At 68.3% G+C, this 227455-nt stretch carries 199 protein-coding genes and 2 pseudogenes (2 of these 201 running past the window's edge); 94 read left to right on the plus strand and 107 right to left on the minus strand.

Annotated elements, in window-relative coordinates:
• A protein-coding gene (locus tag CAL25_RS24320) for a hypothetical protein (protein WP_212590893.1) crosses the window boundary here: on the minus strand, window positions 1-675 show its 5' portion. The gene continues 75 nt to the left of window position 1, outside the view; the window shows 675 of its 750 coding nt (coding positions 1-675); the start codon lies at window positions 673-675; its stop codon lies beyond the left edge, outside the window.
• A 106-nt stretch (window positions 676-781) separates the two neighbouring features.
• Here CAL25_RS24320 and CAL25_RS10610 point away from each other — a divergent pair, with 106 nt between their 5' ends.
• Together CAL25_RS10610 and CAL25_RS10615 are read left to right on the plus strand one after the other, a co-directional pair.
• Window positions 782-2077, plus strand: coding sequence for an SDR family oxidoreductase (locus tag CAL25_RS10610; RefSeq protein WP_094799923.1), 1296 nt, complete (start codon window positions 782-784; stop codon window positions 2075-2077).
• Window positions 2077-2541 (plus strand): DUF2269 family protein, encoded by a 465-nt coding sequence (locus CAL25_RS10615; RefSeq protein ID WP_094799924.1) that lies wholly within the window; start codon window positions 2077-2079, stop codon window positions 2539-2541. Before CAL25_RS10610 ends, CAL25_RS10615 begins: the two co-directional genes overlap by 1 nt.
• A 75-nt stretch (window positions 2542-2616) precedes the next feature.
• On the opposite strand, the gene CAL25_RS10620 is transcribed toward CAL25_RS10615, so the two are convergent.
• Window positions 2617-2931, minus strand: coding sequence for a hypothetical protein (locus CAL25_RS10620; protein ID WP_094799925.1), 315 nt, complete (start codon window positions 2929-2931; stop codon window positions 2617-2619).
• Between the two features lie 259 nt (window positions 2932-3190).
• Here CAL25_RS10620 and pgaA point away from each other — a divergent pair, with 259 nt between their 5' ends.
• The 4 genes from pgaA to pgaD are packed head-to-tail and all read left to right on the plus strand — an operon-like array spanning window position 3191 to window position 9464.
• Window positions 3191-5674: a poly-beta-1,6 N-acetyl-D-glucosamine export porin PgaA gene (pgaA, locus tag CAL25_RS10625; protein ID WP_094799926.1), complete on the plus strand. Its 2484-nt coding sequence runs from the start codon at window positions 3191-3193 to the stop codon at window positions 5672-5674.
• A 9-nt stretch (window positions 5675-5683) separates the two neighbouring features.
• The gene (pgaB, locus tag CAL25_RS10630) at window positions 5684-7693 is read left to right on the plus strand and encodes a poly-beta-1,6-N-acetyl-D-glucosamine N-deacetylase PgaB (RefSeq protein WP_094799927.1); all 2010 of its coding nucleotides are present in this window, start codon (window positions 5684-5686) and stop codon (window positions 7691-7693) included.
• Complete coding sequence (gene pgaC, locus CAL25_RS10635; protein WP_094799928.1) at window positions 7690-9024, plus strand: poly-beta-1,6-N-acetyl-D-glucosamine synthase; 1335 nt, start codon at window positions 7690-7692, stop codon at window positions 9022-9024. The genes pgaB and pgaC overlap by 4 nt, the downstream gene beginning before the upstream one ends.
• On the plus strand, window positions 9021-9464 hold the full coding sequence (gene pgaD / locus CAL25_RS10640) for a poly-beta-1,6-N-acetyl-D-glucosamine biosynthesis protein PgaD (RefSeq protein ID WP_094799929.1): 444 nt from the start codon (window positions 9021-9023) through the stop codon (window positions 9462-9464). The genes pgaC and pgaD overlap by 4 nt, the downstream gene beginning before the upstream one ends.
• A 61-nt stretch (window positions 9465-9525) precedes the next feature.
• Here pgaD and CAL25_RS10645 read toward each other — a convergent pair whose 3' ends face one another.
• From CAL25_RS10645 to CAL25_RS10675, 8 genes are all read right to left on the minus strand, one after another.
• Window positions 9526-10650 (minus strand): AMP-binding protein, encoded by a 1125-nt coding sequence (locus CAL25_RS10645; protein WP_094799930.1) that lies wholly within the window; start codon window positions 10648-10650, stop codon window positions 9526-9528.
• 57 nt (window positions 10651-10707) lie between these two features.
• Entirely contained in the window at window positions 10708-11487 is a 780-nt protein-coding gene (locus CAL25_RS10650) for a GGDEF domain-containing protein (RefSeq protein WP_094858356.1), read from the minus strand.
• A gap of 333 nt (window positions 11488-11820) precedes the next feature.
• Window positions 11821-13632 carry a sensor histidine kinase gene (locus CAL25_RS10655; RefSeq protein WP_094799932.1) on the minus strand — a complete coding sequence of 604 codons (1812 nt, stop codon included), beginning with the start codon at window positions 13630-13632 and terminating at the stop codon, window positions 11821-11823.
• 3 nt (window positions 13633-13635) lie between these two features.
• Window positions 13636-14520: a response regulator gene (locus tag CAL25_RS10660; protein WP_094799933.1), complete on the minus strand. Its 885-nt coding sequence runs from the start codon at window positions 14518-14520 to the stop codon at window positions 13636-13638.
• Between the two features lie 338 nt (window positions 14521-14858).
• Window positions 14859-15149 (minus strand): hypothetical protein, encoded by a 291-nt coding sequence (locus CAL25_RS24025; protein ID WP_141217914.1) that lies wholly within the window; start codon window positions 15147-15149, stop codon window positions 14859-14861.
• 82 nt (window positions 15150-15231) lie between these two features.
• Window positions 15232-16620, minus strand: a complete 1389-nt coding sequence (locus CAL25_RS10665) for a tripartite tricarboxylate transporter permease (protein WP_094799934.1) — start codon at window positions 16618-16620, stop codon at window positions 15232-15234.
• Complete coding sequence (locus tag CAL25_RS10670) at window positions 16617-17138, minus strand: hypothetical protein (RefSeq protein WP_094799935.1); 522 nt, start codon at window positions 17136-17138, stop codon at window positions 16617-16619. The genes CAL25_RS10665 and CAL25_RS10670 overlap by 4 nt, the downstream gene beginning before the upstream one ends.
• A gap of 84 nt (window positions 17139-17222) precedes the next feature.
• The gene (locus CAL25_RS10675) at window positions 17223-18509 is read right to left on the minus strand and encodes a hydroxymethylglutaryl-CoA reductase, degradative (protein WP_094799936.1); all 1287 of its coding nucleotides are present in this window, start codon (window positions 18507-18509) and stop codon (window positions 17223-17225) included.
• A gap of 111 nt (window positions 18510-18620) precedes the next feature.
• On the opposite strand from CAL25_RS10675, the gene CAL25_RS10680 reads away from it, so the two are divergent.
• On the plus strand, window positions 18621-20048 hold the full coding sequence (locus tag CAL25_RS10680; protein ID WP_094799937.1) for a PLP-dependent aminotransferase family protein: 1428 nt from the start codon (window positions 18621-18623) through the stop codon (window positions 20046-20048).
• A gap of 159 nt (window positions 20049-20207) precedes the next feature.
• Window positions 20208-20846, plus strand: a complete 639-nt coding sequence (locus tag CAL25_RS10685; protein ID WP_094800242.1) for a GTP cyclohydrolase II — start codon at window positions 20208-20210, stop codon at window positions 20844-20846.
• A gap of 35 nt (window positions 20847-20881) precedes the next feature.
• Here CAL25_RS10685 and CAL25_RS10690 read toward each other — a convergent pair whose 3' ends face one another.
• Window positions 20882-21295, minus strand: coding sequence for a PRC-barrel domain-containing protein (locus tag CAL25_RS10690; RefSeq protein ID WP_094799938.1), 414 nt, complete (start codon window positions 21293-21295; stop codon window positions 20882-20884).
• Window positions 21296-21459: 164 nt separating this feature from the next.
• Complete coding sequence (locus tag CAL25_RS10695; protein ID WP_170948460.1) at window positions 21460-27078, minus strand: autotransporter domain-containing protein; 5619 nt, start codon at window positions 27076-27078, stop codon at window positions 21460-21462.
• A 166-nt stretch (window positions 27079-27244) separates the two neighbouring features.
• Here CAL25_RS10695 and CAL25_RS10700 point away from each other — a divergent pair, with 166 nt between their 5' ends.
• Both CAL25_RS10700 and CAL25_RS24215 read left to right on the plus strand, forming a co-directional pair.
• The gene (locus tag CAL25_RS10700) at window positions 27245-27667 is read left to right on the plus strand and encodes a tetratricopeptide repeat protein (protein ID WP_094799940.1); all 423 of its coding nucleotides are present in this window, start codon (window positions 27245-27247) and stop codon (window positions 27665-27667) included.
• A 388-nt stretch (window positions 27668-28055) separates the two neighbouring features.
• Complete coding sequence (locus CAL25_RS24215; protein WP_170948444.1) at window positions 28056-28193, plus strand: hypothetical protein; 138 nt, start codon at window positions 28056-28058, stop codon at window positions 28191-28193.
• Window positions 28194-28467: 274 nt separating this feature from the next.
• On the opposite strand, the gene CAL25_RS10705 is transcribed toward CAL25_RS24215, so the two are convergent.
• The 4 genes from CAL25_RS10705 to CAL25_RS10720 are packed head-to-tail and all read right to left on the minus strand — an operon-like array spanning window position 28468 to window position 34106.
• Window positions 28468-29874, minus strand: coding sequence for a DUF3526 domain-containing protein (locus tag CAL25_RS10705; RefSeq protein ID WP_094799941.1), 1407 nt, complete (start codon window positions 29872-29874; stop codon window positions 28468-28470).
• Entirely contained in the window at window positions 29871-31286 is a 1416-nt protein-coding gene (locus CAL25_RS10710) for a DUF3526 domain-containing protein (protein WP_094799942.1), read from the minus strand. The genes CAL25_RS10705 and CAL25_RS10710 overlap by 4 nt, the downstream gene beginning before the upstream one ends.
• Complete coding sequence (locus tag CAL25_RS10715; RefSeq protein ID WP_094799943.1) at window positions 31283-32002, minus strand: ABC transporter ATP-binding protein; 720 nt, start codon at window positions 32000-32002, stop codon at window positions 31283-31285. The genes CAL25_RS10710 and CAL25_RS10715 overlap by 4 nt, the downstream gene beginning before the upstream one ends.
• A 16-nt stretch (window positions 32003-32018) precedes the next feature.
• Window positions 32019-34106: a TonB-dependent receptor gene (locus CAL25_RS10720; protein ID WP_249279022.1), complete on the minus strand. Its 2088-nt coding sequence runs from the start codon at window positions 34104-34106 to the stop codon at window positions 32019-32021.
• Between the two features lie 275 nt (window positions 34107-34381).
• Here CAL25_RS10720 and CAL25_RS10725 point away from each other — a divergent pair.
• A pseudogene (locus tag CAL25_RS10725) lies at window positions 34382-35017 on the plus strand (electron transfer flavoprotein subunit alpha/FixB family protein); the annotation flags it as partial.
• Between the two features lie 38 nt (window positions 35018-35055).
• On the opposite strand, the gene CAL25_RS10730 reads toward CAL25_RS10725, so the two are convergent.
• Together CAL25_RS10730 and CAL25_RS10735 are read right to left on the minus strand one after the other, a co-directional pair.
• The gene (locus tag CAL25_RS10730) at window positions 35056-35844 is read right to left on the minus strand and encodes a 2-keto-4-pentenoate hydratase (protein WP_094799945.1); all 789 of its coding nucleotides are present in this window, start codon (window positions 35842-35844) and stop codon (window positions 35056-35058) included.
• On the minus strand, window positions 35844-36815 hold the full coding sequence (locus CAL25_RS10735; protein ID WP_094799946.1) for a Bug family tripartite tricarboxylate transporter substrate binding protein: 972 nt from the start codon (window positions 36813-36815) through the stop codon (window positions 35844-35846). The genes CAL25_RS10730 and CAL25_RS10735 overlap by 1 nt, the downstream gene beginning before the upstream one ends.
• A 178-nt stretch (window positions 36816-36993) precedes the next feature.
• On the opposite strand from CAL25_RS10735, the gene CAL25_RS10740 reads away from it, so the two are divergent.
• The 11 genes from CAL25_RS10740 to CAL25_RS10790 all read left to right on the plus strand — a co-directional run bounded on the left by CAL25_RS10740 (window position 36994) and on the right by CAL25_RS10790 (window position 48150).
• On the plus strand, window positions 36994-38112 hold the full coding sequence (locus CAL25_RS10740) for a CaiB/BaiF CoA transferase family protein (protein WP_094799947.1): 1119 nt from the start codon (window positions 36994-36996) through the stop codon (window positions 38110-38112).
• The gene (locus CAL25_RS10745) at window positions 38102-38554 is read left to right on the plus strand and encodes a VOC family protein (RefSeq protein ID WP_094799948.1); all 453 of its coding nucleotides are present in this window, start codon (window positions 38102-38104) and stop codon (window positions 38552-38554) included. The genes CAL25_RS10740 and CAL25_RS10745 overlap by 11 nt, the downstream gene beginning before the upstream one ends.
• On the plus strand, window positions 38551-38949 hold the full coding sequence (locus tag CAL25_RS10750; protein WP_094799949.1) for a PaaI family thioesterase: 399 nt from the start codon (window positions 38551-38553) through the stop codon (window positions 38947-38949). The genes CAL25_RS10745 and CAL25_RS10750 overlap by 4 nt, the downstream gene beginning before the upstream one ends.
• Window positions 38950-38955: 6 nt before the next feature.
• Window positions 38956-39885, plus strand: a complete 930-nt coding sequence (locus CAL25_RS10755) for a LysR family transcriptional regulator (RefSeq protein ID WP_094799950.1) — start codon at window positions 38956-38958, stop codon at window positions 39883-39885.
• A 181-nt stretch (window positions 39886-40066) separates the two neighbouring features.
• Entirely contained in the window at window positions 40067-40477 is a 411-nt protein-coding gene (locus tag CAL25_RS10760; protein ID WP_094799951.1) for a hypothetical protein, read from the plus strand.
• Window positions 40478-41090: 613 nt separating this feature from the next.
• A complete protein-coding gene (locus tag CAL25_RS10765) occupies window positions 41091-42416 on the plus strand; it encodes a DUF1214 domain-containing protein (RefSeq protein WP_094799952.1) in 1326 nt (441 codons plus the stop codon).
• A gap of 148 nt (window positions 42417-42564) precedes the next feature.
• Window positions 42565-44004: a DUF1254 domain-containing protein gene (locus CAL25_RS10770; RefSeq protein WP_094799953.1), complete on the plus strand. Its 1440-nt coding sequence runs from the start codon at window positions 42565-42567 to the stop codon at window positions 44002-44004.
• A 199-nt stretch (window positions 44005-44203) separates the two neighbouring features.
• Complete coding sequence (locus CAL25_RS10775) at window positions 44204-45478, plus strand: carboxylesterase/lipase family protein (protein ID WP_094799954.1); 1275 nt, start codon at window positions 44204-44206, stop codon at window positions 45476-45478.
• Between the two features lie 32 nt (window positions 45479-45510).
• The gene (locus tag CAL25_RS10780) at window positions 45511-46473 is read left to right on the plus strand and encodes a Bug family tripartite tricarboxylate transporter substrate binding protein (RefSeq protein ID WP_094799955.1); all 963 of its coding nucleotides are present in this window, start codon (window positions 45511-45513) and stop codon (window positions 46471-46473) included.
• A 74-nt stretch (window positions 46474-46547) separates the two neighbouring features.
• Window positions 46548-47492, plus strand: a complete 945-nt coding sequence (locus CAL25_RS10785) for a LysR family transcriptional regulator (RefSeq protein WP_094799956.1) — start codon at window positions 46548-46550, stop codon at window positions 47490-47492.
• 190 nt (window positions 47493-47682) lie between these two features.
• The gene (locus CAL25_RS10790; RefSeq protein WP_094799957.1) at window positions 47683-48150 is read left to right on the plus strand and encodes a Rid family hydrolase; all 468 of its coding nucleotides are present in this window, start codon (window positions 47683-47685) and stop codon (window positions 48148-48150) included.
• 17 nt (window positions 48151-48167) lie between these two features.
• On the opposite strand, the gene CAL25_RS10795 is transcribed toward CAL25_RS10790, so the two are convergent.
• Window positions 48168-49079, minus strand: coding sequence for a LysR family transcriptional regulator (locus CAL25_RS10795; RefSeq protein ID WP_212590895.1), 912 nt, complete (start codon window positions 49077-49079; stop codon window positions 48168-48170).
• Between the two features lie 265 nt (window positions 49080-49344).
• On the opposite strand from CAL25_RS10795, the gene CAL25_RS10800 reads away from it, so the two are divergent.
• The 5 genes from CAL25_RS10800 to CAL25_RS10820 all read left to right on the plus strand — a co-directional run bounded on the left by CAL25_RS10800 (window position 49345) and on the right by CAL25_RS10820 (window position 56193).
• Complete coding sequence (locus tag CAL25_RS10800; RefSeq protein WP_094799959.1) at window positions 49345-50388, plus strand: SMI1/KNR4 family protein; 1044 nt, start codon at window positions 49345-49347, stop codon at window positions 50386-50388.
• A 50-nt stretch (window positions 50389-50438) separates the two neighbouring features.
• A complete protein-coding gene (locus tag CAL25_RS10805; RefSeq protein ID WP_094799960.1) occupies window positions 50439-51827 on the plus strand; it encodes a S41 family peptidase in 1389 nt (462 codons plus the stop codon).
• A 254-nt stretch (window positions 51828-52081) separates the two neighbouring features.
• A complete protein-coding gene (locus CAL25_RS10810) occupies window positions 52082-52594 on the plus strand; it encodes a sigma-70 family RNA polymerase sigma factor (RefSeq protein ID WP_094799961.1) in 513 nt (170 codons plus the stop codon).
• Window positions 52591-53583 carry a FecR domain-containing protein gene (locus CAL25_RS10815; RefSeq protein WP_094799962.1) on the plus strand — a complete coding sequence of 331 codons (993 nt, stop codon included), beginning with the start codon at window positions 52591-52593 and terminating at the stop codon, window positions 53581-53583. The genes CAL25_RS10810 and CAL25_RS10815 overlap by 4 nt, the downstream gene beginning before the upstream one ends.
• Before the next feature lie 132 nt (window positions 53584-53715).
• Window positions 53716-56193, plus strand: coding sequence for a TonB-dependent siderophore receptor (locus CAL25_RS10820; protein ID WP_170948461.1), 2478 nt, complete (start codon window positions 53716-53718; stop codon window positions 56191-56193).
• 32 nt (window positions 56194-56225) lie between these two features.
• On the opposite strand, the gene CAL25_RS10825 is transcribed toward CAL25_RS10820, so the two are convergent.
• The 4 genes from CAL25_RS10825 to CAL25_RS10840 form a co-directional block, all read right to left on the minus strand.
• Window positions 56226-56606, minus strand: a complete 381-nt coding sequence (locus tag CAL25_RS10825; RefSeq protein WP_141217915.1) for a hypothetical protein — start codon at window positions 56604-56606, stop codon at window positions 56226-56228.
• 54 nt (window positions 56607-56660) lie between these two features.
• Complete coding sequence (locus CAL25_RS10830) at window positions 56661-56903, minus strand: hypothetical protein (protein WP_094799965.1); 243 nt, start codon at window positions 56901-56903, stop codon at window positions 56661-56663.
• A 179-nt stretch (window positions 56904-57082) separates the two neighbouring features.
• Window positions 57083-57685 (minus strand): hypothetical protein, encoded by a 603-nt coding sequence (locus CAL25_RS10835; RefSeq protein ID WP_094799966.1) that lies wholly within the window; start codon window positions 57683-57685, stop codon window positions 57083-57085.
• Window positions 57686-57788: 103 nt separating this feature from the next.
• Entirely contained in the window at window positions 57789-58553 is a 765-nt protein-coding gene (locus tag CAL25_RS10840) for an SDR family NAD(P)-dependent oxidoreductase (RefSeq protein WP_094799967.1), read from the minus strand.
• Window positions 58554-58806: 253 nt separating this feature from the next.
• On the opposite strand from CAL25_RS10840, the gene CAL25_RS10845 reads away from it, so the two are divergent.
• Window positions 58807-59721, plus strand: coding sequence for a LysR family transcriptional regulator (locus tag CAL25_RS10845; RefSeq protein ID WP_094799968.1), 915 nt, complete (start codon window positions 58807-58809; stop codon window positions 59719-59721).
• Complete coding sequence (locus CAL25_RS10850; protein ID WP_094799969.1) at window positions 59711-60637, plus strand: LysR family transcriptional regulator; 927 nt, start codon at window positions 59711-59713, stop codon at window positions 60635-60637. The genes CAL25_RS10845 and CAL25_RS10850 overlap by 11 nt, the downstream gene beginning before the upstream one ends.
• 8 nt (window positions 60638-60645) lie before the next feature.
• Here CAL25_RS10850 and CAL25_RS10855 read toward each other — a convergent pair whose 3' ends face one another.
• From CAL25_RS10855 to CAL25_RS10870, 4 genes are all read right to left on the minus strand, one after another.
• Window positions 60646-62619: an aconitase family protein gene (locus CAL25_RS10855; protein WP_094799970.1), complete on the minus strand. Its 1974-nt coding sequence runs from the start codon at window positions 62617-62619 to the stop codon at window positions 60646-60648.
• 9 nt (window positions 62620-62628) lie between these two features.
• Window positions 62629-63609: a tripartite tricarboxylate transporter substrate binding protein gene (locus CAL25_RS10860; protein ID WP_094799971.1), complete on the minus strand. Its 981-nt coding sequence runs from the start codon at window positions 63607-63609 to the stop codon at window positions 62629-62631.
• A 232-nt stretch (window positions 63610-63841) separates the two neighbouring features.
• A complete protein-coding gene (locus tag CAL25_RS10865) occupies window positions 63842-64744 on the minus strand; it encodes a LysR family transcriptional regulator (protein ID WP_094799972.1) in 903 nt (300 codons plus the stop codon).
• Between the two features lie 45 nt (window positions 64745-64789).
• The gene (locus CAL25_RS10870) at window positions 64790-68296 is read right to left on the minus strand and encodes an indolepyruvate ferredoxin oxidoreductase family protein (protein ID WP_094799973.1); all 3507 of its coding nucleotides are present in this window, start codon (window positions 68294-68296) and stop codon (window positions 64790-64792) included.
• A gap of 99 nt (window positions 68297-68395) precedes the next feature.
• Here CAL25_RS10870 and CAL25_RS10875 point away from each other — a divergent pair, with 99 nt between their 5' ends.
• Entirely contained in the window at window positions 68396-69301 is a 906-nt protein-coding gene (locus CAL25_RS10875; protein WP_094799974.1) for a LysR substrate-binding domain-containing protein, read from the plus strand.
• Between the two features lie 21 nt (window positions 69302-69322).
• Here CAL25_RS10875 and CAL25_RS10880 read toward each other — a convergent pair whose 3' ends face one another.
• From CAL25_RS10880 to CAL25_RS10930, 11 genes are all read right to left on the minus strand, one after another.
• The gene (locus CAL25_RS10880; RefSeq protein WP_212590896.1) at window positions 69323-70468 is read right to left on the minus strand and encodes a BamA/TamA family outer membrane protein; all 1146 of its coding nucleotides are present in this window, start codon (window positions 70466-70468) and stop codon (window positions 69323-69325) included.
• Complete coding sequence (locus CAL25_RS10885) at window positions 70465-73029, minus strand: fused MFS/spermidine synthase (RefSeq protein ID WP_141217916.1); 2565 nt, start codon at window positions 73027-73029, stop codon at window positions 70465-70467. Before CAL25_RS10885 ends, CAL25_RS10880 begins: the two co-directional genes overlap by 4 nt.
• Window positions 73030-73099: 70 nt before the next feature.
• Window positions 73100-74746: an arylsulfatase gene (locus CAL25_RS10890; RefSeq protein WP_094799975.1), complete on the minus strand. Its 1647-nt coding sequence runs from the start codon at window positions 74744-74746 to the stop codon at window positions 73100-73102.
• A gap of 39 nt (window positions 74747-74785) precedes the next feature.
• A complete protein-coding gene (locus CAL25_RS10895) occupies window positions 74786-75811 on the minus strand; it encodes an HAD family hydrolase (RefSeq protein ID WP_094799976.1) in 1026 nt (341 codons plus the stop codon).
• Window positions 75808-77277 (minus strand): BatD family protein, encoded by a 1470-nt coding sequence (locus CAL25_RS10900; protein WP_094799977.1) that lies wholly within the window; start codon window positions 77275-77277, stop codon window positions 75808-75810. Before CAL25_RS10900 ends, CAL25_RS10895 begins: the two co-directional genes overlap by 4 nt.
• The gene (locus tag CAL25_RS10905; protein ID WP_094799978.1) at window positions 77274-78833 is read right to left on the minus strand and encodes a VWA domain-containing protein; all 1560 of its coding nucleotides are present in this window, start codon (window positions 78831-78833) and stop codon (window positions 77274-77276) included. Before CAL25_RS10905 ends, CAL25_RS10900 begins: the two co-directional genes overlap by 4 nt.
• A complete protein-coding gene (locus CAL25_RS10910) occupies window positions 78818-79819 on the minus strand; it encodes a VWA domain-containing protein (protein ID WP_094799979.1) in 1002 nt (333 codons plus the stop codon). Before CAL25_RS10910 ends, CAL25_RS10905 begins: the two co-directional genes overlap by 16 nt.
• Window positions 79806-80303, minus strand: a complete 498-nt coding sequence (locus tag CAL25_RS10915) for a DUF4381 domain-containing protein (protein ID WP_094799980.1) — start codon at window positions 80301-80303, stop codon at window positions 79806-79808. Before CAL25_RS10915 ends, CAL25_RS10910 begins: the two co-directional genes overlap by 14 nt.
• Window positions 80300-81250, minus strand: coding sequence for a DUF58 domain-containing protein (locus CAL25_RS10920; protein WP_094799981.1), 951 nt, complete (start codon window positions 81248-81250; stop codon window positions 80300-80302). Before CAL25_RS10920 ends, CAL25_RS10915 begins: the two co-directional genes overlap by 4 nt.
• 4 nt (window positions 81251-81254) lie before the next feature.
• Entirely contained in the window at window positions 81255-82247 is a 993-nt protein-coding gene (locus CAL25_RS10925) for an AAA family ATPase (RefSeq protein WP_094799982.1), read from the minus strand.
• 61 nt (window positions 82248-82308) lie between these two features.
• Window positions 82309-83451, minus strand: a complete 1143-nt coding sequence (locus CAL25_RS10930; RefSeq protein WP_094799983.1) for a formylglycine-generating enzyme family protein — start codon at window positions 83449-83451, stop codon at window positions 82309-82311.
• A 270-nt stretch (window positions 83452-83721) separates the two neighbouring features.
• On the opposite strand from CAL25_RS10930, the gene CAL25_RS10935 reads away from it, so the two are divergent.
• The 5 genes from CAL25_RS10935 to CAL25_RS10965 all read left to right on the plus strand — a co-directional run bounded on the left by CAL25_RS10935 (window position 83722) and on the right by CAL25_RS10965 (window position 87941).
• The gene (locus tag CAL25_RS10935) at window positions 83722-84675 is read left to right on the plus strand and encodes a SphA family protein (protein WP_094799984.1); all 954 of its coding nucleotides are present in this window, start codon (window positions 83722-83724) and stop codon (window positions 84673-84675) included.
• Between the two features lie 26 nt (window positions 84676-84701).
• Window positions 84702-85556 (plus strand): DUF2092 domain-containing protein, encoded by an 855-nt coding sequence (locus CAL25_RS10940; RefSeq protein WP_094799985.1) that lies wholly within the window; start codon window positions 84702-84704, stop codon window positions 85554-85556.
• 260 nt (window positions 85557-85816) lie between these two features.
• Complete coding sequence (locus tag CAL25_RS24545; RefSeq protein WP_349290549.1) at window positions 85817-86386, plus strand: DUF6515 family protein; 570 nt, start codon at window positions 85817-85819, stop codon at window positions 86384-86386.
• Between the two features lie 108 nt (window positions 86387-86494).
• The gene (gene frmR, locus CAL25_RS10960; RefSeq protein ID WP_094799987.1) at window positions 86495-86770 is read left to right on the plus strand and encodes a formaldehyde-responsive transcriptional repressor FrmR; all 276 of its coding nucleotides are present in this window, start codon (window positions 86495-86497) and stop codon (window positions 86768-86770) included.
• 58 nt (window positions 86771-86828) lie between these two features.
• Window positions 86829-87941 carry an S-(hydroxymethyl)glutathione dehydrogenase/class III alcohol dehydrogenase gene (locus tag CAL25_RS10965; RefSeq protein ID WP_094799988.1) on the plus strand — a complete coding sequence of 371 codons (1113 nt, stop codon included), beginning with the start codon at window positions 86829-86831 and terminating at the stop codon, window positions 87939-87941.
• A 157-nt stretch (window positions 87942-88098) separates the two neighbouring features.
• Here the strand turns inward: CAL25_RS10965 and CAL25_RS10970 are convergent, their stop codons facing one another.
• Window positions 88099-88794, minus strand: a complete 696-nt coding sequence (locus CAL25_RS10970; RefSeq protein WP_094799989.1) for a glutathione S-transferase family protein — start codon at window positions 88792-88794, stop codon at window positions 88099-88101.
• 156 nt (window positions 88795-88950) lie between these two features.
• Between CAL25_RS10970 and CAL25_RS10975 the strand changes: the two genes are divergently transcribed.
• Together CAL25_RS10975 and CAL25_RS10980 are read left to right on the plus strand one after the other, a co-directional pair.
• The gene (locus tag CAL25_RS10975; protein WP_094799990.1) at window positions 88951-89418 is read left to right on the plus strand and encodes an Lrp/AsnC family transcriptional regulator; all 468 of its coding nucleotides are present in this window, start codon (window positions 88951-88953) and stop codon (window positions 89416-89418) included.
• Entirely contained in the window at window positions 89415-89858 is a 444-nt protein-coding gene (locus CAL25_RS10980; RefSeq protein WP_212590897.1) for a hypothetical protein, read from the plus strand. The genes CAL25_RS10975 and CAL25_RS10980 overlap by 4 nt, the downstream gene beginning before the upstream one ends.
• A gap of 92 nt (window positions 89859-89950) precedes the next feature.
• Here CAL25_RS10980 and CAL25_RS10985 read toward each other — a convergent pair whose 3' ends face one another.
• The 7 genes from CAL25_RS10985 to CAL25_RS11010 all read right to left on the minus strand — a co-directional run bounded on the left by CAL25_RS10985 (window position 89951) and on the right by CAL25_RS11010 (window position 95339).
• Window positions 89951-90835 (minus strand): FxLYD domain-containing protein, encoded by an 885-nt coding sequence (locus CAL25_RS10985; RefSeq protein WP_094799991.1) that lies wholly within the window; start codon window positions 90833-90835, stop codon window positions 89951-89953.
• Window positions 90825-91703, minus strand: coding sequence for an FxLYD domain-containing protein (locus CAL25_RS10990; RefSeq protein WP_094799992.1), 879 nt, complete (start codon window positions 91701-91703; stop codon window positions 90825-90827). The genes CAL25_RS10985 and CAL25_RS10990 overlap by 11 nt, the downstream gene beginning before the upstream one ends.
• Before the next feature lie 142 nt (window positions 91704-91845).
• Window positions 91846-92256 (minus strand): adenosylmethionine decarboxylase, encoded by a 411-nt coding sequence (gene speD, locus CAL25_RS10995; RefSeq protein ID WP_094799993.1) that lies wholly within the window; start codon window positions 92254-92256, stop codon window positions 91846-91848.
• Window positions 92253-92390, minus strand: a complete 138-nt coding sequence (locus CAL25_RS24220; RefSeq protein WP_170948462.1) for a hypothetical protein — start codon at window positions 92388-92390, stop codon at window positions 92253-92255. Before CAL25_RS24220 ends, speD begins: the two co-directional genes overlap by 4 nt.
• Before the next feature lies 1 nt (window position 92391).
• Window positions 92392-93840 (minus strand): DUF4178 domain-containing protein, encoded by a 1449-nt coding sequence (locus tag CAL25_RS11000; protein WP_094799994.1) that lies wholly within the window; start codon window positions 93838-93840, stop codon window positions 92392-92394.
• 16 nt (window positions 93841-93856) lie between these two features.
• Entirely contained in the window at window positions 93857-94915 is a 1059-nt protein-coding gene (locus tag CAL25_RS11005) for an SPFH domain-containing protein (RefSeq protein ID WP_094799995.1), read from the minus strand.
• Between the two features lie 37 nt (window positions 94916-94952).
• On the minus strand, window positions 94953-95339 hold the full coding sequence (locus tag CAL25_RS11010; protein WP_094799996.1) for a DUF350 domain-containing protein: 387 nt from the start codon (window positions 95337-95339) through the stop codon (window positions 94953-94955).
• Between the two features lie 73 nt (window positions 95340-95412).
• Between CAL25_RS11010 and CAL25_RS11015 the strand changes: the two genes are divergently transcribed.
• Complete coding sequence (locus tag CAL25_RS11015) at window positions 95413-96924, plus strand: polyamine aminopropyltransferase (RefSeq protein ID WP_094799997.1); 1512 nt, start codon at window positions 95413-95415, stop codon at window positions 96922-96924.
• Window positions 96924-98546 (plus strand): FAD-dependent oxidoreductase, encoded by a 1623-nt coding sequence (locus tag CAL25_RS11020; protein WP_094799998.1) that lies wholly within the window; start codon window positions 96924-96926, stop codon window positions 98544-98546. Before CAL25_RS11015 ends, CAL25_RS11020 begins: the two co-directional genes overlap by 1 nt.
• A 307-nt stretch (window positions 98547-98853) precedes the next feature.
• On the opposite strand, the gene CAL25_RS11025 is transcribed toward CAL25_RS11020, so the two are convergent.
• The 4 genes from CAL25_RS11025 to CAL25_RS11040 all read right to left on the minus strand — a co-directional run bounded on the left by CAL25_RS11025 (window position 98854) and on the right by CAL25_RS11040 (window position 107969).
• Window positions 98854-104793, minus strand: a complete 5940-nt coding sequence (locus CAL25_RS11025; protein WP_094799999.1) for an AIDA repeat-containing protein — start codon at window positions 104791-104793, stop codon at window positions 98854-98856.
• A gap of 366 nt (window positions 104794-105159) precedes the next feature.
• Complete coding sequence (locus CAL25_RS11030) at window positions 105160-105582, minus strand: YgiW/YdeI family stress tolerance OB fold protein (protein WP_094800000.1); 423 nt, start codon at window positions 105580-105582, stop codon at window positions 105160-105162.
• Between the two features lie 154 nt (window positions 105583-105736).
• Complete coding sequence (locus CAL25_RS11035; RefSeq protein WP_094800001.1) at window positions 105737-107311, minus strand: ATP-binding protein; 1575 nt, start codon at window positions 107309-107311, stop codon at window positions 105737-105739.
• 1 nt (window position 107312) lies between these two features.
• The gene (locus CAL25_RS11040; RefSeq protein WP_094800002.1) at window positions 107313-107969 is read right to left on the minus strand and encodes a response regulator; all 657 of its coding nucleotides are present in this window, start codon (window positions 107967-107969) and stop codon (window positions 107313-107315) included.
• A 169-nt stretch (window positions 107970-108138) separates the two neighbouring features.
• Here CAL25_RS11040 and CAL25_RS11045 point away from each other — a divergent pair, with 169 nt between their 5' ends.
• The gene (locus CAL25_RS11045; RefSeq protein ID WP_094800003.1) at window positions 108139-109086 is read left to right on the plus strand and encodes a sensor domain-containing diguanylate cyclase; all 948 of its coding nucleotides are present in this window, start codon (window positions 108139-108141) and stop codon (window positions 109084-109086) included.
• A 78-nt stretch (window positions 109087-109164) separates the two neighbouring features.
• Here the strand turns inward: CAL25_RS11045 and CAL25_RS11050 are convergent, their stop codons facing one another.
• Window positions 109165-110487 carry a hypothetical protein gene (locus tag CAL25_RS11050; RefSeq protein WP_141217917.1) on the minus strand — a complete coding sequence of 441 codons (1323 nt, stop codon included), beginning with the start codon at window positions 110485-110487 and terminating at the stop codon, window positions 109165-109167.
• Window positions 110488-110846: 359 nt separating this feature from the next.
• On the opposite strand from CAL25_RS11050, the gene CAL25_RS11055 reads away from it, so the two are divergent.
• On the plus strand, window positions 110847-116756 hold the full coding sequence (locus tag CAL25_RS11055; protein ID WP_094800005.1) for an autotransporter domain-containing protein: 5910 nt from the start codon (window positions 110847-110849) through the stop codon (window positions 116754-116756).
• 92 nt (window positions 116757-116848) lie between these two features.
• Here CAL25_RS11055 and CAL25_RS11060 read toward each other — a convergent pair whose 3' ends face one another.
• Entirely contained in the window at window positions 116849-117319 is a 471-nt protein-coding gene (locus CAL25_RS11060) for a MarR family winged helix-turn-helix transcriptional regulator (protein WP_094800006.1), read from the minus strand.
• Between the two features lie 73 nt (window positions 117320-117392).
• Here CAL25_RS11060 and CAL25_RS11065 point away from each other — a divergent pair, with 73 nt between their 5' ends.
• Window positions 117393-117827: a cupin domain-containing protein gene (locus CAL25_RS11065; protein ID WP_094800007.1), complete on the plus strand. Its 435-nt coding sequence runs from the start codon at window positions 117393-117395 to the stop codon at window positions 117825-117827.
• Between the two features lie 2 nt (window positions 117828-117829).
• On the opposite strand, the gene CAL25_RS11070 is transcribed toward CAL25_RS11065, so the two are convergent.
• On the minus strand, window positions 117830-119374 hold the full coding sequence (locus CAL25_RS11070) for a hypothetical protein (protein WP_094800008.1): 1545 nt from the start codon (window positions 119372-119374) through the stop codon (window positions 117830-117832).
• A 168-nt stretch (window positions 119375-119542) separates the two neighbouring features.
• On the opposite strand from CAL25_RS11070, the gene CAL25_RS11075 reads away from it, so the two are divergent.
• Entirely contained in the window at window positions 119543-120763 is a 1221-nt protein-coding gene (locus tag CAL25_RS11075) for an MFS transporter (protein WP_094800009.1), read from the plus strand.
• A gap of 37 nt (window positions 120764-120800) precedes the next feature.
• On the opposite strand, the gene CAL25_RS11080 is transcribed toward CAL25_RS11075, so the two are convergent.
• Complete coding sequence (locus CAL25_RS11080) at window positions 120801-121610, minus strand: SDR family oxidoreductase (protein WP_094800010.1); 810 nt, start codon at window positions 121608-121610, stop codon at window positions 120801-120803.
• Between the two features lie 203 nt (window positions 121611-121813).
• On the opposite strand from CAL25_RS11080, the gene CAL25_RS11085 reads away from it, so the two are divergent.
• From CAL25_RS11085 to CAL25_RS11105, 5 genes are all read left to right on the plus strand, one after another.
• Window positions 121814-122263 carry a PA2169 family four-helix-bundle protein gene (locus tag CAL25_RS11085; protein ID WP_094800011.1) on the plus strand — a complete coding sequence of 150 codons (450 nt, stop codon included), beginning with the start codon at window positions 121814-121816 and terminating at the stop codon, window positions 122261-122263.
• Between the two features lie 166 nt (window positions 122264-122429).
• Complete coding sequence (locus CAL25_RS11090) at window positions 122430-123464, plus strand: acyl-CoA dehydrogenase family protein (protein ID WP_212590899.1); 1035 nt, start codon at window positions 122430-122432, stop codon at window positions 123462-123464.
• On the plus strand, window positions 123452-124213 hold the full coding sequence (locus CAL25_RS11095; RefSeq protein ID WP_170948445.1) for a PIG-L deacetylase family protein: 762 nt from the start codon (window positions 123452-123454) through the stop codon (window positions 124211-124213). The genes CAL25_RS11090 and CAL25_RS11095 overlap by 13 nt, the downstream gene beginning before the upstream one ends.
• Window positions 124210-124794, plus strand: coding sequence for a class I SAM-dependent DNA methyltransferase (locus CAL25_RS11100; protein WP_094800012.1), 585 nt, complete (start codon window positions 124210-124212; stop codon window positions 124792-124794). The genes CAL25_RS11095 and CAL25_RS11100 overlap by 4 nt, the downstream gene beginning before the upstream one ends.
• Window positions 124791-125480, plus strand: coding sequence for a glycosyltransferase (locus tag CAL25_RS11105; protein ID WP_094800013.1), 690 nt, complete (start codon window positions 124791-124793; stop codon window positions 125478-125480). The genes CAL25_RS11100 and CAL25_RS11105 overlap by 4 nt, the downstream gene beginning before the upstream one ends.
• 18 nt (window positions 125481-125498) lie before the next feature.
• Here the strand turns inward: CAL25_RS11105 and CAL25_RS11110 are convergent, their stop codons facing one another.
• The 6 genes from CAL25_RS11110 to CAL25_RS11135 all read right to left on the minus strand — a co-directional run bounded on the left by CAL25_RS11110 (window position 125499) and on the right by CAL25_RS11135 (window position 131159).
• Entirely contained in the window at window positions 125499-126818 is a 1320-nt protein-coding gene (locus CAL25_RS11110) for an MFS transporter (protein WP_212590900.1), read from the minus strand.
• Window positions 126819-126877: 59 nt separating this feature from the next.
• A complete protein-coding gene (locus CAL25_RS11115) occupies window positions 126878-127351 on the minus strand; it encodes a RidA family protein (protein ID WP_094800014.1) in 474 nt (157 codons plus the stop codon).
• Complete coding sequence (locus CAL25_RS11120; RefSeq protein ID WP_170948464.1) at window positions 127348-128415, minus strand: DUF4392 domain-containing protein; 1068 nt, start codon at window positions 128413-128415, stop codon at window positions 127348-127350. The genes CAL25_RS11115 and CAL25_RS11120 overlap by 4 nt, the downstream gene beginning before the upstream one ends.
• 27 nt (window positions 128416-128442) lie before the next feature.
• Window positions 128443-129444: a threonine ammonia-lyase gene (locus CAL25_RS11125; RefSeq protein WP_249279024.1), complete on the minus strand. Its 1002-nt coding sequence runs from the start codon at window positions 129442-129444 to the stop codon at window positions 128443-128445.
• 318 nt (window positions 129445-129762) lie between these two features.
• On the minus strand, window positions 129763-130686 hold the full coding sequence (locus tag CAL25_RS11130) for a LysR family transcriptional regulator (RefSeq protein WP_094800016.1): 924 nt from the start codon (window positions 130684-130686) through the stop codon (window positions 129763-129765).
• Between the two features lie 62 nt (window positions 130687-130748).
• Window positions 130749-131159 carry a hypothetical protein gene (locus CAL25_RS11135; RefSeq protein WP_094800017.1) on the minus strand — a complete coding sequence of 137 codons (411 nt, stop codon included), beginning with the start codon at window positions 131157-131159 and terminating at the stop codon, window positions 130749-130751.
• A gap of 526 nt (window positions 131160-131685) precedes the next feature.
• On the opposite strand from CAL25_RS11135, the gene CAL25_RS11140 reads away from it, so the two are divergent.
• The 4 genes from CAL25_RS11140 to CAL25_RS11155 all read left to right on the plus strand — a co-directional run bounded on the left by CAL25_RS11140 (window position 131686) and on the right by CAL25_RS11155 (window position 137567).
• Complete coding sequence (locus CAL25_RS11140) at window positions 131686-132612, plus strand: alpha/beta hydrolase (RefSeq protein ID WP_094800018.1); 927 nt, start codon at window positions 131686-131688, stop codon at window positions 132610-132612.
• An 830-nt stretch (window positions 132613-133442) separates the two neighbouring features.
• Window positions 133443-134444 (plus strand): hypothetical protein, encoded by a 1002-nt coding sequence (locus tag CAL25_RS11145; RefSeq protein ID WP_094800019.1) that lies wholly within the window; start codon window positions 133443-133445, stop codon window positions 134442-134444.
• Window positions 134445-134487: 43 nt separating this feature from the next.
• The gene (locus tag CAL25_RS11150; RefSeq protein ID WP_094800020.1) at window positions 134488-136452 is read left to right on the plus strand and encodes a LodA/GoxA family CTQ-dependent oxidase; all 1965 of its coding nucleotides are present in this window, start codon (window positions 134488-134490) and stop codon (window positions 136450-136452) included.
• Window positions 136452-137567: an NAD(P)/FAD-dependent oxidoreductase gene (locus CAL25_RS11155; RefSeq protein ID WP_094800021.1), complete on the plus strand. Its 1116-nt coding sequence runs from the start codon at window positions 136452-136454 to the stop codon at window positions 137565-137567. The genes CAL25_RS11150 and CAL25_RS11155 overlap by 1 nt, the downstream gene beginning before the upstream one ends.
• A 321-nt stretch (window positions 137568-137888) precedes the next feature.
• Here CAL25_RS11155 and CAL25_RS11160 read toward each other — a convergent pair whose 3' ends face one another.
• Entirely contained in the window at window positions 137889-138599 is a 711-nt protein-coding gene (locus CAL25_RS11160) for a hypothetical protein (RefSeq protein WP_094800022.1), read from the minus strand.
• A gap of 501 nt (window positions 138600-139100) precedes the next feature.
• Here CAL25_RS11160 and CAL25_RS11165 point away from each other — a divergent pair.
• Window positions 139101-139397, plus strand: a complete 297-nt coding sequence (locus tag CAL25_RS11165) for a hypothetical protein (RefSeq protein WP_249279025.1) — start codon at window positions 139101-139103, stop codon at window positions 139395-139397.
• A 251-nt stretch (window positions 139398-139648) separates the two neighbouring features.
• Here the strand turns inward: CAL25_RS11165 and CAL25_RS24515 are convergent, their stop codons facing one another.
• Window positions 139649-139783, minus strand: coding sequence for a hypothetical protein (locus CAL25_RS24515; protein ID WP_283162760.1), 135 nt, complete (start codon window positions 139781-139783; stop codon window positions 139649-139651).
• Between the two features lie 389 nt (window positions 139784-140172).
• On the opposite strand from CAL25_RS24515, the gene CAL25_RS24225 reads away from it, so the two are divergent.
• Complete coding sequence (locus CAL25_RS24225; protein ID WP_170948465.1) at window positions 140173-140328, plus strand: hypothetical protein; 156 nt, start codon at window positions 140173-140175, stop codon at window positions 140326-140328.
• Between the two features lie 470 nt (window positions 140329-140798).
• Here CAL25_RS24225 and CAL25_RS11170 read toward each other — a convergent pair whose 3' ends face one another.
• On the minus strand, window positions 140799-141695 hold the full coding sequence (locus CAL25_RS11170) for a LysR family transcriptional regulator (RefSeq protein WP_094800024.1): 897 nt from the start codon (window positions 141693-141695) through the stop codon (window positions 140799-140801).
• A gap of 149 nt (window positions 141696-141844) precedes the next feature.
• On the opposite strand from CAL25_RS11170, the gene CAL25_RS11175 reads away from it, so the two are divergent.
• Window positions 141845-142963 (plus strand): NADH:flavin oxidoreductase/NADH oxidase, encoded by a 1119-nt coding sequence (locus CAL25_RS11175; protein ID WP_094800025.1) that lies wholly within the window; start codon window positions 141845-141847, stop codon window positions 142961-142963.
• Between the two features lie 140 nt (window positions 142964-143103).
• Complete coding sequence (locus tag CAL25_RS11180) at window positions 143104-143625, plus strand: DUF421 domain-containing protein (protein WP_094800026.1); 522 nt, start codon at window positions 143104-143106, stop codon at window positions 143623-143625.
• A gap of 142 nt (window positions 143626-143767) precedes the next feature.
• Here CAL25_RS11180 and CAL25_RS11185 read toward each other — a convergent pair whose 3' ends face one another.
• Window positions 143768-144655 carry a LysR family transcriptional regulator gene (locus CAL25_RS11185; RefSeq protein ID WP_094800027.1) on the minus strand — a complete coding sequence of 296 codons (888 nt, stop codon included), beginning with the start codon at window positions 144653-144655 and terminating at the stop codon, window positions 143768-143770.
• A gap of 147 nt (window positions 144656-144802) precedes the next feature.
• On the opposite strand from CAL25_RS11185, the gene CAL25_RS11190 reads away from it, so the two are divergent.
• The 5 genes from CAL25_RS11190 to CAL25_RS11210 all read left to right on the plus strand — a co-directional run bounded on the left by CAL25_RS11190 (window position 144803) and on the right by CAL25_RS11210 (window position 150150).
• The gene (locus CAL25_RS11190; protein WP_094800028.1) at window positions 144803-145810 is read left to right on the plus strand and encodes a tripartite tricarboxylate transporter substrate-binding protein; all 1008 of its coding nucleotides are present in this window, start codon (window positions 144803-144805) and stop codon (window positions 145808-145810) included.
• Between the two features lie 38 nt (window positions 145811-145848).
• Window positions 145849-146796 carry an amidohydrolase family protein gene (locus CAL25_RS11195; RefSeq protein WP_094800029.1) on the plus strand — a complete coding sequence of 316 codons (948 nt, stop codon included), beginning with the start codon at window positions 145849-145851 and terminating at the stop codon, window positions 146794-146796.
• Between the two features lie 139 nt (window positions 146797-146935).
• A complete protein-coding gene (locus CAL25_RS11200) occupies window positions 146936-148711 on the plus strand; it encodes a putative bifunctional diguanylate cyclase/phosphodiesterase (protein WP_094800030.1) in 1776 nt (591 codons plus the stop codon).
• Between the two features lie 44 nt (window positions 148712-148755).
• The gene (locus CAL25_RS11205; RefSeq protein ID WP_094800259.1) at window positions 148756-149391 is read left to right on the plus strand and encodes a DUF2625 domain-containing protein; all 636 of its coding nucleotides are present in this window, start codon (window positions 148756-148758) and stop codon (window positions 149389-149391) included.
• Between the two features lie 123 nt (window positions 149392-149514).
• Entirely contained in the window at window positions 149515-150150 is a 636-nt protein-coding gene (locus CAL25_RS11210) for an ankyrin repeat domain-containing protein (protein WP_249279044.1), read from the plus strand.
• 27 nt (window positions 150151-150177) lie between these two features.
• Here CAL25_RS11210 and CAL25_RS11215 read toward each other — a convergent pair.
• Window positions 150178-150993 (minus strand): annotated as a pseudogene (locus CAL25_RS11215) (SDR family oxidoreductase); the annotation flags it as partial.
• 93 nt (window positions 150994-151086) lie between these two features.
• On the opposite strand from CAL25_RS11215, the gene CAL25_RS11220 reads away from it, so the two are divergent.
• Window positions 151087-152064 (plus strand): LysR family transcriptional regulator, encoded by a 978-nt coding sequence (locus CAL25_RS11220; RefSeq protein ID WP_094800032.1) that lies wholly within the window; start codon window positions 151087-151089, stop codon window positions 152062-152064.
• Window positions 152065-152193: 129 nt separating this feature from the next.
• Here CAL25_RS11220 and CAL25_RS11225 read toward each other — a convergent pair whose 3' ends face one another.
• Entirely contained in the window at window positions 152194-153081 is an 888-nt protein-coding gene (locus tag CAL25_RS11225) for a LysR substrate-binding domain-containing protein (protein ID WP_094800033.1), read from the minus strand.
• Between the two features lie 193 nt (window positions 153082-153274).
• Here CAL25_RS11225 and CAL25_RS11230 point away from each other — a divergent pair, with 193 nt between their 5' ends.
• Both CAL25_RS11230 and CAL25_RS11235 read left to right on the plus strand, forming a co-directional pair.
• Window positions 153275-154060: an SDR family oxidoreductase gene (locus CAL25_RS11230; RefSeq protein WP_094800034.1), complete on the plus strand. Its 786-nt coding sequence runs from the start codon at window positions 153275-153277 to the stop codon at window positions 154058-154060.
• Window positions 154061-154077: 17 nt separating this feature from the next.
• Entirely contained in the window at window positions 154078-155016 is a 939-nt protein-coding gene (locus CAL25_RS11235; protein ID WP_094800035.1) for a dihydrodipicolinate synthase family protein, read from the plus strand.
• A gap of 72 nt (window positions 155017-155088) precedes the next feature.
• Here CAL25_RS11235 and CAL25_RS11240 read toward each other — a convergent pair whose 3' ends face one another.
• From CAL25_RS11240 to CAL25_RS11260, 5 genes are all read right to left on the minus strand, one after another.
• The gene (locus CAL25_RS11240) at window positions 155089-156750 is read right to left on the minus strand and encodes an ABC transporter permease (RefSeq protein ID WP_094800036.1); all 1662 of its coding nucleotides are present in this window, start codon (window positions 156748-156750) and stop codon (window positions 155089-155091) included.
• Between the two features lie 19 nt (window positions 156751-156769).
• Window positions 156770-157720 carry an ABC transporter substrate-binding protein gene (locus CAL25_RS11245; protein ID WP_094800037.1) on the minus strand — a complete coding sequence of 317 codons (951 nt, stop codon included), beginning with the start codon at window positions 157718-157720 and terminating at the stop codon, window positions 156770-156772.
• A 57-nt stretch (window positions 157721-157777) separates the two neighbouring features.
• Complete coding sequence (locus tag CAL25_RS11250; protein WP_094800038.1) at window positions 157778-158473, minus strand: ABC transporter ATP-binding protein; 696 nt, start codon at window positions 158471-158473, stop codon at window positions 157778-157780.
• Window positions 158473-159594, minus strand: a complete 1122-nt coding sequence (locus CAL25_RS11255) for a porin (protein WP_094800039.1) — start codon at window positions 159592-159594, stop codon at window positions 158473-158475. Before CAL25_RS11255 ends, CAL25_RS11250 begins: the two co-directional genes overlap by 1 nt.
• A gap of 266 nt (window positions 159595-159860) precedes the next feature.
• The gene (locus CAL25_RS11260) at window positions 159861-160502 is read right to left on the minus strand and encodes a LysE family translocator (protein WP_170948466.1); all 642 of its coding nucleotides are present in this window, start codon (window positions 160500-160502) and stop codon (window positions 159861-159863) included.
• A gap of 220 nt (window positions 160503-160722) precedes the next feature.
• Between CAL25_RS11260 and CAL25_RS11265 the strand changes: the two genes are divergently transcribed.
• Together CAL25_RS11265 and CAL25_RS11270 are read left to right on the plus strand one after the other, a co-directional pair.
• Window positions 160723-161898, plus strand: coding sequence for a DUF1624 domain-containing protein (locus CAL25_RS11265; protein WP_094800040.1), 1176 nt, complete (start codon window positions 160723-160725; stop codon window positions 161896-161898).
• A complete protein-coding gene (locus CAL25_RS11270) occupies window positions 161898-163061 on the plus strand; it encodes a porin (protein WP_094800041.1) in 1164 nt (387 codons plus the stop codon). Before CAL25_RS11265 ends, CAL25_RS11270 begins: the two co-directional genes overlap by 1 nt.
• Before the next feature lie 62 nt (window positions 163062-163123).
• On the opposite strand, the gene CAL25_RS11275 is transcribed toward CAL25_RS11270, so the two are convergent.
• On the minus strand, window positions 163124-164281 hold the full coding sequence (locus CAL25_RS11275) for a hypothetical protein (RefSeq protein ID WP_141217919.1): 1158 nt from the start codon (window positions 164279-164281) through the stop codon (window positions 163124-163126).
• Window positions 164274-164819, minus strand: a complete 546-nt coding sequence (locus tag CAL25_RS11280; protein ID WP_249279026.1) for a hypothetical protein — start codon at window positions 164817-164819, stop codon at window positions 164274-164276. The genes CAL25_RS11275 and CAL25_RS11280 overlap by 8 nt, the downstream gene beginning before the upstream one ends.
• Between CAL25_RS11280 and CAL25_RS24230 the strand changes: the two genes are divergently transcribed.
• Window positions 164818-165081, plus strand: a complete 264-nt coding sequence (locus tag CAL25_RS24230; RefSeq protein ID WP_170948446.1) for a hypothetical protein — start codon at window positions 164818-164820, stop codon at window positions 165079-165081. The genes CAL25_RS11280 and CAL25_RS24230 overlap by 2 nt on opposite strands.
• Window positions 165082-165206: 125 nt before the next feature.
• Here CAL25_RS24230 and CAL25_RS24235 read toward each other — a convergent pair whose 3' ends face one another.
• Window positions 165207-165677 carry a DUF6644 family protein gene (locus CAL25_RS24235; RefSeq protein WP_094800043.1) on the minus strand — a complete coding sequence of 157 codons (471 nt, stop codon included), beginning with the start codon at window positions 165675-165677 and terminating at the stop codon, window positions 165207-165209.
• Between the two features lie 2 nt (window positions 165678-165679).
• On the minus strand, window positions 165680-166072 hold the full coding sequence (locus CAL25_RS11290; RefSeq protein WP_094800044.1) for a DUF6152 family protein: 393 nt from the start codon (window positions 166070-166072) through the stop codon (window positions 165680-165682).
• Window positions 166073-166207: 135 nt separating this feature from the next.
• Here CAL25_RS11290 and CAL25_RS11295 point away from each other — a divergent pair, with 135 nt between their 5' ends.
• Both CAL25_RS11295 and CAL25_RS11300 read left to right on the plus strand, forming a co-directional pair.
• Window positions 166208-167668 (plus strand): hypothetical protein, encoded by a 1461-nt coding sequence (locus tag CAL25_RS11295; protein ID WP_141217920.1) that lies wholly within the window; start codon window positions 166208-166210, stop codon window positions 167666-167668.
• Between the two features lie 47 nt (window positions 167669-167715).
• Complete coding sequence (locus tag CAL25_RS11300) at window positions 167716-168054, plus strand: hypothetical protein (protein ID WP_094800046.1); 339 nt, start codon at window positions 167716-167718, stop codon at window positions 168052-168054.
• Between the two features lie 18 nt (window positions 168055-168072).
• On the opposite strand, the gene CAL25_RS11305 is transcribed toward CAL25_RS11300, so the two are convergent.
• From CAL25_RS11305 to CAL25_RS11315, 3 genes are all read right to left on the minus strand, one after another.
• On the minus strand, window positions 168073-169011 hold the full coding sequence (locus CAL25_RS11305) for a S66 peptidase family protein (protein WP_094800266.1): 939 nt from the start codon (window positions 169009-169011) through the stop codon (window positions 168073-168075).
• A 265-nt stretch (window positions 169012-169276) separates the two neighbouring features.
• Window positions 169277-170251, minus strand: coding sequence for a Bug family tripartite tricarboxylate transporter substrate binding protein (locus CAL25_RS11310; RefSeq protein WP_094800047.1), 975 nt, complete (start codon window positions 170249-170251; stop codon window positions 169277-169279).
• A 40-nt stretch (window positions 170252-170291) separates the two neighbouring features.
• Entirely contained in the window at window positions 170292-171623 is a 1332-nt protein-coding gene (locus CAL25_RS11315) for an arylsulfatase (RefSeq protein ID WP_094800048.1), read from the minus strand.
• Window positions 171624-171723: 100 nt separating this feature from the next.
• Here CAL25_RS11315 and CAL25_RS11320 point away from each other — a divergent pair, with 100 nt between their 5' ends.
• Both CAL25_RS11320 and CAL25_RS11325 read left to right on the plus strand, forming a co-directional pair.
• Complete coding sequence (locus tag CAL25_RS11320; RefSeq protein WP_094800049.1) at window positions 171724-172617, plus strand: LysR family transcriptional regulator; 894 nt, start codon at window positions 171724-171726, stop codon at window positions 172615-172617.
• 182 nt (window positions 172618-172799) lie between these two features.
• Entirely contained in the window at window positions 172800-173081 is a 282-nt protein-coding gene (locus CAL25_RS11325) for a peptidylprolyl isomerase (protein WP_094800050.1), read from the plus strand.
• A gap of 178 nt (window positions 173082-173259) precedes the next feature.
• On the opposite strand, the gene chrA is transcribed toward CAL25_RS11325, so the two are convergent.
• From chrA to CAL25_RS11340, 3 genes are all read right to left on the minus strand, one after another.
• Complete coding sequence (chrA, locus tag CAL25_RS11330; RefSeq protein WP_094800051.1) at window positions 173260-174630, minus strand: chromate efflux transporter; 1371 nt, start codon at window positions 174628-174630, stop codon at window positions 173260-173262.
• A 46-nt stretch (window positions 174631-174676) separates the two neighbouring features.
• Window positions 174677-175372 (minus strand): nitrogen fixation protein NifQ, encoded by a 696-nt coding sequence (locus tag CAL25_RS11335; RefSeq protein ID WP_094800052.1) that lies wholly within the window; start codon window positions 175370-175372, stop codon window positions 174677-174679.
• Window positions 175373-175519: 147 nt separating this feature from the next.
• On the minus strand, window positions 175520-176056 hold the full coding sequence (locus tag CAL25_RS11340) for a DedA family protein (protein ID WP_094800053.1): 537 nt from the start codon (window positions 176054-176056) through the stop codon (window positions 175520-175522).
• A 243-nt stretch (window positions 176057-176299) separates the two neighbouring features.
• Here CAL25_RS11340 and CAL25_RS11345 point away from each other — a divergent pair, with 243 nt between their 5' ends.
• On the plus strand, window positions 176300-177223 hold the full coding sequence (locus CAL25_RS11345; RefSeq protein WP_094800054.1) for an ADP-ribosylglycohydrolase family protein: 924 nt from the start codon (window positions 176300-176302) through the stop codon (window positions 177221-177223).
• Between the two features lie 130 nt (window positions 177224-177353).
• Here CAL25_RS11345 and CAL25_RS11350 read toward each other — a convergent pair whose 3' ends face one another.
• From CAL25_RS11350 to CAL25_RS11370, 5 genes are all read right to left on the minus strand, one after another.
• Window positions 177354-178622: a M28 family peptidase gene (locus CAL25_RS11350; protein WP_094800055.1), complete on the minus strand. Its 1269-nt coding sequence runs from the start codon at window positions 178620-178622 to the stop codon at window positions 177354-177356.
• 163 nt (window positions 178623-178785) lie between these two features.
• Complete coding sequence (locus CAL25_RS11355) at window positions 178786-179775, minus strand: Bug family tripartite tricarboxylate transporter substrate binding protein (protein WP_094800056.1); 990 nt, start codon at window positions 179773-179775, stop codon at window positions 178786-178788.
• Window positions 179776-179939: 164 nt separating this feature from the next.
• Window positions 179940-180863 carry a LysR substrate-binding domain-containing protein gene (locus CAL25_RS11360; RefSeq protein WP_094800057.1) on the minus strand — a complete coding sequence of 308 codons (924 nt, stop codon included), beginning with the start codon at window positions 180861-180863 and terminating at the stop codon, window positions 179940-179942.
• Between the two features lie 91 nt (window positions 180864-180954).
• On the minus strand, window positions 180955-182073 hold the full coding sequence (locus CAL25_RS11365; protein WP_094800058.1) for a mechanosensitive ion channel family protein: 1119 nt from the start codon (window positions 182071-182073) through the stop codon (window positions 180955-180957).
• A gap of 158 nt (window positions 182074-182231) precedes the next feature.
• Window positions 182232-183569, minus strand: coding sequence for an NAD(P)/FAD-dependent oxidoreductase (locus tag CAL25_RS11370; protein ID WP_094800059.1), 1338 nt, complete (start codon window positions 183567-183569; stop codon window positions 182232-182234).
• Window positions 183570-183760: 191 nt separating this feature from the next.
• Between CAL25_RS11370 and CAL25_RS11375 the strand changes: the two genes are divergently transcribed.
• Complete coding sequence (locus CAL25_RS11375; RefSeq protein WP_094800060.1) at window positions 183761-184384, plus strand: LysE/ArgO family amino acid transporter; 624 nt, start codon at window positions 183761-183763, stop codon at window positions 184382-184384.
• Window positions 184385-184405: 21 nt separating this feature from the next.
• Here the strand turns inward: CAL25_RS11375 and CAL25_RS11380 are convergent, their stop codons facing one another.
• Window positions 184406-185296: a LysR family transcriptional regulator gene (locus tag CAL25_RS11380; protein ID WP_094800061.1), complete on the minus strand. Its 891-nt coding sequence runs from the start codon at window positions 185294-185296 to the stop codon at window positions 184406-184408.
• Window positions 185297-185382: 86 nt separating this feature from the next.
• Between CAL25_RS11380 and CAL25_RS11385 the strand changes: the two genes are divergently transcribed.
• The 5 genes from CAL25_RS11385 to CAL25_RS11405 all read left to right on the plus strand — a co-directional run bounded on the left by CAL25_RS11385 (window position 185383) and on the right by CAL25_RS11405 (window position 190179).
• A complete protein-coding gene (locus tag CAL25_RS11385; protein WP_094800062.1) occupies window positions 185383-186213 on the plus strand; it encodes an HpcH/HpaI aldolase/citrate lyase family protein in 831 nt (276 codons plus the stop codon).
• Window positions 186214-186265: 52 nt separating this feature from the next.
• Window positions 186266-187486, plus strand: a complete 1221-nt coding sequence (locus tag CAL25_RS11390) for a CaiB/BaiF CoA transferase family protein (RefSeq protein WP_094800063.1) — start codon at window positions 186266-186268, stop codon at window positions 187484-187486.
• 95 nt (window positions 187487-187581) lie between these two features.
• The gene (locus CAL25_RS11395; protein ID WP_094800064.1) at window positions 187582-188586 is read left to right on the plus strand and encodes a cyclase family protein; all 1005 of its coding nucleotides are present in this window, start codon (window positions 187582-187584) and stop codon (window positions 188584-188586) included.
• A gap of 95 nt (window positions 188587-188681) precedes the next feature.
• Window positions 188682-189656 (plus strand): tripartite tricarboxylate transporter substrate binding protein, encoded by a 975-nt coding sequence (locus tag CAL25_RS11400; RefSeq protein ID WP_094800065.1) that lies wholly within the window; start codon window positions 188682-188684, stop codon window positions 189654-189656.
• Between the two features lie 73 nt (window positions 189657-189729).
• On the plus strand, window positions 189730-190179 hold the full coding sequence (locus CAL25_RS11405; RefSeq protein WP_094800066.1) for a carboxymuconolactone decarboxylase family protein: 450 nt from the start codon (window positions 189730-189732) through the stop codon (window positions 190177-190179).
• A 109-nt stretch (window positions 190180-190288) separates the two neighbouring features.
• Here the strand turns inward: CAL25_RS11405 and CAL25_RS11410 are convergent, their stop codons facing one another.
• The gene (locus CAL25_RS11410; RefSeq protein ID WP_141217921.1) at window positions 190289-191068 is read right to left on the minus strand and encodes a hypothetical protein; all 780 of its coding nucleotides are present in this window, start codon (window positions 191066-191068) and stop codon (window positions 190289-190291) included.
• A gap of 245 nt (window positions 191069-191313) precedes the next feature.
• On the opposite strand from CAL25_RS11410, the gene CAL25_RS11415 reads away from it, so the two are divergent.
• Window positions 191314-192288, plus strand: a complete 975-nt coding sequence (locus CAL25_RS11415) for a threo-3-hydroxy-L-aspartate ammonia-lyase (protein ID WP_094800068.1) — start codon at window positions 191314-191316, stop codon at window positions 192286-192288.
• Window positions 192289-192302: 14 nt separating this feature from the next.
• On the opposite strand, the gene CAL25_RS11420 is transcribed toward CAL25_RS11415, so the two are convergent.
• Both CAL25_RS11420 and CAL25_RS11425 read right to left on the minus strand, forming a co-directional pair.
• Window positions 192303-193280, minus strand: a complete 978-nt coding sequence (locus CAL25_RS11420) for an ornithine cyclodeaminase family protein (RefSeq protein ID WP_094800069.1) — start codon at window positions 193278-193280, stop codon at window positions 192303-192305.
• Entirely contained in the window at window positions 193270-193908 is a 639-nt protein-coding gene (locus CAL25_RS11425) for a helix-turn-helix transcriptional regulator (protein ID WP_094800070.1), read from the minus strand. Before CAL25_RS11425 ends, CAL25_RS11420 begins: the two co-directional genes overlap by 11 nt.
• 201 nt (window positions 193909-194109) lie before the next feature.
• On the opposite strand from CAL25_RS11425, the gene CAL25_RS11430 reads away from it, so the two are divergent.
• Both CAL25_RS11430 and CAL25_RS11435 read left to right on the plus strand, forming a co-directional pair.
• Complete coding sequence (locus CAL25_RS11430; protein ID WP_094800071.1) at window positions 194110-194391, plus strand: type II toxin-antitoxin system Phd/YefM family antitoxin; 282 nt, start codon at window positions 194110-194112, stop codon at window positions 194389-194391.
• Window positions 194388-194726: a type II toxin-antitoxin system RelE/ParE family toxin gene (locus CAL25_RS11435; RefSeq protein ID WP_094800072.1), complete on the plus strand. Its 339-nt coding sequence runs from the start codon at window positions 194388-194390 to the stop codon at window positions 194724-194726. Before CAL25_RS11430 ends, CAL25_RS11435 begins: the two co-directional genes overlap by 4 nt.
• Window positions 194727-194756: 30 nt before the next feature.
• Here CAL25_RS11435 and CAL25_RS11440 read toward each other — a convergent pair whose 3' ends face one another.
• The 4 genes from CAL25_RS11440 to CAL25_RS11455 all read right to left on the minus strand — a co-directional run bounded on the left by CAL25_RS11440 (window position 194757) and on the right by CAL25_RS11455 (window position 197963).
• A complete protein-coding gene (locus CAL25_RS11440) occupies window positions 194757-195509 on the minus strand; it encodes an amino acid ABC transporter ATP-binding protein (protein WP_094800268.1) in 753 nt (250 codons plus the stop codon).
• Window positions 195510-195537: 28 nt separating this feature from the next.
• Window positions 195538-196191, minus strand: coding sequence for an amino acid ABC transporter permease (locus CAL25_RS11445; protein WP_094800073.1), 654 nt, complete (start codon window positions 196189-196191; stop codon window positions 195538-195540).
• A gap of 80 nt (window positions 196192-196271) precedes the next feature.
• Entirely contained in the window at window positions 196272-197057 is a 786-nt protein-coding gene (locus CAL25_RS11450; RefSeq protein WP_094800074.1) for an amino acid ABC transporter substrate-binding protein, read from the minus strand.
• A 306-nt stretch (window positions 197058-197363) separates the two neighbouring features.
• Window positions 197364-197963, minus strand: coding sequence for a YceI family protein (locus CAL25_RS11455; protein WP_094800075.1), 600 nt, complete (start codon window positions 197961-197963; stop codon window positions 197364-197366).
• A gap of 385 nt (window positions 197964-198348) precedes the next feature.
• Between CAL25_RS11455 and CAL25_RS11460 the strand changes: the two genes are divergently transcribed.
• On the plus strand, window positions 198349-199275 hold the full coding sequence (locus CAL25_RS11460; RefSeq protein ID WP_249279027.1) for a DMT family transporter: 927 nt from the start codon (window positions 198349-198351) through the stop codon (window positions 199273-199275).
• 28 nt (window positions 199276-199303) lie between these two features.
• On the opposite strand, the gene CAL25_RS11465 is transcribed toward CAL25_RS11460, so the two are convergent.
• A complete protein-coding gene (locus tag CAL25_RS11465; RefSeq protein WP_170948467.1) occupies window positions 199304-200413 on the minus strand; it encodes a DNA-binding protein in 1110 nt (369 codons plus the stop codon).
• A gap of 370 nt (window positions 200414-200783) precedes the next feature.
• Here CAL25_RS11465 and CAL25_RS11470 point away from each other — a divergent pair, with 370 nt between their 5' ends.
• On the plus strand, window positions 200784-201779 hold the full coding sequence (locus CAL25_RS11470; RefSeq protein WP_094800272.1) for a site-specific integrase: 996 nt from the start codon (window positions 200784-200786) through the stop codon (window positions 201777-201779).
• A 146-nt stretch (window positions 201780-201925) separates the two neighbouring features.
• Here the strand turns inward: CAL25_RS11470 and CAL25_RS11475 are convergent, their stop codons facing one another.
• Entirely contained in the window at window positions 201926-202702 is a 777-nt protein-coding gene (locus CAL25_RS11475; RefSeq protein WP_094800077.1) for an alpha/beta fold hydrolase, read from the minus strand.
• A 135-nt stretch (window positions 202703-202837) separates the two neighbouring features.
• On the opposite strand from CAL25_RS11475, the gene CAL25_RS11480 reads away from it, so the two are divergent.
• From CAL25_RS11480 to yddG, 6 genes are all read left to right on the plus strand, one after another.
• A complete protein-coding gene (locus CAL25_RS11480; protein ID WP_094800078.1) occupies window positions 202838-204283 on the plus strand; it encodes an HD domain-containing phosphohydrolase in 1446 nt (481 codons plus the stop codon).
• 297 nt (window positions 204284-204580) lie between these two features.
• Window positions 204581-205999 (plus strand): c-type cytochrome, encoded by a 1419-nt coding sequence (locus CAL25_RS11485; protein WP_212590901.1) that lies wholly within the window; start codon window positions 204581-204583, stop codon window positions 205997-205999.
• Between the two features lie 2 nt (window positions 206000-206001).
• A complete protein-coding gene (locus CAL25_RS11490; RefSeq protein WP_094800080.1) occupies window positions 206002-206586 on the plus strand; it encodes a sugar dehydrogenase complex small subunit in 585 nt (194 codons plus the stop codon).
• On the plus strand, window positions 206586-208214 hold the full coding sequence (locus CAL25_RS11495) for a GMC family oxidoreductase (protein ID WP_094800081.1): 1629 nt from the start codon (window positions 206586-206588) through the stop codon (window positions 208212-208214). The genes CAL25_RS11490 and CAL25_RS11495 overlap by 1 nt, the downstream gene beginning before the upstream one ends.
• Window positions 208215-208329: 115 nt before the next feature.
• Window positions 208330-209595 (plus strand): alpha/beta hydrolase, encoded by a 1266-nt coding sequence (locus CAL25_RS11500; RefSeq protein WP_094800082.1) that lies wholly within the window; start codon window positions 208330-208332, stop codon window positions 209593-209595.
• A gap of 56 nt (window positions 209596-209651) precedes the next feature.
• Window positions 209652-210566 (plus strand): aromatic amino acid DMT transporter YddG, encoded by a 915-nt coding sequence (gene yddG, locus CAL25_RS11505; protein WP_094800083.1) that lies wholly within the window; start codon window positions 209652-209654, stop codon window positions 210564-210566.
• Between the two features lie 12 nt (window positions 210567-210578).
• Here yddG and CAL25_RS11510 read toward each other — a convergent pair whose 3' ends face one another.
• The gene (locus CAL25_RS11510) at window positions 210579-211499 is read right to left on the minus strand and encodes a LysR family transcriptional regulator (protein WP_094800084.1); all 921 of its coding nucleotides are present in this window, start codon (window positions 211497-211499) and stop codon (window positions 210579-210581) included.
• 180 nt (window positions 211500-211679) lie between these two features.
• Here CAL25_RS11510 and CAL25_RS11515 point away from each other — a divergent pair, with 180 nt between their 5' ends.
• A complete protein-coding gene (locus tag CAL25_RS11515; RefSeq protein WP_094800085.1) occupies window positions 211680-212870 on the plus strand; it encodes an MFS transporter in 1191 nt (396 codons plus the stop codon).
• Window positions 212871-213012: 142 nt separating this feature from the next.
• On the plus strand, window positions 213013-213417 hold the full coding sequence (locus CAL25_RS11520) for a sel1 repeat family protein (RefSeq protein ID WP_212590902.1): 405 nt from the start codon (window positions 213013-213015) through the stop codon (window positions 213415-213417).
• A 21-nt stretch (window positions 213418-213438) separates the two neighbouring features.
• On the opposite strand, the gene CAL25_RS11525 is transcribed toward CAL25_RS11520, so the two are convergent.
• The 4 genes from CAL25_RS11525 to galU form a co-directional block, all read right to left on the minus strand.
• Window positions 213439-214755: a cytochrome c gene (locus tag CAL25_RS11525; protein WP_094800274.1), complete on the minus strand. Its 1317-nt coding sequence runs from the start codon at window positions 214753-214755 to the stop codon at window positions 213439-213441.
• Between the two features lie 14 nt (window positions 214756-214769).
• Window positions 214770-216545 carry a GMC family oxidoreductase gene (locus CAL25_RS11530; protein ID WP_094800086.1) on the minus strand — a complete coding sequence of 592 codons (1776 nt, stop codon included), beginning with the start codon at window positions 216543-216545 and terminating at the stop codon, window positions 214770-214772.
• A 3-nt stretch (window positions 216546-216548) separates the two neighbouring features.
• Window positions 216549-217268, minus strand: a complete 720-nt coding sequence (locus CAL25_RS11535) for a gluconate 2-dehydrogenase subunit 3 family protein (protein ID WP_094800087.1) — start codon at window positions 217266-217268, stop codon at window positions 216549-216551.
• A 393-nt stretch (window positions 217269-217661) separates the two neighbouring features.
• Window positions 217662-218507 (minus strand): UTP--glucose-1-phosphate uridylyltransferase GalU, encoded by an 846-nt coding sequence (gene galU, locus CAL25_RS11540; protein ID WP_094800276.1) that lies wholly within the window; start codon window positions 218505-218507, stop codon window positions 217662-217664.
• Window positions 218508-218754: 247 nt separating this feature from the next.
• Here galU and CAL25_RS11545 point away from each other — a divergent pair, with 247 nt between their 5' ends.
• On the plus strand, window positions 218755-219354 hold the full coding sequence (locus CAL25_RS11545) for a DUF4142 domain-containing protein (protein WP_094800088.1): 600 nt from the start codon (window positions 218755-218757) through the stop codon (window positions 219352-219354).
• Window positions 219355-219453: 99 nt separating this feature from the next.
• Here CAL25_RS11545 and CAL25_RS11550 read toward each other — a convergent pair whose 3' ends face one another.
• The 6 genes from CAL25_RS11550 to CAL25_RS11575 all read right to left on the minus strand — a co-directional run bounded on the left by CAL25_RS11550 (window position 219454) and on the right by CAL25_RS11575 (window position 225456).
• A complete protein-coding gene (locus tag CAL25_RS11550; protein WP_094800089.1) occupies window positions 219454-219723 on the minus strand; it encodes a YunC family protein in 270 nt (89 codons plus the stop codon).
• Between the two features lie 94 nt (window positions 219724-219817).
• Window positions 219818-222139, minus strand: coding sequence for a xanthine dehydrogenase family protein molybdopterin-binding subunit (locus CAL25_RS11555; RefSeq protein ID WP_094800090.1), 2322 nt, complete (start codon window positions 222137-222139; stop codon window positions 219818-219820).
• Between the two features lie 12 nt (window positions 222140-222151).
• Window positions 222152-222781, minus strand: coding sequence for an isochorismatase family protein (locus CAL25_RS11560; protein WP_094800091.1), 630 nt, complete (start codon window positions 222779-222781; stop codon window positions 222152-222154).
• A 46-nt stretch (window positions 222782-222827) separates the two neighbouring features.
• Entirely contained in the window at window positions 222828-223859 is a 1032-nt protein-coding gene (locus tag CAL25_RS11565) for a 2,5-dihydroxypyridine 5,6-dioxygenase (protein ID WP_094800092.1), read from the minus strand.
• Window positions 223860-223874: 15 nt separating this feature from the next.
• Window positions 223875-224693 (minus strand): alpha/beta fold hydrolase, encoded by an 819-nt coding sequence (locus CAL25_RS11570; RefSeq protein ID WP_094800093.1) that lies wholly within the window; start codon window positions 224691-224693, stop codon window positions 223875-223877.
• Between the two features lie 10 nt (window positions 224694-224703).
• Entirely contained in the window at window positions 224704-225456 is a 753-nt protein-coding gene (locus CAL25_RS11575; RefSeq protein ID WP_094800278.1) for a maleate cis-trans isomerase family protein, read from the minus strand.
• Between the two features lie 316 nt (window positions 225457-225772).
• Between CAL25_RS11575 and CAL25_RS11580 the strand changes: the two genes are divergently transcribed.
• Both CAL25_RS11580 and CAL25_RS11585 read left to right on the plus strand, forming a co-directional pair.
• Window positions 225773-226924, plus strand: coding sequence for an FAD-dependent monooxygenase (locus CAL25_RS11580; RefSeq protein WP_094800094.1), 1152 nt, complete (start codon window positions 225773-225775; stop codon window positions 226922-226924).
• Window positions 226925-227054: 130 nt separating this feature from the next.
• A protein-coding gene (locus tag CAL25_RS11585; protein WP_094800095.1) for a (2Fe-2S)-binding protein crosses the window boundary here: on the plus strand, window positions 227055-227455 show its 5' portion. The gene runs 103 nt beyond the window's last position; the window shows 401 of its 504 coding nt (coding positions 1-401); its start codon is at window positions 227055-227057; its stop codon lies beyond the right edge, outside the window.

Below are 227455 nucleotides of genomic sequence, written 5' to 3' on the forward strand. Positions count from 1 at the left end.
GCCGTCGCGCGCCTCGCGCTCCTCGACGGCCTCGGCCCGGTCGAAACCGGTGCCGTCCGGATCCTGCACGCGCGGCGGATGATCGAGGTCGGGCGTCGCGGGGGTGTCGGCCCGGCCACTGGGTCGGAGTGCGCCGGCGTTGGTGTCGGGTTGGCCGCTGATGCGGTCGGGGAATTTTTCGGTCATGGAAGACTCCTTGGTTCGAGCCTGGCGGCGACGCCAGAGCAGGGAAGCGAGGCCGATCCCCGCGCCGAAGGCGAGGTAGGCACAGAAGAGGGCGGTGCGCGGCAGCCGGTGTTCGAAGCCCGGCGTAAAGCGCTTCGGCGTCAGCACGTAATCGGCGAAGCAGGCCACTGCGGCGGCGGCCATGCCGCCCACCATGGCCCCGCCCGGCGTGTCGGCGCGGGGCAGGTCCTGCGTGGCTCGCGCATGCAGGGCGGCCCAGAACAGCGACGCGCCGTGGTGGACCACGTAGCCGGTCACGGTATGACGGACCGAGGGGCCGTCGGCGCGCAAGGCGGGCCGGCCCCACAGCCATTGGCTGGTGGCGTTGGTGGGGGCATAAGCGCTGTCGCTGTAGCGGCGGCCGGCCGCCATGAGTACGGCAGTGGACAGCAGACTGGCGGCAGTGCCGCTGCGCAGTCCTTCACGCACGGCAGAATTCCACTTCGACATGTTTCCTCCGGGGCGGTTGCGGGTATGGCGGTTGCTTGCCCGCTGTGCGGGTGACAGCGATTCGCATCGGCCGTGTCGGCCGAAGAAAGCGCAAAGGAACTACGACATGAAAATTCTCGTGACGGGCGGGCAGGGCTTCATCGGCAGCCATCTCGTCGTGGCGCTGGCCGGGCAGGGGCATGAGCTGGTCTGTCCCGTGCGCCGGCCGCCATCTGGCGCCATCGATACGCGAGCAAAGTTCGTTCCCGCGGAGGTTTCCCGCATGGTGTCCGCCGCTGACTGGGACGAGCTGCTCATCGGCGTGGACGCGGTGATCAACGCCGTCGGCATCTTCCGGGGCACGGCGCAGGACCACGAGACGCTGCATACCCGCGTGCCACGCGCGCTGTTCGCCGCGGCGGCCCGACGGGGCGCCCGGGTGATCCAGATCTCGGCGCTGGGCGCCGACGCCCATGCGCGCACCGTGTTCCATCGCAGCAAGCGCGCCGCCGACGACGCGCTGCGCAACGCGGGCCGCCCCGCCTTCATCGTTCAGCCTTCGCTGGTGTACGGCCCAGGTGGGGCCAGCGCGGCCTGGTTCGAAAAGCTGGCCGTGCTGCCCGTGCTGGTGTTGCCCGACGGCGGCCGCCAGCGGATCCAGCCCGTCCACATCGACGACGTGGTCGACGGCGTGGTGGCGCTACTGCATGCGCCGTGCGAACGCGTCGCGACCCTGGCCTTCTGCGGACCCCGGCCACTCAGCCTGCGCGCCTATCTGCAGTCGTTGCGCGAGCAACTGGGCATGCAGGGCAGGGTGGTGGTCCTCCCGCTGGCGTCCGGGTTCGCCCGGGCCCTGGCGGGGATGGCGGCACCGCTGACCGGTGGCATGGTGAGCCGGGATGCCGTGGATATGCTTGCCCGTGGCAATACCGGCGACCCCCGCCCATTCGCGCGGCTGTTGGGTCGCGAACCCCGCGATCCGGCCGGATTCATCCCGCCCGCCACGCGCGATGCACGGCGGTCCCAGGCCGTGCTGGGACAGTTCATCCCGCTGCTCAAGCTCACCCTGGCCGCGGTCTGGATCTGGACGGCGGCGGTGTCGTTCGGCCTCTATCCCGTGGCGGACAGCCTCGCCATGCTGCAGCGCGTGGGGCTGCCGGCGTGGCTGGCGCCGCTGGCGCTTTACGGCGCCGCGCTGCTCGATCTGCTGTTCGGGGTGTTGACGCTCACCTGGCGCGGTCTGCGCGCACGCTGGCTGTGGCTGGCACAGATGGCGCTGATCGGCGGCTACACCGTCATCATTACGTGGTCCCTGCCGGAGCAGTGGCTGCATCCGTTCGGTCCGATTTCCAAGAATCTGCCCATGCTTGCGGCCCTCTGGCTGCTCTATCTGCATGATGGCGGGAAACCCGCGAGGCGCTGATGGATTATTTCCTGTTCAAGCTGGTGCACATCCTGTCGTCGACCGTGCTGTTCGGTACGGGCGTGGGCTCCGCGTTCTACCTGTTGTGCGTGGTGCTCCAGGGCGATGTGCGCGTGGTCGCCAGCGTGGCACGCCACGTGGTGCGGGCCGACTGGATTTTTACCGCGACCACCGCGGTGCTGCAGCCGCTCACCGGCTGGTATCTGGTGCACCTGATGCAGTTGCCGTGGTCCACGCCCTGGCTGAAGTGGTCGGCGCTGCTTTACGTGCTGGCGATCGCGTGCTGGCTGCCTGTAGTGCGGCTGCAGATCCTGATGCGCGACGAGGCGGCCGCCAGCGCCGCGGCCGGCACCCCGCTCACGCCTGCCTTCCGCCGCTATTTCAAGGCCTGGTTCGTCCTGGGCTTTCCCGCGCTGGGCGCCTTCCTGGCCATCTTCGCGCTGATGGTGTTCAAGCCGGCCTGAGCCGATGAGCCCGTCAGTCGCCGGAGGGATCGTCGCGCTCAGGCGCAGGAAATATTTACCTGCGCGGCACCGCCTTCATTCGCGCGGCCCGCGCTTGCTGGGCAACACCGAAGGCGTGTCGTCGGCCGGCTTGAACGTATCGGTGCGGGCGTCCGTGCTGCCCGTGCCGCCGTTCGGGCGCGTGGCGCGATTCTCGTCTTCGGTGCTCGTGGGGGCCGCGCGCTCGTTGGCGTCCGCCAGACCCTCCTGTACGTCGTTCGCCACGTCCACCTGGTCGCGTCGCGCGGGTTCCGGCGTCTGCGGCTGCGCGTTGCCCTGATCCAGCAGCTCGCGCCTGCGCTCCGGTGACACCTCGGTCGTCGGCGCATCGTTGCGTTGTCGATCATTCATCGTTGTTCTCCCATGTCATGCAGCCAGGCTGCTGCACGTGTCGGCCACGCAAGCGGCATGCCGTGCGCCATGCACCGCCACGGGGCAGGCAACGAGATTTCATTTTGCAGTGCAACCAGAGATCTCCCCTCCGGACCGCAGATTTTCCTGCCGCGCAATGCGTTTTGGCTGGCCGTAAAAGGTTATGGCGATCCGGCCTCCCCATACTTGCGCCACGTTCGACTCCTTCCCCCTCCAACGCAGACGGCGCAGAAACGGTATGGCTCGACGATCGGCAGGTTTTCCCTTCTACGCAAGACGGCCGCTGGCGCTGACGCTGGCCATCGCGAGCGCGCTCGCGTGCGGCCAGGCGGCGGGGGCCAAGGGGGACGAAGAGTACGACGCGCTCATCATCGGTGCGCGCGAAGGCAGCTACGGGCCGGCGCTCGTGATGCTGCGTCAGCGTGTGAGCTTCGATCCGCACGACGAGCGCGCGATCATCGATCTGATCGTCATCGCGGGCCGTGCGGGCCGCAGCGCGGAAGTGATCGAAGTCTATGAGTCGCTCGCGGTCGCCATGCCGCTGCCGGCCGAAGCGCTCGCCGTGGTGGCCCGCGCCTATCGCGACGAAAAGCGCTGGAATCAGGCGCTGGGGGTCTATCGCAAGGGTGCCGTGCCGTTTCCGCAGGACGACACCTTCGTGCTCGGTGAAACCATGGTGCTGGCCGATGCGGGCCAGGTGGCCGACGCGATCAGCCTGGGTCAGCGGCTGGTGGCGGCGGCGCCGCGCAATCCGGATCGGCGCCTCGCGCTCAGCTATGCGTATGCGCGCGCCCAGCTGCCGTTCGCGGCGCTCGAAGAGGCGGATCGCGCCTACCAGCTCACGCCGGGGCGCAACGACGTCAAGCGCGCCTACGTCTTTGCGCTACAGCGTGCAGGGCTGCCCGGCGCGGCGCTGCGCGTGGCACGCGCCGACCCCGGCCTGCTGACGGATGCCCAGTTGCGCCGCATCGAAGGCGACGAGGCGGCCGAGCTGGTACGCATGGCGGGCATGCCCGCGCGCAACGAGACGGAACGCCATGTCGTGGCGGATCGCGCGATCGCGCGGCTCGACGCACAGATCGAGGCGTGGACGCCGCTGGGGCCCGAGGCCGCGGGCGATGTGCTGCGCGCGCGGATCGACCGGCTGCATGCGTTGTACGTGCGCGGCCACATGCGCGAGGTGGTCGGCGAGTATGAGGCCCTGCAGGCGCAGGGCGTCAATGTGCCGCGCTATGCCAACAACGACGTGGCCAACGCCTATCTCTACCTGCGCCAGCCCGACCGGGCGCAGTCCCTGTTCGAACTCACGGCTACGCATCCGACGGCGGCCGACGACGAGGCGACGGATCGCCTCGTCACGCATACCGGTCTGTTCTATGCCCTGTCGGAGAACGAACGCGCGACACAGGCCGTGGCGTCCATCGACGCCGTGCAGGACAACTTCAATCCCTGGCTCTACTACAAGGGCCAGGAAATGCGGATGCCGAACGATCTCCACCTGGAGGCGAGCCGTGCCGCCGCGCAGGCCCGATTGCTGGCGGGCGACACGAAAGCAGCGCAGGCGCGCTTCGACGATTTCGTGCGCGAGGCGCCCTACAACTCGGGCCTGCGCGCGGGGCGGGCCGATGTGCTGCTCGCCCGGGAACGGCCGCGCGAGGCCGAGCGCGAGCTCAAGATGGCCGAGACGCTGTCGCCGCGCAGCCTCGCGGTTGAGGTCGGACAAGGCTACACGGCACTGTCGCTGCAGGAATGGCGCCAGGCCGACCTGCTCGCCGAGGATGTGATCACGCGTTACCCGGAAGACCTGTCGGCGCGGCAGCTTGCGCGCGCCGTGGCCCTGCACCACAAATCCGAGCTGCAGGTCACGGCGTCGCGCGGGCTGGCCAACGACAGCGCCGTGGCCGGCGATGGCGAGACCGCCGTCGAGACCGTGCTGTACTCGCCGCCGATCTCCGACGACTGGCGCGTCTTTGCCGGCCTGGGCTACGCGACGGGGAAGTTCGAAGAGGGCAAGGGGCGCTACCGCTGGGCCCGTACCGGACTGCAGTGGCGCGTGCGTGACGTGACGGTCGAGGGCGAGGTGTCGGCCAACAACTACGGCTTCGGCACCAAGCCGGGGCTGCGCCTGTCGGGCGCGCTCGATCTGGACGATTCGTGGCAGGTCGGCGCGAGCCTGGACTGGCGTTCGCGTGCGACGCCCCTGCGTGCGCTGACCAACGACGTCACTTCCAACAGTGCGGCCGCCTTCGTGCGCTGGCGCGCCGACGAGCGGCGCGAGTGGACATTCCTCGCCTCGCCGTCGCGCTTCAGCGATGGCAACAACCGCTACACGCTGGGCGTGCAGGGGCGCGAACGGCTGTATACGGCACCCACGCTCACCGCCGATCTGAACCTCGACGTGTTCGCCTCGCGCAACACGCTGCGCGATACGCCGTACTTCAATCCGCGCGCCGACCTGACCGTGTTGCCCAGCGTGCAGCTGACGCACGTGCTGAGCCGCCGCTACGAGTCCGTCTGGACGCAGACGGCGGCGGTCGGCGCGGGCCTGTATTCGCAGCGCGACTACGGCTCGGGCGGGATCGTGACGCTGAGCTACGGCCAGCGCTGGCAGGCCAATGATGCCTTCGCCATCGGCGCGACCGCCACTGCCATCAGCCGTCCCTACGACGGCGACCGAGAACGCGAACTGCGGCTCGTCCTCGACATGACCTTCCGTTTCTAGAAGCCGACCATGCGCCTCTCCTTCCTGCGAGCATTGGCCCTGTTCTTCGCCGTCAGCGTGCTGAGCGCCTGCGCCAAGGATGTACCGGTCTTCGTGCCGCCCGCCGAACGGCAGCGCGGTCACGCGGACGAGCCCTGGCCGAAGAATCAGTTCGTGGTGCTGGGATATCACGATGTCGAGGACGACGATCCCGACCAGCGCTTTCTGAGCGTGCGCACCGACCGTCTCGTGCGCCAGTTCACCTGGCTGCGCGAGAACGGCTACCAGCCGGTGTCGATCGAGCAGATCATCGCGGCCAACCAGGGCGGCCCGGCCTTGCCGCCTAAAGCGGTGCTGCTGACGTTCGACGACGGCTACCGCAGCACGCTCACGCGCGTGCTGCCCATTCTGCGCGCCTTCAACTGGCCCGCGGTGGTGGCGCCGGTGGGCAAGTGGATGGATACGCCCCGCGATCAGCCGGTCGACTTCGGCGGCGAGAAGGTCGAACGCGAGCGCTTCTTGAACTGGAGCGAGGTGGGGGAACTGTCGCGCTCGGGCCTGGTGGAGGTCGCGGCCCACACCGACAACCTGCATTACGGCATGCTCGCCAATCCGCAGGGCAACAGCCAGCCGGCCGCGGCCGTGCGGGCCTACGACCGCGCGAGCGGCACCTACGAGACGGAAGCGGCGCACCGGGCCCGCATGACGCGCGACATCGCGGCGATCTCGCACAAGATCGAACAGGCCACCGGCAAGCGCCCGCGGGCCTGGGTCTGGCCGTATGGCGCGGAGAGCGGCACGGCGCTCGGCATCGCCGGCCAGCATGGTTATGTGATGGGCATGACGCTCGAGGACGGCACGGCCAAGGTCGAGAGCCTGATGTCCACGCCGCGGCTGCTGATCTCGAGCGACCCGCCCACCAAGTCGTTCGCGAACTCGGTGGTGGGCACCGAGGCGCGGCCGCTCATGCGCGTGGCGCATGTCGACATCGACTACGTCTACGACCCGGATCCGGAGCAGACCGACCGCAATCTCGGGGCGCTGGTGCAGCGCATCGTCGACATGCAGATCAACACGGTGTTCCTGCAGGCCTTCGCCGACCCGCAGGCGGACGGGCTTGCCCGGGAGCTGTATTTCCCGAACCGCTGGCTGCCGGTGCGCGCCGACCTGTTCAGCCGCGTGGCCTGGCAACTGCGCAATCGCGCCAACGTGCAGATCTACGCCTGGCTGCCGGTGCTGTCGTTCGATCTGGACCCCGCCTTGCCGCGGGTGCAGCGCTGGGACCCCCAGACGGGCGAGGTGGCGGTGGACAGCGAGCAATACGTGCGGCTCTCGCCGTACGACGCCGAGTCGCGGCGGCGCATTACCGAGATCTACCAGGATCTTTCGCGCCAGGCGATCTTCGACGGCGTGCTGTTTCACGACGACGCGCTGCTGAGCGACTTCGAAGACGCCAGCGCGCCGGCGCTGGCGGCGTACGGCGCGGCGGGCCTGCCGGGCAGCATACGGGAGATCCGTGCCGATCCGGACGCGATGCAGCGCTGGACCCGCTACAAGAGCCGCACGCTGGTGGACTTCACGCTCGCGCTCGCGGCGGAGGTCAAGGCGATCCGCGGCCCGCGCATCAAGACGGCGCGCAACATCTACGCGCCGCCCGTGATGGCGCCGGAGAGCGAGGCCTGGTTCGCCCAGAACCTCGACGACTTCCTGGCCGCCTACGACTGGACCGCGCCGATGGCCATGCCCTACATGGAGAACGTGCCCGAAGGGCAGGAAAACGCCTGGCTCGACCGCATGGTGGATGTGGTGGCAAAGCGGCCGAACGGGCTGGATCGCACGGTATTCGAGTTGCAGACGCGCGATTGGCGCAGAGAGGGCGACGGCGAAATCGACGCGGCCATCATCGCGGGCTGGATGCAGCGCCTGCAACTGCGCGGCGCGCGCAACTTCGGTTACTACCCCGACGACTTTCTGCAGGACCACCCGGCGCTGGAAACGATCCGGCCGGCCATCTCCGACTCCTGGTATCCCGTGCGATGATCCAACGCCTGATTGCCTTCGCCACGCTGTGCCTCGTAACCGGCCTGCCGCTGGGGCTCATGCTGCTGCTCACCAGCGAGGTGCTGCTCGACTTCGTGTTCTTTTATCCAATGCTGATGTCGGTGATCTGGATGACGGGCGGCCTGTACTTCTGGTTTCAGTGGGAACGCCATTGGCGCATCGGGCCCGACACGCCGCCGCCGGTGCTGCCGGGCGAGCCGCTCGTGTCCATCCTGGTGCCGTGCTTCAACGAGTCGGACCACGCCCGCGACACGCTGCGGGCGGCGCTGGCGCAGCGATACCCGCATATCGAGGTCATCGCGATCAACGACGGCTCGAGCGATGACACCGGCGCGATTCTCGACGAGCTGGTGCTCGAGGACGATCGGCTGCGCGTGATTCATCTGGCCGCCAACCAGGGCAAGGCCATGGCCCTGCGCATCGGGGCGCTGGCCGCGCACAGCGAGTACCTGGTGTGCATCGATGGCGATGCCATCCTCGACCCCGATGCCGTGGTGCATCTGGTGCGGCCGCTGGTGCTGCACCCGCGCGTCGGCGCGGTCACGGGCAATCCGCGCGTGCGCACGCGCTCCACGCTGGTCGGGCGCATTCAGGTGGGTGAGTTCTCCTCCATCATCGGGCTGATCAAGCGCACCCAACGCGTCTATGGCCAGGTGTTCACGGTCTCGGGCGTCGTGGCCGCGTTTCGGCGCACCGCGCTGGACCGGGTGGGCTACTGGAGCCTGGACATGATCACCGAGGACATCGACATCAGCTGGAAGCTGCAGCGCGATCATTGGTCGGTGTTCTACGAACCGCGCGGCCTGTGCTGGATCCTGATGCCCGAGACGCTGCGCGGGCTCTGGAAACAAAGGCTGCGCTGGGCGCAGGGCGGGGCCGAGGTGTTTCTGAAGAACATGACCGGCATCTGGCGCTGGGAGTACCGCCGCATGTGGGTGATGATGGCCGAATTCTGCCTCTCCACGATCTGGGCGTTCGCCTTCGCCATCTTCACCGTATTGGGTCTGCTCGGCCTGATCATTCCGATGCCGCCGGCGTTGCACGTGGCGAATTTCGTTCCGCCGGCCTTCACCGGCATGGTGCTGGCCATCGTCTGCCTGATGCAGTTCGGCATCAGCGTGCTGGTGGACCGGCGCTACGAGCGAGGGCTCGGGCGCTCGCTCTTCTGGGTCATCTGGTATCCGTTCGCCTACTGGATGATCAGTCTCTTCACCACCCTGGTCAGTTTCCCCAAAGTCATGCTGATGGTCCGGCGGCGCCGTGCGCGCTGGGTGAGCCCGGACCGCGGCATCAAGGCGCCCACATCATGATTCTGCGTACTCGACGTACTCCGCTCGGCCAATCCATCGACGTCCTGCTCACGGCGCTCGCCTGGGCGGGCTTCTTCTACCTCATCGCCGCCGGCGTGCTGGCGGTGGTGCAGACCCGCTCGCTCGGGGTCTCCCCGCTGCTGCGGCTGCTGCCTTCGCTGGACACGCTGCTGGTCTACCTGGCCGTGTCGATGCTGATGGCCTCGATCCTGGTCTGCTGGGCGCGCTACAACCGCGCCCGCTACGGCGGCCTGGAGCGCCGCCGCCACCGCGGCGCGCAGAGCAACCTGCGCCACGTGCGCAGCTTCTGCGACGAGCCGACCCGCCTGGTGCGCCTGCAGGACGCACGCAGCGCCACCGTCCATTTCGACGGCCAGGGCCGCATCGTCGCGGTCGAACACCCCGTGCCGCGCCTGACCGTGGTGGCCGACGCGGCTTGACCATGTCGGTGTAAGAGATACGCCCCGCCCGCCGCGGGGCCGTTCCCCACGGCGGGCCACCTCATTCAGGGGTCGACGACTGCGCCTGCCAGAAGACGAGGCCGCGCTCGTCGATCATGCCCCAGTGGCCGGTGCGATACGCGGGCCGGCCGCGGTGCTGGAACATGCGCACGCGGTTGATGTCGGGCGCATTGATATAGCCGCGCATCACGGTGGGGCCCGCGACGCAGATCTCGCCGTTGCGCAGAAACACCTCGCCGCAGGACCGCGCATGACCCAGCGTGTAAGTGTTGGCGAGCGGGTCGTGCATCGAGGCGTCGATCTCGCTCCACGTGGCCGCGCCTGTCACTTCGACCCGGTCGTAGTTGCGGACGATGCGCACGCCGGGAAAGCGCTGGCGCAGCGCCATGAAATGCGGCGGCGTGATCGGCTCGGCACCCAGGATCAGGGTGTGTAGCGCCGGCAGATGATGGCCGCCGAAGGCGGGATCCTTGAGCTGCTGGCGCAGGAACGACGGCTTCGCCACCAGCACGCTGACATGGTGGAGAGCGAGGTGGTGCGCAAACGTGCCGTGCTGCGGCTCGTCCACGGCTGGCCGCAGCACCAGCGTGCCTCCGGTCGCCATCGGGCCGAGCAGGTCCAGGATCGAGCGCCCGCACATGAACGAGGCGGGGCCCATGAACACCGGCGTGGGGCCCAGGCGGGCCTGACGTCGCAGCCATTTGGCCTGGGCGGCAATGCTTTCGCGGCCGATCTGCGCGCCCAGCGGCTCCTGCCCGCCCGAGGGCGAGAACATGATGCAGGCGAGCTTGACCTCGGTGAGCGGCCGCGCACCGGCCGGGCCGACGATGAAGCGGTCGGTGGCGGTGTCGTAGATGAGCGAGGCGCAGGAATGGTCCACGATGCGGCGGATGCGATCCACGGTGTCGCGGCTGTCGGCCGGCACGTAAGGCACCCCCAGCACCAGGCAGCCCAGCATGGCGGTCACGATAGAAGGCTCGTTGTGCCCCAGGATCACCAGGGCCTGATCGGTGCGCGCGCCGGCGGTGAGCGCACGATGAATCCAGCCGCGGGTCTGCGCATGCAGCGATTGCCAGCTGAGCACCCCGTCCGCGTGGACGACAGCGGGGGCCTGAGGGGCGTGGCGCAGATGGCCGAAGGTGCCATTGTCGAAGTCGAAGTGCATGTGCCGTCGTTCAGGGTTGTCAACGTCGCGTCACGCGCCCGGCCGCCGCCGGCCCGGCTAGCCGAGGGCGCGGCTGGCGATATCCCAGACGGGCGCGTCCGCCGCGCGGCCGGACATGACCTGCAATCGCACGCGATTGCGGCCTTCCTGCTTGGCGGCGTACAGCACGGCGTCGGCCGCCGAGTAGATCTGCTTGGCGTCCACGCCATGCGCGGCCGGCGTGGCATGCCATGCCAGGCCGAAGCTGGCCGTCAGAAGCTTGTGCTGCCCGCCGGGATGCGCGATCCGCAGCGCATCGACGGCGGTCTGGAAGCTGCGCGCCCGCTCAAGCGCCTCTTCGGCGCTGGCGGCACGGAACAACACGCCGAACTCGTCGCCGCCGAAGCGGAACAGCCGGTCGGATCCGCAGCGCAGCATGTTGGCCACCGCGTGGCTCACCGCCTGCAGCGCCATGTCGCCGCGGGGGTGCCCGAAGGTGTCGTTGTAGGTTTTGAAATAGTCGATGTCGAACAGGCACAGCGCGATCGCATCCCCGCGCGCCGCGGGCGCGCCGCTCAGATGCACCAGCTGCGCGTAGCTCGTCGAGAAGTGGCGGCGATTGAAGGCGCAGGTGAGTTCGTCGGTGATGCTCAGATGGCGCAGACGCCGGTTCTGCGATTCGAGCTGCCGGATCCGGGCCAGCATGTCCTGCGTGGCGGGGTCGTCGGCCGGCTGCATCTCGGGATCCGTGTCGCGCACGCCGCCGGGCAAGAGGGCGCGCAGTCCGCCGGGCGTCAGCAGCACGTCCTGACTGGTCAGCGAGAAAAAGGGTTCATGTCGCGGGTGAATGTCTTTCATGGTTTCCCTACCGGCCTGATAAAAGAACTTCAAGACGTCGCGGACCTGCCGCACTGCAACGCCAGCGTCATGGCATGACAACGCGCCACGATGCGAGTGTTGCGTCCGGGGCCTGCGCCCCCCTTTTTATGGCGGGCAAAACACTTTGCCCGGGCGAAGTTTTTGTCGATACCTACACGCGGGCGCGCGCGCGGGCCGATCGGCGCATGCCGATACTTGAAGATTGAACGAAATAAAGCCGGGGTGATAACGCCGCCTGCGAGCGCCGGGCAGGCAGGCCCGCGGCGATGAAGCACGCGCCAGCGGCGCATACCGCCAGGCGAAACGTGGGCCTCAGCCCCGCGCCGTGCCGTGCAGCGCGAGCGTCTCGAGCCGGTGCAGATCCAGCGACTCCATCGCCTTGTGCACTTCGTCGTAGAACGCGTCGAAGCCCGGGTGGGCCTGCGCGGTGCGCGGCAGCCACTCTTCGATGTCGCTCAGCTGGCCATCGCGCGCCAGCATGGCGAGCTCCAGGCGGACAGGCGCGGGCGGCGCGTGCGGCGGCGGGGCGAAGGGGAAGGGCGCCGTGATCACGGCATCGTCGCTGGGGTGGGCCGGCGCGACGACCAGGGTGCCGTCGATCTCGTCGACCTCGATGGTGAACGAGAACGTGCTGCCGGCGCCGGGCGCGCTGCGCACATGCAGGCTGCCGCCCATGTTTTCGACGATGCGCTGTGCGATGAACAGGCCCAGCCCGACGCCGCTGCGCGAGCGCTCCAGCTGCAGGAAGGCGTCGAATATGCGATCCTGCAGCTCAGGGGCCATGCCGATGCCGTCGTCCTCCACGCTGAAGCACAGCTGCCACGCGCCGCGGTCTGCCTGGGGCCGAGCCTGCAGTCGCAGGATGATGGTGCCGTGCGGCGTGAACTTCGCCGCATTCGACAGCAGGTTGAGCAGCACCTGTTGCAGCCGGTTGCCGTCGAGCGCCACGCTGGTCGGCAGCACCGGCGGCGGGCGGAAGCAGAACCGATTGCCCGTGGCGGTCGCCAGCATGCTGGCATAAGGCACGACCTCATCGAGCAGGTCGGTGAGGCGGGTGGGCGCGGGCGCCAGATGCAGCGGCTCGAGCTCCGCCTTGGCGTAGTCGAGCACATCCTCGATCAGGCTGAGCTGGAATGCCACCGAGCGGTCGATGGCGTCTAGATGCTCGGATTTCGGCGGATTGGCGCTCTCGCGCAGCAGGCGCACATAGCCCTGAATCGTGGCGAGCGGCGCACGCAGGTCGTGGCCGACATAGCTCAGTGTCTCGATCTTCTGGCGTTTGAGCGCGTCGTCGGCGCTGCTCGGCGCGTGCCCGGCCGACACGATCTCCAGCGGCGCCGCGGCCGGCGGTGCAATCCGCTGGGGCGCGAGCTCGGTGGCCCTGCCGAGACGGCGGAACCAAAGTGTCAGGATGGCGAGGTTGAACACCGCGCTGAGCAGCCGCGCCTCGAGCGTATCGCCGAGGAACCACAGACGCTCGGCGTAGCCCTCGCCGAGCATCTGCGCATCGAGCCGCGGCAGCAGGTTCACCAGTGCCGCGACGGCGGTGGCGATCATCAGACCCGCCACGTTGCTGCTGCCGCGATGCCGCACGAACAACACCAGAAAGCACACGCAGGCGGCGATGGTCGCGAGCAGCCCCCATTGTCCGAGCTCTTCAGAGAGCCACCAGGCCGAGATGTTCATCGCCACCAGTGCCATCGTGGCAAGCGCGAGTTGCGGCAGGGCCGCGAACCGGCACACCCGCCGCCCCGAGAGGCTGCAGAACAGGCCCACGAGGCTCAGCACGACGAGCACGCCGGCCGCGGGCTCGACGAACAGCGCCAGCGACGCGAGCGCTGGCGAGAGGCCGGGGCTGTCATTGGCCATCGCGAACTGGAAGAACGCGGCCGCCAGCGCGGCCAAGGCCAGCCATGCGAAGGGCCAGGCGCGCGAGTGCGCGAAGCTCACGACCGCGCCGCAGGCGAGCGCCGCGAAGGCGCCGCTGAAGGCGCCTTGCACCATCAGCGGCAGGATCTCCACCTCCGCCATCACGGGCGCCGGCGCGAACGCCAGCACTCGCAGCGCCATCATGGCGGAGGGCGCGTGCACGGCGGCTTCGGCGGCCAGCGCATGGTGCGGCATCGTCTAGCTCGCGTCCGGCAGACCGGTGGTGCAGGCTACGTCCGCGCCGCCTCCATCGCCATCGTGACGATCTTCGTGCCCATGTCCCGCCGCGTCGATCAGGCCCATATGCGCGGTCGCGCCCGCGCCGCAGAGGCCGGCACGGAATTCCGTGGGTGTGAGCCCCGCCTTCTTGCGAAAGGCGGTGGCAAAGTTCGCCGCATTCGAGAACCCCGTCTCGGCGGCGATGTCGGTCACGCTGAGCCGCGTGTCCGACAGGAGCTGTTGCGCACGATCGAGGCGCGCATCGCGCAAGTGCTCGAATACCGTCTTGCCCAGTTGGCGCCGAAAGGCGAGCGAGAGCTTCTTCTCGTAGGTGCCCACCTTGCGCGCGAGTTCGGCGAGCGTGGGCGGCGCGGCCAGGCATTGCGCCAGATAGCTCTTCGCGGCGTTCACGATGACTTGCTCCGCGCTCAGCCGGGGCCGCGCGGAAGGCTGGACGGCCTGCTCGCGCCGCTGGGCGCCGCGCTTCAGATGGATCTGAATGCGCGCGAGCACTTCCGACGGCGCGAAGGGCTTCTGAATGAAGTCCACACCGCCGTTCTGCAGCACGTTCAGACGCTCGTCGAGACTGCGGCTTGCCGACAGGAAGATGATCGGAATGTTCGCCGTGACCGGGTCATGTTGCAGCAGCCGGCACGCGGCGAAGCCATCGGTCTGCGGCATGCGCAGATCCATCAGGATCAGATCGGGAGAGATCGCGGCGGCGCGCTTGTATCCCTGGGTGCCATCGAAAGCGAGCGCGATGCGAAAATTCGCGCCACGCAACAGTTCGATCAGAAGTCTCAATTCGTCAGGGTTGTCATCGACCAGCAGTACGTGGTCGCGATGGGCACTTGCACGTAACATCGTCCGGCATCCTTGATATTCACATTATCGAACACCTGAATTTCAGTCTGTCACATGATAGGCCGGTCGCGCGGGCCGCGCTGCGCTTAAAACGGCTAGTCCTTTTGGGCTGCACCTAAATCACAACAATGGGCCAAAAGGTTGATTGCCGCGATTATTCGCAGGCGTTGCAACATGTTCTGCGAGACAGGTGTCGCATAAGCGCGGGCTGGCGCGCCTCGCGCAAAGTGTGTCGCAGCGCAGCGTGCGCGACGAATGCGTGCGGGGCGGGGGCAGCTACGCGGGGGAGCGGGCTGGCCCGGCGAGGCGACGCAGCCGCCTCGGTACCGCGCAAAGCCTTATAGGACGTGGCTTGCCGACGCGGTGGCCGCGAGCGGCGCGGCAGCCTGCGCCGCGGACGAACGATCTTTTGCAGCGCCGCGACCGATGCCGTTCGGGGCCGGCGCGGCCACCATCCAGCGCGCGAAACGCGTTATGCAAACGCGATAGGATCGGTAATCTTCGTAGGTTTTTGAATATTGGTCGGACGAGATAATGAAATGTTTGAGGGCATCAGTTTCAAAAGTTGCACTTCCGATAACTGTGCCCGTCAAACGCTGAAATAAAAAAGACCCGGCAGGCCGGGTCATAAAAATGTTGCTCTGGTCCGCCAGGGCCTGCGCGGCCGCCCGGAGCGTTGCTCCGCGCCAACGGCCGCGCCCACGGTCACGGTCAGGCGATCAGCTTGACCAGCGCCGGCACCGTCAGCACGGCCGTGTAGTAGCCCATGAACTGCACGCCGGTGTTGAAGCCGAAACGGCGCGACAGCAGCCCGCCGAACAGGCCCATGGTCAGGATCACGAGCAGACCGAGCAGCTGGCCTTCCCAGACGCTGATCACGATGATCAGGCCGACGAAGGTGGCGATGATGGCCTCGTGGCTGACCCGGCGCGACACGAACAGCGCGGCGCGGCGGGCGAAGTTCATGGCGAATGGATAGGACACGATGGCGGCCAGGATCACGGCCATCATGCCGTAGCCCAGAAACTCCCAGTGGCTCAGCAGGTTGTGCAGATTGTGGGTCTCGCCGGTGGCCGCGTCCACCGTGAAGCGGGGCGGTGCATTGAAGAGCGGCGCGGCCGGGCCCGCGGCCACCGGGCTGAGCGGCAGGCCGAACGCGATCAGCGGGATCAGGGCTTCCGCCACGTAGGTGGCCTCGGTCACGCCGTTGCGCGCGCTCAGCACGGTGGTGAGCCGGTGATAGGCGTGCTTGATGCGCGAGCCCACGAGTTCGCCCAGCACCACCGTCATCGCGACCGGGCTGAACACGAAGGTGGCGCTCGAGATGGCCGCGGTCGTGAGGGTCCAGCGCGTCTGCACGGCGTCCATCACCTTGAGCGGGTTCGGGAAATATCCCGACCAGCCTTTTACGTCCGGCGCGAGCGAGAACGTGCGCACCTTGTCGCGGCGCATCTTCTCGCGGCCCTGCGGCGAGCTCACCGAGAACAGATCGGCGATCAGCGGCCCGATGGCGATGCCCAGAAAATAGCTGATGCTGAGTTTCACGCCATACTTGGCGGTCAGGCTCTGCAACGCCACGATCACGACGACAAAGGGCACGAGCAGGGCCACCGCGGCCCAGCGCCCGGCGGAGAAGTACGCGATCAGCAGCGCGGCCGCCAGGAAGATCCAGGGCGCGGTCTGCGTGATCACGCTGCCGAACGGTGCCAGCAGCACGGCGAACAGCACCGCGAGCGGCACGGCGACGAAGGCCGCCACGATGCCGCCGGACACCATCTTGCGCAACGCAATGTGCGGCACGCCCAGACGGCGCAGCGTGTTGGCGTCCTGCAGCAGCGGCGTGGCGAGCGTGTCGCCCGGGATGCCGAGCAGGGCGGTCGGCACCGCATGGGTCATGTGCTTGGCGACCGCGCCGGCCAGAAAGAACGTGAAGACGCCGGCGGGCGGCACGCCCAGCAGTACAACGAGCAGCGTGAGCGGCGCCAGCGTGGTGGTCTCGTCCGTGCCGCTCACGAGGCCGATCGCGGCGAAGACCACCGCGCCGATCAAGCCCATCGCGAGCGCGACGAGAAAGGTGTCGATGAAGGCGGGATCGCTCATGTCAGGGCCTCCTGGCGGGTGGCGCGGGCCGTGTCGCCCGACGGGGCCGCGGCGGCGCGTGCCGCTTCCTGGCTGGCCGCCGCGCCGGCGGCCGCCCCATCCGGCTGCTCGGCGAAAAGATCGTAAAGCCCAAGCTCGCGCAGTTCCTGCACGGTGGCGGGCGGCAGGTCGGAAGCGCGCCCCAGGCCACCGGGTTGCGCGGCCAGCTCGGCCAGCACCTCGGCGCGCCAGGCGGGATCGCTCGCGGCATTCTCTTCGTTGACGATGCGCTTGGGCGGGAAGCGCCTGGCGCAGATCACGCCCGCGAGCACGCAGCCGCCCAGCCCCGCCAGCATGGCGTAGGCATGCGCGAGCTCCGGCGTGGCCACGACCGTCCGCAGCCAGCGGCTCGCCAGAAAGAACGCGGTCACGCTGATGCCGACGCCGATCACGATGGCCCAGGCCAGTTGGCGCAGGTCCACCGTGTCATTCCAGACTTCGGCCAGGCGCCACTCGGACGCCCCGTTATCTTGCTTCATGCTTGGTCTCCTCTCGGTGCGGACGCCTTCTGCGAGGCGTCGCGGGATGGGCGGGCGCTGAAGGCGCGCCGCCCGGTCGTGCTGCTAAACCGTCTGGCGCAGTTCCTCCAGCAATGCGAGCGCACGGTCGGTGCGCACATCGTGTTCTTCGGCCATGCGCCGCGCCACCGTATCGACCTCCGCGCCGGTCGCGCCGGCGGTCAGTGCGATGTTGCGGGCGTGCAGGGCCATGTGGCCGCGCTGGATGCCTTCGGTGGCCAGCGCGCGCAGGGCGCCCAGATTCTGCGCCAGACCGACGGCCACTGCCACTTCGCCCAGCTCCTGGGCCGACGACACCTCCATCATGCGCAGCGCGAGGCGCGCGAGCGGATGGGTCTTGGTGGCGCCGCCGACCAGACCGACCGGCATGGGCATCTCGAGCGTGCCGACCAGCGCGCCGGTGCTGTCTTTTTCCCAATGGGTCAGCGAGGTGTAGCGGCCATCGCGGCTGGCATAGGCATGGGCGCCGGCCTCGATGGCGCGCCAGTCGTTGCCGGTGGCCACGATCACCGGGTCGATGCCGTTCATGATCCCCTTGTTGTGCGTGGCGGCGCGGTACGGATCGACGGCGGCGAAGACATAGGCGTCGAGCACGCCCTCGATGATCTCGGCGCCGCTGCGTTCGGGCGTGTCCAGCACTTGCGGAGTGAGGCGCACGCGCGCCCGCGACAGGCGCAGATCGGCCAGATTCGACAGGATGCGCAGACGCACCCGGCCACCGGTGATCTCTTCGACCAGCGGCGCGACGGCCTCCGCCATTGTGTTCACCGTGTTGGCGCCCATGGCGTCGCGCACGTCCACGATCAGGTGCATGACCAGCATCGGGCCGCGCGGCGTGTCCGGGAACACGTGCACTTCGATGTCCTGGCAACCGCCGCCCAGCTGGATCAGAACCTTGTCGCGGCTGTTGGCCAGGGTCAGGATGCGATCGCGTTCGCGCAGCAGCGCCAGGCGGGCGCCTTGCGGATCGCCCAGCCCCAGCACCTGGACCTGCGCCCGCATCAGCGGCCGCGTGCTGGACGTCTGAAAGCCTCCGCAGGCGCGCGCCAGCTTGGCCATGTACGAGGCGGCCGCCACGACAGAAGGCTCTTCCACGGCCATGGGCACGAGCACGTCGCGGCCATTGATCTGGAAGTTGCCGGCCACGCCCAGCGGCAGCTCGAACGTGCCGATCACGTTTTCGATCATGCCGTCGGCGCGCGCGAGCTCGAGCGCGCCCGGACGAGCCAGCAGGGCCTGCTCGTCGTCGGTGAGACCGAGCTTGGCGGCGAGGGCGGACAGGCGCTCGGCGGGAGCGAGCGCACGGAAGTTGGGGAGGCGGGAATCAGCCACGGCCTTATGTCTCCTTGTGAGTATCGTGGGCTGATTCTAGGTAGACTGTACCAATCGAGAGAGGTACAGTTTGCGCAAACAGTACCGCTGCACTGCACCAATCAAGCCGCCATGAACGCTCCGCTGGATCCCTCCGACAGCCGCCCGCGTCGCCCCGCGCCCATCGCGGAAGGTCTCGCGCGACTGATCGGCGAGCAGATCGCCGAGGGGGTGTACCGCCCGGGCGACAAGCTGCCCTCGCTGCGCGAGCTGGCACAGTTGCACCGCTATGCCAAGAACACCGTCGTCGTGGCCTTCGAGATCCTGGTGGCCCGGGGGCTGGTCGTGCCGCGCCGCGGTGCCGGCTTTTACGTGTCGCCGCAGGCGCAGTCGCGCAAGGGCCAGGACGAAGAGGCGGGCCAGTTGAGCCGGGCCATGGACATCGTGTGGCTGATGCGCGAACAGTTGCGCACGCAACCGGATGCCGTGGCGGCGGGTGATGGTTTTCCGCCGGTCGAGTGGCTGGCCGACATGCGCATGGATCGTTATCAGCAGCGCGTCACCCGCACCGGGCTCGGCGCGCTGTTCCGCTATGGCAGCCGCTTCGGCTACCGGCCGCTGCGAGACAGCCTCGTGCGCAAGCTGGGCGACGTGGGCATCAGCGCGGCGCCCGGGCAGTTCGTGCTTACGCACGGCGCCAACGAGGCCATGGACCTGGTGATCCGCTACTTCCTTCAGCCAGGCGCGGTGGCCCTGGTGGACGACCCCGGCTACTACCCGCTGTTCGGCAAGCTCAAGCTGGCGGGCGTGCAGATGGTGGGCGTGCCGCGGCTGGCCGACGGTCCGGACATGGCGGCGCTGGAGGCGAGCCTGCACCGGCACAAACCGCGGCTCTTCTTTACCCAATCGATCGCGCACAATCCGACCGGCTCGGACCTCGCGCCCGCCAAGGCCTACAAGCTGCTGCAGTTGGCGGAGCGCCACAACCTCATGATCGTCGAAAACGATCCGCTGGCCGATTTCAAGCCCACGGCGGCCGTGCGTCTGGCCGCGCTCGATCAACTCGAGCGCGTGATCTACCTGGGCAGCTTCTCCAAATCCTTTTCCGCCGCGTTGCGCGTGGGCTTCATCGCCTGCGGCGGGGCGCTCGCCAGCGATCTCGCCGATCTGAAGGCGCTGGTGCACGTGAGCAGCTCCGAGTACAGCGAGCGCATGGTCGACGTGATGCTGCGCGAAGGCCACTACGCGCGTCACCTGGTGCGCTTGCGCCAGCGGCTCGAACAGGCGACGGCGCAGGCCCTGCAGGTGCTCGACGGGCTGGGCGCCGAGGTGTTCACCCGCCCGGCCAGCTCGCTCTATCTATGGTGCCGCTTTCCGGGGCAGGACGACTCGCTCGCGCTGGCCCAGGGCCTGATGGAAGAAAAAGTGATGATGGCGCCCGGGCGGGTCTTCAGTGTGGATTCGAACGCGCGCTCGCCGTGGTCGCGCTGCAATGTTGGCGCCGTGATCGAGCCGCGCTTCGAAGCGCGGGTGGCGGCATACCTCGAACGAGCAGAATAGGGCGTCATGCGTTACGCTGTCGGCTCGCCGCGGTACTCATGACGGCCGCGGCCACCCGACCAGACCTTATTGCGGTCGTGGCGCGCGGGCATTTATCCGCGTCCCGCCGCTGGCGCCCGGTCTTTTCTTACCGAGTTGTTGTTTGCCGTGAATCCCGTATTGCCTCCCCGAGATGCTGCGCCGCAGCCTGCCGTTTCCCTCCGTGCTACGGTTCAATTGCCCGTGCGCCTTGCCGACGGAACGGAGGCGCACGCGCTGGCGCACAGTTTCCATGGCCTGATCGACGGCAAAGAGCACATGGCGCTGCAGTTCGGCGAACCCGGCGCGCTGCCGCTGGTGCGCATGCACTCGGAATGCCTGACGGGCGATGTGTTCGGCTCGTTGCGCTGCGATTGCGGGCCGCAACTGCAGGAGGCCCTGCGTGTGCTGAAAGAAGAGGGCGGTTATCTGCTCTACCTGCGCCAGGAAGGCCGTGGCATCGGGCTGTATCCCAAGCTCGACGCGTACCGGCTACAGGAGCAGGGGCTGGATACCTATGCGGCCAACGTGCATCTGGGCCATGGCCAGGATGATCGCGATTACACCGCCGCCGCGCAGATGCTGCAGGCGCTCGGGGTGTCGCGCATCGAGCTGCTCAGCAACAACCCGGACAAAAAACAGCAGCTCGAGCGGCTCGGCATCGAGGTCGCCGCGTGCCGGCAGACGCGCGTGCACGCCAACAAACACAACCTCGGCTACCTGCGCGCCAAGGTCAACCTCACGCACCATCTGCTGCAACTCGATCACGACGATAGCTGACGGCGGGGCGCCTACGCGCACCCGCCGCGTCACACTCAGTCCTTGGCGTAGCGGAATTCCGCGAGCGCCTTCAGGCTTTCCTTGGTGGCGCCGTCCATGTGCAGACGCTTGTCGGCCACCTTCAGCTGCTTGAACGGCACGGCCACCAGGCGCGTGCCCATGCCGAGGAAGCCGCCCACCGAGACGATCGCGTAGGGCTGCTGGTCCGTGCTCACGATCACGTCGTCGACGGTACCGATCTTGTCTTTGTCGTTATTGAAGACGTCGGCGCCGATCAGCTTGGACGCGCGGTAGCCCGTCGCCAGCTGGACGACGTCCACACGCTGTGCGGTGACCGACTGCGGCGCGCCCTGAGCCAGGGCAGCCCCGGCCGGCAGGCCGATGGCCAGTGCCAGGGCAAGGGCGCAGCGGCGCATGGCGATCGAGGAATGGCTAGTGTTTTTGTTCATGAGGACTCTCCCTGCGGGACGGCACGCTCGGTGCCGAAGTTGCCGGTATCACCCTCGCGCGGGGCGTGCGGGGTGCCGGCAAAATCGCATAGAGCAAGTATCGGGCCCGACCCGCGCCAGAGGGTGCGGGGAGGTCGGGGCGACCCGGGGGGCCGCCCCACGCCTCAGAAGCGCCAGCGCAAATTCACCTGGGCCCCGTGTTCGCGGCTGTCGCGGGCCAGTTGTCCGGTGTAGCTCACCCCCAGCGTCGTGTTGCGGCCCACGGCCACATCGGCGCCCAGCTCGAGCAGCGCCGCGTCACGGGCGATCGGCGCGCCGGCCACGGTAAACGTCTGGCTGCCCTCGAAGGCCAGCCGCGACGACGGGCTGAGATCGCCGAACGCATGGCGCCAGCCCAGCGTGGCGCGCAGCTGACCCGCCATGCCGGCCGCCTCGAAGCCCTGCGTGCCGCGCAGGCCCAGCGTGGTGGTGGTCTGAGTGGTACTCGTGGACTGGCCCGACAGCGCTGCCGCGCCGCCCGACTCGGAGAACGAGCGCGTACGCAGATCGCTCCAGGCCACGCCGGCGAAGGGTTCGAGCGTGGCGCGGTCCGTCACGCGCCAGCGGTAGCCCAGCTCGGTAAAGAGCTGCGCCGTGCTGGCGCCGTAATCGGCGGTCAGCTCGGCCGTCTGGCTCAGCGTGTTGCGGCGCGTCGAGATATCGTGCCAGGTGTAGCCGCCGCCCAGCATCAGATTCCAGGCGCCCGGGCCGGCCTCGAAGGCGCGGCCGCCGTAGATCAGCGCGCTGTAGCTCGACACGTCCGCCTGCGAGGCGCGGTCGCGGACCTTGACCTTGCTGTCGGTATAGCCGAACGCGCCGCCCAGACGCCAGCCGGCGCCGATCGGCTGGTCGGCGCCCACGAACACACCGCCGGTATGTTCGCGCACGCTGGCCGCGTTGTCGTTACCGTCCTGCGTGCGCCAGTTGCCGATGATCTCGGCCCAGACGGGCTGGGCAGCCGAGGTGGGCAGGGCGCTGGTGGCGGGAGCCAGGTCCGACATGCCTGCCGCGGCGGTGGGCGCACCCGCCGTCATACCGGCATTCAGATTGTTGCGCAGGCGCGCCATGGGCAGCTCGCGCACCTTGGGCGCGCCCTGCGCCAGCGTGGCGCCGAGCGCCGCGTGGGCCTCGCCCGACAGGCTGTTGAACACCGCGGGCGGCGCGCCGTCCGGGAGGGTGAGCACGAATTCATGCAGGGCTGAGCCCGCGGGCAGACTCTCCAGTGCCCGGGCCACCGAGCGCTGATTGCCACTGCGTGCGGCATCCTCGAAGGCGATGGGACGGGTCGGCGCCGGCTCGGGCGGCGCGGGGGTGACAGGCGGCTCCGTCGGGACGGGCGGGACGGGCGGGGCCGGCGGGTCGACCGGGTCGACCGGGACTTCGGGATCGACCGGCACGCCCGGCCCGCCGGGCTGGCCCGGATCGACCGGCACCGTCTTGCGCTCGAGCGTGAGCTTCACGTTGTGCGCGTCGTAGCTGAGCGCGGGCGTCAGGAACGCGAAGTCGGAGCTGACCGCGCCAAACGTGCCCGCAATCGTATTGGAGGTAAGGATGGTGTACTCGCGGCGGCTGCTGAAGCCCCCATCGGGGCCGACATGCAGGACCGAGCCCGCCAGACTCGAATGGCCCGCGACATCGATCCGATCGCTCGTGCTCGAGTCGGGGTCGGCTTCGACCTCGTAGACGGCGCCCGCCCCGAACGTCAGGTTGCCATTCACGGTCAGGGTGCCGATCCCGTTGCCGGGTTTGATGCGCGCGCCGTTCGCCAGGGTGGTGTTGCCCACGGTGCCGGAGCCGGCAATGGCGCCGCCGTTGGCGACCAGGAGCGTGCTGCCCAGCGCGCCCGCGCCGCCCGCGCCCACCACGAGCGTGCCCGCCTGGACCAGGGTGGTGCCGGAGAATGCGGTGCTGTCTCCGGTGAGCGTCAGGGACGCGCCGCCGGTTTTGATGAAAGCGCCCGTCCCGCCGAGCATGCCGGCGTAGGTCGCCGGCGACGCGCTGGACAGGTTGAGCGTGGCCCCTCCTTCGATATGGGTGTCACCCGTGTATTGCGCGGCGTCGGCAACGAGCGTGCCGGCCTGGATATCCCATCGCCCGGCACTGGGGCCGCCCAGCGTGAGGCTGCCGATGCCGCGCTTGTACAGCGTGCCGTTGCCGGTGATCGTGCCCGCGAAGGTGGCGTTGCCGCTTTCCTCGAACTCGACGGTCCCGGCATTGTAGAGATTGCCGCGGATGGAGCGCGCGTCGCCGATGAGCGTTCCATCCGCCACGTAGGTGTCTCGATACTGCTGATTCCCGGTGAGGCGCAGCGTGCCGGCGCCGAACTTGGACAGATCGCCACCGACCAGCACCTGATCCACCAGGAAGGTATGGCCGGGCTCGGCGATGTCGAAGCCGCCGCCGTTGGCGCTCCAGTCGATGCCCGCGGTCAGCGTGGGCAGGAGGGTGCCCGCGATGCGCAAGGTGCCGCCGTTGAACTGCACCCGGGTGCCGATGCCACCGAGATTCTCGCGCCGATCGATCTCGAGCACGCCGCCGCTCAGCAGGGTGCGGTCGCCGTAGGTGTTGGTGCCGCGCAGAACCAGCGTGCCGCCTTCGGTCTTGTCGATCCCGCCCGCGCCGACGATGGGCGTGTCGATGACGGCCCTCGCGCCGCTGAGCACGCGGATCTCGCTGCCGGCGGCCGCGGTCTGCAGCGTGCCGCCGTAGAGCTGATTGCCGTCGCTCACGAACTGCAGTCCCGCGAAAGCCTGCGTGCCTGACACGTTCACCGCATCACCGCCGGCGGCGTTGAAGACGGCATGGTTGCCGGCCCAGGTGGTTCTGAGCGGGCTGCCGTCGTCGCTCCAGTTCGTGCTGCCCGCGTTCCAGGTGCCCGAGCCGCCTTGCCAGGTCTGCAGCAGATTGCTGCCCGCGGCGCCGACGCGCAGGTCTACATGACCCGCGAGATCGTAGAGGATGTCGACGGGCTGGTTCGCCAGGCTGGACGCGTAGTTGCCGGGCTGAAGCCCGCCGCCCAGGCGCGAACCCGCGTGGGTCATGAGCCGGTAGTAACCGACGCGTCCCAGTCCGCTCGGATCGTTCAGATCGAGCCGGCCGTCGAGCGTGACATTGCCTGCGACAAACATGGGCACGCCACTTTGCGGGTCGCTTGGTGCCAGCGTCGGGCTGCCCAGCGTGTAGACGTAGCGCGACTCCGCATTCATCACGAGGTTGCCGTTGATCTGCATTCTGTCGGCAAGCAGGGCGCCCCCGGCGTTCACGGTCAGGTTGTTCACGCTGCCGTCGCCCATCAAGGTTCCCCCGCTGTTGACCTCGACGTTGCCCTGGTGGGAGCCCATGATCTGCACTCCGCCCGCTTCGACGCGCACCGCGGCGGCTGCGGCGGACGTCACGCCCGTGAGCGCCAGCCACCCCGCACCGCGCTTGATCAGCGTGCCTGTGCCCGTAATCGTGCCGGAGTAGGCGGCCTGCGCCGTGTCTGACGTGACGATCAGTTCGCCCACGTCGGTGATCGTGCCCCCGCCGGCGAGCGTGGATACCGTCTGCGTGGTGCCCCCGAGGTGCAGCGTGGCGCCCGCCGTAACGTCGAGCGTGCCGCTGCCGAGAACCTCGGACGCCGTGGTCCACAGGGCGCCGCTCTCGACGCGGGTCCCGCCCCGGTGGGTACTCGAACCGCCCAGGCGTACCGATCCGATCGTCGAGATGGCGCCGTCACCGCTGAAACTGCCGTTGAAGTCTGTCTGATTGAGCGACCCAAAAGTCAGTCGGCTGGCGTTCAGGACGACGCGCGTGCCGGTGTCGCCCGTAAGCGCACCGACCTGGCGCGCGCCATCCGCTGCGCTCAGATCGAGCGTCGATCCGGCGTTGAGCAGGGCGACGGCGCCCGCCTGGGGCAGCGCACCACTCGTCGTCAGCGCCAGGGTGCCGCCGGTGATAGTGGTCCCGCCGGTGTGCGTGTTGGCGCCGCCCAATCGCACCGTGGCGGCGCCCTGTTTGACGATGCCACCCGTGCCGGAGAAAGCGCCATTGAACTGCGACGAGCCCGCGGGGCCGCCGAACGTGAGACTGTTCGCGCCCAGCTGAATCTGCGACCCCGTTGCGCCCGCCAGCGCCCCGATCGTGCGGCCGCCCGAGGCGCCGCCGATGGCGAACACCGAGCCGGGGCTGGACAGCGTAAGCCCGCCTTCCGGCGCCAGGGTACCCGCGCCGTCGAGCGCTACCGTGCCGGCCGTGATCGTCGTGCCACCCGAATACGTATTCGCACCGGTCAGGGTCGCGGTGCCTCCTCCGTCCTTGCGCAGGCTGCCCGCCCCGGTGATGGCGCCACCGAGCGTATAAGTGTTGTTCTGTATCAGCGTGAGCGCCGATCCGGTGGTCAACGTCATGTTGCTCGGAAAGACCAGTCCGTCGGCGACCCGCAAGTTGGAGCTGCCGCCGACCGTCAGGGCGCCGCTCCCGATCGCCTGGGCATTGGACACGCTGATGCCGCCGTCGGTGAGGTAGGTGCCGCCGGAATAGGCATGTGCCTCGGAGAGAAACAGCAGGCCCGAACCGGTCTTGCGCAGCGCGCCCGTACCGGTAATGCCGCCATTCAGCACCGAGATATCGCCCGCGCCGAAGGTCGTGATGCCGCTCTCGAGCGCGAGTCCCTTGGTGAAGCCCATCGTGGAGTTCGTCACCGAACTTTCGATGGCCCCCCCGCGCGACGTGACCGTGCCGGCGGTCAGCGCATCACCGGAGGCAATGCGCACGGTGGCGCCGTTGAACAAAGTCGTCGCGGGAGTCGACGCGTTGCCGGACAAGCTCCAGATGCCGCCTTCGACGTCCATCGTGGAGAAGTTGAGGTAATTGCCGACGTCCATGACGCCGACGGTTGTCCCGCCCTGGATCAGCCGCAGTCGGCTGTTGCCCCCCGCGCCAGCGTCGACCACGCCCCGGCGGGCGAAGGCGAGATTCTGGCCGCCGTACATGAGCGATGCCGCGGCGGCGGAGCCGCCTCCGCTCGTCACCGACGAATCGGTACTCGCGACAAACTGGTGTCCGCCACCCGGCCCGAGATGCACGCTGCCCTGGATGATGCCGAGGTTGTTGACGGTGTTGCTGCCGGTGCTGGACAACGAAACACGCCCCGTGATCGTGCCTCGGTTGATCAGCGTGACCTGGGCCCCGCCGAACGCCGCGATCGCAAGAGCGTCGGACGGCAGGATATTGGACTCGTTGCCACTGGCCTTGGCCGCGATCACCCCGCCACTCGCATTCTCGATGACAGTTCTGCCGCCCGCACCGTTCCTGACCACCATTGCCAGGCCGTCCACGCTCTGGTCGCCGGTATAGGCGCCGAAGATCTTGCCCTGGTTGAAGATGATCTGATTGCTGCCCGCCGCGTTACTCATGAACACGCCCTGGTGTGGCACGGGCAGCGCGGTCAGCGCCTGGGGATCGATGACGCCGCCATTGGTAAGGGTCAGTCCCGTGCCTGTCAGTTGCAATGCGCTGTTGCCGCCCATTGTCGGCGAGGCGAGCACGCCGTCGCTCGTCACCGTCAGGAACAGGCCACTCAAGGAGCTTTGGAAATAGGGCTGTACGGGGTCCGGCGCGCCGGAGCAGGTCACGATGCTGCCCCCCACGGTGCATGCCGCCTGGGCGGGCACCCAGGCCAGGGCCGCGAGGGCCGCGACGAGGGCGCTCAGGGCGAAGGGGGTGGCGGACAGACGACTGGCAGTCGGGCGCGGGAAGGGCATGAGGTCGAAGCTCCGGGGCAAAAGCGGGCAGGCGGCACGGCCAGAGCGGAAGGGGGCGGCGCTGGCTTTTTCAGATGACGGTTCGGCCATGAGTAACGTGCGACGCGTGTTCGTTCCATCCGCCGCTACACTGTCGCCTCTTCCCGAATCCCTAAGTGATAACCCCATGCAGCTCGACGACGCCCTCCACGAACAGATCAAGACCCTCTGCGCCCAGGGTGACGCCTGCGTCGAAGCGGGCGAGCTGGACGACGCGCTCGATGCCTACGACGAAGCCTGGGACCTGCTGCCCGAGCCCAAGCAGCGTTGGGAAGCCGCCACCTGGATCCTCGTCGCCATCGGCGACACCTGCTTCATGGCGGGCGACGAAACGGCCAGCGCCGAAACCTTCGGCCTGGCGCTGCAATGCCCCGGCGGCGTGGGCAATCCGTTCATCCACCTGCGCCTGGGCCAACTGGCCTTCGATGCCGACCAGCTCGACACGGCCGCCGACGAGCTGATGCGCGCCTACATGGGCGCCGGCGCGGAGATCTTCGAGGGCGAAACGCCGGAGTACCTGGCGTTTCTGAAAACCCGCGCGGACATCTGAGGCGAGGAAGGGCGCAGCGAGGTCGACGCTCCGGCCGGTGCCTCCGGTGCGCAATGACGGCGTCGGCCAGCCAAGACGCGCCTGATGGCCAGGCGCGTCACCGCTCTGGGGCGGCCGGAGCGCCCCTGCATGTATGGACAGTTTCCAGGTTGGTCGTGGCTAAAATGCATACAAGAATGAAAATTCAACAACTTGTATGGATTGGGCGGTAGAATTTGTCGAATGCATGGCGCCTGGAAGGCCGCCGCCTACAGACCGGCTCGGTCAGGCGGCCGCTTCCGCAGCCTCGCCATGCAACCGCGGGTCCAAGCCGCGCCGGCGCCGGCGCTGTCCCGGCCAGGCTCGCGCCGGGTAGATGAAGCTGCTGACGCAGCGTGTTGAGGAAGTTATGAATTTTTGGATCCCCGTCATCTTCGGTACCTTCAAGCTCGCCGTGCTGGGCACGTTCGGCTATCTCGCCATCAAATCTCACTACGACGGCGAGAAAGAGGAAAAGGCGAAGAAGAAAGAAAGGGAAGGCCGGTAAGACCCGGCTTCGTCGCCAGGGGGCAGAGTCTGTGCCTGACGACGGAAGCAGGTCGGGGGGCGGGGCGCTCGTACATTGGCAGCGAGCGCGGCCTGCCTCGAGATCGCGGAGTAGGCTCACGCCACGCACGCCTCACCCCGAAGTCGGCTCTCGTCACGCACGCGTTACCGCACAGCCGGCTCACGCCGCGCACGCGCGATCGCGGATTCGCCGCACGTCACACCCTCGGGTCAGCATGGACGCCACGTCCGTCGCGCGCGGCCCGTGCCGCGTGTCATACACAGCGTCCCAGGCGTTTCCTGAGCAGATGCAGCAGCGTCGTCAACGCTGCCGCCGCCACTAACAGTTGCACGGCCAGCCACGCCACCGCGTGCGAGGGGGCGCGCTGCGCCGCTTCGAATGACGGAATCCGCGCGTAGTCCGCGCTCGACAGCCCCCGATAGCTCATGATCCGCGGCACGAAGAAGCCGCGCCACGTCGCTTCGTACGTATCGACGGCGTCCAGGAACGCGCTATGTTGCCCGGCGCCGATGCCCGCCAGATCGTCCGACACCTGCAGCAACGCCAAGGGCGGAGACAGCCACGCCCAGCGTTGCACGAACTCGGTTTGCGCCAGCCGTTGCCGATCGAAACGCCGCAGCGCGGGATGGATCAGACTGTCCTGGTGCTCGAAGCGGGGCAGGAAAGTCACCGGCCACGTATGCCGGCCCGTGAACAGCGGCGCCGATTCCGGGTGGTTGGCGTACCAGCGCTTGGTCAGGGCAGGCATGCGGACTTCCGCTTCCTGCTGCGCCTGACGCAGTTCCACGATGAAGGCCAAACGCGACGGCATGGGATGCCGCGCGCCGGCCGCCGTCTGAAGGCCCGCGGGAACCACGAAGGTCAGCAAGAGCCACCCGGCCAGCGCGGTCAGCAGCGCCGCGCCGGACGAGATCGCCAACGCCGCCAACGCGCCGCATAGCGCCACCCAGAACCCCGCGTACGCGGCCAGGCACAAGGCCCACCACGCCGCGGCCGACGCGGCGCCCGCACTGGCGCTCGCAGCAATTGCCACGCTGCAGGTCAGCGCGGCCGGCAACCACAGCACCAGCGCGCGGATGCCCAGAGCGGCATAGGGCGGCCGCCACGGCCGCACGGTCTGAGCGAGCGTCGTGCGCCAGATGCCGCGTTCGCGATCTTCCTGGAATGCGCCCGCGCACAGACCGATCGCCACCAAGGGCAGCAGCAGCGCCAGCACGGCGCCCAGATCCAGCGCGCGATACTGCGCGAGCATGGGATTGCTCAGCGCATCGCTGCGCCGTCCGTCCGCCTGACGACTCTCCACGGAGACCGCAATGCGGGTGGGCAGGGTGCCGTAGGGCGACAGGCTCAGCGCGAGGCCCGGGCCGGGCGGCAACTGGGCCAGGCCCGCCGTCGACCGGCCCAGATTGAATGCCTGCAGCGCGGCCCGCCCGGGATCGACGGGCGCGTCCGCGCCGCCGGCTGGGTGGCTCGCTCGCGCCTGCTCGATCACGGCGTGTTGTGCGGCTATCTCCCGGTCATCGGCGAGGCGCTTGTCGCGCGCGCCCTGCATCGACCAAAGCGCGCAAACCGCCAACACCAAGCAGTAGCTGAACGTGATCGCGAGGTTGGCGCGGCTGCGGCGAAAGCGCAGCCACTCGGCCCAGAGTATCAGCCTCATGGTCGCCACCGCCTTGCGGCCAGGGCCAACAGTCCTGCCGAAGCCATGACCCAGGCGGCCAGCGACAGCAGGTCGGGCCCGGCCCGCCTGACCGCGAAGCCCAGCGAGGGCGGCGCGTACTGGAACTCGGGAATGCTCTGCCACAACGAGTCTGCCCCATACTGAGTCTCGTAGGAGACGTTGCCTCGGGTATGGGCCACGTCCCACTGGTCGAGCGCCGTATTGACGTCGCGCCGGTAGTGCTCCGCCGCCTCCTCGAAATGGCCTTGATGTGCCAGCGATGTGCCCGAGAGCGAGGCCGACGAGGCCATCAGCGCGAGGGTCGGGCTGAACAGACCCGCCCAGCGCAACAGCTGCTGCTGCCGTTCATAGCGAGCCCACAGCGCGTCGAAATGATGCGCATGGACCCGGTCGGCGTGCGCGTCGCGCACCATCCGCCTCGCGGCATTCACGCCGATCGGCACCTCGCTGAGCGAGGCCACCCCATACTGACGCAGGAGTCCGGCCTCGAACGCCCGCACCTGGGTCGCGAGGCTTTCGCCACCGGGCAGACCCTGCGTGTAGTCGTGGGCGATGTCGGCCCAGAATTGGGACGAGGAGGGCAGGGGCACACGGGCCTGCGCCACGGCGCTGGCAACGCGCGGCGCGGCCAGCACGAACAGGGCCCACACCAGCACCAGCACGAACAGCGCGCCGCGGCTGCCGGCGCTGAGCGCGCCGACGGCGAGGCCGAGCGTGGCAAGGCACAGGTAGTAGAGCAGATACACGCCCGCCAGGCTGGCGACGCGGAGCGTCAGCCCGGCGGATTCGGTCAGCCAGAGGGCGCCGATGCCGAGCAAACCGAAGATGGGCAGAAACGCCAGCGCGACGCATGTCATGATGGCGATCAGCTTGCCGCCCAGCAAGGCGGCGTTCGACACCCCCATGCTTTGCAGCATGCGCAGGGTGCCTCGCTCGCGCTCCTGCGTTGCCTGGCTGAAAGACAGCGCCATGATCAACAACGGAAACAGCCCGGCCAGCAGATAGGCCGGCACGATCTGGCCGAAGCGCGCGCCCGGTCCGCCATCGGCGTCGGGATTGAAACGCGCCATGTTGCGTCGATGCGGTTCGAGCCAGATCGCTTGCCCCACATAGGGCTCGATGCCGGGATCGAAGGCCCACAAGGGGGCGTCCGGACGAAACACGTAGATGCCGAAGTGGGCCCCGCGATGCGGATGCTTGATGCCCTGTTTTTCCCATTGCGCCCGGGTGGTGTCGCCGATGTGCACGCGCTCGGCGTGCAGACGGCTTTGCTGCGCGAGCGCGGCCACGTACAGCGTCGCCCACATGGCCAGGAGCGCCACGGCAAGAATCAGCACACGGCGGTCGCGGTAGAGCCCCAGCAGTTCCTTGCGGACAATCACGCCGATCATGGCACGGCTCGCGCATGCGCCAGATAGGTCGCTTCGAGCTCCGCATGGCTGACGCGGTGCGCGTCGAACTCGTCCAGCAGACGGCCGGACCGCATGATGCCGATGCGGTCGGCGACCTCGACCGCGTTGAACAGGTCATGCGTGGCCATCAGGATGCCCAGGCCATCGGCCGCCGCGCGGCGCAGTTGCGTCGAGAAGTCGTGCGTGGCGGCCGGATCCAGGCCCGAGGTCGGCTCGTCCAGCAACATGGCCACGGCGCCCTTGGCGTAGGCGATGGCCAGGCCCACCTTCTGGCGCATCCCTTTGGAGTAGCGCTCGACCCGCTGGCCGTGGGCGCCGCACTGCAGACCGGCCTGCTCGAGCCGGGCGGTGGCCTCGGCCGCGGACAGTCGCAAACCCGCCAGCGCACTGAAATAACGCAGGTTCTCGATGCCGCTCAGGTAGGGGTACAGGGCCACGTTCTCGGGCAGATAAGAGACCAGGCGCCGCGCCGCGTCGGGATCTTTGTCGACCCGCGTGCCGCCCACATGCACCTCGCCCGCGGACGGCGGGACAAAACCCAGAAACACGCTGAGCGTCGTGGTCTTGCCCGCCCCGTTGCCGCCCAGCAGGGCATAGATGCACCCCGCGGGCACGGTCAGGCACAGGCCATCGATCGCACGCCTGGCCGCGAAGTCCACGGTCAGATCGTGCGCTTGCAGCGCAGGGGCGCTCATGACGATCTCCCGCGCGTCAGAAGAAGTAGCGCATGTTCACGCCGACGAGATTCTTGGGCTGCGGCGAGATCCAGAGCCCGGCGTTGGTCGCATAGGCCGCCTCGCTGGCGTAACGGTGCGGCTGCAGAATCCAATACGCCGACATCTGGTAGCGCTGGTAGTCGTAGGTCACGCGGAAGTCGTAGCGGGTGTAGGTCGGCATCGACTTTTCCGCCAGGGGCGAACCGCTGTAGTACGGGACGCCGCGCGTGAGATAAGCGTCGGCGTTGAGCGTGAGGTGCCCCTGGGCAAGCGGCATGCCGTACTCCACGCCCGCCTTGATGATGTCCTTGGGCACGGACAGACGCGCGCCGGTGCCGGGGAGGGGATTCTTGATCTCGGCTTCCAGGATGCGTCCATAGCTGGCATACACACTGAAGCCGCGCGTGGCACGCCAGCGCGCTTCCAGTTCGAAACCCTTGCGTGTCGTCTCGCCCACCGACGAATACGTGTCGGGTGCGGTCAGCACGATCTCGTCTTCGTTTTCCGTGTAGTACACGGCGCCGGCCACGGCCAGATTCTCGGAGGGCGACGCGGTGAAGCCCAGGTCATACGACCGCACCTTGGACGGCGCGATCGACGTATTGGCGGCGCCGCCGCGCGCGCCGAGCGGGCCCAGCGTGCCGCTGGGGCTGATCTGCTGCGCCGCCGGCGAACGAAAGCCCTCGGCCACGTTCGCATAGAGGTCGAGCGTGGGCAGGGCGCTCCAGACCACACCGAGCTTGGGCGTCGCCACGGAATCACGATACTTGGTGGATGCGTCGGGCAGCTTGCGGTTCTCGATGTCGTAGTCGAACGCGTCGTAACGCAAGCCCGCCAGCAGCTTCAGATTCTCGGTCGGCTTGTACTGCCCCTGGGCGAACACGCCGTAGGTCACCAGATCCATGTTCAGGTTGACCAGATAATTGTCGGTGGGATCGCCGTTGACATAGCGCTGGCGGATGCCATCGCCCTTGTCGCGCCGAAAATCGGCGCCCACGAACAGCGCGCCCCGGTCGCCGAACACAAAGTTGTTCGCGACGCGGCCGCCCGCGAAATAGCGGTCGTCGCTCCCCACGTTATGCTGATCCACCGCGGCGGCAATGCCACGCTCGCGCTCGAGCTTCTGCGCATAGACGGTGGTGTAAAACCCCGCCTCGCTGTTGAGCGGACTGCGGTTGAACACCAGACCGGTCTGCGTGTTGCGTCCGAAGCCCGGCGTGTCGTACTGCACATCCCGAAAATCCGCCGCGCCCGACTGCAGGCTCGACTGCAGCAGGTATCCCGCCGCATGAAAGCGCGCGTGATAGTGGTTCACGCTCAGGCTGTACCGGCCGCCGTCATAGGGCGTGGACAGCTTCCAGAAGAAATTCTGCCGTTCGGTGTCGGCCTCGTCACGGTAACTATCGGCGCGATACACATCCGCCACGAACAAGGATTGGATGTCTTTGTATTCGCCCGAATGGACCAGCGAGGCGCGTCGTCCGCCGTAGCTCTCCACCGTCAGCCCGATGCTCGAAGGTACTTGGCCCCACGGCGAGCTGATGTCCACGGCGCCGGCGCGATGCTGATCGCCATACAAGGCGGACACCGGGCCTTTGATCACCGCGACGTTGCCGATCATGTCCGGCGTGAGCCACTCCAGAAAGGCCGGCCCGTGTCCCGCGCCCGCCTCGCTCGAAGGCAGGTTTTGCGGGACGCCGTCGACGTAAACCGCCGTGTCGGCGCCGTGCGTGCCCTGGGTGGCAAAGCCGCGCATTCGGAAGCCGTTGCCGGTATCGCCCTGATCGATGTTGTTGGCCACCACACCGGGCACGCGCCGAAAGATGTTCGAGATATCCCGGCCCACGTTGATCGTCTGCAACTCGGCCGGGGTGATCACGGTCATGGCGGCCGGCAGGCCGGTGCTGTCCAGCGTGACCCGATCCCGCTCGCCCATCAACTCCCGCGCAACGTCCTGCCCGCTGACCTCGATCGGCGCCAGCGTGGCGGTGGAGGAGGAGGGCGCCGCGCGCTTCTCCTCGGCCCAGGCTTCGCCGGCCGTCAGGCCGGTGGCCAGGGAGAGGACGACAAAAGCGGTGCGCAAAGCAGGGTTGTCGCCAGGAATGCTGCAGGAAGGTCGCGTGGACATAGGGTCGGAGTGGGGTTGGATCGGGGATGAACGCGGGATGAAACCGCGTGAGTGCGACCGGGGCCTAGGCAGCCTCGATGTAAAATTGGAACGTTATATTATTCTATTTTGTGGCGGTGCGGAGGTGGGCGGTGGTCTGTCCGAGGTTTGAGTGAGGGCGCGTGTATGCCTGGCGCGGAGCTCGGTCGAGAGAGGGCAAGCGGATGGGACGGCCCCGGCGTGGCCTCGCGGCGCCGCGCGTCGCCGCCAAGCTCGATGTGGCGCAGATCTCCGACATCATCGGTGTCGAATCCGCCGACACGTTCCAGCGCCCGATCTACGCCGGCAACGCCATTGCCACCGTGCAATCGGCCGACGCCGTCAAGGTCATCACTGTGCGCACGACCGGCTTTGACGCCGTCGCCGCCCAAGGCGGTTCCGCCTCGGCCGAAGACGCAGCCGCGGTTGCCGATTCGGGCCTGTCCACGTTCGTGGGCCGCGAAGTCGCCAAGAGCGACCGTCCTGAACTGGCCGGCGCGCGTGTCGTGGTCTCGGGTGGCCGCGGTCTGGGCAGCGCCGAGAACTTCAAGATCCTGGATCCGCTCGCCGACAAGCTGGGCGCCGCGCTGGGCGCCTCGCGTGCCGCGGTCGACGCCGGCTACGCGCCGAACGACTGGCAGGTTGGCCAGACCGGCAAGATCGTCGCGCCGCAGCTGTACGTGGCCGTCGGCATCTCGGGCGCCATCCAGCATCTGGCCGGCATGAAGGATTCGAAGGTCATCGTCGCCATCAACAAGGACGCCGAGGCGCCGATTTTCGGCGTGGCCGATTACGGGCTGGTGAGCGACCTGTTCACGGTCGTGCCAGACCTGGCCGCGGCGATGTGAGAGTCCCCCTACCGTCAGATAACGACAACGCGTGACACTTACGTAAGTCGGAGACTCACGTCCCCGACACCGGAAAATCGAGCACGAAACGCATCACCGGCGCGGCCCGGCACCAGAATGTTGCACGAGCCGGAGGCCACGAGGTCTCCCGCTCTTAGCCCCCACCCAAGTTGATTCAACCGTCCGGACAGCCACGTTACCGCGTGCAGTGGGTTACCCATCACGTCGTTCGTCGAGCCGTGCGCGACTGGTTCGCCATTGCGCTCCAGTACAACCTCAATGCCGTTCAGCATGGCGCTTCGCCAGTCCGGAACAGGCGCGCCGCATACATAGTGGCCCGCGGCGAAACCGTCTGCCTGTATGTAAAGAGGATCGGGTAGACGTTTCCGGGGAAAGCGGCATTGGGCCACCTCAATTCCAATGTGTGCACGGCTTATCGCCATGGCTACCTCGTCCTCGCTGTACGCTCGGGTCCGAGGAGGTAAAGGCTTGCCGAGAACAAATAGAATCTCGCATTCGATGATGGGATCCAGCAACTCGTCACGGCGCAGCGTGGCGGGGTGTTCGCGAACGTCCCGCAGATACGTGATTCCGCAGACTGGTTGCGTGGTTCGCAGCCGTCGCTGTAAGTCGGCGTTTGTGGCGGCGATTTTCCAACCGGCCGGTGCCCAGCCTAACGCTTGCGCCACCTGCAGCATTACTGCATAGGCATCGTCTTCCGTCTCGAGCCGTTCAAGCGGCGCCACGTCCTCGATCTGATGACCATCGCGCCGCGCGGAGATTAACGCGTTGACCAGGCGCGGGTGTGTACTGGCGATAGTTGTCATCAGTCGACCGCGGCGCCCGTGGATTTGATTAACTGGCTCCACGTGGCCGTTTCTCGCTCCATGCGGGTACGCAGTGTCTCTGGACTTCCATCAGATGGCAGCTCCAATCCACGCTCTTTGAATTGACTTCGGATCTCAGGATCCTGCAGCACTTGCTGGGAAAGCGCGCTCAGTCGCTGGACAACGGAGGGAGGCATGCCAGCCGGCCCCAACAATGCAAAGAAAACACTGACGTCGATTCCGGGCATTCCCTGTTGTTGCAAGGTCCGAACGTCTGGCAACAGCGCGGAGGGCTGGGCCGAGGTGATTCCCAGCACTTTCAATTTGCCGGAGGTCAGGAACGGATAGGCGGTATATACGTCGGTGAAGGTCATCGTCACCTGGCTGGCGAGCAGAGATTGCAGCGCCGGCGCCGAACCCTTGTAGGGTACGTGCGTTACGTCCTTGAGCCCCGCAGCCTGGGCAAAGAGCAGCCCGGCCAGATGCGTGGTGCCGCCGCTGCCTGCCGACGCAAATGTCGTGGGCTCTCGACGCGCATACGCAATCAGGTCTTGGACCGAGGAAACGGGAAGCGCGGCATTGACCAGAACCGCGTTGGGCAGGCTGCCGAAGTCCGCTATTGGCTGGAAATCGCGCAATGGATCGAAGCCTAGCTTCGGATACAAGCCGGGATTGATCACTAGTACTGGCGAGGACCCAAAAAGCAGCGTATAGCCGTCCTTCGGCGCTCGCGCTATGTACTCGCCGGCAATGTTGCCGCTGGCGCCGGCCTTGTTCTCGACGATGATGCTTTGCTTGGCAAAATCGCTCATTTTCCTTGCTACGCTGCGGGCAATCAGATCTGCAGGGCCGCCCGGCGGGTAGGGGACCACGAACGTGATCGGCCGCTGCGGCCAGCTTTCCTGAGCGCCGGCACTTGCGCTGGCCAATATGCTTAGAGCAAGCAGGGTGGTCTTGAAGGCACGATGCATGGGTTTGTCTCCTTGTCGCAATTGTTGTTTGAGGCAAATTCTAGGAGCACCGCACCGCGCGGTGATTGGATTTCAGTATTCGTCCATATTCGTTTCGAATAGATCCCAGATTGCGAGTCGCTAAGCTTTTGCTCGAAGCCCTTCCGACTATTCGGGGGCCGCAGACAGGATACAAACGATGGAAGCAAGCGAAGGTGCGTTGGCAGGCGTGCGGGTACTCGATGTGTCGCGGGTGCTGGGCGGCCCTTATGCCGGTCAGGTTTTGGGCGACCATGGGGCCGATGTACTCAAGATCGAGGGACCGGAGGGAGACGATACGCGGAGTTGGGGGCCGCCATATCTCGGGCAGACGTCGGCGTACTTTTCCGGTGCGAACCGCAACAAGCGTAGCCGAATGCTGAATCTTGGCACTGAGTCAGGGCGGGCGGCATTGATGGAGGAGGTGGCCCAGGCTGATGTGCTGATTGAAAATTTCAAGCTGTCCACTCTGAGCAAATGGGGTTGGAATCTAAACAGCTTCGTCGAAGCCAATCCGCGCCTAGTTCATTGCCGCGTTTCGGGTTTTGGCTCGGATGGTCCTTACGGTGGACTGCCGGCGTATGACACTGCCGTTCAGGCGTTATGCGGCCTGATGAGCGTCAATGGCGGTGCGGATGCAACACGCGTGGGGCTGCCCGTTGTCGACATGACTACGGGGCTGAATGCCGTCATCGCGGTACTGCTGGCCTTGCAGGCACGCCACCGCACCGGGCGCGGTCAGATGGTGGAAACCACGCTGTATGCCAACGCCGTGTCACTGCTGCATCCGCATGCAAGCAACTATTATGCGACGGGCAAGAATCCGGAAAGGACAGGGAACGCCCACCCGAACATCTATCCGTATGACAGCTTTCAAACGGCGGACGGCACAATTTATCTGGCGGTGGGAAACGACACTCAGTTCGTGGCGCTTTGCGGTCGACTTGGCATCGGGGCACTGGCCCTCGATTCCCGATTTGCCTCAAACCCGTCACGCTCCGTAAACCGGCAGGCGCTGCGCGAGATTCTCGAACAGGCGCTAGCGCCGGCGGACGGCCGCCAATTGGCTCAGGACCTCGTCAAACTCGGCGTCCCTTGCGCGCCGGTCTGCTCCGTCGCGGAGGTGCTCAGCCACCCACATACGACGCACATGGGGCTGGAGGTGACCCTGCCTGGCGGCTATCGGGGAGTTGCGTCGCCGATTCGCTTGAGCGATACCCCGGCCACTTATCGCCTTGCTCCGCCCGAACTTCACGCAGGGAGCGCACATGGACTTTGATCCTTCTACCGCGCGCTACCCCTACGGCTCGGACAAGCGCTACCACATGCATCATCCGCACCTGATCTGTGCAGACATTGCTGTCGCCGTTGATTTCTATACTCGATGGTTTGGGGCCGAAGTCATCTGGGATGGTTTGTATGCCGGGACACGAAATGTCTTTCTGAAGATCGGTCTTGGCGCGGTTCACATGTACGAAAAGGCTATCGATCCGACCCCTCGCAATGCAGTGCATCACTTGGGAATTCAGGTCGTTGGCCTGGAAGAGCTTTACGGACGCATGAGCGCTGCAGGCCTTCACATCCCGAACGGGATACGTGCGTCAGACGGCGGGGGATACTTCATGGTGGAGGCCCCCGACAGGGTTCTCTTGGAGGTATTTGAACCCGGCCCCGAAAGACCGGCCGAAATCCTTTCGTACTACGGGCTTGCCGCACGATGAACTTGGAGGATGGCACCTTCTTTGGAGTTCGCGCGCCGGTGATAGATCACTTCGGCCTGCGTCCGCACTCTCTCGTGGACGACACCGCGTGCGCAATCCTTCCAGATGCCCCTGCCAACCTGAACGCGCATGGCACCATAAGCGGTCCTGCCGTCATGGCGCTGCTGGATTTCACGCTTGCCGCTGCCGTGCGCGCTCATGATCCACTAGTCCTGCGTGCTTGGACGATAGACTTGGCCGTCAAATTTCTCAGACCTGCCATCGGCCAACTGATGGCCGAATGCCGCTGTGAATCAAGGGGTCGAACACTGGCCTTCGCGAGCGGCGTGGTCTACGATGCTCAGGGGATCAAGGTGGCAATCGCGACTGGGTCATTCAAGCTGGCAAAGATATAAGGAATCATGCACAAGGATGCGATCGAGCTTCGGCATCTTCGATATTTTGTGGCGCTGGCTGAAGAACTGAGCTTTGGTAAAGCGGCAGCGCGGTGCCATGTGTCCCAACCTCCATTTAGTGTCGCGATTCAGCAACTGGAAGCCGCTCTCGGACTTCAGCTCGTGCTGCGCAATAGCCGCAGTGTCGAGCTTTCCGAGGTGGGAAGGGAGTTTTATCGCCGGGCCCTGGTCTTGGTCAGCCAAGCAGCCCAGTCAATCGACGATATCCGCGCCTACGATAGTCGAATCCGGTCGCGACTGAACGTTGGCTTTCACGCTTCGATGATCTACCGCGGTCTGGGAAACCTCGTATCGGCGTTCCGCCAAGCTCATCCGGATGTGCGAGTCTCGCTGCACGAAATGTCCTCAATGGATCAGTTGGCCGCGATCCAACGTGGTGATATCGATGTGGGATTCACGCATTCCATCGTACCGAACGATGATCGCCTTTCTCACTGTACTACCTTGTTTTTGGAGCGATTCCTACTGTGTATGCCCGATCAGGGTAGGGCGGCTGCGGGTCCGGTCCGGCTGGCCCAATTCCAGGAGGAGAATTTCATCATCTTTAACCGGAAATCGTCGCCATACTACTTCGATACGATCCTCTCCCTGTGCATAGAGGCCGGATTCTCTCCGCGCATAGAGCACCATGTCAGTCAATGGCTAACTGCGGTTTCCTGCGTATCGATAGGCATGGGCGTTGCGATCGTGCCGGAATGTTTGCTGCATACCGGCATCAAGGGCGTCGCGTTCCGCGAGATTGACACCAGAATCGACTCGCGTGTTCAGTGCGTGATGTCGCGCTTTGCCAATGTCAAGCTTAGCGAGGAAATGCTGAAGTTGGCACGTGTGCACATCAAACCGGGTCAAGTTCTGGAGCCTATCGCTACGCTCTAGACCATCGGCGTGCGACCCGGCTGGCCGCTATCTAATGCGGGGTACCGGAACCCTCCACCCGTCTCTCCATCCATAACACGCATAATGTATATTATGTAAAGTAGCAGATAGAGGCAAACCGTGGAACTTCCGGGCTCGCCCTGTCACTCAGACCGGGTCAGGATCTTCACCGGAACGCTTCATGGCAATCGACTCCCTTCCCGGCGGCATGTCCTCCGTCTACCTCGACGCGGCGAAAGCCATCGGGCCCGCTTCTCAGCTTCTGCCTGCGGCCATCCTGCTGGAACGTTATGACCGTCTTCGTGGCCAAGTGATGGAACAAGCCAGCTTGGTCAGCGGGCTGAACACCGAATTGCGCGGCCTCGAGCACCAGAAAGCGTTGTTGATGGAACAAGGCCTGCCCGCCGCGGAACTCGACCAGCGGCTCACCGAGCTCTACAGCCAGGGCGCCGAAATCGCCTCGCGCGTGAGCGTCGAGATGGCGCGACTCCAGAACATGAGCCAGATGATGTCGCAGGCGTCGGACGAACTGGTACGTGGCATCAAGACTAGCTTCTTCGACCCAGACGGCACGATTCGCAACCTGCGTTGACGATCGTTCCGGAGCGCGCCGCCGCTCCTGCCTCGTGTGCACGGCACAGTGTTGGCGTTCCGCGGCTTCCGCCTTTCGCCCACGGTTCAGCATCGGCGTTGCGCAGCTTCTACCTTGTGTGCACAGCTCGGCATGGGCGCCCCGAAGCTTCCGCCTCGTGTGCCCGCCTCGTGTGCCCGGCTCAACACCCCGATATCCGTCCGAAATCCCGCCTCCGCGCCTTGACGCCAGTCTGCAAATTCTGCTTGACGGCAATATCCGCAAACTAAAGAATAAAAAGACGCGACGCTCGTCGCTTTGCTGGTGCCCATCAACCCGATTGTTGGCAGTACGAACGCAAGGAACGAGGTTTGCCGCATGTTCATGCCGTCGTTGTATCGATCTCCCCGCCGGTGCCTGTCCGCCGGCGCGCTGTGCCGCCCTCCCCGCGCGGATTCTCTGCCGCCGTGGCGCACCGGCCCGTTCGTCCCGCCTCCCCATTTCCCAAGCGGCACCGCGCCCACCTGATGATTGATCTTGGCCGCGTGTAAGCCAGGCGAGTTCGACATCGTGCCGGCCACCACGCACGCCAGCGTCGGCGCGCCCTCTCTGGTCTTGTTCACTGGAGCGTCACATGCACTTGAATCGCCGTGCAATGCTTGCTTTGATGGCCGCCGCCGGCACGCTGGCCTGGGGTCGCGTCGGGGCGTCGACGACGCCGCCGAGCGACGAGGTCATCGAGCAGGCGTATCTCTACCTGCTTGGCCGCATGCTGGTGATCCGGCAGGAGCACATGGACCGCGCCGCGCCGCAGTTCGCCTATAACGAGATCGCCTACAACCCGTTGGGGTCGGCGGATTTCGTGAATCCGAATTTCGATGTCGCCTATCTCGAAGCGTGGATCGCGGTCGACGACCGGACGCCGGCGATTCTGACCGTGCCGCAGGTGGCCGAGCGCTATTACACGGCCCAGATTCTCGACGAATGGGGCGAAGTCATCGCCAATATCAATGAGCGCACGTTTGCCTCCCAGCCCTTTGGGACCTACGCGCTGGTCGCGCCGGGATGGCGGGGTGACATCCCTCCGGGCGCCGCGCGCATCGAACTGCATTCGTCCAAGGCCAAGCTGCTCGGCCGCGTCGAGCTCAAGGGCGATCCGCTCGGCGCGGTATCGCTGCAGCGCGGCTTCGAGCTCCGCTCGCTGGGCACGCCGCTGATTCAACCGCCCGTGGCCGTGCCGGCCTTCGACAACAAAACGCTGCTGGGGGCCGAGATCTTCGACGATGTCGATGCACGGCTCGGCAGCGCGTTCGATGTGTCGCCCGTGGCGGCCCAGATGCAACAGCAGGTGCGTGCCGTTGCCCGACATGTGGCGTCGTCGCCCGAGGCAAGAGAGGCCGTCGGCAAGCTGCTGCGCGAGCGGGTCGTGCCGCAATTCATCGAATACGCCTTCACCAAGAGCGCGCCCTATCGCAACCACTGGGTGGGCGGCAGCCCCACCGGCAATTACGGCGCCAATTACCGGCTGCGCACGGTGGTGAATTACGCGGGGATCTGGGCGAATACCCGCGACGAGGTCATTTATTTTGTGGCCACGCGGGATGCCAACGAAGAAACGCTGAACGGCGCGAACAGCTACGTGATGCATTTTCCGGCCGACAAGCTGCCGCAGACCGCGGTGAATGCGTATTGGTCGGTGATTCTGGTCAGCGTGCCAGACTATCGCGTCGTGCCCAACGATCTGAAGCGCTACAACTTCAATACCCATTCCGATCTCAAGCTCGAGCCCGACGGCTCCTTGAAAATCGCGATCGGCCCCACGGCGCCGGCCGGCGTGCCGGAATCGAACTGGTTGCCGGCCCCGGCCGGAAAGCCGTTTTCGCTCACCTTCCGCACCTATGTTCCGAAGGACAACGTGAAACAGGGTGACTGGGCCCCTCCTCCCGTGACACGTCTCTGACGTGCCGTCGCCGCGCCGCGGGGCCTGACACGCGCGCCGCCCACGATCGATGGCGCCGTCATCCGCTGAAGAAGCTCTGCCTGTATGTTTCCGGCATCGACCCGCCGGCTCCCCTCCACCGCAAGACTCTGCTCGACGAGGTGTGCTCATGATCGTTCGCTCCGCCCTGCTCGCCCTCACCTGCATCGCCAGCGTCCAGGCGCAAACCTCCTCTCCGTATCGCTTTGAACGCGGATACCCGACGCCCGCGACCTCGCAGCAGGTACGGGCCGACCAGCTCATGCAGCGCGCCCTGATCGCCTATCGCTATTGGTATCCCACCGTGTCGATGGAAGGCATCTTCAACGGCAATCGGAGCGCGGGCATCGCCGAGGGCCGGCAATGGGGTATCGCGGCGACCGGGCCGCGGCAGGTGGGCTTCACGCTCAACTCCGACACGCCGTACGGCTCGGCGGTGCTGGACCTGTCGAAGGGGCCGGTGGTGATCGAGCTGCCTCCCGGTCCGCTGATCGGTCTGGTCAACGACCACAACCAGGGATGGGTGCAGGACCTGGGGCTGCCCGGGCCCGACGCCGGCAAGGGCGGCAAGCACATCGTGCTGCCGCCCGGCTATGCCGGACCCGCGCCGGCGGGCCATCACGCCGGCCGCTCTCCCACCATCAATAACCTGCTTGCCGTGCGCGCCATGCCGGTCAACGGCGACGTGCCTGGCGCGCTCGACGCGCTGCGCGCGATCAAAATTTATTCGCTCGGCCCCGACGGCACCCCTGGCCCCGCGCTGGCGGCGGTCGACACGACGCAAATGAAGATGGACAGCTCCTCCCTCAAATGGGAAGACAACTTTCAGTTCTGGGAGGTGCTCGATCGCGTGATCCAGCAGGAGCCGATCAACCCCGCGGCCAGCGCCATGTATGGGCTGCTCGCGGAGATCGGCATCGAAAAAGGCAAACCCTTCAAGCCCGACCTGAAGCTGCGCGAGACGCTAACCCAGGCTGCCCGGATCGGCCGCGACCAGATGCTGGTGGCGGCGTTCGACAGCGACCGGCCCGATCGGCGCGCCTGGCCCGACCGGCAGTGGGAATGGGCGGGCCTCGTGCCGGGCAGCGCGCAATTCGAGACCTCGTATGGCGTCGACCTGGACGCGCGAGACCGGTGGTTCGCGCAGGCGATCGTCACCTCGCCCGCCATGTTCCGCCGTGACCCCGGGGCAGGCTCGCTGTATTGGCTGGGCGCGCGCGATGATCAGGGCGCGTTTCTGGATGGCGGCCAGAGTTACACCCTCACGGTGCCGCAGCCGGTGCCGGGCAAGCTGTTCTGGTCCGTCACGGTGTACGACAGCCAGACGCGCTCTCAGGTCCAGACGCCGCAGGACAAGGCGGCCTTGCGGTCGCTGTTCGAGTTGAAGGACGTGGACACGTCGCGGCCGCTCACGCTGTATTTCGGGCCGAAGGCGCCGGAGGGCCAGGAGAACCGCTGGATCCAGACCAACCCCGGGCAGGGTTGGTTCGCCTATATCCGCATCTACGGCCCGGAGGCGGCGGCGTTCGACAAGAGCTGGAAGCCCGGCGATTTCGTGCGGGCGCGTTGACCCGGGGCGTCACGCCCAGGGGGTGGAATGTCCTGGAAGTCCACATCCCGCCCTCCGGCCGTATCTGCTGACGGCGGCGGCACGCCGTAACCATTCCGTTTCTGCATGGCTCGGTTCGAAACCCGCATGACCGAGCCCGCGCGTTCGCTCCTACCATGGGACACGGCAGCCACGAGGCTGCGTTCCCGGGGAAGCGCGCATGAACGAATCTTGCACGGCTCGCCTGAAGGCGGGTACGGTCAACGGCCAGCGGCGCGGCGGCGTCTGCCGCTTCGACGCCATTCCTTATGCCGCGCCGCCGGTCGGGCCGCTGCGCTGGGCGCCGCCCCAGCCGGCCGCATGGCAAGGCACGCTCGACGCGACGCGGCCCGGGCCGGTGGCGCCGCAGATGCCTTCGCGGCTGCGGGAGGCCATGGGCGACTTCGACGCCGCGCAGTCCGAAGACTGCCTGCACCTGACCGTGTGGGCACCCGCGCCCGACGGCGCCCGCCGGCCCGTGGTGGTCTGGTTGCACGGCGGTGCCTGGCAAAGCGGTGGCGGTGCCCTGCCCTGGTACGACGGGGCGCCGCTGGCCACCGCGGGCGATGTGGTGGTGGTCGGTGTGAACTACCGGCTGGCCGCGCTCGGCTGGCTGTGCCTGCCGGGCCGGACCGCCAACGTGGGCCTGCTCGACCAGGAGGCCGCGCTCGACTGGGTGATCGCCAACATCGACGCATTCGGCGGTGATCCCGCGCGCATCACCGTGATGGGTCAATCGGCCGGGGCCTCGTCCATCTGCGCGATGTTGACCCGCGCGCCGCGATTCGATCGCGCCATTCTTCAGAGCGCCGCGCTGGGCCGCGGCTTTCGCGGTGCCGACCAGGCCGAAGCCATCGCGCACGCCATCATGCGCGCCTGCGGCGTCTCTGACCTCGACGCCCTGCGCGACGTGCCGGTGGCCGCTTTGTTGCACGCGCAACAGGACGCCGGCGTCCTCGCCGCCCTCGATGCCGAGGGCGCGCACCGCTCGCTGTTCGGGCCGGTGGCCGACGGTGCGGTCCTGCCGCAAGACATGCACGCCGCGCTGGACGCGGCCGCGGGGCTGGCCGACGTGCTGGTGAGCTACACGCGCGACGAGATGGCGGCCTTTCCGGGCATGGGTCGCGACGGCCCCGGCCAGGCGCTCGGCGAGTCGATCTTCGGGGCACCCGCGCGAGCCTGGGCGGCCAACGCGGCGCGCCTGGGCCGTCAGGCCTGGCTGGCGCGCTTCGACGTGGCGCCCACCGAGCGCTTCGGCGCCTGCCACTGCATCGATCTGCCGTTCGTGTTCGGCACCCTGCCCGCCTACACGGGCGCGCCCATGCTAGCGGGCCTGGACCCACGCGAGGCGCGTGCGCTGGCGGATCGAACGCAGCGCGCCTGGCTGGCCTTCATTCGCGGCGAGGCCCCCGACTGGCCCGCCGCCCCGCACCAGCAGCTGCTCGCGGCGCACTGACTTCACCTCAAACAACTCATAAGGGGAACAACATGATCAAACGAGCGATTCGCGCGGCCTTGGGCGCCGTGTTGCTGGCCGCCGCCGTGCCTGCGCTGGCGGCCTTTCCGGACAGACCGGTGCACATCATCGTGTCGAACCCGCCGGGCGGACCGGTGGATGTGATGCTGCGCGTGCTCGCGGCCAAGCTGAGCCAGCAATGGAATCAGCCGGTGGTGGTCGAAAACCGGCCCGGCGCGTCGGGCATCATCAGCACCGGCGCCCTGCTCAAGGCGCCGGCCGACGGCTATACCCTCGGCATGGTGGTGGCCTCGACCGTGACCATCGTGCCGTTCGCGGTCGACAAGCTTCCCTTCGACCCACAGAAAGACCTGCAGCCGATCGCGCTGGTCGCCCGCACGCCGTTTCTGTTCATCGTGGCCGCGGACAGCCCGCTGCGCACCTGGCAGGACTTCGTGGCCGCCAGCAAGCAGCGCAACCTCACCATGGGCTCGTTCTCGATCGGCACGGCGTTTCATCTGGTCTGGGAGCAGACGGCACAACGCGCGGGCATCAAGGCTCTGTATGTGCCCTCCTCTTCGTCCGGCAAGACGCAGACCGATCTCGTGGGCGGGCAGCTCGACGTGGCGCTCGATGCATTCTCGAGCGCCAAGGGGCTGATCGACGGCGGCAAGGTGCGCGCCCTTGCAATCACCAGCCCGCAGCGCTTCGGCGGTCTGCCGGGCACGCCCACGCTGGCGGAATCCGGCCTGCCCGGCTACGCGCCGCAGCCCTGGATCGGCCTGATGGCACCCACGGGCGTGCCGCCCGAACGCGCGCGGCTGATCCAGCATGCGGTTGCGCAGGCGCTCGCGGATCCCGCCATGAAGACCCAGATGGAGACGCTCGGGATGATCCCCATCGGCGGGACCGCCGAAGACCTCGCACAAACGATCGCGACCGACCGCGCCGAGATGGAGCCGCTCATCAAGGCGCTGGGCATCCGCCTGCAATAACGGCTGCGGGTTTTCGCGCCGTTGCCCGCGGCGGGCGGGCCGGGAATAATCGACGGTCAACTTCTCCGATGCCCATGACGCCGTTCAAAGGAAAACTCCGCACCCGCCACCTCGAGATCGTGCTCACGGTGGGCGACCTCGGCAATCTGTCCAAGGCCGCGGCACAGCTGAACTGCACGCAGTCGTCGTTGTCTCGCGCCGTGGCCGAAATCGAGGATCTGGTGGGTGCGCGCCTGTTCGAACGCACGGTCAAGGGCACCACGTGCACGCCGCTCGGCCTGGCCATGTGCCGGCACGCGCGCCAGCTACTCAGCGGCTACCGCAAGGCCGAGGTCGACCTGGCCGCGCTCGTGCGCGGCGAGGCCGGCAGCCTCACGGTCGGCTGCTTCACGCTGTTCTCGGGCTGGCCGGTGGCAGAGGCGGCGCTGCGCTTTCGCGAAAACCACCCGCGCATCGTGCTGTCGGTCGAGGTGGGCACGCACGAACGGTTGATCGAAGACCTGGACGCCGGGTCGCTCGACATCCTCATCAGCCGCTTCGCCTCCACCGTGAACCCCCAGATCTACCGCTCGGTCACGCTGATGCAGGATGCCGTCGTGCTGACCTGCGCGCCGTCTCATCCGCTCGTGGGCCAGCCGGACGCCACGCTCTCCAACTATCTCGCGCATCCCTGGATTGCCGCACTGCCCAGCAGCCGCATCCGCGGCGAGCTGGAGTTCGCGCTGCGCCGGCTGGGGCTGCCGATCCCACGCATGGTCGGTGCGCTGTCGCTGGAGTTCGGCCGCGAGATGATGCGCGCGGGCCAGGATCTCTGGCTGCTGCCCGGCAGCGTGGCGCGCGTCTGGGAGGCGCGCGGCGAGCTGCATGTGCTGCCGGTCTTGCCGCCGGTCAAGCCCTCCCCGCTCGCCGCCATCTGGCGCCGCGACCGCCCGAGCAATCGGCAGATGCGCGCGTTCGCCACGCAGATCGCGCGCGTGATCCAGCGTTCGCCGCAGGCCCAGGGCGGAGCCGGCGCGTAGGCCACTGAGTCGGGCGCGGGACGCGCGCCCGTGGGTAAACCCAGCGGGCCTCGGGTCGCAGTTCCGGTGCAATTCTGCGCCACCAGAGGCGCAAAATTGCGCGCCGTGCGCTTCGTACGCTTGATAGCCTGTCGTTTCTCAAATCCGTCCGCGCCGAACCCTCGCAGCGGCAACATCCCAAGGAACCGACATGGCCAACACCGCCCACCCGATCAGCAAGCAAACCGCCTATTTGAACGTGCCGTGGGAAGACGCCTACGGCTACGCGCAGGCCGTCAGAGTCGGCAACGAAATCTATGTGTCCGGGCAACTCAGCCACGACGATAGCGGCAATCTGGTTGCGCCCGCGGCGCTGGATGGTCGCGGTGCGCCCGAGGATTTCTCTGCCATGGAGGCGCAGATGCGCCAGACCTATGTGAACCTTTCCAAGGTACTCGCACAGTTCGGCGCCACGCTGGATAACGTGGTCGAAGAAACCGTGTATGTCCTGGACGTGGACGCCGCGTTTGCGGCAGCGGGCAAGGTGCGCAAGGAGGCGTACGGCACCCAGCGGCCGCAGTGCGCAAGCAATCTGATCGGCGTGTCGCGTCTGGCGATGCCCGCGCAGCTGATCGAGGTGGCCTGCAAGGCGATTCTCGGCCCGGGCGCCGATGCGTAATCGTCCGCAGGCCGGAATCAGACAGGCGTGGCGGGCGATCGCCCTTCGATCAGCGCCTTCTGTTCGCGCACCGCATCCGCGCAGAACTGCATGAAGGTCTGTACCCGTGGCGATATCCGGATGTCGGGATGGGTGAGCAGCCAGAGCTCGTCATCGAGCTCTGGCACCACGGGCCCCATGCGCATCAAGCCCGGCATGACATCGCCGAGCATGCAGGGAAGAAAACCGATCCCCATTCCCGCTGAGATGGCGCTGGAAATAGCTGCCACCGAATCCGCCCGATAGAGAATGTCGGACGCCGCGACGCGCGCGTCGACGTACGGCACCGCACCCAGGCCTGCCAATCGCCCGGCGTACGACACCCAGAGCTGTTCGTAGAGGCGGTCGCCTGCCGGCGTATTGTGGGGAAAGTCGGCCCGACGGCCGTACGCCGCCCAGGCGATCGTGGCAAGACGGCGTCCCGCCAGGGTATCGAGCGGATTCTTGGTGGCGCGAAGCGCGATATCCGACTCGTCGCGTGCGAGGTTCAAGGCGTCGTTGCCCACATACACCTCGATCCGTATTGCGGTGTGGCGCCTCCTGAACGCCGCGATGATGGGCGTCAGAAAATGGAGCAGAAGCGAGTCGCTGGTGGTGATTCGCAGGTTCCCGATGGGCTCCTGCGTGGCGCGGCCGACGCGCCGAGCCACGCTGACAATGTCCAGCTCGACGCGCTCGCTTAACGCCCGCAGTTCCTGGCCTTCCGCCGTGAGGGTGTAGCCCGACCGCCGCCGCGTGAAAATCGTGACTCCCAGCGCCTGTTCAAGATGCGCGATCCGGCGCGAGAGCGTAGAGGCATTCAACCCCAGTCTGTCGGCAGCGGTCGCACGATTACCCGAATCGCTGAGAGCCTTGACGATCCGAAGGTCGTCCCACGACAGGCTGCTCACGTCTGAATCGCCCGCTCGCGATTGGCCTTCCTTGGGTAGCCCGGTGGCACGGGGGGGCTGATGTCGGACGTTCATAGGCGGTTCATCGGTAAAGTAGCAAGACGCCACTGGATTGCGCATTCTACGCAACCCTGCCCTCTGCGGTGCCGCTGACGTTTGGCAATACAACGATCAGAGGACCTGCGATACGATCCCGCATCTTGTGCGCTGCTCCAATGCTGATGCCAGCAAGGGGCGCTCGCACGAACCTTCTACAGGATTATTCATGGTCACCCGCCCGGCGCACGGCTCCGCTTTTGCCGATTTCGATATCGACACCTTCTGGGAAGACCACGCTTACTCGCGCGAAAACTATGTCGAGCCCGCGCCCGACGACGCTCAGGTGGCAGCCATCGAAGCCGCGCTGGGCTATCGGCTGCCGGCCGCCTACATCGAACTCGCCCGCCACCAGAATGGCGGCGTGGTCGCACGCAACTGCTTTCCGATGGACGAGCCCACGAGCTGGGCCGACGATCACGTCGCCATCACCGGCCTCTACGCCATCGGGCGCGACGCATGCTATTCGCTCTGCGGCGAACTGGGCTCCCCATTCATGATGCGCGAATGGGGCTACCCGGACATCGGCGTGGTGATCGCCACCTGCCCGAGCGCCGGACACGACGTGATCATGCTCGACTACCGTGATTGCGGCCCGCAGGGCGAACCGCGCGTCGTGCACGTGGATCAGGAAGACGACTATCGGATCACCGTCGTGGCGGCCAATTTCGCCGAGTTCATCCATGGCCTGGTCGGCGAAGAAGCGTTCGACGACAGCGAAGCCGAGCGGGCGGACGCAATCGACATGACGGAGCAAGGATCGCTCTCGCCAATCGTGATCGCCGCGCTGGCCGCGGCCGGCGAGCGCCTGCCTAACGGAGAGCAGGTGCTGCGCGCGCTGGCGCGCCGCATCGTCGAGGCCAAGGGCCACTTCTCGCTGCACGCCGACCCGGACTCCCACCTCATGTACGCCCTGATGTTCTGGTTGTACACGCAACTTGCCACGCCCGCGTCGTTCGAGGCCTTCGTGGCGCGGCCGCGCGGCGCCGAGACCTACGACGAGCCCAGCTTCGAGCTGATGATCGTGTTCAATCTGGTGAAAGAGCCGTTCGGGCTGCGCACCGGCGGCTACGCCCAGGACTTCGTGCGCGACTGGTGGAACGCGCGGGTTGCGGCCGGCGATATCGTGTCCGGCGCGGACGGCTTCCGGATGTCGGCGCAGGCCGAGCGCGCGCTGCTGGACGCGCTGACACCGCTGGCCAACCCGGCCTGAGGCCGACCGCCCAGCCCCTTCCGAATACCCTGTTTTGGAGCCTTTTTCCGATGATGCGCCAACGAGTCCTCGCCCTGCTGGTTTCCCTGGCCCTCCCGGGCACGGTGCTGGCCGGGCCGCGCGAAGACCTCGAAGGCAAGCTGACCGCGGCCGTCGTACAGATCCAGGCGCACTACGTCGATCCCATCGACACCCGCCGGGTGGTGATCGCGGGCCTGCGCGGACTGGCGCCGCTGGCGCAGGCGGCCGGCGCGGCGCGGGCCGCGTCGCTCGACGAGGCGATCCGGGCGCAGGACAAGGCGGCGGGCGTCACGCCGCAGGTGCGCCTGCTGACGGATGAGCTGATGCGGTTTCCGGCGCCGCAGGCGCGTGACGCCGCCGTGCAAACCGCGCTCAACGCCATGCTGAACGGGCTGGATCCGCAAAGCCGGCTCATCGCGCCGGTGGAGTTCAAGCCGCCGCCCGCCTCGGTCGGGCTCGAGCTCAAGATGGAGCAAGGCCGCCTGACGGTGGTGCGCGCGCTGCCGGGCGGGCCCGCCGAGAAAGCCGGCTTGCGCGCCGACGACGTGATCACGAGCGTGGACGGACGACCCACCGAGGGCATGGGTCTGGCGCAGGCCGTCTCGTTGCTGCGCGGCGAGGTCGGCACGCTCACGCAGTTGCAGGTGCAACGCGCCGGCGAGGCCGCGCCGCTCGAGATACAGGCCGAACGGGCGCCGGTGCCCGCGCCCGCCGCGCTCACCTGGGACATCGAGGGCCGCGTGGCGCTGGTGCGCATCACGGCGTTCAATGCCACCACCGGCGCCGACTTCCGCGCCGCGCTCGAGGCGGCCGCCGCACAGGCCGGCGCGCCGGTGCAGGGCCTGGTGCTGGACCTGCGGGGCAACGCGGGCGGGCTGCTCGATGTGGCCGAGCACCTCGGCAGCCTGCTGCTGCCGCCGGGCACGGTGATCGCCACGCTGCGCGGCCGTTCGCCCATGAACGAACGCCGCCTCACGGCGCGCGACGGCGACATCCTGCCCGGCGTGCAGATCAGCGTGCTGGTGGATGGCCGCACCGGCGCGGGCGCCGAACTCGTGGCGGGCGCGCTGCAGGACCATGGACGCGCGCTGCTGATCGGCGCGCGCACCACCGGCGCGGGCACGATCCAGACCGTCCTGCCGCTGCCGCGCGACGAGGGTGGCATGCTGCTCACCACCGCCCGCATGCTGCGTCCCACCGGCACGCCGATCGATCAGGCGGGCGTGACGCCCGATCTGCTCTACGATGCGCCGACCGGCCTGTTCGCGGTGCGCGAGGATCTGGTCTCCGGCTTCAACAAGCGCATCGAACGCCGCATCCAGGCCGCCGTGGCGCGTGCCGAACCGGGCGCCGACCTGCCGCGCGTGGCGGCCGTGGCGGCGCTGGACAACGGCCGCGTGCGCGCGCTCGGTCGCTGAACCCGTGGCGGCGCCCGTCAGCACGGCGCCCTCGCTCGCCGCCCTGCTCGCCACGCCCGGCCACGGCCGCGTGCTGCTGGTCGAGGCCGGTGGCGCCGACGCGCCACACGCGCCTGCCAGCCGGCGGCTGATCGGATACGCCCGCTACTGCCCGTCGCCGCCCGCGCGGGCACTTGCACCGTTCAAACACAACTGGGGCGCTGATTTCTGTAAAATTAGCAATCATTCCCATTATCGTTTGAACGGAAGCGCCCTTGCCCCCCGCCGACTTTGCGTCCTCCGACGATTTCGTCAGCCTGTACCGAGAGCATCACGGCTGGCTGGTGCAGATGCTGCGCCGCCGGCTTAGCGGCAACACCGACAATGCCGCGGATCTGGCCCACGACACGTTCGAGCGCGTCATGCGCAGCGAGTCGCGCGCCGCGTTCGCCGAACCGCGCGGCTTCCTCACGACCGTCGCCAAGCGCCTCCTGATCGACCAGTCGCGCCACCGCGCCGTCGAGCAGGCTTACCTCGACACGCTCGCCGCCCGCAGCGACGCGGTCGAGCCGAGCCCTGAGACCCATGCCCTTGTGCTCGAGGCGCTGAACGCGGTGTGCCGCATGCTCGAGCAGTTGCCCACGCGGGCGCGCCGGGTGTTCGTGCTGGCGCAGGTCGAGGGCCTGCCCTACCGTGATATCGCCGAGCAGCTCGACATCTCGGTGGCCGCGGTGCAGCGCGACATCGTCAAGGCCTGGGAGCATTGCTACGCGGTGCTCTACTCATGAGCGCGGCCCGCGCCGAACGGCTGCATGCCGACATTGTTCGCGAGGCCGCCCGCTGGATGATGCGGACCGGCGATGCACCCGACGCGGACACCCTGGCGGCCTGTACCGCCTGGCGCCAGGCTGACGCGCGGCATGAGCTCGCCTGGCAGCGCCTCACCGGCATCCGCCAGGAAGTCGGCGGACTCACCGGCGGGCCGGTTTCCGAGACCACCGCCAGCCAGACCATCCTGCGCTATTGCGAGGGGCGCTCGCGTCGCAGCGCGCTGAAGTGGATGGTCGGGGGCATCGGTCTCGGCGGGCTGACATGGGCCGGCCTGCGCGAGGGCTGGTGGGACGGCTCGACCGTCCATCGCACCGCCGTGGGCCAGCAACAGACCCTGACGCTGGCCGACGGCACCCTGCTCACGCTCAACACCGACTCGACCGTGGCGCTGCACTACGACGCCCGCCAGCGCCGCGTCGATCTGCGCGCAGGCGAGATCCTGATCGCGACGGCGCCCGATCCGTCCGGCCGCCCGTTCACCGTCGAGACCCCGAACGGCCGGCTCACCCCGCTGGGCACGCGCTTCGTCGTGCGGCAGCTGGACGACGACGGCGCGGCGACGCGGATCGGCGTGTTCGAGGGCGCGGTGCGCGTGGAACCCCGCGCCCACACGCAGGCAGCGCGGGTGGTGCACGCCGGAGAACAGCTTGAGTTCGATCGCCGCACGCTTGCCCCCGCTGCGCCCATCGAGGGTGGCACGCCGGCCTGGGCCGCCGGCATGCTGGTGGCGAACCGCATGCGGCTCGACCGCTTCCTCACCGAGCTCGGCCGCTATCGACCCGGGCTGGTGCGTTGCGACGACGCGGTCGCGCATCGTGAGGTGACCGGCGCTTTCCGGATCGACGACACCGACAAGGCGCTCGAGGTCGTGGCCGGCGTGCTCGATCTCGAGCTGCGCTATCGCACGCGCTATTGGGTCACGGTCGGACCCCGGCAACCTGCCTAGACCTGGCCTCGAGGCGAGGCGAAATTGTAACGGCGGCGAAGATTATCGAATCTGGTTCGTTAGACAGAGAGACAGACAGCGAGGCGCCCGCGGTCTGACCCACTCATTCGTCGAACCCCAGGAACTCCAGTCATGGCCGCTCGCCATTCGCCCTCTTCTCCCGCCGCGTCGTCGGCTCCCGGGATGCGCCCCGCGCGCCTGCACCTCGCCGTGCGGATCGCGCTGGCGGCCATCGTGCCGCTTGCCGCGCCCGCCCCGAGCTGGGCGCAGCCCGCCGCTGCGCAAGGCATTCCCTTCGCGATCGCGCCCGCGCCGCTCGATGAGGCGCTGGGCCAGTTCGGCGTCGCTGCGCAGGTGACCGTGGCCGCGTCGCCCGCCCTCACCCGCGGCGTCATGACCCAGGGCCTGTCGGGCCGCTACACGGCCGAGCAAGGGCTGGCGCGTTTGCTGGCGGGCACCGGATTGCAGGCCGTCGCCAATGCCAACGGCGAGGGCTACCACCTGCGCCGCGTGCCGCAGGACGGCGCCTCGATCCTGGCGCCCGTGACCGTGACGGGCCGCCTGGACACGGCCGCGACCGAAGGCTCGGGCAGCTACACCAGCAATGTCGTCACCATCGGCAAGGGCCAGCAGACCCTGAAGGAGATCCCGCAGTCGGTCACGGTGGTGACGCGCCAGCGCATGGACGACCAGAATGCCAACTCGCTCGACGACGTGCTCGCCAACAGCACCGGCATGACGCTGTACAAGAGTCCGATGGGCGGCAACTACGTCTTCTCGCGTGGCTTTCGCGTCGACAGCTATCAGTTCGATGGCGTGAACCGCGCCTTCTACTACCCGCAGGCCAACAGTTTCACGAGCAGCACCGTCATCCTGGATCGCGTGGAGATCATCCGCGGCGCCACCGGCCTGTTGCAGGGCGCGGGTTCGCCCAGTGCCGCGGTCAATCTGGTGCGCAAGCGTCCGCTCGCCGAAAACCAGCTCGAGGTGATGGCCAGCGGCGGATCATGGAACAACTATCGCGCCGACATCGACGCGACCGGTCCGCTCAACGAGTCCGGCTCGCTGCGGGGCCGCGGCGTGGTGAGCTACAACGATCGCGACTATTTCTACGATGCCGCGAAGAGCCGCACCGGCGTGCTGTATGGCGTGCTGAGCTACGACCTGAGTCCGTCCACCACCCTGACGGGTGGCGTGAGCTATGAAGAGCTGCGCTCCACGCCGTTTTTCCACGGCCTTCCGCACTATGTGAACGGCGACGATATCGGCCTGAAGCGGTCGACCTCGCTCTCGCAGGACTGGAACCGCTGGAACGGCAAGCAGACGACCGCTTTCGCGGAACTGGCGCACCGCTTCAACGATGATTGGTCGCTACGCCTCACCGGCACGTCCACCCAGGAATCGAACGACTCGAAGTATGCGTTCACCGAAGGCGCGGTCAACCCGATCACGCGGCTCGGCCCCACGATGTACGCGGGGATCTTCGACTTCTCCACCCACAACAAGGCGCTCAATCTCGATGTGGACGGCGCGTTCGAGGCCCTGGGCCGCAAGCATTCGATCAGCGTGGGCGCCAGCATCAACGAGCTCACGAGCAAGAACGACTTCGCGACCGCCCGCCTGAATCGCGCGGTGAATGTCTGGGATCCGGACCACCACGTGCCCGAGCCCTCCGACGACTGGCTGCGCGAGAACGCCTACCGCGGCGCCGCCACCATCATCAAGATGAAGCAGACCGGCGTGTACGGCGTGGGCCGATTCAGCCTGGCCGACCCGCTGACCCTGGTGGCCGGCGCGCGCGTGAGCTGGTACGAGAACACCGGCCGCTACCGTGACGGCGGCGCGGCGTACACCGACCCGTACAAGGAGAACGGTGTCGTCACGCCCTACGGCGGCCTGATCTATGCGTTCAACCCGCAGTGGTCCGGGTATCTGAGCTTTGCAGAGATCTTCGAACCGCAGAACTCGCTGGATGCCTCGGGTCAGCTGCTCGATCCCATCGTGGGCAAGAACTACGAAGCCGGCATCAAGGGCGAGCTGCTCGACGGCCGGCTCAATACTTCGTTCGCCGTGTTCCGCATCGATCAGAAGAATCGCGCGCAGCAGGACCTCACCAGCACCTGCACGGTAGGCGATATCTGCTATGTGTCGAGCGGCAAGGTGCGCAGCCAGGGCTTCGACGCCGAGATCAGCGGCGAGATCGCGCGCGGCTGGCAGCTGTTCGCGGGGTACACGTTCAACACGCTCAAGTTCCTGAACGACACCGAGGTGTCGAGCACCAACTTCGGCCGCACCATGACGCCCAAACACATCTTCCGCCTGTGGTCGGACTACCGGCTGCCGGGAGAATGGTCGGCCTGGACCCTGGGCGGCGGCGTGAACTACCAGACCGGCAGCTACACCGAGACGCGATCGGTGCGCGTCTCGCAGGCTCCCTACGCCGTCTGGAACGCGCGGGTCGGCTACCAGATCAACAAGAACTGGTCGGCCGCGCTGAACGTGAACAACCTGTTCGACAAGACCTACTACCAGACCATCGGCGCACCCGGCTGGGGCAGCTTCTACGGCGAGCCGCGCAGTGCCACCCTGACGGTGCGCGGCACCTTCTGACGCAGGGCCCGCGGTGTGCGCGCGGGCATGCGCTAGCGCGGCGGATCGAACGTGACCGTGACCGGGCCCTTGCGGTCAGTTTGCACCGACGGCGGCCAGTACGAGGGCTGCGCGTGGCGCACGCGCAGCTCGGTGTTCGAGACCCAATCGAGCTGCAGCTGCTCGACGGGCCGGGGGCTCAGGAACATGAAAAGCACCGGCGGCATCGCCGAATAACACTGCTCGTCCGCATCGGAACGCGTGACGATCACTTCGAAGCGGGTTTCAGGCGTGAGCGACCCGCGTACCTGACACTCGCGGATCTGCGCGTGATACTGCCCGTCGGGCGACGGCACCAGCTTGACCTGCTTGTTGGTATTCAGGCAACCCGCGAGCAGCAGGCAGGGCAACAATCCAATCAGAAGTTTCTTCATCGTTGAGCGAGTGATGTCGTCGGTGTGAAACAGGCGCGCGCCCTGCGGCGCGCGTCAATGGCTGTTGACCCAGTCCTGCGTGTCCTGCACGAACCAGGGCAGATTGAGCTTTTCGCCTTCGCCGGACTCGATGGTCAGGCGTTGCCCAGAGCTATCGGGCGAACGCTGTTGCGCCGAAGGCGACGGGCTGCGGTAATCCACGCTCGACGAGCGCGTGCGCTGATCCGCGCAGGCCGTGATCGACGCGCAGGCGATGGCGGCAAGCAGGAGTCGCAGGGCTGAATGAAGGTTCTTCATGGTGTGGATGATCCGGGGCGGCGCACGGGCATTGGGCCCGACGATCGGCGCCCTCAGCCCTCACCATACTCGCAATGCGGGGTCTGCGTCAGCGCCGCCTGGCGCTGCCCGGTCGGCACTGACCCATCGGTCCTGCCCCATCCGCCCGCGACCGACACCGGCGCGGGCAGACGGCGTCCTCAGAAGCTCGGCTTGCGGCTGCGGGTTTGATCCATATACGCGATCCGCGCGTGCATCCACGCGGGATCGTTGAGCTGGATGCTCACGCCGCTGTACTTGAGGACCGCCTGGGTCTGGTCGGGCGAGCAGCCCATGCCGGGATTCGTGCTGGCCTTCAGGCACCACTCGAGATTCAGGTCATTGGGGTAATTCGACTGGCGGCCGTACTTGGCGATCACGGCCTCGGCCATGGCGCTCTTGTTGGCCGGCGTCCAGGGCATCTCGTAGCGGATCTGGGACACCGCCAGCGGGCGCTGCTTGTCCACCGGCACGCGCGGCTCGAAGTGCACCAGCAGTTCGACGCCGTCCTGCTTGAAGCTGAAGTTCATCGGCCGCTTGACGTTGTTCACCGGGTCGAGCGCGGCGTAGCCGATGCGAATGTCTTTCTTCGAGACCTTGAAATGCTGGGCGGCCGCGGCAAGGGCTTCGTCGAAGTCCATGCCGGTCTTGACGCCGGCAACATCGAAGGTTCGTGCATCCACGGAGCGCGGGCCCTGGGCCTGCACGGGCGATGCCGTGGCGAAGACAAGGGCAGAAATCAGGAAAGCGGCTTTCAACTTCAAAATGACATCCTAGGTAAGTAGCGCCCGGGATTATGCGATTGGAGCTGTAAGCCGTCCCCTAAAAAATGCTACGAGATCTGACGTGACTCGCGCGCATAACCCCTCAGCGCATGATGAAGCCGCCGTCCACCGAGACCGACTGCCCCGTAACGTAACTGGCTGCGGCGCTGCTCAGCCAGAGTACGGCGTCGGCAATCTCGTCTGCGCGGCCGTGCCTGCGCATGGGGATGCTTTCCACCATGGCCGCCAGGGCTTCCTTCTGCCCTGCGTCCGCCATCTGTTGCGCCATCGGCGTCCAGATCAGGCCCGGGCAGACCGCATTGATGCGGATGCCCCGCGTGGCATACTCGAGCGCCGCGCTCTTGGTCAGACCGAGGACGCCGTGTTTGGCGGCGTGATAGGTGCCGCGCTCGGCTCCGCCAACCAGCCCGCCAAGCGACGAGCAGTTCACGATGGCGCCGCTTCCCTGCTCCCGCATCTGCAACAGCTCGTACTTCATGCAGGCCCACAGGCCACGCAGGTTCACGCCATTGACCCGGTCGAAGTCGTCCAGGGTGGCATCCGCGGTCTCAGCGAGCACGTTCTGGATGCCGGCATTGTTGAATGCGACATCCAGCCTGCCGAACGCCGCCACCGTGTCACGCACCATGGTCTGGACATCGCTCACGTTCGCCACGTCGCAGTGGATTGCAAGGACGCGATGGCCAGCCTTCTCCAGCGCGTCGGCGGCCGCGTGAACGGCAGCCGCATTGGCGTCCGCCAGTGCCACCGAGGCTCCGGCCTGCGCGAACGCGTGTGCCGTGGCCAGGCCGATGCCGGACGCGGCTCCGGTTACGAGCGCGACCTGATTGTCGAATGAGATGTTCATGATGTGGGATTCCTTGTGAACGGCGCGGCGTGCGCGCTAGCGGTCGGGGCAAGCGCGGCAAGCGGTCTGGCGCCGGCCGGTCGCCCCTGGGAGACTGATTCACCCGCACTTTATCCAGGCCCGCCAACATCGAACAGACTCATTAATTCGCATATCACGATAGATATGAGTCATATATTGCGACGAAGGTGTGCGCCATCTTTCTACCCGTTTATCCGTAAAATGGCAGTCAGCACATAACGAGGTTTCATCAATGCCGCGCGACTCCTACAGCGATCTGAGGGCCTTCGTCGCCGTCGCGCGAGCCGGAAGCTTTACCCGCGCCGCGGCACAGCTTCGCCTGACGCAACCGGCCCTGAGCTACACCGTGCGGGCACTGGAAGACCGGCTGGGCGTGACCTTGCTCTCACGCAGTCCGCGGGGAGTGTCATGCACCGAGGCAGGACTTATCCTGTTCCAACGCGTGGCGCCCGAGTTTGACGAGATAGAGGCCGAGATCCAGTCTCTGGCCGAGCTTCGTGACGAGCCCATGGGCACGATCCGGATCACCGCGATCGACTACGCTATCCGCAGCACCCTTTGGCCCAAGCTGGCGGTATTTCTCCCCAAATACCCGAAGATCAGGGTCGAGTTGAATAACGAGTACGAACGCGTGGATATCGTGGCGCGCGGCTATGACGCGGGCGTGCGGTTCGGCCAGGAGCTGGCGCAAGACATGATCTCGGTACGCATCGGCCCGGACGTGCGCAACACGGTGGTCGGGTCAAAGCGCTATTTTTCCGGGCGCCAGAAACCCAGGTCACCGAGCGACCTCACCGACCACGCCTGCATCAATCTGCGCGTTTCCACCCACGGTGGCCTCTATGAGTGGGAGTTCGCGAAGGGCAAACGCACCGTGAATGCGCGGGTCGACGGCTCGGTCGTCTTCAACAACGCCTACGACATCCTGGATGCCGCCAAGGCGGGTTTCGGCCTGGCGTACTTGCCGCAAGATCTGGTCAGCGCCGCGCTGGCCAAGGGCGAGCTCGTTTCCGTGCTCGAAGACTGGTGTCCCGTCTGGCCCGGATTTCATCTTTACTATCCCAACCGTCGCCAGCCCTCCCGCGCGATGACATTGCTGATCGATGCGCTGCGTTTCCGGCCCGAGGAAAAGCGCCATGTCCGCTGACCCGCTGCGCGGCATCGACGCGTTTCTCACGGTGGCACGAGAGCGCAGCTTCACTCGCGCGGCAGCCCTGCTGGGCGTGTCACAGTCGGCGTTGAGCCACACGATACGCGCCCTCGAAGCCAGGCTGGAACTGCGCCTGCTGGCACGCACCACCCGCAGTGTCTCACCGACCGAGGCCGGCGAGCGCCTGATACAGAAGGTGGCGCCGCGCTACGCGGCGATCGGGCATGCGCTGGCCGACTTCGAAGCCTTGCGCGGCAAAGCCGGCGGCACGGTACGCATCACCACCTCCGATTTCGCGGCGAACATGGTGCTCTGGCCACGGCTGTCCGCGTTGCAGCCGCAGCATCCCGACTTGAAGATCGAGCTGGCGATCGAACCCGAGCTCACGGACATCGTGGCCGAGCGTTTCGACGCGGGCGTGCGTTTCGGCGACCAGGTGTCCCGGGATATGACGGCCGTGCGCATCTCACCCGACGTCCGCATGATCATCGTGGCAGCGCCCTCTTACCTGCACGGACGCACGTCGCCCAAGACGCCATCCGACCTGACCACGCATGCCTGCATCAATATGCGATTCTCCCAGGGCGGTGGCGTGTATGCCTGGGAGCTCAAGAAGGGCAAGCGCAACCTGCAGGTACGCGTCGCAGGCGCCTGGACGTTCAATTGCATCGGGCCGGTGGTCCAGGCGGCGCTCGCAGGTCACGGCCTGGCCTATATGCCGGAGGCACTTGCATTGCCCCACTTGCAAAGCGGCAGTCTGATGCCGGTGCTGGACGACTGGTGGCCCACCTTCCCGGGTTTGCACCTCTTTTTCACGCAGCGGCGCCAACTGCCGCCCGCGCTATCGCTGGTGATCGAGGCGCTGCGCTATCCGCCTGCCAAACCGCCAAGGCGGCAGCGCAGCGTTCGCTAAGCGCCCTCTTAACCCGCCCTCGCCCGCAGCTCCTCGAACGACACCAGCTCTCCCGCGAGCGCGCTCGCCATGACGGTGGGCGGGCTGGCGAGCCAGACCGAGCCTGGGCCCGAGCGGCCGGGGAAATTTCGGTTGATGGCGCTCACGGTGACCTGGCCGGCGTCGGTGGACGAGCCCGGTCCGCAGTTGGCACAGGCGCCGCACGAGGGTTGCAGGATCCGTGCGCCGATGGCGGCGAAGGTCTTGTCGTAGCCGCGTTCGGCGCAGTAATCGCGGACCGCGGTGGTGCCGTACTGCAGGAAGAGCGACACGCCGGGGGCCAGCGCGAGCCCGCGTGACAGCGCCCAGGCGAGCACCTCGTGGTAGTGGTCGAAGTCTTCGCGCTTGCCCGCCGTGCATGAGCCGCCGTAGGCGATGTCGATGCGGGGCCGCTCGCGCAGCGCGCCCAGCGGCATGCCGTTGCCCGGGTCGCCGGGGGCGGCGACCCACGGTGTGAGCGCCGCGCAGTCGACGTGCAGCGTGGCCGCATACGACGCGCCGGGATCGCTCTGCATCCAGGGCTCGATGTCGAACGCGACGCCGCGGCGCTCGCGCAGGAATTGCTGCGTCTGTGCGTCGGGCGCGACGATGCCGGTAAGCCCGCCCAGCTCGGCGACCATGTTCGTGAGCGTGGCACGCTCGTCGATCGACAGCGCGGCCACGGCCGGCCCGGCGAACTCGAACACTTTGCCCACGCCGGCGCCCGCGCGGATCTCGGGCAACGCCAGCAGATGCAGCACGATGTCCTTGGCCGTGACGCCCGGCGCCAGCGCGCCATCGAGCTCGATGCGCAGACTGGCGGGCAGCGTGAGGCGCACGGCACCCGTGACGAAGGCGTTGGCCATGTCGGTGGTGCCGACGCCGAACGCGACGCAACCCAGCGCGCCGCTGTGCGGCGTGTGCGAGTCGGTGCCGACCACGACCTGCCCTGGCAGGGCGTAGTGTTCGGCCATCATGGCGTGCGAGATGCCGGCGACGTTGCCCTGCCCCTGCGTCACGGCTTCGGCGTCGGTCAGCGTGCGGTGCTGGCGCAGCCCATAATTCGCCACGAAGTCGCGCTGCGCCTGGCACATGGCGCGCACGTTCGGCACGATGCCGCCGCGCACGTGGTTGGGGCTTTCTTCGACGTAGGAGGTGTGGTCTTCGAACACCACGATCCGCTCGGGGTCGACCAGCGCGAGCGGTCTGCCGAAGCGCGCATGCAGCATGTGCGCGGCCATGCCGGTGTAGTACTCGTGGATGAAGCGCCAATCCGAGCGCAGGAACACGCCCTCCCCTTGTCGCGGATCCGCCGGCGTGACCGGGGTGGGCAGCAGGTGCCGGCGCACGATTTTCTCGAACAGGGTGAGCGGGCCGGGGGGTGCCGTGTCGCGCGCGTCGACGCGCTCGCGCAGATGCGCTTCGCCGAAGGCCAGCAGGCCACCGGCCCGCAAAATGGAGGCCGCCAGCGCATCGCGGCCCGCGACCAGCTCGTCGACCGTCACCGTCTCGCCCCGCTGCAGGCGTTCGGGCAGACTCAGGTCGGTGCTGGTAAATAGCCCGATGTTGTCGGCATTCTGCCGGTAGATGCGTTCGAAGCTTTCCGCGATCACCAGCCGCACGCCGGCCAGCTTCTCGGCCATCGGGCTGTGTTCGCGCGACGAGCCCTTGCCGTAGCGCCTGCCCGCCACCACGACATTGATCCCGGATGCCAGCAGATCGCCCGCGCCGATCGGACGCTCGCCGCCGGCCACGAAGCCGGTGTAGGGATAGCGCCCGAGCTTGTCGTCGAAGTGCGTGAGAATGGGCACCGGCGTGATCTCGTCGGTGGACACGTCATCGCGCAGCGGCGCTGTCTCGGCGGCCGACAGCCGGGCGCCGCCCAATTGCGCGCGCACGCAAGCGGCATCGTTGGACAGGAACAGCAGGCGCGCCGGCGCGCCCTTCAGGAAAGACTCAGGCATGGCGAGGGTTCATTCAGGCGTCAGCCCGGCCGCGCTGACCAGGCTCTGGGTTTTTGCGATTTCGTCTTTCAGCAGCGTGGCGGCCTGCGCGCTGTCGCCGCCCAGCGACACGAATCCCTGCGGATCGAGGGTCTTGCGCAGCTGCGCATCGGCCATGGCCTGCTGCGTGGCGGTCTGGATCTTCTGCACCAGCTCGGCCGGCATGCCCGCGGGGCCGATCAGCGATATCCAGGCGTCGTAGGCGTAGTCCTTGACGCCCGCTTCGGCGAGCGTGGGCACGTCGGGCAACACCGCGAGGCGCTTGGGCGTACTCACGGCCAGCGCGCGCAGCTTGCCCGCCTGGATCTGCGCCAGCACCGAGGGCACGGCAAGAAAGGCGGTCTGGATCTGGCCGGACATCACGTCCGTGATCAGCGCATTGCCGCCGCGATACGGGATGTGCACCATGTCCACGCTGGCCTTGGACTTGAGCAGTTCGCCCGCGAGGTGCAGCACGCTGCCCGTGCCCGACGAGCCGTAGTTGATCCGGCCGGGCTGCGCGCGGGCGGCGGCGAGCAGCGCCCCGATGTCGCGATACGGGGAATTCTCGGCCACCACGACCACCAGCGGCGTGGTGCCGATGATGGCCAGCGGCGTGACATCCCGCACCGTGTCGTACGGCATGCTCTTGTACAGGCTGGGATTGATGGCGTGATTGGACGACACCATCGCCAGGGTGTAGCCATCGGGCTTGGCCGACACCAGTTGCCGGGTGCCCGGGATGCCGGCGGCGCCCGCCAGATTCTCCACGATGAGAGGCTGGGCTAGCACCTGGCCGAGCTTGTCGGCCACGACGCGGGCGACCACGTCGGCGGTGGAGCCCGGCGAGGTCGGCACGATGAGCCGGATCGGACGGTCGGGATAGCCGGCGGCGGCAGCGGGCATGGCGCCCGCCGACAGCAAGGCCGCCGCGCCCAGCGCACAGGCGGCCAGGGATGATGTGATCTTCATGGTGTCTCCTCATGTCTGAGCGGAGTCTGTTGCTCCGCCTTGGCGCAAAACGCGCCTTGACTATAAGGAGGACCCGCGGCCCGCCGAAGTACCGTCTGGGCATGGCGGCCATCGCCAAACGAGATGGCTGGGGTGTGGCGGGGGCGCCGGCGTGCCGCGCGCACCGCTGCGGGCCACGGCCGGGTACCCGGAAGCCCGCTGCCGGACGCCCGGTGCCCGCCGCACCGGGCCGCTAAGGCATCTGCCCCAGGAACCGCACCAGCGCCGACGCGCTGGCCGAGAGCGGAGCTTCGGGCACGGACACGATGCAGATCTCGCGCTGGGCCCAGGGGTCGGCCAGCGGCCGCACCACCACGTCCAGCGCCTGCACGTACAGCTCGGCCACCTGCTGCGGCATGATCGCGATCCCCAGGCCCGCATGCGCCATGCGGCACAGCGCGTCCAGGCTCGCGACGCGGATCTTCACGGCGAGCCGCGTTTCCATGCCTTCGGCATGGGCGGCCAGCAGCTGCGTCAGCGCGCTATTCTCGCGCAGGCCGACGAAGGTCTCGCCGACCAGCTCTTCGAAATGAAACTGGCGCTGCCCGGCGCGAGGATGCCCCGACGGCAGCATCACGGCCAGCCGGTCGCGCCGATACGGCGTGAGCTGCAAGGCCTGCGTTCCCGCGATGCGATTGCAGATGCCGAAATCGGCGCTGCGTTCGCGCACGCAACGCAGCACGTCGGGGCTGTGCTGCTCTTCGATGTCGATGTCCACATCCGGAAACAGCCGCTGGAACGCCGCGATGTCTTCGGGCAGGAACTGCACGATGGCCGACAGATTGGCGACCACGCGCACGTGCCCCTGCACCCCGCTGTACAGGCGCGAGAGTTCGGCGCCCATCGCCTCGACATTGCCGATGATGCGCTGCGCGTGCTGCAGGACCGTCTGTCCGGCCGGCGTCACGGTTACGCCGCGGGCATGGCGCCGCATCAAAGGCAGGCCCACCAGCGCCTCCATCTCGGCCAGCCGCCGGCTCACCGCCGAAGGCGCGATGAACTCGCGCTCGGCGGCGCGCGCGATGCTGTTCTCCTGGCACACGGCCACAAAGAGCCGCAGCGTCGTGAAATCGAGGCGGCGAAGCAGGTTTTCCATGAGGCAGAGCGTACTACAGCGGGCCGCCGCGCCCCGGCCCCCGGATCACGCCGCCAGGCGCGCGGGCGCCGCGCCGCGGTACGCCGCCAGCAATGCGTCGCGCCGCGCCCGCACGCGCTCGACATTGCGTTCCTTCACATGCCCGTAGCCGCGGATCTCCTCGGCCTGGCGCGCCAGGTCCACTGCCTGCGCGTGGTTGCCGGCAGTGAGCGTGCGGGCGAACTCGTCCACCAGCTCGAGGTATTCGGCCGCGAGCGCCCGCTCCATGCGCCGCTCCGCCGTGTAGCCGAACAGATCCAGCGCCGTCCCGCGCACGCGCTTGAGCGGGGCGAGCGCGCGGAACACCCATTTCACCCACGGGCCGAACGCGCGCTTGCGCGGCTTGCCATCAGCGTCGCGCAGACCGAGCACGGGCGGCGCGAGGTAGTAGCGCACGCGATAGTCCCGGCCGGGCTCGCCGGCGAACTGCGCCCGCAGCCGAGCCTCGAAATCCGGATGCAGATGCAGACGTGCCACCTCGTACTCGTCCTTGTAGGCCAGCAGCCGGGCCAGTTGCACCGCCACCACGCGCGTGAGCGGCAGCGCCGCCATCGAGAGCGCGGATTCGCGTGCCCGCAGCGCCTGTAGCGCGGCCAGATAGCGGTTCGCCAGCGCGTCGTCCTGGTAGTCGCGCAGATGCGCCGCCTGACGGCGCACGAGCGCGTCGATGCCCTCCGGCAGCGCCACTACGGTCTCGCGGCGCGGCAGCAGCGCGTCCGGGCCGTGGTGTGCGGCCTGTCGGCCGAGCTCGAGCGCGGCGAGGTTCTTTTCGACCGATACGCCGCTGCGCCGGACCGCGTCGCGCAGGCTCTCGAGGGCCAGCGGCAGCGCGCCGCGCTGCCAGGCAAAGCCGAGCAGCATGGGATTGGCGTAGATCGCGTCGCCCAGCAAGGCCTCGGCGAGTCCGCCGGCGTCGAGCCACTCGCACTGGCCGTCGGTGGCCTGGGCCAGCGCCTGCTCGGCGCTCGCGCCCGGGAAGCGCCAGTCGGGATCGGACAGGAAGGCCGCCGTCGGCGCCGCGGTGCGATTGACCACGGCGCGCGCGCCGTCGGGCCGGATGCGCGAGAGCACCTCCGGCGACGCCGCGACGAGCGCGTCGCAGCCGATGACCAGGTCGGCCTCGCCGAGCGCCACGCGGGTGGCATGCAGGTCCTGCGGCCGCGCCGCGATCTGCACGTGGCTCAGCACGGCGCCGCCTTTCTGCGCGAGGCCCGCCATGTCGAGCGCCGTCACGCCCTTGCCTTCGGCGTGCGCGGCGGCGCCGAGCAAGGCGCCGATCGTGACCACACCGGTCCCGCCCACGCCCGCCACCACGATGCGATAGCCCTGCCCGCCGGCTAGACGCGCCGGCTCGGCAAGCGGCGGCTCCGCCAGCGGCGTGGCGCGTGACGGGGCCTGCGGTTTGCGCGGCGTCGCGCCCTCGGCCATCACGAAGCTCGGGCAGAATCCCTCCACGCAGGAGAAGTCTTTGTTGCACGACGACTGGTTGATCCGCCGCTTGACGCCCAGCGGGGTGTCGATGGGCTCGACCGACAGGCAGTTCGACTTGCTCGAACAATCACCGCAGCCTTCGCACACGGCCTCGTTGATGAAGGCGCGGCGCGCCGGGTCGGGATAGGTGCCGCGCTTGCGCCGGCGGCGCTTTTCGGTGGCGCAGGTCTGGTCGTAGATCAGCACCGTGGTGCCTTCCAGATCGCGCAGCGTGCGCTGTACCGCGTCGAGCTCCTGGCGCGGGTACACAGTCACCGCCGCCGGCAGCAGGCCGGCCGCGTATTTGTCGGGTTCGTCGGTCACCACGACCACCTGCGCCACGCCCTCGGCCAGCGTCTGGGCCGCGATCTGCGGCACCGTCAGCGTGCCGTCGACCGGCTGCCCGCCCGTCATCGCCACGGCGTCGTTATAGAGAATCTTGTACGTGATCCGCGCGCCGGCCGCGACGGCCGCCCGGATGGCCAGGATGCCGGAATGGAAGTACGTCCCGTCGCCCAGGTTGGCGAAGATGTGCTGCTCCTGCGTGAAATCCTTCTGGCCCAGCCACGCCACGCCCTCCCCGCCCATCTGGCTGAAGGTGTCGGTATTGCGGTCCATCCACATGGCCATGTAATGGCAGCCGATGCCGGCCACCGCGCGCGAGCCCTCGGGCACGCGGGTGGAGGTGTTGTGCGGACAGCCCGAGCAGAACCAGGGCTTGCGCTCCTCGATCATCTGCGGCCAGCGGGCATCGCGCTCCTTGGCATCGATCACGGCGAGGCGCGCCGCCACGCGCGCGCGCAGCGCCGGCGGCAGCTCCGCCTTGTCCAGGCGCGCGGCGATGGCGCGGGCGATCAGGGCCGGCGAGAGCTCGTAGCGGCCGGGCAAGAGCCAGTCTCCGCGCGGCGTGGACCACTCCCCGCCGCCGTTGTCGCGCTCGTCGAACTTGCCGTAGACGCGCGGCCGCACATCGTCGCGCCAGTTGTAGAGCTCTTCCTTGAGCGCATATTCGAGGATCTGGCGCTTCTCCTCGACGACCAGGATCTCGTCCAGGCCGGTGGCGAACGCACGCGCATCCTGGGCGTCGAGCGGCCAGATGCAGCCCACTTTCATGAGCCGCAGCCCGATGGCCCGACAGGCGTCGTCGTCGAGCCCGAGGTCGAGCAAGGCCTGGCGCACATCGAGGTAGGCCTTGCCGGCGGTCATGATGCCGAAGCGCGCGCGCGGGCTGTCGATCTCGATGCGGTTGAGCCGGTTGGCCCGCACGTAGGCCAGCGCCGCGTACCACTTGTGATCGAGCAGGCGCGCCTCCTGCGCCAGCGGCGAGTCCGGCCAGCGGATGTTCAGCCCGCCCTCGGGCAAGGCGCCCTCCGGCAGCACGATCGACACCCGGTCCGGCGACACCGACACCGAGGCGCTGGACTCGACCACGTCGGTCACGCACTTCATCGCCACCCAGAGGCCGGTGTACCGGCTCATGGCCCAGCCATGCAGGCCGTAGTCGAGATACTCCTGCACGTTGGCCGGATACAGCACGGGAATGCCGGCGGCGATCAGGACATGCTCCGACTGGTGCGCCACCGACGACGACTTCGCCGCGTGGTCGTCGCCCGCCAGCAGCAGCACACCGCCGTGCGCGGCGGAGCCCGCCGAGTTGGCATGCTTGAGGACGTCGATCGAGCGGTCCACCCCCGGGCCTTTGCCGTACCACATGCCGAACACGCCATCGCGCGTGCCGCCCGGAAACAGGTTCACCTGCTGGCTGCCCCACACGGCGGTGGCCGCGAGGTCTTCGTTCAGGCCCGGCTGAAACACCACGTCGTGCGCGGCCAGATCGGCCTTGGACTTCCACAGGGCCATGTCCAGCCCGCCCAGCGGCGAGCCGCGATAGCCGGAGATGTAGCCGCCGGTGTCGAGCCCCGCCGCCAGATCGCGCTGTTTCTGCAGCAGCGGCAGCCGCACCAGCGCCTGCGTGCCGCTCAGGTACAGGCGGTCCTGCGGCGCCTGCACGGTGTCCAGTTCCGAAAATCGCGGCATATCCATGGTGTTGTCTCCTCGTTGCCGATCTGTTTCGAGGCAGTGTAGGAATCCGCGCGGCTATCGTATATTCACATTTTCTGCTGCCAGGTATCCGAAAAACGCATGAGCAAGGACGTCACCCTGCGCCAGTTGCGCTACTTCGCCGCCGCCGCCCGCACCGGCCGCCTGTCCATGGCCGCCGCCGACGAGCACGTGTCGCAGTCGGCCATCACCAACGCCGTGCTCGCGCTCGAGGCCCAGCTCGGCGTGCGGCTGTTCGACCGGCATCCGCACGGCGTGACGCTCACGCCCGAGGGACATCAGTTTCATCAGCGCGCCCGCGAGGTGCTCGACACGCTGGACGACGCGCTGCGCGAACCCGGCTTTCAGCGCCACGCGCTGAAGGGCTCGGTGCGGATCGCGGCCTCCTACACGGTGCTGGGCTACTTTCTGCCCGAGCTGCTGGCGCGCTTTCGCCGGCGCTATCCCGACGTGGTGCTGGACCTGGTGGACATGGACCGCCCCGAGATCGAGCAGTCCGTGGCGAACGGCGACATGGAGCTGGGCCTGGCCCTGCTGTCGAACACGAGCCGGCGCGAGCGCTTCGGCCATCAGGTGCTGGTGCGTTCGCGGCGCCAGCTCTGGACCGCGGTCGACCATCCGCTCGCCGCCCTGGCCGCGCCCACGTTGGCCGACGTCGCGCGGCATCCGTACATCCTGCTCGACGTGGATGAGGGCGAACGCTCGACGCTCGCCTACTGGCAGGCGCACGGCCAGCGGCCCGACATCGCCTTTCGCACGCGCTCGATGGAGGCGCTGCGGGGTCTGGTGGCGCATGGCTTCGGCGTGACCATTCTGTCGGACATGGTCTATCGCCCGTGGTCGCTCGAGGGCCGCAAGATCGAGGCGCTGCCGGTGGCCGACGCGGTGCCGCCGATGGAGATGGGCCTCATCTGGCATCCGCGCGCGGCGCTCGGCCGGCCCGCGGAGGCCTTCAGGCAGTTCATGATTTACGCCTGCGGGGCGTAGCGCCGCGACGAGGCGTGCGCGTCAACGCCAGGCGCTGCCCACCTGGATGTAAAAGGCGTTTTGGTCTTTGCTGTGCGCCACGTCCACGCCGACCGACAGCCCGAGCTTGCGCGCGATCAGGTAGCGGAAGCCGGCCCCCACGCTCACCACGTTGGAAGCCTCGCTGGCGCTCTTCCAGTTGCCATAGGCCTTGCCTACGCCGGAAAAGCCCAGCAGCGACCAGCGCGGCGTGAGGTTGTAGCGCAGCTCCACCTCGCCCACGAGCACGCTGCGATCCTGATAGCGCCCGCGCGAGACGCCGCGCAGGTCGATGTAGGGCTGGGCATAGAAAGGCACCGTTCCGCTCGTGGTCTGGCCATCGGCGCGCAGGCCGAGATTCCAGCGCGGCGCCACCGGCTGCCAGGTGTAGGCCTTGAGCCGGTAGCTGTCGAAATTCTGGTCGCTGCCCACCCAGCCGCGTGCCCACTGCGCCTCGAGCTCGGCATAGCTGCCGCGCGACGGGAAGAACATGTTGTCGCGGCTGTCGTAATCCACCACGAGGCCCAACTTGCCGATGCGCTTGTCGAGCTGCGCCCCGGAAAGCTCGCTGGCGCGCGCGCCGGTGAAGCGCGTGTCGGAATGCATATAGGTGTAGCGCGGCCCCACGTACCAGCGGCTGTCGCCGATGCGCGCGAGCAGCTGCTGCATGAAGAAGGTGCCCTTGATCTCGTAGCTGCGGGCCTGGTTGGTGATCCCGTAATAGTCGAGGTTCATGCGGCCTTGCGCCAGCGCGCCCAGGTAGCGGTAGCGATCGCCGTCCCAGGTGCGGAAATGAAACAGGCCGCCGCCGCGCGAGCCGTTCTCGGTCATCATGCCGGCCACGCCGGTGATGTTGGGCGGCGCGGGACCGGCGCCGCGCGCCTTGGCCTCGGCACCGGCCTCCGCCATCGACGAGGAGAAGTACAGCAGCATCAGCGCGCCGCCGTAGCCGACCGCGGGCTCGGTGATGATGGCCGGCACCGGCATCACGCCGCGGTGGTTCAGCAGAAAGTCGCTCACATCGAAAGCGCCGTCCTCGGGGTCGCGCAGCGACAGGCCCTCGGCGCCAGCGCCGGCGCTCGCGAGCGCCGCCAGCAGCCACGCCGTGCCCGCCCGCCGCCGCCCGCGGCCCATCCGCGGCAAGCTCATCGCGACTGCCCCCGCAGGAACCAGGCTATGTAAGGGTTGTCGCCCGCCTGGCGCGACAGCGCCACCGCGTCGCGCGCCCACGCTTCGCGGTCGCCGCGATAGGCGGACAGCGCGCTGCGGTAGAACAGATCCAGCGTGACGCGCTCGCGGCGCATGGCGTCGTCGAGCGCGGTGTCACCGCCCTGCAGCGGCGGCGACTCGCGCAGCGCCATCAGTGCGGGCAAGGCGCGCGCGATCTCGCGTGGCCGCACCCAGTCGGCATATTCGATGGCGGGCCGATCGTCCGTGACGGGCGCCGTGTCGGCCGCAAAGCGCGCCAGCCCTTCGCGGCCGGTCACCCAGGTCGCCAGCAATGCCGCCGGGCTGCCCACGCCGACCTCGGCCAGCGCGCTTTGCACCAGCGGCTGCTCGAGGCGCTGCGCGATACGGGCCACGTCCAGCGTCACGGGTTGCAGCGAGCCGACCAGCAGCATCTCGTGCATCTCGGTGGTCCAGAGCGAGGCGTGCGGAAAGACATCCAGAAAGCTCGCCACGAGCGCCTGCGTGTCTTCCACGTTTTGGGTCGGCAGCGGCAGCCATTGCGCCACGATGCCCTGCGGCTCCAGCCGGCTGGCGGCCAGCGCGTAGAAGTCGCGCGAATAGAGATTGACCACGCCGGCGGCCGACGGCGGCGGTGGCTCCAGCGTGATGAGATCGTAGCGCTCCGCGCTGCGCAGCAGCTCGCGGCGGCCATCGCGCAGCCGGATGTCCAGCCCCGGATCCCGGCTCGCGCCGTAGGTGCCCGAGAACATCGGCCCGGCGTCGACCACGGCGGGCAGCAACTCAGCCACCACCCGCCGCTGCAGGCCGGCATAGCGCGACAAGGCGCCGGCCGTGATGCCCGTGCCGTAGCCGATGACCAGCGCCGAGCGCGGCTCGCCGTTGTGGATCACGAGCGGCAGCAGCGCCTGCAGACGCATGTAACGCAGCGAGGGCATGGCATCGCCCGAGTTCGACACGCCCTGGATATACAGGCGGCTGAAGCGCCGTTCGCCCCCCCCGCGCTGCACCACCGCCACCGTGCCACCATGCCCTTCGCGGTAATACACGAGGTCCGCGCCCTGCGCACCGGGCAACAGCCGCGCCAGATGGTCGGGCGGCAGCCAGGCGCCGAGCACGAGCACGGCCGCGCCGAGCGCCAGCGCCCCGCCGCGCGCGGCGCGATGCGCGCCCGGCGCACGCCACACCGCCACGGTGCCCACCGCGCAGGCCAGCAGCGCCAGTAGCGCGAGCGTACGCACCACGCCGAGGCCCGGCAGCAGCACGAAGGCCGTGAGCAAGGTGCCGGCGATGCCGCCGAGCGTGTTGGTGGCCAGCACCGCGCCCGCGGCACGGCCCTCGCCGCCCGCCTGACGCGACACGATGGCCAGCACCGCCGGAAAGGCCGCACCGAGCAAAAAGGTAGGAATCAGGACCACGGCCCCGGCCGCCACGGCGAAGCGTGCGCTCATCCCGGCCAGCCGGCTGTCGCTCGCGCGCAGCACGGTGGCTTCGGCCACGCTCTGCGCATGGACCAGCCATCGTCCGAGCAAGGCCGCTTCCGCGAGCGCGACGGCGCCCGCCAGCGCGATCAGCAGACCGAACACGCGCCATGGATTCCGTGGCTGCCAGCGGGCATACACGGCGGCGCCGGCGGCGAGACCGGCGAGATACACGGCGAGCACCACCGAGAAGGCGAAGGAGCGCGTGCTCATGAACGGCACGATCATCTGCGACCACACGATCTCGTAGCCCAGCGCGAGCGCACCGGCCACGCCGTACAGCACGATGGCCCAGCGCGCGTCGGCGCAGAGCGGCTCGGCCGCCTGCGCTGGCGCGGCGGGCGACGCCTGCGTGCGGGTCAGGGCCAGCGCGCCCAGCGCCGCGAGCAGGTTGAGGCCGGCGGCCACGCAGGCCGTACCCCACACCCCGAACGCGGGAATCAGCAGGAATGCCGGCAGCAGCGCGCCCGCGATGGCGCCCGCCGTGTTGGCGGCGTAGAGCGTGCCGCCGGCGCGCGCGGCGGGTGCGCGTCCGCGCACGGCCTGCAACAGCGCCGGCAAGGTGCCGCCCATCAGAAACGGCGCGGCGCCCACCGCCAGGAACAGCAGCAGCCACGTCAGCGGGCCTTCGTTGGCCGCAAACCACGGCGCGGCCCGCGCCAGCCCGGCCGTCACGCCCAGCCCGAGGATGGCGATGCCCGCTTCGAGCGCGGCATAGAGACCGAGGCCGCCGGCCGCGCGCCGCCAGCGCGCACGGCCACCTGTGCCGGCCACCGTCGCGCCGGCCCGGTCCGACAGCCGGCCGGACACACGGCCCAGCGCAAAACTGCCCAGCGCCAGGCCCAGGAAAAAGGCGCTCACCGCGGTGGCGATGGCATGCACCTCCACCCCCACGATGAGCGATAACTGCTTGATCCAGAGGATCTGATAGATCAGCGAGGCCGCGCCCGAGACCAGCAGCAGCGCCGCGGGCCAGGCCAATCCCGGCACGCGCTCCCCTGCCTGCACCTTCGCCACACCCGCCATCGTTGCCGTGCGCATCGGCGCATCCTCTGTTGAACGATGACCGCGGCAAGCCGCGCCGCGGTCATCCGGTTGGCGCGTGCGCGCTTTACGAGCCGGTCTTGCCCTTCGCCTTGGCCTGCTCTTCGAAGTGCTTCTCCATCGCGCGGTTCACGCGTTCCTGCACCTGATCCACGCTGAAGCTGGCCGGTTTCTGGCTCGGCGGATACTCCATGAAGGTTTCCAGGAATGTGGACGCCTTCATGGTGGCGATGGCGGTCAGGTAGGAATTCTTCGCCAGCCAGTCGTTGTACTGATCCGAGGTGATATCGGCGCGCTCGTAAGGATCCATCCGCAGGTTGAAGATCTTGGGTACCCGCAGGCAGACGAACGGGTCCTGCCAGATGTTGAAATTGCCGGGTGCGCGCTGCTCGCAGAACACCGCCTTCCAGTCGCCCCAACGCATGGCCACCAGCAAGCCATCGTCGTTGAAGTAATAGAAGTCGTCGCGCGCGCTCTTGTCGTTCTTGCCGCGCAGATAGTCCAGCTGGTTGTAGCCATCCAGATGGACCCGGTAGTTCTGCTTGCCGCCCGAGGGTGTCCAGCCCTTGAGCAGGCGCTGCTTGATGTCGGTATCGCCCACGGCGGCCAGCAGCGTCGGGAACCAGTCCAGCCCGGAGACCATGCCGGTCTTCACCTGCCCGGCCGGGAATTGCCCCGGCCAGCGCACCATCGCCGGCACCCGGAACGCGCCTTCCCAGTTCGAGTCCTTCTCGCTGCGGAACGGCGTGGTGGCGGCATCGGGCCAGGTGAACTGGTTCGGCCCGTTGTCGGTCGTGTAGACCACGATGGTGTTGTCGGCGATCCCCATGTCGTCGAGCTTCTTGAGGAGCTTGCCCACGTCCTGGTCGTGCTCCCACATGCCGTCGGCGTAGTCGTTGCCCGGCATGCCGCTCTTGCCACGGTGTTCGGGCCGGATGTGGGTGTAGATGTGCATGCGCGTCGTGTTCATCCACACGAAGAACGGCTGCTCGCCCTTGCCGTGCTTGTCGATGTAGTCGATGGCCGCACCCACCGTCTCGTCATCGATCGTTTCCATGCGCTTGGCCGTCAGCGCCCCGGTGTCTTCGACCTTGCCGTCCGCCGTTGCCTTGATCACGCCGCGCGGAGAAAAGTTCTTGACGTAGGGGTCGTTGGGATCTTTGGGCCAGTACGGACGCTCCGGCTCTTCCTCGGCATTGAGGTGATACAGGTTGCCGAAAAACTGATCGAAGCCGTGCCGGGTCGGCAGATACTCGTCTTTGTCGCCGAGGTGATTCTTGCCGAACTGGGCCGTCACGTAGCCCTGCGACTTGAGCGCCTGGGCAATCGTGATGTCGCCCGCCTGCAGGCCCACCGAGGCGCCCGGCGCACCCACCTTCGAGAGCCCGGTGCGCAGCGGTGTCTGCCCGGTGATGAACGACGAGCGCCCGGCCGTGCAGCTGTTCTCCGCGTAGTAGTCGGTGAACATCACCCCTTCCTTGGCGATCCGGTCGATGTTGGGCGTGCGATAGCCCACGACCCCGTGCGTGTAGGCGCTGATGTTCGCCTGCCCCACGTCATCGCCGAAGATCACCAGGATGTTCGGTTTCTTGCTCGCGGCGCCGGCCGCGGGTGGCGGGGAGGTACTCCCCGCCGTCTGTGCGTGCGCGCCGCTGGCGAGCGCGAGCCCGCCCGCCGCGAGCAGCATGCTGCCCATCCACTGTCTGACTTTCATGACTGCCTCTCCTTTGCCCCGCGGGCATACTTGCAACAATCACTGCGTTTCAAACACGTAAATCCGGCTCCATTCCGTCTTCATATCCACCACCGTCCAACCGCGCTGGCGGGCTTCGTCCAGGGCCTTGTCGAGCCGGCCGATGTGCGACTGCCGGTCGTAGGCCCATTCGCGTTGCGCATCCGTGTGGTGCACCAGCCCCGCGAAACGCTTGCCGCTGCCGGCCGCGGTCCACTGCAGCATCTGCAGATCGCCGTCCGAGTTGCCGAAGGCCAGCAACGGGCGCCGCCCGATGTAGCGATTGATGGCCACCGGTTTGCCGGGGCCGTCGTCGTTGAACTCGAGCTTGGGCGTGCGCAGCAGCACCGGCCCGTCGGCGCGCATCTCGTACTGCGTCACGAAGCTGCTGCCCACCACCTGCTCGGGCGGAATGCCGTACACCTTCTGCGCGAACACCCGCATGAAATCGCCATCGCCGCCCGACACGATGAATGTCTTGAACTCGTGCCGGCGCAGGTAGTCCAGCAGCTCCCGCATCGGGGCATAGGCCATGGCCGTGTAGGGCTGGCCAGTGCGCGGATGGCGCGCGGACTCGGTCCAGCTGGCGACTCGCTGGCCGAACTCCTCGACGCTGATGCCCGTATGGGTAGCGGCCACGATCGGCAGCAGGCCCTTCTCCCCCTGTTTGAGGAGCGCGGCCTGGTCGTTGTCGAGCACCGCGCGGAACGGCTGCTGTGTGCGCCACTGCGGGTGCGCCGGCGCCAGCGTGCGCACTTCGTCCAGCGCGAACTGCAGCTGGAAGTACACCGGCTGCTCCGCCCAGAGCGTGCCGTCGTTGTCGAACACCGCGACGCGATCGGCCGGCGCGACATAGTCCGGACCGGTGGTCGTGACGGTGCGGACGAACTCGAGAATCGCGCTGCGTGAGGGGCCGTCCTTCCACGAGGGCAATGCCGACTCGGGCGTATCGGAGGGCATCGACCCGCAGGCGGCGAGCAGCAACAACAGCGGCAGCACCGCATGACGCACGGCGCGGCGCAGGCTTTGTCGGAATCTGGCAATCATGGTGTGTGAACCTCTTCGCGGATGATGTCGGAGTTCAGGGCGCGCAGGCGGCCTGGCGCATCGGAACGCCCCGCGCGCAGCATGCGCCGCCAGCGGCCGGCGTGACCGGCGAGCGCCCGCCACGACGATCCGGCGTTATCGCCGTACAGGCCGGCGGCCAGTTGCCGCGCCGCGTCGCGCTCGGCGTCGGGAAGCCGACGCGCGAGATCGGCCAGGCTCGGGGCGCCGCCCGCGCGCGCCATCCAGGCGTAGAGCCGATCCCGTCGGGGCACGCCGCCGCGCAATGCGGCGCGCAGACGGCGCCACGCGCGCGTCTCCGACGCCTGCCAGTCGTCCCATGCCTGGCGGCCCGCCGCCTTCAGCGCGCTCGCACGGCGGCGCAGCCACGGCAGCAGCATCCAGCCCAACGCGAGCAGGAGCACCGCGGCGCCCACGCCCCACAGGATGGCCTGCGAGATCCGCAGGTTGCGGCCGAGTCGGGCCAGGTCGTCCGCCACCGGGAACGGGCTGGCGCCGGCGGGCGCCGGGGCCACCTCGAACCGCTGCCCCGGCAAGGTCAGCGCCTGGTCGCGGCCCGAGGCCGCGTCGGCCCAGTGCAGCGTGAGCGGCGGCAAGGCCAGCGAGCCGGCCTGCTCGGCCACGTAGTCGGCGCGATCGACGCGCACGCCGCCCGTGAAGCCGCCGGCGGCATCGCGCAGGGTCCGCACTTCGGGTTCGCGCGGGTAGCGCCGAAACCCCGGCGCATCGCCCAGCGTCACGGGCGGGATCAGCATGGCCTGGGCGCCCGGAGCCTGCTGCGTCACGCTGCGCGTGATGCGGCCGCCCGCCGTCAGCGAGGCCGACGACGCCTCGAAGGACTGCGTGGCTTGCAGGCTCTGCACGGCCAGCGTGGCGGTCTGTCCGCCCTTCACCTCCAGCGCGAGCGGCGCCGTGCTGGCCTGTACGGGACTCGTGGACTGTCCCATCTGCGCGCTCACCACCAGCGCCGGAATGCGCAGCGTGCCGCCCTGGGTCGGCGTGATTTCGTAGCGGTAGCGCAGGCCGCTGAGCGCGATGCCGTTTTCCTGCAGATGCAGGATCTGTGCCCGTCCGCTGGGCGCGGCGACGAGCGCGCCGGGCAGGTCCAGCGTCGGCAAAGTGGGCGGCTGCGTGAACCACGTGGACGTGAGCACGTCGAGTTGCAGCGTCAGCGTCGCGCCGGCCGTGACCGGTCCCGCCTGATCCAGCGTTGCCCGGACCCGTAACAGGGGGCGATCGGCGGCCGCCGGCGTCGCGGAGCCGGACCCAGCCCCGGCACCGGCCCCCCCGGACGGCGCAGCCGCGGCGGGCATTCCCGCCTGCGCCCATGCCGAGCCCGGCAACTGCGCGGCAAGACCCGCGAACAGGCCGCTCACGACGACCAGCCAGATCCGCCGGGCGAAGCGAGCCCGGGCGCGCGTCGGGTCAGGCGCCGAGGATCGCATCATGGCGCCGCTCCCGGACGCGCGTCCTCGGCCGCAAAGCGTGTGCGCAGAAACTGCGCGGGCGACAGCGTCAGGTTGCGCAGCCACGCCTCATCGGACATGGCCTGTCCGGGGACCACCGCCTTGGCCTGCCCCTGGCTCGCGCTTGGATCGGCCACGGTCTGGTCGGGTGTCTCCGCGCCCTGCCCGGTGTCTTCCTGCTGCATCGCCGCTACCAGCGCGTCCACGATGCGCAGGTTGAACGCCGCCTCCTGCCAGTCGGGTCGCAATGTCAGCGCCTGCCGATACGCCTGCCGTGCCGCGTCGTAGTGATGCAGCTTCACCTGTGTGTTGCCCTGGTAAAAATAGCCTTCCGGTGTGCGCAGCTGCGCGAACGCCGCCAAAGCGCGCGGGTAGTCGCCCACGTCGTAAGCCGCACGGCCCCGGCGATACGGGTCCGCGAACAGCTGAGCGGCCTCGGTGCCCTGACCGCGATCCAGCGCCCGCTGGCCCTGCTGGTCCCGCGTAAAGAAGGCGTCCGCCAGCGGCCCCGCCTGCGCCGGCGCCGGCAGGCTCAACGGCAGAACGACGGCCCACGCCGCCGCCCACGCCACACCCCAGCCGCGCCGCACGCAGGCCAGCGCCAGCAAGGCCAACGGCACGCAGAGCCAGTAGCCTGCATCCTTCCATTGCGGCGCCGCCTCGTCCTGCACCGCCGCGTAATGCCGCTGCGCATGGGCCTGGACCCAGGCGATGTCCTTGCCATCGGCGCTCAGGCTGCCCAAAGGCGCATGCAGCCGCGCAGCCATGGCGCGCAGCGCACCCGCGTCGAACGCATCGGTGACGGCCGCGCCCCGCGCATCCAGCAGCGGACGCCCCTGGCCGTCGAGCACCGCGCCGACGTTGCGCTGACCCACCGCGAGCACCAGCACCTGTATGTCGTCTGGCGGGCCGGTGAGCGGCTCCGATGGCGCGGCGTCGGTCACGAGCAGCAGCGTCCCTCCGGCGCCGTCGGAAGCCAGCAGGCGCGCGGCGAGCGCGACCGCGCCGCTCACATCGCGCCCCGCCGAAGTGATCAGATCCGTGCCGAGCGCATCGATGAAGACGCCGAGCACGCTCGCGTCGCCGGTAGGCGGCAGCACCACGTGCGCGGTGCCGGCATAGACCACCAGGCCGGTGCGGGCACCCGGCCGGGCCGCCACCAGATCCCGCAGTTTGTGCCGCACGGCCTCGAGCCGCGTCGGCACCACGTCATTGGCTTGCATCGACGGCGCCAGATCGACCGCCACAACCAGCGGCGCCATGTCATCCAGAAAATCGGGCCGATCATGCTGCCACGCCGGCCCGGCCGCCGCGATGCCGCCCAGTGCCAGCAGCAGCGCGAGCAGATCGATCGGGCGCGGTCCGCGGCTGGAAGCATGACGCACGAGCAAATGCGGCAGCAAGGCCGGCGCGATGGCGCCGCGCCAGCGCGCCAGCCCGTGACGCCGCCGCCAGATCCAGGCCAGCAGCACGGCCAGCGGCACCAGCAGCAGCCAGGCTGGCCGCAGAAAGTGAAAGGCGCTCAGGTCGAGGTCCATGCGCCCTCCTCTTCCTGGGCGCTGCGCCGCGGCGCGCCCGCGAAGGCCGCGACGATGTGCCACGCGGCCAGCAACAGCAACGCCGCGCCCAACGGTACCCAGTAATAGTCATGGCGCGTCTGATGCTTGAGCACCTGCACGGTGTGCGGCGTCATCCGGTCCAGCGTGGCGTACACCTGTTCGAGCGCGGCGCGATCGGCGGCCGAGTGGAAGGTGCCGCCGGTCGTGTCGGCGATCGCACGCAGCGTATCGAAGTCGACTTTGTCTTCGCCGGTCGCGCCGGGGTCGCCGATGCCGATCGTGTGCACCGTGATGTGCTGCGCGGCCGCCAGCGCCGCGGCGCGGTCGGGCGGCACCACGCTGCCCGTGTCGTTGCCGTCGGTCAGCAGGATCACCAGCTTGTCCTGTTCGGGCGCGGCCTGCAGCAGCCTGATCGACAGGCCGATCGCATCGCCGATTGCCGTGTGCGGGCCCGCCATGCCCGCCCGGGTGGCGTCGAGCAGGTAGCTCAACGTGCCGTGGTCCATGGTGGGCGGCGCCTGCGGGTAGGCGGCCGATCCGAACACGATGAGGCCCAGGCGATCCTGCGGCCGGCGCCGCACGAAATCGGCCACCACGGCCTTGACCGCATCGAGCCGCGACTGGGCCCGCCCCTCGGCATCGCGGAAATCGCGCGCCTCCATCGACTGCGAGAGATCCACCGCCAGCAGGATGTCGCGCAGCGGCTGCTGCCGGGTCTGCGGCGGATCCACCACCTGAGGGCGGGCGAGCGCCAGCACGAGCAGCAGCCACACGGCGGCATTGAGCCAGCGCTGACCCGAGGCCACCCGCGGCCGCGCTGGATCCGCGCCGGTCACGCGCGCCACGTCGTCGAAGAACGGAATCCGCAACGCGCCGCCCGAGTCGGCATAGCGCGGCAGCGCATACCACGCGAGCAGACCCAGCAGGGCCAGCGCCAGCAGCCAGGGATGTTCAAGCTGCCACATGATGGCGCTCCATCCATTGCCGGCTGGCCGTGAACAGCGTGCGCAGTGGCGCGGCATCGCGCCCGCGCCAATGAGCCGGCGGTGCGTAGGCGAGCTCCCGCAGCAGCGCGGCGCTGCCCGGCGGAAACACGGCCGCCTGGGTATTCAGATAATCGAGCCAGGCGTCGCCCGCGAGGCCGGCGACACGCTTGCGTTCGCGCGCCGGCAAGGCCGCCAGCGCCGTGCGCTTGAGCAAGGCCGGCAGGCCCGCGGCCACGGCCGGATCCGACTGGGCGCGCCGCTCGAGGCGCGCGAGCTCGGCCAGCGCCTCGCGCCGATAGCGGTTGCGCCGGTGCCGCCGCAGGGCCACGAAAGCCCAGCCAGCGGCGGCGACGCAGAGCAGCCCCGCCAGCGCGGCCCAGCCCCAGGTCTGAGGCCAGAGGCTCACCGGCGGCAGCGCAGGCAGCTCGCGCAGCTGATCGAGCGACGGCGGCGCGGCGGTCATGCGGCCTCCCGGCGCGGTGCGTCCTGCAGCAGACCCAGCGCGCGCCGCAACTGCGGCAAGGCGGCGTCGTCACTGCCAATGGGCAGCACCGGCACGCGCGCGGCGCGCAGTATGTCGCTCACGCCGCTCAGGCGCTGGCTGAAAAAGTCGGCCAGCGGCCGATGCGTACGCGCCTGGGCCAGGCTCAGATCGAGTTGTACCTCTCCCTGCGACACGCGCACGCGCCCGCCCCGAGGCAAGCGCTGGGCGAGCGGGTCGTACACGAGCATGGCGATCACGTCGTTGTGCGCGCGCAGCCGCCGCAGCTCGCTTTCCGTTTGAACGCCGGCCCCCGCGAAATCGCTGATCACGACGATCAGGCAATCGTGCGGCGCCTGGCCGCGCGCGGTGCGCAGCGCCGTGTCGAGCACGCCGGCCGCGTCGCGCGCGCGTTGCTGCGCCGACAGCGCGGCATTGGCGTTCGCCACCCGCCCCAGCAGCGCCTGCACGCCCGCGCGGCTGCGCAGCGGCCGCAAGGTCTGCACGCCCTCATCGGTCATCACCGCGCCGCCGACGCGGTCGCCCGCGCGCAGCGCAGCCCAGGCGCACAACGCGGCCAGCTCGGCCGCGATCACCGATTTGAAAAAGCGCACCGAGCCGAAGAACATGCTCATGCGCTGGTCGATCAGAAGCACGACCGGCCGGTCGCGTTCCTCCGAATACACCCGCACGAAAGGCTTGCCCAGGCGCAGCGACGCGCGGGCGTCGAGCTGGCGCAGGTCGTCGCCCGGCAGATAGCGGCGAAGCTCCACGAAATCCAGCCCGCGCCCGCGCAGCCGCGACCCGTGCGGACCCGCGAGCACACTGCCCGCGCGCTGCCGGGCCGACAACGACAGCCCGCGCGCCGCCGGCTCGAGCGCCATCAGCGCACGCAGCGAGACATGGGCGGGATCGGGGGCGGTCGTCATGACATCAGGCCGGCAAGGCCACCACGTCGAGCAGGCGATCGATCACGCGGTCGGCCCTCACGTCCTGCGCAATGGCGTCGTACGACAGATGCAGCCGATGCCGCAACACGGCATGCGCCACCGCGCGTACGGCGTCGGGCGTGCTGTAGGCGGCGCCCTCGAGCCAGGCGTGCGCGCGCGCTGCCTTGTCGAGCGCGATGGCGCCACGCGGGCTCGCGCCCACCGCGATCCAGCCGGCAAGCTCGGTATCGGCCGGATGCCGGGTGGCGTTGACCAGGTCGACCACGTAACGATCGACCGCGGCGGCGACCGGCAGAGCCGCCACCTCCGCGCGGCAGGCGAACAGATCCTCCTGGCTCAGCGAGACCGGCGCGGCGGTTGGGCCCGCAACCGGCTCGGCGGCCGCTCGCGCGCCCGGCGCGTCGCCGCGCAGCATGGCCAGCATCGCCATCTCGTCGTCCGGCCCGGGGTAGTCGAGCCGCACCTTCATCAGGAAGCGGTCCATCTGCGCTTCGGGCAAGGGATAGGTTCCCTCCTGCTCGATCGGATTCTGCGTGGCCAGCACCATGAAGAGCGCCGGCATCGCCCGCGTGACGCCGCCCACGGTCACCTGCCGCTCCTCCATGGCTTCGAGCAGCGCCGACTGCACTTTCGCGGGCGCCCGATTGATCTCGTCGGCCAGGATCAGGTTGCCGAACAGCGGCCCGGGCTGAAACGCGATGCGATGCCCGCCCGCCGCCTCGGGCTGCAGCACGTCGGCGCCGGTAATGTCGGCCGGCAGCAGGTCCGGCGTGAACTGGATGCGGCGCATGTCGCCCGCAAGGTGCGCCGCCAGCGCCTTGACCATGCGGGTCTTGGCGAGTCCGGGCAGGCTTTCGAGCAACACGTGCCCGTCGGCCAGCAGCGCCAGCAGCACATGGCGGATCGCCGCCGCCTGCCCCAGCACCACCTGCCCCATGACCTGCTCGAGCGCCAGAATCTCCGTGCGAGATGCCATATCTGCTTTTCCCGGAATGCATGGTGGCCGGCCCGCGCGGGGCCGGCGCAAAGCGATCGTGTCAGCGGCTGGCGAGTGCGCCCTGGCGGGCGCGGGCCACTTTCCATTGCTCGGACGTCATCACCGTGCGAAAGCCCAGGTGCGACATGCCGTTGAGCGGGTCCGTGCCGCGGCGGGCGCTGGCGCGGTAACTGATACAGTAGGTGTCGCTACACAGGAAGGAGCCGCCGCGCGTGACACGCTTGGGCGCGGATGCCGGCACGTTGCCGTCGTCGGGGTCGAAACTCTGCGTGGGGCCGGCCGGATCGAGCGGCGGCTGGCGATACTGTGCCTGCGCCTGGAAGGCGTCGACGCGATACCAGTCGGCCGTCCACTGCCAGACGTTGCCCGCCATGTCGTACAGCCCGTAGCCGTTGGCCGCATAGGCGCCGACCGGCGTCGTGCCGACCTGCACCTTCTCGTCTTTCACGACCGGAAACGGTTGGGCCTGGCGCGTGTCCCAGATGTTGGCCATGGCCTGGCCCTGCGGCATGGGCTCGTTACCCCAGCTGTAGGTGGCCTGCTCGAGCCCGCCGCGCGCGGCGTACTCCCACTCCGCCTCGGTGGGCAGACGCTTGCCGGCCCAGCGGGCGTATGCCTGCGCATCGTCGTACGACACCTGCACGACGGGATGATCGTCCTTGCCCTCGATCGAGCTGCCGGGTCCGTTCGGATGGCGCCAGTTCGCGCCCGGGACGAAGCGCCACCAGCGGCTGTAGTCGCGCAGCGACACTTCGCTTTCCGTGCCGACGAATACCATGCCGCCGGGCACCAGCAGGCTGTCGTCGGGCCGCGGCGTGCCCGCGGGGAGCTGCGGTTGCAGATCTTCCCAGCGCGGCTTCTGTTCCGCGGTGGTGCGATACCCGGTCGCGTCGACGAAGCGGCGGAACTCGGCATTGGTGACGTGATGCACGTCCATCCAGAAGCCGCTCACTCGCACGGTATGCGCGGGGCGCTCGTTGGGCTGCGACATCTTGTGATCGTTGCCCATCAGAAACGGGCCGCCTTCGATCCACGCCATGCCGGCAGGGCCGGCCTTGCCGTCGCCAAGCTTCACCACCGGCGAGTGGGGCGTGGCGCCCTGGTGGCTGGCATAGGCGCCTATTGCGATGGCCGCGAGCAGCGCCGCGGTGAAACCCAGACCGACCTTCAACTTTTGCTTCATGCCTTCTCCACATCTGCTACTGACAGCAATGCCTTGCGGCGTGGTAAAGCGATGACGAATCAAGCAGGATCGTGCGGTAACAACGCAGACTTCGCGGTTCAAAGCCTGCGCTCAAGATAATAAAAACGCTAATAAATTTCTAGAGGGTTTTCGATATTTTTGTGAATATTTTCTTGACCGTCGAAATTTTGTGAGGGCACACTAAGCAGCAATCGGGGCCTGTCCGCGCCCGCTCGAATTTTTGCGAATCCGTACCCGTTTGGAGTCGACGTGAATTTTCCGCAGCGTGGTGTTTCGCTTCTGTCGTTGCTGCTGTTTTCGGGCGCGGCCCATGCCACCGAGGGTGCGCTGGGCCGGCAGGTTACCGGGGCGGTGGTCCAGCCGAACATCGGCATCGTGTCGCCCGAGCCCATCACCGTCATCAATTTGAGCGAGCTCTATTTCGACGGCAAGATAAAGGGCGGCCGCGAGACCCCGGTGGGCGGCAACACGACGCTGGGCCTCGACGGTCAGGTGGCGTTCACGCTGGCCACGCTGATGAAGACCTGGGACACGGGCGAAGGCCGCTGGAACTTCGCCTCCAGCATCACCGTGCCGTATGTCTGGACCAAGGTGTCGGCCACGCTGACCGGCCCACGCGGCGCCAGCGGCAAGACGAGCGACACCGCGTCGAACCTGTTCGACCTGTATTTCACGCCCGTGATTGCCGGGTATCACTTCTCGAAAACCCAGCACATGGCGCTCAGCCTGAATATCTGGGCGCCGACCGGCAAATACGACCAGAACAATCTTGCCAATCCCAGCCTCAATAACTGGACCTTCGTGCCGCAGGTGGCCTACACCGGCATCTTTCCGGATTCGGGCATGCAACTGGATGCGGTGGCTAACGTGCAGTTTTATACACGTAACAGTGCCACCGATTATCGCAACGCGCCCATTTTCGGCCTCGACGTGATGGGCCGGAAAATGTTCGGCAATGGCGTGGGCCTCGGGCTGGTGGCCGGCACCCAGATCCAACTGGGCGACGACAAAGGTCCGACCGCCGACCGGCTCGACGGCTTTCGCGGCCACGACTTCGCGCTCGGCCCGATCGTCACATACGACCGCAAGCTCAGCGACAAGCGATCGCTCTCGCTCAGCCTGCGCTGGGTGCCCACGGTCGCCAGCACGCGCCGTCTCGACAGCGACGCAACCGTGATGGCGAGCGCGGCCCTGCTCTTCTGATTCCGCTCCGCTCGGGAGGTGTCCGAATGACTTGCCCAGATGCCGGCGTGCCCCGCGCCCGATGCGCCTTGCGCCCGACGCTGATTCGCTGCGCCACGCTCTTCGTGCTCACGGCGGGCGCGGCGCAGGCGCAGACGCAACCGGCGACGTCCGTGATGGAGATGGCGGCGCCCGAGTCGGCCGCGCTGGACCCCGGCACCCTCGCCGCGTTGGACGCCATGGGCCGCGCCCTGCGTGCGCTGCCGGCCTTTCGCGTGGACGCCGTTTCGTCAACCGACGCGGTTCTGGACACCGGGCAGAACGTGGCCATGCTGCACCAGACACAGCTGGACGTGCGCCGGCCCGATCGCGCGCGGGCCCGCGTGCGCGGCAATGGCCCGGAGCGTGGCATGGTCTACGACGGTAGCCGCTTCACGCTTTACACCGCGGGCGGCAACGGCGCTCAGGGCTATTACGGCACGGTGGCGGCGCCGCCGGATCTGAACGCGCTCGTGGACACCCTGGCCACGCGCTACGGCATCGAGCTGCCGCTCGCCGATCTCTTCTATTGGGGCCGCTCGCCGGACGACGTGCGGCAGCTGGTGTCCGCCGAGCGCATCGGCCTGGACCGCATCGGGCCGCACTGGTGCCATCACTATGCCCTGCGGCAACCCGGCGTCGATTGGGAGGTCTGGCTGCAGGCCGGCGCGCGGCCGCTGCCGTGCCGCCTCGTGCTGACCGACACCTCGCTGGTGTCGCGGCCGCGCCATCAGGTCGACTACACCTGGACGCTGTCGCCGACGTTCTCCGCCGAGCATTTCCGCTTCCGCCCCGAGGCCGGCGCGCGGGCCGTGCCGATCGAAACGCCTCCCGCCCCGCCGACCCAGGGAGCCACGCCATGAAGCCCATTTTGATGCTGTGCGCGGCCAGCCTGTCCGGCAGCCTGCTCGCCGCCGATGCGTGGGCATTTCGGGTCGTGGGCGGCGCGCGCAGCAGCCTGCACGGGCCTGGCGGCTTTCACCACTTCGAAGGCGGCGGTCCGCCGCACTTCCAGGGCGGCGGACGCTACGCTGGCGCCGGTGCGCCGCAAGGCGGGTTCTCGCCCGCGCCGAACGGACATCGTCCTTCGTTCGATGGCGGCGGACCGCCCGGCCCGCGCCCGATGCCCGGGCCCGGGCCGGGTCCCCATCCGGGACCGCATCCCGGTCCCAACCCAGGGCCCGATCCCGGCCCCAACCCCGGCCCCCATCCTGGACCGCACCCCGGCCCGCACCCCGGCCCTCATCCCGAACCCGGACCCGCACCGGGACCGGGACCGGGACCGGGACCGGGACCGGGACCGCACCCCGGGCCAGGGCCAGGGCCAGGACCGGGCCCTCACCCTGCGCCGCCCGGCCCTCCCCCCGGCCCGCACCCCGGTCCACCCGCACCACCGCCTCCCGGCCCGCCGCCCGGACCGGGCCCCCGTCCGCCTGGCCCCCCGCCCGCTCCGTACTATCCACCCCCTCCGCCGCCGTACTACTGGGGCGGGGGCTGGTACGACCCCGTGGCCGTGGGCGTCGCCGTCGGGGTCACCACGCTCGCGATCGGCGCGCTGGTCGCGTCCTTGCCGCCCAACTGCACCAGCGTGCAGGTCAACGGCATCGCCTATCAGCAGTGCGGGTCGACCTGGTATCAGCCGGTGTACGCCGGCACCACGGTGCAGTTCAAGGTGGTGGCGGCCCCGCGCTAGGCCGATCCGGGGCGGGTGCCGGCACGCGCTCGTCCCGCGATCCAGCGATGTTCGATCCGAATCGGGTATACTCCCCCCCTGTATGCAAGAACGCCCGAGCGTCACCTTATGCCCCACTCACCCGAAGAGAAAAAACGTGTCCTGACACGCGTGCGCCGCATCCGCGGCCAATGCGATGCGCTGGAGCGTGCGCTCGAGGCCGGCGCCGATTGCGGTCCGGTCCTGCAGCAGATCGCGGCCATCCGCGGCGCGATCAACGGGCTGATGTCGGAAGTGCTCGAGTCGCATATCCGCGAAGACCTCGGCAGTCCGGCCGTCTCGCAGGCTCAGCACGACGAGCGCGTGCAGGATCTGCTCGGGCTGGTCCGCGCCTATCTCAAATGAACGACCGCGCCGCGGCCGCCTTGCCGGCAGCCGTGGCCATCTTTACGGAGCTCCACCCATGAAATCCCGCGCCGCAGTCGCTTTTGCCGCAGGCCAGCCCCTGCAGATCGTCGAGATCGACGTCGAACCGCCCCGCAAGGGCGAAGTCCTGATCAAGATCACGCACACCGGTGTGTGCCACACCGACGCCTTCACGCTGTCGGGTGAAGATCCCGAGGGTCTGTTCCCGGTCGTGCTGGGCCACGAAGGCGCCGGCATCGTCGTCGAAGTGGGCGAAGGCGTAACCAGCGTGCGCCCCGGCGATCACGTCATTCCGCTCTACACCGCCGAGTGCGGCGAGTGCCTGTTCTGCAAGTCGGGCAAGACCAACCTGTGCGTGGCCGTGCGCGCGACCCAGGGCAAGGGCGTGATGCCCGACGGCACCACCCGCTTCTCGTACAACGGCCAACCCATCTATCACTACATGGGCTGCTCGACGTTCAGCGAATACACCGTGGTGGCCGAGGTCTCGCTCGCCAAGATCAACCCCGACGCGAACCCCGAACACGTGTGCCTGCTGGGCTGCGGCGTCACGACCGGCATCGGCGCCGTGCACAACACCGCCAAGGTCCAGGAAGGCGACTCGGTCGCGGTGTTCGGTCTGGGCGGCATCGGTCTGGCCGTGATCCAGGGTGCGCGCCAGGCCAAGGCCGGCCGCATCATCGCCGTCGACACCAACCCCGAGAAGTTCGGCCTGGCCAAGGTGTTCGGCGCGACCGACTGCATCAACCCCAAAGACTACGACAAGCCCATCCAGCAAGTGATCGTCGAAATGACCGAATGGGGCGTGGACCACTCGTTCGAGTGCATCGGCAACGTAAACGTCATGCGTGCCGCGCTCGAATGCGCGCACCGCGGCTGGGGTCAGTCGGTCGTGATCGGCGTGGCCGGCGCGGGCCAGGAGATTTCCACCCGTCCGTTCCAGCTCGTCACCGGCCGCCGCTGGCTCGGCACCGCCTTCGGTGGCGTCAAGGGCCGCAGCCAGCTGCCGGGCATGGTCGAAGACGCGATGGCGGGCAAGATCGAGCTCGAGCCGTTCGTCACGCATACGATGGATCTCGAAAAGATCAACGAGGCATTCGACCTGATGCACGACGGCAAGTCGATCCGCAGCGTGGTGCACTACGCATAACGCGCTGCCCGGCGCGTGCGGGCTCAGGCGCGCACACCACGGCTCGCCCCGACGGCCCGCTACGGCGGGCCGTTTTCGTTCGGGCGCACGCCCATCCGGGCTCGCTATCCGGCTGCCCGATGCGATTGCGATCTCGGAATTCGCCTGCCCCGCCGCGTTAGTCGTGGGTCTGCCCGGCCAGCGGCGTTGCCAGCATGCCCGGCCGTTGTGCCATCCATGCATACCACTGCGCCAGCGCGGGCCGGCCCGCAAGGCAGTCCAGCACATCCCGAAACAGCAGCCAGCTGATCGAGGTGGCAAGCGCCACGTCGCCGATATCGGGACGCGCCTGCACATACACCTCACTCTCGGCGGCGTCGCACGCCTGGGCGATTTTCTCGCGTTGCGCCTCGCGCATCACGGCCCATCGCAGCGCTTCGGGGCGCCGCTCCTGCTCCCAGCGCACCGCGATGCCGGCGTCCGCCATGCCCTGTGCCAGCGCCTGCAGCCGCAGAGCGCGCCAGCGAGCGGGGCCCGGCGGCGGGATCAGCGTCGGGCCATCGTGCAGGCCGTCCAGGTATTCGCAGATCACGTTCGAGTCATACAGCACGAAACCGGCGGGGCCGAGCAGCACCGGCACCTTGCCCAGCGGATTGAGCGCGTGCACGTCGGGATTGCGCCGTGTCGGGCTGGTTTCGTGGTGCACCACGCCGATGCGATCCGCCAGACCGAGCTCGTGCGCGGCCACCAGCACCTTGCGGGCGTAGGGAGAATGCGTCTGGTAGAGCAGCGTATAGCCGGCAAGCGGCGGGGCCTCGGAAAGCCCCGGCCGCGGGGAGGATGAGGACGAGTCGTGGGACAGAACGGCGGACATGCGGTCTCCGTAGCGTGGCTGAGCCGGCGGCGCCGGGCAAGCTTCCATGCTACTGTCGCGCCGTGCGGCCAAGCCGCGCATTGAGCGGCATACACGCAGATCGACATCGCCAACCACCGCCACCGCGCGGCCCTCCTCTCACCGCCCAGTTTCGCCATGACCCTCGACGATTTCGACCGCCGCATTCTCGATCTGCTCCAGCAAGACGCGCTGCTGCCCGCCGAACGCATCGGCGCCGACGTCGGCCTCTCGGCATCGGCCGTTCAGCGCCGTATCGCGCGGCTCAGGTCGGACGGCGTGATCACCGCGACCGTCGCGCAGGTCGAAGCGCGCGCGCTGGGGCGGCCACTCACGCTCATCGTCGACGTGGAGCTCGAACGCGAAAGGCCCGAGCTGATGGCCGCGTTCAAGCAATGGATCGAGGCCGAGCCCGCGATCCAGGAAGCCTGGTACGTGACAGGCGACGGCGACTACGTGCTGGTCGTGACCGCGCGCGACGTCGAGCACTACGACACGCTGATGCAACAGCTGGTTGCGCACAATGCCAACATCCGGCGCTTTCGCACCCGCGTGGCGCTCAACACGCTCAAGCGCGGTCAGCGTGTGCCCGCCGCGCTGCCATGACGCTGTTCCGCCGTCTCACCTGGAGCCTGTTTCTCATGACCTCGACCACCGCCACCCCGGGCCTCGCCGCCGAATCCTACGAAGCGGGCCAGCTCTGGCACTACCACACGCGCCCGGGCGAAGAAGCGTCGCGCGTGCTGATCAATCTGATCGAGCCGCACGCCAAGCTCGGCAAGATGATCCACATCAGCGTGCTCGACGTCCAGGTGAAAAATCCCCACGCGCCTGATGGCGTGACGCGCGAACTGCCGCACTTCCCGGTGTCCGAAGAAACGCTGCGCAAGAGCCTGACCACGCTGGTCGGCCGGCGCGACATCCTGGCCGACTACCGCGAGGGATACGAGGTCTGGAAGGAAGCCTTCGACGCCGGCAAGGCCGGGATCTTCACGATCAGCGTGGCCGAGGTCGTGGATGTGATCGAACGCGCCGCCAATCAATAAGGGGCTCGCGCGGGTGACACGAGCTTCGCAGCGGCGAGGCCGCGACGAACGCGCCTGATGCGCCTCATGCGCCTCATGCGCCTTGGCGCAGCCTAGCGCGCCGGCACGTCGTACAGCACCGACACCCGCGTGAAATTGGCGCCGAACTGCTTCACGTCGTATTCGAACGGCGCGCTCTCGCCCGGCGCGAGCCGGGGCAGGCGCAGCGTTTCCGAACGGGTGCCGGTGAGTCGATCCTGCGCGTCATAGAGCCCGATCCACACCCGCACCTGCTCGACCGGGGCGTCGCCGGTGTTGCGCACCCTGCCCTGCACGGTCACGTACTTGTATCGATACCGGTAGGTGAAGTTCAGCGTGCCGGTGCCGATGCCGGCTTCGGTCTTGTCCACGCTCACGTCGAGCGCGGGACGCGCGCCCGGCAGCGGCGCGCGCCGGGCGGGCTTCCAGTCGGTCTTGATCTCCGTGAAGCGCGCGAAATCGCGGCCCACGAACTGCACCGGGATGCGCTCGCCCGGATAGAGCAATGCCGGCAGCGCGCTGTCGAGCCGCAGGTTGAGCGGTTGCGCGCCGTCGAACACGGCCACGCGCAACTGCGGCGACACGGCGATGTACTCGTCGCTGCGATTGACCACCTCGGCAAACAGCAGCGCCCGGCCGATCTCGTCCTCCATCCGGCGCGGGTTGTCGAGCACGAGCTGGCTGCTGTCGAACAGCGCGAAGTTATCGTCCAGCAGCTCGGCGGTGGTCAGGCGCAGGTCGTCGACCACGCGCACGTTGGCTGGGTCCACGCGCACGATGCGCGTGCGCGGTGCTTCCGGTTGCGCTTCGGCCGCGGTCGGCACCGGCGCGGCTTCCACGGCGGGCGGCGGCGTCTGCGTGCGCCACCAGGCGTACGCCCCGCCTCCGAGCAGGGCCAGACCGAGAATGCCCGCAATCACGCGCACGGCGGGCTTGGCGGCGCGGCGGTCAGTTTTCACTCTGCACCATGTAGTCATAGGAGGCGATGCGCGCCTCGTGATAGATGTCGCAACGCACATCGAACGACGTGCTGGCCTGCGGCGCCAGCTGATTGGCCGTGGCATAACCGCTACCCGTACCGATCACGCGGCCATCCTCGTCGTACAGCATGACGCTGATCTGGATCGAGCCGGCGACGCCGCTGGCGTGGTTGGTGACGAGCCCGACCAGACGATAGCTGCCGTCGTTGCGCACCAACTGCACTTTGCTAGTCCGCACATCGATCTGCTCCTTGCGCGCCGCGCGCGGCTCGGCCACCGACAGGGTGTACGCGTCGTACGGGTCCGAAGGCAGCATGATCAGCACCGGCGAATACTCGCCATGCTGCAAGGTGCGCGCCAGCGGCGAATCGGAACGCGAACCCAGCGTGAGCTCGCCCTGCCGGAAGGTGGCCGTCACGCGCGGGGCATCGATTTTCTGCCCGGCTTCGTTGCGCACCGTGAGCAGCAGATACGAGCGGCCGTTGACCTTCACGTCCTGCGCGGCGCTCAGGCGCACCAGGCTCGCGTCGATCCCGGTTTCGAGGGGCGGCGGCTCGGGCACCACGTCGCGGCCCATCAATCCGATCAGCAGCGGCACAAGAAAGATCGCCGCCACGACCAGCGCGATGGTCAGCAGCACGGCGGGGTGCGGCCGTTGCGGCTGGGCCGGTTGCTGGATGCCGCGCAGGATTTTTTCGAGGCGCTGCGCCACGTCGTCTTCCACCAGCGTGGTCGCATGGCAGTGATTGCAGCGGTACTCATTGAGCGCGATCTTGGTGAACGCGCTGCTGCCGCACGCCGAGCAGGTCAGCGTGACGGTATTGATGGTGGTGGACTTGGACGCCATGGGACGTACGGGAGCGGCACGCGGTGGCGCACCGTGCGGAAGTCTGAACAGGGACGGAAGAATACCCTGCGCCCGGCGTGCATCAGGCGTACGAGCGCATCCATTTATTACCAGGCATGACGAGGCGCTGCCCGCGTCCGGCTCAGCCGCGTTCGACCAGCGTGACCCGCGCGTCGCCGACGGCCAGCGCCTCGCGCACGTGCGCCAGCGCCAGGCGCGGGTCGGCCGCGCCGCACATGAACACGTCGAGCGCCGCATAGCCCACCTCGGGCCAGGTGTGGATGCTGATGTGCGATTCGCTCAGGATCACCACGCCCGTCACGCCCGCGCCGGCGTTGGCCGGTGTGCCGTCGTCGAAACCATGGAAGTGCGCGCCCAGCACGTGGGCGCCCGCCGCGCGCGCGGCGGCGATGAGCACCGCCTCGAGCCGGGCCGCGTCGGCCAGCACCGCGGGGGCGATGCCGTCCAGATCGGCCAGCAGATGATGGCCGCGCGTCGGATGCCGGCCCGCCGCCGGCCGCCCGGCTGCCAGAGCGTCGGGTTCCAGGCTCATTTGTGCGATCCGCTCGAAGACCAGCCGGAGTGGCTCGAGCTGGTGCCCCAGGTGCTGCCGCCACCCGAAGAGCCCACGCCGTTCGAGATGATAATGACGATGACCGCATAGACGGTGTAGAAGAAGCGTCCCATGTCAGTCTCCGGCTCCGCTCAGTTTTTCGGCGATGAGCGCAGGCGCCCAAAGGAAAAACAGGCCTGCGATGGCGCTGCCCGTGCCGTTATCGTTGGACAGCACCAGAAAGATCGACGCCAGCAGGGCCAGCGACGAGTAACTCCATTTGCTCTTGGAACGGGCGCTGGACAGCTTGGCCAGCTCCGGTTGCTTGAACCACTTCGCGAGATCGGCGCCGCTCACGCCCTGGCTTGCCGACCAGCCCAGTTCGTTGTCCGCGAGTTCGCTCGACAGACCCGCGCCCTTGCTCGACTGGTAGTCGGTGATCTTGGTCTGGTCGCCGACCCTGACGCGCCAGTTGAAGGCCCCCAGCGCGACGTCCACGCGCGAGATGTAGTCCCAGCGCTTGCCGTAGATCACGTTGTTGTAGCGCATGTGTTTGCCGGCGTGCGCGGGCCAGGTGTCGCACACGCGCACCCGGTCCCAGCCCTCGTCGGACTCCACCAGCCACAGAAAGCCCGCCTCCACCGAATACAGCAGGTACTCGACCCAGGACGATCCGTCTTCCGGGTCGGGGTCGGTGCATTTGAGCAAGCCGATCAACGTGTAGTCGGCCCCGTCGATGGTGGCCGTCTGCCCGAGCTTGAGCGTGGTCTCGATGCGGTCGACCCTCTTCTTCTGGGCGATCACGTAGGCCGTGTCGCCCGCGCAGTCGACGGTGGAGCCGCAGCTCGGGCACACCACTTGGGTCGCCATCGCTGTCACGATGCTGATCGGACCGCCGCAGTTCGGGCAGGCCAGGGCCGTGACGGCGCCACGCACACGGCTGGCGCGCTCCAGCACCTGATCGCGCGTCTTGAGCGTGGCGCGATCCATGAGCTTCAGATCGTAGGCCTTGCCCACGTAGATCACGGCCGGCCCGTCGGAATAATCCAGCGTCAGGAAGGCGTCGATACTGCGGAAGTCGGCCACCTTGGCCTGCCAGCCGCCGGCGAACGCGAACGGCAGCTCGCCTTCGGCCGAGGTCGCGTGGCAGGTGCGGATATCCGCCGCCACGAAGCGCTGGCCATCGAGCTTGAACTCGGAGCCCGGCGCGATCGCGTCGAACGCGGGCACGGGCTGGCGCATCTGGGCGCGGCGTTGATGCGTGATCGCATACTGACCGCTGGCATCCGACAGCCAGCCGTCGTTGCCGTCGTCGAACCAGAGATACCACTCGTTCCAGAAGCCGGCCTCGTAGCGCAGCTGAATGCGCCCCACGATCGTGAAGCGGCGGCGCTCGAACGACCCCGCCGCGCCGAGGCACAGCGGGCTGTAGTCTTCGAGCAGCTCGCCGACCTCGCCGATGCGCCGCACGCTGTCGGCATCTTTGAGCAGCGTGCTGCGGCAGGCCCCGCACACGGCCATGACGGACGCGGCCGACAGAAAGCTGACCGGCGCGCCACACTGCGGACACAGAACCTGCTGCATCGGGTCGTCCGCCGCCTCAGCTCGTGAGCTTTTTCAGGATCTCGGCCTTGGCCGCGTCGTACTCGGCCGCCGTGATCAGATTCTGATCGGCCAGCGCCTTGAGCTGCTGCAGACGCTGTACCGGATCGGCCTGCGTCGCGGCACCCGCGGCGGCGCCTGCGGCCGCGCCCGCGGCCGGCGCTGCCGCCGGATTGGCGGGCATGGTTGCAGGCGCAACGGCCTGCCCCAGGCCCTGCGCCATCGTATGGCCGAGCGCGGCGCCCGCGGCCAGACCGGCGCCGATGCCGGCGATGCCGCCCTCGTTCTGCGCGGCCAGCGGGATGGAGCTGGCGGTCTGGTACTGCGTCAGCTTGCCCAGGTCGCCCGACATGCCGATCGAGATCCGCGTGTCCAGCGCCTTTTGAAGCTCCTCGGGCAGGGAGACGTTTTCGACGGTGAAGTTGTCGAGCTTGACGCCATAGCGCTCGAACAGCGGCGCCAGCGACGCCGCGATGCGCTCGGACATCTGCCCTTGATTGGCGGCCATGTCGATGAACGGCACGCCGGAGCTGCCCAGCGCCGTGGTCATGGCGGCCACGACCATGTTGCGCAGTTGCGCCTCGAGATCGTCCACGGTGTAGACGTCGCGCGTGCCGCTGATCTCGCGATAGAACAGGCCCGGATCGGCGATCTGATACGAGTACACGCCGAACGCGCGCACGCGCACCATGCCGAACTCGGCGTCGCGCACCGTGATCGGCTGCGCCGTGCCCCAGCGCCGGCCGAGCTGCAGCCGGGTGCTGAAGAAGATCACATCCGACTTGAAGGGCGACTCGAACAGCTTGTCCCAGTTCTTCAGGTACGTGAGCACCGGCAGGGTCTGGGTCGTGAGCTTGTACATGCCGGGGCCGAACACATCGGCCACCTTGCCTTCGTTCACGAACACCGCCATCTGCGACTCGCGCACGGTCAGGCTGGCGCCATACTGGATTTCGAAATCCTCCATGGGATGGCGCCAGGCGAGTACGCCCTCGCGATCCTCATTCCATTGAAGGATGTCGATAAATTGCTTGCGAATGAAAGAGCCCAGACTCATGTCGATTCTCCTGCGTGTTGCGCTCGAGTGAGGCGGTTCAGGTCAGGCAGCCCGCATTGACCACCCCGGCGGCCAGCGAGCTGGCGCCGAGCAGTGCGCCCATGGCGAGATTGTTTTCTTCGATGGCCTGGTTCATGCCGCGCACGCAGAAGCTCAGGCCGGCATAGACCACGATCTGCACGGCCATGGCGGCCACGCCCCAGACCAGGAACATCGTGAAGGTGGCGTGCACCGCGATGCCCACGCCCACCGTGAAGCTGAAGCCGATCAGCGCTCCGGCAAAGGACAGCGCCGCGGCCAGGTTGCCCTCGCGGATGAGGTCGAACTCTTTATGTCGGGTGACCGCCGTGTAGATGACGCTGAAGAGGCCCAGCATGAGCAGGCCGGTCACGATGTAGAGCAGGTATGCCAATGCAGGATGCATAGTTCTCCCCAAAGAGTCGCCGAAGTATATCGCCTCGTTCGATATACTGCGGCCACTTGTCACGGACACCCCCATGCGCGACCGCGTTCTTATTCTTTCGGTATTGATCGTCGCCTCGTGCGGCCTGGGCTACGAGCTCGTCAGCAGCGCGCTGGCCAGCTATCTGCTGGGCGACTCGATCCTGCAGTTCTCGTCCGTCATCGGCTGCTACCTGTTCGCCATGGGCGTAGGGTCCTGGCTGTCCAAGTATATTCCCGAGGATCAGGTGCTCGAGCGCTTCATCGACGTGGAGCTGCTGGTCGCCTTGATCGGCGGGGTCTCCGCCGCGGCGCTCTTCATCGTGTATGCCTGGATGGCGGCGCCGTTTCGCACCGCGCTCTATGCGGGGGTGTTCCTGATCGGCCTGATGGTGGGCATGGAGATTCCGCTCGTGATGCGGGTCTTCAACCAGCGCAAGGCCGAGTTCCGCGACATCGTCAGCCGCGTCCTCACCTTCGATTATCTCGGCGCACTGGCCGTCTCGCTGGTGTTTCCGCTGCTGCTCGCACCGCGCCTGGGTTTGCTGCGCACCTCGTTCCTGTTCGGCATGCTCAATGCCGGCGTGGCGCTCTGGACCACCTGGCTGTTCCGCAGCGAGGTGCGCCGCCCGGGCACGCGTGCGCTGCGCGCCAGCATCGTGCTGGGCCTGCTCGGTCTGGGCCTGCTCTACTCCGGCCACATGACGACCTGGGCCGAAAAAGGCCTGTACGGCGATGACGTGATCCACGCCGAGACCACGCCCTACCAGCGCCTGGTGGTCACGCGCTGGCACGACGACATGCGGCTCTACATCAACGGCAACCTGCAGTTTTCGTCTCGTGACGAACATCGCTATCACGAGTCGCTCGTGCATCCGGGTCTGGCCGCCCTGCCCTGGGCGCGCCGTGTCCTGATCCTGGGCGGCGGCGACGGCCTCGCGCTGCGCGAGGTGCTCAAATACCCCGGCATCGAGCACGTCACCCTGGTCGACCTCGACCCGTCCATGACGGGCTTGTTTTCCCGCTCGGAGCCGCTGGTGGCCCTGAACCAGGGCGCGCTGAAAGATCCGCGGGTCACGGTGATCAACACCGACGCCGGCCGCTGGCTCGAAGAGCACAACGACATCTACGACTTCATCGTGGTCGATTTTCCGGATCCGTCGAACTTCGGCCTGGGCCGGCTGTACTCGGTGCCGGTCTACCACCTGATGACACGTCACCTGGCCGAGAAAGGCTATATGGTGGTGCAGTCCACCTCGCCCTACTTTGCGCCGCGCTCGTTCTGGAGCATCGACGCCACCCTGAAAGAAGCGGGTCTGCACACCTGGCCGTATCACGCCTACGTGCCCTCGTTCGGTGATTGGGGCTTCATCCTGGCCGGCAAACGCGACGATTACACGGTGCCCGAGCGTCTGCCCGTGGCCACGCGCTATCTCGACCCCACCACCACCCGCGAGCTGTTCCACTTCCCGGCCGACATGCCGCGCCTCGCCATGCCGCCCAACCGGCTCAACGAGCAATCGCTGGTGCGCTACTTCGACGAAGACTGGCGCAAGGTCATCCGCTGATGCAGCGCCGCACGTTGTTGCTGGGTGCGGCGTGGACGGCCACCGTGGGCCTGGGCGGTGCGCTGGGCTGGCACCAGCGCCGGGTATTACGCGCCCAGTTCGAGCTGCGCTATCCCGGCATGGAGGCCGGCCACGCGCTGCGCGATGGCGCGCCGCTGCCGGCCGCAAGCGGCACGCGCGACACCAGGGTCGCCATTCTGGGCGCCGGCGTGGCGGGGCTCGCCTGCGCCTGGAAGCTGGCGCGCGAAGGCCGGCGCGACTTCGTGGTGGTGGCCGGGCCGGAGTTCGGCGGCAATGCCAACGCGGGCGAACGCAACGGCCTCGCCTATCCGCGCGGCGCCCACTACCTGCCCCTGCCCTCGCGCGAATCCACCCATGTGCGCGAGATGCTGGCCGATTTCAGGCTGATCGAGCGCGACGCTCAGGGCGCGAGCCCCTATTACGACGAGCGCGTGCTGGTGCACTCGCCACAAGAGCGCCTGCTGCGAGATGGCCGCTGGGAAGACGCGCTGCTGCCCATGACCGGCCTGCCGCCCGAGGATCTGGCCGAGCATCACCGCTTCGAGGCGCTGGTCGAGCGCCTGCGGACCACGCGCGGCAACGACGGCCGCCGCCTCTTCGCGGTGCCGCTGGTTGCGTCCTCAACGGATCCCGCCTGGCGCGCGCTCGACACGCTGCGCTTCGATGACTGGCTCGATCGCGAGGGCTACCGCTCGCCCGCGCTGCGCTGGTACCTCGACTACTGCTGCCGCGACGACTACGGCGCGGGCACCGACACCGTCTCGGCTTGGGCCGGACTGCATTACTTTGCCAGCCGCGACGGCCACGCCGCCAACGCCGCGGGCGGCGCGGTACTGACCTGGCCGGGCGGGCTCGGCCCGCTGGTGCACCACCTGCGCGAGGCCATCACCGCCCGCCTCGGCCATGCCGATTGGCTGGTCGACGGCCTGGCCGCGCGGGTCCAGCTCACGGCCCCGGGCGCGCGCGTGCATTGTGTGGCCGATGGTGGCGCCAGCGAGATCGCGGCCCGCCGCGTGGTGTGCGCCATGCCGCTCGCGGTGGCGGCACGCGTGTTGCCCGATCTGCGCGAGTGGGGCTACGACGCGCATGCGCACGCCAGCCCGCACGCGGCCTGGCTGGTATCGAACTTCATCATGAAGGGCTACCCGGCCGAGCAGCCGGGCGAATCCCTCGCCTGGGACAACGTGGTGTATCGCGGGCACGCGCTGGGCTACGTCGTGTCCACCCATCAGCTGCTGCGGGTCGCCCCATCGCCGCGCACGGTGTTCACGGCCTACCAGGCGTTGTCGCGTCTCGGGCCCACGCAGGCGCGGCAATGGCTGCTCGAGGCCGATCCCGACGCGCTGCGCGACGCGGCCGCCGCCGACCTGCTCACCGCCTACGGCGACGATCTGTGGCGCGAGGTCGAATCCCTGGAGATCACCGCGCGCGGCCACGCCATGGCCATCCCGGTGCCGGGTTATCTGTCGAACCCGGGGCTGGCGGCGCTACGCGACGTGGACGGCACGGTGCTGTTCGCCCATGCCGATCTGTCGGGCTACTCGGTGTTCGAGGAAGCTGCGTGGTGGGGTGTCGCGGCCGCGCAGCGATTGCTGAGCTGATCCGGGCATTCGCCGTCGCCGGGCCAACCGCACAGACGCGGGCGTAGCCCGAAGGCCCTCCGACTAGCCCCACAACCGCAATCCGATCCGCATGGCCTGGCCGGCGCGCGACGGCCCGACAGGCGCGGCTGGTGGACGGTTCTGCTCGACGCGATCAGTCTCTCTACAAGCACGCTCTCCCCAAAACAGGCAGACCTCTCCAAAACAGGCAGACCTCTCCAAAAGAACGAGGCCTCCCCAAAAATGAGGAGGCCTCGCCACAGACTAGCGGGCCTCCCCGACATCAGGGAGGCCTGCGTGCCCTCGACTACTTGCTCAGCGGGATCGCCACGTTCAGGTTGAGCGAGTAATCTCCACGGTCCGACTTGCCCGCGTAGTCCTGGCTGATGCGGATCTGCGAGGCGCCCGGCCCTTGCATCTCGTAGCCCAGGCCGAAGCGCGTGACCACCCTGCCCGGCTGCGCACCGTTTACCGAGAAGGAGGCGCCGGCTGCGTCCCTGGCGTCGAGCTCGGGCTTCTTGGCCAGGAAGTCGTAGCCCACGCCGCCGTAGGCCGTGACGCGCTGATCGTCCGCAAGCTCGTAGCGATACTTCAGCCCCACGAGCGGCGTCAGTGCCTGCGCATCCTGCTTGCCTACGCTCAGGTTGGACCATCCCGCGCCGCGTTCCTGATACGCACCCACGCCCGCGCGGCCATACTCGAGCGCCAGCCACGGCGTGACCGTGTGCTTGCCCAGCAGGTGATCGCGTTCGTAGTTCAGCGACAGCACGGCCGTGCGCCCGTTCGGGTTCGACTTGGCATGCGCCTCGTCGCCGATCGTGTCGCGCCGGCTTGCGCTGTTGCGGTCCAGGCCCACCTTGCCGATCACCGACATCCGGCCCAGCGTGCCCAGGTCGTGGCTTGCGTAGCCGGCGAGCTGATAGCTCGCGCCACTGGCCCGATCTTCCGTCGCGCTGTCGCGGCCCTTGGTCGATGCGCCCTGCACCAGCAGCGCCGCGCCGACCCGGGTCTTGTCGCCAAGCGCCCGGTCGGTGCCCACCGCCAGGCCCCCGACCTTGCGATCGAAGCCCGGCGTGGCGGCGCCTTGCGAGCCGGTGGACCAGCCGCCGTAGGGCGTCATCCAAACCGTGTTGGCAGCGTTGGTGCCCAGATACGCGGGGCCCGACATGCGGCTCATGCGATCGCGCACCACGCTCATGCTGGCCTGGGCCTGCTCGAGCGACATCTGCGCGAAGTTGCCGCCGAAGAGCGGCGTCGACAGCGTCGGGCCGCTTGCCGCGGTGACGACCAGATCGAGCTGATTGCCGTTGCGCTCGATGTAGTAGTTCACGCCACGATACGAGCCACCGCCGTAGGTGCCGTTCAGCCCACCGTGTGCGCGCAGGAAGCCGCTGTAGCGCTCACCCGGCTTGAGCGGCGCCGTCGACGGATTCAGCTTCAGGGCCGCGCCGGCCGCGAGTGTGGCCGATTGGCTCACATCCAGCACGCCGTACTGACCCGCGGCGGTGCCCACCATGGCCAGGTCCAGCACGCCGTTGGCGGTCTGCACGTAGTTGCCGGCGACCTTCAGGGTCTGGTCCGCGCCGATGCGCAGCGTGCCATCGTTGGTGAGGGTATCGGCCTTCAACCCGGCGGCACGCAACGACGGCATCAGACCCAGCAGACCGCCGCTTGCCACCGTGAACGTGGACGCATTGCCTTGCAGCGCCAGATCCCCGCCGAGTTCGACCTCGCCGCCGCTGCCGGCCGTGATCCTGTTCCAGCCCTGCACCGCGGTCACACCCGCGCCGCCCGACGTGGAGGCAGTCAGCTTCTGCTTCTCGCCCACGGTCAGTTGGTTGGCATTGGTGGTGTCGCGCAGCACGGACTCGCCCAGCTGCGTCTCGGACTCCAGCATCAGGGTGTTGCCGGATCCGCCCACGTCGATATCACCGGCCAGCGTGGCGCCGCGCAGTGTGACGGTGTTGGCGTCGCCCTGCACCTGGATCGCGGCCGAAGCCTTTTGTGCCAGCACGGTGCCTTGCGCCTGCACACTGCCGCCGCCGGCCAGCACGGTGTCCACCAGCTCGGAACCCGGCTGCGCGTCGACCACGCCGCCACTCGAGACGGTGTTCGCCTCGGCACGACCGCCCGACGACACCTGCTGCAGGCCCTGCACCGTGGTGTTGCTCACCCGGCCTTCGACCTGCTGCAGGCCGCCCGCGAGGATCTTGCTGTCTTCGTCGAGGCCGCCCGAGTGCACGCGCTGCACGCCGCCCGAATGGATCGTGGCGCGCGGCCCATAACCGCCCGACAGGATTTCCTCTCGGCCACCGTCGTAGACATCGGTGTCGTAGGCGCTGCCGCCCGACGACACATACTGCACGCCGCCCTGATGGATCTGCGAGCTGTCGGCTCGACCGCCCGACGACACCAGGTTCGACCCGCCCGAGGACACCGTCGTGGCCGTCGCCGTACCCCCCGCGGAGATCGACTGAACACCGCCGGACTGGATTTCCGTGCCGGAGACGCTGCCATGCACCGCCGCGCTACCGCCCATACTCACGACCGTGGCGTTGGCGGAACCGCCGGACGACACGGTTTGCAGACCGCCCGAAGACACGTGCGCGCCGGACGCCAGACCACCGCTTTCCACGACCTGACGGCCGCCGTCGCTCAGGTTAGCCGATGTGGCCTTGCCGCCCGACGATACCGTTTGATTGCCGCCGGAAGACACCTGCGTACCGCTGACCTGGCCGCCATCAAGCACATGCTGGCTGCCACCGCTGCTGACGATCGTGGACGTGGCCGAGCCGCCCGACGACACCGTCTGCTCGCCACCCGAGGACACGTGCGTATCGATGGCCTGACCGCCTTCCGAGACCGTCTGCTTGCCGCCCGATGACACCTGCGTGTCGACGGCCTGGCCCGAGTTGAAGACCGTTTGCACGCCGCCATCGCTGAGCACGGTGGAGGTGGCGCGACCGTCGGTCTCCACGGACTGCGAGCCACCCGACGAAACCTGGGTGTTGTTGGCTTGGCCGTTGACGGTTTGTTTACCGCCACTGCTGACCGTCGTGGAGGTGGTCGTGCCGCCGGACGACACCGCCTGGCTCCCTCCCGAGGACACTTGTGTATCGATCGCCTGACCGCCTTCCTCCACGTCCTGATGACCGCCGTTGCTGAGGGTGGTGGATGTGGCCGTACCGCTGGACCCGACGTTCTGACGCCCACCGGACGAGAGATGCGTGTGGATCGCCTGACCGCCACTCTGCACGCTCTGCCGGCCGCCAACGGTGACGGTCGTGGACGTGGCCGTGCCACCCGAAGAAACGGTTTGACTACCGCCGGAAGACACCTGCGTGGCGATCGCCTGACCGCCGCTCTGCACCCCTTGGCTGCCGCCGCCGATCAACGCCGTGGACGTGGCCGTGCCGCCGGACGAGACCGTTTGAACACCGTTCTGGAACACCCACGTGTCGCTGGTCGTGCCTCCGCCCTGGACCCCTTGGCTACCGCCGCCGATCAGGTTTGACGTCGTCAAGCCACCGGACGACACCGTCTGATTACCCCCGGAGGACACCTGCGTATTGCTCGCCACGCCGCCCCTCTGAACGCTCTGGCTACCGCCACTGTTGACAACCGTTGTCGTCGCCGTGCCACCAGACGACACTGTCTGAGTGCCGCCGGAGGACACCTGCGTATTGCTCGCCACGCCGCCGCTCTGCACACCCTGGCTGCCGCCGTTGCTCACCGCCGTGGACGTGGTCAGGCCGCCGGACGAGACCGTCTGAACACCGCCGGAAGACACTTGCGTGTCGCTAGTCGCGCCGCCGCCCTGCACGCCCTGGCTGCCGCCCTGCTTCACGGACGTGGACGTGGCCTGGCCACCGGATGACACTGTTTGGTTGCCGCCGGAAGACACTTGCGTATCGTTCGCCGCGCCGCCGCTCTGCACGCCTTGGCTGCCGCCGTCGCTCACCGTCGTGGACGCGGCGCCGCCGCCGGATGAGACGGTCTGAACGCCGCCGGAAGACACCTGCGTGCCGATGGCGTGACCATCGGCCTGTATGCCTTGGCTACCACCGCTACTCACCGTGGTGGACGTGGCCCTGCCGCCAGACGACACGGTTTGTACGCCGCCCGTGGACACTTGCGTGTTGTTTACCCGTGCGCTGGCCCGGACCGACTGGCTGCCGCCCGACGACACGTGCGTGTCGTCGGCCTGGGCAAAGCCAGTCACCGTTTGAACACCGCCATCGCGGACAACGGTGGAGGTGGCGGAACCGTTGTTGCCAACAGACTGGGAGGCACCCGACAACACCAGCGTGTTGTCGGCCTGACCATGGACCACCTGACTACCGCCATTGCTGACGGTCGTGGACGTGGCCGTGCCGCCAGCCCCTACGGATTGACTACCACCCGAGGACACTTGCGTGCTGATGGCCTGGCCGCCGCCCTCCACGCCCTGGCCACCGCCGCCGCTGACGTTCGTGGACGTGGCCGTACCGCCGGACGACACCGTCTGTACGCCACCCGAAGACACCTGCGTGCCGCTGGCGCGGCCGCCGCCCTGCACGCCTTGGCTACCGCCATTGCCCACCGTAGTGGATGTCGCCGTGCCGCCCGACGACACCGTCTGGTTACCGCCCGAGGACACCTGGGTTTGATCGGCCTGGCCACCGCCCGACACGCCCTGGCTGCCGCCATTGCTCAAGGTCGTGGACGTGGCGGTACCGCCGGACGACACCGCTTGCACGCCGCCGGATGACACCTGCGTGCCGCTCGCCTGGCCCCCGCTCTGCACGCCCTGCCTGCCGCCATCGCTGACGATCGTGGAGGTCGCCGTGCCGCCAGACGAGACAGTCTGCACGCCACCCGACGACACCTGCGTGTTGTTCGCCTGGCCGCTGTTCTGCACGGTTTGGCGACCGCCACTGCTGACGGTCGTGGAGGTGGCAACCGCGCCGTTGTCCCGCACCTCCTGCACGCCACCCGATGACACCTGCGTGTAGCTGGCCTGACCTTCGGCCCATACCAACTGCGAGCCGCCCGACGACACCCGCGTACTGACTGCTTGACCAAAGTGCAATATTCGCTGGGAGCCGCCCGACGATATATGCGCGTCGACGGCCCGACCCCTTATATCTTGCAGACCGCCATTGATGGTTGTCGAGGTAGCCGTGCCACCGGCATTTACCCACTGCTCACCACCCGATGACAGCTGCGTGTTGCTGGCCTGACCGGCGCTCTCGATCTGCTGGACGCCGCCACTGGTGACAGTCGTCGACGTAGCGGTGCCGCCTGAAGACACCGTCTGCGTGCCACCCGAGGAAACCTGCGTGCTGGTGGCAACGCCCTGCACACCCTGGCTGCCGCCGTTCAGGGTCGTGGACGTGGCCTGGCCACCGTATGACACCGTCTGGTTGCCGCCGGAAGACACTTGCGTGTTGCTCGCCGCGCCGTCCCCCTGTATGCCCTGGCTACCGCCGCTGCTCACCGTGGTGGAAACGGCCCTGCCGCCAGACGACACGACTTGCTGGCCACCCGTGGACACGGTCGTGTTGCTCACCGTAGCGCTGGCGCGAACCAATTGCTGACCGCCCGACGACACGTGCGTGTCGGTGGCCTGACCCGCGCCACGCACCGTTTGAACCCCGCCATCGCGGACAATGGTGGAGGTGGCGCTACCGGCGTCTTCAACGGACTGCGCGCCACCCGACGACACCCGCGTGTTGTCGGCGCGGCCGTAAACTCCTTGGCTCCCACCACTGTTGATGGTCGTGGAGGTGGCCGTACCGCCGGTATATACGCGCTCTTGACCGCCCGATGAGATTTGCGTGTTGCTGACCTGACCGTCGCGCTCGACCGTCTGGATGCCGCCGGCGCTGACGGTGGTGGACGTGGCCGTGCCGCCCCTGCTGACGGTCTGCCGGCCGCCCGAGGAAATCTGCGTATCGTTCGCCTGGCCTCCGGAGGACACGACCTGGCTGCCGGCGTCGCGCAGCGTTGTGTTGTTGGCGGTGCCGAACACGGTCTGCCCACCCGTTGACACGACGCTTCCGGACACCGTCGATCCCGCGGACACGGTTCTGTCCTGCGCGAGGGCCGCGGCCTGAAGCGTCAGCCCGAGCGCCACGCCGACGACGCTGGAAGCCGTGCGCACCGACTTCGATGCCTTGCCTCGCCGTGGGCCGTTTTCACTGATGACGACCCATGCTCCTCGCACCACACTCCAGATGACGCGATAAATTCGATTCAAGCCCATAGTTTTCTTTTGCGGATGGATTGTCGGGGCATCCTGAAATCGACGGGGATCTCAGGCTGGCGTGCGGTATGCGTATGGCGTCGTCTCGACGGCCAATAGCTCCTGGAATTCTGAGATACGTGCCAGATCGACGATTTAGAAGATGCTCTAAAACGGAAACCGCACCCAACGAGACGTGTGCCCGAATGACACCCTTCGCGACTGCCCGAACTCACGCGGAGGTGATCGAGGGCAGCGAAGCGTGGCGCGGACGGTGTCTCCACGCGCAGGCGGCGGGCATGAAAAAACCCCCGCACCCCGGAACGAGGTCCGGACTGCGGGGGTCAGCGTGTCGGCGGTGGGCCGCTGTGCTCTGATTCGAAGGGCTTACATCACGCGGATCTTGTCCACGTCGAACTCGACACCCTTGCGCTCGACATCTATCTCGCCGTGCAGCTCGACCTGGGTCTTGTCGTCGATCTTCACGCCGGCCGGGAATTTGTCGTCGTCGATATCGACGCGGATCTTGCCGGTGCCGTCGTCGAAGGTGTAGTGGTCATCGCCATCGTGCGACACGATGCGGCCACGCAGGATCGCGTGCTGGTCGTCCTTGCCCTTCTCGAGCACGTCCTTGACGGACATGACCGGAATCGAGCTGGGGCCCGCATAGCCTTGCTGGGCCGAGGGCTGCGCGGAGCTGGGTCCGGTGTAACCCTGGGCATGCACGCCGCCGAAGGCGAGCGCGCCGGCGATGGCGGCGCTGGCCAGCAGGGTGCGGGTGAACGGCTTGCGGATCGTGGACTGGGACATGGTGTGGCTCCTCGCGCTCATCGCGCACTAAGTGTTGAACACAGAACCCATTTGACCCGCCGAAGATTAAGAGAATCTGAGCCGGGTCACCGCTAGTCAAGCATAGCGTCCCGAGTGGCGCCGCACGGCTTTCGCGCAGGCCGCGGCTCGAGCCTCAGCGCGGCTGCGGCAGCGCGAGCACCGCGCCCAGGCCGCGGCCGTCGATCCCCTCGCCGAACCGCAAGGTGCCGCCGTGCAGTTGCGCCACCCGCGCCGCGATCGACAGGCCGAGGCCGCTGCCCTGCACCTGCGTGCCCAGCACGCGGAAGAAACGTTGCGCGAGCCGCTCCCGATCTTCGGGCGTCACGCCCGCGCCATCGTCGCGCACGCTGAGTTCGAGCTGATTGCCGCGCGCCACGGCGGCGAGCTCGACGCGCCCGCCTTCGCGGCCATACACGATGGCGTTGTGCAGCAGATTACGCAACGCGGTGCACAGCGCCTCGTGATTGCCCTGCAGGCTCGTCACCCGGCAATCGACGTGCACCGTCACCTGCCGCGCCGCCGCCGCCGGCGCGCAGAGCTTGACCACTTCATCCAGGAGCGCCTGCACGGCGACCGGTGCCACCGGCAGCATGTCGGCCGACTGCGGATCGAGCCGCGCCAGTTGCAGCAGATTTTCGACCAGTGCCGTGCTGCGATTCACGTCGTCGCGCAGACGGCGCAGCTGGTTGACCTCGGCCGGCGGCGCGTCGGCCGGCAGGCTGCGCTGCATCAGCTGGATGCGGGACGCGAGCGCGGCCAGCGGCGTGCGCAGCTCGTGCGCCGCGTCGGCCGTGAAGCGCCGTTCGCTTTCGAGCGCGCCGGCGAGCCGGGCAAACAGGAGATTCAGCGCGTTGACGATGGCGCGCACCTCGTTGGCACGGCCGTCGTACGACAGCGGCGTCAGGTCGGCCGACGACTTGGCCGCCAGCCCGCGCGTCATGCGCTCCAGCGGCGCGAGCAGCCGGCGGATCAGCCACCAGTTCACCAGTCCGAGCAGCAGCCACAGGCCGACGAGCGGCCAGGCCAGCGACTCGAGCATGTCGAGGATCAGGTCGGTGCGGTCGTCCAGCTCCTGGCCGATCTGCACCGAGAACCCCAGCTTTTCATGACGGCGCACGTACACGCGCCAATCCTCGCCCTCGGCCCGCACCTCGTAGAAGCGCTTGTCGCGCCGGTCCGGATCCACGAAGGGTTTCTTCGGGGCATCCTCGCCCCGCCGCAGCACCTCGCCCTGCGGCGAGACGATCTGATAATCCAGCCGCAACTGCGGGCCGGTGTCGTCGCGGTCGCGCGCGGGAAGCGCGCTGCCCGTGCCCTCGCCCAGCGCCAGCACGAGGCGCGCGCCCTCTTCCAGCGTGTCGTCGAACGCGTCGCTCACTTCCTTCCAGGCGATCGCCAGCACGATCACCGTGCTGACGAGGCCGACGATGATGCTGAAGCCGAGCGTGGTGGAGATCAGCCGGCGGCGGATGGAATAGCCGTTGGCGGCGCAGACGGCGGAAGGAGAAATGGCCGCAGGGGAACCTGCCGCCGGGGAGCCTGCCGCCGGGGCGCCGGCCGCAGCGGATCCGCCCGATGGGGAACCTGCCGAGGCGCCTGCCCCCGGAGAACCCGAGCCGCCCGCCTGCGCGCGTGTGCTGTCTGTCGGCGCGCGGCGCGGCCAGCGCAACGCCTTGGCCCGAGCGAGTAGTTGTCGAACCCCGCCCATTTCAATCCGCCAACCGGTAACCCTGGCGCCGGATCGTCTTGATCACGTCGGCCGACAGTTTGCGTCGCAGGTTATAGATATGGACCTCGATGGTGTTGCTCTCGACCTCGTCGCCCCAGCCATACAGGGCCTCTTCGAGCTGGTCGCGCGACACGACATGGCCGGGCCGGCGCATCAAAGCGTGCAGGACCGCGAACTCATGCGCGGTCAGATCCACCGGCTGCCCCTGGAAACGCACCTGTTTGGCGGCCTCGTCCAATGCGAGTTCGCCATGCACCAGCGCGGTGTCTGGGCGGCCATCGTGGCGCCGGACGGCCGCGCGGATCCGCGCCGAGAGCTCCTCGAGGTCGAAGGGCTTGACCAGATAATCGTCGGCGCCCAGGTCCAGCCCTTCGATGCGGTCGCGCACCGCGTCGCGGGCGGTGATCATGATCACCGGGACCGTATCGCGGCGCGTGCGCAAGGCGCGCAGCAAGGCATCGCCCGTCAGGCCGGGCAGCCCGCGATCCAGCAACACGCATTGATAGTCGTGGGTGGCGAGCGCCGTCTGCGCCAGATCGCCGCGCGTGACGCGGTCGACCACATAACCGTCGAGCGCCAGCCACGACTCAATCGATTCGCCCAGGGAAACGTCGTCTTCGGCCAGTAGGATGCGCATGCCTGGACTATACGCGAGAGGATGAAGCGAATCTTAAGCCGCGCGAGCGCGGGTTTCCCGTGATGGCGCGGCGCGTGCGACCGACTCAGAATGGCTTGCCCCGGCGCGGTGCCCGGGGTCCGCGCCGCGCGCCTGGGGGCGCCGTTATCCGATCGATGAGAGCAAGGGCATGACCGACGTAAACCCGATTTTCGAAGACCACGCGGTCTACCGCACCCTGCTGGAGTCGACCAAAGCCATTCCCTGGAAGCTCGATTGGGCCACCATGAAGTTCGCCTATATCGGCCCGCAGATTGAAGCCCTGCTCGGCTGGAGCACCGAAAGCTGGGCCACCGTCGAAGACTGGGCGATGCGCATGCATCCCGAGGACCGGGAATATGTGATCAATTTCTGCGTCAGCCAATCCCGGGCAGGCGTCGACCACGAGGCCGACTACCGCGCGCTGACCAAAGACAACGGCTACGTCTGGATCCGCGACGTGGTGCACGTGGTGCGCAATGACGCCGGCGAGGTCGAGGCGCTGATCGGCTTCATGTTCGACATCACCGAACGCAAGAAAACGGAGGAGAAGCTGCTCAGCCTGCAAAAGGAGCTGGAGGTGCTGTCGTTCAAGGACGGGCTGACCAACATCGCCAACCGGCGCCGCTTCGACAGCAGTTTCGAACTGGAATGGGACCGCGCCACCGCCGCGCGCACGCCCTTGTCGATCCTGATGTTCGATGTCGATTTCTTCAAGCAATACAACGATCTGTATGGCCACACCCAGGGCGACAACTGCCTGATCGAGATTGCTCAGACCCTGAGCCTGGCACTGGACGGCCCGCGCGACCTGGTGGCCCGCTACGGCGGCGAAGAGTTCGTGGTGCTGCTGCCCGAGGCCGATCAGGCGCTGGCGATGAAGGTCGCGGAACGCTGCCAGCGGCTGCTGCAGAAAAAGGCCATCGTGCATGCGCTGTCGCCGCATGGCCGGCGCGTCACGATGAGCATCGGCGCGGGCACCGTCATGCCCGACGGCCACGCCACTCGCGCCGGCTTCATCAAGGCGGTGGACGAGCAGCTTTATCTCGCCAAGAACAACGGCCGCGACCGCGTCGAGCACGTGGCGTTGCCGGCCTGATTCCGACGACCGGAACCGCGCCGCCTGCGGGGGCCGTCTGCCGCGACGGGTCTCGTTCGAGGCCGGCCCGAGGCCGCGCTAGGGCTGCAACTGGCCCAACACCGCCGCCAACTCGCTGCGCGCCTCGCTCGACCGGGCGCCAGCGAGCGCGGCTCTGACCGGCGCCACCGCGGCCGGACCGGAACGAACCAGCAGCCAGCCGACCGTCGAGCGCAGCAGCGGATCGTCGCTGCGCAGCCAGGCCGCGGCCGACGCTTCGATCACCTCTCCGGTGACATCCTCGGGCAAGGGCCAGGTTTCGGCCGCGACCGAGGCCATCATGACGGCCTGGTCGACGAGCCTATCCGTGGACGACGCGGACTTGATGGCGGTGGCGAGGTAGCGGATGCCCTCCGGGCCCGTCTGCGCGATCGCGCGCCATGCCACGCGGGACGGCTTCGTAGCCTGCCCCGCGGCCTCGATCAAGGCCGGCCGCACCGTATCGCCGCGCTGCGGAAAGCGGCTGAGCGTCACCATGAGGCGTTCCCGCTCCGGTTCCAATGAGGCGTGTTTCAGGTCGGCGATCACCTTGCGCACTACGTCGTCGTAACCCGAGGCGTCCGGTCCCAGGCTCTGGGCGATCTGCACCCGGATGGCGAGCGAGGAGGACGCGGCGCCCGTGGCGTCGAGCTTGCGACGCACGCCGTCGGGCAGCGCGATACCGCGTGCGGTTTCGGCGAGGTCGCCGAGCAGGCGTTCGTCGCTGGCGTCCAGGATCGCCGACGCGAGGAGCTCGGGCGTCTTGCGGGCGGCGGCAGACAGGGCCGTGCGCGAAAAAGCGCGGTCGGATTCGTTTTGCGCCTGGCGCAGTCCGGTCAGCGCCGCGTCGGCCATGCGCGCCCGCCCCGGCGCGTCGAGCAGGATGATGATGCCGATGAGGCCGTAGCGGCGCCCCTCCGGCACCGGGGCGGCCACGTCCGCCGCCAGCGCCTGGACCAACGCCACGGGCAAGGTCAGCCCCTCCTGCGGACGGGGTTTGAAGGCGGGTGCCGTGCGCAGGTGCTGGTTCAGCGCGATCGTGGCGGCGGTCTTGTCTTCACCCTCCTGAGCTTGCAGATAGCGGCGCATGACGTCGTCCAGGGCCGCGTCGGGATTCGCCGGCTCGCTGCCTGATGAGGCGGCTGCGTCGAGACGGGTCGGCTCGCTGCCGGACGAGGCCGCAGCGCTGGGACGCGCAGGCCCGCTGCTTGACAAGGTGGCGGCGCTCACACGCGCAGCTCCAGTGCCTGACGAGGCCGTCGCGCCAGGGCCGGCGTGCCCGGAATCGGCCATGGCGGTTCCGGCGGCGCCGAGGATGAGCGCGATGGCGAGCGCAAGCGGCCGGGACAGGCGGGCGGGATAGCGGTGGGGCGAGACGGGCATCGAGTGTCCTTGCAAGGGTGCGCCCCCAATTTTCCCCGATGCGGGAGGCCCGGGTTGCAACCGTCGGTGAGCCGCCCCGCTGCAGCGTCGGGCTCAAGCGGACAAACAGGGAGGCAGGTGGCGTACGCCCGCGCGCATGGGCGACGCTCGGCGTCCGCCCGCACGGCCGCGCCAACCCGGCCCCTTTGTTCATTTATTTGTCAGAAAGCAAGCCGCCCCCGCGTGGAACCAATCCTTAGTCCGAGTTACTTACCGTAATATCACGGTCACTTTGCTCTGCGCTGGTGCACGGCGCGTAGCTCCCTCTTGCCTTTATTCCAATCTGGTGAGCGCTGCTCGCCGCCCCTGGAGTCCGAAGCATGCCTTCCTTCGCCGCCCGCCCGACCTCCCGTGAGGTCAGGCACTTTGCCCTGTCCAGCTTGTGCGCGGCGATCGCCGCCGTGGCCGGCGCACCCGCGTGGGCAGCCTGCGACGATACGGCGGCAGGCGGCACGGATGTGATCTGTGATTCGACGGACCCGCTGCAACCGAATTACGCCAGTGCCCTCGACGAGGTGAGCATCAGGGTCAACCAGGGCGTGACGTTGAGCGCAAGCCAGTCCGGCATGCTCAACCCCCTCGATCTGTCGGGCACCGGCACATCCGTCACCAACTACGGGTCGATCAATCCGCAAGCATCCGGATCCCTGAGCTCTGTGCCCAGTATGGCGGGCGTGACAATGCAGAGCGATACGGCCAGCACAAAGAGCCTGTTCAACTATCAGGCCGGGACGATCTCGAACGCCTATAACAGCGCGACGTCCCCGAGCACGGCCGCGGTCGTGATCCATAACCAGCGCGCGGGCAATCAAGGCCGGACCACGATTTTCAACGGTGGCACGATCAGCGCCCGACCCCGGGTCGGTGTGACAGGCATTGCGGACGCGGACGCCATCGCCGTGGCCGCCACCGGCGGCGCCCAGGTGCTGGTGACGAATAACGGCACCATCATCGGCCGCGTCGGCCTGGGCGGATCCGCGCCGGGCAACACCTTTACCAACGGCGGCACCATCATCGGTAGCGTGTCGCTCGGCGCGACGGGCGGCAACCGGTTCGTCGCCAAAACGGGATCCAGCGTGGAGAGCGGCGGGGGCACCGCATCGAGCTACACCACCACCGTCGGCGCCGGCGCGCATCGGATCGATTTTGCGGCGGCCGGCAAGGTGGACGGCGGCGCGGCCGGCAACAACACGCTCGAGTTGAGCGCGGGCACCGGGACCGACGGCGCCATCGCTCTCGGCAATTTCGTGAATTTCGACAAGCTCAATGTCGATAGCGGCGCCTGGACGCTCTCGGGCTCGATGCCCAACGTTACCGAGACCACGCTGCGCGGCACCGCGATCATCACGAACTCGGCCGCGCTGGGGGACGCCAGCACCAGCGTCCGCGGCACCGGCGGCACCTTGATCAACGGCAGTACCTTTTTTCCGCTAGACCTGACGCAGGACATCGACCTGCAGACGGGCGGGCTGACGTTCGGCGAGGGCACCTTCACCGTGAACGGCCAAGTGTCCGGGACCGGCCAGCTCACGCGCACCGGCTCGGGCACCCTGTATCTGTACAAGGCCAACTTCTACTCGGGTGGCACGCTGCTGCAGAACAGCAACCTTTACGTCTTTACCAATCGCTCGATCGGCACCGGCGCACTGACTGCCGTCGGCGACGCCAGCCTCGACGTGCTGTCGGGCTTGAACGTGGACAACGCGCTGACCTTGAATGCCGCCAGCAATCTTGAGGTCAGGAGCACTGGGGACTTCAGCCTGTCAGGCCCCATCTCGGGCACCGGCGTCTTCACCAAGGCCGGCGCGGGCACGACGACGCTGCTGGGCGACATGACGTCGACCGGCGGCGTGGTGGTGGCGTCGGGCACGCTGCGCGTCGAGGGCGCGGGCCGACTGAGCAGCACGGCGCCGGTGTCGTTGACGAGTTCGACCTCGATCCTGGATCTGTCGCAGGCGGTCGCGGCGCCAACGCTCTCCAATCTGTCGGGGACCGGCGGCGCCGAGGTCAGGGTTGGCGCCCATCGGCTCTCCGTCGACTCGACCTCGAGCTCCACGTTTGGCGGCCAGATCACCGGCACGGGCGGCCTGCTGAAACTCGGCACGGGCACCCTGACGCTGCTGGATACGCAAGCCTGCACCGGCGGCACCGTGATCCGGAGCGGCACGCTCGCCCTGAGCGGCGTAGGCTCCCTGACTCCCGGGCAGCCGGTCACGCTCGACGGCGCCGGCGCGGCGCTTGACCTCACCGCGGCGGGCGGCGCCCGCGAGATCGGCGCGCTGTCCGGCGTGGCGGGTAGCACCTTGCGGCTGGGCGCGAACAACCTGATCGTGAACCAGGCCGATCCCGCCACCTTCGCGGGCACCTCGACCGGCACCGGCAGCATCGTCAAGCGAGGCGCCGGCACGCTGACGCTGAGTGGCGCCAACGCAACCGGCGGCCTGGTCATCGACAACGGCGATGTCACGCTGGCGCCCGGCGGCAGCCTGTCGGCGAGCACGCGCGTCGCGATCAACCGCGGCACCAGCACCCTGGATCTCAGCGCACCGGGCGCACGCACGCTGAACGCGCTGTCCGGCGTGAGCGGCTCCCGCGTTCTCATCGGCGCCAACACGCTCTATTTCGGCGGCCACACCCAGGAGACCTTTGCCGGCGTCATCAGCGGCACGGGGTCGATCAGTACGAGTGGCCGGGTTCTCCTGAGCGGTGCGAACGAGCACACCGGAGGCACCACCGTAGGCGATGGCGTCCTGACGGCGGGCGCCGACAACGTGCTCGGCACCGGCGCCTTCGGCGTTGCCACCCTGTCGACGTTCGACATGAATGGCACAACGCAGACGGTGGGCAGTCTGTCCGGCGCCGGCAACATCACGAACATCGGCCTGCTCACCGTGGGCGACGACAACGCTCCCGCCCTCTTCTCGGGCTCGTTCGCCGGTGCTGGCGACCTGGTCAAGACGGGGTCGAACAGGCTGACCCTGAACGGCCTGTCGACCGCGCATACCGGCCAGATCCGGGTGGCGGGCGGCGAGCTCCGCGTCATTGGCGTCACGAGCAGCGACGTGCGGGTGCAGGCAGGTGCCCAACTTACAGGCAGCGGCGTCGTCGGCAGTGCCACGCTCGAAGCCGGTGGCACGCTGCAACTCGGCACGTCCTCCGGGCTCAGCGTGACGCGCGACCTGTCGGTGGCGAGTGGCGCCACCGTCGCGTACACGCTCGGGCAATCGCCCACCACACTGCGCCCCGATCTCGGCACGGCGCCCACCGTCGTCGGCGGCAATGTGACGCTCAACGGGACGTTCGACCTGCTCAATCCCGCGAACCACACCGGCCTCGGCTACTACCGGGTGCTTCGGTATGACGGCACGCGCACCGGCACGCTGCAGATGGGCACCATCGCCCCCGGCCTGTCCGGGCCGGCCAGCCTGATCTACGACGTGCCGAACGTCATCGATCTGCGCATCGGCGTGGCTGGCGCCGAGACGCTGCAACAATGGGCGGGCGGGACCACCTGGAGTACCACGGGCACCAACTGGTTCAACGACGGCGGCACCATCCCGATCGATTGGCAGGGCAACCACGCCGCCTTCACCACGGCGGGTGGCGGCAACATCGCCGTCGCGGGCACGCAGTCGTTCGCCGGCCTGCAATTCACCACCAGCGGCTACACGCTCGGCGGCACCGGCACGCTCGAGACCAAGCCCGCCGGCAGCGAGATCCGCGTGTTGGCCGACGAGAGCGCCACCATCGGCACCGTGATCTCCGGCACCGGCGGCATCGACAAGACCGAGGGCGGCAAGCTCACCCTCACCGGCACCAATACCTATGCGGGCAGCACCGTGCTGTCGGGCGGCACCCTGTCGGTCGCGCGCGACAGCAACCTGGGCGATCCGGCCGCCGCGCTGCGATTCGCCGGCGGCACGCTGGAGATCACCGGCACGACCTTCACCAGCATCGCCCGGCCCATCGAGTGGACCGCCGCGGGGGGTACCGTCAATATCGCCGACCCGGCCAACACCTTCACGATCGGGCAGACGCTCAGCGGCACCGGCGATCTGGTCAAGTCCGGCCTGGGCACCCTGCGTCTGTCGGGCACGCAAGCCTATGGCAACACGCGGGTCACCGAGGGCACGCTGATCGGCGATGCCGCCTCGATTCGCGGGGATCTCGTCAATGCCGGCACCGTCGTGTTCGAGCAGGACCTGCCGGGCACCTTCGCGGGTAGCGTGACCAACACCGGTACCCTGCAAAAGGCAGGGGCGGGCGTGCTGACGCTCACCGGCACCTCGTCGGGCAACTGGGATCTGTTGCAGGGCATGCTGGTGGCCGACGCCGGCCGGTTCCAGGGCAATGTGTCCATCGATCCGGTCGGCCTCTTGCGCTTCGAGCAAACCGGCACGGCGACCTACGCGGGCCAGATCAGCGGCGCGGGTAACTTCTCCAAGACGGGCTCGGGCGCGGTCACCCTGACCGGCGACAGCAGCGCCTTCGCGGGCAACACCCGCGTGGAGGCCGGCCGCCTGAATGTCGGCACGTCGGCGGGCGGTGCGTTGGGCGGCACGATCACGGTCGCCAACGGCGGCACGCTCGGCGGCTCGGGCACCGTCGGCACCACCGTCTTGCTGGACGGCGCGCGCATCGCGCCGGGCAACAGCATCGGTACGCTCACCGTCGCCGGCGACCTGACCTTCGCGCCCAAGTCGGTGTACGAGGTCGAGGCCGATCCCGATTCGAACGACAGCGATCGCATCGATGTCACCGGCCACACGACCCTCGACGGCTCGGTGCTGCACGTGGGTGCGGGCGGCGACTTCGGCGTGCGCCGCGAGTACACGATTCTCACCAGTGGCACCCTGGCCGGGCAATTCAAGACGGTCCAGTCGAATTTTGCCTATCTGGTGCCCAAGCTCGACTACGAGGCGCAGCGTGTCGCGCTCTCGCTCGAGCGCAAGACCGTCCCGGTCGACCCCGTGGATCCGGTCGACCCGGTCGATCCGCCGCCCGCGCCGCCTCCCCCCGAGCCGCCGCTGCCGGGCGAGCCCGCGCAACCGGTGCCGCCACCCGCGCCGACGCGCCCGATCGTGTTTGCCGATCTGGCCCAGACGCGCAATCAGCGCGCCGTCGCCACCGCCCTCGAAACACTGCCCGCCGGCTCGGCGCTGCATGATTTCGTGCTGCTGCTGCCCGAAGGGGCGCCGCCAGCGGTGTTCAACAGCCTGACCGGCGAGGCTCACGCGGGCGTGACGGGCTCACTGTCGCAGGGCGCGGCGCAACCGCGCAACCTGTCTTTCTCCAAGCTGCGGGCCAATCTCGATGCCGGGCTGCGCCCCGGCGCGCCCACCGCGGCGGCCGGTGTGTCGGACTCGGCGCCCTCGGCCAGCGTGCTGCCCGGCTCCAACGCCCAGCCCGCCTGGGCCGAGGTCTTCGGCAGCTGGCGCACGCAGGACCGCACCGGCAACACCGCGAGCACGCGCGAGCGCACGGGCGGCGTGTTCGTCGGTGCCGACCATGCCGTCGGCGCGGGCTGGCGCGCCGGCGCGGCGCTGGGCTACACCGACAGCCACATCGACACCCGCGAGCGCGCCTCGCGCGCCGACGTCTCGAGCTATACCGCAATGCTGTATGGCGGCCGTTCGTTCGAGGCCGGCCCCGGCGCGTGGAAACTGATGCTGGGCGCGGGCTACACCTGGCACGACATCTCGACCGAGCGCAACGCGCTCAGCCAGATGGCCAAGCTCGAATCCGAATACGGCGCGAGCACCACGCAGCTCTTCACCGAGCTGGGCTACCGCTGGGACGCCACGGCGCGCACCACGCTCGAGCCGTTCGTGGGCCTGGCCTGGAGCGACCTGCGCAGCCGTGCGTTCTCGGAATCGGGTGGTGCCGCCGCGCTGTCCGGCAGCGCGACGCGCACCACCCAGACCACCACGACCCTCGGCCTGCGCGGCACGCAGGACGTCGACGTGGGCACGCTGGCGGGCCGGCTGAGCGCCATGCTCGGTTGGCGCCATCTCTTCGGCGACGTCACGCCGACCTCGCGCCTGGCTTTCGAAGGCAGTCAGGCCTTCACGGTGGCCGGTGCGCCGATCGCCCGCGACGCGGCCGTGCTGGAACTCGGCGCCGATCTCGCCGTGGGCCGCGCCACCACGCTGGGCGTGAGCTATACCGGCCAGCTCGCCAAGGACAGCCGCGAACACGGCGCCCAGGTGAACCTGCGCTGGCGCTTCTGATCGAGGCGTAAGGCAGCGCCCCGGGCCTCGCTGCGCCCGGGGCGCTGTCGCCGCGTACGCCCGCGGCGCTAGTCCGTCCGGCCGGGCGCCACTCAGGCGGCGTCCGTGAGGTCCTTCAGCACGGCATAAAACGTCTGGAACCGCGCGCGCCCGACCCGCGCCTCCCATTGCTGCTCGATGGCCCGCACGGTGGCACGCTGCAGCTCGGCCACGCGCCAACCCTTTTCGGTGAGCGACACCACACGCGCGGACGCGCCGTCGATGCTGTGACGCACGAGGTAGCCGGCCTCTTCGAGCTGCACCAGCAGATAGTTCATGGCCTGTTTCGACATGCCGGCGCGCTGCGCGAGATCGATGGGCCGCTCGTTTTCCGGTGGCGGAAACCGAAAGACCTTGAAGTGGGCCACTTGAATGTCGGCAAAGCCGGCCGCGGCGAGCGCCTCGCACAGCTGTTGCTCGACCTGTGACAGGCAGAAGCGCAGGCGCGCGCCGATGAGCGGATCGTCCGGATCCGGATCTCCGGCAAAGCGCTGTTCGGATTGAGATTGACGAGGAGTAGTCATGTCGATAAAGTGTTCAGTAAAGTCACTTTACCACAACACCTTCGACAACCTGCATCACTCAGGGAGCCTTCTCATGGAAGCTCAGCGCAATGAACTCATCACCATCGGCTCTCTGTCGATGCGATTTCTGGTGGATGGCAACGACACCACGGGCCACATGGCGATGGCGGAAATGGTGGTCCAGCCGCAGGCCAAGGTCCCACCTCCGCATCGTCACACCGATGTCGACGAAACCATCCACATTCTCGAAGGCACCCTGACCTACCGCGTGGATGACTGTGTGCGCGTGCTCGCCGCCGGGGACCACTGTTTCTCGCCGCGCGGCAGCGTGCATCACTTTTCCAACCCCGGCGACGTGCCCGCGCGCGCACTGGTCGTGTTCTCGCCCGCGAACATCGGCCCCGACTACTTCCGCGAAGTGGCCCAGGTGCTGGGCGCGGGCGGCCCGCCCGACATTGCCCAGCTCAAGACGGTGATGACGCGTCATGGTCTGGAACTGAGCGCCTGAGCTCAGAAGTCCCGCACCTCATCCACCGCGCGGTCGAGCGCATCGCGGTCCAGCGTCGCCGCGCCCTCGCCGGCCACTTCGGCGAGCCGTGCCTCGGCGGCGTCCAGGATGCCCATCAACGCCATATAGATCTGGTCGCGCTCCACGGTTTCGATGAAGCCGGTGCGCCGGTCGAGCGCGTTGAAGCCTTCGGTGTAGGCCCGCACGACGGCCGACATCGCCGCCATCAGCGCGGCGGTGTCGCCGGCGTGCGTGGCGGCGGCCTTCAGCGCGTCGCCGCGGGTCTTGCGATACAGCGTGGCGGCCTTCTTGGCCTGCGCGGCGCCGATATGTTCGCTGCCGTCCCACTCGCGGAACGGGTTATCGAGATTCGCGGCGAGCCATTCGGCCTTGCGCGGCTTGCTCAGCTCCAGGTCCAGACCCGCCGCAGCGGCCTTTTTGTAGTCCTTTTTGGCCTGGGCGAGAATCTCGGCCGGCATGCTGGTGAGCCAGAGCGACTGCAGACGCGGCCAGGCGTCCGGGCCCGGCACGCGGGCGTCGGCTGGCGGAAAGATGTCGTTGAGCATGAGCATGGCCAACTCGCGCAGGCCGGCCAGATGCTCGATGCCTGATGCCACGCCCGGCGCGCCCCAGATGTACAGCGAATGCAGATGCGCGAACTCGCGCGCGATCTCGGCGCAGTCCAGCGTCTTCATCCCGCGCAGCGACAGCGTGCCCAGTCGTGCCAGCCCGGCGCCTGACGCAATGGCGTTCTCACGTTCGAGCCGCAGCCACGCGCCGTCGTCCTCGGCGTGCACGACCAGGTCCGGATGCACCTCCCCGCGCAGCGACAGCGCATCCAGCCCGTCGTTCAGATACAGCGCGCGCACGCCGGTCACGTCGATCGCGACCCGGCCGAACGAGGTGCCGCGCAGGTCGACGACCGGCTCGCCCAGGCTGGCGTAGTCCAGTTCGTTGAGGATCGGTCTGGTGCGGATCCAGTCCATCAGGCCGGCCACGGGCGCGTCGATCTGCAGTTTCATCAGCAGGGGCATGTCGTCGAACGTGGCGAGCGACGGTGCGGCGAGCAAGGCCGCGCTGTCCAGGCCCCGCATCGCGCGGGTGATCTTGCGGCTCGGCAGCTCAAGCAGCACGGTCTGGTCGGGCGTGTCGGCGTGGGCGGCGGCCTTGAAGCGCGCCCGGGCGTCGGCATCGATCGCGTTCCAGCGCCGCTGGTTCTCATGCGAGTCGCCGTCCGACCAGCCGCCCGCGTACGAGCGCGACTCCTCCGTCACGAGCGGTTCGCGCCAGCCCACGTGTTTTGCCTGCGCGGGGACCGGTCCGCGGATCCACATGTGCTCGACGCGGTCGCGCCAGAAATAGAAATCGAAATGGGCGGGTTTCATGGCCGCCAGTGCCGCCGCGTCGGGCAAATCGGCGCCGACCCAGTCCAGCGTCAACACCGCGATCTCCCTGCCCTCGTCTTTCACATGCGTGATCTGCGAGGCGGTCCAGGCCTGGAGACGCTGATTGAACGTGACGTAGATGTCGCCGGGGGTGAGTGACATGCGGGGCTTCCTGGAGGCTGCGAGGAAGAGGCAGTATACGGTTGTGATCCGTCACCATGAGGCACGGGGCTCGCGCCGTAATCTCGCTGCCGTCACCTGAATGACAGCTGCCCCTGCGTACAATGTGGCTGCTGCACCGCAGCAACCCGTTGTTCATCTCTGATTCCCATGTCGTACACCTCTTCTTATCAGCACCGGCCCGGCCTGGTGCTCCTGGCGCTTGCCGTCGGCAGCTTCGCGATCGGCACCACCGAATTCGCCACGATGAGCCTGCTGCCCTACTTCGCCCAATCGCTGGGCATCGACGCGCCGACCGCCGGCCACGTCATCAGCGCCTACGCGCTCGGCGTGGTCGTGGGCGCACCGGTGCTGGCCGTGCTGGGCGCGCGCATGCCGCGCCGCCGCCTGCTGATCGCCCTGATGGCGCTGTTCGCGCTCGGCAACGGCCTGAGCGCGATCGCGCCCAACTATCACTGGATGCTGTTCTTCCGCTTTTTGAGCGGCCTGCCCCACGGCGCGTACTTCGGCATCGCATCGCTGGTGGCGAGCTCGCTGGTGCCCGCCAACCGCCGCACCATGGCCGTGGGCCGGGTGTTCCTCGGCCTCACGGTCGCCACCATCGTCGGCGTGCCGATGGCCAACTGGCTGGGTCAGGTGATCGGCTGGCGCTGGAGTTTCGGCCTCGTGTCGCTGCTCGCGATCCTCACCATGATCAGCGTGCGGCTGTATGCCCCCGACTCGCCGGCGGACCCGCATGCCAGCCCGCTGCGCGAACTGAGCGCGCTCAAGCGCGGCCAGGTCTGGATCACGCTGGCGATCGGCGCGGTCGGCTTCGGCGGCCTGTTTTCGATCTACACCTATCTGGCCGATACGCTGACGGCGGTGACGCAGGTCTCGCCGGCCACCGTGCCGCTGGTGCTCAGCGTCTTCGGCGTGGGGCTGACCGTGGGCAATATGATCGTGCCGATCTTCGCCGACCGCGCGGTGATGCGCACGGCCGGGCTGCTGCTGCTGTGGTCGGCGGTCGTGCTCGCCCTCTTCCCGCTGATGGCCGACAACATCTGGCTCATCTCGCTGAATGTGTTCCTGGTGGGCGTGGGCGGCGCGCTCGGCACCGTGTTGCAGACGCGGCTGATGGACGTGGCCGGCGACGCGCAGGGGCTGGCCGCCGCGCTCAATCACTCGGCCTTCAATTTCGCCAATGCGCTGGGCCCGTTCCTGGGCGGGCTGGCGATTGCCGCCGGCTTTGGCTGGACCTCGACCGGCTGGGTTGGCAGCCTGCTCGCGATCGCGAGCATGCCGCTTTGGCTGTGGGCCGTGACGCTGGAGCGCCGCAAGGGCCTGCCGCAGACCGGCGAGCGCCTGGAGCCGCGGCCCCGGGCGCATTGAGTAAGCCGCGCGCCGGTCCGGCGCGCGGCAAGCACGATCAGTACGTGCCGGGGTACATCCCGCCGTCGATCAGCAGGTTCTGGCCGGTGATGTAGGCCGCCTGCTTGCTGCACAGGAACGCGCACAGCGCGCCGAACTCCGCGGGCGTGCCGAAGCGGCGCGCCGGGATGTCCTGCTTCTGCTCCGAAGCGACCTGCTCTTCGCTCTTGCCCGATTTCTTGGCGGCGAATGCACGCGACGAGGCCAGCCGGTCGGTGTCGAACTTGCCCGGCAGAATGTTGTTGATGGTCACGCCCTTGGCGGCGATCTCGGTGCGGGCCAGCCCCGCCACGAAGCCCGTCAGGCCGCTGCGTGCCCCGTTGGACAGACCCAGGATATTGATCGGCGACTTCACCGAGCTCGAGGTGATGTTGACGATGCGGCCGTAGCCGCGCGCCGCCATGCGGTCGACGGTCGCCTTGATCAGCTCGATCGGCGTGAGCATGTTCGCGTCCACCGCCTTGACCCAGGCGTCGCGATCCCATTCGCGAAAGTCACCCGGGGGCGGGCCGCCGGCGTTGGTGACGACGATGTCGAAATCCAGCCCCGGGCCGCCCGCCACCTCGAACACGGTGGCACGGCCCTCGGGCGTGGTGATGTCGGCCGCCGCGGCCAGCACCTGCACGGGCCTGCCGTTCGCACCGCCCAGCGCCTCGAGCCGCTGGCGCGCCTGCGCCAGCACGGCCGGGTCGCGCGCGTTGATCACCACATTGACGCCCGCCTGCACCAGCGCCTCGGCGCAGCCGTAACCCAGGCCTTTGCTCGCGCCGCACACCAACGCCCACTTACCGGCGATTCCGAAATCCATTGTCGATTCTCCTCTGCGTGAGCCCCGACGGGCACGCGGCGGACTGCCGCGCGCGCCGAGGGCGAAACGACCATCGTACCGGCTTTGCCCCTCGCGCTGGCACGCGGAGCCTGTAACCGGAGGGGTCAGGCACGCCACGTGCTAATGGATTCCATGACAAGTGGCGCTTGGACTGCTTGCTGGACCCTACAAGGAGATAGACCATGGCTGACAAAGTCATCGATGTGCTGAACGACCTGATCGAGGTCTCGAAGAACGGCGAGAAAGGCTTCGAAGCGGCTGCCGGCGATACCAAGAATCCCGAGCTGCAGGCCCTGTTCTCCGCCCGCGCCCGTGACTGCGCTTCCGGCGCGGCCGAGCTGCAAACCGTGGTGACCCGTCTGGGCGGCAAGCCCGAAGACAGCGGCACCGTCGCCGGCGCCGTGCACCGCGGCTGGGTCAACCTGAAGGCCGCCGTGGCCGGTCGCACCGACCTGGCCATTCTCGAAGAGTGCGAGCGTGGCGAAGACGTCGCCAAGGCCGAATACACCAAGGCCCTGAAGGAAACCCTGCCCGAAGACGTGCGTGTGATCGTCGAACGCCAGTACCAGGGCGTGCTGCGCAATCACGATCAGATCCGCGATCTGCGCGACCGCTTCAAGGCTTCGACCTGAGCTTGAGACGAGGGCGCCGCTCCGCCCCCCGGGCGGCACCCTAGTCTGACGGATCGGCCAGGTGGAAAGCGAGCCGCCTGACCGATTCCGGGGTGATCCCGGCCTGCCCGTGATCACCCCTTTTGTTGGTCCATTGCCCGTATTCCTGCCTGCCTTATCCCACACCATGAGTGACATTTCTGCACCCGCGGTCGCGATCGATACCGCGCGGCTGGACACCCTGCTCGACGCCTACGTCTTTCCGGACGCGCTGGACGAGGCCCTGCTCGCCATGCGCGCGGCGGGCTACGACCGCCTGCCCCTGCCCGGCGCCGGCGCCACGCTGCTGCGTTGGCAGATCCTGGCCACCGTGGCACGCCACGACCTGAGTCTGGCCAAGCTCTACGAAAGCCATACCGATGCGCTGGCCATCCTGCACGAGCTCGAAGGCGGTGAAGCGCCCGATGGCTTCTGGGCCGTGTGGTGTGCCGAGCCGCCGACGCATCGCGTCCGCGCCACGCCCACCGGCGACGGCACGCTGCTGAACCTGCAAGGCTCCAAGGCCTGGTGCTCGGGCGCGCGCCGCGTGAGTCATGCCTTGATCAGTGTGTGGGACGGCGAGCAACCGCGCCTGGCGGCGGTAAGCATGAGCCAGCCGGGTGTGCATATTACCGATCAAGGCTGGCATGCCACCGGCATGTCGGCCACCGAAAGTGTCGACGTCGTGTTCGACAACGCCACCGCGCGCGCGGTCGGCGCACCCGGCGCCTATGTAGACCGCCCGGGATTCATGCACGGCGCCGCCGGCATCGCGGCGTGCTGGTACGGCGCCGCGAGCGCCATCGCCGATCCCGTTCTGGAAGCCGCGCGCCGGCGCGGCGAAGACCCGCACGCCCTCGCCCATCTCGGCGCGATCGACGTGGCGCTCGCCCAGGGCGCCAACGCGCTGCGTGCCGCCGCCAGCGACATCGACGCCCATCCGCGCGAGAGCTGCACCCGTTCGATCCGGCGCGCGCGCCTGGCCGTCGAAGCCGTGGTCGATAAAGTGCAATGGCATGCCGGGCGCGCGCTGGGCGCGAGCCCGTTCTGCAAAGACGCCGATTTTGCGCGCCGCGTGGCGGATCTGCCCGTCTTCGTGCGTCAGAGCCACGCCGAGCGCGACCTCGCCACCCATGCGCAAGAATTGCTGCGTCCCGCGGGGTCCTCACCGTGGCGGCTCTAGCGAACCCCCGGCACATCGCCGGAGAAGGCACCACCGAGACCGCCTGGGCGGACTGGTTTCAGCGCCATGCACTGCCGGAAGCCGACCCGGCCGAGTTGCTGGCCGGCAGCGACACCCTGCATGTGCTCGCCCCGCATCCCGATGACGAAGTCCTGGCCTGCGCCGGCCTGATGCGCCGCGCGGTGCGGCTGGGCGTGGCCGTGCGCGTCTGGGCCGTCACCGATGGCGAGGCGAGTCACCCCGGCTCCACGCAGTGGCCGTCCGAACGGTTGCGCCAGGCGCGCGCCGACGAGAGCAGCGCGGCGTTGGCCACCCTCGGCGTCTTCGCCAGCCGCGTGCGTCTGGCCATCCCCGACGGCGGCGTGAGCGCGCGCGAGAAAGCGCTCGCGGAGGCCCTGGCGCGCGTGGTCGATCGCGGCGATACGCTGGTGGCGCCCTGGCGGCTCGATGGTCATCCCGATCACGAAGCCGTCGGCCGCGCCGCCGCCGAGGTCGCCGCGCGCCGCGAATGCCGCCTGCTCGAAGCGCCCATCTGGGGTTGGCACTGGGCCGACCCCGCCGATGAACCTTTGCCGCGCGACCGCGCCGTGTGCGTGCCGCTGGATCCCGCCGACCGTCACGCCAAGGCGCGCGCGATGCGCTGCTACACCAGCCAGTTGGCGGCGGACGCCTCGACCGGCCGGCCGCCGATCCTGCCGCCGTTCGCACTGGCCCGTTTCCATCGTCCGTTCGAGGTTTTTCTCCGATGACCGACTTCGAAGCGCTATATCGCGCCGACGCGGACCCCTGGCAGGTCGCGAGCGCCTGGTACGAGTGCCGCAAACGCGCCCTGCTGATGGCGAGCCTGCCGCAGCAGCGCTATGGCCGCGTGCTCGAGCTCGGCTGCGGCACCGGCATCACCACGCGCGAACTCGCGCAACGTTGCGACGACCTGCTCGCCATCGACAGCGCGCCCACCGCGGTATCGCGCTGCCGTGCCGTGCTCGAAGCGGCGGGCCTGGGTCACGCCCGCGTAGAGGAAGGCGAGCTTCCGCGCGCCTGGCCGGTGACGCCGGGCGCCACGGTCGACCTGATCGTGGTGTCGGAACTGGCGTATTACTTTTCCGACGCGGACCTGACGGCCTTTCTCGACCACTGCCACAATTCGCTCGCGCCGGGCGCCGACTGGCTGCTGTGTCATTACAAACGCCCGTTCCACGACCGCATGCAGGACACCGACGCGCTGCATCGCCGCGCGGGCGCCCTGCCCGGCATGCGGCATCTGATCGCCCACGACGAAGACGACTTCCGACTCGATGTCTGGCGCGCGGCCGGCGGGAGCGCATCATGATCGGCATCTGCATTCCCGCGCATAACGAAGAAGCCGACATCGACGCCTGTCTGGCGGCGGTGCAACGGGCCAGCCAGCATCCCGACCTGCACGGCGAACACGTCGAGGTGGTGGTCGTGCTGGATGCCTGCACCGACGGCACCGCGGCGTGCGTGGCGCGCTGGCCGGCACTGGCGCTGAGCACGCAGCATCGCAACGTAGGCCTGGCCCGCGCCGATGGCGCCGCGCGGCTACTGGCCGACGGCGCCCGCTGGCTGGCCTTCACCGATGCGGACACGGTGGTCTCCGAACGCTGGCTGGTGGAACAGCTCGCGCTGAACGCCGAGGTGGTCTGCGGCACCGTCGCCGTGGCCGACTGGAGCAGCCACGGCACGCTGGCCGAACGTGCCCGCGCCGCGTTCGACGCGTCGTACCTGGATCAGGACGGCCATCGCCATGTGCATGGCGCCAACCTCGGCATCAGCGCCGGCGCGTACCGCGCCATCGGCGGCTTCGAAGCGCTGGCGTGCAGCGAAGACCAGGCGCTGGTCGACCGCCTCGAGGCGGCCGGCGTACCCATCGCCTGGAGCGCCCGACCGCGTGTCACCACGAGCGCCCGCCCCTATTCGAGAGTGTCGGGCGGCTTCGCGACGGCCCTGCGCCAGGGCTGGACCGGCCTGGCGGGCGACGAGGTTGTCGTCGTCTGACGGGCGCGGTCCGGTCGATCAGCGATTGACCAGCTTCTTGGGCAGGGTCAGCGTCAGCGCCGCCCCGACGATCGCCACGCCGGCGATGAAGAGCACGCCGTTGTCGGTGCTGCCCGTCATGTCTTTCACCACGCCCACCACGTAGGGGCTGACAAAGCCGCCGAGTCCGCCGAAGCAGTTGATCAGCGCGACGCCCGCCGCCATGCCCACGCCCGACAGAAAGAGGCCCGGTATGGTGAACAGCATCGACGTGGTGCTGTAGGCGCCGACCGCGGCCACGGTCAGGGACAGCAGCGCGAGACCCATCGATCCGTGGAAGTAGACGCTGCCGGCCAGGCCCAGGCACACGCAGGTGAACGGGCCCACCAGGTGCCAACGGCGTTCGCGCATGCGATCCGAGCTGCGGCCGATCAGGTACATCACCACGAAGGCGGCGGTGAACGGCACGGCCGTGTACAGGCCCACGTGCATCACATCGCCCACGTTGAGCTGCTGAACCAGCGTGGGCAGCCAGAACGAAACCCCATAAGAGCAGATGGCCGAGCAGAAGCAGATGGAGGTCATCTTCCAGACGCGGCGGTCCTGCAGCGTGGCCTTGAGCGATCCCGTCGACTTGTCGTGACGCGTCAGATCGCGCTCGGCCTGCAACTCGCCCTCGACGAGCTCACGCTCGGCGGGACTCAGCCAGCCGGCCACCGCGGGGCTGTCGGCCAGATACTTCAGGCACAACACACCGAGCAGCAGCGAGGGCACCGCCTCGATGATGAACATCCACTGCCAGCCTGCCAGCGAATGCGCGCCGTGGCCCCACTCGATGATGGCGCCCGACAGCGGCGCGCCGATCATGCCCGAGAGCGGAACCGCGCCCACGAACAGCGCCACCATCTTGGCGCGCTTGTTCGCCGGAAACCAGTAGGTCAGATACAGGATCACGCCGGGATAAAAGCCGGCCTCGGCGGCGCCCAACAGGAAGCGCAACACGTAGAACTGCGTCGGCGTCTCGACGAATGCGAAGCAGGCCGAGATCAGGCCCCACAGGATCATGATCCGCGAAATGGTCTTCTTGGCGCCGATGCGCATCATCAGCAGATTGCTCGGCACCTCGAAGATCAGGTAGCCGATGAAGAACAGGCCCGCGCCGAGCCCATACACGGCATCGCTGAAGCCCAGGTCGTTGAGCATATGCAGCTTGGCAAAGCCGATATTGATGCGATCGAGATAGGCGGCCACGTAGCACAGCATCAAAAACGGCATGATGTGCAGCGCGATCTTGCGATAGACCGCGTTGCGATCCGCCGGATCGCCGGCCCGCACCGGTGTGTCGAGTGTCACTTGCATTGAATTTCCCCTTGGGTGTTATGTCGGAGCGCGCGGGCCGGCCTTCCGGCCCGCGTGCCTCACGTTCTGAGTTGCACGATGGCTTCGACCTCGACCGCCATGCCCGACGGCAAGGACGAGGCGCCGGTGGCGATGCGGACATGGCGTCCGCGCTCGCCCAGTACGTCGGCGAACAGATTGGAGGCGCCGTCGAGCACCTGCGCGTGCGCTTTGAAGTCTTCCGCGCAGTTCACGACGCCTGCGACGCGCACGAAACCCGCCACCCGCTCGAGGTCGTCGTCGCAGGCCTGGGCCAGATGCGCCAGCACATTGAGCCCGCACAGGCGCGCCGCGCGCTGACCGGCCTCTACGTCCAGGTCACGTCCCACCCTGCCCTCGAACTGCAGCACGCCATCGAGGCGCGGCGCCTGACCCGCGATGAACAGCAGATCCCCGGCGCGCACCGAGGGCACGTAGCTTCCACGCGGCGGGTTGATGCCCGGCAGATCGAGGCCCAGTGCCCGCAGCCGCGCGCTGAAGGTGTTCGCGCTCATTTGAGCTGCCTCCAGTCGCCCTGCTGGCCCTGCCAGTTGACCGAGTGCCCCAGGGCACGCATCACGCTGCCGCGCAGGGCGCGGACCATGCCCGCGTATTCGTCCATGGCGATGCCGTCATGAGCGGGCTCCGGCGCCATGAACATGCCGTCCACCCCGCCGTGCGCGACGCAAAGCTCCGTACTGCGCGTTTCGAGCTCGGGCGTATGGAGCACCACGGGATTCTCGAGCAGCGCGGCCAAGGCGGCGACCACCCCGGTGGCACCGAAGTTCGAGACGTTGGCTACCACCAGCCAGTCGGCGGCCGTCACGGCCGCCACGCCGCCACGCCCGGGCGTACCGGTGTCGCGCGCCTTGGGCGAGAACGTCGGCAGGTCTTCGGCGATCACGCCCATGCCGAGCTCATTGCCGCCATCGCCGATCCCGATAAAGGGAATCGCGGCGTCCTTCACCTTCTCGAACAGATAGTCGAGATTGGCGACCAGCCCGTCGAGCGGACGTCCGCCCAGGCCGTGATAGAGGCCCAGCGCATTGCGCCCGGGCCGTTCGATCGCGATGGCCGCGCAGGGCTGAGTCACTGCAAGCAGCGCGTCGCAGATCGCATGCGCACCCCGGTCGTCTTTCGGCACGGTGCGGATGTACACCGGGCGCAGGAATTCGACCGGCCGGATCACGCCATCCGCGGGGAACGGCATGGGTGCCAAGCCGGCGCCGCGCAGCGTGGCGATCATCATCTCTTCCCAGTCCTCGTCGATGACGATCACCGTCTCGCGGCGCAAGCCCAGGAAGAACGCGCGCGCGAGCAGGGCCGCGCCGATCGGACCATCCGTCTCGGGCGCGCCGCCGCCCTCCGGAAAACCGGTGGCGATCAGGATCGGGCCCGGCCGCTCCTGCGTCGCCTGTACCAGGCGCTCGGCCGCGCCCATGCAGACCGGCCCCGGCTGCCGCTTCTGCAGGGCATCGCTCAGATTGCCGATCAGGCCCACGCCGGTGTAGTCCAGGCGCATGAAGTCGTCGATCGTACGCGCCACGCGCCGATAGGTATTGGAATCTCGTTTCAGCATGATGTGCGGGAATGAAAGTGTGGGGAGTTAGCTGTTGAGGGCGTCGCTGTAGACCGCGGGGTCGACGTTGCCACCGGAGAGGACCAGCACGACGGTCTTGCCGCGCGCCTCGATCCGGCCCGCCAGCAAGGCGGCCAGCGGCACGGCCCCGCCCGGCTCCACGACCAGGCGCAGATGCTGATAGGCCGCCTTCATGGCGCGACGGGTGTCGTCGTCGCTCACGACCAGGCTGCCAGCGAGCAGATGCTGATTGACCGGAAAGGTGAGCTTGCCCGGTCGCACCACCTGAAGCGCGTCGCAGATCGACTGCGCACCGGGCGCGTTGCTCTCGGGTTGGCCCGAGGCCAGCGAACGCGCCAGCTCGTCGAACCCGGCCGGCTCGCCCGCATACACGGCCACGTCCGGCTGCAGACTCTTGACGGCCAGCGCCACGCCCGCGACCAGCCCGCCGCCACTGCATGCGGCGATCACGGCATCGATGCGCGCACCGGCGGCGTCGGCCTGTTCGACGATCTCCAGACCCACCGTGCCCTGGCCCGCCATGATGTGCGGGTCGTCGTACGGCGGCACGATCACCGCGCCCGTCCGGCCCGCGATCTCGGCACCGATGGCTTCGCGATCATCCTTCTGGCGGTCGTACAGAATCACCTCCGCGCCATTGGCACGGGCACCTTCGATCTTGGCGCGCGGCGCGTCGGCGGGCATGATGATGCTCGCCGGGATACCCAGCTTGCGGGCAACCGCCGAGGTCGCCAGCGCGTGGTTACCGGAGGAGAACGCCACCACCCCGGCGCGACGTTGCGCCTCGTCGAGTTGCAGCAGACGGTTGCAGGCGCCGCGGTATTTGAAGGCGCCCGCATGCTGCAGGCACTCCGCTTTGACGAGGATGCGGGCGCCGAACAGGTCGTTCAGCGTCGCGCTTTCCAGCAGCGGGGTACGCACGATGTGATCGCGGATGCGCTCATGCGCCTGCTGGATATCGCCGAGACCGACGGCGAAAGTGGGGGTGGGTTGAGTGACTGCGCTCACGAGAGCTCCTGGCTGAATGCGACATTGCGCAGCCATTACAGCGTGGGCTCTCGATAACCTCCAATCCCGATTTCGGATCGATATCGATTAGATTTTGTTATTCATGCAGAATCTTCCTGGGCGGCATGCGACCGGATGTCGGCCCTAACGATCATCAATCGGGGAAAGCCCTAGGCCGCCTGGGCGGCTCGCCGTGGGTGCCTCGGCGGCGCTCCTATCAGCGCGATGCGGGCGACTGGCGTCGGCGTCGGCGGGGGCGGGCTCGGCTTTAGCGATCATCTGCGTCATCTCGCCGGGCGCGCCGTTGCAGCGCTCCAATCAGCCCGATGCGGGCGCCTGGCGTCGGCGTCGGCGTCCGGCCGTGGAGGCTTTGGCGATGGTCTGCGCCAGCTGGGCGAGCGCTTGCTTGGCGAGCTCGTCGCTGCCCCGGGCATAGGCAACCGCGAAACTGAGGTCACGCAGCTGCATCTGCGTCTGGCGCACCTTCAGCCTGCCCTGCTCCACTTCCTTCAGCACGGCCAGACGCGGCACCACACACACACCGAAGCCGTCTTCCGCCATCCGCACGATCGTCGACAGAGACCAGTTCGTAAAAATGCGCGGCGCACCGCGATCCGGCGTCGTGAGTTCCTGATGGAGGTATGTGTACGGGTAGGTGCGCTTGGGAAACGTGATCAGCGGATGGGCCGCCACGTCTTCGTTCGAGAGCGGCTCTTTGCCGAGCTTGAGCGTGGGCGCGGACAGGAAGTTCAGCGCATAGCTGCAGAGCGCCGTCTCGACCAGATCGCCATCCCTCTGCGGGCCGAGCAGAAAGGCCATGTCGAGCTCGCCCGTGCGCACCGCCTCGCGCAGCGTCGGCGTGATGTCGACGACGATATCGATGATCAGATTGGGATACTGCTGCTGCGCCTGTTCAAGAAACTCGACCAGCCACGTGTGCACGATGGTTTCCGCCACGCCCAGCCGGATCACCCCGCTGACGGCCTGCTCTTCGGCGACCTTGTGCATCATTTCCGCATGCAGGGCCATGAATCGTTCGGCGTAGTCGTAGAGCACACGACCCTTGGCGGTCAGCTTGACCGAGCGCGAGCTCCGGTCCAGCGCGCGAATACCGAGTTCGCGCTCCAGCGTGGCAATACGCTGCGAAACGGCAGGCTGGGTCGTGTGCAGCTTCGCCGCCGCCTTGTTGAAGCTGGCGAGATTCACCACCCAGTAAAAGACTTCAAGACTTTTGAAGTTCATGCTTGCCTCTGCGGCTGCCCCACGGGCCGCCATTGTGGCACTTTCGATTGCGGCGCGGCCCCTCAGCCCGCCACTACCCGCCCGCGCCGCAGCTTCACGACGCCCACGATGATGAGCGCCAGCGACACCAAACCGCCCGGAATACCGAAAATCAGCATGAAGAAACCCAGCGCCGCGCGCTCGTCGCGGTGTAGCGGGCTGTCCTGAAACAGCGCAGGCGCAAGCGCCGCCAACAAATAGGCCGCGATGGTGAGCCCCACGATTACCAGCGCCCAGCCCACCCGCCGGCTGGGCACTACCCGCCGCGCCAGCAGCCAGATCAGCACCGCGGCCAGACCCAGCGTGATCACACCGGCCACGGGCGTATTGAAGCCCGCCAGAACCTGCACCGGCCAGTAGCCCAGATAGGCGAAGACCAGACCGGTCGCAACCGGCACACCCCAATCGGCAATCGTCGACTTCGCGTGGTCCATGCTGTGCGTGGCTCCCTGTGAGAACGGATGGTGTTTCTTGCTGACGCAGTCTACCGCGGCGGGCGGGCTCGTTGCTGCTGGCACAGTTAATTCGAAGCGGGCACCACACCATAGAAATCAAGGAATTACTGCCTGCGGTTCGCCCACGTTGTTCGCCATGGTCTCTTGAGCGTGAGATTATTGACCAGGAAACTCCCTGAGCTTGGGCATTTGATGTCCTGACCAGCCCTATCCTATTGTCCAATTGCACGGTCGCACCGACCTCGCCTTTAAGCGCCAGCGCCTAGTGACACAATCGCAGGTTTGCCGCCGCGCACCACAGCCTTAGAGGTAAACAGCACGATTGGCCGATTACGGTCCAACTGCCGTTTGCGGGCAGACGCGATCGCGCCACGCTGCGCCGAGCGGCATGCAAAATTCGAATCCGGTAGCATGTGCAACCCTGCTGTCGCGCCAGCATGCCGCATCTCATCGGCCCGCCTTATCCGGGCTTACTGAGTGCGGCGCTCGTCAAAGAGAAAACCCAATGCATCGACGTTTTCCATTTGCCCTGTTGGTCGCCCTCGTGGCCAGCTCCGGCGCTTTTGTCGCTCCGACGCACGCTCAGCCCGCATCGGCGCCCAAGGTGCAGACCGGCCACGGGCACCCCTACGAAATCGCCGACAGCGAGGTATGGGACGTGCCCGATCCCGTTTCCAAACGCGGCTACCAGGTCTTCGTTGCGCTGCCCCCGTCCTATGCCAAGCAGCCGCAGCGGCGCTACCCGGTGCTGTATGTGACCGACGCCGACTACGCCTTTCCCATCATCCGCCAGCTAGGGCGCCGACTGAATGTTGAAGGCCCCCAGATTGAAGAATTCATTCTCGTCGGCCTCTCCTATGGAAAGGGCGAGGACGGCAGCCTGAGCCGCCAGCGGGATTACACGCCGACACCGAACGGCCCAAGTACTGCACCACCCAACGCGATCCATGGCCAGGCGTGGGCCTATCAAAAATATCTGCGCGATCAGGTCAAACCCTTCATCACCGCTCGCTACCGCGCGGACGCTTCCAAGGCGATTTTTCTGGGCCATTCCTACGGCGCATTGCTGGGAACGCAAATCCTCTTCACCGAGCCCGACTTGTTCAGCAGCTATATCCTCGGCAGTCCGTCTCTCTGGTACGACAAGCGATATGCCTTGACGCTCGAAGCGGGCTACGCGCGGCAGAATCAAGACCTGAAGGCAAATGTCTATCTTTATGTCGGCGCCTATGAGGCCTTGCGCAAAGGCGATCGCCGCTACAACCAGACGGTGGACATGGTTGCCGACAACCGGGCGTTGGAAGCGGCGCTGCAAAGCAGAAAATACCCAAGCTTGAAACTGAAGTCAGCGGTTCTGAACGATGAGGATCACCTCACCGTCGCACCACGAGGCTTCACTCAGGGACTGAAATATCTGCTGCCGGCGCGGTGAAACTTCGAGAATTAGAAAAGGTAGTCTGACACCTTTGTTCTAGGTGTCAGACTGCCTTTCCGAACTGCGCATCCGAGCGGAGCGCACCGAAAATCAGCAAGGTGTCAGACTGCGTTTTCGACAGTCTCAACAAAGACTTAGGCGAGAGAGTAAGCGTCCAGAATATGTGTCAGACTGCCTTTTCTCCGCTCTCCGCTGCCGCGCGGGACTCGCGCCAAAAGGTAGTCTGACACCACTGTTGTCGACAGCCTCAACGAAAACGTAGATCTGAGGAGAATAAGTGTCAGACTGCCTTTTTCCGCGCTCCGCTGCCGCGCGGGGCGCGCGCCAAAAGGCAGTCTGACACCACTGTTGTCGACAGCCTCGACGAAAACGTAGATCTGAGAATACGTGGCAGACTGCTTTTCGCGAGCTACGCGACCAAGCGGGGTCGGAGCAAAAATGTAGTCTGACACCATTGTTCAGGTGTCCAGAAAGAATACGTGTCAGAGTCCCTTTTGCGAGCTACGCGACCGCGCGGGGTCGTAGCGGAAAGGTACTCTGACACCATTGTCTGACACGGCCGATATTCCGCCTGCGATCTACCCCCAGAATCGCCGTTCCATCTCACGCCGCAGCTACCGTGCACCTGCCGAGCGCATCGCTCGCCTACCTTTCAGCGCCCGCCCCCTGCCGATCGTCCTATAAACACCTCCATGATCAAAGGTGTGGCGACGACGCGTTGAATCGGCCCCTATACTCGCTGCCAATCGAATACAGGCGCACGAGCCGACAGCCCGACACCGGGATGGGCTCGATCAATAAATGGGCGATGAACAAGGAGTGTTCGCGTGATTGAGTATGCCAAGGCTGCAGACATCGCCTGCATCGAGAATGTCTTCATCGACCAAGTTCAGAAGAAACGCATCGCCGCAGGCCAATGCCCCGCGCGCCGCCCTGTCTTTCTGCGTCTGCACGGGATCGCCCACGCCTATCTCGACGTGTTGCCGGTTCCTGAAGGTATTGCGGCTATCGGGCTGTTCGCAAAGCCTGCCCGCCATACTGCCTGGGTGCGTTTTTCCAGCGACATTCCCGATGGCAAGCCGGATTTCAAGAGCACCGTGGGGGTTTCGTTCAAGCTGTTCGACGTTCCCGGAAAGAAAAGCCTTGAGCCGGACCAGCATGCGCCCACCGTGGATTTTCTGTTCCAGAACTACCCGGTGTTCTTCGTCGATGATGCCGCCGGTTTCTGCCGCTTTCTCCAGGATTCGAAATCCTATATTGCCCAGCACCCGGCGACCGGAAAAATCCTCGCAGAGATGGAGAAAGTCGTGCCCACGGTGCTGGGCGAAAAGGTCTGGAGCGTCATCCCGTTTCGCTTCGGCAATACCTACTGTAAATACCTGCTCGAACCGGAACACGTGCCAGACCCGGGAAGTCCCGATTACAACGATCCCGATTACCTCGCCAAAGACCTGCAGCTGCGGTTGGCCAACCAGTCGTTCCGCTATCGGCTGTTGATTCAACTCCAGCGAGATCCGCTCCGGATGCCGCTGGACCGGGCCACTCAAGACTGGGCCGAGAGCCTTTCCGCGCCAGTGCACGTCGCAACCCTCACTCTGCCGGCCCAGAATATTAATGCCCACAGCCAAGCCGTCTACGGCGAAGGTCTGGCATTCAATCCGGCACGGACGCTACGGGGCTTCGAGGCGGTCGGCAGCATTGCCGAGGCGCGCCGACTCATTTATCGGGTCTCGGCCGACCTGCGTCGTGATGTCAACGGTCAGGTTGTCGGCGAACCTCAGGTTCCCCGCCCCGAGGTGCTACCGGTGACCCCAGCGAACCAGCCATGAAACGGCCCGCCTGACCCGATCACCACGACACGAGGATACTGCCATGCAAGACCAGAACCAGACCCTGGCTCCGACCAGCCCAGCTATCCTGGACAGCGTGGTGCGTGCCGCCATTCACCCAGCGATCGGTATCGCTCGCCTGGGCAACAGCCGCGAGCCTGACGGCTACTTCATCGGACCGGAGGTCGACGACCCACCGCCTAGCGAAGCCGGCACGCTGCGCGATGACGCGGGCGCAATCAAACGCCAGGCGGCGCGCTTCCGGATATATGGCTATAACGCCGCAGGCGAGGTAGTGGCCGAGCTTACCGGGCAAAACGCCTCGATCGAATGGCAGGTGCATCTGGCCAACCGCAAGGCCCAGTGGTATTCCTTTGTGCTGGCGCTGGACGTGCCCCAGGCCCGTGATCTGCAGGTGCCGCTGCGCAACCCCGACGTGATCGGCGACGCGCGCAAGGCGCTGGCGATCGACCCGGGGCCGCGCACCATCAGCGGCTTCGAGCAACAGGGCGAGGCACACCACTTCGACTCCGGTACGTTCCTCGGCGTCCCCGTCCCGCTGGGTGAGCTGCGCACCGACCAGGCCGGGCGTTTGCTGGTGCTCGGTGGCTTCGGCAATTCGGGCTCACCGCGACATACACCGATCTTCGACCCGGCTAACCCGCAGACCTTTGCCAACGCGCCTGGTTGGCACGATGACACTGCCGATGGCCCGGTCCGCGCCAAGGTCTTCATAGGCGGGCGCTGCATCGAGGCCGAGTCCGCCTGGGTGGTTTGCGCCCAGCCGAACTTCGCGCCCAATACCGTTGGCTGGCGCACCATGCACGATCTGCTGTTCGACACCTATGTGCAGTACGGCTGGCTGCAGGCGCCCGAGCAAGTCTCCTTCACCCGCCACGTGCTGCCCGTGCTGCAGCGGATGAGTGGACTGCAGTGGGTGAACAAGGGGTTCGCGGCAGTATTCGGACCCGGCTGCCCATTCGATTTTCAGAACCCCGAACTGCTGCTGAAGCTCTCGCAGAAGCCCCAGTGCGGTGACTTCGACACCTATGGCCAGTTGCGCCGCAGCGTGTTCAACGCCTTCCGCGCCAGTGATAACGCCCTTTATGACCCGCGCTCCTGGCCGTGGATCTACGGCGACACCTTCGGAGAAGCGGAAACCGCACCCAGCCACATGCTCAGCCCTTCCAGCGTGCGCGGCCAGTTGCTGGCGCGCTGGGTGAACGGCGATTTCATCGCCGACTGGTGCCCGCAGCGGGCGCCCGTCCACGAACTGGACCAGGTGCCCTTGGCCGACCAACCCGCCATGCTCGACAAGGCAGCGCTGGATTTTTGCGTCGCCGACGCCTTTCACCCGGGCATCGAAATGAGTTGGCCCATGCGCCATCTTTCGATGTACCGCGCGCCATGGCGCATCAAGGAGGCCCATGCGCACATCCCGGAGCCCGACTACGGCCCCCTGCTCTCTCAGAGTCAGGTGCTGTCGCCCGACGGGCCGCTCAATGCCCAGTCGCCTGGGGGCCTGAGCCGCTGGATGGCGCTGCCATGGCAGGTCGACGCCACCGGTTGCCGGTCAGGGTATGACCATACATACGATCCCTACCTGCCGACATTCTGGCCGGCGCGCGTGCCGAACCAGGTGCTGACCGAAGAAGACTACCTGGTGGCCGTGGATACCACACAGCCACGAGAGTTACGGCTCGCCGCGTTCAACCGGCGCGAGCACTGGGACCGCAACCTTGCCGGCACCACCTTCGCGGAAAAAGCCCAATGCATGGCGGAGCACTTCGGTGACATCGGCATCCTGGGCGTGCGCCCCGGCGTGGACGATGATCCGGATCTGCCATCATGCATGCAGGTCGAGTCGCGCAATGCCGCTCTGCAACGGGCACCGCGCGTACCCGGCGCGCAGTCGACAGGCAATGCGGCGCTCGACAAGTCGCTGCATGAAGCGGGTTGGGAAAGCCTGGAGCATTACCGGCAGGCGCTGAGCCGGTTCCAGCGCTGATGCCCGACGTGCTGGTCATCGGCGCTGGCACCGCCGGCGCCGTTATCGCACGGCAACTGGCCCTGGCGGGACTACAGGTGATGCTGGTGGACGAGCCCACCGCTGGCTTCAAGCCCGGCGAAAGCCTGCCCGGCGCAGCCAAACCTCTGCTGCGAGACATGGGGCTCCTCGGCGCACTGGACGACAGCGCGGCATTGCCCAGCTACGGCAATCTGGTCAGTTGGGAGGATGAAACGTTAAGGGAAACCGATTTCATTCGGGACCCCAACGGCTTGGGCTGGCACCTCGATCGCGCTGCATTCGACGCATGCCTGCGGATCGCTGCACAAGATGCGGGCGTGTGCCTGCACCATGGCCGGATGCGGCATGTGATACGCCGTGCGGATGGCTGGCAGGTGGCGTGGCAGGCCCTGTCTTTTCGAGATGGCCATGCCGCATTGCCGCTCCCGCAGCTCGACCCACGGCCAGGCCAGACTACCGCACGCTTCCTGGTCGACGCCAGTGGCCGTCATGGAGTATTGGGCCGCCGGCTCGGCATCACCCGTACCGTCGATCCGGGCCTCATTGCCGTGTATGCCACCGCCGCGATCGAGGGAGAGGATCTGCGCACGGTGCTCGAAGCCACGCCACAGGGCTGGTGGTACAGCGCCCCCCTGCCCGGCCGCAGGTGCATCGCCGTATTGCACACCGGGCCGCAGCAAGTCTCACGCTTGGCGCATCGACAGACCGAATGGTTGCGGGCCCTGAGTGCGACGCGCCATATCCAGCGCTTCTGCCCGCCAACAGCCGACTGGACCACACTATGCGCCACAAGCGCCGCTGGCTCGGCACTGGATGTGGTGCATGGGCAAGGGTGGCTCGCCGTAGGCGATGCAGCTCTGGCGTTCGATCCACTGTCGTCGCAAGGCATCTTCAATGCGCTGTACACCGCTTTGCGCGGTGCGCAAGCGGTGGTGGCGGAGTTCGAGGGGCGGGATGGCCCTGCGTCCGGTTACGCCGCGCAGCTACAGCGCGTGCGCGAACAGTACCTACAGCGGGTTGGCCATTTCTACAGGGCTCAGCCGCGCTGGCATGACCAGCCGTTCTGGGCAGCGCAGCGAGCGCGGTACCGTTGAGGTGGACTGCGCAAGCTGGCGCCTCGCGCTGGCAGACATGCGGTCTGCAAGGCGTTGCAACGTGGGTCTTCGATTGAGGCTTGGGGTGATCTGGCTATCTTGGCTATCAGACTACGTTTTCGACAGCTTCATCGAAAAGGCAGTCTGACACCATTGTTCCGCGATGCAACGTAGGCCGTCGACTGCGGCCGGGGGTGATCTGGCTATCTTGGCTCTCAGACTACGTTTTCGACAGCCTCATCGAAAAGGCAGTCTGACACCATTGTTCCCATTGTTCCAACTATCGCCTTTGCAATCGCTCAGGCTTCCCCGCTTGCGAACTCAGGCCAATGCCTTCTGAGCAGTCCGCCGAACCCGGCGGCGATACCACCAGCTGAGCCCCGCCCACACCAGCGCCCAAGCGCCAAGGATCGCGCCCATGAAGGGCCAGAAGATAAAGGTGGAGACATCCTCCCAGCCTGGCGCCGTCCGCTTGAGCCCGATGGGCGCGCTGATTTCCAGCTCAACCTGTTCGCCCTGAAGCGCAGGCCCGACTTCCTCCACCGTGAACGTAAGCTGCGAAGTCCCCTTCGCCAGCTTCGGAAAAGACGGCGTGGTCTCCAGCAGCGTGCCATCGGCATGGCTCTCAGGCCAGAGCTTGCGGTAGAAATGCGTGGCGCTGTTGCCGCTGCGCGGAGCCGCGACCACCACGACGTCCAGTCCCTTGCCATCGCGCACCCGAATCCGCACCGGCTCTCCGGGGTTGATCAAGCCCCGCTTCGCATCCGGCGCGCCCACGCGTGTCGTGTATTCCCCCAATTCGGGCCGCTCCGTGCCCATCGGGCCGCCGAAACGCGCCTCCATCCACAGGGGCGCTTCGCGGATTCGATAAACCTCGGCATGTGCTGTCTGACCGGCCGTAAGCGTGATCGGCGCCAGCGTCGCGTCGGCCGATGGTACATACCGGAACATGCCAACCGCGAACCACGCCATGGCGGTCAGCCAAAGCACCCAACCCGCCACCAGCGACATTTTGCAGAACGTGCGCCACATACCGTGCCATCCAGGATTTGCCAGCGACAGAGATTAACGCAATTGGAGTGGGAGATTCGGCGCGCTGCCATCGACGGACGCAAGTGCAATATTGCGGCTTGCAAATCGCGGCGCAGGCAGGATTATTGCCGAGCGAAAAGGTAGTCTGACACCATTGTTGTTCCGAGCGAAAAGGTAGTCTGACACCATTGTTGTTCCGAGCGAAAAGGTAGTCTGACACCATTGTTCCAAGGCCGCTGAGTGGCAGGCCTGATGCAACCGAAATGCCTGGCGACAAGGTTTCTGATACAGTGACGCGCGATATAAAACAAGCTGGGGCTGCTTTGCGGCCAGGTTGCATCGGGCATGTCCGAGGCGCGCAATAAGGCATTTCAATGACATGCCGCGCCAACACCCATCTCTCAACAATGAACCCTCGGGGTAATGGTCAAAATGAGAAAATTTGCGCTGTTTGTCGTCCTGCCTTCACTGCTCGCGGGATGCACTACTGGACAGATGAACATGCTGACGGGCACGCGGAACAAGACCTACAACGATGTCAATGCAGTCTGGGTCGGCAGCACGGAAGAACAGCTGGTTTCCAAGTGGGGACCTCCCAAGAAGAGCTACACGCTTGAAAGCGGGGCGAAAATTATTTCGTACGAGGACATCTGGGGCCCTATCTCGGCATATCACGTGTGTTCAGAGAAATTCATGATCGAAAAGGGCATGGTGACCAAGTGGGGCATTTCGAATTGCCCTGACCGGATTTCGGGCAAGGTTCCGAAAGACACGCCGATTCCCCAGCCGACCCTGTAGCGGGAAGCGTTCTGGGGTTGCCCAGCGCGTGATGAGGGGGCTGGTTATGCGCGCCCCTGTTCTGTTGGTGCTGTTTGTCCGAGCGGACGGTATGAGTCTGCGCCGGACAATGCAGCATCAGAGTGGGCGGTTTCCAAACCAGGCGGAAAAGCGCAACAGATAACCATCGGGGTCCTGCACTAAAAACTGTCGCGCCCCAATCTCGATTTGCTCGCTTCGACACCAGCACTGCGGCGGTTCCCGTAAAGCAGCTAACCGGCGTCCAGTAAACGCTTGTGCAAGGCGTCGATCGTCTTCGCGTTGATCTCGAAGTTAACGCCACGCCCGAAAGGCGCTTCGAGAGGTCCTGTGATCCAGCCGTCGTCGCCGCGGACCTCTTCGAGCATGAGCTGTGCACCCTCGCTGTCGAGGAAGAAAAACGCCTCCTCTTCGCGCTGATATACGCCTCGAACGCACAGAGATCGGCCAGAATTGCCGGCTTCGCGCGATGTCTCGAACCATCGGTTCCGGGACCATGCGCGCACGGTGTGATTTGTCTTCCATCTTGTTCTCTTGTTGGCGTTGTAAGACGGCTGTGGATTCAAGGCGCGTTGGAAGAACCGACGTTTAGACCGAGAGCACACCCTTCTATCTATTTTCCGTTCTCCACGCCATCCGCGGGCGTCTAACGGCGCGAGAAATATCTTCAAGCTGACGGGAACCTGAATGAGAGATTGCGGTCCATTCTCAACCCCGGCGTCGCCGTTCGCGCGGCGCGGGTTTGGAGAACGTCATCATGGTTGGATTCGGTATCGCGCTGGCACTGGTGGGCCTGGCGAGTTTTTATGCGGCGTGGAGCTCGCGTCGGGAAGGCTGCGCACGGCGCGACACGATGGCGCTGGGCATGGTTGGGGTGAGTTCGTCGGTGGTCAGTGTGCCGTTTTTGCTTTAAGGCTCGGGAGGCCGGTTGTCGCGGCGGGGGCGTGTCTGAGCCGTCGGCGGGGCGCCTGTCGCACCCAGGCGGCCCTACCTTGCCGGCCTCACCCAGCTTGCCGCACCCTGGCGGGCCGCATCTAGCCCGCCGCACCTCTCTGGCCTCGTCCAGCCGGCCGCACCCAGCCGCCTTACCTTACCCGCTCTCACCAAGTCGACCTCACTTGCCCGACCGCACTTGGCCGCCCTCACTTGCCCGCCCGCACTTGGCCGCCCTCACCTGGCTGACCTCACTTAGCTGACCTCACCTGACTGACCTCACTTGGCTGACCGCGCCTCGCCGTCCTCGCCTCGGCCGTGGTGACCGAGCTGATCTACGCCGACTATCTCTCTGCCTTCGCGCGCCCCGCCGTCGAGTAGACGCTCGGCGTGTATCAGCAGTCGGTGTTCCTCAAAGACGACATCATCCCTCGTCTAGCCCCCCTCCAATCACGCCGCACGCACCAGCGCTTCCGGCGCCAGCATCCGCTCCTGCAGGTACTCGATCACGTGCCGCGCTCGCACCGACATCGGCCATTCCGCGCGGTGAATCCACCATAGGGTGTCCGCCACCGGCTTGCCGCAGTCCGAGACGTCGAGCGCGTCCTGGTGCGCATAGCACTGCCGCGCGTGGCGGGGAATCACGGTGAAGCCCAGGCCGCGGGCGACGGGCTCGAGCAGGAGCGCGACCTGGTTGCTGTAGCCGTTAACCGGCATGCCGTGCATGCCCGGGTTGCCCGGAAAGCGCCGCGCCAGCAGGCGCGTGGCCATCGCCTGGCCGTCGGGATGGTCGATGAAGCCCAGGGCCAGCAGGTCGTCCCAGGATTTGGGGCAGCGCCCGGCGGGTGCGACGAGCTCGAGTGGCTCGTCGATGAAGCGCTGCGCCACGATGCGCGGGTCGTCGGGCTTTAGGGTGACGAGGCCAAGCTCGTATTGCTTGTCGAGCACGCCCTCGAGCGCCTCGGGATCGGGCGCGAAGCGATGACGCACGACGATGCCCGGCCGCGACTGCTGGAAATCGAGCAGCAAGGGATAAAGCGCGAGGCCGATGCTGCCCGGCGTGATGAGGCTGACCTCGCCGCGGCAGGCGTCGGCGTCGGCGAGCCGTCCGTGCAGGCGGCGGTCGGCCTGCTCGAGCTCGCTGCAGTATTGCAGCAGCGCCTGGCCGGCGGGCGTGAGCTCGATGCGGCGGGTGCGGCGGATGAGCAAGGGGCCGAGTTCAGACTCGAGATGGCGGATGTGCTGGCTGACGGCGGCCTGGGTGAGGTCGAGGCGTTCGGCGGCGCGAGTGAAGCCGCCGGTCTCGGCGACGGTGCGGAAGGTCTGCAGCCATTGCGTGTTTAACATAAGCGATTTTAATCAATTCGATAAGCTTCCATTAGTTCAAATATAACCCGCGCCCGCCTAGACTGCGTGCACTGGCCGCTTGCATGGGCCCCCGGCCGCCGGCCGGTCCGTGCAGCGGCGTATCCCTTTCGCCGTAACGAGATTTCCGCATGTCTGCTCCCGCCCTCTTCACCCCGTTCACCCTCAAGGACGTGACGCTGCGCAACCGCATCGCCGTCCCGCCCATGTGCCAGTACTCCGCCATCGATGGCGTGACGAACGATTGGCATCAGGTGCACTATCCGTCCATCGCCCGCGGCGGCGCCGGGCTAGTCATCGTGGAAGCGACGGCCGTCGCGCCCGAAGGCCGCATCACGCCGAATTGCACCGGTATCTGGAACGACACGCAGGCCGAGGGGCTGGCCCGCATCGCCGCCGGCATCAAGGCGGCGGGCGCCGTGCCCGGCATCCAGATCGCCCACGCGGGCCGCAAGGCCAGCGCGAACCGACCCTGGGAAGGCGACGACCATATTCCCGACACGGATCCGCGCGCGTGGCAGACGGTCGCGCCGTCGGCCATCGCCTACGGTCCGGGCCTGGACAAGATGCCGCGCGCGATGACGCTGGCCGACATCGAACAGACCAAGGCCGATTTCGCGGCCGCCGCGCGCCGCGCCCGCGACGCGGGCTTCGAGTGGCTGGAGCTGCATTTCGCGCACGGGTATCTGGCGCAGAGCTTCTTCTCGGCGCACAGCAATCAGCGCGAGGACCAGTACGGCGGCAGTTTCGACAACCGCGCCCGCTTCCTGCTCGAAACGCTGGCCGCCGTGCGCGAGGTCTGGCCCGAAAACCTTCCGCTCACGGCGCGTTTTGGCGTGATCGAATACGACGGCCGCGACGAAGAGACGCTGTCCGAGTCGATCGAACTGACGCGCCGCATGCGCGACGGCGGGCTGGACCTGCTGAGCGTGAGCGTGAACTTCAACATCCCCGACACCAAGATTCCGTGGGGCCCGGCCTTCCTCGCGCCGGTCGCACAGCGCGTGCGCCGCGAGGCCGGTCTGCCGGTCGCGTCGGCCTGGGGCATGGATGCGACCGCCGACGCCGAGCGCGTGGTGGCGCAGGAACAGCTGGATCTGGTCATGATCGGCCGCGCGCATCTGGCCAACCCGCACTACACCTATCGTCTGGCGCAAGAGCTGAAGGTCGACCGCCCCGACTGGATCCTGCCGCCGCCCTACGCCCACTGGCTCGAACGCTACAAGGGCCCGGGCAAGGTCGCTCGCTAAGGCCAACCCAGCGCTCGCTAAAGGCGCATTACGCGCCGCAGCAGGCTGGCCCTGGCCTCGACGGGCACAGGTCTTGCTTCCCGCCCAGCGATCGCGGGCGCGCCGGCGTGGGGCCGGCGCGTCCCGCCTGGGAGACGCTGATGAGTTGGCTGGGAGAGATCTTCGCGCTGCAGGCCGGTGTGGGCGAGATGATGCTGCGGGGCACGACCATTTATTGGGTGCTGTTCCTGCTGCTGCGGATTTCGGGCCGGCGCGACCTTGGCTCGCTCGGCACCGCCGACCTGCTCGTGCTGGTGCTGGTGGCGGACGCCGCGGGCAACGCGATGTCGGGCGACTCGGATTCGCTGGGCGACGGCATCATCGTCGTGGCCACGATCGTCGGCTGGAGCTTCGTGCTGGACCGGCTCACCTATCGGCTGCCGCTGCTGCGCCGCCTGTTGGAACCGAGCCGGGTCTGTCTGGTGCGGGATGGCCGCATCGATATCGGCGGCTTGCGGCGCGAACACGTCAGCCGCGGCGAGCTCATGGAGCAGTTGCGGCTCAAAGGCATCCCCGCGCTCAGCATGGTGTATCGCGCCTATATCGAGTCCAACGGCGAGTTCAGCGTCATCCGCACGGACGACGCGAAATCAGGCAACGACTCCACGCTCGAGGAAGGCTGAGCGCGAGCCGCGCGGCCTCGTCGGTGTGGTACAGCTCGTGAAGCAGCACCGCGCGGGCCAAGTCGCCATAAGCCAGCTCGTGAGCGACCTCCCGTCGTCCTATTCGCTATGGGCGTGGTTCGTGAAGCAGCCCCGCCTCCCCCTAGTCGCCATGAGCCAGCTCATGCAGCAGCCCCGCCTCGAGCTGGCGCGCCACGCGGCCCAGGCCGCGGTTCAGTGGCCAGACGATGTCCAGATCCAGTCCGCCTTCCACGTCGACCGGCACGACAACCAGCCCGTGGCGCCGCGCGTAGAGGCCGCTCATGCTGTCGAGGATGGCCACGCCCAGGCCGCGCTCGGCGAAGGCGCAGGCGGCGGAATATTGATTCACCTCGATCACCGGTAGAAACGGCAGGCGCTCCTGTTCGAACTGCCGCGCGGTCAGCGCTCCGACCTGCAGATGGCGGCTGAGCGATATGTATGGCGTGTCCGCCAGATCGGCGAGCGCGAGGCGTTTGCGGCCGGCGAGCGGATGACCGGCCGGCATGACGGCCTGCAGGCTCAGGCGCGCCAGCGTACGCTGGCCGAGATTGGGTAGCGCGGCGGAGCCGATCACGATGCCGACATCGATGCGTTGATCGGCGGCCAGTCCGGCCACGCCCAGCGTCATGTCCGTGCGCACGCTTACCCGCAGACCGGGCTCGTGGGCCTGCAGCCAGGCCATCGCGCCGGGCAGGATGCTCGCGCCGACCGCGGCCACCGCGCCGATATCCAGACGGGCGTGCGCCCCGACCCGCATGCTGGCCGCCACGCGCTCGGCGTTGTCCATGGCCGCGAGGGCATGGACGATCTCGGGCAGCAGCATGCGCGCTTCCGACGTGAGCGCGAGCCGGCGCTTGTCGCGCGTGAACAGCGCGAACCCGAGCTTGTCTTCCAGCGACTTCAGCATTGCGCTCGCCGCGGGCTGCGACATGCCGGTGGCGGCCGCCGCCAACGTTACCGACCCCGTGCGCCCGACGGCTTCGAACAGTGCCATCTCACGTTTGTTCATGCGCCTCCGCCTTCATACATATCTCTGTATGAAATGACTCGATATATATATTTGACCATATCAACCGCGATCGCAGACACTTTGTCCACATCACAACAGTGCCCGCCGCCTCGACGCGGCGCGCGGCGATAAAGCGAGGAGACCACGATGGACAAGAAACTCGGCGTTTGCCCCCGCCAGCGGCTGGCCAGGCGTATCGCGCCCTGGCTGGGCGCCGCGCTGCTCGGTCTGGGGGCGCCCGTCCTCGCCGACAACACTTCGGCCGGTGGCACGATTCGCATCGTGGTCGGCGCACCGCCCGGGGGCGCGCCCGACACCGTGGCCCGCATCGTGGCGCAGCACATGCAGGTTGGCGGCCGCGCCGTGATGGTCGAGAACAAGAACGGCGCCGCGTCGATGATCGCCGCGGCCTATGTGGCGCGCGCGCGGCCCGACGGCAACACGCTGCTGCTCGCCAGCCAGACCACGGTGGCCGTCGCGCCCACGCTGCAGAACGTGACCACGTTCGATCCGCTCAAGGACTTTACCGGCGTGGCGCTGGTGGGCAGCGCGCCGCAGGTCCTGCTGGCCGGGCCCAAGTTGCGCGCCAATTCCGTGCAGGAGCTGATCACGCAGGCCAAGGCCGCGCCGGGCGAGATCGACTTCTGCTCGGGTGGCATCGGCACCTCGCCGTATATGGCGGCGGTGCTGTTTGCGCAGACGGCCGGCATCGAGCTGCACAGCATCCCGTTCGCGGGCGAGCAGGCGTGCATCACCGAGATGCTGGCCGGGCGGCTGCCCTTCATGTTCGCCAACGCGTCGACGGCCCTGCCCTACATGAAGGATCAACGGTTGCGCGCGCTGGCCGTGACGAGCAAGGAGCGCGTCGCGTTCGCGCCGCAGTTGCCCACCACGGCCGAGGCGGGTCTGAAGGATTACGAGGTCGCCACCTGGCTGGGTCTGCTCGCGCCGGCCGCCACGCCGCCCGATGTGGTCAACGCGTTGAATGCCGAAGTGCGGCGCGTGCTGCGCCTGCCGGATGTGCGCGAGAAGCTCGAAGCGCAGGGCTATGCGCTGTCGGACGACAGCCCCGCGGCCTTCACCCGCTACTACCAGACCGATCGCGACAAGTGGGTGCGGCTGATCCAGTCGGCCGGCATCAAGCAGAACCCCTGAGCGTCGCCCCTCCCATCCGTATCGCAGCAGAGCCTTCCATGAGCCGTACCTCGCCCACGCCTTCCTCCGACGCCGCGCGCACCGTGCTGGGTGTGCACCACAGCCCCGTCGCGGGCACGATCCCGCCCGGCACCTGCGACTGCCACGTGCACATCTTCGGGCCGTTCGACCGCTACCCGCTCGCCGAGAACCGCGTGTTCATGCCCGGGCTCGCCTCCACCGATGATCTGCTCGCGCTGCATGCCGCGTTGGGCGTCGACCGCGCGGTCGTCGTGCAGGCCAGTCCGCAAGGCACCGACAATCGCTGCATGACCGACGCGCTCGCCACGCTGAACGCGGCCGGCCATGCTTCGCGCGGGGTGGCTGTGCTGGCGCCCGACGTCTCTCGCAACGAACTGCGTGCGCTGCACGAGGCGGGCGTGCGGGGTGCGCGCGTGAACCTGCAGTCGTTCGGGCAACACGATCCGGCGGTCGCGCGCGCCGCGCTCGCGCGCACCGCCGAGCAAGTGGCCGACCTGGGTTGGCACGTGCAGATCTACACCACGCTGCCGGTGGTGAGTGCCCTCGCGCCCGCGCTGCGCGACTGCGCCGTGCCCGTCGTGATCGATCATTTCGCGCTGGCGAGCGCGGTGGCCGGCACCGGTCAGGATGGCTTCGACGCGCTGCTCGAGACGGTGGCGGCGGGCAATGTCTATGTGAAGCTGTCCGCGCCCTACCGCCTCACGGTATGGCAGGACGGCCGCCCGCCGATCGAGGCGCGCGCGATCGCGCGGGCACTCATCGACGCCCGGCTCGACCGCATGCTGTGGGGCACCGACTGGCCGCATTCCGGCGCCTGGCCCGGCGTGCCGCGCTCGCGCGATCGCAGCGAACCGCTGCATCCCATCGACGACGGCGAGCAGCTCTCGGCCTTCTGCGCCTGGGTGAGCGACGCGGAGAAGCAGGCGATCCTGGTCGACAACGCGGCGCGTCTGTACGACTTTTAGCGACCACGCCATGCGTTGCAGCCAGGCGACATCTGGTCGCGGATGGCGCGAGCGCGCGTGACGTGACACCGGCCGAGGCGATAACCTGAAACAAATGCACCCTTTGGGTGCGCCGATTCAACGCTTGCAGGCTGTATTCATGAGTATCACGCCGGCGCTTCCGCACCCGGCCAACGAAGCGGAACGCCAAGCCTGCCTCGATTTGTTCGACCTCGACGGCGAGCACGATGAAGTGCTCTCCGAGATCGTCGCGCTCGCCGCCCGCCTGTTCGACGCGCCCGTCGCACTGCTCTCCATCATCGACCGGCACCGCCAGTGGTTCAAGGCGCGCATCGGTACGTCGGTCGAGCACACGCCGAGGGGCGATGCCCTCTGCGAGCACACGATCGCCGGCGACGGCGTGCTCGAGGTGTGCGATGCGCGGCGCGACCCGCGCTATGGCCGGTCGGTGGCGGTCACGGGCGAGCTGCAGGCCGGCTATTACGCCGGCACGCCCCTCGTCACACGAGACGGTTTCGCGCTGGGGACGCTATGCGTGATCGACCGCGACGCGCGGCAACCGATGTCCGCACGCGAGCGCGAGACGCTGGCGCACTTCGGACGCCTGGCGCTGGCGCGCCTGATGACGATCCGCCACACCCGCTACATCGATGAGCCCACCGGCCTCTTCAATCGGCTGCGGCTGGAACAGGACGTGGCGCTGCTGCTCGGCGAGGGCCGGCCGCTCGAGGTCGTGACGGCCGACCTGCTGCCGATCGAGCTGGCCAACGCGTTCATCCGCACGCTGGGCTATCCCTTCTTCAATCAACTGATGGCGGACGTGCGCGACCGCATGCGCGGCGCGGTGCCGGCCGAGTGCGTGCTCTACAAGATCAGCCCCACGCGCTTTGCGTTTCTGGTGGTGGAAGGCGGCGGCGTCGATGTCGAGCGCGTGGCCGCCGATCTGCAGCGCGCGTTTCACTTGCCCGTGGTGTGTCAGTCGATTCCGGTGCGCACCGGCCTGGGCCTGGGCGTGCTGCCCCTGAAGCCCGGCATCGACTACGGCGACTGGATCCGCCTTGCCGTCAGCGCTGCCGAAGACGCGCGCCAGCACAATCTCGGACTTGCCTATTTCCGCCCGGAGGTCGACCAGGCGCAGCAGCGCGCCCAGGCGCTGCTGGCCGCGCTCTCGGCCGAGGTGTCCGACTGCGCCAATTTCTCGCTCGCGTTCCAGCCCAAGCTCGTCCTGGACACGGGCCGCTGCGACTCGGTGGAAGCGCTGCTGCGCTGGAACCACCCCGAGCTCGGCTGCGTCAGCCCGTCCGAATTCCTGCCGCTGGCCGAGAACACGGCCTTGATGAACGACATCACGCGCTGGGTGCTGCGCGCGGCCGTCGACCAGCTCAGCCGCTGGCGCGAGGCCGGCGTGCCCCTCAGTCTCGCGGTGAACATCTCCGCGCGCGACCTCGAAGACACCACCCTGGTGGCAGACATCATGGCGCTGCTGCGCGAGGCCGGCGTGGATCCCGCACGGCTCGAGCTGGAGTTCACCGAGAGCGCGTGGATCCAGGATGAACCCGCGGCGCTGCGCACGGTGCAGCACGCGCAAGGCGCCGGGCTTTCGGTCGCCATCGACGACTTCGGCACGGGCTATAGCAACTGGACCTATCTGCTGCGTTTTCCGGCCACGTCGGTCAAGATGGATCGCACCCTGATCGAAGACATCGAGACCTCCGAGACCCATCGCACCGTGGTGCGCACGGTCGTGCAGATGGCGCGACGCCTGGGCTTGCGGGTGGTCGGCGAAGGCGTCGAGTCCGCCGCGCAACGCGACTTTCTGCGGGACTGCGGCTGCAACGAGGCCCAGGGATTCCTGTTCGCGCATCCGATGAACGCCACGCAGCTCGAGGCCTGGCTGGAGACCTGCAGCGCCTGACGGCCGCGCTGCAGCGAGGCGGGCCCGGCGTTATCATGCCCGCCATGAAAACGCTGACTGAACTGATTCACACCGACGATCCCGCGCTGCCGCTGATCAAAGAATGGGTCGCCTCCGCGGCCGTTTCCTGCGAGATCCTGCCGGCCGGGCCGCAGGCCGACGAGGTGCTGCTTGGCCTGCAGGTCAGCACGCGCTCGCCGCTGGGCGCGATCGCGCACGGCACCGGCGGGCTGCTGATCGACCACGGCTGGCTGCGCGTGCTGGGCTCGGGCCACCCGCGCCTGCCGCGCGATCTGCTGCGCTGGAATCACGGCCGCGCCGACGGCTTCCTGCTGGTGGCCGACGATGCCGCCGGCGGCTTCTTCGCGTTGGACGGGGGCGCGTTTGGAGGCGAGCCAGGCACCTTGCACTATTGCGCGCCCGACACGCTCACCTGGGAGGCGCTCGACGTGGGCTACACCGATTTCGTGCAATGGGCCCTGAGCGAAAGACTGGCCGACTTCTATGCCGACCTGCGCTGGGCCGGCTGGGAAGCGGACGCCGCCGCGCTCGGACCGGACGAGGCATTTTCTTTCTACCCCTTCCTCTGGTCCGCCGAAGGCAGCGCCGCCACCAGTTCGCGGCGCGCCGTGCCCGTGGCCGAGTTGTATGGCGCCAATGTGGAGCAGCGCGCCGCGTGATCCTGCTGCGTCGGGGCCGCGGGCGCTTGTGACGCTGCTACAGTGCAGTCAGAGGCCGTCCCGTCGGCGGCCCGCCTGTATGGAGACGCCGTGCCCGCCCTGCCCTTGATCCGCATGCTTGTGATGTCCTTCGCGCTGGGCGCGGTCGGCACGTCTGCCGCCGCCGCCGATCCCGCCGCCTTGCTGGCCGCGGCCCAGGCCGGCGACACGCCGCGTGTCCGCGCCTTGCTCCAGGCGGGCACGCCGGTCGACCCGCGCGACAACAGCGGCAACACACCGCTGTTGCTTGCCACCGCGCAGGGGCACACCGAGGCCGCGCTCGCGCTGATCGCCGCGGGGGCCGACGTCAATCTCAAGAACGGGATGCAGGACAGCGCCTATCTGCTCGCGGGTGCCCGCGGCGAGCTCGCGATCCTGCGCGCCACCGTGGATCACGGCGCCGACCTCAAGAGCACCAACCGCTACGGCGGCACGGCGCTGATCCCGGCCTGCGAACGCGGCCACGTGGACACGGTGCGCTTCCTGCTCGAGGCGGGTGTCGATCCGGATCACGTCAATCGCCTGGGTTGGACCGGCCTGCTCGAAGCCGTGCTGCTGAGCGACGGCGGCCCGGCCCACCAGCAAATCATCAAGCTGCTGATCGCGCACGGCGCCGACGTCAATCTGCCCGACGGCGACGGCGTGACGGCGCTGGCGCACGCGCGCCAGCGCGGCCAGGAAGCGAGCGCCGCGCTGCTGGTTGCGGCCGGTGCGCGCTGAGCACGCCCACCCGCGCGGCTGCCCGGCTCATTGCCCCTGCTGCGTCGGCATCACGACGACCTGCTGCAGATTGACGCGCTTGGGCAGGCCCGCCAGGAAGGTCACCACCTCGGCGACGTCTTCGGGTTGCAGGAACTCGATCTGCGTTTCGGCGGCGGCCAGCCAATCCTTGGTGCCCTGGAACGTCACGTGACTCTGCAGTTCGGTGGCGACGATGCCGGGCTCGATCATCGCAACGCGAATGTTTTTCGGGCCGAGCTCGATGCGCAGATGACGCGACAGATGGCTGACGTAGGCCTTGGTGGCGCTGTAGGTGGCGAAGTACGGGAACAGCGCCTGGGCGCAGATCGATGAGGTGTTGATCAGATCGGCCGGTCCGCCTTCGGCCGCCGCCTGGGCGAGTTGCGGCACGAAGGCATGGATCACCCGCATCACGCCGGTCACGTTCAGGTCGATCTGCTGCTCCCATTCGGCGAGTTTGCGCTCTTCGACCGCACCCGGCAGCATCACGCCGGCATTGTTGAAGACCAGGTCGGCGCGGCCCCAGGCCTGAGCCAGCGCCTGCGCGGCGGCGTCGACCGAGGCCTGATTCGTGACGTCGGTCGCCAGCGCCATCGCCTCGCCGCCCGCCGCGCGGATCTGCGCCACCGCCTGCTCCAGCCGCTCGGCGCGCCGCGCCAGCAACGCGACCCGCGCGCCCCGCGCCGCCAGCGCCCGCGCGCTCGCCAGGCCGATGCCACTGGATGCGCCCACCACGACGGCCACGCGGCCGGCCAGCGTCTGTTCCTGCTCGTGCTGTTGTTGCGTCATGTCATGCTCCTTGTGCGTTGTCGAAGTCGGATGTGAGCTTCGATGGAGCGAACTTTACGCAGCCTGAGTCGAATCCAGTAGTTGGCACTATGATGTTTCATTCTCTACTTTTAGTTGATATCGAGTATGAACGAACTGCGCGCGATCGAGATCTTCGTGAGGGTGTCCGAGCTCGGCAGCTTCAATCAGGTGGCCCACGCGCTGGGCCTGAGCGCGCAGGCGGTCAGCAAGAGCGTGCGCCAGCTCGAACAGCACCTGGGCATGCGGCTGTTTCATCGCACCACGCGCAGCAACACGCTGACGGAGGACGGCCAGCGCTTTCTCGATTCGGTGCGGCCGCGCCTCGATGCCCTGCAGCGCGTGCTGAGCGGCGCGCGTCAGGCCAGCGGCGAGGAGCACGGCCTCATTCGCATCAGCGCCGCCACGCCGGTGGGCCGCCGCATCCTGTTGCCGCTGCTGCACGCGTTCCGCGAACGCTATCCGCGCATCGAGGTGGATCTGGTGCTGGACGAAAAGTTTTCGGATCAGGTGATCGATCGGATCGACGTGGGCTTTCGGGCGGGCGGCCCGCCGGAAGCCCAGGTGATCACGCGGCGGCTGTTTCCGATCCAGGAAATCACCTGCGCCCCGGCCGCCTATCTGCGCGAGGCCGGCGTGCCGGCCGACCTCGACGCCCTCGCCGCGCACCGCTGCACCGGCTATCGCAGCCCGAGCACCGGGCGGGTACTGCCTTGGGAATTCAAGATCGACGGCATGACGGTGCAGCGGACGATGGCGCCGGTGTTCACCGCCAACGAACCCGAGACCGAGATGGAGGCCGTGCTGGCGGGCTTCGGCATCGGCCAGATCGACAGCATCAACGCCGCCCCGCGCCTGCGCGCCGGCGACCTCGTCCCGCTGTTCACCGACTGGACCAGCGACCGGCGCGGGCTCTACCTCTGGTACGCCAACCGCAGCAACATGCCACGCCGCGTGCGCCTGTTCATCGACTTCGCGCTGGAACGGCTGCTCGACAGCACCGACCACACCCTATCGGCGCAGGAGCTGCAGACGCTGTCACGCAACGGATTGAAGCAGCTGGGGCCTACACCGCGCCGTCGCTGAGCCGGCACACGAGGCAGTTTTTAAGGTGTCAGACTACCTTTTCGTGCTATCGACCCAGCACGCTGCCAAGGTGTCAGACTACCTATTCGCAGGTCCGTCCAGCCGACCTCACTCTCCCGCCTAGCCTTTTCACCCCTGCCCCGCCAGCCACTCGCGGAACTGCGCCAGCGGGGGGTAGTTGGCGCGGTCCTCGCGGTAGACGAGGTAGTAGCCCAACGGATCGGGCATCTCGCCCGGCATGGCAATCGCCACCGTGCCGGCACGCAGCTCGTCTTCGACGAAGGCCTGCGGCACCAGGCCGATGCCGATGCCGGCGATGACGGCCTGGATCAGATGCGATGTGAGTTCGAAGTCCGGGCCCGAGCGCAGCCGGCTGGCCGGGATGCCACGCGCCGCGAACCAGCGCGCCCAGTTTTCCGGGCGGGCTTTTACGCGCAGCAGCAGGTGCCGGGCCAGATCGCGCGGCTCGTTCAGCGCGGCGCCGGCGCGCAGCGCGGGGCTGATGATGGGCACGAGGCGCTCCTCCATCAGCAGATGCGCGCGGCAGCCCGGCCAGAGCCCGTCGCCCACCGCGATGTAGGCGTCCATGCCGGAGCGCTCCAGATCGATCTGGCCGACCTTGGAGTGAATGTGTACCTGCACCTGGCCGTGGCGCTTGTAGAAATCGCTCAACCTCGGCAGCAGCCACTTGGTGCCGAAGATCGGCAGCACGGCCAGATGCAGGTCGCCCGCGCCATGGCGAAACGCGATGGCCTGCAGCGTGGCGTTGCGGATGCCGGCCAGCTGGTGCGCGAGCTCGCGCTGGTACATGGCGCCCACTTCGGTCAGCTCGATGCGGCGGCCGGTGCGGATGAAGAGCTCCACGTCGATCAAGGCCTCGAGCGCCTGCACCTGCTTGCTGATCGCGCTCTGCGTGGTCGACAGCTCCTGGGCGGCGCGGGTGAAGCTCTGGTGGCGCGCGGCCGCCTCGAAGGCCAGCAGCAGCGACATCGAGGGGGTCAGCTTGCGCGGATTCATTCCATTTACTCTTGAAAATCCCGAAAAAGACTCGTTTGCCGCGTCTCACGCGACGCCGCAGAATAACGCACATCAAGGCCAATACGCAGCGCCATCCGCCGACAGGCGTCCGATCCATATTCTGTGGATTCGTGCAGGCGTGGCGGGCCTACCCTCGCGGGGCGCGCGGCGCCTCGCCTTCTGGAGCAGCAGCATGGATCTCGGAATCAAAGACAAGGTCGCCCTGGTACTGGGCGCAGGTGGCGGACTGGGCGGCGCGATCGCCACGGCGCTGGCGGCGGAAGGCGCGAAGGTCGCCGTCGCCGACATCGACCCGCAGGCCGCGGCGCGTACGGCTGAAGCCGTCGTCGCGGCGGGCGGCAAGGCGCTGGCCCTGCCCTGGGACCTCGCCGACCTGGGCGCCATCGACGGGCACATCGGCCGCATCGAGGCCGAGCTCGGCCCGGTCGATATCCTGGTCAACAACACCGGAGGTCCTCCGCCCACGCCGGCCTCGGGCCAGCCCGCCGAAACCTGGCGCAAGTTCTTCGACAGCATGGTGCTGCCGGTCTATGCCATCACCGACCGCGTGCTGCCCGGCATGCGTGAGCGTGGCTGGGGCCGCATTATCACCAGCACCTCGTCGGGCGTGATCGCGCCCATCCCGAACCTGGGTATTTCGAACTCGCTGCGCCTGGCCATCGTGGGCTGGTCCAAAACCCTGGCCCGCGAAGTCGGCAAGGACGGCGTCACGGTCAACATCGTGCTGCCCGGCCGCATCGCGACCGACCGCATCCAGTTCCTGGACGAGGCCCGCGCCAAGCGCGAGAATCGCAGCGTGGAGTCGGTGTCGGCCGAGAGCACGGCCAGCATCCCGGTGGGCCGTTATGGCAAGCCCGAAGAATATGGCAGCGTGGTCGCCTTCCTGGCGAGCCAGCAGGCCAGCTACCTGACCGGCTCGACGCTGCGCGTCGATGGCGGTTTCATCCAGAGCATCTGATCCGCGAGGAACCCGACATGCCTCTCACCGCCGACGCCAAGGGCGTCTATCCCATCGCGCCGACGCCGTTCTTCGACGACGGCCGCATCGACACCGCCTCGATCGACCGCATGATGGACTTCTATCATGCGTGCGGCTCCACCGGCCTCACGGTGCTGGGCCAGCTCGGCGAAGCCCAGAAGCTCGAGCATGCCGAGTCGCTCGCCGTGGCCAGCCAGGTGATCGGCCGCGCCGGCGAGCTGCCGGTGATCGTGGGTGTCTCGGCGCCCGGCTTCGCGGCCATGCGCGCGCTCACCCATGAGGTGATGGCGCGCGGCGCGGCCGGCGTCATGATCGCGCCGCCGAACACGCTGCGCACCGACGACCAGATCGTCAATTACTACCGCCAGGCGGTCGAGGCCATCGGCGCCGACGTGCCCTTCGTGCTGCAGGATTACCCGCTCACGTTCTCGGTGCAGATGAGCCCAGGCGTGATCAAGCGCATCGTCGACGAGCTGCCCTCGTGCGTGATGCTCAAGCACGAAGACTGGCCCGGCCTGGAAAAGATCTCGACCCTGCGCGGCTTCGAACGCGACGGCAAGATGCGCCACATCTCGATCCTGTGCGGCAACAACGGCCTGTTCCTGGATTACGAGATGGAACGCGGCGCCGACGGCGCCAACACCGGCTACTGCTTCCCCGACATGCTGTGCGACGTCGTGCGCCTGAATGCCGAGGGCGATCGCGAGGCGGCGCACGACCTGTTCGACGCGCACCTGCCCTTGCTGCGCTATGAACAGCAGCCGGGCGTGGGGCTGGCGGTGCGCAAGTACGTGCTGATGCGTCGCGGCATCCTGAGCTCGGCGGCGCAGCGCAAGCCGGCGAGCCCGATGTCGGCGCAGGCCCGCGAAGAAGTGGATCACCTGCTCGCCCGCCTCGCCAAGAAAGACCCGCGCGCGGCGAATCTGGCGAAGTAAGCCCGCCACGTCCGCCAGAAAGACAAGGCCCGCCCGGCATGCCTGCCGCGCGGGCCTCGCTTTCTTGGGCGCTCAGGCGTGCGCCGTGCTGCGCGCCTGTAACTTGAGCCCCGCCAGCATCAGCGTCAGGCTCAGCAGCACCGCCAGCGTGGCCATCGCCATGCCGTTGCCCACCGAGCCCTGCTCGAACTGCCGCCACACATAGATCGAGACCGTCTGCAGGCCCGCGGGCGCGAGCAGCAGCGAGGTCACGAGCTCGCGCGAGGCGACCGCGAATACCATCATCATGGCGGCCACCACGCTGGGCGCGGTGAGCGGCAGCGTCACGTGCCAGAGCGCGCGCAGCACCCCGGCGCCGTGCACCCGCGCGCTGGCTTCGAGCGTGGGCCCGAGCTGCGCCAGGGCCGCCGACGCATAGCGCATCGGATACGGCAACAGCAGGCAGCTGTACGAGCACAGCAGGATGAGCCAGCTGCCATACGGCGTGACCGGCCAGAACGGCTGGTTCCAGGCCAGGATCAGGCCCACCCCGACCACCACGCCCGGCAAGGCCGCCGGCAGCAATGCGAGCCCGTCGATCAGCGCCGCGCCCCGCACATGACGGCCCGCCACCAGCCAGGCGGCCAGAAAGCCCAGCACGCCGGTCAACACCGCCGCGCCGGCCGCCAGCGCCAGACTGGTGCCGAGCGCCTCATAGGCCTGCGCGTCGCTGCCGAACAGGCTGGCGAAGTTGGCCAAGGTGAAGTTGCCGGGCGCCAGGCCGCCCGACAGGGTGCGTTGCAGCGCGCTCGTGGCCATCGCGCCCAGCGGCGCCAGCGCGGCCACGCCCGCGACGAGCGCGAACAAGGCCAGCACCGGCCAGCGCCAAGGGCCGAGCTCGGCATGCGCGAGCGGCACCGGCTTGCCGTTGGTGGTGTCGAAGTTGCGGCCCGCCAGCACCGCGCGCTGCACCGTGAACGCCGTCAGCGCCAGCGCCACCAGCACCAGCGACAGCAGCGCCGCGCCGGACAGATCAATGGGCCAGTCGGCCAGTCGCCGCTCGATCGCGGTGGTGAGCACGGACACGCCGGCCTGCGCACCGAGCGCGGCCGGCACGCCGTACTCTTCGATCGCCAGGGTGAACGCCAGCAGCAGACTGGCGGCGATCGCCGGCAAGGCGAGCGGCAGCGTCACGCGCAGAAACGCGGTGCGCGCACCCGCCCCGCACACGCGCGCCACCTGCGCCAGCCGCGCCCCGGTGGCCGCCATGCTGCGCGACACCGCGAAGTACACCACCGGAAACGTGCTCAGGCCCATGATGAGAATGACGCCGCCGCGCGAGTGCAGCACGGCGCCGAGGTCCACGCCCGTAAGCTGCGCGAGATAGCCGCGCGGCTGCAGGGCCATGGTCCAGGACAGCGCCGCGATATACGGCGGCAACAAAAACGGCAGCAGGAACATCAGGTCCCAGAAGCGCGCGCCGGGCAGCCGGCACAGGCCGCGCAGCGTGCCGAGCGGCAGGCCGATCGCGGCGGCCACCGCCGCCACGCCCAGGCCCAGCCCGAGCGTCTGGCCCAACAGATCGAACAGCGCCGGATCGCCCAGGGCCTGGCCCCAGACCCCGAAGGGTTCGCGCAGCGAGCCCTCGCCGAGGTAGGGGAAGATGGCCTGCAGGCCGACAAAGCCGATCGGAAGCGCGACGAGCACGACCAGGGCGGCTGCCACGGCAGCCGCCAGCAAGGAAACGCTTTTCATGGCGTTCGAGCCAGCGCGCTCAGTGCTTGCCGAACAACGTGGCGAAGCGGGCCAGCGCCTGCTCGCGGCCGCCTTGCGCCGTGCCGCCATCGGCCTCGAGCACCTTGATGTCGCGCATGTGCGGACGGCGCGCCGCCACGTCTTCACGCGCGGGGATCAGCCACGCGTCGGCCACGGCCGACTGACCCGCCTCGGACAGCACGTAGTCGATGAAGGCGCGCGCCTGATCGGGCGAACGGGTGGATTTGAGGATCATCATCGGCCGCGGCGCGATCACGGTGCCGCTTTGCGGGAAAATGACCTGCACGCTTTCGCCCTTCTGGATGCTCGTGTAGGCCACATAATCCACGCCGCCGAACACCGCCGCGCGCGCGCCCTGCAGCACCGGCGTCAGCGCCTGGGCATTGGGGCCCGACACGGTCATGCCGTTATCGCGCAGTTGTTCGAGCAGCTTCCATGCGCCCTCGCCCTGCGCGTTCTGCAGGCCGAGCAGCAGATCGATCGTGGCGCCCGACAGCGCCGGATCCGGCATGGTGACTTGCTGCTTGTAGGCGGGCTTGGCCAGATCGGCCCAGTCGGTGGGCGCCGGCGTGCCGGTGGCGCCGTTCCAGACGATGCCCAGCGCCGACACGCCCTGCGCCACGTACGTGGGCGTGCGCAGACGCTCGGGCACGTGGGCCGCGTTGGCGCTCTGGTGCGCCAGCAGCAGGCCGCGCTTGTCCATGTCGAGCGCGGTGTCCCAGGAGGCGGAGATCAGCACGTCGGCGCGCGGATTGGCGGCCTCGGCCTCGAGACGCGCCATCACCTTGCCGGTGGTGGCCTGGAACACATCGACGCGCACGCCGGTCTGTTTCGTATAGCCCTCGGCGAGCTGCTTGATCAGGGTGCCGGGGCCGGCGGTGTACACCGTGAGGGCCCGGGCCGGGGTGTCCGCGTGGCTTGCGCCTGCGGCGCCGAGGGAAAGTGCCATAAGGAGACGAATCATCGTCCGGGAGGAAACGGGGGCGACCATTTTATGAACATTCCTTTAAGTATTTATGACAGCCGTCACACGCCCGGCTTCCATGCGCGCCACCTTGTGGGCCAGCGCATAGGCTTCGTCGTGGTCGTGTGTCACGTAGACGGCGGTCGTGCCGAGCCTGCGCAGGAGCGCACCGATTTCGGTGCACAGCGATTCGCGCAGATCACGGTCGAGATTGGAGAGCGGCTCGTCGAACAGCAGCAGCGAGGGGTGGGCCACGATCGCGCGCGCCAGCGCCACGCGCTGCTGCTGCCCGCCCGACAACTGGGCGGGACGGCGCACGCCCATGCCGGCCAGGCCGACCAGCGCAAGCGCATCGGCCACCCGGGCCTCGCGCTCGGCGCGCGACACGCGCCGCATGGCGAGGGGGAACGCCACGTTCTGCGCCACGCTCATGTGTGGCCAGAGCGCGTAGTCCTGGAACACCATGCCCAGGTCGCGGCCTTCGGGCGCCACGAACGCATCGGGGGCGCACACCGTGCGCGCCCCGAAGGTGATCGCCCCGCTGTCCGGCCGCAGCAAACCCGCGAGCGCCTTGAGCAGCGTGCTCTTGCCGCAGCCTGACGGCCCCAGCAGCGCGAGCACCGTGCCGGCGGGCACTTCGAGGTCCACGCCGGCCAGCACCGTGTGCCCGTGGTAGGCGTGGCGCACGCCACGCACCACCACGTCGGCGCCGCGCTTGGGAGTGGGCGCCGCGGCCATCAGAAGCGATGACGCATGCCGACGGCCACGCCGAGCTGATTGCTGCCCGGTTCGACGTTCACGCCGTAGCGACCGCCGATGACGCTGACCGACGAGCCGTTGTCGTTGAGCGCATACGAACCCAGCGCGTAGAGCGTGGTGCGCTTGGACAGGTCATATTCGCTGCCCAGCACGAGCAGGGTCGGCTTCTGGTCGCTGCCGGCGCGTTGGGCCGCCGGGCAGACCGACACGTTCATGTTGTCGCAGGTGGTGCCATCCATGTGATAGACCGCCGCCGACAGACGCGTGGCCGGCGTGGCCTGCCAGGCTGCGCCGACCCAGTACAGGCGGCTGGTGTAATCGCGCTGCGTGAGCTTCTGCTCGAGCCAGCGATAGCCGCCGTAGAGCTTCACGCCGTCGAAGTCGTAGGCCAGCGCGGCCAGCACGCGGTCTTCGCGGTTGTCGCTGGAGGCCGGCGCACGCGGCGCATCGGCGCGCTTGGAGTGATACAGCACGGCCGCGTCCCAGCCGCCGCTCTGGTAGCGCAGGCCACCGCCGATCATGCGGCCGGTCTTGCTGTCGGCCCAGTTCTGTTCGTTGTTCCAGCCGAAGCTGTAGTACGCGCCCACCGACACGGGGCCGAACTTGTTGGTGTACTTGATGGAGTTGTCCATCCGGTCGGAGAACGCCGGATCGATACGCTTGCCGCCGTAGTTGGCGTTCTCGAACGGATTGAACTTGCTCATCCAGTCGATCATCAGCGTGTTGTGACGACCCAGGGTGAGCGTGCCCAGGCTGCGGTCGGACAGGCCCACATACGCCTGGCGGCCGAACAGACGACCGCCCTGCAGGGTGTTGCCGTTGCCGACGTCGAAGCCGGATTCCAGCGCGAACACGGCCTTCAGGCCATCGCCGAGGTCTTCGGTGCCGCGCAGGCCCCAGCGGGAGCCGTTCATGTTGCCGGACGACATGCCGGTCTTGCTGCGGCCGTCGGGTCCGTTGGTGAGGGTCTGGACGCCCACGTCGATCAGGCCATAGAGCTGAACGGTGCTGGTGGGCTGGGCTGCGTACACGGCGCAGGCCGGCAGCAGGAGAGCGGGCAGGCAAGCGCGTGCCGCCGCGGTGCGGATCAAGGTTTTCACAGGTTGTGTCCTCTTTGGGATTCAATCGGAGCGCACAGTCTAGGGAGCGACTGCTACAACCGCGTGACGGTGGCGCGCGAATTGCAGCGCCGTCGCCGCAAACAGGACGAGCGACGTTTGCGCCCGCAACCAATCGTCGGGGCGATGCCTGAGAGGAAGAGAGAGACGCCGCTTGGTGGCGCCGCTTGGGAGCGCCGCTTGATGGCCCCGTTTAGGGGCGCGGTTTGGGGGCGCCGCCTGGGGAATCGGGGTGAACCCGCCCGGACTCAGCGCGCGGGCTCGCCTCGGCTGAACACCAGATAGCCGGCAATCGCGATCATCGTCGCGCCCAGCACCCCTTCCTGCGCGCGCAGGAACCACGGGTTGCGCGTGAGCCATCCCCGGATGCGCGACGCGCCGTAGGCGAAGCCCGCGCCGGTGGCCAGGCCCATGCACTTGGAGAACACCGCCAACGCCAGCATCTGCAACCAGACCGGGCCACGTGACGGGTCGGTGAACTGCGGCAGGAAGGCGATCAGAAAGATGAAGACCTTGGGATTGAGCAGGTTGGTCATGAAGCCCTGCACATAGGCGTCGCGCCCTTGCCCGCGTGCGTTGCTGCTGGCGAGCGTGCCGCCGCGGCGGCTGCGCAGGAGCGCCTTGACGCCCAGATACACCAGATAGCACGCGCCGGCCAGCTTCACGGCCATGAAGAGCTCGGGCGATTGCTTGAAGACCGCGGCCAGACCGAGCACGACGAGCGGAATCTGTACGATGCCGGCCGAAAAGGTGCCCAGCACGCTGAACCACGCCGTGCGAAAGCCCTGTGTCATGCCGCGCGTGAGCGTGAGCGCCATGTCCGGGCCGGGCGTGAGCTTGAGCGCCATGTCGGCGGCGAGAAACAGCAGAAAGAGTTGCAGCGAGGGCATGGATGAGGGCCAGAAGTCGACCCCGGCATTATGCCCCTGCGCCCGCGCCCGATCCTGACAGCCAGCTTGCTGTTGATATGTTATTACATTACACTCGCAGCCCTTCGGCGCGGCTCATCCGCGCCTTGTTCGCGCCCTGCCCGGCATGACGGCTCGCCCGGCGGCCCCAGGCGCGGCGCGTTCCGATCACCCTGCCCTCCGGCCTTTTGCTGCATTCTGTATGACCGGTATCCCTGTTTCCGCTTCATCTTCCCCCGCCTCCACCCGGCTGCATTCCATCGACGCGCTGCGCGGCCTGGTCATGCTGATCATGCTGCTCGACCACGTGCGCGAGACCGTCTATCTGCATGCGCAGGTGGGCGACCCCATGAACGTGACCGACACGCCGCCCGAGCTCTTCTTCTCGCGTCTGCTCGCGCATATCTGCGCGCCGGTGTTCGTGTTTCTGACGGGCCTGTCGGCGTGGCTGTATGGCCAGAAGGCCGGCAGCCTGCAATCCACCAGCGCCTTCCTGGCCAAGCGCGGTCTCTTTCTGGTGGCGCTGGAGTTCACGCTCATCAACTTCGCGTGGACCTTCCAGTTTCCGCCCAAGGTGATCTATCTGCAGGTGATCTGGGCCATCGGCCTGTCGATGCTGGCGCTCGCGCTGCTGGTGCACCTGCCGCGCGTATGGCTCGTCATCGTGGGCGTGGCGCTGGTCGCCGGCCACAACCTGCTCGACGCCATTCATGTGGCGCCAGGCGAACCCGGCTTCGTGATCTGGGCCATCCTGCATGATCGTGGCTGGCTCGAGGTGAGTGAGCCGCTGCGCCTGCGCACCTCGTATCCGGTGCTGCCGTGGATCGGCGTGATCGCGCTGGGCTACGCCTGCGGGCCGTGGTTCGGCCGCGCGGTGGAGCCGGCAACGCGCCGTCGCTGGCTCTGCGGCGCGGGCCTGGGCGCGATTGCGCTGTTCGTGGTGCTGCGCGCGTTCAATGCCTACGGCCAGGCCCAGGGCTGGAGCCCGCAAGACGACGCGCTGCGCTCGCTGATGAGCTTCGTGAACATCACCAAGTACCCGCCCTCGCTGTTCTTCCTGCTGCTCACCCTCGGCCTGGGCCTGCTGCTGCTCGCCTGGCTCGAGCGTCTGGGCGACCGCGCGAGCATGCGCGCGCTGTGCGTGTATGGCGCCGCGCCGCTCTTCTTCTACATCCTGCACCTCTACGTGCTCAAGGTGCTGTACCTGGCCGCGGTGGCGGTCTGGGGCACCACGCATGGCCAGTACTTCGGCGTGGACCACGTGTCGACGCTGTGGCTGATGACGGTGATTCTGGCGGTGGCGCTCTACGCGCCGGTGCGCGCCTTCGGCCGGCTCAAGGCCCGCCGCCGCGACATCGCCTGGCTGAAATACCTGTGATGCGCGCAGTCCGCGCCGATCGGCCGCGCGCGTTTCGGCGCGTGGCCGTGAGCCTGAACGCCGCCCGGCTCACCGGCATCGTCTGCGCGCTGCTGGCCCTGCCCGCGGCGCAGGCGAGCGCGCAATCCCCCGCGAGCAACGCCTCGGTGGTGTTGTACGGCGTGGTCGACCTCGGCCTCGCCGGCATCGACGACACGGATCTGGGCAGCTCGCACGGCATGCAGACCGGCATGCAGTCGGGATCGCGTTGGGGCCTGCGCGGCCGCGAGGATCTGGGCGGCGGAATGTACACGCGCTTTCAGCTCGAGAGCGGCGTGCTGGCCAACAGCGGCCGCAGCGCGCAGGGCGGACGCCTGTTCGGCCGGGCCGCGTGGCTCGGCATCGGTGGCGCCTGGGGCGAGCTGCGCGCGGGCCGCCAGACCTCGATGTCCTCCGAGCTGCTCGCCGAGTTCGATCCGTTTCTGGCCTCGTACCTCAATCTGGGCGCGCAGACGGCGCTGCTGCCGTTCAATGCCAACCGCGCCGACAACAGCCTGTCGTGGCGCGCGCCGCTTGCCGGCGGCTGGCGCTTCGCGCTGGACCATAGTTTCGACACCGGACCGGGCGGCGGTTTCGCCACCCACGACAGCAATCGCCTGAACAGCGCGGCGCTGGCGTACGAGAGCGGGTCGACCGCGCTGGCCCTCACCTACGAGGGCGCGCGCTGGGCCGCGAATACCACCGAAGGCCGCGCGATGGCGGCGGCGGGCGGCGACGCGCAGCCCTGGGCCGTCACGCTCGCGGCGCGCCACACGCACGGACCCGCGACGCTGTATCTCGCGTATTCGCACATGCGCAACGGCTCGACGATCCCGGCCGTGCCGTCTCCGGGCCAGACGCCCTATTTCCCGGGCAGCACCGTGCACGGCGTGCTCGCCGGCCTGGGTTGGCGCGTGGGCGCCGGCACGATCATGGCGTCATGGCAGGTGAGCCGGCCCGGCGATGGCGGCGCGCTGCGCCACCAGGGCGCCACGCACACGCAGCAAATCCCCTCGATCGGCTACTCGCATGATCTGTCGGCACGCACCAACGTGTATGCGATCCTGGGTCAGCTGCACGGCGCCTGGGACGATCCGGGTTGGCGTCAGACCCAATACGCGGTGGGCCTGCGGCATCGGTTCTAGGTTGCGGCGGCGCTGTCTGCATACGCCGGCGCCAGGGCGTTCGCCCGCCCCGGGGTATGAGTTCAACCGCAGGCGTCCGCGCGCGCCTGCGCCGGATCCAGGCAACGGCGCCAGGTGTCGGGCGTCAGCGCCTGCACCGGCTGCAGACGCGACATGGGATTGATGTAGAGCAGGATCTGACCTGGCGTCTGGCGCAGCGCCTCGCGCAGTTGCGCCTGCTGGGCGGCGCCGAGTACCACCTCTCCGCTCGCATTGGTCTTGCCTTCGAAGAGCAGCGTGTGCGTGTCCGGGTTCCACGATGCCTCGTCCGGCAAGGCCAGCACCTCGGCCGGAATGCGCACCACGCGCCAGGGCTCGTCGCCGATCTCGATGTTCAAGGGCGGCACCTTGCCCGCAGGCAATATCCAGAGCCGTTCTTTGGACGCGGTGGGCTCGGCGTACGCCGACACGCCGTCGGCGGAGGGATGCGCGCGCAAGCGCACCATGCTGCCGTCCGCGTCGTAGCGGCGCACCTCGGCGCCCTCGACACCCGCGCGCAGATCGATGCGGCGCAGGATGCGGCCCGACGATGCATCGCGCACGAAGTGCACGGTCTGGGTCGGGCTTTGGGCCACCTCCGTGGCCCCCTGCCCGGCCGGCGCCACGCAACCGGCTTCGTGCAGGGCGACGATGGCGCCTGCCTCATTGCGATCCACGCAGCCCTGCCGCGCCACCGCTAAGCGCCCGCCCTGGCCCGCCACGTATTGCACATAGCCGGCCACCCGGCCCTGCGCGTCGTAGGTCAGCCGATACGCGCCCGTCTCGATGCGCTTGCCGCGCAGCGACACCGATTGCAGGATCCGGCAGATCGCGCCGCCGCTGGCGCGCTCGAACACGGTATTGGTCTCGCTGCCATCGGCCAGCGTATAGGGTGACCAGTCGACCGCATCGGGCCAGAAGCGCGGCTCGGGATCGGGATCCGACACGGTGAACAGCGCCAGCGGCGCCGGCACCCGCTCGCCGCGGTGGCCCAGCAAGATGGCACCGCCGTCGAGGTTTTCGCGTATCGACTGCATCCGCGTGCCCTCGCCCCGCACCGCGGCATCGATGGGTGTGGCGAGTGGCGGGCACGCCAGCGGGGCCAGGCTGCGGGCCGAGGCCTGCCCGGCAAGGGCAAGCAGCGCGAAGCCCAGCATGCTCGCCAGGCTGGGCGCGATGCGCCTCGTGCAAGGGTTACGCATAAGGCAGGTTTTCCAGGAAACGCAGCATGTTCCAGAACTCGCGCGGCACCGCGCCCAGCCGCAGCCGCGGCCCGTCTTCGAACAGCAGGAAGGGATAGACATCGCGTTCGAACGTGCCGTTGTCCGGAAGGCGGTACGGCTTGAACGCCTCGGGATCCGCGAAATAGCGTTCGAGCTGTTCGCCGCCCGCCACGTGCAGGTACCACACGCGCAGCACTTTAGGCTCGAGATCGGGCGGCGTATCGGTGTACGTGCCGCCATCGCCCGCCACGACCGCGCCGCGCATCAGCGCGATCAGCAGCCCTCCCGACAGGTTCGACAGATCGTTCTGGCGCAGCTCGTTGAGCTTGCGTACCAGCACCACGGCGCGCGAGCCGGGCACCAGCGTGTCGGCGAAGATGCGTTCCACGTCGGCGTTGGTGGCCTGCGGCACGCTGCGCAGGCGGCGGAAATCCCGTTCGAAGTCATCGAGCCACTGCCGGTAGCGCTGCGTGCTGGTCTGGCGATCGAAGCCCTCGGCGCGTGCGGGCGTCGCCATGACCAGCATCGCGAGCGCGAGCAGCCACGCCGACACAAAGGCGCGCAGGCAGGCCGCGAAGGCGGCGCTCGACGCGGCCGCAGTGGAGACGGCCGCCGTGGAGACGGCCGCCGTGGAGACGGCCGCCGTGGAGACGGCCGCCGTGCCTGCGGCCGCCCTTCCCCTGCCAGAAAAAGGCAAAAACCCAGCCGCGGGCAGACTCATGCGAAAACACGAAGACGGTTGCAAGCGCAACGAAGGCATGCGGGACAGGCTCCTGTGAGGTGGCGGTATTGCCCTGGCGCGCGCCGCGGAAAACACCGCGCGCTGGCAAACCCGCCCGCGATTATGCGCAGCGCCGGCTCGGAAGTCATGCGACGCGGCGTTACGGCTGTATCGAGGCGTAGCTCAGATGAACCCGATCCAGCGCCCCGCGAGCACACAGCCCAGCCACAGCAGCAAGGACGCGCCCGCGTGCAGCCGCATGGCGGGCGAGGCCCGGCCTTGTGCCAGCGTGGCGGCCCAGGGTCTGCCGCGCCGCACCCACAGCGCATTCAGGGTCGCCAGCACGAGCAGGCCCACCTTGATGAGAAAGGCCCGGTTGTCGACGTACTCGACGGGCTGCACCATGAAGAGCCAGGCCCCGGTGAACACGGCGAGCCCCAGGCCCACGGCCGCGCCCCGCGCCAGGATCGGCGCGAGCACCGCGAGCGGCCCCGGCGGCAGCAGCCCGAGGATCCGCAGGTCCAATGGCACGATGGCGCCGATCAAGAGGCCGATCGCGACGATGTGGGCCGCGTTGACGACGATATAGAGCGAGCCCCACGCGCGCAGCCACGCACCCGGCGGGGCTGCCGCCAACCATTCGAGCAGCGCCATGCTCAGCGCTTGATGCGGCTCGGATAGATGTCGTAGGTCTTGCCGCCGACTTCGATCTGCACGGCCTTCATGCGCTTGTTGGACTTGTCCTGGTCACGATTGCCGGTGGCGCGGATGGTGTCGCCCGGCTTGGCCGAGCCTTCGACGAAGCCGGCCTCGCGGGTCTGGGTGGGATTGCCCAGCTCGACGCGCCAGGTGCCGTCGTCGGTGCGCACGTCGAGCCAGGGATGCGGCGGCGCGACCTGCACTTTTTCGACGGTGCCGCGCAGCTCGATCTGCTCGGACTCGGCCCAGGACCAGCCGTGGTGCGCCATGGCGGGCGCGGCGAAACCTGCCATCGCGGCCAGCGCGATCAGGGCGGCGCCCGCGCCGGTGCGCAGGCGGGGGGTCGTCATGCGTAGAACATTCATGCGTAGCTCCCAGTCGTGATCTCGTTCGTGCCTATAATCTCGCCCAACTTCAGCCGGGCCGCAAGCGTGTCCGGGCCGCTGCCGGCCCAGCGGGCGAGCCCCATTCCGAGGAGCGGGCGCATGCCCCAGCAGCACACTGCACTGCCCACAGCGTACAACATGACCGCGCGCGCGCAGCGCCGCCGCCCGTTTGCCTTTGCCCGTGCCGCCGCGAAGGCGCTGCTGACGGCCGGACTGGCCAGTGCCGCCCTGAGCCTGCCGGCCGCCGCCGAGCCGCGGCTCATCTCCGATTACCTGATCACCGGCGATCTGCGCGCCTTCGTGTATGCCGAGCCCCTGAACAACGCGCGTGGCGAACAGCGCCTCACCGTGGTGGCGGGCGACCAGGACCCGCAGGTGCTCGGCGTGGTGAGCGACGAAGAGATCGACGTGTTCGACAGCCCCGATATCGATCGCGACGGATACAGCGATTTCGTCATCGGGCAATCCGGCGGCGTGCAGAACGTCATCACGCGGCTGTTCCGCTATCGGCCGCAGACACGCGACTTCGTCGAGATCGAGCACCCGGGTGGCGACGCCAGTCCGTGCCGGGGCTTCGTGTCGCTGTCGATGCCCGAGGATCCCGACGAGCGGGAGTTTTACGGCAGCTGCCGCTACGGCGCGGGCGCCTACGGCATCGAACGCTACGGCTTCGCCCCCGATGGCACCCTGCGTGTCCTGCAGTGGCAGATCCCGGTCAGGCTCGATGGCATGGAGACGACCGACGTGATCACGCGCTTCAACGATGACGGCACGGTGGCCGAGATCGTGCTCGACAGCCCGGATCTGGCGCTCGGCCCCAAGGGCGAGGTGCTGGTCGGCCGGCTCGACCTGTACGATGCCCCCGATCCGACCCGCCGCAACGGCCAATCCATGGCGCGCGGCGATCTCGTCAAGATCCTCGACGGGCGTCCCGGCTGGCTCAAGATCGGCTATCGCAGCGCGCAGGGCGGCGCGGCCGACCTGCACAAGTGGGTGCGTTACGACGACATGCTGTTCGACAAGTATGCGTATGCCGGCCCGGCCAGCACGCCGCAGGCGCTGTCGCTCTCGGTATTCGACTATTTCGGCAAGCCCGGCGAGGCCCTGCGCACGACGTTCACGCTCACGGTCGACAATCCGGGCAAGACGCCGGTGGCCTTGCAGTCGCCCAGCATCCGGCTGCTGTTCATCGACGAAAAAGGCAACCGCACCGTGCACACGCTCTACGAGCGCGAGCCCGTGACGCTGGGGCCGCGCGAGGACGACAAGCCGGGCCGCGCCAGCGGGCGTGCGACCGGTGGCAAGCGCTACAAGCCCGGCGCCACCTGGGACGACAACCCGGTGCAGTGGTTTCCCGCGCCCGACGGCAGCCGCCGGTACGTCATCGACAACAACGGCATTCCCGCCACCTTCCTGCCCGCGCTCGCGCCCGGCCACTACCGCATGATCGCGGTGCTGACCGATCCCGCGCTCGAAGGTCCGGTGTACGCCAATGAGGTCACGTTCGACTATCCGCTCGAAGCCGAGCAGATCGAAGAGCCGGGTGAAAGCGCGGGTTGATGCCGGCCCGATTCAACCGCCCCTGATCTCATCCACCGGAGTTCGCCATGATCCGCTTGCCCGCCGCGCGCCGCGCCACGTTTACCGCCCTGCTGGGCCTGGCCCTGGCCAGCGCGGCGGGCGCGGTCCGCGCCGAGAACGAGCTCGATTGTCCCGAGCTGGCCCAGGCCTTCGCCAAAACGTATTTCGCCTTTCCGGCGCTCAAGACCGACACGATCGAACGCCTGGTGACCTGGCGCGCCTCGTGCAGCGCCAAACCGCCCAAGGGCGACGGCAACGTCAGCGCGCTGTGCCAGGCGGACCTGCCCGAGGGCGGCCAGGTGTTCTACTGGATCAAGACCGGCGTGAACGCCGAGTCCAGCGGCTACCAGATCTGCGACGAATAAAGGCCGCGCCGGGCCGGGTCAACGCACCACGGCCTGCTCCAGCTGCAGTCCGCCCTGCGCCGTGTCGAGCGTCACGCGCGCACCCAGCGGCAGAATCAGATTGGGATCGCCGTGGCCGCTCGGCCACGCGCCCAGCACCGGCACGCCCAGGTCGCGCAGGTTCGCCATCAGCAGCGGCTCGATCAGGGCCTGCGCTTCTTCGTCCGGCATGCGCAGCCCGAGCCGCGTGAAATTGCCCAGCAGAACGCCCTTCACCCCGTCGAGCTTGCCGGCCGCGCGCAGCTGCGCCAGCATGCGGTCGATCCGGGCCGGGTGTTCGTTCACGTCTTCGATGAAGAGAATCGCGTCGCGCGTGTCGATCTCGTAGGGCGTGCCCATGAGCGCGCTGATCAGCGCCAGATTGCCGCCGACCAGACGGCCGGTGGCGCGGCCGCCTGCCAGCGCACGCGGGGCGAATTCGGGCGGCGGCACGATCCAGCTGCCCGCGCCCACCGCGCCGGTGAGCATGGCGAAGGCCAGCGATTCGGTCGGCTCGGCTTTGCCGGCCAGCAGGTCCTGCGCCAGCATGGGCCCGTGAAAGGTCACGAAGCCGGCGCGCGCCTGGATGGCGAGGTGCAGTGCCGTGATGTCGCTGTAGCCGATGAAGGGCTTGGGGTTGGCGGCGATCAGTGCGCCGTCGAGGCCCGCCAGCAGACGCCACGATCCGAACCCGCCCTGCAGGCACCAGACCGCGCCGATGTCGGGCGCGCGAAAGGCATCGTGCAGATCGTCGAGCCGGGCCTCGTCGGGACCGCCCAGGAAGTCGTACGGCGCCTCCATGCGCAGGCGCGTGGCCGGCATCGGGACGGGCTCGTAGCCACGATCGAGCAACCACTGCACCGCTTCGTCGGCCGCCACGGGCGACCCCGAGGCCGGCGCCACGATCGCGATGCGCGCGCCCGGCTTGAGCGCCGGCACCGGCGCGCCCGCCGGCCCGCTCAACGCGTTGGGCGAGGCGGGGCGGGCCTGCCCCTGGCGCGAGCGGGCCGGCGCCGCGCAACCGGCAAGCAGCCCGGACAGGCCGAGCGCCGCCGCGCCCAGCATGAGGCGGCGGCGCGGCGACGAAGAGAGTGTGGCGACAGCGGGCGCGACGGCGGCGCGGCGATCGAGTTCAGGCACGGGTGCGGCTTCCTGCATGACGATGATGCAGCGAGCCTAGCACGAGCGCCCTGCCCTCGCTGGCTCAGTCGCCCAGCTTGATCGCGGCGCTGTCGAGCAGCTTCTGCCACTTGGCGGTGTCATCGGTCACGAAGCCTTGCAGCGACGCGCGCGTGCCGCCCCCCGCCACCATGCCCGCGTTGAGCACCGCCGCCTGGAAGGCCGGCGCGCGCACCGTCTGCTGCAACGTGGCATTGAGCGCGTCGAGCACGGCGGCATCGATGCCGGGCGACGCGGCCACGGAAAACCATTGACTCGCGTCGTAATCCGCGAAGCCCGATTCGGCGACGGTCGGCACGTCCGGCAAAGTATCGAGCCGCTGACGCGTGGTCACCGCGTAGGCCTTGAGGGTGCCGGCCTTGATCTGCGGCAGCACGGGCGCCGAGCCGAGGATGGCGAGCGGAATCTGGCCGCCGGCCACGTCCGACACGGCCTGGCCGCCCCCCTTGTACGGGACATGCACGATGCGCGTGCCGGCAGCCTGGTTGAGCAGTTCGCCCGCCAGATGCTGCGAGGTGCCGTTGCCCGAGCTGCCATAGCTCCAGGCCTGCGGCCGCGCTTTGGCGTCGGCCAGCACGGCCGCCAGGTCGGGCAGCGCACGCTGTGCCGGGCCCACCACCACCATCGGCCCCTGCGCCAGCAACATGACCGGCGCCAGCTCGCGGCCGATGGTGGGCTGCGGCGTCGGGTACACGAGCGGACCGGGCACGGTGATCAGGTAGCCGTCGGCGGCCTTGCTGCGCGCCACCTGCTGCAACGCGATCGCGCCCGAGGCGCCCGGCTTGTTTTCCACGACCACGTTCAGGCCGGTGCGGCTGGCGAGATCCTGCGCGGCGACACGCGTGAGGACGTCGGCCGTGCCGCCCGGCACGAATCCCACCACCCAGGTGATCTGCCGCGCGGGCCAGGCCAGCGCGGGCTCCGCCAGGGCCGGCGCGGTCAGCGTGAGCGCCGCGACGAATCCCCAGCCGAGGGCACTGCGACGGAAGCGATGTTTCATGTGTTCCCCTTGTACGCGAACGCCCGTCTGCGCGGGCGCGTCAGTCCAGGTCGGCTCGACCCGGCGTGGTGTTGGGATGTGCGGCGCACGACTGATTGAAGGCTTGCACCATCTTCAGCATCGGGCCCAGCACCCAGGTGTTGAAAATCAGGATGTCGCTCTCTTCCTTGGGATCCTGTTTGAGGTTGAAGAGGTAAGGCGATTCGAGCTTGCCCCGTCCTTCGTTGACCTCGGGCTCCCAGTAAAAATGCAGTTTCCAGTCGCGCCATTTCAGCGCGCGCAACTCGTTCTTGATGTAGAAGAGAAAGCCCTCGCGCGCCGAATCCGGCCGCGTGCCGCGGAAGAAGTCGGTCTGGTCGATGCCGTCGATGGGCCGATCCTGCGGGATCCGCGCGCCGCCGATGTGCGACAGCGTGGTGAAGAGGTCGGTCACGTGCACCATCTCGTTCGACACGCGGCCGGGTTCGACGGCGCCCGGCCAGCGGATGATGAACGGTACCCGCAGGCTGCCTTCCATGGCCGTGTGATAGGTGCCCGACCAGGGGCCGGCCGTGCCGCGATAGGGCTTGCGATACTCCGGGCCGTTGTCGCTGCAGAAGATGAACACCGTATCGTCGCGCAGCCCCAATGCATCGACCTCGGCCATGATCTGGCCGACGCGATGATCCATCTCGACCATCGAATCGGCGAAGTCGCCGGCGCCGGTGCGGCCCGCGAAGTCGGGGTGCGGCAAAGTCGGAAAGTGCAGATGCACCAGCGGCAGGTACAGGAAAAACGGGCGGCCGGTCTCCGCATGCTCGCGCATGAAGGTCTGGGCATGCGTCACGAGGTCGGCGTCGATGCCGCGCCGGCTGTCCAGGTCGTAGACCTTCACGTTGGTCGACGCCTGCCCCGCCCGCCCTTCCATGATGTGGGGGATGTCCGCCACGGTGGGATCGAAGCCGATGGACGCGGTGAACTGGCTTTCGTCGGTGGTGCGCGGAATGCCGTACCAATGGTCGAAACCGCGATCCGAGGGATAGCGGCCCGGGATGTCGCCCAGATGCCATTTGCCGTAGTGCGCGGTGGCGTAGCCCTGGCCGGAGAGCTGCTGGGCCAGCGTGATCTCGTCGCGCGTCAGCCCTTGCGGCAGCCCCGGGGGCACGGACTGCAGGCATCCCGTGCGAATCGGATGGCGCCCGCTCATCAGGGCCGAGCGGGTCGGCACGCAGTCGCTCTCGACGTTGAAGTTCTGCAGCAGCAGACCTTCGCGGGCGAGCTGATCGATGTGCGGGGTCGGCGCGCCGCGCAGTGCGCCCCCGCCATAACAGCCGAGCTCCCCCCACCCCAGGTTGTCGGCAACGATCAGCACGATGTTCGGTTGTTGAGGCATGGCGGGCACAGGTCTCCAGGTCGCGGGTATATCCCCGGATTCTAGGAGCGCCGCCGGCGCGTAATATTCCTGAAGCTATTGAGTCAGATTACTTTTATTCATGAATCTTTCCCTGCGAGACATCGAGTATTTCCTGGCCGCGGTGGCGCATCACAACCTCGAACGCGCCGCCGCGGCCTGCGGGGTCAGCCAGCCTGCCTTGTCGAAGTCGCTGCGTCGGCTCGAGGCGGACACGGGGCTGGTGCTGATGCGGCGCCACGGCCGCGGGCTGGAGCTGACCTCCGAGGGCACGGTATTTCTGGAGCACGCCAACAAGCTCTGGGCCGAGTATCGCGACGCCGTGCGCCACGCAATGGAGCTGCGCGTGGGCGAAGCGGGATTGCTGCGGGTCGGCGCGACCGGCGCCACCGTGGACAGTGTGGTCATGCCGGCCCTGCAACACCTGCTGCCGCGCAGGCCGGCGCTGCGCTTCCAGCTGACCCAGGGGCTCTCCGACGACCTCAATGCCCAGGTCGAAAGCGGCAGGCTGGATCTCGCCGTGACGCCCATCTACGCCGAGGGGCCGGCCACGCTGCGCCACGAGATCATGTTCGAAGACGGGCTTTGCGTGGCCGCGGGCCCGCGCCATCCCCTGGCGACGCGCGCCCGCATCAAGCTGCGCGATCTGAGCGGGCAGCGCTGGATCCTGCCCCGGCCCAGCTCCGTGGCGCGGCAGATGCTCGATGCGCGGTTCGCCGAGGCCGGGCTGCCACTGCCCACGGCCGCGCTTGAGGTCGAGCATTTCTCGGCCGGGTCGTTGCGGCTGCTCGGCCGTTCGTCGATGCTGGCCGTCCTGCCGCGCAGCGCCGTGGTGGCGGGCGTCATCGTGCTGCCCGTTGCGCTCGATCCGCCGCTCCGGCGCAGCATCGCCCTCATTTCGCGGCGCGGCACGACCTGGTCGCCGCTGATGGACGAGTTTCGCGTGGCGGCGCTGGCCGCGGGCGCGCCGCCCTGAGCCGAGCCCCCGCCGGCCCGGCCGCGCATAAAGACGTAAACTCGACAGACGGGGACGGCCGGCTGGCCGTTCCAGACGCCCGCCGTGATACTCGGTGGCCGGTCTTTGCGCGAGGGCCCTGCCCCGCGGACCGCGGCCCGAAGTGCAGTATCATCCCGGCACCTTTTTCAGGAGCAAGAACCATGGCACAAGCTACCGCCCGCCACATCCTGGTTTCGACCGAAGCCAAGGCCAACGAACTGAAGGAAGCCATCGCCAACGGCGCCGACTTCGCCCAAGTCGCGAAGGAAAACTCGTCCTGCCCGTCGGGCCGCAATGGCGGCGACCTGGGCTCGTTCGGCCCCGGCCAGATGGTCAAGGAATTCGACACCGTGGTGTTCAGCGCCCCGGTCAACGAAGTGCAAGGCCCGGTCAAGACCCAGTTCGGCTACCACCTCGTGGAAGTCACCAGCCGCCGCGACTGATCGCGCGCGCCTGACTGGCACCAGGGCCCCGCCGGCATCGTCCGCGGGGCCATTTTTATCGACGGCCCGACACCGCTGGCCGGCCCCGCGCGGGGCCGGGCCCCGCCACTCAGGTGGTCGCGGCGGCTCGCGCCCCGGCCCGTCAAGAGCGGCACGCCCTTGGACCACCCCGCCGCGCTCAGGCCAGCAGCCGCAGCGCCACCCCGACCGCGCCGCACACGGCGATCACCTCGATCACGCCCCGCTTCGCCCACACCAGCGCCACGAAGGCGGCGATCGCGATGGCGGCCGCGGCGAGGTCCAGCCCGCCGACCAGGCCCGTGGGCCACAGCGCGTGATAGCCGAAGAAGACGGCCAGGTTCACGATCACCCCGACCACGGCGGCCGTGATGGCGGTGAGCGCCGCCGACAGTTTGAAGTCGTGCTTGGTGGCCTCGACCAGCGGGCCGCCCGCCAGAATGAAGAGGAACGACGGCAGGAACGTGTACCAGGTGACCACCGCGGCGCCGAGCGCGCCGGCCAGGACGGGACTCGCTTCGCCCAGGAGCTGCTGGCCGTAGCCGCCGAGAAAGCCGACGAACGCCACCACCATGATGAGCGGCCCGGGCGTCGTCTCGCCCAGGGCCAGGCCGTCCATCATCTGCGTGGCGCTCAGCCAGGCATAGTGGTCGACGGCGCCCTGATACAGGTAGGGCAACACCGCGTACGCGCCGCCGAAGGTCAGCAACGCCGCCTTGGTGAAGAAGGTCGCCATGTGCACATAGCCGTGGGTCCAGCCGAAGGCAGCGGCGAGCAGACCCAGGCTCACGCTCCACAGCAAGGCCCCGGCGAGCGCGACGCGCAGCAAGCCGGCCCAGCGGAAGCACGCGTGCGGCGGCGTGGGCGTGTCGTCGTCGATCAGGGCCGGGCCATACCCGGCTCTGCCTGCCTTGTGCCCGCCCTGTGCCGCGAACAGATCCGGCCGCAGCCGCCCGCCCACGTAGCCCGCCAGCGCGGCCAGCGCCACGATGAGCGGAAACGGCGTTCCGAGCGCGAAGATCGCCACGAACGCGGAGGCCGCGATGGCCCACAGGGTGGGATTGCGCAAGGTGCGTCCGCCGATACGCCAGGCCGCATGCAGCACGATCGCCACCACGGCCGGCTTGATGCCATAGAAGATGCCCGCCACCCACGGCACGTCGCCGTGCGCCAGATACACCCACGACAATCCCATCAGGATGAACAGCGAGGGCAACACGAACAGCGCCCCGGCCACGATGCCGCCCCAGGTGCGATGCATCAGCCAGCCGAGATAGGTGGCCAGCTGCTGGGCCTCCGGGCCGGGCAGTAGCATGCAGTAGTTGAGCGCGTGCAGGAAGCGGCGCTCGCTGATCCAGCGCCGCCGCTCGACCAGCTCGGTGTGCATGATCGCGATCTGCCCGGCGGGTCCGCCAAAACTGATGAAGCCGAGCCGCAGCCAGAACCAGAACGCCTCGCGCCACGGCACGGCGGCCGGGCGCTCGGCGGAGGCATCGATCGGTTTCGTGTGAGTGCGTTCGGCGTCGGTCATGGCGGATCAGGGCGAGGCCCGCCCGTTGCGGACCTTGCGCGCGAGCTTACCGCGTCCGGATGACATCGACCGGCGCAGCCGGCTGCGCGGTCGCCACCGGATAGCACTGCGCCTCTTCCTCGCAGCCCGCGCAGCCCGGCGCCGCTTGCGGCGGCAGCCCGGCCCGCTCGCGCGCGGCGTAAGCCAGGAATTTCTTCCAGCGCAGGTTGTGCACGTTGCGCTCCGGCAGGCCGGGATAGTGACGCCGCAGCAAGGCCGTGACGTCCTCGCGCCCGGCCAGTCCGAGGTCGCGCCAGAGGTGGTCGGTGCGCAGACAGGCGTGGATCAGGATGCGCGACACCCAGGGCGTGGTGCCGTGCGGCGCGGCGTAGGCGTCCAGCAGCGCGCCGGTCTGCGCGACGAACGCCCGATGTTCATCCCGGGGAGGCGCGCCGGTGCCCTGCCGCGCGACCTGTTCCAGCATCAGGCCGGCGGTGGGGTCATCGCTTTGGAGGACGTGCGGAAACACGGCGGCCAGCAGCTCGCGCAACGCGCCGCCCGCCAGCCCGGTCCGGCCCAGGTCGCCCCAGGCCAGACTTTTGGCCAGCACCGCGGCGAAGAACGGCGCATCCGGGTGGCTTGCGCAAGGCAGCGCGGCGCGCGGCGTGCCGGCATCGGAGTGCCCAGCGCCGGGCGCCTCGAGAAGCGCGCGGGCAAACTGGCCTGTCGCCGTGGCAGTACGAACCGGGGTATCGGCGTCCATGCAGTGTCTCTTCAGGCGGATCGAGGGAATACGGATATTGCACCACAGGGTGCGCGGCGAGTTGGCCGGCGCGCGCCTGGCGGAACGTCTGGCCATGGTCCGCCTCGCGGGCGTCGGCCTTCCTGCGAGCAGAACGAGGCCGTACCGCTAGAACCCCGCCCACTCCCGCAACTCGGGCAATCCCAGCGCGCCAGGCGCCAGCATGCCGAAGGCCCAGATCATGGCCGATGCCGCGTTGGCGATCTGGAAGGGTCGCAGCGGCATGGCGCAGATGCCGGCGACGAGCGGAACCACGGCACGCAGGGGTCCGAAAAAGCGCCCGATGAAGATGCCCCAGGCGCCCCACTTGCCGAAAAAAGCATGGCCGCGTTCGGCGATGTCGGGGTGACGCGAGAGCGGCCAGACGGCCAGCGCGCGATACTGATAGCGCCGCCCGATGGCGTACGACACCCAGTCGCCCAGATACGCGCCGAGCGCCGCCGCGGCCCACAGCGGCCAGAACGCCAGCCCGCTCTCGCCGATCAGGCCGCCGAGTCCGAACAGGATCACGGTGGCCGGCAGCAGCAGCGACAGAAAGGCCAAGGATTCGCCGAAGGCGAGCAGAAGAACGATGCACGCCGCCCAGTTGGGATGCTGGGCGGTGGTGTCGAGCACCGTCTGGATGAAATTTTGCAGGTCTGGCATGGTCGGCCGCTAGCATACTCCGCCCGCGCGGCGCGGGAGATCCGGCATTCGGTTTCGTCCGTCGTGCCGATTCGACAAGCGCGCCACGGACGCGCACAATGCCCCGGGCTCGGCACGCACGCGACGGCGCGCGGGTGCCAAGCAAACGCCGTTCCCGACGCGGCCTCGCGCCAGGTCCCGGATCGGATGGCCGCGCGCCGATGGCGTGCAGCCCGACCGCAACACGAACACCGAGTACATCGAATGACCCAACTTTCCCGTCGAGACCGCCTGCGCGGCGGCCTGCTTGGCCTGCTGGTGGGCGACGCGCTGGGCGTGCCGTACGAATTCCACGATGCCGCGGCCATTCCCGCGGCCGACCTGATCGACATGACGCCGCCCAAGGGCTTTGCGCGGGCGCATGCCAGCGTGCCGCCGGGCACCTGGAGCGACGATGGCGCCCAGGCGCTGGCGCTGCTCGACGCGCTGCTGCAGGACCGCAAGCTCGATCTCGCCCACTTCGCCACCAATCTGCTCGCCTGGTATCGCCAGGGCGCCTACACGCCCGACGGCGTCGTCTTCGATGTCGGCATCCAGACGCGCGCCGCCCTCGACGCGCTCGCGGACGGCACGGCGGCGCCGCTCGCCGGCCCGGCCGGTGAACGGGACAACGGCAACGGTTCGCTGATGCGCTGCTTGCCCGCCGTGCTGGTCGCGGCCTCGTACGACGAAGCCGTGAGTCTGGCGCGGCGCCAGAGTCTAGTCACGCACGGTCATGCGCGCTCGCTGCTGACCTGCGCGCTCTACGCCCTGACCGCGATGCAATTGCTCGACGGCCGGGCGCCGGCCGACGCCGTGCGCGCCGCCGAAGACGAGCTGCTGGCGCGTTGCGACGGCACGACCGAGGAAGTCGAATTGAAGGTGGTGCTGGATGGCCGCTACGTTGCCCCGCAGGGTTCGGGCTATGTGGTCGACAGCTTCTGGTCGGCCATTCATTGCCTGCTTTCGACCGACACCTACGAAGCCTGCATGAAGCGGGCCGTGGCCCTGGGCAACGACACCGACACGACCGCGGCCATCGCCGGCGGCCTGGCCGGCCTCGCTTATGGCGAAGCCGCCCTGCCCGCTGCCTGGCTCGACGCCCTGCGCGGGCGCGGCCAGGTCGAACGCTGGCTCGTGCAACTCTGACCGGCAGCGTCCGCCGGCGGAACCGCCGCGGATCGCGGGGCGGCCATCCGCGGGGCGGCTACCCGCGGGGCGGCGCTCTATGCGGCAAGACCCGCGGCAAACCCCGCGCCAAGACCCGCGCGTGAGCGCCTCAGCGCGCCGCCAGTCCGGCGAGGTCGGCGTCGCTCATCTTGAGCGCCACTTCGGCGAGCGCGCAGGTCACCGCCACGGCCTGACGCAGTTCGCGTTCTTCGATGATGCCCGGCACGTCGCCCGCCGACAGAATGCGGTTGACGCGCGACTCCGGCTTGCCGAAGCCGGCGGTCAGCCGCAGCGCCGGAATGCCATGACGCGCGAAGTTGGCGTGATCGGAGTTGGGCATGAGCGGCAGCCAAGTGCCCACCGGCACTGCGGCCGCGGCGCTGGCCTTGGCAACCACGCGCTCGAGCATCGGGAAGTCGCTGATCAAAGCCGTGAGCGACATATCGCCCGCCACGGTGTCCAGGTTGATGTCGATCTTGATCCGCTCGCGTTCGGCCGGATCCATATCGGCGAGATAGCGCGCCGAACCGGTCAGTGCCCATTCCTCGGCGCAGAAGAAGCAGATCCGCAGGCTGGGCGTGTTGGGGCCCACGCGCTCGGCGAGGGCCCGCGCCGCGGCCAGCGCCGCCGCCACGCCGGTGGCGTTGTCCAGCGCGCTGGTGCCGAGGTCGTGGCCGTCCATGTGCGCGCTGATCACGACCACGCCGTCGCGGCCGCCCGGAATCTCGGCGATGCCCACGCTCGCCTGGGCACCGTCCAGCTCTTCGCCACGCAGCACGAGGCGCACACGCGCCTGTCCCTGCGCGCACGCGGCCGACAGACGCTGCGCGCTTTCGTAGTCGGTATAGGCCGCCGGAATACCCACCGTGCCGCGCGCGCGGCCCGATGAACCGGACAGCACGCCCTGCCCCGGCACATTATTGGCGATCAGGAAACCCACCGCGCCGGCCTGCACGGCCGCGTCGTACTTGCGGCGGCGGTGCACGTGATCGCCGGTGAACGGAAACTCGTGGCGCACCAGCGCGATCTTGCCGCGCACCGCGTCGCCGACGCGCGCGAAGTCGTCGGGCCGGCCGCGCCCCAGATCGATCACCTCGGCCTCCAGCCCGCCATCAGGCGTGCTTTGCGAACGCAGCAGCGCGCGCACCGGCAAGGCCGTGTCGCCGAGCGCGAGCGTCGCCTCGAGACAGCGCCAGCCGTCATACGGCACATGCACGTGGCTGATATGCGGCGCGATGGACCGCAGCCGGTCCAGCGCCCAGGCCATCGCGGCATCGTCCTGGCCGCTGCCGGACATGCGGCCGCCAAAGGCGCAGAGGGTCTCGAAATCATTCATCAGGGCCGCGTCGGCGGCCGCGGCTTCCAGCCAGGCTTGCATCGTCTTGTCTCTCGATGGATGACGGGCGCTACTTGAGGCGCCCGTCGTATCGTCACTCAGGCACCGTGGCGAGCCACGGCGCCGGTATAAAAAAGCGTGTCTGGCGCAGGGTCAAACCGGCGGGGTAACTCCACGATGCCAGGCCACGCGGAAACGCATCGCGTCACTCGAACTTGATGTCGGCGCGCTTGACGACGTTTTCCCAGCGGGTGAAGTCTTCGGCGAGCAGGCCCTTGAGCGCGGCCGAGCTGGTGTCGGCGGGCGCGCTGACGCCCACGCTCACCAGCCGCTGCTGCACGGGCGCGGCCTGCATCACGGTTTTCATCGCGGCTTCGAGCTTGGCCTGCACGTCGCCCGGGGTGCCGGCCGGCGCCATCAGGCCCCACCACGTCTGCACCGTCATGTTGGGCACGCCCAGCTCCTGGAAGGTCGGCACGTTCGGCGTGTCCTTCATGCGCTCGGGCGAGGAGACCGCGATCGGCGTGATCTTGCCGCCCTGGAATAGCGCGGCGGCGGTCGGCATGGTCGTGAAGCTGACCTGAATCTGCCCGCCCGCCAGATCGTTCACCGAGGCCGAGGCGCCCTTGTACGGGATGTGCACCAGCTTGGTGGCCGTGTTCTGCATGAACAGCTCGGCCATCAGATGGGTCAGCGAGCCGTTGCCGCCCGAGCCGATCGAAATGCTGGCCGGCTTGTCCTTGGCGGCGGCGACCAGCGCCGGCACCGTCTTGGCCTCGAACGCCGGATTCACGAACAGGTACATGGGCGACACGCCGATCAGCGAAATCGGCGCGAAGTCCTTGCGGGCGTCGTACTTCACGCGGTCGGCATACAGGGCCGGCACGATGGTGAACGGCACGTCGGCCAGCAGCAGGGTGTAGCCATCGGGCGCCTCGTTCGCGACGTAGGCCGTCCCGATCATCGAGCCGGCACCGGCCCGGTTCTCCACCACCACAGGCTGACCGAGCTCTTTGGCGAGCTGATCGCTGATGCCGCGCGCCAGCACGTCGGAGCTGCCGCCGGCCGCGTACGGCACGATCACACGGATGGGCTTGTCGGGCCAGGCGGCCTGGGCCGGCGCGGCCGCGGCCAGCATCAGAGGGAACAGCGCCGGCAGCAGGCGCGTGGAGAGCGAGGTCTTGAGCTTGTGCATGAGAAGGGCCGATCAATTCGTAACTAGGTGCGACCATTCTGGCAAGCACCTCGGCGTCCGGCAAAGGAAGTTTTCGCATGCGCCATTCCGAACTGGAATATCGGCATGCTTGCGGCTCGCCCCCCCCGCCCGGCGGCGAGGCGCGGCGGACGCCCCGCGCCGGCTCAGCCCTGGGCCAGATGGGCCCGGACCGCCTCGTTGAGCGTCTGCGCGCGCTCGGTGACCCAGTCGCAGAACGCGTCGGCGTAGGCGCCGCCCACGTTGGGCCGCGGCTGCATCAGATAGTAGCCATGCCGGCTTTCGACGGTCTCGCCCAGCGGCCGCACGAGCGTGCCGTCGCGCAAGGCGTCCAGCACCATGCACAGCGGCACGATGGCCACGCCCAGCCCGTTCAGCACGGCCGGCATCAGCACCGAAAAGCCTTCGTACTCGGGCGCGGTCGCGGCCGGCCCGGACCACAGCGGCGCCACTTCCGCGCGCCACTCGTCCCAGCTGTACCCACGCTGCGCGCGCTTGAGCAGCGGCACGCCGTCGAGATCCTCGACCTGGCGCACCGGATGGCGCGCCAGCAGCCGCGGCGCGGCCACCAGCGTCATCTCCCGCCCGCACAGGTAATGGGCCGACATGCCCGCCACATGGCCGGAATGCAGCTGGATCTCGGCGTCGAAGCGTTCGCCCTGATCGCGGCCGTACAGCAGACGCGGCCGGATGTTCACGCGCACCTCGGGATGCTGCTCGAAAAACTCCGACAAGCCCGGGATCAGGCAGAACTGCGCGAAGGAAGGCGAGACCGCGATGTTGAGCGCCACGCGGCTCATGGGATGCGCGACCAGCGCGTCGGCCTCGTCGATCAGCCGCACCGCTGCGCTGATGCGCTCGTGATACAGCGCGCCGGCGTGGGTCAGGCGCAGGCCGTTGGGCAGGCGTTTGAACAGCGCGATGCCCAGCCGGGCCTCGAGCGCCCCGATGTGTTTGCTGACGGCGCTCTGCGTCAGGTGCAGGCTCTCGGCGCTGCGGCTGAAATTCAGGGTGCGCGCCGCGGCCAGAAAAATCCGTAACGTGATCAACGAGTTGCGCGAGCCCTTCATGACGTCGATACCCCTTTTATTGTGCGTTGCGCGGATCGTGGCGCCGCGTCGCGGGCAATGATAGCCCGGTCCGGCGCCGCGTCCGCCCCGCTCAGGGCGTCGGGCTGGTCAGTGCCTGTGCCGACGCGTCGGGTCGCGCGCCGGGCTTGCTCGGTTCGGTGCCGAGCTCGGCGCGCACGCGCGGCAGGCACTCGGGATAGTGCCGCTGGATGAAATTCAGCAAGCCTTCGCGCACCTTGCAGCGCAGGTCCCAGGCCTGCCCGGAATCGCGCGCGCTGACCAGCGCGCGCAGCTGCATCGAACGTTCGCCCGCCTCGGTCACCTGAAGCACGCAGACGCGCTGGTCCCACTCGGGCGCCTCGCGCACCAGCCGGTCGAGCTCTTCGCGCAGGGGGGCGAGCGGCAGGCGGTAGTCCGACCACAGAAACACCGTGCCGATGATTTCTGCCGAGCGCCGGGTCCAGTTCTGAAACGGATTTTCGATGAACCACTGCAGCGGCACGATCAGGCGCCGCTCGTCCCAGATCCGCACGACCACATAGGTGCCGGTGATCTCTTCCACCCTGCCCCATTCGCCCTGCACGATCAACACATCGTCCAGCCGGATCGGCTGCGTCAGCGCGATCTGCAGGCCGGCGATAAGATTGCCCAGCACCGGGCGCGCCGCGAAGCCGGCCACCAGACCCATCAGGCCCGCCGAGGCCATCAGGCTCGCGCCGATCTGGCGCACCGCCGGAAACGTCATCAACATGGCGGCCAGGCCCACCATCACCACCGCCAGATTGACCACCCGCATCAGCACGCGGGTCTGGGTCTGGATGCGGCGGGCGCCCAGGTTGTCGGCCACGTCGGCCGGATTGAGCGCGACGATGCCCTCGCCCAGCCCGGTGCAGGCCCGCACCACCAGCCAGGTCGTCACCGCGATGAACACCAGCCGCAGCGCCTCGCGCGTGGCCAGGATGCCCGGCAGTGCGTTGGGCGCCGCCGCGGCGGCCACCGAGAGCACCAGCGCCAGCAGCACCCAGCGCCCTGGCGTGTAGGTGTAGCGCACGATCGAAGCCAGCAGCGGCCGGCGCCGGGTCAGCCGGGTCAGGATCATCGCCAGGACCCGGTGGGCCACCAGGGCGGCTGCCGCGGCGATCAGCGCCACCACGGCGGCGGCGATCCAGGGATGCCTGCCTTCGAAGAGCGAATACAGCGTGACGTCCATGCCAGCTCCAGCGGAAAAGTCTTCCGTGGTGCAGCAATTTCCGGACCTGGCCCCGTTTGCACGGACGCCGCCGCGCCCGGCGTCGATGCCCCGGGCGTCAATGCCCCGGGCGTCGATGCGCCGGGCGCCGCCGCGCCGGGCGTCGAGCGGCGCCCGACTCAGAAGCCCGCGTCGACCCGGATCGGCGTGCCGTCGAAAAACCGCGTGAGGCGGAACGCATGCGGGTCGACCAGCGGCGTGTCGTTCGCCACCAGGTCCGCCATCAGGTGGCCCGCGGCCGGCCCGATGCCGAAGCCATGACCCGAGAAGCCGGTGGCGATATAGAGACCGGGCACCCGCTCGGCCGGGCCGATCACCGGAATCGCATCGGGCGTGACGTCCATGTAGCCCCCCCACTGCGTGGCGATGCGGGCGTCGGATAGTTGCGGCAGCAACTTGCGGAAGTTATCCAGGGGCGGCGCCACATAGCCCGGCAGGGCCTGCGGATCGAGCGTGCGCACGGCTTCGAACACCGTGGGCCCATCGAGATCCCAACGCCCGGGCCGGCGCCACTCGTCGATAAAGCGCCGCCCGACCGCCAGTCGCAGACTGCCCCAGGTGCTGCGCAGGGCCGGCACGAAGCGCAGGAACTGTGTGAAGCAGTCGGGCGTGATCTCGGCATAGGTGCGCATGCCCCAGGCCAGCGTGTAGCCGCCGTCGGCGCGCTTGCGCAGCGCCACGCCGTGCGTGCTGACGCAGCCATCCGGCCCGCCCGCGAGCGGCTGGGTGTGCAGGACCGAGCCCCGCGTGAGCAACTGCGGCAGGTCGATGCCCAGGCTCTTGCAGAAATAGCGCGACCAGGCGCCGCCCGCCACGACCACCGCGCCGCAGGCGATACGGCCGCGCTCGGTGACGACGCCGGCGACGCGGCCGGCCTGCATGTCGATGCCGCGCACGGCGCAGCGTGTCAGCACATGGGCGCCCGGCAGGCCGGCCAACGCCCGCGCCATGGCCGGCACGGCCCGTTGCGGTTCGGCGCAGCCATCGGTGGGGGTATGGATGCCGCCCGTGAAACGGCGCGAGGCGCCCGGCACGCGAGCATCGACCTCGGCGCCGCTCAGGGATCGCGTCGGTACCTCGCCGAACTCGGCGCGCACGCGCTCGACCCAGGTCTCGAGCTCCTGCTGGCGCGCCGCATCGTCGGCGGTGTAGAGAATGCCGCATTCGCGGAAGCCGGTATCGATGCCCAGATCGCGGTCGATCGTGCGCCACAGTCGCAGGCTTTCGGCGGCCAGCGCGTACTCGCGCAGATCGCGCCGCGTGGTGCGCACCCAGCCCCAGTTGCGGCTCGACTGCTCGAGCGCCACCGCCCCCTTCTCGCACACCGCCACCGAATGGCCTCGCCGCGCCAGCGCGAGCGCGGTGCTCACGCCGATGATGCCGCCCCCGATGACCACCACGTCCACCGCCGCCGGCAGTGTTGCCGCGCCCTGCACCGCATCGACCTGCAAGTCCATGAACACCCGCTCCCGCGCGTCTCGGAAAGGCACCCATACTGCGACGGCGGCATCGGCTTGTAAAGCGAGCCGATGCCGTTGGCGCAACGGCATGGGCGCTAATGCCGCATTAGCAGATCGCGGTGGCGCGGCGGCACCAGAATCGCTAGGCTAGGCGCCCTTTCCGCACCATCATCGTCGTCGCATCCGCCATGTCCTTGTTCGCACCCGGCGTCGGCCCCGCCCTCATCGCCGGCTTTCTGCTGAGCCTGAGCCTCATTCTCGCCATCGGCGCGCAGAACGCCTTCGTGCTGCGCCAGGGCCTGCGACGCGAGCATGTGTTCGCGGTGTGCATCACCTGCGCGGTGTCGGACGCCGCGCTGATCGGCCTGGGCGTCTCGGGCTTCGGCCTGATCTCGACGCGCCTGCCCTGGATCGAACCCGTGATGCGCTACGGCGGCGCCCTGTTCCTGTTCGTCTATGCCGCGCGCAACCTGCGTCAGGCACTGCGCGCCCACGATGCGCTGCGCCCGGCCGAGACCGGCAGCGCCAGCCTGCGCGCCACGCTGCTCACCTGCCTGGCCCTGACCTGGCTCAACCCGCACGTCTATCTGGACACGGTCGTGCTGCTCGGCAGCATCGCCAGCCAATACGACGACCACCGGCGCGCGTTCGGCATCGGCGCGGCCTGCGCGTCGTTTCTGTTCTTCTTCGCGCTGGGTTACGGCGCGCGGCTGCTGCGCCCCTGGTTCGCACGGCCGGCCGCCTGGCGCCTGCTCGACGGACTGGTCGCGCTCGTCATGACCGCGATCGGCGTCTCGCTGCTCTTGGGCTGAACCCCCGGCGCGCGCCGCGCGTCAGAGCGAGGGCGCGGGCAGCTTGCCGTACTCTTCCATCGCCGTATCGCGGAAGGCCTGGATCAGCGACACGCGCGACGAGCCGCGCGGCCAGATCAGGCCGAAGCGGCGCGGCTCGCACGGCGCGGGCAACGGGATCACCGCCAGGCCCAGGCGCTGGATCGCGTCATTGGTCGACAGCGGCAGGATGGCCACGCCCAGGTCCCGGCTCACCATCACGGCGATCGCCTCGATCGCGTTGAGCTCGAACCGGTCGCGCGGCACGATGCCCACGCGCCGCAGATAATCGTCCACATGGCGCCCGCCCCAGTCGTTGCGCTGGTAGCGGATGAAGGGCTCGCTCGCCAGCAAGGCATGCGGATCGCGGCCGGCCAGACGCGGCGCCACGGCCAGCACATAGGGCTCTTCGCGCAGCAACTGCCAGCCCAGGCTCTTGGCGAGGGGATACGGCGCCTCGAGCGCGATGGCCGCGTCGAGCTCCCCTGCCTCCACGGCCGGATAGAAGCGCGCCGAGTGTCCGGGCGTGAGCGCCACGTTTACGAGCGGGTGCCGCGCCACCAGCCGCTCCAGGATGGCCGGCACCACGGAATTCAGCGCGGTATTGCCCGCACCCAGCCGCAGCTCACCCATCACCTCGCCCGAGCGGGCCAGATACCGGATCTGCTCCAGGCTGGCCAGCACCTCCTGCACGGGCGCCAGCAGTTCGCTCGCCTTGGCGGTGAGATGGACGGTGCGGCCGGCCCGCGCGACCAGCGGCGCGCCCAGCTCCTGCTCGAGCGCGCGGATCTGTTGCGCCACCGCGCCGTGCGTGAGGCCCAGCCGGCGCGCGGCCTCCGCCATCGAGCCGTGACGGGCCACGGCGACCAGGGTTTGAAGGAAATCGGTGTTCATGATGATAGATATTCTATCGTTTAATCGTAACCGAGCTCGCCCACGGTGCCGGTCTGGCACGCCACAATCCGGCCCAGGAGACACCTATGAAAAGCAAGCTGTTTGTTCCGGCATCGCGTCCGGAGCTCTTCGATAAGGCCATGGCCAGCGCCGCGGACGCGATTTCCTTCGATCTCGAAGACGCCGTCGCACCCGAGCGCAAGGCCGAGGCGCGCGCCACGCTCGCCGCTTGGCTGCGGCAGCAGACGCCCGGCCAGCATGCCAAGAAAATTATCGTCCGCATCAACGCCTCCGACACCCCGTTTTATCAGGACGATCTGGCCGAGCTCGGTCAGGTGCCCTTCGACATCCTCAACGTTCCCAAGACCGAAAGCGCCGCCTCCGTGCGCGACGCCGTGACGCGCGCCAGCGCCGCGGGTTTCACGGGCCGCTTTCTGGTGAACGTCGAGACGCCGCAGGGCCTGGCCCGCGCCGCCGAACTCGCCGCCGCGCATGAACGCGTCTGCGGTCTGCAGCTGGGCCTGGCCGACCTGTTCGAGCCGCTCGGCATCGCGCGTTACGACATGGACATCCTGCGTCCCATCCTGTTGGCGGTGCGTCTGGCCGCCGGTGCGTCGGGCAAGTTCGCGCTCGACGCGGCCTATGCCCGCGTGAAGGACACCGACGGTTTTCGCGCCGAAGCCCAGCTCGCGCGTTCGATCGGCTTCCTGGGCAAGTCCTGCATCCATCCGAGCCAGATCGCGATCGCCAACGAGACCTTCGGCTTCTCCGCCGAAGAAATCGAGGAAGCGCGCCGCGTGGTGGCCGCGAGCGAAGCGCATGCCGGCGTCGGCGCCTTCGTGCTCGACGGCCGCATGATCGACGCGCCGTTCGTGCGCCGCGCGCAGGACGTGTTGCTGGCCGCCGGTCCGGCCTGAGCCGCCCGCTGCGCCATTCCGAAGAATTTCCGCAAGACCGAGTTGACACCGCATGACGCAATCGCCTGACGCATCCCTCGCTTCTCCCCTGCCCCTGGACGGCATCAAAGTCCTGGACCTCAGCGCCTACATCGCCGGCCCGTATGGCTGCGCGCTGCTGGGCGACATGGGCGCCGAAGTCATCAAGATCGAGCCGCCCGAGGGCGACAATCTGCGCAAGTATCCGTCGACGCTGCCGACGGAGAGCCGCGCCTTTCTGGGCATCAACCGCAACAAGCGCGGCCTGTGCCTGAACCTGAAGGACGATGCCGGCTACGACGTGCTGGTGCGGCTGGTGCGCGAGGCCGATGTGCTGGTGCACAACTTCCGCCCCGGCGTGCCCGAGCGCCTGCGCATCGACTTCGCCACGCTGTCGGCGATCAATCCGCGTCTCGTGTATTGCGCCATGACGGGCTATGGCATGGCCGGCCCGATGGCGGGCCACGCCGGCTACGACCAGGTGCTGCAGTCGATGACCGGCATGTGCGCCTCGCAGGCCAAGGCCGATGGTCCGCCCGAGATCCTGTATGGCTCGGTCGTCGATTACTACGGCGCCGCGCTGATCTCCAACAGCGTCGCCGCCGCGCTCTATCAACGCGAGAAGACCGGCCGCGGCCAGGCCATCGAAGTATCGCTGCTCGGCAGCGCGCTGGCGATGCAGTCCGCGCGACTGGTGTGGGCCGAGGGCGAACCGCGCAAGCTCGAACGCGACATGCGCTCGGGCGGCATCACCGGCATTCATCCCACGCAGGAAGGCCATCTCTACATCTCGGCCAACACGCCGCACTTCTGGCGTTCGCTGTGCGGCCATCTGGGCCTCGAAGCCTTGGCCGAGCACCCTGACTACGATACCGTCAAGAAACGCGCGGCACAGGCCGATGTGCTGATCCCGCTGGTACGCGAAGCGCTGGCCCGCAAGCCGGCCACCGAGTGGGCGGAGATCTTCGGTCAAAGCGTGCCGTGCGCCGTGGTCAACCGTGTCGAAGACATGTTCGATCACCCGCAGGTCCAGGCCATGGGATTTATGCAGCCACTGCACAACGCGCAGGCGGGCGACTATCTCGGCCTGGCCCAATGGGCGCACTTCGCGCCCTACGGCAAGGTGCGCGACACGGCGGCGCCGGCTCGCCAGGGAGCGCCGAGCCTCGGCGAACACAGCCGCGCCATCCTGGCCGACCTGGGCTATGCCCCGATCGAGATCGATGCATTGATGATCCGCGACGCGGTGCGCTAGACGCCGCTCGCACGAGACACCGGCCGCGCCCAGACGCGGCTGGCTACTAACAACAAACGGCGCCGGGCCAATCGGCGCCAGGAGACGATCAGGCCATGAGCCAGACGCCACGCTACACCCAGCGCCCCGAAGGCTCGAACTGGGGCGATTTCGGACCCGACGATCAGCTGGGTACCTTGAATCATCTGGACAAGGCCACGCGCCTGGCCGCCATCGCCGAAGTGCGCGAGGGCCTGTCTTTCTCGCTGAGCCTGCCGCTCACGGTGCCGCGCGCGCCGGTGCTCAACCCGCGCCGCAAGGGCCCCGTGATCCGCCCCGCCGAGAAAAACGGCGTGCCGGTATACCGCTATCCGCTCGCCAACGACGTGCCGGGCGCGACCGACGTGATCAGCGACGACAGCATCACGCTGTCCCCGCAGTACTCGACCCAATGGGACGCGCTCGGTCACGTCGGCTCGCTCTACGACGCGCATGGCACCGGCGAGCCCGCCCCCACCGGCTACAACGGCTTCACGGTCAGCGAGCCCGGCGGCGAAGGGTTCACCGGCACGCGCGATCTCTCGATCGCACCGATGGCGCGCCATGGCATCCAGGGCCGCGGCGTGCTCGTCGACCTGCGCGCGCATTTCGGCGATACGCAGCGCAAGATCGGCCTGGCCGATCTGCAGGCGGTGATGCAGGCCGACGGCGTGACGGTGCGCCCGGGCGATGTGCTGTGTCTGCACACCGGCCTGGCCGACCTCGCCCTGACGCTCGCCGACGACGAACAGCACCGGCTCAAAACCAGCTGCTGCACGCTCGACGGCGACGATGCCGCGCTGCTGGCGTGGATCAAAGAAAGCCGCATCGCGGCGATCGCGGCCGACAACCACGCCGTCGAGCTGCGCAACCACAGCCTCGCCGCCGAGCGCGGCGCGCTCCTGCCCTTGCACGAGCAATGCCTGTTCAAGCTGGGCCTGCCCCTGGGCGAGCTCTGGCACCTGACCCCGCTGGCGCATTGGCTGCGCCAGCACGGCCGGCATGCCTTCTTCCTGACCGCCGCACCCATGTATGTGCCCGGTCTGGTCGGCGCGCCGGTCAACCCCATCGCGACCGTCTGATTGCCCTGGCCTCGCGGCCAGACCCAGACAGTCGTGCGAAGCACGATTATTCCAACGAGTTTCAACCCCCCCCGCACGGGAGCAAGAGAGTAGACATGAAAACAAAATCGACCCTGATCCGCGCCGCTCTGGCCGCCACCTTCGGCTTCGCCGCACTGGGCAGCGCCCACGCCGCCGGCTTCCCGACGCAGCCCATCACCGTGGTCGTGCCCTACGCCGCCGGCGGTGGCGCCGACAACGCCGCGCGCATCATTGCGCAAGGCATGGCCGAAGTCTCGGGCCAGAGCGTGGTCATCGAAAACAAGGGCGGCGCAAGCGGCTCGATCGGCGCCGCCTACGTGGCCCGCGCCAAGGCCGACGGCTACACGGTGCTGTACGACGCCTCGGCCTTCGCGATCAACCCGGTGCTGCGCAAGCTGCCCTACGACGCGAAGAAGGATTTCATCCCCGTGTCGCAGGCCATCAGCGTGCCGAACATCCTGGTCGCCGCCCCCGGCTCGGCCTTCAACACCCTGCCCGACTTCATCCAGGCCGCCAAGGCCAACCCCAGCCGCTACACGTACGCCTCGTATGGTCCGGGCAGCCTGGCCCAGATGGCCGGTGAGCTGCTGAAGAAGGACGCCCAGATCGAAGCCGTGCACGTGCCCTACAAGGGCGGCGCACCCGCGATCGTGGACGTGATGGGCGGTCAGGTCGACGTCTATTTCGCCAACGCGGCCTCCAGCCTGAACTACGTCACGACCGGCAAGCTCAAGGCCCTGGCCGTGTCGTCGTCCAAGCGCATGCCCGAACTGCCGAACGTGCCGACCGTGGCCGAAGCCGGCATCAAGAACTTCGACGTGGTGGAATGGAACGGCTTCTTCCTGCCGGCCGGCACGCCGCCCGAGGTCGTGACGCAGCTGCAGGAAGTGATCCAGAAGACGCTGGCCCGTCCGGAAACCCGCGAAAAGCTGGGCAAGCTGGGTCTGACCGCCGTGGGCAGCAGCTCGGCCGACTTCACCAAGTTCGTCAACGACGAACAAGTGCGTTGGGGCGAACTGGTCAAGGCCAACAACATCAACGTGAACTGATCGGGCCTATCGACCCGATCGAGCGCCGGCCTTGGGGCAACCCAAATCCGGCGCTCAACCGACAGGACACACGATGAGCCGTCAAGACGATTTCGACAAAGGCCTGGCCAACCGCCGCGCCGTGCTGGGCGACGAATGGGTCGAGCGCTCGCTTTCGCGCGCCACCAGTTTCACCGCCGACTATCAGAACCTGATCACCCGCTATGCCTGGCACGACATCTGGAGCCGCGACGGCCTGCCGCGCAAATCGCGCCGCATGATGGTGCTGGCCGTGACGCTGTCGCTGGCCCGCTGGGAAGAATTCGAACTGCACGTGCGCGCCGCGCTGACGGCCACCGACGACTCGCGCCTGAGCCCCGCCGAGCTCAAGGAAGTGCTGCTGCAAAACGCGATCTACGCCGGCGTGCCGGCCGCCAACACGGCGTTCAACCTCGCGCAGGGCATCCTGCGCGAGGTGGCCGATCAGATCGGTTATGTGTTCGAGGCCGGCGATCCGCGCGGCGCGGACCCGTTCCCCGGTTGAATCCACGCGGCCGCGGGGCGACACGCTCTCCGTCGCGGCCAGACAAGCAGGAAGGAGGCGCGCGGCCGGTGGGTCTGCGCCGCGTCCTGCAGCATCAGCAGCCGGCCGGTCAGCGCCGCGCCGGCAATATCAGCAGCCGGCGCTCGGCCGCGGGTGCCTTCACCAGAGCCGCCTGCAAGGTGCGCGCCAGATTGCACAGGGTGGCCGCCTCGTCGGGCCCGGTCTCGGTCATCGCCATCACGCGCTCGACCTCGTCGCGCTCGGCGGGTGGCAGGCTCTCGATGAGCCGATTCCAGGCCTGCTCCCGCGCGGCCGGATCCACCTCGTTCTTCGGCAGGCCGCGCAGATGCGCCATCACGCTGTCGAACTCGTGCTCGCGCCAGGGTCCGGCCAGCTCGGGCTCATGGTCGATCACCGCCAGGTTCCAGCGCACCCGCTGCGTCTCGTCCAAAAACCGCGCCATCACCACGCCGTAGCACTCGAGCGTCGTCGCGCGCTGCAGCAGCAGCAGAATCGCCGGTTGCGCCGCCTCCAGCGTGGCGGTGGGCAAACGGCGCCGTCCATCGGCGCGCGCCTCGGTGAAAAACGTGAGCCGCGCGCCGCGGTCCAGGTCGCGCACCTGCCGCAACACCTCCGGCTGGCGCGACAGGTCGCGGGCGAGCCGGTCGAGCGCCACTGCCGCGATGCCGCCCGCGGGCGGTTCGTAGTAATACAGGTCGGCCGCCTCGACGCGCGGGCGGTCGCTGCGCATGGCCTGCCCGGTCTGGGCCTGCGCCATCAGCGGCAGCGCCAGCATCGCGACGCTGGCGGCCCATAAGCCGAGTCGGCTTCCGCCCTGCCCGCCATGGCGATGAGAAAACGCGCGCGCACGTACGGCAAGGTTCTGCATGAAAGGGTTCGGGCGGAAAGAAGGATCGGCGCACCCGATCGCGGCGGCGGCGTTCCGACTGGAACGACAGGCGGCATGATAAATCATCCGACCCCGGGTTCTGCCAGCCTGCCGCGAGCCCGAGGGCTGGAACAAATGTCTATAATTAGATCGATAGTCTCAGCCAAGCGCCCGCGCGCCGGCACCGGCCGCCGCGCCCGCCAGCGAGCCACGCTCTCCGCCAACCGCCCTCTTTCGCAACCACCATGACGCAAGCCGCCCTGCCCACCTACGCCGATGTCGAAGCCGCCGCCGCCCGCCTGGCCGGTGTCGCCCACCGTACGCCGGTGCTGACTTCCCGCACGATCAACGAGCAGCTCGGCGCCGAAGTGTTCTTCAAGTTCGAAAGCCTGCAACGCATGGGCGCGTTCAAGTTCCGCGGGGCGTACAACGCGCTGGCGCAGTTCAATGCCGAGCAGCGCCGCGCAGGCGTCGTGGCATTTTCGTCGGGCAACCACGCTCAGGGCGTGGCGCTGGCCGCGCGCATCCTCGGTATTCCGGCCACCATCATCATGCCGGACGACGCGCCGGCGATGAAGGTCGCGGCCACGCGCGGCTATGGCGCCAGGGTGGTCACCTATGACCGCTACAAAGAAGATCGCGAGGCCATCGGCCGCAAGCTGGCCGAAGAAGGCGGCCTGACGCTCATCCCGCCCTACGACCACGCCGACGTGATCGCGGGACAGGGCACGTCCGCCAAGGAGCTGTTCGAGGAAGTCGGCGCGCTCGACGCCCTCTTCATGCCGCTGGGCGGTGGCGGCCTGCTGTCGGGCTCGCTGCTGTCGGCCAAGGCGCTCGCGCCGGCCTGCCAGGTGTACGGCGTGGAGCCCGAAGCCGGCAACGACGGCCAGCAGTCGTTGCGCCAGGGCAGCATCGTGCGCATCGACACCCCCGTCACGCTGGCCGACGGCGCGCAGACGCAATACCTGGGCAAGATCACCTTCGCGATCATCCAGCGCGACGTGACCGACATCCTGACCGGCACCGATGCGCAGCTGGTCGAAGCGATGCGCTTCTTCGGCTCGCGCATGAAGCAGGTGGTGGAGCCCACCGGCGCCCTCGGCCTGGCCGGCCTGCAGAACGTCGCGGACCAGTGGCGCGGCAAGCGCGTGGGCGTGATCGTGAGCGGCGGCAACGTCGACCTGGCGCGCTACGCCGAGCTGGTGGGCGCCGCCGCCTGAGGCTCGAAGCTCGCCTACCAGTGCCAGGGCACGCACGTGCCCACGCCCTGCGCCGCGGCTTCGCGCAGCAGGGCCTGCCCAACGGTGAGGTCCTGCAGCGCCAGCCCGGTCAGATCGAACACCGTGATCTCCGCGTCGCGGCGGGTGTAGGCCACGCCGCCGATCAGCAGATCGCCGAGCTCCAGCGCCGCCACGGACGGCGCCCATTGCGCCTCGCCCAGCGAGCGCGCCTGCGCCAGATCGTCGACCACGAGCGTGGCCACCGCGAGCAGGCCTTCAGGCAGCTCGCGCTTGCCGCGGGTGTCGGCACCCACGGCGTTCACATGCGTGCCGGGCGTGACGGCGGCGGCGTCGAACAGGACCTGCCGGCCCGGCGTGGCGGTGATCACCACATCCGCATCCGCGACCGCGCGATTGGCGTCGGTGGCGTGGCGCACGGCCACGCCCATGTCCGCCAGCGCCGTCTCGAAGGCCGGCGCCGCAGCGCCCTGTGAACTGAGGTAGGTCACGTGTTCGATGCCGGGCAGCACGCGCAGCGCATGCTTGATCTGCACCCGCGCCTGCACGCCGGTGCCGAACACGCACAGGGTGCGGCTGTCGGGCCGCGCCAGCAGCGCCAGGCCCAACGCGCCCGCGGCGCCGGTGCGCTCGGTGGTGATGAGGTTGCCGTCTGCCAGACAGCGCGGGCGGCCCGTGGCGGGGTCGATCAGCATCACGGTGGCCTGATGCGGCTCGCCCCCGCGCGCGCGGTTGGCCGGCCAGAAACCCGCCGCCTTGAAGCCCAGCAAGGCCTCGCCCGGCACGTCGCCCGCCTTGATGCCGAAGACGCCCCCGGTGGCGAGCGCCTCGCGGATCACCGGAAACACCCTGCCCTGGCGCGCGGCATGCAGCGCGAAGGCGTGGCGCACGGCCTCGCTCACCATCTCGGGCTGGAGCAGCCGCGCCACGTCGGCATGGTCGAGCAGCAGCAGATCGTCTTGATTATTTGGCATCGTTGTACACCGTTGCGCGCGACACGCCGAGGTGCCCGGCGATCACGTCCATGGCCTTGCGCACTTCCAGGAACCCGCCCGCCTTGAGCTCCTGCAGCAACGCGCGGCGTTGATCGGCCTTGAGCGACTGCGCCGGCGTCGCGAGCGCGGCGGCGAACTGATCGATACGCTCGCGTATGCCCTCGGCGCCGACCGGATCCAGCGTTTCGCGCACGGCCGCGGGGCCGGTGCCGCAGAACAGATCCAGCATGCTCTGAAGCGTGCGCAGCACCGTGACGTCCACATTCAGGCACAGCGCGGCCACGTAGTGGCCCTCGGCATCCTTGATGCCGACCGATGTGCTCTTGGCGCGCCGGCCGTCGGCAAACTGATTCGCGTAATTGCTCAGCACCTGCGGATAATCGTCGTCCGCGATGCGCGCCAGGCCCAGCTCGGTGGTGGGATCGCCCACGGCGCGGCCGGACAGATTGTTGTGGATCGCGAGGATCGCGTTGTCGGGCGTGCGCAGATCGTGCACCACCACCTCGCAGAACGGCGCGAAGGTCTCGCCCAGCCCCTGGGCGATGTGCTTGACCTGTTCGATGAGCGAGTCCTGCTCGTCCGAGGCGGGCGGCTTGGCTTTTTTCATGACTATACGATTTGTCTAGAATTAATCGTATTGTACAGGCGAGCCAGGGCGCAGCGCGCGCAGACAGAGAGGCGGCGTGGCGGCAGACGCGGCTACGAGAGCACGCTCCGGCCCGTGAAGGCGGCAGGCCCAAACCACGGCCGGGGTATGGACTGAATTCGGACTAAAATCAGTCATACCCATTCCCCGCCGGAGACCGCCGTGAAGTACTCCACCCAGGTCAAACCCATCAGCTACTTGAAAAGTCATGCCGCGGAGATCGTGAAAGAGCTTTCCGAGACGCGCGAGCCGATGCTGATCACGCAGAACGGCGAAGCCAAGCTCGTCGTCATGGACGTGCAGAGCTTCGAAGAGCAGGAGCAAACCATCGCCCTGCTGCAGCTTCTCGCCCATGGACGCCGCGAGATCGAAGAGGGTCGCGTGATTCCCGCCGCCGATGTCTTCGCGCGGAGCGAAGCGCTGGACCGGGAAGACGCGGAATGAAGCGGAAGGTCGTCTTTCTGCAATCGGCGGCCGATGATCTGCACGAGATTCGCCGCCACGTCAGAAAGCACGTTTCACAGCCCGTCTGGCTGGATGCCTATGCGAAGATCAAGCAGGCCATCCTGCATCTCGAGTCGTTTCCGCAAGTGGGACATGCCCCGGCCGAACTGCCGGCCACCCATTTTCTCGAGATCATCGCGGCGAAAAACCGCGTCATCTACGAAGTCGCGGGCGACACGGTATACATCCACATCATCTGCGACAGCCGCCAGGACTTCAAAACCAGGCTGACCCGTCGCCCGATCCGCACGCTCGGTGGGTCGGGTCGTGTCTGAGGCGCCCGGCGGCGCCGCCAGGCGCGCGGTCTAGAGCATCTGCCCCAGGAATGCCCGCGTGCGGGCGTGCTGCGGGGTGTTGAAGAAGGTGTCGGCCGGCGCCTCTTCGACGATCTTGCCCTGATCCATGAAGATCACGCGGTGGGCGACCTCGCGGGCAAAGCCCATCTCGTGCGTCACGACCAGCATGGTCATGTGCTCGTCGGCGAGTTGCCGCATGGTGCGCAGCACCTCGACGGTGAGCTCGGGGTCCAGCGCCGAGGTCGGCTCGTCGAACAGCATGATGTCCGGTTCCATGGCGAGCGCCCGGGCGATGGCCACGCGCTGCTTCTGCCCGCCCGACAGCCGGTTCGGGTAGTTGTCGCGCTTGTTGAGCAGCCCCACCTTGCGCAACAGCTCTTCGGCCCGCGGCACGATCACGTCGCGCTTGATGCCCTTGACGGTCATGGGCGCTTCGATCACGTTCTGCAGCACCGTCATGTGCGGGAACAGATTGAACGACTGGAAGACCATGCCCATGCGGCGGCACAGGCGGCGCACCTCGGGCTCCGCCACGTAGCGGCTCGGCGCGCCCGGCACGGCCTCGGCGAGCAGGTCGCCCGCGATGTGCAGGCTGCCGCCGTCGATGATCTCGAGGTGGTTCAGGCAGCGCAGAAAGGTGCTCTTGCCCGAGCCCGACGGCCCGATCACGGCCACCACCTCGCCCCGGCCCAGCGTCAGCGACACGTCGTCGAGGACGCGGTTTTCGCCGAACGCCTTCACGATGTGACGGGCCTCGATCATCACTTTGCGCGGCTCGCCGCGCGCGGGTTCATTGATCGTATTTGGCATAGCGTTTTTCCATGCGCTGGAAGAACCAGGTCAGCACCAGCGTCATGAGGAGATAGAAGGCGGCCGCCACCAGGAACGGCGTGGTCGAGAAATCGCGCTGCACCATGCCGCGCGCGGTGCGCAGGATGTCGTTGAGCGCCAGCACGTAGATGATGGACGTGTCCTTCACCAGGGTGATGGTCTCGTTGCTCATGGGCGGCAACACCCGCTGCACCATCTGCGGCAGCACGACGCGGCGCAGGGTCTGCAGGTAGGTCATGCCCAGCACCTTGCTGCCCTCGTACTGCCCGCGGTCCACCGACTGAATGCCGGCGCGGAAGATTTCGGCGAAGTACGCGGCGTAGTTCAGCGCGAAGGCCACGATGGCCGCCGGGAAATCCGGCAGACGGATGCCGATCACCGGCACGAACGGCAAGGCGTAATAGATGAACAGCAGCTGCAGCATCAGCGGCGTGCCGCGCATCAGCCAGATGTAGCCATTGACGGCCTGGCTGGCCACGCGCCAGCGCGAGATCCGCACCAGCGCGAGCGCGAGGCCGAGCGGCACGGCCAGCACCAGCGTGATGAAAAAGAGCGTCAGCGTGACCTGAGCGCCCTGCGCCATCGGTCCCAGGAGGGAAAGTACGTAATCCATGGATCGGTGGGCCTCGGGCCGGAACGGGCGTTCCGGCGCCCGGGGCTGCGCTCAGGCGCGGCCCCGGGCGGGCGTCGTCTTTATTTGATGATGTCGGCGCCGAACCACTGGGTGGCGATCTTGGCCGAGGTGCCATCTTTCTTCATGGCGACCAGGGTGTCGTCGAGCTTCTTGAGCAGCTCGGTGTCTTCCTTGCGCAGGCCCACGCCGTAGTCTTCGGTGCCGAAGTTTTCGTCGAGCACGCGGTACTCGCCGGCGCGCTTGGCGGCCAGGTAACGGCCCACCACTTCGTCGACCACGACGGCGTCGAGGCGGCCGACCGAGAGGTCCATCAGGGCGGTCACGTTGTCGCCGAAGAGCTTGAGCTCCTTCAGGCTGCCGGCCACGGGCGCGTCTTTCTTGATGGCGTCGACGGCCGAGCTGCCGTCTTGGGCGCCGACCACGCGGCCCGACAGATCGGCCTTGGTCTTGATCGGCGAGGCGTTCGCCACCAGGATGATCTGGTGGTTTTCCATGTAGGGCGCGGTGAAGCCGATGTTCTTTTTACGCTCTTCGGTGATGGTCAGGCCGTTCCAGAGCATGTCGACGCGCTTGCCGTTGAGCTCGGCTTCCTTGGCGTTCCAGTCGATCGGCTTGAACTCCATGTCCAGGCCCATGCGCTTGCCCGCCTCGCGCGCCATGTCGATGTCGAAGCCGACGAGCTGGTTCTTCTCGTCGCGGAAACCCATCGGCGGGAAGTTGTCGTCCAGGCCCACCACGATCTTCTTGGCGGCCGCCGCGGCCGGCGCGGGCGCGTTGTCACCTTGACCGCAGGCCACGAGCAAGGCCGAAGCGGACACCATCAGAAGTGCAGTCAGTTTTTTCATGTTGCCAGTGCGCGTAGCACTCAGAGAGAGGGAAAGCGGATAGGCGCCTGCCACGGCGCCGGGCGCCGGGCGCCGGGCGTCGGTCACCGCGCGCGATGCGCACAGCAAGGCGCATCGGCCGACGCAGGGCGCGCCGAATCCGGGATTATATCGGCACTGGCAACCGATACGCTGGCAGCCCCCTGCCCGCGCGACGGGCGCGGGCGTGGCGGCGGGGCACGCCGCAAGGCGGTCGGGCGAACCGCCGCGAGGCGCGACGCGGCACACCGCGCGGATCGCGGCCCCGGGGCGTGCCCCCGCGGCAGGTCAGGGACGGCGCAGCGCCTCGACCTGGATCTTCAGCTCCACCTCGGGCTTGAAGCCCATGTCCAGGCCGAAGTTCAGCCCGAAATCATTGCGCTTGAACTCGGTGGACACGTCCGCGCCGCACACTTCGCGCTTTTCCTGGAAGTGCTCCATGCACTTGAAGTCGTCGATGTCGAGCTTGACCTTGCGGGTCACGCCGCGCAGCGTCAGGTCGCCGGTCGCCTCTTCCGGCTTGTCGCCGTCGAACTTGGTGAACGTGCCCTTGAACGTGGCGGTGGGATATTTGGCTGCGTCGAAAATGTCGGGCGCGATCGCGTGCTTGTTCATCTCGTCGTGGCCGAAATCGACCGACTTGATGTCCACGGTCACGTCGATGGTGCCGGTCTTGGCGGCGCGATCCAGCACGATGACGCCGCTGCTCTTGTTGAACTTGCCGCGCCAGGTCGACAGTCCGCCCATGTGATCGGCCTCGAAGCTCGGGTACGTGTGCGACGGGTCGATGTCGTAGGTGACCGGCGCCGCGAAGGCGGGGGCGGCGGCCAGCGTCAAGGCGCCCAGGGCCGAACCGAACAGACAACGAACAGGCAGGGACAGCTTCATGGCAACTCCAGATCGTGAAGAGTGAGGGGCGGCATGCGTCGGCGTGGCCGTTTCGGATTGGTCCGAGTCGACACGACAGACGCATACCCTACCTGATCAGTGACCCGACCCCGATTATTCAGTTCCACGTCAGACGCGACTCGCGGTCTCTTTCGGTCTAAGTATCCACAGCTTATCAATCACTTAGAAGCCACATCGATATTTCACTTTAAATGTGAAGCATGAGATGGTCGCCACGTCTGCTTGGGCGAGCCCGGCCCGCAGGCTCGCCCTGACGTCCGCCGCTCACGGGCGCCGAGCCTTCGGTGGACCGATGCGCCCCATGCTGGTGCATTCCGGGCCGGATGCTGCGAGAATGCCGCCTTCGCCGCCTCGCGGCACCGCCTTGCCGCAACCCTCCGTGCAGCCCGCCACTTCGCCCTCTTCCTCCACCGCCTCGCGCGACCCCGGCACGATGTGGCCACAACTGGTGCTGACCGGCATCACGATGATCTGGGGCGTCACGTTCCTCGTGGTGCAACAGGCGCTGCAATGGATCGGCCCCTACACGCTGGTCGGCGCGCGCTTTCTGCTCGCGGCGCTGATTCTGGCCGTGGTGCTGCGTGGCCGGCTGCGCGGCATCACCGCCGCGGAATGGCGCGCCGGCACGCTGATCGGCCTGGGGCTGTTCTTCGGCTACTCGCTTCAGACGGTCGGCCTGCAAACGATCGACAGCAGTAAATCGGCCTTCCTGACGGCGCTGTATGTGCCGCTGGTGCCGCTGCTGACGTGGGTGTTGCTGCGGCGCGCGCCCAGCCTGGCCGCCGGCGCCGGCATCGTGATGGCGTTCGCCGGCATGGTGATGCTGACCAACCCGGGCACGCTGGTCTTCACGCTCTCGCCCGGCGAGTTTTATACGGTGCTGGGCGCGCTGGCGATCGCGGCCGAGATCCTGCTGATCGGCCATTTCAGCCAACACTGCGATCCGCGGCGCGTGGCGTTCATCCAGCTGCTCGCCGTGGGCGTGGTGTCGCTGGCGACGGCGCTGGCGATGGGCGAGCGCCAGCCGGAATTCACCCCCGGCCTGATCGCCAGCGTGGCGGGCCTCGCCGCCGCGTCGGCGCTGATCCAGTTCTGCATGAATTGGGCGCAGCGCTACGTGAACGCGACCCGGGCCACGCTGATCTATGCCATGGAGCCGGTGTGGGCGGCGGCGGTCGGCGCTCTGGCGGGAGAGCGCCTGGGTCTGTGGGGGCTGGGCGGCGGCGCGATGATCGTCGCGGCCGTGCTGGTGAGCACGCTCGAGCGGCGCAAACCGGCTACGAATCAATAGCTTGGCCGCCCTTTTTAATGCCGTTTACTTAAAGTGGTTTCTTTGTCTTGGTGGCAGCCCGGGTGATGGCGTCGTTGCCCGCTTTGCTCGAACGCTCGCCGCCCGCCTGGGTGCCCAGCCACTGTTCGATCTGCCGGTCACGCGCGGTCAGCTGAGTCTGAAGCTGCAGCACCTGTGCCGCGAGGTCGTCGACGCGGGCCTGCGTCATGCCCTGCAGCGTCGAGGCCGACTCCCTGGCGCTGTGGGCCTGGCGCTCCATCTGCGTCGCGGCGCTCTGCGCGGCCGCCAGCTGGGCCTGCAGCGCGGTGCGCTCGGCCTGCCATTCAAGTTGTTGTTCGCGCGCCGCGGCGCGCGCGGCGCCCTGCGCCTGGGTCAGCGCATTCTCGCCGCGCTCGACCGCGGCCAGCGCCTCGGCGAGTTCCTTCCGGGTGGCCGAGTGCGCCGCCCGCGCGGTTTCGATTTCCTCTTGCGCCTTGCGCAGCGCCTGACGCTGGGCGTCCAGATCGACCAGCCAGCGGCGTTCGTGCGCCGCGTGACGCTCCTGCTCGGCCGCCAAGGCCTGCGCATGGGAGACGGATTGCTCGTGCATCTGCTGGGCCAGCGCGGTGCGCTCGGCCTCGAGCGCCTGCTGACTCTGCGTGAGCGAGGCCCGCTCGATGCGCGCCTGCGTCAGGGCGTCGCGCAGCTGGGACTGCGCCTCGGCCAGCCGCGCGTCGGCCGCCTGCGTGAGCGCCAGCGCATCGCGCGCACGGGCCTGCAGCTCTTCGGCCCGCGCCTGCAGCGTGAGACGTTCCTGCAGCAGCTCGTGTTCGCGCTCATCCAGCGCCGAGCGCGCCTGGACCAGGGCCAGACGCTCCTCGGCCATGCTCTGCGCCCAGTGCGACTGCGCGGTTTCGAGCGCCATCGCCCAGACCTGGGTCACCGCCTGCACTACCGGCTCCGGCGCATCGAACTGCTGCTGCTGGCCCGCCAGCCGCGCGCCGAGATTGCGAAACCAGGTCTTGAGCATCGGCCCGACCGTATTCGGCGAGCCGCGCCCCAGCTTCAGCCGCACGCGCTCGATCGTGGGCTGCTCGCCCTCCATCAACAGCGCATCGGCCGCCTGCCATACCTCTTGTTCCTGCACGCCTGAAGCCATCAGTAAATCCTTGTCGTAGCGCGGCCATTCGAAACCGAAGCCTAACGGCATCGGGGCCGCGGTAAAGCGCCGAATTGCGGCATCAAGCGGGGCCTGGGGCACAGGCGCAACGCTCCACCGCCGTTTTGCTTGCCGGATAAAAATAAGCACGGATAATTGAAGGTTATCCGAGTCTAATTCTTCAATACGTATTGTCTTATATGTCTTACGTATTATTTACTACATTATGAGCAAAAACGACGTTTCCGTCGACGAAAATCAGCGCGGCGCGCCCGACGCGGATGCGGGTCACGGCCGGGCACTCGCCTCGCCCTCCCCCGAACGCGCCGCCTATGCCGCGCTGGCCCTGGCCACCCCGGGCGTGCGCGCGCTGCTGCGTGAAGGCGCGTCGGACAACACGGCCTCCGCCTATCGCAGCGCGATTCAGTACTGGGCGGCGTGGCATCAGCTGCGCCTCGGCACCCCACTGACGTTGCCGGCCGCCACGGCCACGGTGCTCCGCTTCGTGGCCGATCATCTGGAGCACGCCGGCGCCGAGGGGCCGGTCCACGAATTGCCGGCGGAAATCGACGCCGCGCTCGTGGCGCAGCGCGTGAAGCGCCGCGCGGGCCCGCTGAGTCTGGCCACCGTGCGGCACCGCCTTGCCGTGCTGTCCGAGGCGCACGAGGCGCGCGCCCTGCCCAACCCCTGCCGCGACCGCGCCGTGCAGATCCTGATGACGCGCGCCCGCAACGCCTATGCACGCCGCGGCGTCCAGCCGGCGCGCAAGGAAGCGCTCACGCGCGAGCCGTTCGAACGACTCCTCGCCACCTGCGACGACTCGCTGATCGGGCTGCGCGACCGCGCCCTGCTGCTGTTTGCCTGGGCCAGCGGCGGGCGGCGCCGCTCAGAAGTGGTGCGGGCCACGTTCGCCAACACCACGCGCACCAACGACGGCTGGCAGTTTCATCTGGGCTACAGCAAGACCAACCAGGGCGGGCAGGCCCGCGCGGACGCGCTCAAGCCCGTGGTGGGCCGCGCCGCGCGCGCACTCGACGCCTGGGTGGCGGCGGCCGGGATTTCAGAGGGGGCCGTGTTCAGGCGCGTGCTCAAGGGCGGACACGTGGGCGGTGCGCTGTCGGCCGAGGCGGTGCGGCGCATCGTGCAGGCACGCTGCGCGCAGGCCGGCCTGGAAGGCGACTATGCCGCGCACAGCCTGCGATCGGGCTTCGTGACCGAGGCGGGCCGCGCCGGCGTGCCGCTCGCGGATGTCATGGCCATGACCGGCCATGCCAGCGTGACCAGTGTGGTCGGCTATCACCGCGCCGGCGCCATGGCGGCCTCCCGGGCCGCCAGGCTGCTGGACGAGGACGACGAAGGCGCCTGAAGCGCCCCCGGGGACCAGGATCGTGGAGAACCGCCGATCGCCGGCGACGACCAAAAGCGATCCACCGCACGGAGCGAGGCCGGCGGCGGATGACTCGGGCCACTTCAATCACGGCAGGGAGTGGATCGCGGCCCAGCCCGCCGCGCTCACTTCACGCTGGCGACCGCGTCCAGGATCACCTTGGCCACGTCATCCGGGCGCGACTGCTGCGGCACGTGGCTGGACGACACTTCGGTGACCTTGGCGCCGATCTTCTGCGCCATGCTGCGCTGGAGCGCGGGCAGAATCATCCGATCCTGGTTGGCCACGATGAACCACGAAGGCTTGGTCTTCCAGGCCGCCGTGCTCACCGGCTCGCCGAATGCCGAAGCCTTGATGGGGCCCTGGGTGGCGGCCATCACGCGGGCCTGCTCGGCGGGCACGTCCTGAGCGAAGTCGCGTGCCAGACCGGCGGGCGACAGGCTCAGCCAGCCGTGGCTGTCGGCCCCGATGCTGTCGTTACCGGGCGCGGCCGGCTGGCCCTTGGTCACACTGGCCACCGACTGGCCCGCGTCCGGCGCGAAGGCCGCCACATACACCAGGCTCGCGACCTTGTCGTGCTTGCCGGCTTCGGTGATCACGGTGCCGCCCCACGAGTGGCCGACCAGCACCACCTTGCCGGGCTGATTGTCGATCGCGCGATCCGCGGCGGCGACATCGCCTGCCAGCGACTCGAGCGGGTTCTGCACCGCGGTCACCTGCACGCCCTTGGCCTGCAGGCGGGCCACGACCTTGGCCCAGTCCGAGCCATCGGCGAACGCGCCGTGGACGATCACGACGCTGGGGCGCGCGCTGGCGCCCGACGACTGCGCGAAAGCGGGTTGGACCAGACCGCCCAACAGTCCGGCGGCAACGAAAGAGGCTGCGATAAGATGGCGTTTCATGAGTAATCTCCTTGGGGATATCAAGGTCAAGTCACGGTGCGTGCTTGCTGGGCTCCAGTGTGTGGCGAGCCCCCCGAAGCCGGTATCGGATGATTGACCGATGCGTCCCGCACCGCCCGCCGCGCCTCCCTCCCCATGATCCCCGCCAGCACCCTCGCCCTCACCGACGCCATCCTCGCACTGGCCTTCGTCGGCGACCTGAGCATGGGCCGCGCCACCGATCATTCGCGCCGCACGGCGTGCCTGGCCGGCTGGCTCGCGCAGGCATCGGGAGGCGACGCCTCGGCGCAGAATCACGCCCGCGCGGTCGCGCTGCTGCGCTGGTCGGGCTGCACGGCCAACGCCAGCGGCTTCGCCGAGCTGCTGGGCGACGACATCGCCTCGCGCGAGGCCATGATGGCGCAGACCCTGCCTCCGCTCGACGCGCGCACCCAGTCGCTCATCGTGCCGCTGGCCGTCATCCATTGCGAGATTTCTGGCGACGTCGCGGTCAATCTGGGCATGCCGGCCACGGTCGTGGCGGGCCTGCGCCATGCCTTCGAACGCCATGACGGCACCGGCTCGCCGCAGGGTGTGGCCGGCGCCGCGATTCCGCACGCGGTCTATTGCGTCAATGCCGCCAGCGACCTCGAGATCCTCGCCCGCGCCCACGGCCTGGACCGCGCGCTGAGCTATCTGCGCTCCCAGGCCGACGCCAAATACCCTGCCGCGGTCGTGACGCTGGCGCTCGAGCATGGGCCGGGCTGGCTCGACGCGCTCGAGGCCGACCCGCCCGTCTGCACCGATTGGGACCTGGCGGGTCAGGCCGACGGTCCGCCGGCCGCGCTCACCCTGCTCGCGGACGTGACCGAACTCAAGCTGCCCTGGCTGGCCGGCTATTCGCGCCGCGTCGCGGCCCTGGCCGTGGGCTGCGCCGAGCGGCTGGGCCTGGAGCCCGCGGTGCAGGCGCAGCTGCAGGCGGCCGCGCTGGTGCACGGGATCGGGCGTGCCGCCACGCCCAACCATCTCTGGAACACGCCGGGCAAGCTCACCGCCGACCAATGGGAACAGGTGCGGCTGATGCCTTACTGGACGGCACGCGCGGCCCGTCAGATCCAGGGGCTGGCCGACGCGGCCGAGCTCGCCTCGCACGCGTACGAGCGGCTCGATGGCAGCGGCTACTTTCGTGGCAGCCCGGCCGCGGCGCTCGGCCCGGCGCAACGGGTGCTGTCGACCTGCGTGGCGCTGCAAGCACTGGTGGAAGCGCGGCCATGGCGCCCGGCCCACACCCCGCACGCCGCCGCCGCGATCCTGCGCGAGGCCGCGGCAGCCGGGCAGCACGATGCCGAGGTGGTCGAAGCGGCCCTCGCCACGCACAGTGGCGAACCGCCCCCGGCCCGACGGCTCGCGCACACGCTCTCGCAACGCGAGCTCGATGTGCTGCGCGAGATCAGCCTGGGCGCGAGCAACAAGGAAGCCGCCCGCACGCTCGACATCAGTCCGAGCACGGTGCGCACGCACGTCGAGAGCATCTTCCGCAAACTCGAGTGCACGACCCGCGCCGCCGCCACGCTCAAGGCCCTGACCGCCGGCCTGCTGTAGGCCCGGATTCGCGTTCGCGCCGGCCCCCGATTTTCGGCGCCACCCGCACGCAAGCCTTCAAAAAATGGTTGCGCACGCAATCATTTCCCACTATCCGGGATAGACGCCCAAAAAACACCTCGCTGTTTACCCGGCTGTCAGTTTCCGCGTGCAACATAAACACAAGTATTAGGGACCGACACCATCTGCCGATTTCGATGATCGGCACGACCCCATACGCTTCACGTCAAGCCTGAAGCCGCGCCGCGAGCGCGCGCTTCGTCTCCGCCATTTTCATTACTCAGCACGATCCCTGTCATGTCCACAATGCTACGGCGACTGTTCCAGACGTCCTGTCTGATGCTCGCGTTCGCGGGGACCGCCCCGACCCAGGCCGCGCAGACCTCCCCAGCGGCGGCCACGCGCCACGCGCCCACCACGGGCGAATATCTCTCCATCGCCTCCGACTGCGTCGCGTGCCATACGGTGCCGGGCGGCAAGCCCTATGCGGGTGGCTATGCGATCGAATCGCCGATGGGCAAGATCTGGTCCACCAACATCACGCCCTCGCGCGAGTTCGGCATCGGCGACTACTCGCTCGCCGAGTTCAGCCGTGCCGTGCGCGAAGGGGTGGCCCGCGATGGCCATCACCTCTATCCCGCCATGCCGTACACGGCCTACGCCACGATGACGGACGCCGACGTCGAGGCGCTCTACACCTTCTTCATGAAGGAAGTGCAGCCCGTCGACACGCCCACGCCCAAGACGGCCCTGCCGTTTCCGTTCAGCGTGCGCGATTCCATGATCGTGTGGAACGCGATCAATCGCCCCTCCGGCCCGTTCAAGGCCGATCCCGCCAAGTCGGCCGAGATCAATCGCGGCGACTATCTCGTGAATACGCTGGCGCACTGCGCCGCCTGCCACACGCCGCGCGACTTCCTGTTGGCCGAGGATGGCGGCAAGGCCCTGTCGGGCGGCCCGCTCGGCGCCTGGTACGCGCCCAACATCACCTCCGATCCGGTGTCCGGCATCGGCGGCTGGAGCGATGCCGAGCTGTATGCCTACCTGCGCACTGGTCACGTGGCGGGCAAGGCCCAGGCCGCGGGCCCCATGGCGGAGGCCATCGAGCACAGCCTGCAGCATCTCACCGAGCCCGATCTGCATGCCATCGTGGCCTACCTGAAGCAGACCCGCCCGATCGCCAGCGGCGAAACGCGGCCGCGCTACGCTTTCGGCGGCCCCGACGACAGCGAAGCCCGGGAGCGCGGCAAGCGCGTGCGCGACATGGATCCGGGCTGGCGCGTCTATTCCGCCACCTGCGCGACCTGCCACGGCGCGCGCGGTGAAGGCACGGCCTCTTATCCCTCGCTGTTCCATAACACCGCCACCGGCGCGCCGGATGCGTCGAACCTGATCGCCACCATCCTGTATGGCGTGCACCGCAAGATCGACGGCCACGAAGACATCTCGATGCCCGGCTTCGGCCCGCAGGCCTCGTACACCGAGCGCCTGTCGGATCAGCAGATCGCCGACGTGAGCAACTACGTGCTCGCCCACTACGGCCAGGCCGGCAACCGCATTACGCCGCAGGACGTCGAGCTGGCGCGCAACGGCGGCCCCGAGCCCGCCCTCATCCGCTTCACGCGCATCGCGCTGCCGGTGGGTGGCGTGGTGGCCGTGCTGCTGCTGATCGCGATTGTGTACCTGGTGGCACGCCGCCGTGCAAAGAAGGCCTGACCATGAAGACCCCGAATCCCGTTTCTCCATTCCCCGCGCCGGCGCTCGATAACCCGGCCCGCCGCACGCTGGTCAAGGGCGCGCTGGCCTGGACCGTGCTCGGCGCGGCGCTCGCGCCGCTGCCGATCCGCCGCGCACTCGCCGCCGTGCAGGATGGCGCCGCGGCCCCGGCCGCCCTGTCGCCCGCGCTGCAGGCCTTCCAGCGCGCCTCGGTGTTCCTGACCGGCAAGGAAGTCAGCGCCGTCATGGCGGCGCGCTGCCACGCGGCGCTCGCCAAGCGCATGCCGAACATCGATGCCGTGGCGAGCAACGTGAACGCGCTGATCGAGCAGAAGCAGCTCAAGCACATGGACGACTATCTGGCGCTGACGGACGTCGATCCCAAGCTCGATCACGACGCCAAGGAGATCGTGCGCGCCCTGTATCTGGGCGTGGTCGGCGACGACGCCGATGCGGAATTGTTCGCCTACGAAGAGGCGTTGATGTACGACCCCACGCGTGACGTGCTGGTCGTGCCGACCTACGGCCGTGGCTTCAACACCTGGGGTCCCAAGCCCGCCGACAGCACCATGAAGGTTGAAAAATAATGGAATACGACAGCGACGTAGTGATCATCGGTTCCGGCGTGATGGGCGCGCTGGTCGCCTCGCGGCTGGCCCGCGCCGGCAAATCCGTCACGATTCTGGAAGCGGGCCCGCGCGTCACGCGCCCGGAGATCGTCGAGCGCTTCCGCAATGCGCCGGTCAAGCTCTCGCTCACCAACATCAAGCTGCAGGGCGCCGGATCGCCGTTCCCCAATCCGCCGCACATCCCGTCGACCTACGGCGACTATCTGCAGCAGGTGGGCCCGGTGAAGTACCCCACCAAATATCTGCGCGTGGTCGGCGGCACCACCTGGCACTTCGGCTCGGCGCTCTGGCGCATGATTCCCAACGACTTCAAGACGCAGAGTCTGTATGGCCGTGGCCGCGACTGGCCCATGACGTACGAAGAGCTCGAGCCCTGGTACAACGAGGCCGAAGCCGAACTCGGCGTGTCGGGCATGGACGGCCAGGACGAAAGCGGCCAGGGCCTGCCGCATCAGTTTCCGCCGCGCTCCAAGCCCTTCCCGATGCCGGGTCTCGAAGTGCCGTATTTCATGCGGCGCCTGGCCGAGCAGCTTTCGGTGGGCGGCTACAACCCGATCTACGAACCGAACGGCCGCGCCACCCGCGAGTACAAAGACCGGCCGCTGTGCTCGGGCAACAACAACTGCAATCCGGTCTGTCCCAGCGGCGCCAAGTACGATGGCACGCGCCACGTCGACGATGCCGAGCGCCATGGCGCCCGCGTGCTCGACAACTCGGTGGTCTATCGCATCGAAGCCGATGACCAGGGCAAGATCGTGGCCGTGCACTACAAGAAGCCCGACGGCAGTACGCATCGCATGACCGGGCGCTACTTTGTGCTTGCCGCCTACGGCATCGAGAGCCCCAAGCTGCTGCTGATCTCGGCCACCGAGAAGTATCCGAACGGTATCGCCAACAGCTCCGACCAGGTCGGACGCAACCTGATGGGCCACACCGGCATCGCGATGAACGTCATGGCCAGCGAAGACATGTGGCCGGGCCAGGGGCCCACCGAACTGCTGGTCTACATGAACTGGCGCGATGGCGCGTTCCGCAAGGACATCCCCAGCTACAAGACCAAGCTGCGCAACACCGTGCCGACCTCGTCGATCGCCAACGATCTGATGAACAAGGGCGTGTTCGGCTCGAAGCTCGACGCCGAGATCCGCCGCATCTCGGCGCGTTCGCTCAACTTCGCCGTGGACTTCGAGACCGAGCCCTTGCCGCAGAACCGCGTGACGCCGAGCAAGACCAAGGTCGACGCGCTGGGCATTCCGCTGCCGGACATCTATTACAGCGTGAACGACTACTGGAACGCCGGCCGCGACTTCGCCGTCAAGGACCTCAAGCGCATGGCACAGCTCATCAATGCCGACATCCTCAAGATGGACACGAGCCATCAGGATCGCCAGCACATCATGGGCACGACCATCATGGGCGCCGACCGGCGCGACTCCGTGGTGGACCGCGATGGCCGCTCGCACGACCATCCCAACCTGTTCATGGTCGGCACCAACGTCATGCCCGCCATGGGCTGCGTCAATCCCACGCTCACCGGCGCCGCCGTCTCGCTGCGCACCGCCGACGTGATGCTCCGGGAGGTGTGACGCCGGGGCGGCGTGCCAGCGTTGGCGATCTGATCGCCGGATCTGGACGCCGCCGGTCCCGCGATGGCACTATCGTGCGGCGGCGCCCCTTCGCCGCCGCCCACCCTGCCTTCGCATGCCGCGTCCGTTTCTCCCCGCTTTCACGCGTTCCCGCCGGGCCCGTATCGGCCTGACCACCCTGTTCGCCCTCGCGCTGAGCGCCTGCTCGGCGCCGCGCGCGCCGCAGCCCGCCGAAAACCCGCCGTCGTTCGCCGAGTATCAGCGCGCCACGCAGGCGCGGTTGCTCGAACGGCGCGCCTTCCAGACCGCCACGCCCGAGCAGGAAGTGGCCTGGAACAGCCCGCAGGAGTGGCGTCCGGAGGGTGCGACGGGGAGCGACGGCTTCGAGCCGCATGGCGCCGGCTTGGGCGCCCGCGCGGCCAAAGGCATCCTGTTGATCCACGGCCTGGGCGATTCGCCCTGGTCCTTCACCGACGTGGCCCGCACGCTGGCGCAACAGGGCTTTCTGGTGCGCACCGTGCTGTTGCCCGGCCACGGCACCCGCCCCGAAGATCTGCTCGACACGACAGCCGAACAATGGCGCGCGGTCGTCCGTGCGCAGGCGATCGCGCTGCAGCGCGACGTGGACACGGTCTATCTGGGCGGCTTTTCCACCGGCGCCAACCTGGCGCTCGAGTATGCGTACGAGCACCCCGAGATCGCCGGCCTGGTGCTGTTCTCGCCCGGCTTCAAGTCGTCCAGCACGCTCGACTGGCTCGCCCCCTGGGTCACCTGGATCCGGCCATGGCTGCTTGCACCCGATGGCCACCGGCCCATGCAGAACGACGTGCGCTATCTCACCGCGCCCACCAACGCCTTCGGCCAGTTCTACCTCACCAGCCGGACGGCGCGCCGTCTGATCCATGACCGGCCCTACGAACGGCCCGTGTTCATGGTGCTGGCGCAGCACGACTCGGTGCTCGACACGCCCTATCTGCTCGATGTGTTTCAGCGCCGCTTCGTGCACGCGGCGAGCCGGCTGGTCTGGTACGGCGATCTGCCCGGCGCGCCGGCCGACGCCGGTCGCGTGCTGGTGCGGCCGGACCGGTTGCCCGCGCAACGAATCAGCCAGTTCTCGCACATGGGCATGCTGTTCGCGCCGGGCAATCCGCTCTACGGCGCGGCGGGCAGCCTGCGGATCTGCTGGAACGGCCAGGAGCCGGCGCAGACCGAAGCCTGCCTGCGGGGCGAGCCGGTCTGGTATTCGGATTGGGGCTACCGCGAGGCCGGCAAGGTACACGCCCGGCTGACGTACAACCCCTACTTCGACTGGCAGACCTCGGTCATGGCCGAGGTGTTGAAGGCGGCCGCCGCCGAGCCGGGCGCGGTCGCGCGCCGCTAGCGCCGGCTGCGGTACGATGGCGGCCGCATTCCGCCCGTTTTTTGTCTTGCCCCGCCGTGACGCCACACACCCACACCCCCTCCCCGACCGACGCCGACACCCGGCGTGCCACGCTCATCGGACTGTGCGCGGTGCTGTGCTGGAGCGCCATGGTCGGCCTCATGCGCAGCGTCACCGAGGCCCTCGGACCCGCGGGCGGCGGCGCGCTGCTGTTCACCACCAGCGCGCTGCTCGTGACGCTCGCACGCGGATGGCCGCGGCTGCGCGATTTTCATCCGGTGTACCTGGTAGGCGGCGGCGCGCTCTTCGTGGCCTACGAGGCCTGCCTCGCCCTGTCTATCGGCTATGCCCATACGCGCGCCCAGTCGCTCGAACTCGGGATGATCAATTATCTGTGGCCGTGCCTCACGCTGGTGCTGGCGGTGCTGTGCGGTCAGGCACGCGCCAGCGCGTGGATCTGGCCCGGCGCGCTGCTCTCGCTGGCCGGCATCGTCTGGGTGCTCAACGGCGACGGCTCCGCCTCGATCACGCGGTTTGTCGCCAACCTGCAGGACAACCCGGTGGCCTACACGCTGGCCTTCATCGCGGCCGGCCTGTGGGCCTGCTATTCGGTGCTCACCCGCCGCTACGGCCGCGGCCAGAATGGCGTGCCCGTGTTCCTCTGGGGCGCGGCCCTCGTGCTCTGGATCAAGTACGGCCTGAGCGCCGAGCCCGCGCTGCACATGACCCCCGGCGCGCTCGCGGAGGTCGCGCTGCTGAGTCTGCTCACGGCCACGGGCTACAGCTGCTGGAACCACGGCGTGCAGCACGGCAACATCGCCGTGATGGCCGCGGGCTCGTACTTCACGCCCGTGCTGTCGGTGCTGTTGGCGAGCCTCTGGTTGCGCACGCAACCCACGCTGGGCTTCTGGCAGGGCGTCATCATGGTCACCGCGGGCTCGCTCATCTGCTGGCGTGCCACCCGCCGCTGACCGCGCCCGACCTCATAAGCAGCGCGGCGGCGGCACGCCCCCGCGCTCCGCCGGAAAGACATGCGCGCACAGGTGGTCGACCAGGGCCCGCACCTTGGGCGACGGGTGCTTGCTGGCCGGCCACAACACGTAAAACACGCCGGTCCAGCTGACCTCGTCGGGCAACACCGCGCGCAGCTTGTCCTCGGCCAGCAGGTGCGCCACCGAAAAGTCCGGCAGGAACGCGATGCCGAGCCCCCGCTGCGCGAAGCACACGCGCGTCTCGAGATTGTTGGCGATCATCGTGGTCGGCAGGGCCAGCTCCAGGCCGGCCGCGGCGCCGACCGTCGGCCACGGCTCGAGCTTGCCGCTCGTGGAGTAGCGAAACTGCAGGCAACTATGACCGGCCAGCTCGGCGGCCGTGCGCGGCGTGCCGCGCCGGGCCAGATAGTCGGGAGAGGCCACCAGCACGGAGCGATACTCGCCCAGCTTGCGCGCCGATAGCCGCGAATCGCTGGGATGACCCGCGCGCACCACGGCATCGAAGCCCTCGTCGATGACGTCGACGATGCGGTCAGTGAAGTCGAGGTCGAGTTCGATGTCGGGATAGGCCCGCATGAAGTCGCCCAGCACCGGCAGCACCAGCGAACTGACCAGCGGCAGGCTCACCCGCAGACGGCCGCGCGGCGCCGCCGCGCGCTGCGACAGCTCGTGTTCGGCGGCCTCGATCTCCGCCAGAATGCGGCGGCTGCGCTCCAGAAACAGGGTGCCTTCGGCGGTGAGGCTGACGCTGCGTGTGCTGCGATGAAACAGCCGCACGCCGAGCTTTTCTTCGAGCCGGGCCACGCTCTTGCCGACCGCCGAGGCCGACACGCCCAGTGCCCGCCCGGCGGCCACGAAGCTGCGCGCCTCGGCCACCTGAACGAACACCATGAAGCCGTTCAAGCTGTCGATGATGCGCCTCCATTACGGACACCAGTGGCCGCACAACGAGGAACTGTACCCTACTTTTTCTTTAATCCGTGGCTCTCTATCGTGACGGTCCTGATTCACCGAACGAGGCTGCACCATGCACCATCCCCCGCATTTCCCGCGCGCCATCGCGTCCGACCTCTCCGCGCGCGAGGTCCGCCCATGAGCGCCGCGCCCGCCAATCGCCTGCCGTGGGGCGCCCTGCTCGCCATGGCCATGGGCGCCTTCGTCACCATCCTGACCGAGGCGCTGCCGGCCGGCCTGCTGCCGCAGATGGCGGCGGGCCTGGGTGTTTCCGAGGCCATGGCCGGACAGACGGTCACGATCTACGCCGTCGGATCGCTCGCCACCGCCATTCCGCTTACCGCAATGACGCAAGGCCTGCGCCGTCGTGGGCTGCTGCTGGCCGCGCTGGCCGGCTTCGCGATCGCCAACGGCATCACGACGGTGTCGCCCTGGTACGGACTCACCATGGTGGCGCGCTTCGTCGCGGGCGTGGCCGCCGGCTTGCTGTGGGCGCTGCTGGCAGGCTACGCGGCGCGCCTGGTCGCGCCTCACCTCAAGGGCCGTGCGATCGCGGTGGCCATGGTCGGCACGCCGCTCGCGCTCTCGCTCGGCGTGCCGGCCGGCGCGTGGCTGGGCACCCTGATCGGCTGGCGCGGCTGCTTCGCCATCATGAGCATCGTGGCCCTGGTCCTGATCGTCTGGGTGCGGCTCAGCGTGCCGGACTTCCCGGGGCAGACGCGGGGCGCGCGCGCCTCGCTGCGGGACGTGCTGCGCCTGCCGGCCGTGCGGCCCGTGCTGTCCGTGGTCCTCGCCTACGTGCTCGCCCACAACATCCTCTACACCTACATCGCGCCGTTCCTGGCCGACGCGGGCCTGCCGGGCCATACCGACCGGATCCTGCTGGTGTTCGGGCTCGCCTCGCTGCTGAGCATCTGGATCGTGGGCACCTGGATCGACGGCCGCCTGCGCATGCTCACGCTGGCCAGCACCCTGCTGTTCGCGGCCGCCACCCTCGCGCTGGGCGTGGCCGGGCGTGACCCAACGGTGATCTATGTCTCGGTGGCGCTGTGGGGACTGGCGTTCGGTGGGGTCGCGACCCTGCTGCAGACGGCGCTGGCGCTCGCGGCGGGCGAGCACGCCGACGTGGCGCAGTCGATGCTCGTGACCTCGTGGAACAGCGCCATCGCAGGCGGCGGCCTGGTGGGCGGCCTGCTGCTGAACCAATGGGGCGTGGCCGCGTTCCCGCCAGTGCTGCTGGTGTTGCTGGCCGCCGCGTTGGCCGCCATCGTGTTCGGCTGGCCGCGCGACCGCGCCACCGCCGCGGTCTGCGTCAACGCGCTGCATTGAGGCCGCGCCGTCGCACGGGCGGTCCGGCAGCGGGTCGCCCGTCCGGGCCCGGGGGGCCGGGGGCCGGACAGCGGGGCCGTCACCGTCCCTCTGATATATTCTGCCGCCCGGCTGAACGCCGCCTGACTACGCTTGAGGCTCCATGTCCCGCAAGAACCTGCTCGTCTCGCTCGCCACGCTGTGCCTGTTCACCGTGCTCACCGCGCTCTTGTGGCGTCAGCACTTCGCATCGATGCCGCCGCTCTTGCGCGACCTCATGGGCGGCGAGCAGGATCCCAGCATCCATGTGATGGGCGACTCACCGCAGAAAGATGCCATCGCCATCCGCCAGATGGCGGCCGCGGCCGAGCGCGGCGATCCGGGCGCCCAGTTTCTGCATGCCCTCACGCTCGAGCCCGTGGACATGACGGAAGCGCTGCGCTGGCACCGGGCTGCGGCCGACCAGGGGCACGAGATGGCCTTCGCCCGCCTGAAGGAAATCGAGGCGCTCGAAGCGAGCCGGGCGCAGGATGCGCAGGCGCCGGGCGGGCAGCCGGCCGGATCGTGATCCGCCCGGCCGCGCGCCGGCTCAGCGCACCGGACCCGGCTTGGCGCCGACGTCCTTGCGCACCTTCGCCACGTCCGAGGCCTTGACCGGCGCCGCCTGGTTGCCCCAGCTGCTGCGCACGAAGGTGACCACCTCGGCCACCTCGGCATCGTTCAGGCGCCAGTCGAAACCGGGCATGCCGTAAGCCGTCGGCGCGGCCTGCGTGGCCGGCATCTGGCCGCCCTTGAGCACGATGTGAATGAGCGACGTGGGATCGCTGGAGTTCACGGTCGAGCTCAGCGCCAGCTGAGGGAAGGTCTCGGCGTAGCCCTTGCCCGTGCTGCGATGGCAGGCGGCGCAGTTGTTGAGGAACTGCATGGCGCCATTGCTGGTGTCGCCACCGGTGCGCAGCGCCTGCGCGGCCTTGTCGTCGTAGCTCGGCTTGCGGGTGTCCTTCGCGTCGACGGGCTTCAGGCTCTTGAGGTAGGCCGCCATCGCGTTGAGGTCTTCATCGCTCAGGTGCTGGGTGCTGTCGGCAACGACCTGCGCCATGCCGCCGAACGCAGCGGAGTGCGCGTTGCGACCGGTCTTGAGGAAGGCCACGATGTCTTGCTGCGACCAGCTGCCCAGGCCGTCCTTCGCGTCGCCGCGCAGGTTCTTGGCCAGCCAGCCTTCGATCACGCCACCCGACAGGAAGGCGGTGCCGTCGGCGTCGGTGAGGGCTTTTTCCTGGAGGCCCACGCCGCGCGGCGTGTGGCAGGCGCCGCAATGGCCCAGGCCTTCGATGAGGTACTTGCCCCGCAGCATCACCGCCTGGTCGCCGGCCGGGGCCGACGCGGGCACCGGATCCGCCGGCGTGCCGCCTTCGGCGACGTCGGGCGCGTAGACCCAGCGCCACATCGCCAGCGGCCACCGCATCGAGAGCGGCCAGACGATGTCGGTGTCGCGGTTTTCCTGGCGCACCGGCGCCACGCCCTGCATGAAGTACGCGTACAGCGCCTTCACGTCGTCGGGCGAGACCTTGGCGTACGAGGTGTACGGCATGGCCGGATACAGGGTGTGCCCGTCCTTCGCGACGCCGTGGCGCACGGCACGGTCGAAGTCCTCGAGCGTGTAGTTGCCGATGCCGGTGTCCTTGTCCGGCGTGATGTTGGTGGAATAGATCATGCCCAGCGGCGAATCCAGGCCCAGGCCGCCGGCGTAGGGCTTGCCGCCCTTCACCGTATGGCAGGCCACGCAGTCGCCGGCACGAGACAGGTATTCGCCGCGCTTGATGAGCGCCGCGTCGGCGCCGTCGGCGGCCCAGGCGGGCGCGCTCGCGGCCACGCAGGCCAGCGCGATGAGGGTATGTTTGATCATGTTGCGCATCCTCATCAGGCCTGGGCCAGCGGGCCGGGGTTCTTCAGGTACTGCTCGCGGATGGCCTTGGCCGACCAATAGGCCAGCGCACCGACCAGGCCGGTGGGGTTGTAGCCCATGTTCTGCGGGAACACGCATGCGCCCATCACGAACACGTTGGACACGTCCCAGCTCTGCAGATACTTGTTGACCACGCTCTCGCGCGGGTTGGTGCCCATGATCGCGCCGCCGGTGTTGTGGGTGCTCTGATACAGCCGGGTGTCGTAATGCGCGCCCTTCTTGCGGGTGGCCACATACACCTTCTCGTGCTTGATGGCCTTGCCCACTTCCTCCATGCGCTTGCCCATGTAGTCCAGCATGTCGAACTCGTTGTCATGCCAGTCGAAGGTCATGCGCAGCAGCGGCTGGCCGTAGGCGTCCTTGTAGGTCGGGTCCAGCGACAGGTAGGCGTCGCGGTACGACATCACCGAGCCCGAGATGCCGATGGTCATGTAGCGCTGATAGGTGTCCTGCACGTTGGCTTTCCAGGCCGAGCCCCAGCTGGGCGTGCCCGGCGTGGTGGGGGTCTGCTTGATGGGCCGCCCGCCGTAGCGCACGTGCCGGATGCTGGCGCCGCCCAGAAAACCCAGCGGACCGTGGTCGAACTGGTCGCCGTTGAGGTCGTCCATCGAGACGCCGCCCGCGCCCGTGCCCACGAAGGGATTGAGTTGCGTGCCCTTGGGCAGCAGCACGTTGACCGCGCCGTTCATCTGATAGGCGTAGTTTTTGCCGACGGTGCCCTCGCCCGTCTGCGGGTCGTAGGGCTTGCCGATACCCGAGAGCAGCAGCAGGCGCACGTTGTGCATCTGGTACGCGGTGAGGATCACGAGGTCGGCCGGCTGGTCGATCTCCTGCCCCTTCTCGTCGATGTAGGTCACGCCCACGGCCTTCTTGCCGGTGGAATCGAGATTGACCTTGACGACGTGCGAGCGCGTGCGCAGTTCGAAGTTCGGCTTCTTGAGCAGCACCGGCAGGATGGTGGTCTGCGGCGAGGCCTTCGAATACATGTAGCAGCCGTAGTTCTCGCAGAAGCCGCAAAAATTACAGGGGCCCAGGCGCACGCCGTAGGGGTTGGTGTACGGACCCGAGGCGTTCGAGGCGGGCGCCGGATACGGATTGAAGCCCACCTCGCGCGCGGCCTTTTCGAACAGCTGCGCGCCCAGCGTGTTGGCCAGCGGCGCAAGCGGATACTCCTTGCTGCGCGCGCCCTCGTGCGGGTTACCGCCCTCGACGATCTTGCCGTTGAGGTTGCCCGCCTTGCCCGAGGTGCCGCAGACGTATTCGAAATGCGTGAAGTGCGGCTCGAGTTCGTCGTACGTGACGCCGAAATCCTGGATGGTCATGCCCTCGGGGATGAACTTCTTGCCGTAGCGCGTTTCGTAGCGCGTGCGCAGCTCGAGCTCTTCGGGCAGCGCACGGTAGTGCATGCCGTTCCAGTGGAAGCCCGCGCCGCCCACGCCATTGCCCAGCAGGAAAGAACCATGCTGCCGATACGGTACGGCGACATCGTTGACGCCGTGCCGTATCGTCACGGTCTCTTTGGAGAGATCCTGGTAGAGCTTGCCGCGCACCGAATAGGCCAGCTCGTCGAGCACCTTCGGGTATTCGGCATCGGTGGGCGTGTCCTGCATGCCGCCGCGCTCGAGCGCCAGCACGTGCATGCCCGCATCCGTGAGCTCCTGGCCCAGGATCGCGCCGGTCCAGCCGAACCCGACCAGCACCACATCGACTTTTTCTTTTTTGATTGCCATGATTCAGCCCTTTTCGCCGGAGATGGACACGGGGCCGTACGGATACTTGGCGTTGGGCTGGTCGGTCCAGTCCATGAAATCGCCGCGCGCGCCCGGAAAGCCCACGAGTTTCCAGCCCACCATGTGCTTGTTGCCGCCGTACATCGGGTCGGCGAAGAAGCCCTCTTTGGTGTTGCCCAGCAGCGTGCTGAAGAACGTGGTGGCGGGCACCTTCTCGAGCTTGATCTTGTTGCCCTGCAGGTCATGCAGGATCTGCTCCTGCACGGCGCGATCGAGTTCGGCAAAGACCTTGCCGTGCTTGTCGCGGCTCCAGGCGTTCAGGCTGGCGATGCCATTGCGGTAGATGTCGCGCGGGCTCTGGTCGAGCTGGTAGCCCATCTCGGGCCGCTGCTCGGTGTTGAACGGGCCCTGCATGTACCAAAGCTTGCCATGACCGTACGGCTCTTCCATCTGGCGGTCGATGAACTCCGGCACGCCGGCCGCGACGGCGCCGGGGCCGAGGTCGTCGGCGGGAATCAGATGATCGACAGCGGCGCCGATGAAAGCCCACTCCTCGGCATTGAAGTACGTGGGCTGATAGGGCTTGGCCTGTGCCGGGCGCGAGCCCGTGTCGCTGCTACAGGCCGTTTGCGAGACCACCATGCCGCCCGCGAGGGTGGTGGCGGGCACGAGCGCTACCGCCTGCTGCAGAAAGCGCCTGCGCGGCCGCGTGTCTTGTGTCATGAGACTCCTCCGTGAGTATTCCTGGTTGTCACCGTCCGCATGGGACGCGCAATGCCGGAAACACGAACCGCCGAGCCGGTGACAACGAATGCGGCCTGCCGCCGCGCGGCCTCGCCGCGCCGCCTGCAGGCAGCCGCCTCCCTGAATGGAAGGCCGCTGCGATTATGCGCGCCGGAAACTGACGGAGTCCTTTATGCCATGTCGGTCCACATGTCGGTCCACATGTCGGCCCACATGTCGGCCCGCAGGCGGCCCGATCGTTGCGCGCGCATCGAACCGCGCATCGCACCGCGCAACGACGACCGCGTGCGCGCATCCGCGGCCACGAATGACTCGGGGCCGGCATGGCCGGCCCCGAGGGATGCTGCGTTGCACGCCCTTGCGGGCGGCCTGTCATTCTTCCATGGTATCCAGGTTGTGGTACTTGCGGCCCAGCTCGACATTGGCGCGGTAAAAGCCCGCCTTGCTGCCGCAGTCGTAGCGTTCGCCCTCGTACTGATAACCGAACACGGAACGGTCGCGCATCATGGCCGCGATGGCGTCGGTGAGCTGGATCTCGCCGCCCACGCCGGCCTGCGTACGGCGCAGATACTTGAAGATCTGCGGCTCGAGCACATAACGGCCCACCACGCCCAGGCGCGACGGTGCCTCGCTCGGCTTGGGCTTCTCGACGATGCCGCTCACGTCCATCAGGCGCTCGTCACGCATCCGGCCGGACACGATGCCGTAGCGGTCGGTGTGTTCCGGACGTACCGGCTGCACCGCCAGCACGCTGCCACCATGGCGGCGCGCCACTTCCACCATCTGCGCCGTGACCGGCGTGTCGGCATCGATCAGGTCGTCCGCCAGCAGCACGGCGAACGGCTCGTTGCCGACGATGGACTCGGCGCACAGCACGGCGTGGCCCAGGCCCAGCGGCGCGGACTGCCGCGTGTAGATGCAATTCACATGATCGGGCAGCACATTGCGCACCGCTTCGAGCAACTCCGTTTTGTTTTTGGACTCGAGCGTGAGTTCGAGTTCGGGCACCCGGTCGAAGTGATCTTCGATGGCGCGCTTGTTGCGCCCCGTGACGAAGATGATTTCCGTGATGCCAGCCGCGACTGCCTCCTCGACCGCGTACTGGATCAGCGGCTTGTCGACGACAGGCAGCATCTCTTTCGGCATGGCTTTGGTGGCAGGCAGGAACCGCGTGCCCAACCCGGCTACCGGAAACACGGCCTTGCGCACCGGCGGCAGGGCCAAGGACGAGTTTGCGGCCGTAGCCGCGTTGGAACGATCCGTGGACATCGAAAACTCCTGAAGCGTTCATGGGAACGCCACGGCGACGAACGCGACGACTCGTGGCGATCGGCAGCGAATCCCGATGCGGGGCGCCGATGCGGCGGTATAGCAACTTCCGTGCCCGGGCATGGCGATTGCTCCAGGGGCGTGGTCGGCGACCGCGCGTCGCCCCCACTTTCGCCCTTTTCCTGGAGACAGCCTCATGACCCGTTCCTACTCGCGTTTCGCAAATCTGCGCACGCTGGCGCTCGGCGTGGCGGTCAGTTCGGCACTGACCCTGGCCCCGCAGGCCCATGCCCAATCGCAGAGCCAGCCCGCCTCGACCGGCGCCAGCGCCGCGCATGACAAGGCGGTCGGGCAACTGGCGGGCGCCGACAAGGACTTCCTGGAAAACGCCGCCCAGTCGGGCCATTTCGAACTCGAGGGCAGCAAGCTTGCGCTGACCAAGTCGTCCAATGCCGATGTGAAGGCGTTTGCCCAGAAGATGGTGGATGACCACGGCAAGGTCGGGGCCGAGCTCGCGGCGCTCGCGAGCAAGAAGGGTTACGAGGCCCCCACCGGCCCGTCTCTTATGCAACAGGCCAAGCTCAAGACGCTCGATATGAGCGACGACGGGTTCGACAAGCGCTATGCCGAGATGATCGCCGTCACCGCCCACGAAGACGCGGTCACCCTGTTCCGCAAGGCCAGCGAAGAGGCCAAGGATCCCGAGGTGAAGGCCTTCGCCGCCAAAGTGCTGCCGACGCTGAAGGAGCACCTGACGCAGGCGCAGGCACTGCAGAGCAAGGTCGGGGGCAAATAAGCGGCGGCCGATGCAGGATCACGCCGGCCGGCGGGTACGCCGGCCGCCGGATTCGCCGGCCGCCGGATACGCCGGCCGCCGGATTCGCCGAGTAAGCGCTCAGACGAAGCGCTGCAGCGCCTCTTCCCCGGTCATGCCGGGCGTGACGCCCAGCGCCACCGCGGCCGGCGACACCGCCGAAATGACCGTCCCGCGCATGTCTTCGAACGACGACACGCCGGAGACAATCGCGATGGCCTCGCCCGTCTTCTCGAACGTGGCCGGGTTGAGATAGCCGCAGGCCAGCATGCCCTGGCTGCCCACCAGCATCAGCAGCGGGCGCTTGAGTTCGATACGGACTTGCTGAAAAGCGGAAAGATCGACGGACATGAGGCGAGAGCTCCTGGGACGGCGTGCCGCGAAGGACGACACAGCCGGGATCATAAGCCACGTCAAGCCACGCCCCCGCGCCGGCGCCCTGCCCTTAACGCCCCAGGCCGGCGCGCAGCACGTCCGGCGTGAACGGCGGCGCGCGCCAGCGCAGCCCGGTGGCGTCGAACAGGGCATTGGCGACGGCGGCCGCGCCGGGCACCGACGCCGACTCCCCGCCGCCCATGGGCGGCTCGTCCTGACGCGGCATCAGCACCACCTCGATCGGCGGCACCTCGCTGAAGTCCAGGATCGGATACGCGCCCCACTCGCGGCTGCGCACGCCCTGCTCGTCGAACTGCACACGCTCCTTGAGCACGCGGCTGAGGGTCTGCAGCACATTGCCATGGATCTGATGCCGCACGCCGTCGGGGTTGACCATCATGCCGGTGTCCTGCCCCACCACCACGCGATCGACGCGCACCCGCCCCCGGACCGGGTCGACCGCCAGGTCCACCACCCACGCCGACCACGCGGCGCCGAAGCCCGGAAAACGGCTGTGCACGTAGCGCGCATAGGCCACGCCGCGTCCGCGCAGGCAGCCATCGGCCTGTGCCGTGCCGCGCGATCCGGCTTCGCCGCGCCACCCGGCGTGCGCCGCCACCGCGGCCAGCAGCTCGCGCGCGCGGCTGTCGTCGAGATGGTCGAGGCGGTATTGCACCGGATCGGCCTGCGCCCGCTCGGCCAGCTCGTCGATGAAGCAATCATGGGCGAACGAATTCGGCAGGGCCGACACGCCCCGCAACCAGGCAGACCGCACGATCGCCGGCACATCATGGCATCCCACCCGCAGCGCCGGGTACCGGTACGGCGGTACGGCGGTGCGATCGCCCATCTCGAGCGTGCGCGGCCCCGCGTCGACCCTGCCGGTCAGCAGCAGGGCGAGCAGCGGCGCGTCGTTGGAGGGATAGCGGGTGTCGAAATCGCAGGCCGCCAGGCGGCCTTCGGCGTCGATCGCGCCGCGCACCTGCATCAGCTGGGCGGCGCCCTTCGGCTCCCACACATGCTCCTGCTCGCGCGATAGTTGCACGCGCACCGGTGCGCCCACGGCCCGGGCCAGCAGCGCCGCGTCGGCGCCCACGTCGTCGGCGCAATTACGGCCGTAGCAGCCGGCGGCCTCGAGCCGCACGATCTCGATCCGGTCCTCGCCGATCCCGAGCAGGCGGTCCAGGTCGATGCGCAGCATGTGGGGATTCTGCGTGCCGGACCAGACGGTCAGCCGGTCTTCGTCCCAGCGCGCCACCGCGCACGACGGCCCGATCGAGGCATGCATCTGGTACGGCCAGACGTAATCGGCCGCCAGCGTGCGAGCCTGGTCCGTGGCCGCGGCATTCAGCACGGCATCGACATCGCCTTCGCTGCGCAGCGGCCGGTGCACGGCCGGAATGGCCCGCAGCGCCGCCGCCAGATCGTCCAGCGCCGGCGCGGGTGGCACCGGCGCCCATTGCACCCGCAGCGTCCGGGCGGCGCGCATGGCCTGCTCTTCGCGATCGGCCACCACGCCGACGAAGTCGCCCTGCACCACCACCTGCACGTGGCCGGGCAGATGCCGCACGGAGGCTTCGTCGACCTGCAGCAGGCTCTTGCCCACGAAGGCGCCCGCATCGCGTCCGGCATAGGGCGGCCGGATCACGCGGCCATGGCGCATGCCCGGCAGGCGCACGTCGTGGACGAAGCTGAGCACGCCGGTCGCCTTGGCCGGGATGTCGACCCGCGCCACGGCGCGGCCCACGACGCGGTGTTCGTGCGCGGGCTTGAGCCGCACCTCGATGTCGGGCGCGGCCACGCGCAGATGCGCGCCGCCGCCCGCCAACACCTGCCAATAATCGGTGGTGACGCCGTCGGGCCCGCGCAGGACGCCGTCATCGACGCGCAGCGTGGCCGCCGCCACGCCCAGGCGTTCGGCCGCGCGGGCGACCAGCCAGGCGCGAGCCTGGGCCGCGGCACGCCGCAAGGGCACCGCGGAAATCTGAATGCTGGCGCTCGCAATGGTCGGCCCCTGGTTGGGCGCGGCATCGGTGTGGCCGAGCACCATTTCGACACGTTCGAACGCCACGTCCAGCTCTTCGGCCACCAGCTGGGCCAGCGCGGTCCGAATGCCGGTGCCGAGGTCGACGTGCCCATTGAAGGCCAGGACACGGCCATCGGCGCGGATCGCCACGAAGATATCGGGAAGCGTCGGAACATAATCGGAAGCCGCGCCGGGCTGGCCCGGCGCCGGCCGGACGCCGGGCGCGGGATCGCGCAGCACCAGCAGCGCATCCGGGGCGCGCAGCAATGCCGCATGCAGGGCGCGCGGCGCAGGCAGCGCGCCCTGCTGCGCCGCCGCGTCGCGATCGCGCGTCGGCGTCGGCAGCGGTGCCGCGGGTCGGTCCATGGTCGCGCCCGCTCAGCGCGCCACGGCCGCCAGCGCCTCGGCCAGCGGCATGACGGCGGCATACTTCTGCCGCATGTCGAAGAGATTGGCGTCGTGCGGGCCGATCGCGCGATCTCCCACGCAATCGCTCACCACCAGCGGCCGGAAGCCCGCCGACATCGCGTCGACCACGCTGGCGCGCACGCAGCCGCTGGTGGTGCAACCGGCCACCAGCAGCGTCGCCACGCCGCGCTGCGCCAGCCAGGCCGCGAGCATGGTGCCGTAGAACGCCGAGGGCGTGCTCTTGCGCACCACATACTCTCCATGACGGGGCGCGAGCTGCGGCACGATCGCACTGGCCGGACTATGCTCCTTGAGCGTCAGCATGCCGGGCACCTTGAGACTGAAGATGTTGCCGTCGGCGTCGTCGTCGGCATACACGATGCGGCTGTGCGCCACCGCCCATCCGGACTGCCGGGCATGCGCCAGCAGACCCTCGGTGCGCGCGATGGCCTGCGGAATGTTGCCGCCCCCGAACTGCGCCGGGTCGGCGAAGCCGTTGACGAAGTCCACGATCAGCAGCCCGAACGGCGCCACGAGCGAGAGATCGTTGCCAAAGCCCTGGCGGGCATACGACTCGATGTCGCTGGCGGGTTGGTTCATGATTTTCCCCGAAAGCCGGTCTGCGCCGGCGAGTTGTCAGAATAGATCAATCCAGGACTTTGCCGTCGCGCACCACTTCCGTGCCGTCGAGCCGCACGGTGCAACGGCGCAGCGGGATGTCGATATGGCAGGCGGTGGTGCGGTCGCCGCCCGCCTCGTTGTTGGGCCCCAGCGAAAACAGGAAATTGCCCTCGAACGCCCGGGCATCCATGCCGATCGTGGCCTCGCGGTCGTACAGGCCGAGCGTGGTCCAGTGCGCGCGCGGCTGCAGGCCCCAGCCGATATGCGAGATCGCATATGCCTCGGGATCCTTGAACGACGCCACATACTCGCTGAGCAGCTCGGCATCGACGCCGCCTTCGATCCGGGTGGCGTAGCCGTTCTCGACCGTCAGCACGATGGGTTGCGACGCGTAGCGCTTCTGCGGCAAGAGGATGTCGCCCGCGTCGATCACGATGGTGCCGCGCGCCCCACCTTCGTTGGGCCACGTCAGCGCAAAGCCACTGGGCCAGTGATCCCAGCGGCCCGGCTCGTCGACGAAGCCGTATTCGCTGATGGCCGGAAACTCGCCCATCGGGCAACGCAGATCGGTGCCGCCCGGCGAGGTCACGTGCATCTCGCGCGCGGCGGTGATGCGGGCGGCGGCCGCCTTGACGCGTTCGCGGTCGGCCTCGGTGGGCACCAGGCGCGCCAGCACCTCCGGCGGTTCCACGGCCAGCAGGATCTTGGTACCGGTCTGCAGGATCTCGTGCTGCTCGGGCGAGAACAGCAGCGTCATCAGGTCGAGCACCAGATCGCTTTCCTTGAGCGCGGCGATCGCGGCCTTGTTGCCCGTGAGCGGCGTCGTGCCCAGGTAGGCCAGGGCATCGCGCGAGAGCGCCTTCTCGCCGTTGACGGGCGGCAGGTCGAGGCGGTTCACGATCGCGCCCATCGACTGCGTGGCGATCAGGGCCGTGGACAGCGTCTGCGGATGCGTCGCGGCGCTGGTGAGGATGGTCACCGTCTGCCCGGCCTCCAGGCGCGACAGGCGCAGCACTTCCTGCCACGCCCTGACCATTTCGAAATCGCTTACCGGCATCGTGGTTCTCCTCGTTCAGGCGGGCAGGCGCGCACCCAGAAAGTCGCCAAAGGCAGCATAAAAGCCGGACTCGTTATCCCACGGGATCATGTGGCCGGCCGCCGGCACGCGGGTGTGCAGCGTGCCCGGCGCCAGGCGCTGGATTTCGGCCACGTCGTCATCGAGCACGACGTCGCCGCGCTCGGCCGTCATCAGCAGGCGCGGCACCCGCACCTGGGGCAGATCGGCGTGGACATCGGTGCTGTGGAACTCGTCGAAGCTCTGCAGAATGGCGCGTTCGTCGCAGGTGTGCAGCCACTCGGCGCGCAACTGCCGCTGCTCGAGCGTCCAGCTCGGGCAGTAGGCCAGCATCTCGTCGGCCGACATGCCGCGGCGTGCCGCCGCCATCGAATCCACGTACCAGGGCAGCTTCGCCGGATACGCGCGCCGGCCGGGCCCCGACACCGGGGGATCCACCATGACGAGGCGCGCCAGACCCGCCGGCTGGCCGCGCGCGGCCCGGATACCGATGCGCGCGCCCATCGAATGGCCCACGACGCTGTAGCGCTCGAGCCCCAGGGCCCGGGCGAACGCGATCAAGTCGGCCGCCTGCGCGTCGAGTCCGTAGTCCAGTTCGGCGCCGGCCTGCGACAGCCCGCGGCCACGCACGTCCAGCACATAGGTGTCGAACACCTGGCCGAAGCGCTCCGCGACGAAGCCCCAGGTGATGGCCGGGCTGGTGATGCCCGGCACGATGATGACGGGGTCGCCGGTGGCGTGGTCTCCGCCATAACGCAGGTAATGCTGGCGGATGCCGTTGGCGTGCACGTTACCGCCATGCAGGAAGGTGCTCATCGCTCGCTCCTCAGTACGCGCCGGACAGCAGCGCGCCGGCGCCCGGCACCACCGGGTCGAGCCGCAGCGATTTAAGGATGGCGTAGGTGGTCGCGGCCGCGGCCGTGATCACGGGCTTGCCCGTCATGGCCTCGACCTGCGCGATGGCCGCCAGCGACGGCATCTGCACGCAGGCCGACAGCACGATCACATCGGCGTCGGCCACGTTCATCTGCGCCACGATCGCGGGCAGCCGGGCCGGGTCATGGCGCCCCACCTCGAGATTGTCGGGAATTTCGAGCGCGCGGTGGTCCACCACCTCGTAGCCCTCGTTGCGGATGTAGTCCACCACCAGTTCCGTGAGCGGCTTCATGTAGGGCGCGACCACGGCCACGCGGCGCGCGCCCATCACCTTGAGCGCATCGACCAGCGCGCCGGCGCTCGTGATGACCGGCGCATCGGCGCCATTGGCGGCGGTGTGGGCCTGCAGCCGCTTTTCGGAGACGCGGTGATACCCGTGGCCCATGGCCATGATGGCGACGAGGCAGGCATAACCGAGCACGTCCACGCGCGCATCGCTCAGCTCGACGGCGCAGCGGTCGGACTCGGCGTCCATGGCCGCCAGCTCTTCCTTGACGACCTTCTTCATGCGCATGCGGCTCGAATGGAAGGTGAAGCGTTCGGGCCGGATCTGCAGGCGCGCGTTGAGCATCGCCGGAATCTCGGTCTCCATGGTGGTGTTGGAACTCGGCACGATCTGGCCGATGCGGTAGGGTCGGTTCAAGGCCATTGCTCCTCGAGGGCACACAACAGGAACGGGTCGGGCGGCATACGAGAGACCGCCGCTTATTCAATGTATACGCTCTATTCTTGCAGCTTGAGCCGGACCACGCAAGGCCCGCGAAAGGCGCTGCGCCAAACGCTCTCTCATCTAGGGTAAACCCTGGATATCTAGCACTTTATTCGTGCATCGCGTGCACGCTTACGGGGCATATTGCAGTGCGCCAACAAAGCTTGTTTACCGCCAATATTTGAGCGTGTACACTTTTTCTCCCATGAGCGCGATCCACCGCGGAACCGCCCCATCCAGGAGAATCAACGTGCAAGGCAAACCCAGAATCGCTATCGTCGGCGCCGGGCTCGGCGGCACCGCGGGCGCGGCGCTCATGGCGCGCGCCGGTTTCAATGTCCGCCTCTACGAACAGGCCCCGGGCTTCTCGCGCCTGGGCGCGGGCATCCACCTCGGGCCGAACGTCATGAAGATCATGCGGCGTATCGGCATCGAAGACGAGCTCAACCGCCAGGGTTCGCACCCCGACGCCTGGTACAGCCGCGACTGGCAGACCGGCGAAGAACTCGCCCGCATTCCGCTCGGCGACTACGCTGTCTCGCACTATGGCGCCACCTATCTCACCGTGCACCGGGGCGACTTCCATGCCCTCATGACCGCGGCCCTGCCGCCGGGCGTGCTCCACTTCGGCAAACGCCTCACGCAGGTCGAGGACACCGGCGACTGCGTGCGCCTGAGCTTCGCCGACGGCAGCACCGACGAGGCCGACATCGTGATCGGCGCCGACGGCGTCAACTCGCGGCTGCGCGAACATCTGCTCGGCGCGGAGTTGCCGAAGTACACTGGTTATGTCGCGCATCGCGCGGTCTTTCCCACGCCCATCGACAGCGGCACCCTGCCCTTCGACATGTGCGTGAAATGGTGGTCCGACGACCGCCACATGATGGTGTATTTCGTCACGAGCAAGCGCGACGAGATCTACTACGTCACCGGCGTGCCCGAAGACCAGTGGGACATGAGCAAGAGCTGGGTGCCCAGCAGCAAGGCCGAGATGCGCGAGGCTTTCGCCGGCTGGCATCCCACGGTGCAGGCGCTGATCGAGGCCACCCCCGAAGTGTCCAAGTGGCCGCTGCTCGAACGCGATCCGCTTCCGCTCTGGAGCCGCGGCCGCATCGTCCTGCTGGGCGATGCCTGCCACCCCATGAAGCCGCATATGGCGCAAGGCGCGGCGATGGCGATCGAGGATGCCGCCATGCTGACGCGGATCTTCGAGCAGACCGGCCTGGACGACCACGCGGCCGCGTTCCGGCTCTACGAAGACAATCGCGCGGCCCGCGCCAGCCGGGTGCAGCTCGTCTCGCACAACAACACCTGGCTGCGCACCAACGAGAATCCCGATTGGTGCTTCGGCTACGACGTGTTCGAGGTGCCGCTGTCCGAAGGCAAGCGCGCCGCGGCATGAGGCTCCGCGCCGCCGGGCGCGCACCCGACCCAGGGCTAACCCCTGTGGCCGCGCGCCCGGCAGCCCGGATAATTTCCGGCGGCGCCCGTGTCCGGCGCGCCCGCCACCCGAGCAGCCCGTCTTCCACGCCGTGACCGATCCCACCCCCGCCCTGGATCTCGCCATCAATGCCTCCGCCTGCACGACGGAGGCGACGCCCGACACGCCGCTGCTGTACGTGCTGCGCAACGACCTGTGCCTGAACGGGCCCAAGTTCGGCTGCGGCCTCGGCGAGTGCGGCGCCTGTACCGTGCTGATCGACGGCGTGGCGGCGCGCAGCTGCGTGGTGCCGGTGGCCGCGGTACGCCACCATCACGTGACGACGCTCGAAGGACTCGGCACGCCGGACGCGCCCGGCCCGGTGCAGCGCGCATTCATCGATGCCCAGGCCGCGCAGTGCGGCTATTGCATGAACGGCATGATCCTGACCATCCACGCGCTGCTGCTGCGCAACCCGGCGCCCACCGACGCCGACATCCGCCGCGAGCTGCG

The sequence above is a fragment of the Bordetella genomosp. 5 genome (assembly GCF_002261315.1).
Classification (GTDB): Bacteria; Pseudomonadota; Gammaproteobacteria; order Burkholderiales; family Burkholderiaceae_B; genus Bordetella.

What these genes read in the sequence shown, in the direction of transcription:
- CAL25_RS11525 (WP_094800274.1), bottom strand. Translation starts at nt 214,755, where the DNA reads ATGATCAAACATACCCTCATCGCGCTGGCCTGCGTGGCCGCGAGCGCG.
- CAL25_RS11320 (WP_094800049.1), top strand. Translation starts at nt 171,724, where the DNA reads ATGAATCTTTCCCTGCGAGACATCGAGTATTTCCTGGCCGCGGTGGCG.
- CAL25_RS11105 (WP_094800013.1), top strand. Translation starts at nt 124,791, where the DNA reads ATGATCGGCATCTGCATTCCCGCGCATAACGAAGAAGCCGACATCGAC.
- CAL25_RS11085 (WP_094800011.1), top strand. Translation starts at nt 121,814, where the DNA reads ATGGCTGACAAAGTCATCGATGTGCTGAACGACCTGATCGAGGTCTCG.
- CAL25_RS11045 (WP_094800003.1), top strand. Translation starts at nt 108,139, where the DNA reads ATGACCGACGTAAACCCGATTTTCGAAGACCACGCGGTCTACCGCACC.
- CAL25_RS11150 (WP_094800020.1), top strand. Translation starts at nt 134,488, where the DNA reads ATGCAAGACCAGAACCAGACCCTGGCTCCGACCAGCCCAGCTATCCTG.
- CAL25_RS11025 (WP_094799999.1), bottom strand. Translation starts at nt 104,793, where the DNA reads ATGGGCTTGAATCGAATTTATCGCGTCATCTGGAGTGTGGTGCGAGGA.
- CAL25_RS11200 (WP_094800030.1), top strand. Translation starts at nt 146,936, where the DNA reads ATGAGTATCACGCCGGCGCTTCCGCACCCGGCCAACGAAGCGGAACGC.
- CAL25_RS24235 (WP_094800043.1), bottom strand. Translation starts at nt 165,677, where the DNA reads ATGGCGCTGCTCGAATGGTTGGCGGCAGCCCCGCCGGGTGCGTGGCTG.
- CAL25_RS10840 (WP_094799967.1), bottom strand. Translation starts at nt 58,553, where the DNA reads ATGAACATCTCATTCGACAATCAGGTCGCGCTCGTAACCGGAGCCGCG.
- CAL25_RS11350 (WP_094800055.1), bottom strand. Translation starts at nt 178,622, where the DNA reads ATGCAAGCCTGGCTGGAAGCCGCGGCCGCCGACGCGGCCCTGATGAAT.
- CAL25_RS10655 (WP_094799932.1), bottom strand. Translation starts at nt 13,632, where the DNA reads ATGCCGCACCATGCGCTGGCCGCCGAAGCCGCCGTGCACGCGCCCTCC.
- CAL25_RS11060 (WP_094800006.1), bottom strand. Translation starts at nt 117,319, where the DNA reads ATGACTACTCCTCGTCAATCTCAATCCGAACAGCGCTTTGCCGGAGAT.
- CAL25_RS10890 (WP_094799975.1), bottom strand. Translation starts at nt 74,746, where the DNA reads ATGAAAGTCAGACAGTGGATGGGCAGCATGCTGCTCGCGGCGGGCGGG.
- CAL25_RS11130 (WP_094800016.1), bottom strand. Translation starts at nt 130,686, where the DNA reads ATGAACTTCAAAAGTCTTGAAGTCTTTTACTGGGTGGTGAATCTCGCC.
- CAL25_RS11515 (WP_094800085.1), top strand. Translation starts at nt 211,680, where the DNA reads ATGAGCGCCGCGCCCGCCAATCGCCTGCCGTGGGGCGCCCTGCTCGCC.
- CAL25_RS11075 (WP_094800009.1), top strand. Translation starts at nt 119,543, where the DNA reads ATGTCGTACACCTCTTCTTATCAGCACCGGCCCGGCCTGGTGCTCCTG.
- CAL25_RS11205 (WP_094800259.1), top strand. Translation starts at nt 148,756, where the DNA reads ATGAAAACGCTGACTGAACTGATTCACACCGACGATCCCGCGCTGCCG.
- CAL25_RS11015 (WP_094799997.1), top strand. Translation starts at nt 95,413, where the DNA reads ATGCGCGACCGCGTTCTTATTCTTTCGGTATTGATCGTCGCCTCGTGC.
- CAL25_RS24545 (WP_349290549.1), top strand. Translation starts at nt 85,817, where the DNA reads ATGCCCGGGCCCGGGCCGGGTCCCCATCCGGGACCGCATCCCGGTCCC.
- CAL25_RS10760 (WP_094799951.1), top strand. Translation starts at nt 40,067, where the DNA reads ATGGCAATCGACTCCCTTCCCGGCGGCATGTCCTCCGTCTACCTCGAC.
- CAL25_RS11445 (WP_094800073.1), bottom strand. Translation starts at nt 196,191, where the DNA reads ATGGATTACGTACTTTCCCTCCTGGGACCGATGGCGCAGGGCGCTCAG.
- CAL25_RS10735 (WP_094799946.1), bottom strand. Translation starts at nt 36,815, where the DNA reads ATGCATCGTGCCTTCAAGACCACCCTGCTTGCTCTAAGCATATTGGCC.
- CAL25_RS11325 (WP_094800050.1), top strand. Translation starts at nt 172,800, where the DNA reads ATGGCACAAGCTACCGCCCGCCACATCCTGGTTTCGACCGAAGCCAAG.
- CAL25_RS11185 (WP_094800027.1), bottom strand. Translation starts at nt 144,655, where the DNA reads ATGAACAAACGTGAGATGGCACTGTTCGAAGCCGTCGGGCGCACGGGG.
- CAL25_RS11550 (WP_094800089.1), bottom strand. Translation starts at nt 219,723, where the DNA reads ATGTCCGTCGATCTTTCCGCTTTTCAGCAAGTCCGTATCGAACTCAAG.
- CAL25_RS10645 (WP_094799930.1), bottom strand. Translation starts at nt 10,650, where the DNA reads ATGCACTTCGACTTCGACAATGGCACCTTCGGCCATCTGCGCCACGCC.
- CAL25_RS10670 (WP_094799935.1), bottom strand. Translation starts at nt 17,138, where the DNA reads ATGAAGCAAGATAACGGGGCGTCCGAGTGGCGCCTGGCCGAAGTCTGG.
- CAL25_RS11035 (WP_094800001.1), bottom strand. Translation starts at nt 107,311, where the DNA reads ATGGGCGGGGTTCGACAACTACTCGCTCGGGCCAAGGCGTTGCGCTGG.
- CAL25_RS10660 (WP_094799933.1), bottom strand. Translation starts at nt 14,520, where the DNA reads ATGTTACGTGCAAGTGCCCATCGCGACCACGTACTGCTGGTCGATGAC.
- CAL25_RS24515 (WP_283162760.1), bottom strand. Translation starts at nt 139,783, where the DNA reads ATGCTCGAAGAGGTCCGCGGCGACGACGGCTGGATCACAGGACCTCTC.
- CAL25_RS11355 (WP_094800056.1), bottom strand. Translation starts at nt 179,775, where the DNA reads ATGCACAAGCTCAAGACCTCGCTCTCCACGCGCCTGCTGCCGGCGCTG.
- CAL25_RS11455 (WP_094800075.1), bottom strand. Translation starts at nt 197,963, where the DNA reads ATGAAGCTGTCCCTGCCTGTTCGTTGTCTGTTCGGTTCGGCCCTGGGC.
- CAL25_RS11275 (WP_141217919.1), bottom strand. Translation starts at nt 164,281, where the DNA reads ATGCGTAACCCTTGCACGAGGCGCATCGCGCCCAGCCTGGCGAGCATG.
- CAL25_RS24025 (WP_141217914.1), bottom strand. Translation starts at nt 15,149, where the DNA reads ATGACCCGGCCTGCCGGGTCTTTTTTATTTCAGCGTTTGACGGGCACA.
- CAL25_RS11000 (WP_094799994.1), bottom strand. Translation starts at nt 93,840, where the DNA reads ATGCAGCAGGTTCTGTGTCCGCAGTGTGGCGCGCCGGTCAGCTTTCTG.
- CAL25_RS10970 (WP_094799989.1), bottom strand. Translation starts at nt 88,794, where the DNA reads ATGTCCGCCGTTCTGTCCCACGACTCGTCCTCATCCTCCCCGCGGCCG.
- frmR (WP_094799987.1), top strand. Translation starts at nt 86,495, where the DNA reads ATGCCCCACTCACCCGAAGAGAAAAAACGTGTCCTGACACGCGTGCGC.
- CAL25_RS11030 (WP_094800000.1), bottom strand. Translation starts at nt 105,582, where the DNA reads ATGTCCCAGTCCACGATCCGCAAGCCGTTCACCCGCACCCTGCTGGCC.
- CAL25_RS10940 (WP_094799985.1), top strand. Translation starts at nt 84,702, where the DNA reads ATGACTTGCCCAGATGCCGGCGTGCCCCGCGCCCGATGCGCCTTGCGC.
- CAL25_RS11175 (WP_094800025.1), top strand. Translation starts at nt 141,845, where the DNA reads ATGTCTGCTCCCGCCCTCTTCACCCCGTTCACCCTCAAGGACGTGACG.
- CAL25_RS11010 (WP_094799996.1), bottom strand. Translation starts at nt 95,339, where the DNA reads ATGCATCCTGCATTGGCATACCTGCTCTACATCGTGACCGGCCTGCTC.
- CAL25_RS10860 (WP_094799971.1), bottom strand. Translation starts at nt 63,609, where the DNA reads ATGAAGATCACATCATCCCTGGCCGCCTGTGCGCTGGGCGCGGCGGCC.
- pgaA (WP_094799926.1), top strand. Translation starts at nt 3,191, where the DNA reads ATGGCTCGACGATCGGCAGGTTTTCCCTTCTACGCAAGACGGCCGCTG.
- CAL25_RS11135 (WP_094800017.1), bottom strand. Translation starts at nt 131,159, where the DNA reads ATGGACCACGCGAAGTCGACGATTGCCGATTGGGGTGTGCCGGTTGCG.
- CAL25_RS11555 (WP_094800090.1), bottom strand. Translation starts at nt 222,139, where the DNA reads ATGGACCGACCCGCGGCACCGCTGCCGACGCCGACGCGCGATCGCGAC.
- CAL25_RS10680 (WP_094799937.1), top strand. Translation starts at nt 18,621, where the DNA reads ATGAACGCTCCGCTGGATCCCTCCGACAGCCGCCCGCGTCGCCCCGCG.
- CAL25_RS11290 (WP_094800044.1), bottom strand. Translation starts at nt 166,072, where the DNA reads ATGACGACCCCCCGCCTGCGCACCGGCGCGGGCGCCGCCCTGATCGCG.
- CAL25_RS11530 (WP_094800086.1), bottom strand. Translation starts at nt 216,545, where the DNA reads ATGGCAATCAAAAAAGAAAAAGTCGATGTGGTGCTGGTCGGGTTCGGC.
- CAL25_RS10740 (WP_094799947.1), top strand. Translation starts at nt 36,994, where the DNA reads ATGGAAGCAAGCGAAGGTGCGTTGGCAGGCGTGCGGGTACTCGATGTG.
- CAL25_RS11230 (WP_094800034.1), top strand. Translation starts at nt 153,275, where the DNA reads ATGGATCTCGGAATCAAAGACAAGGTCGCCCTGGTACTGGGCGCAGGT.
- CAL25_RS11390 (WP_094800063.1), top strand. Translation starts at nt 186,266, where the DNA reads ATGACGCAATCGCCTGACGCATCCCTCGCTTCTCCCCTGCCCCTGGAC.
- CAL25_RS11115 (WP_094800014.1), bottom strand. Translation starts at nt 127,351, where the DNA reads ATGAGCGCGAACACCTTCAGCGCGCGGCTGCGGGCACTGGGCCTCGAT.
- CAL25_RS11490 (WP_094800080.1), top strand. Translation starts at nt 206,002, where the DNA reads ATGAAGACCCCGAATCCCGTTTCTCCATTCCCCGCGCCGGCGCTCGAT.
- CAL25_RS11345 (WP_094800054.1), top strand. Translation starts at nt 176,300, where the DNA reads ATGACCCAACTTTCCCGTCGAGACCGCCTGCGCGGCGGCCTGCTTGGC.
- CAL25_RS10865 (WP_094799972.1), bottom strand. Translation starts at nt 64,744, where the DNA reads ATGGAAAACCTGCTTCGCCGCCTCGATTTCACGACGCTGCGGCTCTTT.
- CAL25_RS10925 (WP_094799982.1), bottom strand. Translation starts at nt 82,247, where the DNA reads ATGGCATCTCGCACGGAGATTCTGGCGCTCGAGCAGGTCATGGGGCAG.
- CAL25_RS10770 (WP_094799953.1), top strand. Translation starts at nt 42,565, where the DNA reads ATGATCGTTCGCTCCGCCCTGCTCGCCCTCACCTGCATCGCCAGCGTC.
- CAL25_RS11405 (WP_094800066.1), top strand. Translation starts at nt 189,730, where the DNA reads ATGAGCCGTCAAGACGATTTCGACAAAGGCCTGGCCAACCGCCGCGCC.
- CAL25_RS11475 (WP_094800077.1), bottom strand. Translation starts at nt 202,702, where the DNA reads ATGAAACGCCATCTTATCGCAGCCTCTTTCGTTGCCGCCGGACTGTTG.
- CAL25_RS11310 (WP_094800047.1), bottom strand. Translation starts at nt 170,251, where the DNA reads ATGAAACATCGCTTCCGTCGCAGTGCCCTCGGCTGGGGATTCGTCGCG.
- CAL25_RS24225 (WP_170948465.1), top strand. Translation starts at nt 140,173, where the DNA reads ATGGTTGGATTCGGTATCGCGCTGGCACTGGTGGGCCTGGCGAGTTTT.
- CAL25_RS10700 (WP_094799940.1), top strand. Translation starts at nt 27,245, where the DNA reads ATGCAGCTCGACGACGCCCTCCACGAACAGATCAAGACCCTCTGCGCC.
- CAL25_RS10930 (WP_094799983.1), bottom strand. Translation starts at nt 83,451, where the DNA reads ATGAAGCAAAAGTTGAAGGTCGGTCTGGGTTTCACCGCGGCGCTGCTC.
- CAL25_RS11280 (WP_249279026.1), bottom strand. Translation starts at nt 164,819, where the DNA reads ATGGCGACGCCCGCACGCGCCGAGGGCTTCGATCGCCAGACCAGCACG.
- CAL25_RS11340 (WP_094800053.1), bottom strand. Translation starts at nt 176,056, where the DNA reads ATGCCAGACCTGCAAAATTTCATCCAGACGGTGCTCGACACCACCGCC.
- CAL25_RS10895 (WP_094799976.1), bottom strand. Translation starts at nt 75,811, where the DNA reads ATGATTGCCAGATTCCGACAAAGCCTGCGCCGCGCCGTGCGTCATGCG.
- CAL25_RS24220 (WP_170948462.1), bottom strand. Translation starts at nt 92,390, where the DNA reads ATGGGACGCTTCTTCTACACCGTCTATGCGGTCATCGTCATTATCATC.
- CAL25_RS11420 (WP_094800069.1), bottom strand. Translation starts at nt 193,280, where the DNA reads ATGCCAAATAATCAAGACGATCTGCTGCTGCTCGACCATGCCGACGTG.
- CAL25_RS11570 (WP_094800093.1), bottom strand. Translation starts at nt 224,693, where the DNA reads ATGAGCACCTTCCTGCATGGCGGTAACGTGCACGCCAACGGCATCCGC.
- speD (WP_094799993.1), bottom strand. Translation starts at nt 92,256, where the DNA reads ATGAGCCTGGAACCCGACGCTCTGGCAGCCGGGCGGCCGGCGGCGGGC.
- CAL25_RS10905 (WP_094799978.1), bottom strand. Translation starts at nt 78,833, where the DNA reads ATGGACCTCGACCTGAGCGCCTTTCACTTTCTGCGGCCAGCCTGGCTG.
- CAL25_RS11535 (WP_094800087.1), bottom strand. Translation starts at nt 217,268, where the DNA reads ATGACACAAGACACGCGGCCGCGCAGGCGCTTTCTGCAGCAGGCGGTA.
- CAL25_RS10875 (WP_094799974.1), top strand. Translation starts at nt 68,396, where the DNA reads ATGAGCAAGGACGTCACCCTGCGCCAGTTGCGCTACTTCGCCGCCGCC.
- CAL25_RS11260 (WP_170948466.1), bottom strand. Translation starts at nt 160,502, where the DNA reads ATGCCCTCGCTGCAACTCTTTCTGCTGTTTCTCGCCGCCGACATGGCG.
- CAL25_RS10765 (WP_094799952.1), top strand. Translation starts at nt 41,091, where the DNA reads ATGCACTTGAATCGCCGTGCAATGCTTGCTTTGATGGCCGCCGCCGGC.
- CAL25_RS11410 (WP_141217921.1), bottom strand. Translation starts at nt 191,068, where the DNA reads ATGCAGAACCTTGCCGTACGTGCGCGCGCGTTTTCTCATCGCCATGGC.
- CAL25_RS10715 (WP_094799943.1), bottom strand. Translation starts at nt 32,002, where the DNA reads ATGAGCGCCCCTGCGCTGCAAGCGCACGATCTGACCGTGGACTTCGCG.
- CAL25_RS10800 (WP_094799959.1), top strand. Translation starts at nt 49,345, where the DNA reads ATGGTCACCCGCCCGGCGCACGGCTCCGCTTTTGCCGATTTCGATATC.
- CAL25_RS10650 (WP_094858356.1), bottom strand. Translation starts at nt 11,487, where the DNA reads ATGAAAGACATTCACCCGCGACATGAACCCTTTTTCTCGCTGACCAGT.
- CAL25_RS11055 (WP_094800005.1), top strand. Translation starts at nt 110,847, where the DNA reads ATGCCTTCCTTCGCCGCCCGCCCGACCTCCCGTGAGGTCAGGCACTTT.
- CAL25_RS10975 (WP_094799990.1), top strand. Translation starts at nt 88,951, where the DNA reads ATGACCCTCGACGATTTCGACCGCCGCATTCTCGATCTGCTCCAGCAA.
- CAL25_RS10695 (WP_170948460.1), bottom strand. Translation starts at nt 27,078, where the DNA reads ATGCCCTTCCCGCGCCCGACTGCCAGTCGTCTGTCCGCCACCCCCTTC.
- CAL25_RS11435 (WP_094800072.1), top strand. Translation starts at nt 194,388, where the DNA reads ATGAAGCGGAAGGTCGTCTTTCTGCAATCGGCGGCCGATGATCTGCAC.
- CAL25_RS11005 (WP_094799995.1), bottom strand. Translation starts at nt 94,915, where the DNA reads ATGAGTCTGGGCTCTTTCATTCGCAAGCAATTTATCGACATCCTTCAA.
- CAL25_RS10870 (WP_094799973.1), bottom strand. Translation starts at nt 68,296, where the DNA reads ATGGATATGCCGCGATTTTCGGAACTGGACACCGTGCAGGCGCCGCAG.
- CAL25_RS11500 (WP_094800082.1), top strand. Translation starts at nt 208,330, where the DNA reads ATGCCGCGTCCGTTTCTCCCCGCTTTCACGCGTTCCCGCCGGGCCCGT.
- CAL25_RS10610 (WP_094799923.1), top strand. Translation starts at nt 782, where the DNA reads ATGAAAATTCTCGTGACGGGCGGGCAGGGCTTCATCGGCAGCCATCTC.
- CAL25_RS10690 (WP_094799938.1), bottom strand. Translation starts at nt 21,295, where the DNA reads ATGAACAAAAACACTAGCCATTCCTCGATCGCCATGCGCCGCTGCGCC.
- CAL25_RS11170 (WP_094800024.1), bottom strand. Translation starts at nt 141,695, where the DNA reads ATGTTAAACACGCAATGGCTGCAGACCTTCCGCACCGTCGCCGAGACC.
- CAL25_RS11450 (WP_094800074.1), bottom strand. Translation starts at nt 197,057, where the DNA reads ATGAAAAAACTGACTGCACTTCTGATGGTGTCCGCTTCGGCCTTGCTC.
- CAL25_RS10880 (WP_212590896.1), bottom strand. Translation starts at nt 70,468, where the DNA reads ATGAGCTTGCCGCGGATGGGCCGCGGGCGGCGGCGGGCGGGCACGGCG.
- pgaB (WP_094799927.1), top strand. Translation starts at nt 5,684, where the DNA reads ATGCGCCTCTCCTTCCTGCGAGCATTGGCCCTGTTCTTCGCCGTCAGC.
- CAL25_RS10900 (WP_094799977.1), bottom strand. Translation starts at nt 77,277, where the DNA reads ATGATGCGATCCTCGGCGCCTGACCCGACGCGCGCCCGGGCTCGCTTC.
- CAL25_RS11270 (WP_094800041.1), top strand. Translation starts at nt 161,898, where the DNA reads ATGCGCGCAGTCCGCGCCGATCGGCCGCGCGCGTTTCGGCGCGTGGCC.
- CAL25_RS10965 (WP_094799988.1), top strand. Translation starts at nt 86,829, where the DNA reads ATGAAATCCCGCGCCGCAGTCGCTTTTGCCGCAGGCCAGCCCCTGCAG.
- CAL25_RS10885 (WP_141217916.1), bottom strand. Translation starts at nt 73,029, where the DNA reads ATGCGCACGGCAACGATGGCGGGTGTGGCGAAGGTGCAGGCAGGGGAG.
- CAL25_RS11560 (WP_094800091.1), bottom strand. Translation starts at nt 222,781, where the DNA reads ATGAACCAACCCGCCAGCGACATCGAGTCGTATGCCCGCCAGGGCTTT.
- CAL25_RS11370 (WP_094800059.1), bottom strand. Translation starts at nt 183,569, where the DNA reads ATGGACTTGCAGGTCGATGCGGTGCAGGGCGCGGCAACACTGCCGGCG.
- CAL25_RS11380 (WP_094800061.1), bottom strand. Translation starts at nt 185,296, where the DNA reads ATGAACACCGATTTCCTTCAAACCCTGGTCGCCGTGGCCCGTCACGGC.
- CAL25_RS11250 (WP_094800038.1), bottom strand. Translation starts at nt 158,473, where the DNA reads ATGGCCGCGGCGCCCACTCCCAAGCGCGGCGCCGACGTGGTGGTGCGT.
- CAL25_RS10815 (WP_094799962.1), top strand. Translation starts at nt 52,591, where the DNA reads ATGAGCGCGGCCCGCGCCGAACGGCTGCATGCCGACATTGTTCGCGAG.
- chrA (WP_094800051.1), bottom strand. Translation starts at nt 174,630, where the DNA reads ATGACCGACGCCGAACGCACTCACACGAAACCGATCGATGCCTCCGCC.
- CAL25_RS10830 (WP_094799965.1), bottom strand. Translation starts at nt 56,903, where the DNA reads ATGAAGAACCTTCATTCAGCCCTGCGACTCCTGCTTGCCGCCATCGCC.
- CAL25_RS11385 (WP_094800062.1), top strand. Translation starts at nt 185,383, where the DNA reads ATGAAAAGCAAGCTGTTTGTTCCGGCATCGCGTCCGGAGCTCTTCGAT.
- CAL25_RS10745 (WP_094799948.1), top strand. Translation starts at nt 38,102, where the DNA reads ATGGACTTTGATCCTTCTACCGCGCGCTACCCCTACGGCTCGGACAAG.
- CAL25_RS24230 (WP_170948446.1), top strand. Translation starts at nt 164,818, where the DNA reads ATGACCAGCATCGCGAGCGCGAGCAGCCACGCCGACACAAAGGCGCGC.
- CAL25_RS11195 (WP_094800029.1), top strand. Translation starts at nt 145,849, where the DNA reads ATGAGCCGTACCTCGCCCACGCCTTCCTCCGACGCCGCGCGCACCGTG.
- CAL25_RS11360 (WP_094800057.1), bottom strand. Translation starts at nt 180,863, where the DNA reads ATGAAGGGCTCGCGCAACTCGTTGATCACGTTACGGATTTTTCTGGCC.
- CAL25_RS10910 (WP_094799979.1), bottom strand. Translation starts at nt 79,819, where the DNA reads ATGTGGCAGCTTGAACATCCCTGGCTGCTGGCGCTGGCCCTGCTGGGT.
- CAL25_RS11090 (WP_212590899.1), top strand. Translation starts at nt 122,430, where the DNA reads ATGAGTGACATTTCTGCACCCGCGGTCGCGATCGATACCGCGCGGCTG.
- pgaC (WP_094799928.1), top strand. Translation starts at nt 7,690, where the DNA reads ATGATCCAACGCCTGATTGCCTTCGCCACGCTGTGCCTCGTAACCGGC.
- CAL25_RS10990 (WP_094799992.1), bottom strand. Translation starts at nt 91,703, where the DNA reads ATGGCGTCCAAGTCCACCACCATCAATACCGTCACGCTGACCTGCTCG.
- CAL25_RS10855 (WP_094799970.1), bottom strand. Translation starts at nt 62,619, where the DNA reads ATGCCTGAGTCTTTCCTGAAGGGCGCGCCGGCGCGCCTGCTGTTCCTG.
- CAL25_RS11080 (WP_094800010.1), bottom strand. Translation starts at nt 121,610, where the DNA reads ATGGATTTCGGAATCGCCGGTAAGTGGGCGTTGGTGTGCGGCGCGAGC.
- CAL25_RS11315 (WP_094800048.1), bottom strand. Translation starts at nt 171,623, where the DNA reads ATGCCTCAACAACCGAACATCGTGCTGATCGTTGCCGACAACCTGGGG.
- CAL25_RS10920 (WP_094799981.1), bottom strand. Translation starts at nt 81,250, where the DNA reads ATGACGACCGCCCCCGATCCCGCCCATGTCTCGCTGCGTGCGCTGATG.
- CAL25_RS11545 (WP_094800088.1), top strand. Translation starts at nt 218,755, where the DNA reads ATGACCCGTTCCTACTCGCGTTTCGCAAATCTGCGCACGCTGGCGCTC.
- CAL25_RS10805 (WP_094799960.1), top strand. Translation starts at nt 50,439, where the DNA reads ATGATGCGCCAACGAGTCCTCGCCCTGCTGGTTTCCCTGGCCCTCCCG.
- CAL25_RS11020 (WP_094799998.1), top strand. Translation starts at nt 96,924, where the DNA reads ATGCAGCGCCGCACGTTGTTGCTGGGTGCGGCGTGGACGGCCACCGTG.
- CAL25_RS11375 (WP_094800060.1), top strand. Translation starts at nt 183,761, where the DNA reads ATGTCCTTGTTCGCACCCGGCGTCGGCCCCGCCCTCATCGCCGGCTTT.
- CAL25_RS24215 (WP_170948444.1), top strand. Translation starts at nt 28,056, where the DNA reads ATGAATTTTTGGATCCCCGTCATCTTCGGTACCTTCAAGCTCGCCGTG.
- CAL25_RS11245 (WP_094800037.1), bottom strand. Translation starts at nt 157,720, where the DNA reads ATGGCACTTTCCCTCGGCGCCGCAGGCGCAAGCCACGCGGACACCCCG.
- CAL25_RS11100 (WP_094800012.1), top strand. Translation starts at nt 124,210, where the DNA reads ATGACCGACTTCGAAGCGCTATATCGCGCCGACGCGGACCCCTGGCAG.
- CAL25_RS11220 (WP_094800032.1), top strand. Translation starts at nt 151,087, where the DNA reads ATGAACGAACTGCGCGCGATCGAGATCTTCGTGAGGGTGTCCGAGCTC.
- CAL25_RS10850 (WP_094799969.1), top strand. Translation starts at nt 59,711, where the DNA reads ATGTCCGCTGACCCGCTGCGCGGCATCGACGCGTTTCTCACGGTGGCA.
- CAL25_RS10665 (WP_094799934.1), bottom strand. Translation starts at nt 16,620, where the DNA reads ATGAGCGATCCCGCCTTCATCGACACCTTTCTCGTCGCGCTCGCGATG.
- CAL25_RS10710 (WP_094799942.1), bottom strand. Translation starts at nt 31,286, where the DNA reads ATGATCGGCGTGATTGTCCGCAAGGAACTGCTGGGGCTCTACCGCGAC.
- CAL25_RS11155 (WP_094800021.1), top strand. Translation starts at nt 136,452, where the DNA reads ATGCCCGACGTGCTGGTCATCGGCGCTGGCACCGCCGGCGCCGTTATC.
- CAL25_RS11225 (WP_094800033.1), bottom strand. Translation starts at nt 153,081, where the DNA reads ATGAATCCGCGCAAGCTGACCCCCTCGATGTCGCTGCTGCTGGCCTTC.
- CAL25_RS10845 (WP_094799968.1), top strand. Translation starts at nt 58,807, where the DNA reads ATGCCGCGCGACTCCTACAGCGATCTGAGGGCCTTCGTCGCCGTCGCG.
- pgaD (WP_094799929.1), top strand. Translation starts at nt 9,021, where the DNA reads ATGATTCTGCGTACTCGACGTACTCCGCTCGGCCAATCCATCGACGTC.
- CAL25_RS11395 (WP_094800064.1), top strand. Translation starts at nt 187,582, where the DNA reads ATGAGCCAGACGCCACGCTACACCCAGCGCCCCGAAGGCTCGAACTGG.
- CAL25_RS11140 (WP_094800018.1), top strand. Translation starts at nt 131,686, where the DNA reads ATGCATCGACGTTTTCCATTTGCCCTGTTGGTCGCCCTCGTGGCCAGC.
- CAL25_RS10775 (WP_094799954.1), top strand. Translation starts at nt 44,204, where the DNA reads ATGAACGAATCTTGCACGGCTCGCCTGAAGGCGGGTACGGTCAACGGC.
- CAL25_RS10820 (WP_170948461.1), top strand. Translation starts at nt 53,716, where the DNA reads ATGGCCGCTCGCCATTCGCCCTCTTCTCCCGCCGCGTCGTCGGCTCCC.
- CAL25_RS11235 (WP_094800035.1), top strand. Translation starts at nt 154,078, where the DNA reads ATGCCTCTCACCGCCGACGCCAAGGGCGTCTATCCCATCGCGCCGACG.
- CAL25_RS11565 (WP_094800092.1), bottom strand. Translation starts at nt 223,859, where the DNA reads ATGCCGGTAAGCGATTTCGAAATGGTCAGGGCGTGGCAGGAAGTGCTG.
- CAL25_RS10615 (WP_094799924.1), top strand. Translation starts at nt 2,077, where the DNA reads ATGGATTATTTCCTGTTCAAGCTGGTGCACATCCTGTCGTCGACCGTG.
- CAL25_RS10780 (WP_094799955.1), top strand. Translation starts at nt 45,511, where the DNA reads ATGATCAAACGAGCGATTCGCGCGGCCTTGGGCGCCGTGTTGCTGGCC.
- CAL25_RS11190 (WP_094800028.1), top strand. Translation starts at nt 144,803, where the DNA reads ATGGACAAGAAACTCGGCGTTTGCCCCCGCCAGCGGCTGGCCAGGCGT.
- CAL25_RS11210 (WP_249279044.1), top strand. Translation starts at nt 149,515, where the DNA reads ATGTCCTTCGCGCTGGGCGCGGTCGGCACGTCTGCCGCCGCCGCCGAT.
- CAL25_RS11265 (WP_094800040.1), top strand. Translation starts at nt 160,723, where the DNA reads ATGACCGGTATCCCTGTTTCCGCTTCATCTTCCCCCGCCTCCACCCGG.
- CAL25_RS10785 (WP_094799956.1), top strand. Translation starts at nt 46,548, where the DNA reads ATGACGCCGTTCAAAGGAAAACTCCGCACCCGCCACCTCGAGATCGTG.
- CAL25_RS11180 (WP_094800026.1), top strand. Translation starts at nt 143,104, where the DNA reads ATGAGTTGGCTGGGAGAGATCTTCGCGCTGCAGGCCGGTGTGGGCGAG.
- CAL25_RS11480 (WP_094800078.1), top strand. Translation starts at nt 202,838, where the DNA reads ATGATCCCCGCCAGCACCCTCGCCCTCACCGACGCCATCCTCGCACTG.
- CAL25_RS11465 (WP_170948467.1), bottom strand. Translation starts at nt 200,413, where the DNA reads ATGGCTTCAGGCGTGCAGGAACAAGAGGTATGGCAGGCGGCCGATGCG.
- CAL25_RS10705 (WP_094799941.1), bottom strand. Translation starts at nt 29,874, where the DNA reads ATGAGGCTGATACTCTGGGCCGAGTGGCTGCGCTTTCGCCGCAGCCGC.
- CAL25_RS11050 (WP_141217917.1), bottom strand. Translation starts at nt 110,487, where the DNA reads ATGCCCGTCTCGCCCCACCGCTATCCCGCCCGCCTGTCCCGGCCGCTT.
- CAL25_RS11240 (WP_094800036.1), bottom strand. Translation starts at nt 156,750, where the DNA reads ATGAAAAGCGTTTCCTTGCTGGCGGCTGCCGTGGCAGCCGCCCTGGTC.
- CAL25_RS10980 (WP_212590897.1), top strand. Translation starts at nt 89,415, where the DNA reads ATGACGCTGTTCCGCCGTCTCACCTGGAGCCTGTTTCTCATGACCTCG.
- CAL25_RS11070 (WP_094800008.1), bottom strand. Translation starts at nt 119,374, where the DNA reads ATGTCACTCACCCCCGGCGACATCTACGTCACGTTCAATCAGCGTCTC.
- CAL25_RS11400 (WP_094800065.1), top strand. Translation starts at nt 188,682, where the DNA reads ATGAAAACAAAATCGACCCTGATCCGCGCCGCTCTGGCCGCCACCTTC.
- CAL25_RS10825 (WP_141217915.1), bottom strand. Translation starts at nt 56,606, where the DNA reads ATGAAGAAACTTCTGATTGGATTGTTGCCCTGCCTGCTGCTCGCGGGT.
- CAL25_RS11365 (WP_094800058.1), bottom strand. Translation starts at nt 182,073, where the DNA reads ATGGACGTCACGCTGTATTCGCTCTTCGAAGGCAGGCATCCCTGGATC.
- CAL25_RS11520 (WP_212590902.1), top strand. Translation starts at nt 213,013, where the DNA reads ATGTCCCGCAAGAACCTGCTCGTCTCGCTCGCCACGCTGTGCCTGTTC.
- CAL25_RS11300 (WP_094800046.1), top strand. Translation starts at nt 167,716, where the DNA reads ATGATCCGCTTGCCCGCCGCGCGCCGCGCCACGTTTACCGCCCTGCTG.
- CAL25_RS11160 (WP_094800022.1), bottom strand. Translation starts at nt 138,599, where the DNA reads ATGTGGCGCACGTTCTGCAAAATGTCGCTGGTGGCGGGTTGGGTGCTT.
- CAL25_RS11485 (WP_212590901.1), top strand. Translation starts at nt 204,581, where the DNA reads ATGTCCACAATGCTACGGCGACTGTTCCAGACGTCCTGTCTGATGCTC.
- CAL25_RS10915 (WP_094799980.1), bottom strand. Translation starts at nt 80,303, where the DNA reads ATGACCGCCGCGCCGCCGTCGCTCGATCAGCTGCGCGAGCTGCCTGCG.
- CAL25_RS11040 (WP_094800002.1), bottom strand. Translation starts at nt 107,969, where the DNA reads ATGCGCATCCTACTGGCCGAAGACGACGTTTCCCTGGGCGAATCGATT.
- CAL25_RS11165 (WP_249279025.1), top strand. Translation starts at nt 139,101, where the DNA reads ATGCTGACGGGCACGCGGAACAAGACCTACAACGATGTCAATGCAGTC.
- CAL25_RS11110 (WP_212590900.1), bottom strand. Translation starts at nt 126,818, where the DNA reads ATGCAAGTGACACTCGACACACCGGTGCGGGCCGGCGATCCGGCGGAT.
- CAL25_RS10750 (WP_094799949.1), top strand. Translation starts at nt 38,551, where the DNA reads ATGAACTTGGAGGATGGCACCTTCTTTGGAGTTCGCGCGCCGGTGATA.
- CAL25_RS10730 (WP_094799945.1), bottom strand. Translation starts at nt 35,844, where the DNA reads ATGACAACTATCGCCAGTACACACCCGCGCCTGGTCAACGCGTTAATC.
- CAL25_RS10620 (WP_094799925.1), bottom strand. Translation starts at nt 2,931, where the DNA reads ATGAATGATCGACAACGCAACGATGCGCCGACGACCGAGGTGTCACCG.
- CAL25_RS11335 (WP_094800052.1), bottom strand. Translation starts at nt 175,372, where the DNA reads ATGGACGCCGATACCCCGGTTCGTACTGCCACGGCGACAGGCCAGTTT.
- CAL25_RS10790 (WP_094799957.1), top strand. Translation starts at nt 47,683, where the DNA reads ATGGCCAACACCGCCCACCCGATCAGCAAGCAAACCGCCTATTTGAAC.
- CAL25_RS11065 (WP_094800007.1), top strand. Translation starts at nt 117,393, where the DNA reads ATGGAAGCTCAGCGCAATGAACTCATCACCATCGGCTCTCTGTCGATG.
- CAL25_RS11425 (WP_094800070.1), bottom strand. Translation starts at nt 193,908, where the DNA reads ATGAAAAAAGCCAAGCCGCCCGCCTCGGACGAGCAGGACTCGCTCATC.
- CAL25_RS11415 (WP_094800068.1), top strand. Translation starts at nt 191,314, where the DNA reads ATGACGCAAGCCGCCCTGCCCACCTACGCCGATGTCGAAGCCGCCGCC.
- CAL25_RS10755 (WP_094799950.1), top strand. Translation starts at nt 38,956, where the DNA reads ATGCACAAGGATGCGATCGAGCTTCGGCATCTTCGATATTTTGTGGCG.
- CAL25_RS11295 (WP_141217920.1), top strand. Translation starts at nt 166,208, where the DNA reads ATGCCCCAGCAGCACACTGCACTGCCCACAGCGTACAACATGACCGCG.
- CAL25_RS11120 (WP_170948464.1), bottom strand. Translation starts at nt 128,415, where the DNA reads ATGCTGAAACGAGATTCCAATACCTATCGGCGCGTGGCGCGTACGATC.
- CAL25_RS11440 (WP_094800268.1), bottom strand. Translation starts at nt 195,509, where the DNA reads ATGATCGAGGCCCGTCACATCGTGAAGGCGTTCGGCGAAAACCGCGTC.
- CAL25_RS11495 (WP_094800081.1), top strand. Translation starts at nt 206,586, where the DNA reads ATGGAATACGACAGCGACGTAGTGATCATCGGTTCCGGCGTGATGGGC.